Source organism: Bordetella sp. H567, from assembly GCF_001704295.1.
Taxonomy (GTDB): Bacteria; Pseudomonadota; Gammaproteobacteria; order Burkholderiales; family Burkholderiaceae_B; genus Bordetella_C.
In genome coordinates, this window is record NZ_CP012334.1 from 4,107,926 (window position 1) to 4,336,007 (window position 228,082).

Here is a 228,082-nt window from a genome sequence, read left to right on the forward strand (position 1 = left end):
CGCGTGCGCCGCGCCAGCACTTTACCGCAGTCGCGATGAAAACGTGCGAACGGCGCCGCCGCCACGCCGTTCCGGCGTTTGCAACGCCGCGCCCTCCAAAAGCGAAACGGCACCTTGCGGTGCCGTTTCGTGAACGCTGCCGTCCCTACGGCGCCGACCCCGCCACAGCGGCGGAACAGCGCCTGTCCGTGCCGCTTACTGCTGCGGTTCGGATTGCGGGGCAGCCGCGGCAGCCGCTTCCCCTTGCTGGGGCTGCTGCAGTTCGATGCCGCCGATCGCCTTGATGGACAGGCGCAGGCGCCCCTTGTCGTCGGCCTCGATGACCTTGACGCGGACGTTCTGGCCGACCTTCAGCACATCGTTGATGTTGGCGATGCGATAGTTGGCGATCTCGGAAATGTGCAGCAAGCCGTCGCGGCCCGGCAGGACCTGGACGATGGCGCCGAAGTCCAGCAAGCGCAGCACGCTGCCTTCGTAGACCTGGCCCACCTCGACGTCGGCGGTCAGTTCCACGATGCGGCGCTGGGCTTCCTTCGCCTGCCCTTCGTCGACGCTGGCGATGACGATGGTGCCGTCATCGGAGATGTCGATCTGCGTGCCGGTTTCCTCGGTCAGGGCGCGGATGGTGGCGCCACCCTTGCCGATGACGTCGCGGATCTTCTCCGGATTGATCTTCATCGTCAGCATGCGCGGTGCGAAGGCGGAGAGTTCGCCACGCGAGGTGCCCAGCGCTTCGCGCATCTTGTCCAGGATATGCAAGCGGCCTTCGCGGGCCTGGGCCAGCGCAACCTGCATGATTTCCTTGGTGATGCCCTGGATCTTGATGTCCATCTGCAGGGCCGTGACGCCCTGCTGGGTACCGGCCACCTTGAAATCCATGTCGCCCAGGTGATCCTCGTCGCCCAGGATGTCCGTCAGCACGGCGAACTTGCCGTTCTCCAGGATCAGCCCCATGGCCACGCCAGCGACGTGATCCTTGATCGGCACGCCGGCGTCCATCATGGCCAGCGAACCACCGCAGACCGACGCCATGGAGGACGAGCCATTGGACTCGGTAATCTCGGAGACCAGGCGGATCGTGTACTGGAAGTCTTCCGGCGCCGGCAGCATGGACCGCAGCGCGCGCTTGGCCAGGCGGCCATGGCCGATTTCGCGGCGCTTGGGCACGCCGATGCGGCCCGTTTCGCCGGTGGCGAAGGGCGGCATGTTGTAGTGCAGCATGAAGCGGTCGCGGTATTCGCCCATGAGCGCGTCGATGATCTGCTCGTCCTGCTTGGTGCCCAGCGTGGCCACGACCAGCGCCTGGGTTTCCCCGCGGGTGAACAGCGCGCTGCCGTGCGCGCGCGGCAGCACGCCCAGGCGAACGCTGATGGGACGCACGGTGCGGGTGTCGCGGCCGTCGATACGCGGTTCGCCGTTCAGGATTTGTCCGCGGACGATGCGCGCTTCCAGGTCGAACAGGATGTTGTCCACGGCCACCGAGTCCGGCATGCCTTCGCCGGTTTCAGCGGCACGGGCAGCCACCTTGGCCTGCACGTCCGCGTAGACTTCACGCAGCTTGGTCGTGCGCAGCTGCTTTTCGCGGATCTGGTAGGCGGCGCTCAGGCCATCCTGGGCAGCGGCGGTAACCGCGGCGAGCAGGCCTTCGTTCTTGGCTTCCGGCTTCCAGTCCCATTCCGGCTTGCCGGCATCGCGCACCAGTTCATGGATGGCGTTGATGACGGCCTGCATCTGTTCGTGGCCGAACACCACCGAACCCAGCATCACCTCTTCCGACAGCTGCTGCGCTTCGGATTCGACCATCAGCACCGCACGTTCGGTGCCTGCCACGACGAGGTCCAGCTTGGACTGCTTCAGTTGCGAAGCGGTGGGATTCAGCACGTACTGACCGTCGACATAGCCCACGCGGGCGGCGCCGATCGGGCCGTTGAAGGGAATGCCGGAAATCGCCAGCGCGGCCGACGCGCCGATCATGGCGGCGATATCGGGATCGATCTCGGGATTGACGGACAGCGTGTGCAGGACGACCTGCACTTCGTTGTAGAAGCCTTCCGGGAACAGCGGACGCAGCGGACGGTCGATCAGGCGCGACGTCAGCGTTTCCTTTTCGGAAGGCTTGCCTTCGCGCTTGAAGAAGCCGCCCGGGATACGGCCGGCAGCGTAGGTCTTTTCGATGTAGTCGACGGTCAGCGGGAAGAAATCCTGACCCGGCTTGGCCTTCTTGGCGGCCACGACGGTGGCCAGCACGACCGTGTCCTCGATGGACACCACAACGGCGCCGGATGCCTGGCGGGCAATCTCTCCGGTCTCCAGCACGACCTTATGCTGGCCGTACTGGAAGGTTTTTGTCACTTTATTGAACATGACGATTATTCCTTACAAATGAAAAACCGTGGCCGTTGCGACAAGGTCGCACCGGCCACGGTTGCGTCATGGGGAACCGACCCCGTCGATCACTTGCGCAGACCGAGTTTTTCGATCAGAGCGCGATAAGCATCGGGGTTGCGACCCTTGAGGTAGTCGAGCAGTTTGCGGCGGCGGCTGACCATGCGCAGCAGACCGCGGCGCGAATGGTGGTCCTTGATGTGTTCCTTGAAGTGACCAGTAAGCTCGTTGATGCGAGCGGTAAGCAGCGCCACTTGGACTTCGGGGGAGCCGGTATCGCCTTGAGCGCGCTGGAATTGCGCGACGATATCGGACTTTTTGATGTCAGCTACGGACATTTATTGACCTCTTCGGACATGCGCCAGGGCCGAGGTGCCTTGGCGTGGGTTGGAAAAACAGGTTGAAAAACGGTCAGGATGGACAGTTATTCCACAGCAAAAACCGAAGGATTATAACTTATTGGCGAGGATTGTCAGGACAAGCCAGCCGGCGGGGCCCCACACGGGCCCTGGGCCCCGGCCCGGGCGCGCCGCATGCGCCGCGTCCCGCCGGACCTTGGGCCCGCCCCCTCCAGGAGGAATCATGGCTGAGCAGACTTCTTCCCGCGCCCGCCGCCGTTGCGCGGCGCTGCTGGTCCCCCTGGCCCTGCTGGCCGGCTGCGCCGACATGGCGGCACGCACGCCGCCCGACAGCCCGCTCAGCCAAGTGGTCGCGGAGTACGGGCAACCCAATTTCAGTTGCCCGCTGGCCAACGGAGGCCGGCGCGTCATCTGGACCCAACAGCCGCTGGGGCAGTTCGCCTGGGGCGGCAACGTGGGGCCGGACGGACGGATAGACCGGGTGGAGCGCATCCTGACGGACCAGCATTTTTCCCTGCTGTCCGAGGGCGACTGGCCCGCCAATCGGGTGCTGTGCGAATTCGGCCCGCCGGCGATCGTCGACGAAGTCGGCCTGCCGAGCGTCCGCCAAGTGGTGTGGTCGTACCGCTACCGCGAAAACGACTCCTGGAATTCACTGATGTACGTGTACATGGGACGCAAGGGCGACCGGGTGACCCGGCATCACCCGGGACCGGATCCCATGTACGAACAGCCATTGGACTTCTCGCGCTGAAGGCAGGACGGCGGACAGGACAGCGCCGGGACAACCGTCCCGGCGGCATCGGCCAGGCTATGGCTCCGAACTTGAGCGCGCCCGGTTGCGCTGCCAGCGGCGGGCGCGGTTCCAGCGCCAGGCCAGGATGAACCAGCCGGAGATGCCGTAGATCACGAACAGGCCGAACAGCACCACCGGGGGATCGCTGGACACGAAAACGAAGGCCGCCACCACCAGCAGGATCACCCAGAACGGCACGCTGCGCCCCAGGGCGAAGCTCTTGCCGCTGTAGAACGGCGCATTGCTGACCATGGCCACGCCCGCGTACATGGTGACGCAGAACGCCGTCCAGGCCATGAAGGCATCATGGATAGGCAGCTTGTTGTCCACCGCCAGCCAGACATAGCCGGCCACCAGCGCGGCGGCCGAGGGGCTGGGCAGCCCCTGGAAGAAGCGCTTGTCGACGACGCCTATGTTGGTGTTGAAGCGGGCCAGGCGCAGGGCCGCCCCGGCCACGTACACGAAAGCGGCCAGCCAGCCCCAGCGCCCCAGCTCGTTCAGCATCCATTCGTACATCACCAGCGCCGGCGCGACGCCGAAGGAGGTCATGTCGGAGAGCGAATCGTACTGTTCGCCGAAGGCCGACTGGGTGTTGGTCAGGCGCGCCACGCGCCCGTCCATGCCATCCAGCACCATGGCCGCGAAAATGGCGATCGCCGCGGCCTCGAACTGGTTGTTCATGGCCTGCACCACGGCGTAGAAGCCAGCGAACAGGGCCGCCGTGGTGAACGCATTGGGCAGCAGGTAAATGCTGCGGTGGCGGTTCTCGGGATCGCGCATCGACAGTTTAGGCATGGCTCGCATCGTCGGTTGCAGGCAAGTCCGCCAGCACGGAGCTGGTCGCGCTGACCTTGTCGCCCAGCGCGACCCGCGGCCGGGCGGCCGGCGGCAGGTAGACATCCACGCGCGACCCGAAACGGATGAATCCGTAGCGTTGGCCGCGCACCAGCGTGTCGTTCTTCCTGGCATAGCAAAGTATGCGCTTGGCCACCAGGCCGGCCACCTGGACGGCCGTGACGACGTGGCCCGCGGGCGTACGCAGCACCATGGCGTTGCGTTCGTTTTCCAGCGAGGCCTTGTCCAGCGCCGCGTTGAAGAACTTGCCGGGGAAATACTGTACGTCCAACACCTGGCCGTTGACCGGCGCGCGGTTGGAATGGACATTGAACACATTCATGAACACGCTGATCTTCAGGGCGTCGCGATCGGCATAGGGATCGCGCACCGTCTCCACGGCCACCACGCGGCCGTCGGCCGGCGAAAGCACCGCCGCGGGCGAATCCGGCGCCATCCGCGGGGGATCGCGGAAAAACTGCAGCACGAACAGCGCGATGATCCAGAAGATGATCGATACCGCCGGCGACCACAGCGTGACCAGTATCGCCACGACGATCGCGCCGGCGAGGAACGGCCAGCCCTCGCGGGCGATGATGGGATGGGGATAAGGGGGTTTATTCATCGTAGGCGAAGGTTAACCGATATGGCCCCGGTTTGTGCCCGGACGGGCCGTTGCATCGCGGCGAGTATGCGACAAAACAGCCCCACGCCGCGGCCCGCGTTGGCCGTCGCCATGGGGCCGCCTGGAAAAAAAGCGGCATGCCGGGGCATGCCGCTCGCGCAAGTCGCATACCCGGCCGGGCCGGGCACGTACTTAGTTTTTGGATTTGTCCACCAGCTTGTTGGCGGCGATCCACGGCATCATCGCGCGCAGCTTGCTGCCCACCTGCTCGATCTGCGATTCCGCATTGATGCGGCGGCGCGAGGTCAGCGTCGGGGCGCCCGCGGCGTTTTCCAGGATGAAGCGCTTGGCGTATTCGCCGTTCTGAATGTCGGCCAGCGCCTGGCGCATGGCTTCGCGGGTCTGTGCCGTGACGATCTTGGGGCCGGTCTCGTATTCGCCGAATTCGGCGTTGTTCGAGATCGAGTAGTTCATGTTGGCGATGCCGCCTTCATAAATCAGGTCCACGATCAGCTTGAGCTCGTGCAGGCACTCGAAGTACGCCATTTCGGGCGCGTAGCCGGCTTCCACCAGCGTATCGAAACCCGCCTTGATCAATTCCACGGTACCGCCGCACAGCACGGCCTGTTCGCCGAACAGGTCGGTTTCGGTTTCTTCGCGGAAGTTGGTTTCGATGATGCCGGCGCGGCCGCCACCGTTGGCACTGGCGTAGGACAGCGCGACGTCGCGCGCGGCGCCCGACTTGTCCTGGTACACCGCGACCAGGTGGGGCACGCCGCCGCCCTGGGTATAGGTGGAGCGCACCGTGTGGCCGGGCGCCTTGGGGGCGACCATGATCACGTCGATGTCTTCGCGCGGGACGACCTGGCCATAGTGCACGTTGAAGCCGTGGGCGAAGGCCAGCGCAGCGCCCGCCTTGATGTTGGCGTGCACTTCGTCGCGATACACCTTGGCGATGTTCTCGTCGGGCAGCAGCATCATGACGACGTCGGCGCCCTTGACCGCCTCGGCGACTTCCTGCACTTTCAGGCCGGCATTGGCGGCCTTGTTCCAGGACGCGCCACCCTTGCGCAGGCCGACGACGACCTTGACGCCGGACTCATGCAGGTTCAACGCGTGCGCATGGCCTTGCGAGCCATAGCCGATGATGGCGACCGTGCGGCCCTTGATCAGGGAAAGATCGCAGTCTTTGTCGTAGAAAACTTTCATTTGACGAGCTCCAGTATTCTTTCTTTCAGTAAACGGATAAATGGATGATCGATCGGCCGGGGCCGGTCAGAGCTTCAGCACGCGTTCCCCGCGTCCGATACCCGAAACCCCGGTACGAACGGTTTCGAGAATCGCGCTGCGATCCAGCGCCTCGATAAAGGCCGAGATCTTTTCCTGCACACCGGTCAGTTCGATGGTGTAGGACTTGTCGGTCACGTCGATGATGCGCCCGCGGAAGATGTCCGCCATGCGCTTCATTTCCTCGCGCTCCTTGCCGACGGCGCGCACCTTCACCAGCATGAGCTCGCGTTCGATGTGCGCGCCTTCGGTCAGGTCCACCACCTTGACCACGTCGACGAGGCGGTTCAAGTGCTTGGTGATCTGCTCGATGACCTCGTCGGACCCGGTGGTGACGATGGTCATGCGCGACAGCGTGGCATCCTCGGTGGGTGCCACGGTCAGCGTTTCAATGTTGTAGCCGCGCGCGGAAAACAGCCCCACCACGCGCGAGAGTGCGCCCGGTTCGTTTTCCAGCAAAACCGAAATCACGTGTTTCATGACGTCCCCTTACAGATCCTCGGAACCCAGCAGCATTTCGGTCAGGCCGCGGCCGGCCTTGACCATCGGCCACACGTTTTCCGTACGGTCCGTAATGAAGTCCAGAAACACCAGTCGGTCCTTGTGCTTCTTGAAAGCTTCGCGCAGCGCGGGTTCGACGTCCGAGGGACTTTCGATGCGCAGGCCGACATGGCCGTAGGCCTCGGCGACCTTGACGAAGTCCGGCAGCGAATCCATGTACGACTCGGAATAGCGCGAGCCGTAGTCGATCTGCTGCCATTGCCGCACCATGCCCAGGAAGCGATTGTTCAGGCAGATGATCTTGGGCGTCAGATGGTACTGGTGGCAGGTCGACAGTTCCTGGATATTCATCTGGATGGACGCTTCGCCGGTGATGACCGCCACGTCGTGGCCGGGGTTGGCCATCTGCACGCCCATGGCGTAGGGCAAGCCCACGCCCATGGTGCCCAGGCCGCCGGAGTTGATCCACCGCCGCGGCTGGCCGAAGCGGTAATACTGCGCCGCCCACATCTGGTGCTGGCCCACGTCGGAGGTCACGAAGGCCTTGCCGCCGGTCACTTCCCACAGCTTCTCGACCACGAACTGCGGCTTGATGACGGTGCTGGAGCCCGCGTACTTCAGGCAGTCCTTGCCGCGCCATTCCTGCACCTGCTTCCACCAGTTTTCCAGCGACGGCGGCTTGATTTCGGCCACGCGCAGCTGCGCCAGCATTTCGATCAGGACATCCTTGACGTTGCCGACGATGGGCACGTCCACGCGCACGCGCTTGGAGATGGACGACGGATCGATGTCGACGTGGATGATCTTGCGCGGGTTCTGCGCGAAATGCTTGGGATTGCCGATGACGCGGTCATCGAAGCGCGCGCCGATGGCGAGCAGCACGTCGCAGTGCTGCATGGCCATGTTGGCCTCGTAGGTACCGTGCATGCCCGGCATGCCCAGGAAAGCCTGGTGATCGGCGGGCAAGGAGCCCAGGCCCATCAGCGTGTTGGTGCACGGCGCGCCCAGCAGGTCCACCACGGCGCGCAGCTCGGCGGCGGCATCCGACAGGATCACGCCGCCGCCGGTATAGATCATGGGGCGCTCGGCCGCCAGGAGCATCTGCACGGCCTTCTTGATCTGGCCCTGGTGCCCCTTGTTGACGGGCGCGTACGAACGCATCGTGATCTCGCCCTTGGGCGGCACGTACTTGCACGGGGCCAGCGTGATGTCCTTGGGAATATCCACCAGGACGGGACCGGGACGGCCGGTGCGCGCGATGTAGAAGGCGCGCCGCATGGTGTCGGCCAGATCCTTGACGTCGCGCACCAGAAAGTTGTGCTTGACGCACGGACGGGTGATGCCGACCGTGTCGCATTCCTGGAAAGCGTCTTCGCCGATGGCCGCGGTCGGCACCTGTCCGCTGATGATGACCAGCGGAATGGAGTCCATATACGCGGTGGCGATGCCGGTCACGGCGTTGGTGACGCCCGGGCCGCTGGTGACGATGCACACGCCTACCTTGTTCGACGAACGCGAATAGGCATCGGCGGCATGCACGGCCGCCTGTTCGTGGCGCACCAGGATATGCTGGAATTTGTCTTGCTTGAAGATTGCGTCGTAGATGTAGAGCACCGCGCCGCCAGGATAGCCAAAGACGTGTTCCACGCCCTCATCGGCCAGGCAGCGCACGACGATGTCGGCGCCATTGAGTTCCATGTTGTCGTTCCTTTCAGTGTTCCGGCCCTGCAGTAAGGAGTGCGGCGCCTGCCTACCGTTGGGTAGGAGGCTGCTGGACCCGATACCGGTCCCGACAACACGACCCGGCGCTTCGCGATTCACGGAACCGCTCCGCCCGGATGCCTTGCCGGCCCGGCACGCGTCCATCCAGACGCAGTGCATGCGCCCACAATGGGCGCCGGAGATCGAAATGGAAGCCTTTGACTACGCGCTTGTGGCACGGCCAATGGCAGGGTACTGCTGGCGCTTTGAAACCGGTCGGTAGACCGGGAAACTCGCAAACCATCGCCGCCAGCCCTGGATGAGGGGCCGACGGGAAACGCTGAATTTACCGTGTTTGCGGGGTACCAAGCAAATCGGACAGAGTCCTGGAACCGTATTCCATTCAACGCGTCGGTTTCCCGCGACACCGCCGTCTCTCATTGTCTCCTGCCATTTCGCCTCGCTTGGCACTGGGTGGTCCCGACCGACGCGGCAGGTCCCGGCGGGTCCCGACTGGCCTCGCGCCACCTCCCCTGGCCCAGAGTCGGCCGTCCCGCCCCGCCTAGTAGCCGGCGGCACCGCCCCGCCCCGCCTGGCCCCTTGCTCAGCCTAACCCTGCTCAGCCTAGTCCTGCTCAGCCTAGTCCTGCTCAGCCTAGGCCTGCTCAGCCCAGCCCCCCTGCGCAGCCGAGCGCCGTCTCACCTACCCCGCCTCTTCTCCCCCACTCGGCTGATCCCGCTCGAACAGGCCCCTCCTTGCTTCGCACCCGCGATCGACGATCGTCGCGGCAAACAATCGGCGACTCTCTATACTTGCCACCTATCCCGTCCCCATTCGTACCAAGCCGCCGCCCATGGACTTGCGCATCGCGAATCTCCGCCGCTTCATCTACAGCCATTACTTTTTCGGGGGGGTTCGCCAGGGGATCGGCATGCTCCTGCCCGTTCTGATCCTGGGCGTGCTGTTCGGCGAGTACACGCTGGGACTGGTGGCCACCTTCGGCTCGCAGTGCGTGGCGATCATCGACCAGCCTGGCGGCCCCCAGCAGCACCGCACCAACGAGATGCTGGGCGGCTGCGTCCTGGCCACGCTGACCGTCTGCATCACCGGGTTTGCCTCCAACGACCGCCTGGCGCTGTGGATCGTGGTGATCGCGGAGTGCTTTATCTATTCGCTGTTCACCGTCTTCGGCAAGCGCGGCGGCCTGATCGGCTTTGCCGGCCTGCTGGTGATGGCGCTGACCATGCACTCGCCCCTGCCGGCGGACCAGGTGCTGCTGCATGCCGTCGTCACCTTCGGCGGCGCGCTGTTCTACCTGCTGTTCAGCGTCGGCTTCAGCCGCCTGTTCTGGCTGCGCGAGGAACAGCAGGCCATGTCGGTGGCCCTGTTCGCCACCGCCGACTATGTCGCGTCGCGCGCCTCGTTCTACGACGAAGGGGAAGACCTGGAGGATTCCTACCGGGCGCTGATCCAACGCCAGTCCGTCATGACGGAAAAACACCAAGCCGCCCGCGACGTGGTGCTGCGCGCCCTGCCCCGCGGCAAGGGCTGGGGCGACAGCCGCCGCGTGATGATCTGGAATATGTTCGTGGACATGCTGCAGCTGGTGGACACGCTGTTCGCCACGCATACCGACTATGCCGCGCTGCGCCGGGCGCTGACCGGCAACGACGTGCTGGTATTCATGCGCGATGCGCTGCTGAAGATGTCGCTGGACCTGGAACGCATCGCGCTCAGCGTCTCCCATGGCGGCCCGGTCAAGCGGCGCACCAGCATCAAGGCGGAATTGCGCGCCATCGAGTACGAGATCGACCAGCTCAAGCAGCACGGCTTGGGCGAACGCGAGCCGGAAATCCTGGCCCTGCTGGTCCAGATCCAGCGGCGCCTGCGCAACGCGTCGCGCACCGTCGAGCGCCTGGCCGACCACACGCTGAACCGCCCCGGTGCCAAGCCGACCAGCGCGCTGCGCATCGACAAGTCGCTGACGCGCTTCATGACCCGCCAGGAATTCCGGCTGGGGATGATCACCAGCAATCTGCGCATGGATTCGCCGAACTTCCGCTACGCGCTACGGGTCGCGCTGGCGGCCGCCCTGGCCATGACCGTCAGCGAGTTCTGGGTGTCGGAAACGTTTTCGGCGCACAACTACTGGATCATGCTGACCATCGTCATCATCATGAAGCCCGGCTTCGCGCTGACGCGGCAGCGCAACGGCTGGCGGCTTACCGGCACGCTGATCGGCTGCGTCATGGCGCTGATCCTGCTGAATTTGACCGCCAGCCCGGAGATCCTGTTCGTCGCCCTGCTGGTGGCCTGCATCATGGGCAACAGCCTGGTGCAGCTGAATTACATGGCCAGCGCGATCTTCAACACGATATTCGTGGTGCTGGTCTTTCACTTCGTCTCGCCCGGCACCGTGTCCATGAACGTGATCGGCGAACGCGCGCTGGATACCCTGATCGGCTGCGCGCTGTCGCTGGCCTGCAGCTACGCCTTCCCGTGGTGGGAGGCGCGCTACCTGCCGCCGCTGGCACGCGCCGCGGTCAAGGCCAACTGGGAATACCTGCGCGCCGGCCTGCTGTATTCCGGCGTGATGCGGGAGAAGCAGGCGCGCCGCGCGAGCCCCGAGCAGGCGCAGGGTCCGGTCCCGGAACCGCCCGCCACCCAGGCGGAAATCGACGCCGACCTGAACTGGCGGCTGGCGCGCAAGAACGTGCACATCGCCTTCAGCAACTTCGCCGAAGCGTTTTACCGCATGATGAGCGAACCGCAGTCGCGCCAGCAGTACGTGCCGGAGCTGAACAATCTGCTTATCCAGAACCATGTCCTGGCCTCGCAGACCACCGCGGCGGTACCCACGCTATCGACGCTGAGCCACGAGCCACCGCCCTCGGTGAAGGACACCCTGAAAGCCGTGACCGTCATGCTGGACCCGGCACGGCCACCCGTGCCGCCGCTGCCGGAGCAGATCGATATACACGGCGAACTGGCCTCCCTGGCCTACCCGCTGAAGCTGATGGTGCGCGCGGGGCAGATGATCCGCCAGGAGAGCACGGCGCTGGACGGCTGAGCCGTGCCTCGCGCCGTGCGCGGCGCCGGCCGCTGCTGCCCGGCTTTGCTCCTGCCACGTTCCCGCCGCGCTTCTGCCCTGTTCCTGCGTGGCGGCGCCTGCCCGCTTTTGCCCGGGACGGTCCTGGCCTGGCCCATCCCGGGCTATCAGAGCGGTCTCTTCCTATCCACCACGCGCGCAGGACCTTCGACGGTTCAGGCCAGCTTGCGGCGAAACACCAGCTTGTCCGGCGTCGAGGCCGCCTCGTCATAGGCATAGCCTTCGGCATCGAAGCCCTTCAGGCGTTCCGGCGTAGCGATCTTGTGATGGATGGCGTAGCGCGCCATCAGGCCGCGCGCCCGCTTGGCATTGAAACTGATGATCTTGTAGGCGCCGTTCTTCCATTCCTGGAAGACGCATTGCACGACGCGCGCCTTCAGCGCTTTCAGGTCCACCGACTTGAAATACTCCTCGGACGCCAGATTGACGACGACGGGCTTTTTGTCCCCCTCCAGGCGTTCGTTCAGGTATTCCGAGATATCGGCGCCCCAGAACTCATACAGGTTCTTGCCGCGGGGCGTTTCCAGGCGCGTGCCCATTTCCAGCCGATAGGGCTGCATCAGATCCAGCGGCCGCAGCACCCCGTACAGGCCGCTCAGGATGGCGACGTGATCCTGCGCCCATTGGAGCTGCGCGGCGTTCAGGCTGGGCGCCTGCAAGCCTTCGTACACGTCGCCGTTGAAGGCCAGGATCGCCGGACGCGCGTTCTGCTGCGTGAACGTCGGTTTCCATGCGGCATAGCGCCGGACGTTAAGGTCGGCCAGCGCGGGGCTAAGGTCCATCAACTGGGCGATGTCCTCGGCGCTTTTCTTCTTCAGCACCTTGATCAGCGCAGCCGCGTGATCGACGAAAAGCGGCTGCGTGTGCAGGTCCACGCCCAGGGGCGTGTCGTAGTCCAGCTTCTTGGCGGGAGACAGCAAAAACAGCATGTTGGGAATGTTCCTTGTTCAGATGATCAGCGCGACGTCCAGCCGCCGTCGACCGAGATCGACGCGCCGGTAACCTGTTCAGCGGCGGGCGAGCACAGATAGACGGCGGTGCCGCCCAATTGCTCCGGCGTCACGAACTGCAGCGAGGGTTGCTTTTCGCTCAGGAGCTCGCGTGCCGCGGTTTCCTGATCCACGCCATCCTTGGCGGCGATGGCGGTGATCTGCTTTTCGACCAGGCCGGTACGCACCCACCCTGGACAAATGGCGTTCGCCGTGATGCCCAGGCCGGCCGTTTCCAGCGCCGTCACCTTCGTCAAGCCCACCACACCGTGCTTGGCGGCCACATAGGCCGACTTGCTGGCCGAACCCACCAGGCCATGCGCGGAGGCGATGTTGATGATGCGCCCCCACTTCTGCTTCTTCATGTGCGGCAAGGCCGCCGCCGTGCCATGAAACACGGCGGACAGATTGAGCGCGATGATGGCGTCCCATTTTTCCGGCGGAAAGTTTTCGATCAGGTCCGTATGCTGGATGCCGGCGTTGTTGACCAGGATATCGATGCGGCCGAAGGCGGCCACGGCGTTCTCCACCAGTTGGCGCACCGATTCCCCCTTGGACAGGTCCGCGCCGTCATAGATCGACTTGATGCCGTGCGCCAGCGCCAGGCCGGCCCGGGTCTTCTCGATTTCCGCCGGATCGCCAAAACCGTTCAGGACGATGTCGGCACGCTGCGCGGCCAGCGCGGTAGCGATACCCAGGCCGATACCACTGGTGGATCCGGTAACGACGGCGACTTTTCCTTTCAGCATGGCGGTACTCCTTTCCGGGAGGATGGGGATGGGACGGGACGTCGAGCGGCGGATGGCGGCCTTCGTGCGGCGCCCTGGTCAGGGCGCCCCGGAAGTGTAGCCTTCCACGCGCTGGGGCTGCATGCGTTCAACCAGTTTGATCAGGACAGGGACGACCGCCATGGAGATGGCCACCACCACGGAGATCAGGTCACGATGGGGCGCGCTCAGCAGGCCGTTGTCCCAGGCTTCGTTAAAAAGCGCAAAGCTGAACTCGCCGCCCTGGGCCAGGGACATCGCGAAGGGCAGCCGGTGATAGGCCGGCAATCCGGACATGCGCGCGATGCCGTACAGGATCGCGCCCTTGACCAGCAGCAAGGCCATTACGCTGAAGAGAATGAACCGCCAATGCTCCTGGACGACGTCCAGGTTGACCGACATGCCGATGCTCAGGAAAAACAGCCCCAGCAGCAGCCCCTTGAAGGGTTCGATGGACGCTTCCATGGACGTCCGGTACTTCGATTTGGCCAGCAGCACGCCGACCAGGAAGCCGCCAAGACCCGCGGACAGGCCCGCGTGGTCGAACAACTGCGCCGACCCGATCACCACCAGCAGGGTCGCGGCAGTGAAAAGCTCTTGCAATTGCGCGCGCTCGGCCCAGCGGATGACGCGCAGCCGATAGCAGACCAGCACGACCGCCACCGCCACCAGCGAGGACACGAAGGAAGGCGCCCGCGTGCCGCCGCCGCCGATGATGCCCAGCGAGACCAGGATGGGAATGGCGGCCATGTCCTGCAACAGCAGCACGCCCAGCGCCGTGCGTCCCATGGGAGTGCGAGTCAGCTGGCGTTCGTCCAGCAGCCGCAGGGCCACCGCCGTCGATGACAGGGCCAGGGCAGTGCCGCAGACGATGGCACCCGTCCATGACATATCGATCAGGTGGCGCAGCACCAGGCCCATCAGCAGCGCGAGCACGCTTCCACAGGCCACCATCTGGAATATGCCAATGCCGAACACCTCGCGCCGCATGCCCCACAGCCGGGACGGCTCCAGCTCCAGGCCGATGACGAACAACATCATCACCACGCCCCACTGGGAAATGTCGATGATGGCGGGAACGTCGGTGACCAGCTTCAGGGCCGAGGGGCCAATGAGGATGCCGGCCAGAAGATAGCCTGGAATGGTACCCAGGCCCAGGACCTGGGTCAGCGGCACGCACACCACCGCGGCGAGCAGAAGGACGACGACGAGTTCCATGAGCACCTGGCCAGACAGAACACACATTCTGACAAGAAATTACGGTGCTGGGGAATCCGTGGCGACCCCCGCTTGGGGCCGCCGGGAAAGGCGTCCTGCCTGCCCTTTTGGCTCTCTTGGATTGCGGTCGTGGCGGTACGGATGGCGCGACGCCCATCGAGGGGACACACAGCGCTTTAAATTGCTGGTAGAATAGCGGGCTTCGCTGTTCGTCGATCCAATCGACGGGCAGCCTCGCGGTGTCTGTTGACCACCCCGTTATCGCTCTGACCTTCCCGCTAATGCGCACGCATCGGTGGGCAAAGATCGAACGCCAGGGAGCCACCGCGACGAAAACACCTAGGAGAGGTGGCAGAGTGGTCGAATGTACCTGACTCGAAATCAGGCGTACGGTATCCCCGTACCGTGGGTTCGAATCCCACCCTCTCCGCCAGATATATAAGAGCCCTTGATTCTTCAAGGGCTTTTTTCTTGCTCCCCTCCTTTGTGACACCCGCTGGTGTATCCCTTCGATCCGAAGAGGGCACGTTGGGACTCCCGCTCGCATCAGCAAATCACGCCATGGCGTCAAGCAATCGGGCGCGTACCAACGCAGCGACATTGCGCTGACTCATGTCAAGCTTTCCAAGTGAGGACGCATCACATTGGCTACGCGGCAGATTTTTGCGTAGGGACCACGCTCGTAAATCGCGCCCCCTGTCGTAACCGAATTGGGTCGACGTATGAATTGGCGCTCGAATAGCGCCGTGTTCAACGCCTGCCCCACGATCCGAATGCACAATGGCCGTAGTTATTCCTTGCTCTTTCAAGATTGATCCTTTTCAAGCGCTCACTGAGGTAGCCGTTTTTGGGCCCTTATGAAGAGCGGACGATGAAATTCCTATGCAGAACCCGGGCACGCCCTCGGCTAACACATCCCCTCACGCTCCAGCCACGACCGGAACAGGCCCACCAGCTCATCGTCCAGCTTTTCGTCCGGAACGTAGCTGCAATAGCTGCGCGACGGCAGACGAGGACCCGCGAACGGTGCGACCAGCCGTCTCGCGGCTAGGTCGTCGGCCACCAACGCGGTAGGCCCCATCGCAACGCCGATTCCGTCAATGGCCGCCTGCAGCGTCAGATAGAAATGGTCGAAGGTCAATGCAGCTGCGGGCCTGAGGGGGGCCACCTGTGCGCTGGCCAGCCAGTCCGGCCAGAGCCGGGGAAGACTGGAAGTGTGCAGCAAGGTGTGCTGGCGCAGGTCGCCCGGCGATCGAAGCGGCAGTTGGCGTAGTAGTGCCGGGCTACAGACCGGCAAGCGCTCCTCGGACAGGAAAGGCCGCATCGAATAGCCGTAGAACGTGTCCGGGCCGCCCCGGATGACGATGTCATGGTTTTCCTGGAGACTTTCCAACGGCCCGTTCGAGGTCTCTACCTTGACCTCCACGTCGGGGTGTTCGACACGAAATCTGGCCAGCCGGGGCACCAGCCAGCGCAACGTGAATGTCGCCGGCGCGTTCACGGAAAGTGTCCGCGAGACCGTTTCGGGTACCCCGTATCTCGCCGTGGCCTGCGCGAGCTGTTCGAACAAGGGCCCGATTTTCTCCAGATAGGCCTTCGCGGCCGGCGTCAGCTTTACACGGCGGTTGTGCCGCTCGAACAGCGGTGCGTCCAGCCACTGCTCCAACAGGCGCACGTGCTGGCTTATCGCGCCGTGTGTCACATGCAGCTCCGCGGCGGCGTCCTTGAAGCTGCCGTGGCGGCCCGCGGCCTCGAAGGCGCGCAAGGCATTGAGGGGCGGCAGGGTTCGTTTCATAGTTGCCAGCTTTTCTAACTCGACGCCGCAATTTATCTGGTTTGTCGCGGGGCAACAAGATAGATATTCTCTTTCTCCAGCGCCGAAACTGTTTCAGCATGACAACGGGCCCAAAGGCGCACTGCCCGTAACGTGCCGGACCGACGCCGCGATATTGGTTGCCCTCTTCCCCTTACCGCTTCCGACCCATGCTCAGTTATACCGGCGGCATTGTGCTGTTTGCTGCCTTGCTTCACGCCAGCTGGAACGCGATGCTGCACGGCAATCGCGACCGCTTCTTGTCCATGACCTGGATGAGCATCGCCATTGGCGCGGTCTCTACGGTCGTCGTCCTGTTCACCCCCTTGCCGGCCGAGGCCGCCTGGCCCTATCTCGTCGCGTCAGGCCTGGTGCATATCGTCTACAACGTGAGCCTTGTGCGGTCGTATCGCCGCAACGACCTGGCAATGGCGTATCCGATCGCGCGGGGCTCGTCGCCGCTGCTGGTCACGCTGGGCGCGGCGCTGTTCGCGCATGAGACGATCGGTGCCTTGCATGCGCTGGGGATCGCGATGGTATCGGGCGGCATTATCGCGATCGCGCTGCAAGGGCGGCAGGTGTCGCGCGCCGGTGTGCTGGCCGCGCTGACGACCGGTGCGACGATCGCGATCTATACCGTGATCGACGGCATCGGCGTCAGGCTGTCCAACGGGCAGGCGCTTACCTATACCGCGTGGATGTTCCTGTCTTATTGGCTGATGCCGGTGCTGTTCGTCGCGATGCGCGGGTTCACTCCGCTGTGGCGCCCCGTACGTGCCGAGCCGCTGTCGGTCTGTACGTCGCTCGTCGGGGGCTTGGTGTCGCTGGCTGCGTATGGCATCGTGATCTGGGCGCTGCAGTCGGACGCGATGGGCGCGGTGTCGGCGTTGCGGGAGACCAGCGTGGTGTTCGCGGTGCTGATGGGACGGGTGTTTCTGCGTGAAGCAGTCAGTGGAACGCGGTGGCTTGCTTGCGTGATCGTCGCCGCCGGCGCGGTTTGCCTGGGACTTTGATTCATCAACCTATCTGGGTCTTCGATGCACCCACCCGTCCGGGTCTTTCATCCACCATGCGGTATGGGAACTTTGATCCATCCACCCGTCTGGAAACTTTGATCCAATCCACCCACATGGAGGTTCGCTAAATGAATACCCTCACGCAGGCCCCGCTGATTCTGATCACCGGGGGAAGCCGCGGCGTAGGTGCGGCAACCGCGCGTCTTGCCGCCGCACAAGGCTACGATGTCGCGCTGAGCTTCGTCTCCAATGAATCGGCCGCGCTTGCGGTGGCGGCTGATGTACAAGCCCTGGGCCGCCGCGCCTTGCCGGTGCGCGCGGATAGCGCGGACCCGGAACAGGTCGCACGGTTATTCGGTGCCATCGACCGCGAGTTCGGCCGGATAGACGTCCTGGTGAACAATGCCGCCATACTGGCGCGGCAGTCCCGGCTGGAGGATCTGGAATTCGAGCGGATGCAGCGGATCTTCGCGGTCAACGCCATCGGCCCCATCCTGTGCGCGCAGCAAGCGGCGAAACGGATGTCCTACCGCCACAACGGGCGCGGCGGCTCCGTGATCAATATTTCATCCGCAGCGGCCCGGCTCGGCAGCCCGAACGAATACGTCGACTACGCTGCGTCGAAGGGCGCCCTTGAGACCTTCACGACTGGCTTCGCGAAAGAAGTCGCGCGCGATGGGATACGCGTCAACTGCATACGGCCCGGGCACATCTACACCGACATGCATGCCAGCGGCGGAGAGCCGGGACGGGTGGATCGCGTCAAGGACTCGATCCCCATGGGAAGAGGCGGTCAGCCTGAAGAAGTCGCGCGCGCGATCCTGTGGCTAGCCAGCGCCGAGGCTTCTTTCATCACCGGCACCTTCCTTGATGTCACTGGCGGAAAGTGACGCATCAGGTGGCATGCAGCCTTGCAGCAGTTCTTCCGCTCAATCAAGAGCCGCGCTCTCTATCAACACGACTTTTCCGGTGCGAGGATCCGTCAGGGTGAATTGTCCAGCGCCTTGATTCGCCAGCCTTCCGCCTTGCAACGCGACGCTGCGTCGCCTATTATTCCACAATCGTTGAATAATAGAATTAACTCCATGACCGAAGATCAAGCCGTCTCCTCCCTGGCCGCGCTGGCCCATGTGCAGCGGCTGCGGGTCTTCCGCGCGCTGGTGGTGGCGGGGTTCGAGGGGCTTACGCCCAGCGTCATGGCGGAACAGCTCGGCTTGGCGCGAAATACCCTTTCCTTCCATTTGAAGGAGCTGGCCCATGCCGGCCTGGTCACGATCGAACAGCAAGGGCGCAATCTGATTTACCGCGCGGAGTTCAGCCGCATGACGGGGCTGATGGATTACCTGACGGAAAACTGCTGCCAAGGGGCCGCTTGCGAGGCTACCGGCGACGCGGCTGCTTGCCGGAACTGCTGAGGACGCGCCCGCCGTACCCCACAACCCCGGCGGAAGTCATAGCCGGCCGCCCAAACCAATCCCATAACCCCGCCCCCACCGAGGCACGCATGTCCAAGGTCTACAACGCACTGTTCATCTGCACGGGCAATTCCGCCCGCTCCATCCTGGCCGAAGGCCTGCTCAATGGGCTGGGCCAAGGTAGGTTCCAGGCCTACTCCGCCGGCAGCTACCCGAAGGGCGAGGTCCATCCGCTGGCGCTGGCAACGCTCGAACGTTTCGGCATGCCCCCCGGCGGCTATCGCAGCAAAAGCTGGGACGAGTTCGCCCGGCCCGATGCCCCCCAATTCGATTTCATCTTCACGGTGTGCGACAACGCGGCCGGCGAAGTATGCCCCGTATGGCCCGGCAAGCCCATGTCCGCCCACTGGGGCGTGCCGGATCCGGCCGCCGTCGAAGGCAGCGATGAAGCCAGGCGCAAGGCGTTCCACGATGCCGCGGTTACCCTCAAGCGCCGCGTCGAGCTGTTGCTGGCGCTGCCGCTCGCGCGCCTGGACGCCATGTCGCTGCAGCACGAGCTGCATGGCATAGGCAAGGCGTAAGGGAAGCGCGCATGTCGGTACACACAGCCACGGTGGGGCATGCCCCCGCGCCCATGAGCCTCTTCGAACGCTATCTGTCGTTGTGGGTCCTGCTCTGCATCGTCGCCGGCGTTGCCTTCGGAACCTGGGCGCCCGGACTATCGCGGACCATCGGGCGCTGGGAGATCGCCCAGGTCAACCTGCCCGTGGGCCTGCTGATCTGGCTGATGATCATCCCCATGCTGATGAAGGTGGACTTCGGCGCATTGGGCCAGGTGCGCCAGCACTGGCGCGGCATAGGCGTCACGCTGTTCGTGAATTGGGCGGTGAAGCCGTTCTCGATGGCCTTCCTGGGCTGGCTGTTCATCCGCCAGCTGTTCGCCGCCTGGCTGCCCGCGGATCAACTCGATAGCTATATCGCGGGATTGATCCTGCTGGCTGCCGCCCCATGCACGGCCATGGTGTTCGTATGGAGCCGCCTGACGGGCGGCGACCCCTTGTTCACGCTATCGCAGGTCGCGCTGAACGATACCATCATGGTGTTCGCCTTCGCGCCCATCGTCGGGCTGCTGCTGGGGTTGTCGTCCATCATCGTGCCCTGGGAAACGCTGCTGACGTCGGTCGCGCTCTACATCGTCATTCCAGTCTTCATTGCGCAGGCATGGCGCCGGACGTTGCTGCGTCGTGGCCAATCGTCGCTTGACGCCGCGTTGAACAGGATCGGCCCCTTGTCCATCGCCGCGCTGCTGCTGACGCTGGTCCTGCTGTTCGCCTTCCAGGGCCAGGCCATCCTGCGGCAGCCGCTGGTGATCGCCATGCTGGCCGTGCCCATCCTGATCCAGGTATTCCTGAATGCCGGGCTGGCCTATGGACTGAATCGCTGGGCCGGGGAAAAGCACAACGTGGCCTGCCCATCGGCCCTGATAGGCGCCAGCAACTTCTTCGAGTTGGCCGTCGCCGCGGCCATCAGCCTGTTCGGCTTCCAGTCCGGCGCGGCGTTGGCTACGGTGGTGGGTGTGCTGGTCGAAGTGCCCGTCATGCTGATCGTTGTGCGCGTCGCCAATCGCAGTCGCGCCTGGTACGAGCGCGCCTGACGGCGCATCGGGCCCATCCGCCGCCACTCTTTCCGTGAACACCGCCGTGTCTGAACGCAAGCACCTACCCAACGTTGTACCGGCGCTGTTGCATATGCCGGACCCCGAACGGCTGTGGCCGTCCGAGCGGCCCGCCCACCACGCACCCCGCTTCCTGCTCCTTTATGGTTCGGTCCGCGAACGCTCCTATAGCCGATTGCTGACCCAAGAGGCGGCGCGGCTGCTGCAGGCGCTGGGCGGCGACGTCAGGATTTTCCACCCATCGGGCCTGCCGCTGCCGGACGATGCACCGGCCACCCATCCCAAGGTGCAAGAACTGCGCGAACTCGTGCAATGGGCCGAAGGCATGGTGTGGACGTCGCCCGAACGCCATGGTGCAATGACCGGCATCATGAAAGCGCAGATCGATTGGATTCCTCTGACGCTGGGCGCCATCCGGCCCACCCAGGGCAAGACCCTCGCGGTCATGGAAGTGTCCGGCGGTTCGCAGTCCTTCAATGCCGTGAACCAGATGCGCGTGCTGGGCCGCTGGATGCGCATGCTGACCATACCCAATCAGTCATCCGTGCCCAAGGCCTTCCTGGAATTCGACGAAGCGGGCCGCATGAAGCCATCCAGCTACTACGACCGGGTGGTCGACGTGATGGAGGAACTGATGAAGTTCACGCTGCTGACGCGCGACATCGCGGCTTACCTGGTGGATCGCTACAGCGAACGGAAAGAGAACGCCCAGCAGCTCTCCGCACGTGTCAACCAAGGAGCGCTCTGACAGCCATGCGTCTATCCCACCGCATCAGCGTTGTCGCGGCGCTCGGAACCACGCAGACGCTGGCCTGGGCCTCCTCCTACTATCTGCCCGCCGTGTTGAGCGTGCCGATGGCCCGGGACCTAGGCATCGGCGTGCCCACGGTGTTTGCGGCGTTTTCCTTCGCGCTGCTGATCTCCGCCCTGCTCGGCCCTTATTCCGGCCGGGCCATCGATCGCTGGGGCGGACGCCCCGTGCTGATCGCAACCAATCTGATCTTTGCCCTGGGCCTGTTCTGGCTGGGAAGCGTGCATTCCCCCTTCGGGCTGTTCGCGGCGTGGGCGGTGCTGGGCATCGGGATGGGCAGCGGCTTGTACGAAGCCGCGTTTGCTTCGCTGGTGCGTCTGTATGGGCAATCGTCGCGGGGCGCGATCTCGGGCATCACGCTTATCGCCGGCTTCGCCAGTACGGTGGGTTGGCCGCTGACCAGTTTCCTGCAAGTGGAGTTCGGCTGGCGCGAGGCGTGCCATGCCTGGGCGGCCCTGCATTTGATCCTGGCCCTGCCACTGAATTACCTGTTGCCCTCGCCATCGCCATCCGCCGCCGCCGAACACGCGCCGCGCGCGAGGCCGGCGGAGAACCCGACACCCGCTCGGACCACGTGGCCGTCCGTGGTCCTGGCGGTGGTCTTCGCCATTACGTGGTTCATCAGTACCGCGTTGGCCGCCCACCTGCCGCGCCTGCTGATGGGCGCGGGCGCGACCTTCGCCGCGGCCGTGGCAGCCGGGGCTTTGATGGGTCCGGCACAAGTGGGCGCGCGCATCCTGGAGTTCGGCTTGCTGCGCAAGGTACATCCGCTGCTCTCGGCGCGCCTGGCGACGGTGGCGCATCCCGTCGGTGCCCTATTGCTGCTGTTTTTCGGCGCGCCGCTTGCGTCGGTCTTTGTCATCCTTCATGGCGCCGGCAATGGCATCCTGACGATAGCCAAGGGCACGCTTCCCCTGGTGCTGTTCGGCTCGCAGGGCTACGGCGCGCGGCAGGGCATGTTGATGGTGCCGGCGCGCATCGCCCAGGCCTTGGCGCCATGGCTCTTCGGCCTGTGCCTGGACCAATGGGGCGACGGGGCGCTATGGGTATCAGCCACGCTGAGCGCGATCGGCTTCGCCGCCCTGCTTACGCTCAATGCCGACATGGGGAACGTGCGCGAACCGGCATCGGCCGGCGCCGCCACGCCTGGCGGCAGGTAGGCACGAAGGCCCATCCGGGTCGCGCTTGATTCAGATCACAACGCAGGTTTGAAGGTACGCCTACGCTCTTCTTGGGTCCGCATCGCGCGGACCGTACGCCGGGCGCGGACCGTACGCCGCGCATGGCCGGCCAAGGAGAAACCGCATGACAAAGACCATGAAGGCCGCGGTCGTCCGTGAATTCGGCAAACCGCTTGTAATCGAGGAAGTGGCCGTACCGACGCCCGGACCCGGCCAGATCCTGGTCAAGATCGCCGCCACCGGCGTCTGTCATACAGACCTGCACGCGGCCGACGGCGATTGGCCCGTCAAGCCTAAACCGCCTTTCATTCCCGGCCATGAAGGCGTGGGACACGTCGTCGGCATAGGCGCCGCCGTCAGGCACGTGAAGGAAGGCGATCGCGTGGGCGTTCCGTGGCTCTATACCGCCTGCGGCCATTGCCGGCACTGCCTGGGCGGTTGGGAAACGCTGTGCATGGAGCAGCAGAACACCGCCTATTCCGTGAACGGCAGCTTCGCCGAGTACGTCGTCGCCGACCCCAACTACGTCGGCCACCTGCCGGATAACGTCTCCTTCATCGACATCGCCCCCATCCTCTGCGCGGGCGTAACGGTGTACAAGGGGCTGAAGGTCACCGACACCAAGCCGGGCGATTGGGTGGTGGTGTCCGGCATCGGCGGCCTTGGCCATCTGGCTGTGCAGTACGCCAAGGCCATGGGCCTGAATGTCCTTGCGGTCGACATCGACGACGCGAAGTTGGACCTGGCCCGCCACCTTGGGGCGGCGCTGGCGATCAACGCCCGCAAGAGCGATCCGGTCGCCTTCGTGAAGAAGGAGATCGGCGGCGCGCAGGGCGTGCTCGTAACGGCGGTATCGCCGAAGGCGTTCGAGCAGGCGCTGGGCATGGTCGGACGCGGCGGCACCGTATCGCTGAACGGCCTGCCGCCGGGCGACTTTCCCCTCTCCATCTTCGACACCGTGCTGAACGGCATCACCGTGCGCGGCTCCATCGTGGGCACGCGGCTGGACCTGCAGGAGGCGCTGGACTTCGCCGGCGCGCGCAAGGTCAAGGCGACGGTCGCCACCGAAAAGCTGGAAGACATCAACGGGATTTTTTCGCGCATGCATCACGGCGACATTCAGGGACGTATCGTCATCGACTTCCAGAAGTAGCCGGCATTCCCCAGGAAATCCAAGCTTGCGCTTTCCACCCGCGCCCGCTGGGTTTATAAAGCCACGGGCAACCGCCCGTCAGCCCGTGCTCGCGCACTTTCGCGCGCGCGGCGCGGACTGGACGGTTGCGCAACGCCTGTCGCCTGCGTGGCGGCACGGCGCGGCTTCACGCAACATGGCCGCGGCAGAACGACATATCGTGGCCCGGCCGGCAAATAGGCAAGTGATGGAACGGCAAGGATTTTCGATAAAAAAAGATGGGGCGATCGCGTTGATCTTGTCCGCCCGCCTGGGGGATTCGTTGTTTCTGATGAACATCGCCAACAACCTGAGGCGGGCCGGGCGCCGCGTGGTGGTCTTCGGTACACACGGGTATGCGTTGGCGAACTGGTTTCCCGGCTTCGATATACGGCCGCTGCCCGGCGAAGACGAAATTGCAGCGCTGGGCGATTACGCTGCCATCATCCAGATGGCCGCGAGTGGTCCGATTGCGGGGCTGGACGAACGTTTTGCCCAGTTCCGGGCCATAAAGTCGCGGCCGGCGCCCAAGGCGCCGATGGACAGCGGGGGACGCGGCAGCCCCAGCTGGAGCGACGGCGCCCCAGGCCACGCCCACCGGTACAACGGCGCCATGGCCAGTTTCCGCGCGTTCACGCTATCCCTGTTCGGCTTGAGCGACTGGACGCGCGAAATCGGTTTGCAAGCCCCCGCCCACCTGCGGCCTCGCTTGCATGAGCGCCGCGTCATCATCCACCCGACGTCCAGCGAAGCTGCCCGATGCTGGAAACCGAGCCAGTATGTCGCCCTGGCCACCGTGCTGCGCACGCGAGGTTTCGAACCGGTTTTCGTGCTGGCACCGGCGGAGCGGGCGGAGTGGCGGGATTTGCTGGCCCGGCATGGCTTGTCCATCCTGGATGCCCCCGATCTGGCCCACACCGCGGAGGCGATCTACGAATCCGGCTGGTTCATCGGCACGGATTCCGGCATCGGGCATCTTGCGTCGGCCTGTGGGATTCCAACCGTGACCATCGTGGACCGCCCCCGGAACATGCGCCGATGGCGGCCGGTCTGGGCGCCGGGATTGGTGGTGCAGCCTTGGTGGCTGCCGATGCGATGGCTGCGCCGTGCCTATTGGCGCGAGGCCACCACCGTGGGAAGGACCTTGCGCACCTTCGATAAGCTGCGGAAATGGGTGGAGGACGACGGACGCGCGGCCGCCGAAGCGGCCGGAAATTCCAGGCCGCTACCTCGCTGATCCGGCGGCGAACTTATTCGTCCGGATCCACCCACATGTCGGTGATCCGGCCCGCGGCATCCGTCAGGATGGTCACGCGGCCCGGCTCGCGATCCATCGATACCGGTCCGGACGATATCCGCAGTTTCCGTCCGATCAGGTCGCCCAGCAGAAAGGTCACCACCTGGGAATGGATCGGTATCGCCAGGCTGCCCAGCTCGGTCCTGGATACCTGGCCGCTGTGCCAGGGCCAGGGGAAATCGCCGCCGCCATGGTCGCCGTTCGTGCGCATTGCCGTTGCTTGGATCATCGTACGCTCCCGGTATGCTGGCCCGTCCCATTGACGGGCTCGGATGGGAGTGTCCCGGCCTGGGCCCGCCGAAGATAGCTAGGCGTACGTCCTAGTCCGAACGCGGGCGGCGATCTGCCCTAGACCGGCCAGCGTATGCGTGTTCGGTCATGACCGGCCGTTATGCGCGCCGTCCATCTCCTTGCCGCCGCGCCTCGCCCCTCTGTGCCCTTCTCGCGCCGCCGACGGGCGCGGAGCCGGGTATGCCGGCCTGCGTGCATGCGCTGAACGTGTTCGACTACCTGTACGACGCGGACGAGGGATACGTCGGCTTGCGCCGCGTGCGTTGAAATCCGCTGTCCGCCAGGCGCTCGCAGCAGCGGCGTCGCGACGCCGTCCGCAACCGGCACTCAGGATTTATGTTCCACCGTCGCGGCCGCTGGCGTGTGCGCTTCCTCGCGGTCCCGTTCGGTGCGATCTGTCTTGCCCGCATCCGGCTTGACGGATTTGCCCGCGTGCCGCTTGGCCGCGGCCTGCTTGGCTTCCTGCGAATCGAATCGATGGGCCTTGCCCATGGCGTGGGCGGCGCGGCCTCCCTGTGCGGCGATCCCACGCAGCAGCTCGGGATCCATCGCGGCAAAGCCCCTCGGCTTGCGGCCCGTTTTGCGTTCCTCTGTCATCATGCGCCCCCTTTGGTCAGTGGCATGAATCAGGCAACGGGCGTGCCCAATAAGGCGCGTTCAGGGATTCCCTTGCATGCCGCACCCGACGATGAATCGGCAAGCGCCGGCCGGGATTTCTAAGGATCGGCACCACTTACCGCCTTTGTAGGCCTTACGGGGAAAAGCAAAACCAGCAGTGGCGCACGATTTCCGTACCGCGATGTTACTTAATATGTATTGCCGGGCGGCCCGGTGGGCGCTTGCTCTCAACGCCAAACAACTGCCTGTTAGGCTCCGCAAGCGTTACGGGCCAGCCCGCGGGCCCACACCCCACGCTTACAAACAGTGACGCCACTGGACCTGTAATGCCTGGTGCGATGCTATTTTTCCCGCGGGTCGACGGGCTGTTACAAGCAGCTGGTACGTCGGAGACCCGCACACGAGCTTTGAGGCCACCGCACCCGCAGTGGCCTCTTTTTTTGGCTCAATGCAACTTGACGCGCGGGTGTGTGCGCCGGGTCAACAGGCGAGCCAGCGCCAGCGACACCGTGCGGGAAAACCCCAGCACGGTACGGTGATGCAGCAGGTGCAGGCTGGCATACATCCAGCGCGCGATCGTCCCGCTAACGAAGAAACCGCGTCCCAGCAGCGCGCCCATCAGGCTTCCCACGCCGCGCTCACGGCCCAGCGCCACCAGCGAGCCGCGGTCCTTGTACACAAAATCGCCCGACGGTTCCGGCTTGCCGGTGATCCGGGCGCTGAGGCGGCGGCGCAGGTAACTGGCTTCCTGGTGCGCCGCCTGTGCGCGCGCCGGCACGACCTTGCCGTCCGGACGCGGCGCCGCGGCGCAATCGCCAAAAGCCAGGATATGCGGGTCTTCCGTCTGCAACCGGGCATCCACCTCCAGCTGGCCCGCGCGGTTGCGCGGCAGATCCAGATTGCCCAGGACGTCCGGGCCCTTGATGCCCGCGGCCCACATGCAAAGATCCGCGGGAAATGTGCGGCCATCCTTGGTGTGCACGGAGTCCTGCGTGACCTCGGATACCAGGCAGCCGCTTTCGATGGCGATGTCCAGGCTCTCCAGCCGCCGCTGCGCGGCGCGCGACAGCCGCTCCGGCAACCCAGCCAGGATGCGGGGCGCGCCCTCGATGATGCGTATTGCCAGGTCCCGGCGCGGGTCGAAGTTCGACAACTCGTAGGCGGCAACCAGGCGGCTGGCTTCCCGCAGTTCCGCGGCCAATTCAACCCCCGTGGCCCCCCCGCCGACGATGGCGATATTCAGCTTGGCCTGCGGATCGCCGGCTTTGGCCTGGTCGACCTTGACCATGGCTTGCAGCATGGTGAGACGGAATTGTTCGGCCGATTCCGGCGTATCCAGCGTGATCGCATGTTCGCGCGCGCCGGGCGTGCCGAAGAAGTTCGAGGTACTGCCCACCGCGACGACCAGGGTGTCATAGGCAATGTCGCGCTCGGGCAGCAATGGTTGGCCCGTCAGGCCGGACACGGCGCCGACGTGGACGATGCGACGGGCGCGGTCCACGCCCTGCATCGATCCCAGGACGAAGTTGAAATGCGACAGGCTGGCCAGCATCAGGTAGGACAGGCCTTCCTGCTGGACGTCCACCGTGCCCGCGGCGGCCTCGTGCAGGGTGGGTTTCCAGATATGCAGCATGTGGCTGTCCACGAGGGTGACGTGCTGGCGGCCATGCTTGCGGCCCAGTTCGGTGGCCAACTCCAGCCCGCCCGCGCCGCCGCCCACGATGACGACGCGGTGCGGCGGCCTCGCGGCCTGTGCCCGCGTGGGCACGCCGGCATCGGCGCTTCCGGGTTTGTCGGGCTGCGATTGTTCGCGCAGAAATACGGGGGTTTCGGGCATAAGGACACCTCGGCGCGGGCGCCGCCGCCGGGGACGGCGCAAGGAAACGGGGCGGCCCTCCGGCCGCCGGCCTATCCTTTTGGGCCAGCAAACGGTGTTCCATCGCGGTCGCGGCCCACGGCGCGTGATGCGCCGCGCGCCGATATGGCCAGCCAAGGTCTGCAAGCCCGACGCCCCTTGCGGCGCGCACGGTCTGGCCCAAGTCCCGGCGGGGCCGATGACGGCCGGACGGGCTACGGCCGTGGCTGGCCGTTGGAGGAATCCGCGGTCTGCTCAGGCCTCTTCGTGGTTTCTTCCCAACCGCCGCCCAGCGCCTTGTACAGGGCGACACGGTTCAGCAGCGCGCCCAGGCCTGCCTGTACCAGTTGCAGTTGCGCGTTGTAGTACGTCACCTGGGCGTTCTGCACCTGCAGGTAGCTGTCCACGCCGCCGTTGTAGCGCATGGTGGACAGATCCACTGTGCGCGCGGACGATGCCTCCAATGCACGCAGGGCCTGCACCTGCGTACCGTAGGTCGCCTCGCCCGCCAGCGCGTCCGAGACCTCCTGGAACGCCTGCTGGATGGATTTCTCGTATTGCGCCACCGCGATGTTGTTGCGTGCCTCGGCCACCGCCAGGTTCGAACGTATCGCCCCGCCGGCAAAGATGGGCGTTGTGATGGAAGGCGAAAAACTCCAGAACCCATGGCCGCCCTTGAACAGGTCGTCCAGGGACGGACTGGCCGCGCCCAGCAGGCCGGTCAGGGAAATCGTCGGAAAGAACGCCGCGCGCGCAGCGCCGATATTAGCGTTGGCCGCGCGCAAGGCGCTTTCGGCCGCAAGGATGTCGGGGCGGCGTTCCAGCAGCGCGGACGGCAGGCCGGCCGGGATGGTCGCCAGCACCTGCGCGTTGTCGAAAGGCGCGGCGGGCGGCAGGCCCGACGGCAGCGGTGCGCCTATCAGCAGCACCAGCGCGTTCACCGCCTGGGCCTGGAGGCGCGCCAATTCCGCCAGGTTGGCCGATGCGGCGTCCAGCAACGACTTGGCCTGGTTCAAGTCCAATTCCGACGACACGCCGCCGTCGAAGCGGCGCTTGACCAGGTCATAGGATGCCTGCCGCGCGTCCAGCGTCTTGCGTGTGAGCTCGAGCTGCACGTCGGCGGCGCGCAGGTTCAGGTAGGCCTGCGCCACCTCGCCCACCAGGGAAATCTGCACGCTGCGGCGCGCCTGTTCCGTGGATAGGTATTGCTGGTAAGCGGCCTCCGACAGGCTGCGCAGCCGGCCGAAGAGGTCGATCTCGAAGGTGGTCAATCCCAGGCCTGCCTGGTATTGGCTGCTGATCGAGGGCGAATGCGGGCCGCCCGCACGCAGGTCAGGCGGCAGGCGCTGCCGCGTGCCCTGGATGCCGGCACCTATGCTGGGAAACAGTTGACCGCGCTGCACGCCCCATTGGGCGCGGGCTTCCTCCACGCGCTGCACCGCCACGCGCAGATCGCGGTTGTTCTGCAACGAGACCGCGATCAGGGCCTGCAGCCGCGGATCGCGGAAGAAATCGCGCCAGCCGACGTCGGCCGCCGCGACATCGCCGGCTGGAGCCACCGCCGCGGCGGGCTGGGTGCCGGCCGTCGCGGCCTTGTCGTCGCCGCTGTACACCAGTTTGGGTTGATCCGGCCAGTCCGCCTGGACGGGCGCGGCGGGCCGCTCGTACTTCGGTGCGAGCGTGCAAGCGCTGAGCGCGGCGGCGACAGCCGTGGCCAGCGCGGCGTGTTTCAACATGGGCTGCGGGCGCATCATTCGGCCTTCCCTTCGGTGGCGGGCCTCGGCGGCGGCCCCTCCTGAGCCCGTTTCACCGCCTGCTCCTGCTCGAAGGCGTGTTTTTCCGCGCCCAGCAGGCGCGGCCTGGTCTTGAACAAGCCCAGCACGACGACGAAGAAGGTGGGCACGAAAATCACGGCGAACGGCGTGGCGGCCAGCATCCCGCCCAGCACGCCCAAACCCACCGCACGCTGGCTGGCGGCGCCCGCGCCGCTGGCGATGGCCAGCGGAATCACGCCAAGGATGAAGGCCAGCGAGGTCATCAAAATGGGGCGAAACCGCAGGCGGGCGGCCTCCACCGCGGCTTCGTAAAGCCCGGCGCCGCGCGCGTACTGGTCCTTGGCGAACTCGACGATCAGGATGGCGTTCTTGGCGGCCAGGCCGATGACCGTCACCATGCCGACCTGGAAGTACACGTCGTTGGACATGCCCAGCAAGCCCACCAGGCCGACGGCGCCCAGCATCCCCAGCGGCACGACCAGCATCACCGACAAGGGAATCGCCCAGCTTTCGTACAGGGCCGCGAGCACCAGGAACACGACCAGCAGCGACAGCCCCATCAGGATGGGCGCCTGGTTGCCCGCCTGCTGCTCCTGGTACGACAAGCCGTTCCACTCGTAGCCGAAGCCCGGTGGCAGCTGCGTCATCAGGTGCTCCATTTCCAGCATGGCTTCGCCACTGGTATGGCCCGGCGCCGCGTCGCCCGAGATGCGGATGGATTCATAGCTGTTGTAGCGCACGATCTGCACAGGCCCCTGGCCCCACTTCGCCGAGACGAAGCTGGACAAGGGCACCATGCCGCCAGTGCCGTTGCGCGCGTTCAGGTTCAGGATATCTTCCACCTGCATGCGGTAGGGCGCATCCGCCTGCACCCAGACGTTCTGCATGCGGCCGAAATTGGGAAACTTGTTGATCAGCGCGCTGCCCACGGCGGTGGAGATCAGCGCCGCGGCTTCGTCGAAGTCCACGCCCAGGGCCGCCGCCTTCTGGCGGTCGATGGTCAACGACAGCTGGGCGCTCGGCCCCAGGCCGGAGATGCGAACCTGCGACAGCACCGGGCTCTTCATGGCCAGGCCCATCAATTGGCCCGTGGCCGCGCCCAGGGCTTCGGTGCCCGCGCCGGCACGGTCCTGCAGGCGGAAATCGAAGCCCGTGGCGTTGCCCAGCGTGGAAATCGCCGGCGGCATCACCGTGAACACCATGGCGTCGTGGATGCCCATCAGCAGGCTGTTCAATGCCCGGAACGACACCGCCTGCGCGGAATCCGCGCGCGACTTGCGCTGGTCGAAGTCCTTCAGGGTGGTGAAGGCAATGGCGGCATTCAGGCCGTTGCCATTGAAGCTGAAGCCCTGCACCGCGATGATGTTCTGTACCTGCGGCTGCGCCAGGAAGTACTTTTCCACGTCCTGCAGCACCTCGACGGCGCGGTTCGCGCTGGACCCCGACGGCAGTTCGATGTTGCTGATCACATAGCCCTGGTCTTCTTCCGGCAGGAAGGACGACGGCATGCGCCAATACAGCCAGCCCAGCGCCAGGACCAGCACCAGGTAGATCAACATCATCCGGCCGCCCTTGTGCAGGATGCGCGAAACCCAGTTCTGGTAAGCGTGCGTGCCCCGATCGAAACGTCGGTTGAACCAGCCGAAAAAGCCGCGCTTTTCCTCATGCCGGTCCGCCGGCACGGGTTTCAGGATGGTCGCGCACAGGGCAGGCGTGAAGCTCAGCGCCAGGAAGGCGGAGAAGAAAATCGACACCGCCATGGCCACGGCGAACTGCCGGTAGATCACCCCTACCGAGCCGCCCATGAAGGCCAGCGGCAGGAAGACGCTGACCAGCACCAGCGTAATGCCGGTGATGGCCCCGGTGATCTGCGGCATCGCGCGCGACGTCGCTTCCTTGGGCGACAGGCCTTCGGTCGCCATGATCCGCTCGACGTTTTCCACCACCACGATGGCGTCGTCCACCAGGATGCCGATCGCCAGCACCATCGCGAACATGGTCAACACGTTGATGGAAAAGCCCAGCGCCAGCATGACCGCGAAGGCGCCCATCATCGCCACCGGCACGACCAGGGCCGGGATGATGGTGTAGCGCACATTCTGCAGGAACAGGAACATCACCAGGAACACCAGCACCATCGCTTCCAGCAGCGTCTTGACCACATCGGAGATCGAGGTCTGGACGTAGGGCGCGGTGTCGTAGGGAATGTCGTACTTGATGTTGGCGGGAAAGTACTTCGACAACTGCTCCATCTGCTGGCGCACGCCCTTGGCGGTGGCCAGGGCGTTGGCGTCCGGCGACAGGATGATGGCAAAGGCGGCCGTCGGCTTGCCGTTCAGGCGCGCGCCGAAGAAGTAGTTGTCCGCCCCGATCTCGACACGCGCGACGTCACGTATGCGCACCACCGAACCGTCGGTGTTCGCGCGCAGCACCAGGTTGCCGAAGCCCTCCACCGTCGAGAGCTGGCCGTTGGCGATCACGGTGGCCGTGGTGCGCTGGGCCGCCGGATTGGGCGGCCCGCCCATATTCCCGCCGGAAATCAGGACATTCTGCTGGGCAATGACCCGATTGACGTCGGACATGCTCAGGTTGTAGCCGACCAGCTTCTGCGGATCGACCCAGATGCGCATGGCGCGCGGCGCGGCGAACAACTGGAACTGGCCCACGCCGGGCACGCGCGACACGGGGTTCTTGACGTTGCGCGTGACGTAGTCGGCCAGCGCGGTCTGGTCCATGGTGCCGTCGGTGGAGGACACCGTGACGATCATCAGGAAGCCCGTGCTGGTCTGCTGGAATTGCACACCCTGTTGCGCCACCGCCGCCGGCAGCTGGGCGGTCACGTTGGCGACGCGGTTCTGCACGTCCACCTGCGCCAGGTCCGGATCGCGGCCCGGTGCGAAGGTGGCGGTAATGGTGGACTGGCCGTTCGAGTCGCTGACCGACTCGTAATACAGCAAGCCCTTGGCGCCGTTGAGCTGGTCCTCGATCAGGCTCGTCACCGAGTCGGCCACTTCCTTGGCCGAGGCCCCGGGATAGGTCGCCGTGATTTCGATGGCCGGTGGCGCGACGTTGGGATACTGCGAAACCGGCATATTGGGAATCGCGAGCAGCCCGGCGAGCAGGATGAACAGCGCGACAACCCAGGCAAAAATCGGTCTATCGATAAAAAATTGCGGCATGAGGCCTGACCTTGAAGACGATACTCATGAAGCGGGGAACGGCGGCCCGGCTCGGCGCCTCGCCGATTACGACTTCTGTTCGGCCGGCCGGGCCGGCGCCGGCTGCTTGCCGGGCTCCCCACCCGCGCCAGCGGCCGGGGCCTGCCGAGGCGCGCCCGACGAGGCCGCGCCGGCCTGACCGGCCGCGGCGCCCGCCTGGCCGGGTGCCGCGGCAGTGGCTTGGCCCGGGGCCCATTGCGAGACCTTCACGGGCGCGCCAGGACGGACCTTCTGGAAGCCTTCCACGACCACGACGTCGCCGGCATTCAGCCCGCTGGTCACCACCCAGCGCCCATTGATGGCGTTGCCCGTGGTGACGCTCACCTGGTCGATCTTGCCGTCCTTCACCAGCAGCAGGCTTTGCAAGCCGTCGGGCGTGCGCTGCAGCGCCTGCTGGGGCACCAGCAAGGCCCTGTCGTCCACGCCCTGGGTAAGCCGCACGCGCACATACATGCCGGGCAGCAGAACGGTATCCGGATTGGGAAACTCGGCGCGCAGATTGACCTGGCCGGTCGAGGGATCGACGGTAATGCCGGTGAACAGCAGCTTGCCCTTGTGCGAATAAGTCGAGCCATCTTCCAGCACGACTTCGGCCAAGGCCGCGTTATCGCCGACCTTCTGCAGCCGGCCCGAGGCAAAGGCCTTGCGCAGCGCCGCCAGGTCCGTGGTGGACTGCGTGAAGTCGACGTAGATGGGATCGAGCTGCTGCACCAGGGCCATCTGGGTGGCCGAGGTGCCTTCGACCAGCGCGCCCTCGGTGATCAGCGGCTTGCCGATGCGGCCCGTGATCGGCGACGTCACGTTGGTGTAGCCCAGGTTGATGGCCGCGTTCTGCAGATTGGCCTTGGCGGCGGCCACCGCGGCCTCGGCCTGCCGATAGCTGGCCACCGCGTTGTCGTATTCCTGCTTGCTGACCGCATTGGCCTTGACCAGCGGCGCATAGCGGTCGGCCAGCGCCTTGGCGCTGAACAGGTCGGCCTGCGACTGTTTCAATTGCGCCGCGGCCTGGTCGTAGGCGGCCTTGTAGGGCGCGGGATCGATTTTGAACAGCAGCTGGTTTTCCTTGACGTCGCCGCCCTGCTGGAAAACGATCTTCTGGACGATGCCGGTAACGCGCGCGCGGATCTGCGCGTCGCGCACGGCATCGACACGGCCGGGCAGGTCCGCGACGCTGGGCGCGCTTTCGGGCTGGACGGTGACGACGCTGACTTGCGGTGGACCGGGATTCAGTTGCGGCCGTTCGCCGCACCCCGCCAGGAAAAGCGCCGCGGCGGTGAAGGTAATCAGGGGGACAGCTACGCGCTTGGGGTTGCGTCGAGGCGCAAAGTGCATGGAATCCTCTCGCCATCGGCATGCGGCGATGCCGTTTTCTTCGAATGAAGCGGAGGCGCCAAGGACCGGCGCTCATGGCGATACGCAAACCATGCCCCTACCCCATTTTCCCCCGCGGGCCGCGTTAATGTAACTCATTCACCGAATTCGCACCATATTGTGCGCTGAAGTTTCATCTGCGCATGTGCGCGGATACATTTCCCGGGCGTAGCACGTAACACATGGGCGCGAAGCCGCCCTGCCATGCTTACACAAGGCAACAAAAAGCCGGGCAAGCGCCCGGCTAGGTCATTGAGCGAGGCGCCGCGCGGCGGCGCCCGCGCGCCCTCAATCTCGCGTCTGCAGCTCCAGCGAACGGTTGATGCGCAGCGCCAGCAGCGTGCACGCCACGCCGGACAGCAGATAGATGCTGACCGCCACCAGGCCGAAGCGGGCCGACAGGCTGAGCGCGACGACGGGCGCGAAGGCGGCGCCGAACAGCCAGGCGAAATCGGCGGTGAAGGCGGCGCCCGTGTAGCGGAAACGGCGGTTGAAATTGGCCGTCACGGTGCCGGAGGCCTGGCCATACGACAGGCCCAGCAGGATGAACCCGACAAGAATGAAGGCATCCTGTGCCGCGGTCCCGCCATCCAGCAGCCACGGCGTGCACAGGCTGAATACGCCGATCAGGCAGGCCAGGGCGCCCAGCGTATTGCGGCGGCCGATCCGGTCGGCCAGCCAGCCCGAGGCCATGGTGCCCAGGATACCCAGGAAGGCCCCGACAATCTGGATGCTGAGGATGGCATCGATGGACTGCGTGGACTGCAGGGCCAGCCAGGACAGAGGGAAGATCGTGACCAGGTGGAACAGCGCATAGCTGGCCAGCGCCGCGAAGGCGCCCAGGAAGACGTTGTAGCCCTGTTGCCGGATCAGCGTGGTGGCTGGGATGGGTTCCAGTTCGCCCTCTTCCAGCAGCCGCGTGTATTCATGCGTGACCACCAGGCGCAGCCGGGCGAACAGCGCGACGACGTTGATCGCGAAAGCCACGTAGAAGGGATAGCGCCAACCCCAGTCGGAAAAATCGTCCGCGCTCAGATTGGTGTGCAGATACAGGAACAGCCCGCCCGCCAGGAGGAAGCCGATGGGCGCGCCCAGCTGGCCCAGCATCGCATACCAGCCGCGGCGCTCCTGCGGTGCGTTCAAGGCCAGCAGCGACGGCAGGCCATCCCAGGCGCCGCCGGTCGCCAGCCCTTGGAGGCAGCGGAAAACGGCAAGCAATATAATGGCGCGGCCGCCCAGGGTGTTGAACGTGGGCAGGAACGCGATTCCGGCGGTGGCCGTCCCCAGTAGGAACAGGGCAACGGTCAGCTTGGCCGCCCGGCCCCAGCGACGCTGCACGGCCATGAACAAGGCCGTGCCGAAAGGCCGGGCGATGAAGGCGAAGGAAAATATGACGAAGGCGGCAAGTATGCCTTCGAGCCGCGTGAGAAACGGGAAAAACACCTGCGGGAAGATCAGTACCGACGCAATCCCGTACACGAAGAAATCGAAGTATTCGGACGCTCGCCCGATGACGACGCCGATCGCGATTTCTCCGGGCGCGACCTTGGAATGATCGGCGGTAGTCAACCTGGCGTCGTGCTCGAGCGAAGTCGAGGACGCACGGGGGAATCCTGCAGTCATGGACATCTTATTTCCTCGCGATTGTTGCTACACCGGCGATCCCTGTCTCTGGAGACCGCTTCCGTCTATCGCGCGGGCCTGCTGCTTACCGAATATTGCCCTTGCTCAGGCCCGGCACGCCTTAGCATGGCATGACTTTCCGCTTGCCGCCATAGGTAGGACAAAATGTCCACTTTCCGCAGTGCGTCAAAAATTGTACATTTCGCGTGATTTTTTCTTTCCAGCTTACGCGGTTCTTACACACCCGTCAGGCTTCCGCTCCGTTTCCGTTTAGGCTTTTGTCGCCCGGCATGTCATCCTCCAAGCTCCCCCGCCGACTTATCCTGCTTCCCTTCGTCGCTCTGCTCGCCCTGCTGGGTGGCTGTAAAGCGGTCGTTATGTCCCCTTCCGGGGATATTGCAATGCAGCAACGCGATCTCATCATCATCTCGACCGCGTTGATGCTGATCATCATCATCCCCGTCATCATCCTGACCCTGGTCTTCGCCTGGCGCTATCGCGCGTCGAATACCAATGCCACCTACGATCCGGAATGGCACCATTCCACGGTGGTCGAACTGGTGGTCTGGTCCGCGCCCCTGCTCATCATCATCGCGCTGGGCGCGCTGACCTGGGTCACCACGCACCGGCTGGACCCGTACCGGCCCCTGGACCGCATCGCCGAAGGCCACGAATTGCCCACCAACGTCAAGCCGCTGACGGTCGACGTGGTGGCGCTGGACTGGAAGTGGCTCTTCATCTACCCGGAAGAAGGCATCGCCACCGTCAACGAGCTGGTCGCCCCGGTCAACCGCCCGATCCAATTCAAGATCACGGCGTCGACGATGATGAACTCCTTCTTCATTCCGGCACTGGCAGGCCAGGTGTATGCGATGGCCGGCATGGAAACCCAGCTGCACGCGGTGATCAACACCGCTGGCGTGTACGAAGGCTTTTCCGCCAACTACAGCGGCGCGGGCTTCTCGGACATGCGCTTCAAGTTCTACGGCATGAACACCGCCGATTTCAACAACTGGGTCCAACAAACGCGTGAAGGCGGCGGCGACCTGACGCGCGAGGTCTACCTGAAGCTGGCACAGCCCAGCGAAAAAGACCCCGTGCGGCGCTACGCCAAGGTGGATGCGGACCTCTTCGACGCCATCCTGAACCGCTGCGTCGAGTCGAACCGCATGTGCCTGAAGGACATGATGGCCATCGACGAGAAGGGCGGCCTGGGCAAGTCCGGCACGTATAACGTCGCCACCGATGCTTCGACCCGCGTCCGTCTCGGCCTGGCCGGGACGCCCGCCCGCAATTACGTCGGCGCCGTCTGCACGCCCGCCAACCCCACGGGGTCGGGCGTCCTGGACGACCGCGTACCGCTTTGAGCCGCCCGCTTTTCTTTTCGCCTTGCGCGTCCCGTCACGGGAATCGAGATGTTTGAGAACCTAGACCTGCACAAACTCCTACTTGGCCGCCTATCGCTAGAGGCCATTCCCTACCACGAACCCATCCTGGTGATGACGTTCATCTTCGTTGCCATCGGCGGCCTCGCGCTGCTGGGCGCGTTGACGTACTACCGCGTCTGGGGCTATCTGTGGCGCGATTGGTTCACCAGCATCGACCACAAGAAGATCGGCGTCATGTATATCGTGCTGGCGATCATCATGCTGCTGCGCGGCTTCTCCGACGCGATCATGATGCGGCTGCAGCAGGCCATCGCCTTCGGCGACTCGGCCGGCTACCTGCCGCCGCATCACTATGACCAGATCTTCACCGCGCACGGCGTCATCATGATCTTCTTCGTGGCCATGCCTTTGGTCACGGGGCTGATGAACTACGTCGTGCCGCTGCAGATCGGCGCGCGCGACGTCGCGTTTCCCTTCCTGAACAACTTCAGCTTCTGGATGACCGTGGGCGGCGCCGCGTTGACGATGACCTCGCTGTTCGTCGGCGAGTTCGCGCGCACGGGCTGGCTGGCGTATCCGCCGCTGTCGGGCATCCTGCAGAGTCCGGACGTGGGGGTGGATTACTACATCTGGGGATTGCAGGTCGCGGGCCTGGGGACATTGCTATCAGGGATCAACCTGCTGGTCACCATCGTGAAGATGCGCGCGCCCGGCATGGGCATGATGAAGATGCCCATCTTCACCTGGACCTCGCTGTGCACCAACGTGCTCATCGTCGCGGCCTTCCCCATCCTGACCGCGGTGCTGGCCCTGTTGACGCTGGACCGCTACGTCGGCACGAACTTCTTCACGAACGACTTCGGCGGCAACCCGATGATGTACGTGAACCTGATCTGGATCTGGGGCCACCCCGAGGTGTACATCCTGATCCTGCCGGCGTTTGGTGTGTTCTCGGAAGTCGTGTCCACCTATAGCGGCAAGCGCCTGTTCGGCTATGCCTCCATGGTGTACGCCACCGTCGTGATCACCGTGCTGTCCTACCTGGTGTGGCTGCATCACTTCTTCACCATGGGTTCGGGGGCGAGCGTGAACTCGTTCTTCGGCATCACCACCATGATCATCTCCATCCCGACCGGGGCGAAGATCTTCAACTGGCTGTTCACCATGTACCGCGGGCGCATCCGTTTCGACGTGCCGATGCTGTGGACGGTGGGCTTCATGGTGACCTTCGTGATCGGCGGCATGACCGGCGTGATGCTGGCCGTCCCGCCCGCCGACTTCGTGCTGCACAACAGCCTGTTCCTGATCGCCCACTTCCACAACGTGATCATCGGCGGCGTGGTGTTCGGCATGTTCGCCGGCATCAACTACTGGTTCCCCAAGGCCTTCGGCTTCAAGCTGGACGAGTTCTGGGGCAAGTGCTCGTTCTGGTTCTGGCTGGTGGGCTTCTGGGTCGCCTTCATGCCGCTGTACATCCTGGGCCTGATGGGCGTGACGCGCCGCATGAACCACTTCGACGATCCGTCGCTGCAGGTGTGGTTCGTCATCGCGGCCTTCGGCGCCGTGCTGATCGCCATCGGCATTGCCTGCTTCCTGATCCAGATCTACGTCAGCATCCGCCGCCGCGAACAGCTGCGCGACGTCACCGGCGACCCCTGGAACGGCCGCACGCTGGAATGGTCGACGTCGTCGCCGCCGCCCGCCTACAACTTCGCTTTCACCCCGCAGATCCATGAAGGCGACGCCTGGTGGCAAATGAAGCAGCGCGGCGCACAGCGCCCGACGGAAGGGTTCATCCCCATCCACATGCCGAAGAACACCGCGGCGGGCATCATCCTGGCCGGCCTGTGCACCCTGTTCGGGTTCGGCATGATCTGGCAAATGTGGCTGCTGGTGATCGTATCGTTCGTCGCCGTCCTGGCGGTGGCGATCGGCCACAGCTTCAACTACAAGCGTGATTACTACATTCCTGCGGACGAAGTCGTTCGCGTCGAAGCCGAGCGTACCCGTCTGCTAGCAAACCATGTCTAAAACCACCGTCCTTACGCAACCCGGCGGCGCGGCGTCGCCGGAGGCCCTCAGTTTCTACCTGACCGAGGAGCACCACCCGAAGAACGGCACGCTGCTGGGCTTCTGGGTCTACCTGATGAGCGATTGCCTCATCTTTGCCAGCCTGTTCGCGATTTACGGCGTGCTGGGCCGCAGCTATGCGGCCGGCCCGTCGGGCGCCGACCTGTTCGACCTGCCGCTGGTCGCGCTGAACACCTCCATGCTGCTGTTGTCGTCCATTACCTATGGCTTCGCCATGCTGGAGATGAACCGCAACCGCGTGGGCGCCACGCAGTTCTGGCTGCTGATCACCGGGCTGTTCGGCGCGGCGTTCATCGGACTGGAACTGTTCGAATTCGCGCACCTGATCCACGAAGGCAACGGGCCCGGCCGCAGCGCCTTCCTGTCGTCCTTCTTTACCCTGGTGGGCACGCACGGCCTGCACGTCACCAGCGGCATCATCTGGCTGATCACCCTGATGGTCCAGGTCGGCCGCTTCGGCTTGACCGCGGCCAACAAGCGCCGCCTGATGTGCCTGTCGATGTTCTGGCACTTCCTGGACGTCGTCTGGATCGGCGTGTTCACCTTTGTCTACTTGATGGGAGTGCTGCCATGAGCACGCATGACGCTACGCTGGCCCATGGCGATCACGACCATGGCCACGATCATCACGACGACCACGGCGACGGCGCCGCGCACGGCACCTTCAAGGGGTACATGACGGGCTTCATCCTGTCGGTGATCCTGACGGCGATTCCGTTCTGGGTTGTCATGAACAAGGTGTTCGCCCAGTCCAGCACGACCGCCATGGTCGTCCTGGGCCTGGCGGCGGTGCAGATCGTGGTGCACATGATCTACTTCCTGCACATGAATACCCGTTCCGAAGGCGGCTGGACCATGCTGGCGCTGATCTTCACCGTGGTGATCGTCGTCATCACGCTGGCCGGATCGCTCTGGGTCATGTATCACCTGAACGTGAACATGATGCCGTCCATGACCGACATGAAGAACATGCCCTGAGCATGGCGCTGTCCAACGGGGCCCCCTCGCGCAATAGCGGATCCACCCGATCCACGCAGCGCCGGGGTCCATCCACCGCCCGGCCGGATGCCGAAACCGTCATCCGGCGCCGCCCTGCAGCCCTTGTCTGCATGGCGGTCGTGGCGGTGTTGCTTTTTGCGGGCTTCTGCGCGCTGGGGACCTGGCAGGTACATCGGCGCGCATGGAAGCTGGATCTGATCGCGCGGGTGGAGCAGCGGGTCCATGCGCCCGCGGCGCCCGCGCCGGACCGGGCACGCTGGCCGGCCATCAGCGCCGACGCCGACGAATACCGCCATGTTTTCCTGACGGGACGCTACGAATACGGCAAGGAAGCCCTGGCCCAGGCCACCACGGAGCTGGGCAGCGGCTATTGGGTGATCACGCCGCTGCGGCGCGATGACGGCAGCACGGTGCTGGTCAATCGTGGTTTCGTGCCGGGCGACCAGCGTAACCGCATCGACCACCCCGACAACGGCGAAGTGACCGTCACCGGCCTGCTGCGCATGACAGAACCGGGTGGCGGTTTCCTCCGGCACAACGATCCCGCCGCGGATCGCTGGTACTCGCGCGACGTGCGGGCCATCGCGGCAGCGCGCGGCCTGTCCGACACGGCGCCCTATTTCGTCGACGCGGCGGCCGCGCCGGGCGCGGCACCCGATGCGTGGCCCAGGGCCGGCATGACGGTCATCGCCTTTCACAACAGCCACCTGGTCTACGCGATCACGTGGTATGCCCTGGCCTTGATGGTGGCCGGCGCGGCCGTGTACGTCATCCGCGACGAACGCCACCAGCGGCAGCCTCGGGCGCCGCGCCACCCATGAACGCGGACCACACCCCCGACACGCCGGCGGGACGGATGGCCGACCGGCCCGTTGCCTCCGCGCCGGGGGCCGGTTCCCCCCCACCGCGCCCACGCGGACGCGGCAGGCACGACACCACCGGCCACAAGAACATGCAGCAGCTGATCACGCTGCGCTGGATCGCCGTGCTAGGGCAGATCGCCACCATCTACGTGGTGGTGATGGGATTCGGCGTGCTGCTGCCGCTGAACTACATGGTGCCCGTGCTGGGCGGGCTCATCGCCTTCAATATCGTCGGCATGCTGCGCCTGCGCCTGGCGCCGGAAGTCAGCAATACCGAGCTGCTGGTGGCGATGCTGGTGGATCTGGTGGCGCTGACGGCACAGCTCTACCTGAGCGGCGGTGCCACCAATCCCTTCGTCTTCCTGTACCTGGTGCAGGTGACTCTGGGCGCAGTGCTGCTCAAGCCGTGGAGCACCTGGACGCTGGTCATCGTCACCACCTTGTGCTTCATGCTGCTCGCGGCCGCCGGGCGGCCGCTGACCCTGCCGCTGGATCACGGCAACGGCCTGGCAAGCCTGTACGTGCAGGGCATGCTGATCTGCTTCGCCTTGAATGCATCGCTGCTGGTGGTGTTCATTACCCGCATCAACGGCAATCTGCGCGCACGCGATGCCCACCTGGCCGACCTGCGCCAGCGCGCCGCCGAGGAAGAACATATCGTGCGCATGGGGCTGCTGGCCTCCGGCGCCGCGCACGAGCTGGGCACGCCGCTGGCGACCATGGCGGTCATCCTGGGAGACTGGCGCTACATGAGACCCTTCAAGGACGACCCGCAGCTGCTGCAGGAAATCGGCGATATGCAGGCGGCCGTTGCCCGCTGCAAGTCGATCGTGGGTGGCATTCTGCTGTCGGCCGGCGAAGCGCGTGGGGAGGCGCCCGCCGAAACCACCGTGCATACCTTCCTGGACGACCTGGTCGCGGAGTGGCGCGCGACGCGCGGTTTCGACGAGCAGCTGCGCTACGACAATGACTTCGGACCGGATCTGCGCATCGTTTCGGATTCGGCGCTCAAGCAGATGATCTGCAACGTGCTCGACAATGCGCTGGAAGCCGCGCGCCGCGGCATCGTGCTGCGCGTGCGCCGCGAGACCGATGCGCTGGTGCTTGAAATCACCGACGACGGGTCCGGCTTCGCCGAGTCCATGCTGGCCCACTTCGGCAAGCCATACCAGTCCAGCAAGGGCCGTCCCGGCGGGGGCTTGGGCCTGTTCCTGGTCGTGAACGTCGCGCGCACGCTGGGGGGCACGGTGTCGGCCGAGAATCTGCCCCAAGGCGGTGCCCGCGTCACGCTGCGCCTGCCGCTATCGGCCATCACGCTGGAGGAAGACGATGACGCTACCGCCGCCCCCTGAGGATCGCCTGCTGCTCATCGTCGAGGACGACGAAACCTTCGCCCGCACGCTGGGCCGTTCCTTCGAGCGACGCGGCTACCGGGTGCTGCACGCGACGGGGCTGGAAGCGCTGCAGGCGCTGCTGCCGGAGCACAAGCCGGGCTATGCGGTGGTCGACCTGAAACTCAAGGGCGAGGCATCGGGCCTGGCATGCGTGCAGGCCCTGCATGCACACCATCCCGAAACCGTCATCGTCGTCCTGACCGGCTACGCCAGCATCGCCACGGCGGTGGAGGCCATCAAGCTGGGCGCGCGGCACTACCTGGCCAAGCCGTCCAACACCGACGATATCGAGCACGCATTCGGACGGGACAGCGGCGATATCGAAACAGAGCTCAGCGACCGCCCCACCTCCATCAAGACGCTGGAATGGGAACGTATCCACGAAACGCTGGCCGAGACGGGGTTCAATATTTCCGAGACGGCCCGGCGCCTGGGCATGCACCGGCGCACCCTGGCTCGCAAGCTGGAAAAACAGCGCGTGAAATAGCGGCGCGGGCGCATCATGCACGCCGCGCGCCTTGGGCCTAGTGGCGCACCTGCTGGCCGGCCATCCCGTCCCGCATCCAGCGCCGCTTGTCGCGCAAGGGCGCGGAGCCGAACAGCCGGCTGTATTCGCGGCTGAACTGCGACGGACTTTCGTAACCAACCTGATGCGCCACCACCGCGACATCGACATCGCTGGTGAACATCAGGCGCCGTGCTTCCTGCAGGCGCAGCTGCTTCTGGAATTGCAGCGGGCTCATGGCGGTGACCGCCTTGAAATGGTGATGAAAGGACGAGGCGCTCATGTGCGCCTGGCGTGCCAGGTCCTCGACCCGCAGCGGACGCACATAGTGTTCACGCAGCAGGCGGATGGCGCGGGCGATGCGCTGCGTATGGCTGTCCTTCTGCACCAATTGACGCAATACGGCACCCTGCCCGTTCATCAGCAGCCGGTAGAAGATTTCCCGCTTGACCATGGGCGCCAGCACGGGAATATCCTCGGGTACTTCCAGCAGCCGCAGCAGCCGCAGCACGCCGTCCAGCAAGGTATCGCCCAGTCGATTCACATACAGGCCCCGCGGCGCCTCGTTCTGGACCGAAGGCGGGGGATCCACGTCGCGCATCAGCGCGCCGATGGCTTCCACGTCCAGGTCCAGGCGCAGGCCAAGGTAGGGTTCGGTGGGGCTGCCGACCGCGACTTTGCCACTGACGGGCAAGTCCACCGAAGACACCATGTAGTGGAGCGGGTCGTAGTCGTACACCTGGTCGCCCACCAGCAGCCGCTTGGACCCCTGCGCGATGACCCCGAAGATCGGCAGCTGCAAGGCATGATGCGGACCGCCGGGGCAGGTGATGCGATGCAGATACAGGCCCGGCACGGCGGTCGCCATCGAGCCTTCCAGCGAGCCCGTCAAACGGGTGAGGCGGCACACCAGTTCGCGCCGCGGCGCGTCGAACAGGACATCGGCCTCGTCCATCGCGGGAGCGGGATGCAAAGAGGAATCGGGAATCTCGTTCAAGCCCATGGGTCACCGGCGCGGAATTTTGTGCAATGCAAGCATAGCAACAGTTTCCTGTCAGGCAAGGCCCAACCCCACGGCGGCAGGGATCCCTGGAGGATTAGGCAGCAATCGAACAGGATCGAGCAGCCCTGCCCAGGGGCGCGCACGCATACTGGCCGGGCACCTTGGCGTACCAACGAATTCAGGAGCATTCATGCGTTACAACACACTCGGCAGCACCGGCCTGTTCGTGTCCGAACTGTGCCTGGGCACCATGACCTTCGGCGGCGAAGACGGCACCATGTGGGGGCAGATCGGCAACCTTGAGCAGAACGAGGTGGACCGGCTGGTCGGCGCCGCGCTGGACGCCGGCATCAATTTCATCGACACGGCCAACGTCTATTCGGGCGGTCGCTCCGAAATCCTCACCGGGCAGGCGCTGCGCAACCTGAACGTGCCACGCGAAAACGTCGTGGTCGCGTCCAAGGTAATGGGCGAAACCGGTACCCGTGGCATCAATTCCAGCGGCCTCTCGCGCTTCCATGTCATGGAAAGCGTGAAGGCCACGCTCAAACGCATGCAGCTGGACCACCTGGACCTGTACCAGGTGCATGGCTTCGACCCGGCCACGCCCATCGAGGAAACGCTGCGCGCGCTGGACACCCTGGTTCAGCATGGGCACGTGCGATACATCGGCGTATCGAACTGGGCCGCCTGGCAGATCATGAAAGCGCTGGGGATCTCTGAACGGCACGGCCTGGCGCGGTTCGAGTCCCTGCAGGCCTACTACACGATCGCCGGACGGGACCTGGAGCGTGAAGTCGTTCCCTTGCTGCGCAGCGAAGGCGTCGGGCTGATGGTATGGAGTCCGCTGGCCGGTGGGCTGCTCAGCGGCAAGTATGCCCGCGACCAGCAGGGTGAAAAAGGCAGCCGCCGCACCACTTTTGATTTCCCGCCCGTGAACCGTGAGCGCGCCTTCGACTGCGTCGACGCCATGCGCGCGATCGCCGATGGGCACAAGGCATCGGTGGCGCAGATCGCCCTGGCGTGGCTATTGCACCAGCCCGTCGTCACCACGGTAATTGTGGGCGCCAAGCGCATCGAGCAGCTGCAGGACAATATCGGCGCGGTGTCCATCAAGCTCAGCGACAGCGAACTGGCCACGCTGGCGGAAGTCAGCGCCCTGCCAGCGGAGTATCCGGGGTGGATGCTCGAGCGCCAGGGCGGCGCGCGCCGCCACCTGCTGACGCACGGCACGCTGAACTGATCGCCTTATGGCGCCCCCGCATACGGGGGCGCTGCGCCCTGTCCGCGGCGATCGCCGCGGAACATTCAATACACCGCGACAACCGGCGGTGTGACGACCGATATGGGATGTTCCAGCTTGTATCGTTCGAGCGCGCGCATGCCGGCCGCCGCGGCTTCCGACGCCGACTCGCATGCGTCGTCACTGGCCACCAGCGTCCCTTTGCCCTGCTCTTTCGACAGCGCGAGATAGATGGACCAGCCGAAGCCCGACGCGGTTTCGTCCACGTCCAGCGTCAGGCGATATCCCTCGCCCATCGTCATATAAAGTTCCATGTTCTCCCCTAAGCAATGCGGTTCTATAGCATGCGCCCGTCCCCGACCGGAACCCCGACAACTCCCTGTTGACTTGTCGGCACGGTGCATCCTCATGTCCTCGAGGGCGCAAATACGCGTGCGCTAGCGTCCATCTCCGACCTCACGTTGTCAAGCGAACACGTCGCAATATGGTCATGCACGACGCTGATTTTTCGTTTTCTTTCGAAACAATCCTGCGCGCCTCACGTTGATCAGGAGTGATAGCGTGATGGGTCGCTCGGCATTGCCCTTCATGCATGGGGTGATTTCGGGCGACCACACGTGCTTGTTTTGCCACGGCCTTCTGGCCGTGGCTTTTTCATGCCGCCTCCGCAGCCTTTTGCAACTAGTCGCAATAAGTAGCTGTTCTGCAACGAGGCCGCCGTCCCCCAGGTGCCATGAGTGCACCTCCCTCCGTATACTTTGCCGCGCTTTCCCCCCTGGGCCACCGTCCACCACGCCGTCGCCGTCGCCGCGTGCGACGCCCCCATGCAGGCCAGGACGCGCTATGCCGTGACGGGCGACATGCCGCGCAGCCCGCCGATTCCGCCGGCCCCTGAGCGGCGACGCGCGGCCCGGGATTACCGCGATCGAAGATGAGGTTCAAGTGCAAAGAGTAGGAAGCGTCGTGATCGTTGACGATCACCCCATGATCCGTTTCGCGGTCAGGACCATACTGGAACAGAACGGCTGGGACGTCGTGGCGGAAGTATCGACGGGCGTCGACGCATTGAGCGCGGCGCGCGAGCATCGCCCCGACCTGATCGTGCTGGACATCGGCATTCCGAAGATGGACGGCCTGATGGTGATCAGCCGGCTGCGCGCCGACGGGCGCGACCACAAGCCGGGCATCGTGGTCCTGACCGCGCAGAATCCTGATCACCTGGCGGCGCGCTGCCTGCACGCGGGTGCCTCGGGCTTCGTCTACAAGGGCAAGGAGCTGCTGGAACTGGTCAGCGCGGCGAAGGCGGTGTTGCAGGGCAACACGTACTTTCCCACCGTGGCCCTGCATCCCAGCGGCGAACGCGGCACGGCGATGAGCGAAGCCGCCCTCATCGAGCAATTGTCGGATCGCGAACTGGTGGTGCTGCAGCACCTTGCGCGTGGCGCGTTGAACAAGACCATCGCGGCCACGCTCATGCTGAGCGAGAAAACGGTCAGCACCTACAAGAGCAGGCTCCAGGAAAAACTCAACGCCGCCACGCTCCTTGAGCTGACCGATATCGCCCGCCGCAACGGCCTGGTGTAACGGCATGCGCGGTGCCATGCTCAGCCGGGCCGCGTGGATCTCGGTTTTCCTGCTGCTGACATGCCGCGCCGATGCGGGGCAGGTACAGTATGGAGACGACAGCGGCGCCGCATGGATCGGCGCGCTGCTGCAAGAGCAGTGGATGCTGCTCGATCCCGTGCTGGGGGCAAGCATGCTGGCCGGCACGATGCTGGCGGGCTGGAACAGCCATCTGCGCCGGCAGATCGCGCGGCGGCAGCGCCGCGAACATGCCCTGCAGGCCGCGGCCCGCTCCGCGGAATCGGCATGCCGCGCCAAGAGCGATTTCCTCGCCATCGCCAGCCATGAAATCCGCACGCCGCTGCATGCCGTGGCCGGCATGCTGGAGCTGGGCCTGCAGGAAGCGGCGGCCGGACAGGATGTCCAGGATCACCTGCGCGTCGCGCATGGCGCGGCGCAGGGGCTGCTGGATCTGGTCCGCGACATCCTGGACCTGGACAAAATGGATCGGGGCAAACTGGAGCTGTTGCCGCAGCGCGCGAATCTGCGCGTGCTGGCCGAATCGGCGGTCCAGCTCTTCCACGGCATGGCCCGCGACAAGGGCTTGGCGCTACGCTTCGAGGTGGACCAGGATGCCGATGCCGACGTCATGGTGGACGCCATGCGCTTCAGGCAGATTCTTTCCAATCTGCTGAGCAACGCGGTGAAATTCACCGAGACGGGCCACGTGGCGGTAAGCCTGCGCGCCCGCCGGACGGGCGTTGGCCGCCTCGCGGCAACGGTGACGGTCACGGACACGGGGATGGGCATCAGCACGGCCGACCAGCAAAAGTTGTTCGCTCCCTACACCCAGACACGGGAAGGGGCGCGCGTCCACGGCGGCAGCGGCCTGGGGCTGAGCATCGCGCGGCGGCTCGCCGCGCTGATGGGCGGCACGCTGCGATTGCAAAGTGCGCCGGGCCAGGGCTGCACGGTAAGTTTCGACTTCGATGCGGAGATCCTGCCCGCCCCTGCCGGCGCATTGGATGCGTGCCGGCCAGGCATGGGCACCGACGCGCCGCTGCAGATACTGGCGGTGGATGACAATGCCCCCAGCCGCGTGCTGCTGCGCAAGCAGCTGGAGCACCTGGGCCACCGCGTCGTGCAAGCCAACAGCGGCAAGGCCGGATGGCGGCTATGGCGCGCGGGCGCGTACGACGTGGTCATCACCGACTGCAATATGGCGGGCGGCAGCGGCTACGCCCTGGCGCGCCGCATCCGCGAGGCGGAGGCCGCGCAGGGCACCGGCCCGTGCACCGTATGGGCCTATACCGCAAGCGCCCGCCAGGACGAGACCGACCGTTGCATGGAGGCCGGCATGGACGCCTGTCTGTTCAAGCCCCTGGGCCTGGCGGCACTGCAGCAGCGGCTGTGCGGACTGCGCCAGGGCCCCGCGCGGCTACGCGCGGCCTGGCGGCAAGGCCTGCGTTTCGATCCTGGCGCGATCGAGTCCCTGGCCGCCGGCGACGGCGCCATTGCCGACCGTTTTCTGCAAGCGCTATCCGAGACCAGCGAACAGGATGCCGCCGCCCTGAGCGATGCCTTGGCGGCCGCCGACGGTAGCGCGGCAAGCGAGGTCCTGCATGCCGTGAATGGCGTGGCGCGCATGATAGGGGCCACGCCATTGGCGGACGCGTGCGTGGCCGCGCAGCATGCCCTGGCGCGTGACGGGTTTGCGGCGTCAGCCCACGCGTGCCACGCCGCGCAGCAGGAGCTCGCCCTGCTGACGCGTTCGGTGCGCGCGTGGACCGAGCCTCCGCACGGCGCCGCTCCGCGTGGGCGGCTCGCGCTTCAGGCCTGATCGCCCAGCAGCGCCGCCGGCACGAACACCGTGCCCGCCATCAGGCGCCGCGCGCTGCGGCTCAGCGTGACCTTGGTAACCTCCCAATGGCCTTCCTGCTGCCGCGCCTGCGCGCCGACGCGCAGGCGGCCCGACGCATGCCCGAAACACAAGGCATCGCGCGCGCCGCCCAGGAGACGGCTGACGATGGTGCCCGGCACCGCCGCCGCGGCGGCAATGGCCACGGCGCCCGTGCCGGTCATCGCATGATGCAGCTGCCCCATCGACATGATGCGCGCGGCGATGTCGATTGCCGCCGCGTCGACCGCGCTGCCGCTGGACGCCACATAGCTGGCCGGCGGGCCGAAGAAGGCCAGCTTGGGGGTGTGCTGGCGCGTGGCGGTGGCCTCTTCCGCCGTGCGGGCCGCGCCCATGGCCACGGCCGCGTGCGCGCGTATCAGCTCCATGCGCGCGAGCAAAGGCGCATCGCCATTGATGCGGGCCTGCGATTCGGTACCGGTCAGGCCCAGCGCCGCGGCGTCCACCAGCACCGCCGGATTGCCCGCATCGATCAGCGTGGCTTCGATCGACCCGACGCCGGGTACCGACAGTTCATCGATGGCGCGGCCGGTGGGGAACATGCCCCCGCCCTGCGCATCGCCGCCGGCCCCGGGATCGAGGAAGGTCAGCGGGATCTCGGCCGCGGGGAAAGTCACGCCGTCCAGTTCGAAATCGCCCAGCTCCTGCACCTGTCCATCGCGCATCGGCACTTGCGCGATGATGCGGCGCTGGATATTTGCCTGCCAGATGCGGATGGTGGCCACGCCATCCGCGGGCGCCTGCACGAGCCCGCGATGAATCGCGAAAGGCCCGACCGCCGCGGTGAGGTTGCCGCAGTTGCCGCTCCAGTCGACCAGCGGCTGGCCGATGGCGACCTGGCCGAACCAGTAATCGACGTCACAATCGGGCCGCGCGCTTTTACCCACTATCACAACCTTGCTGGTGCTGGACGTCGCGGCCCCCATGCCATCGATCTGCTTGCCGTAGGGGTCGGGGCTGCCCGCCACCCGCAACAGCACGGCGTCGCGCCGCGCCGCATCCGCGGGCAGGTCCTGCGGAAGAAAAAACACGCCCTTGCTGGTGCCGCCCCGCATGTACAACGCGGGAATCTCTATCTGTCTGCCTGAGGTATTCATCCACATTCCAATCGAAACAGCCACGCCGATGGCGGGGGCGCACGGTAACAGGGCTTGCCAGGACCGCGCTGCGGCGGCACGATGTTACCGCCCACCGCGGCTTCGATGAAAGCCCACGGCGGCGGCATACCCCTTGCAGAGGAGCCGGTACGATGACGCCATCCCAACCCCCGGTGCAGGTGACGCGCGACACGCCGCTGAGCGACGAGGAACTGCACGGCATGCACGCCTATTGGCGCGCCTGCAACTATCTCGCCGTCGGAATGATCTACCTGCGTGCCAACCCCCTGCTGCGCGAGCCGCTGAAGGCCGAACACATCAAGCGCCGCCTGCTGGGACATTGGGGGTCCGACCCCGGCCAATCGTTCACGCTGGTCCACTTGAACCGCGTCATCCGCCAACGCGATATGAACGTCATGTTCATCTCGGGGCCGGGGCACGGCGCCCCCGCCACGCTGGCGCACGCCTATCTGGAAGGCCACTACAGCGAAGTCTATCCGGACCGCGGCCAGGACGAAGCAGGCATGCAGCGCTTCTTCAAGCTGTTCTCCTTTCCCGGGGGCATCGGTTCGCATTGCACACCGGAAACACCGGGCTCCATCCACGAAGGCGGCGAACTCGGGTACAGCCTGTCGCACGGCTACGGCGCGGTCTTCGACAACCCGGACCTGATCGCGGCCGTCATGATCGGCGACGGCGAAGCGGAAACCGGGCCGCTGGCGACCTCCTGGCATTCCAACAAATTCCTCAACCCGGCGCGCGACGGCGCCGTCCTGCCTGTCCTGCACCTGAACGGATACAAGATCGCCAATCCCACCATCCTGGCGCGCATTCCGCGCCAGGAACTTGAAGCCCTGCTGACCGGCTATGGCCATCGTCCCTATTTCGTCGAAGGCGACGAACCGGAGGCCATGCATCATGCGATGGCCATCGCGATGGATCGCTGCTTCGACGAGATCGAAGCCATCCAGCGCCGTGCCCGGGAAGAAGGCAAGCTGGAACGACCGCGCTGGCCCATGATCGTGCTGCGCTCGCCCAAGGGTTGGACGGGCCCGGAGACCGTGGACGGCCATCGCGTGGCGGGCTACTGGCGCGCGCACCAGGTGCCGGTGGCCGATCCGGTCACCAATCCCGGCAACCTGAAGGTGGTCGAGGACTGGATGCGCAGCTATCGTCCCGAGGAACTCTTCGACGACCACGGCGCGCCCATGGCCTTCCTGCGCCAGCTGGCGCCCGAAGGCGAGCGGCGCATCAGCGCGAACCCGCATGCCAATGGCGGCTTGCTATGCAAGCCCCTGGACCTGCCGGACTTTCGTGATTACGCCGTCGATGTCGCCACGCCGGCCTCGTCCTATCTGTCGCCCACCGCGGTGTTGGGGAAATTCCTGCGCGATGTCATGGCGCGCAACATGCACAGCTTTCGCCTGTTCGGCCCCGACGAGACCGCCAGCAACAAGCTGACGGCCGTGTATGAAGCCTCGCCCAAGACCTGGATGGCGGAGATGCTGCCGGTGGACCAGGACGGCGGCGAACTGGCCCCCGATGGCCGCGTGATGGAAATGCTCAGCGAGCACACGCTGGAAGGCTGGCTCGAGGGCTATGTCCTGACCGGCCGCCACGGTTTTTTCGCGACCTACGAAGCCTTCGTCCACGTCATCGACTCCATGTTCAACCAGCACGCCAAATGGCTGGAAAAGGCCAAGCTGGAATTGAGCTGGCGCGCGCCGATCCCGTCGATCAATCTACTGATCACATCGCTGGTCTGGCGTCAGGATCACAACGGCTTCACGCACCAGGACCCTGGCTTCCTGGACGTCGTGTGCAACAAGAGCCCGGAGGTCGTGCGCGTCTACCTGCCGCCGGACGCGAACTGCCTGCTCAGCGTCGCGGACCACTGCCTGCGCACGCGCGATTACGTCAACGTCATCGTGGCGGACAAGCAGCCCCATTTGCAGTACCTGGACCGCGACGCGGCCATCCGGCATTGCACCAAGGGCATCGGCATCTGGGATTGGGCATCGACGGATCACGGCAGCGAGCCGGACCTGGTGGTCGCGTGCGCGGGCGACGTCGCGACGATGGAAGCCCTGGCGGCGGTGCAGATCCTGAAAGACAAGTTTTCCGGCTTGAAGATCCGCTTCGTCAATGTCGTCGATCTCTTCCGGCTGATGCCGGATACCGACCATCCGCATGGACTGTCCGATCCCGATTTCGATACGCTGTTCACGGCCGACCGGCCCGTCATCTTCAATTTCCATTCCTATGCGACGCTGGTGCACAAGCTGACCTATCGCCGCCACAACCATGACAACATCCACGTGCATGGCTATCAGGAACAGGGCAGCATCAACACCCCCTTCGAACTGGCCATGCTGAACCAGATCGACCGATTCCACCTGGCCATCAACGCCATCGACCGCGTCCCGGCGTTGCAGGCCAGCGGTGCGCACGTCAAGGAGTGGCTGCGCGACCAGATCATCATCCACATGGACTACGCGCATACCGAAGGCACGGACCGCGACGACATCCGCGACTGGATGTGGACCGCCTGACGCCCATGATATTGATTGCAGCGAGGCCGCGGCCATGACCGTCGACGCGTCGTCCATCCTGGTATTGAACAGCGGATCCTCGTCGCTGAAATTCGCGCTGTTCCGGCCCTCGGGCAATGACGAGGTGGCCGTCGCCGAAGGCGCCGCGCACAACGTCGGCCGCCGCAACGGCCGCCTGCGCATCCAGGACTCCCACGGCAAGGTACTGGCCGAACAGAATCGCGACATGCCGACGCAGGCGCACGCGCTGGACATCCTGGCGCGCACGCTGGCCGACGTGGGCCTGGGCGCGCCGGCGGCCGTGGGCCACCGGATCGTGCATGGCGGCCCGCATCTGCGCACGCACCAGGCCTTGACGCCGCGCGTGCTCGAACAGTTGCGCGGCGCGGTGCATTTCGCCCCGCTGCACATTCCCGTGGCACTGGAACTGGTCGAGCGCGCCTGTGCGCGATGGCCGGATGCCGCGCAATACGCCTGCTTCGACACGGCGTTCCATCGGACCATGCCGCCCAGGGCCTCGCGCTTGCCGATACCGGCCCGCTACGCGGACGCGGGCATGGCGCGCTACGGCTTTCATGGGCTGTCGTATGAATCGCTGGTGCGCCGCCTGGGCCCGGATCTGCCGGCGCGCGCCGTCTTCGCGCATCTGGGCAACGGCGCGAGCCTGTGCGCGGTCCTGAACGGCGAATCGATCGACACCTCGATGGGCATGACTCCCGCCGGCGGGATCCCCATGGGGTCGCGCACCGGCGACCTGGATCCCGGCGTCGTCCTGTACCTGATGCGCACCGAGGATCTGCACGCGGATGAACTGGAAACCCTGCTCAACCGTGAAAGCGGGCTGGCCGGCATCGCCGACGGCGAAAACGATATGCAGGCCCTGCTCGCGCGCTGCGGCGCGGGCGATGCACACGCCGCGCTGGCGGTGGACATCTTCGCGACATCGGTACGCAAGCAGATCGGCGCGTACGCCGCGCTGATGGGCGGAATCGATCTCCTGGTGTTCACCGGCGGCATCGGCGAGCATAGCGCCGAAGTCCGCCGCCGCATCGTGTCCGGCCTGGACTTCCTGGGCATCGGGCCCGCCGTGCCGGGGCCCGGCGTCATGGTGGTGCCGACCGAAGAGGAGCGCCAGATGGCGCGGCACTGCCGCGCGCTGATGCAGGGCGAAGCGACCTGAACACAGGCATGCGATGTGCTGCACCGGACGCGTGTTTTCTCTTTCGAAGGAGCGCGAATATGACCCATCCGCAGAACGAACCGGCCGACAAGCAGGCAGACGACCGGTCCCGCGAGACCCAGCGCAGCCACGGCGACGAACAGCACCGCACCAAGAAAGACGGCCATACCAGCCAGATCGGCACGGGCGCCGACCAGAACAGCAGCCGCCAGCAAGGCCCCGGCTCGCGCCGCCACCCCTGAACCCGGTGCGCCATCGCGGCGGAACGATGCCGCCGCGGCGCGCAACCGCGCCAACTGCACCGCAAGACATGTCCCCCCACTGATCCTGTACACGCGCCGTCCCCGGGCGGTATCCTGGGCAAATCACCACAGGAGCAGCCCGGCCATGCGCCCGGGGAGAACCCATCATGTTTGGTCTGGATGCCTTGACGCTGGCCCGCATACAGTTCGGGTTCACGATTTCCTTCCATATCGTCTTTCCCGCGATCACCATCGGTTTGGCCAGCTACCTGGCCGTGCTGGAGGGCCTTTGGCTGGCGACGCGCAAGCAGCTGTACCGCGATCTATATCAGTTCTGGCTGAAGATCTTCGCCGTCAATTTCGGCATGGGCGTCGTGTCCGGGCTGGTGATGGCGTATCAGTTCGGCACCAACTGGAGCCATTTTTCCACCTTCGCAGGCGGCATCACCGGCCCGTTGCTCACGTATGAGGTACTGACGGCGTTTTTCCTGGAAGCGGGTTTTCTGGGCGTGATGATGTTCGGCTGGAACCGCGTCGGGCCGGGCCTGCACATGCTGTCGACCGTGATGGTGGCGATCGGCACCCTGATCTCCGCGACGTGGATACTGGCGTCCAACAGCTGGATGCAGACGCCGCAGGGCTACGAAATCATCGCCGGCCGCGCGGTTCCGGTGGATTGGGTGCAAGTGATTTTCAACCCCTCGTTTCCCTATCGGCTGGCCCACATGGTGGTGGCGGCGTATCTGAGCACCGCCTTGATGGTAGGCGCCGCGGCCGCGTGGCACCTGCTGCGCGGCGGCGACACGCCCGCCGTGCGCAAGATGTTCTCCATGGCGATGTGGATGGCCCTGCTGGTCGCGCCGGTCCAGGCCGTCATCGGCGACATGCATGGCCTGAACACACTCGAACACCAGCCCGCCAAGATCGCGGCGATCGAAGGGCATTGGGAACAGCCGGCGCCGGGGGCGGGCACGCCGCTCCTGCTGTTCGGGATCCCCGACATGGCCGCCGGGCAAACGCGCTACAAGCTGGAAGTCCCGCGCCTGGGCAGCCTGATCCTGACGCATACATGGGACGGCAAGGTGCCCAGCCTGAACGAATTCGCGGCCGGGGACCGGCCCAACGCGACGGTCGTGTTCTGGACGTTTCGGGCCATGGTGGGCCTGGGCGTGCTGATGATACTGCTGGGCCTGTGGGGCCTATGGCTGCGCCGCGGCCCGCGCCTGTACGCGCATCGTGGCTTCCTGCGTTTTGCGCTGTGGATGGGCCCGGCGGGCCTGATTGCCCTGCTGGCCGGCTGGATGACGACCGAGATCGGCCGCCAGCCCTGGATCGTGTATGGCGTGATGCGCACCGCGAACGGGGTATCGCCGCACGGCGCCGGGCAGCTGGGCTTTACGCTGGCGTTGTTCGTCGTCGTGTATTTCCTGGTGTTCGGCGCCGGCGTGGTCTACATGCTGAAGCTGATCCGCGGCGGGCCGCAGACGGGAGCACCCGCGACGGCACCGCCGCAAGGCGGCCCGGGCCAGGAGCACCACGCCATGCGCCCGCTATCGGCGGCGCCGGATAAAGACCAGTTGCCGGTGGCCGTGCCGGTGTCGGGGAGCTGACCATGGGTATCGATCTTCCGCTGATCTGGGCCGTGATCATCCTGTTCGGCATCATGATGTACGTCATCATGGATGGCTTCGACTTGGGCATAGGCATACTCTTTCCCTTCTTCCCCGGCAAGGAAGACCGCGACACCATGATGAATACGGTGGCGCCGGTGTGGGATGGCAACGAAACCTGGCTGGTGCTGGGCGGCGCCGGCCTGCTCGCCGCGTTTCCGCTCGCCTACAGCGTGGTATTGAGCGCGCTTTACCTGCCCATCATCCTGATGCTCGTGGGCCTGATATTCCGCGGCGTCGCCTTCGAATTCCGCTTCAAGGCCAGCGATGCGCGCCGGCACTGGTGGGACAAGGCCTTCATTTGCGGCTCCGTGCTGGCGACGTTCTTCCAGGGTGTGACGCTGGGCGCGTATATCGGCGGCATCCAGGTGGTGGACGGCTCGTATGCCGGCGGTCCGTTCGACTGGCTCACGCCGTTCAGCCTCTTCACCGGCATTGCCTTGCTTGCCGCCTACGCGCTACTGGGCAGCACCTGGCTGGTCATGAAGACGGAAGAGGCCTTGCTGGCCCGCGCCCGCACCGTTGCGACAGGCGCGGCATGGGCGGTCCTGGCCGCGATCGTGGTGATCAGCATCTGGACGCCGCTGCGCGATGCCGGCATCGCGCAGCGTTGGTTCAGCCTGCCGAACCTGTTCTATTTCGCGCCCGTGCCGCTGCTCGTGCTGGTGTTCCTGTACCTGCTTATCAAGACGGTACGGGGCGAGGCCCACTCGGCGCCCTTCGTCTGCGCGCTGGGACTGGTATTCCTGGGCTATACGGGCCTGGGCATCAGCGTGTGGCCGAACGTCATCCCGCCCGGCGTTTCGATATGGGACGCGGCCGCGCCACCGCAAAGCATGGGTTTCACGCTGGTGGGGGCGCTGCTGATCGTCCCCATCATTTTGATGTACACGGCCTGGGGTTATTACGTGTTCCGCGGCAAGGTGCGGCACGGCGAAGGCTACCACTGAGGGCGGCTTTGCCGTGCGGCGCATGCGTATATGGAAACGACTGGCCTGGCTGATCGTCATCTGGACCGCCAGCGTGGCGGTGATGGGCGGCATCGCGCTCATCGTGCGCTGGATGATGTCGGGCGCCGGCCTGACGCTGCACTAGGGCCCGCCGGATCCCTGTCCGGCCCGGCAGACGCGCGCCCAGGACCGCGCCGTGCACGGGCGGGCGCCGCGGTCAACGTCAGGCGGGGGACATCGCCTTGGCGAAATCGCTCTGCACGTAGTGCTCCATGATTTCGCGGCCGGTGGCCAGCCACACGCCTTCGTGGCGGCAGATGTACTCCAATGCCGCGTCCAGCGCGCCGATGCGGTGCGGCAGGCCGGTGACGAAAGGATGGACGGCGATCGCCATCACCCGGCCCGACGTCGCGCCTTCGCGATAAAGCACATCGAACTGCCGTTTGATCATGGCTTCGAATTCCGGCACGGAGACCTTCATGTCATAGTAGGCCGGTACATCGTTGGTCTGCACGCTGTATGGGACGGAAACCATGCGCGGCGAGCCCACCTCCATGGTGTAGGGCTGGTCGTCATTCACCCAATCGCAGACATAGCGTATGCCCGCTTCGGAGAGATAATCCAGCGTCCGCCAGGTTTCGGCCAGGCCGGGCGCCAACCAGCCCACGGGGCGGGTACCGGATGCCTGTTCGATGCGATCTATCATGTCGAAAATGACCTGCCTTTCCTGCTCGGGCGGCATCTCGTCCAGCCGCACGGCGTTGGTGACGCCATGGCCCAGGAACTCCCAGCCGCGGCGCACCGCCTCGGCAATGATTTCCGGGTGCTGGTCGCACAGCTCGCTGTTCAATGCGGCGCTGGCGCGAATCCCATAGCGGCTGAGCGTGTCCATCAACCGCCATATGCCGACGCGGTTGCCATAGTCGCGCAGCGACCAATTGCGGACGTTCGGGACCTTGGCGGCATCGCGCGGTATGCGTTCGTTCAGGCGTCCCGGCATGATGTCATCCAGGCCGAAGAACTCGACATTGGGATTCACCCACAGGGCGACGCGCGCGTTGTTCGGGAGCACGAATCGCGGGCGTGCCGGCAGGGGAATGTACGGAAACGGGCCATAACGGCGGGGCTGCATGAACTTTCCTTGATCCAATACTGTTGCTGCGTTGCCGGCATGGCCGGTGCGGGCGATCCGCTATGCCGAGATCGCGATCGCCGTCATTCCGCCTTGATGCCGGCTGCCTTGATAACCTGCTCCCACTTCTGGGTTTCGGCCTTGATCATGGCGTCGAACTCTTGCGGCGTATCCTCGACGACGTCCTGCTCCATGCCTGCGAAGGTCTTTTGCACATCGGCGCGGTCCAGCACCTTGCGCAGCGCGGCATTGAGCCGGTTGATAATGGGTGCGGGCGTACCGGCGGGCGCCACCAGGCCGTTCCACGTTGTCGCGGTATAGCCCTTCAACCCCGCTTCCATCATGGTGGGCACGTCGGGCAGCGACGCCGACCGCGTCTGGCCCGTCACCGCCAGGGCACGCAGTTTGCCGGCCTTGATCTGGGGCACCGCCAGGGGCAGTACGCTGAACATCAGCTGCACCTGGCCGCCGATCAGGTCGTTGATGGCGGCCGGCCCGCCGCGATAGGGGACATGGGTCATTTTCACGCCGGCGTCGTGCTCGAACAGCGCGGCTGCCAGGTGCAGCGACGTGCCAATGCCGGACGATGCGTAGTTCAATTCCCCCGGATGGCTTTTCGCGTAGGCAATCAACTCGGCAACGGAATGAATCGGCAGCGACGGGTTCACGACCAATACGTTGGCCACGCTGCTGACCATGCCGACGGCGGTGAAGTCCTTGGCGGGATCGAAGGGCAGGTTTTCATAGAGGCTGGCATTGGTGGCCAGCCCCGGCGCGGCCATCAGGAGCGTGTAGCCGTCCGGCGCCGCCTTGGCCACCACGTCCATGCCCAGGTTGCCGCCCGCCCCGGGGCGGTTGTCGACGAACACCGGCTGGCCCAATTCCTCGGCCAATCCGGGGGTTACCGCGCGCAGCACCACGTCCACTCCCCCACCTGCCGGAAAGCCCACCACTACCCTGATCGGCCGATCGGGATAGGCGTTGGCCGCCGCAGCGCATACCGCCAGGCATAGTCCGACGATAAGATGACCCACTTTCATGACCTCTCCTGTTGGCTTCCGGACGGCGCCGCGGGGGACTGCGGCGGTTCCCAGAAAAATTCCGCGGTGTACTGGTAACGATCTTCGCGGAAGAAGTTGTCCGTCCAACGGATGGGGCGCCCGTCCTGCAGATACGTGGACGCCTGCACATGCATGACCGGATCGCCCAAGCCGATGCGCAACAGGTTCGCGACATGGGTTTCTGCGCGGGAAACGCTTATCGTGTGCACGCTTTTGGCGACCTTCAAATCGAAGTCGTTCCACATGATGTCGTGCAAGCTGCGATGGGGATATTGATCGATTGCCCCTTGCATCAGAGCGGGCAGATAGCTTTCCACGACGGACAGCGGCTCGTTGTCCAGATAATGCACACGGATCAATTTGAAAAGGAGCTCGCCCTCGTTCAAGCCCAGAAAATCGGCGATTGGCCCACGCGCTGATACCATCTCGGATGAAACGACACGCGGATCGCTGGCCAGTGTGGCGTGCAGAGGGTCGGATAAGTTGCTGACGTATTTGCTACGCGCGGGTTCGCCGACGCGACGCGTGCCCACGCCACGCTGGCTACTCAGCAAGCCCTCCTGTTTGAGCTGGCTCAAGGCGTGCCGCACGGTGGTACGGCTTACTCCGAACTCCCGGCACAATGCTTGCTCGGTGGCCAACTGGTTTCCCTGGCCCCATTCTCCCGCTTGAATTCTGCGCCGCAAAACCTGCGCAATCTGGTGATAGACGGGTACTCCGGCAGATAAGGTATGCGTCGACATTTGTATTAAGTTTATAACGATCGGTCCAACACAATGCCGCAAAAATACTCGAGGCGCCGAGCAAAGCCAAGCCCGCGATTGCCTGCGACTAGGGACATGAGCGCTGCTTCCCATCCGAATGGTGCCATTCCGATTGTCGACATCTCGCCCCTCTTACTGCGTAACGATGTCAAAGGAATGAAGCGCGCACTGCGCCGCATGCGCAAGGCCGCCCGGGAGACGGGCCTGTTCTACCTCGAGGGACACCAAACACCCCTCGCGCTCTTGCGTCGAGTCTACCTGAGCTCGCTATGCGATTTGGAACTCGGGCCAGAATTCAAAATTGGATTGTCGACAAAAGAAGGGGGCCATCGGTATATCGCCAACAGGAAGGGGATTTTCGCCGGGAGGTGCACCAGTGCGGCGGAGGAATGCGCGCTCCCCCTTGTCGAACACTATTACGACCGGATTTTTGATTTATGCCGGTCGCTTCTGGAACGCTGTGCAATGGCATTGGAGGCGCCTGTCGATTTATTTCAAGGCGTTTTGGCCAGCCCGGTGCTGCACGGGCGGTTGCTGCACCATCCTCCATCCGCGTCCATCCAGGATGGCGATATGGACGAGGGGCTTCAGCCGTATGGCAGCGTCGTTATTCCATGGACGCAGGAGGTTGATGCCATAAGGCTCGATGACGACGCATCCAGCTTGCGGCCGCTGCCCGCCCGCGGCCGATTAAACTTCCGCGTCGCTGATGCGATGGCGCGCTTGTCCACGGATCTGCATATTTCCGCGCCGCATCGCCTTATCGATGAGTCGGGGCGCGAAACCTACCTGATTCCTGTATTCCATGGCAGTGAAAATAATATCCGCCTCGAATGGTCGACCCACTGCTTTCTGACAGAACAACCAGACAGTTATTCCCGCGTATATGACTCGGCAACGAATATAGCTGTTGATTGCACAGGTTTTTCCGGCCCCTACCCTTGCGCGTCTCTGTACCTTACAGTACAGTGCTAGCTGATCGGTACAGACCGGGGCATTGTCAAAAAAGCGCCCCGTCCCTCGTCCCTTGAACGCCGCAGGTGCGCCATGACTTCACGCCCCCCACTGCCCCCTTTCTCCCGCGAATCCGCCATGCAGAAGGTCCGCCTCGCGGAGGATGGGTGGAACAGCCGCAACCCTGAAAAGGTTTCCCTGGCCTATACCGAAGACACCGTCTGGCGCAACCGCGCCGAATTCGTGCACGGCCGCGGCCAGGTAGTGGAGTTCCTGACGCGAAAATGGCGCAAGGAACTGGACTACCGCCTGATCAAGGAGCTGTGGGCCCACGACGGCAACCGCATCGCGGTGCGTTACGCTTACGAGTGGCACGACGACTCGGGCAATTGGTTTCGTTCCTACGGCAACGAGAATTGGGAGTTCGACGACGCGGGGCTGATGAAGTACCGCCATGCGTCGATCAACGACGTTCCGATCCGGGAATCGGAACGCAAGTTCCACTGGCCCTTCGGGCCGCGCCCGGCCGAGCATCCGGGATTGAGCGACCTGGGGCTGTAGGGCCGCCGAACCCGCGGCTGGCCTGAAGGCTGCAATCCAGGGCAGGGCATCATCACGGGCCGCCAGCGCAAGGCACCCGGTATCGCGAGCATATATGCCAAGAACCGTCGCGGAGCGCCAGGACGTCATTCCCATCCTGGCCGAGATCTTCCGCCGTTATGGATACGAAGGGACGAGCCTGAGCCGCATCACCGAAGGCACCGGCCTGGGCAAGGGTAGCCTCTATCACTTCTTCCCCGGCGGTAAGGAAGAAATGGCGGCGGCCGTGCTAGCCCATATCGACGACTGGTTCCAGGGCAATGTCTATGCACCCCTGCGGCAGGCGCCGTCACCGCAAGCGGGAATCGCGGCGATGTTCGACGAAGTTTCCCGTTATTTTCTTTCCGGGCGCAAGGTCTGCCTGGTCGGGGTGTTCGCGCTGGGGCACGAAAGGGACCGGTTCGCACAGGCGATTTCCTCCTATTTCCGCGATTGGGCGGGCACCCTGGCTGCCACGCTGCAAAGCGGCGGCGTGCCGGCCGCGCCGGCGCGCGATCTCGCCGAGGACATCGTCGGAGGCATCCAGGGCGGACTGGTCCTGGCGCGCGCCTGGAGCGACCCGCAGGTGTATGGCCGGACGATCCGGGGCTTGCGCGAACGCGCCCTGGCGGCGATGGCAGCCCATGGCGGCGAGCGGGACCCGGCCACGCCGTGACGTCCGGCGCCACGGCGCCTACTCGCCGAACAAATTGCGCTGTATCTGGTCCAGGTGCTCGGTCATCAGCGCGGCGGCCTGGGCGGCATCGCGGTCGCGCAGCGCATCCACCATGGCGCGATGCTGCCGCTCGTACTGTGCACGCCGCGCCGGTGTCAGGGAATTGCGCTTGAGGCGGCCCCATTCGCCCTGTTCGCGGACCTGGTTCATCAAGCCCAGGATCTGCATGAAAAACGCGTTATGCGTTGCCACGGCAAAAGCCTTGTGCAAGGCGCCGTCCCAGTATTCAAAGGCGTCGATGGTGGATGCCGCCTCGGACTGCTCCAGGCAGTTCGCCATCGCCGCGAAATCCGCCGCGGTCGCATTGCGCGCGATCATGCCAGGCAGCAGCGGCTCGATCAGGCGACGCGCCTCCATCAATTCGGCGGGACTGACATTCCGGTCGAAGCCAGGCATGGCGGGATCCTGCACGACGGTCTCCGCGTGCTCCGACACGAAGGTCCCGCTGCCCACGGACTGGGTAATCAAGCCACGTTCGCGCAGGTCCGACAGCACTCGGCGCACCGAGCCGCGCGAAGCCCCGAAGCGCGCGCTGAGTTCGCGTTCGGGCGGCAGCTTGACGCCGGCCCGCAACCGCCCCCCCAGGATTTCTTCATGAAGATAGCGCGCTAACGCCTTGGCCCCGGGCGAACGCAGCGACGCGTCGACATCGAGGGCCTGCATCTTGGTCTTTGTGTCCATGCGAGGCAGCTTAAAGAAGCAGAACCAATTGGTCAACCTTTTTGGGAATTGGCTTGCGTCTGGGCCACATTGGTTCTACATTACGCGCTGTTTTTACCCATTGGATTATGGAGCCGCCATGAAATTTGCCCAGCTTTCCTACCAGGGCCAGCGCACGATTGCCGTTGTCGACACCGAAAAAGGCCAGTTTTGGCCGGTCTCCGAACTGGCGCCTGGGTTCTCCGGCGACATGGTCCAATTGGTACAACAGTACGAATCGCTGAAAGCCCGGTTGAAGCCGGAGGGTGCGGGCAAGCCGCTGGGCGAAGCCAAGGTCCTGGCGCCCATCGACCAGCCCCGCCGCAATATTTTCTGCGTCGGCAAGAACTACCACGAACACGCCGCTGAATTCAGCAAGTCGGGCTTCGACAGCAGCGCCAAGGAAGGCGAACACGCGCCCGAAGCGCCCGTGGTCTTCACCAAGCCCGCCAGCACGGTCATCGGCCCCGGCGACAAGATCCCACCGCACACGGAAGTCGCCAAGCAGCTCGATTACGAGGTGGAGCTGGCGATCGTCATCGGCAAGCCCGGACGGGGCATCAAAAAGGCCGACGCCTTCAAGCACATCTTCGGCTACACCATCGTCAACGACTTCACGGCGCGCGACCTGCAGAAACTGCATCGGCAATGGTTCATGGGCAAGGCGCTGGACGGTTTCTGCCCGATGGGCCCGTACGTGGTGACCAATGACGCGCTGGACGCGACGAAGCTGGACGTCAAGTGCTGGGTGAACGGCGAGCTGCGGCAGAACTCCAACACGTCCCTGCTGATTTTCGATATCCCCACCCTGATCGAGACGATTTCGGCGGGCATCGAACTGCAGCCCGGCGACGTGATTGCCACCGGCACCCCCGCCGGCGTCGGTATCGGGTTCAACCCGCCGAAGTTCGTCAAGTCGGGTGACGTGATGCGCATGGAAATCCAGGGCATCGGTGTACTGGAGAACGCGGTCGCCTGAGCGCCGCCGCCACGACACCGGCAAGCACGACGCAACACCTTCGAGGAGACAATAATGAAAACCATCCTGCGCGGCCTCGCGGCCACCGGATTTGCCGCGTGCGCGGCGCTCGGCGTCAACGCGCCGGCCGCGGCGGCGCCCTACCCCAACCATCCGGTAACCATCATCGTGCCCTTCGGCGCGGGCGGATCGGCGGACGTCTATGCCCGGGTGCTGGCCCAGCATCTGGGACAGGAGACCGGCCAGTCCTTCGTGGTGGAGGACCGCCCCGGCGCGGGCGCCGTGATCGGAACACAGTACGTGGCCAAGGCGGCGCCCGACGGCTATACGCTGCTGATGATGTCCAACACGCAGACCGTCAATGAAACCTTGCTGAGCAGCAAGCCCTATGAGTTGATGCGCGACTTCACGGCCGTGGCGCCCGTCAACGAGGCGCCGCTGGTGCTGGTGGTGCGCGACGGCCTGCCCATACACAGCGTGCAGGAATTGATCAAGGCCGCGAAGGCCAAGCCGGGACAGCTCAACTATGCGTCCTCCGGCACCGGCACGCCCTACCACATGGCCGGAGAACTCTTCAAGAGCCTGGCCGACGTGAACATCGTCCACATCCCGTACAAAAGCAGCGGCGGTGCACGCACGGACGTGCTGGGCGGTCAGGTCGACATGATGTTCGACGCGGTCAGCACCATGACCGACCTGATCCAGACCAAAAAAGTGCGTGCGCTCGCCACCACGGGCACGGCGCGCTCCGGCGTGCTGCCCGACGTACCGACCATGGCCGAAGCCGGCGTGCCGGGCTACACGGCCACGATCTGGCTGGGCCTGCTGGCGCCGAAGAACACGCCCAAGGAGGTGGTCGACTTCCTGAACGAAAAGATCGGCAAGATCGTCAGCGACCCACAGATCACATCGGTGTGGGCCAAGAGCGGCGTGACGCCCATGAAGATGACGCCGGCGCAGTTCACCGACTTCCTGAAGGCCGATATCGACAAGTGGGGCAAGATCGTCAAGTCGGCGAACATCAAGGTGGATTGAGCGCGATGGCGGACCATAGCCCGCACGACGGCACCAGCATCGCTTTTACGCTGAACGGCCGCGCCACGGCGCTGCGCGTGGACGGCGAACGCCGGCTGCTGGACGTGCTGCGCAACGATCTGGACTTGAAAAGCAGCCACTACGGCTGCGGTTCGGGTGAATGCGGCGCCTGCTTCGTCCTGCTGGACGACCACGCGGTGCCCGCGTGCGACACCCCGATGTGGGCGGTCGCGGGCAAGCGCGTGGTGACCTCCGAAGGGTTGGGCACGCCGCGCGACCCGCACCCATTGCAAGCCGCCTTCATCGCGGAGCAGGCCGCACAATGCGGGTATTGCACCTCGGGCATGCTGATCGCCGCCGCCGCGCTGCTGCATCGCTGCCCGCGTCCCTCCGATGCGCAGATCCGCGAAGGCATGGAGCGCAATCTGTGCCGCTGCGGCACGCAGCTGCGCGTCATCAAGGCGATACAGCGCGCCGCCGCGATTCCTGCGGGTGCCGGCACCGGCGCCCCGGCAACGCATGACACGCGCACGACCGCGGAAAACGGCGCGCCGGGACACGAGGGCGCGCAGCCATGACCGCTCCCCTGCCCTTGAGCCTGCAAGCCAACACACGGCTCGCAACATGGCTGCGGCTGGATCCCGGCGGCTACGTCGACGTGCGTTCCGGCAAGGTCGAAATCGGCCAGGGCATATTGACGGCCCTTGCGCAGATCGCCGCCGAGGAACTGGACGTCGCGTTCCACCGCATCCGCATGGTGCCCGCGGACACGGCGAACAGTCCGGACGAGGCCGTGACCTCGGGCAGCCTGTCCATCCAGCATTCCGGGTCCGCGCTGCGGCACGCCTGCGCCCAGGCGCGCGCGCTGCTGTTGGACAAGGCGGCGCAACGGCATGGCGTGGCGGCGGATACCCTGACCGTGATCGACGGCGCCATCCATCATGACGGGCACATCCTGACGACTTATTGGGAGCTTGCCGACGATGCGCTGCTGGACCGCGACGCGAGCCCGGATGCCGAACCGAAGCAACGCGACGCCTATCGGATCGTCGGCACGGCACAGCGGCGCGGCGATATCGACGACAAGGTCTATGGGCAGTTCCGTTTCATCCACGACCTGACGCTGCCCGCCATGGCGCATGGCCGCATGGTGCGCCCCCCCTCCCCCGACGCCGAGTTGCTGGAGTGGGACGGGGACGCCGTGGCCGCCTGGGACGGCATCGTGGCCGTGGCCCGCGACGGTTCGCTGGCGGGCGTCGTGGCCGAGACCGAGGCGCTGGCCGAACGCGCCGCCACGGCGTTGGCCAAATCCGCCCGCTGGCGCGAACGGGCCTCGCTGCCCGATGTCGACGCGCTGCCGGCCTGGCTGAAAACGCTGCGCACGGTGGATATGCGGCTGGGTAATGCCGGCCCGGCCCCGGACACCCCGCTGCCCGGCGGCACGGCGCATGGCGCGCAGACCGATGCCGTGGCCAACGGCACTGGCCGCACGACATTCCGGGCGGCCTACAGCAAACCCTTCATCAAGCATGGCTCGATAGGCCCTTCCTGCGCGCTGGCGCTGGCGGGCGACGGCACGCTGGAGGTCTGGAGCCATACGCAGGGCATTTTCAATCTGCGCAAGGACCTGAGCCTGGCATTCGGCCTGCCCGAAACCGCCATCGTCGTGCGCCACGCGCAGGGCGCGGGCTGCTATGGGCACAACGGCGCCGATGACGTCGCCTATGACGCGGCATGGTTGGCTCGCCGGTGCCCCGGCCGGCCGGTGCGCCTGCAGTGGTCGCGCGCCGATGAATTGAACTGGTCGCCGCATGGCCCCGCGATGGCGATCGAGCTGCAGGCCGACGTGGACGACGACGGCCGCGTCGTGGCGTGGCGACACGAACTCTGGAGCCCGGGCCATGGCCTGCGCCCCGGCCGTTCGGCCACGCCGACGCTGCTGGGCTCGTGGTACCTGGAACGCCCGTTCGAGCGGCTGCATGCGGTGGACGCCCCGCGCGCCACTGGTGGCGGCGCGGATCGCAACGCGGACCCGATCTATGAATTCCAGAGCACGGACGTGCTGTGCCATCGCGTCCTGGACGTTCCCCTGCGCACATCGTCGCTGCGGTCGCTGGGTGCCTATGGCAACGTCTTCGCCATCGAGTCGTTCATGGACGAACTGGCGCTCGCGGCCCACGCCGATCCCGTGGCCTACCGGCTGGCGCACCTGGCCGACCCGCGCGGCATCGCCGTCCTGCGGCAAGCTGCCGCCATGGCAGGCTGGGAAAGCCGCGTCGCGCCGCGCGCCGATGGACAAGGCCGGGGCATCGGTTTCGCGCGGTACAAGAACACCGGCGCCTATTGCGCCGTGGTCGCCGATGTCGAAGTGCAGGAGCGCGTACGCGTGCGCCGCCTGTGGATCGCGGTGGACGTGGGCCTGGTCATCAACCCGGACGGCGTGCGGCAGCAAATCGAAGGCGGCGCGCTGCAGGCCGTGAGCTGGACCTTGATGGAAGCGGCGCGCTTCGACCGCACGCGGCTGCTGGGCGAAAACTGGCAGGACTATCCCATGCTGCGGTTTTCACAGGTACCGGAAGTGCAGATCGATATCGTGCAGCACCCAGGGGACGACCCGGTGGGCGCCGGCGAAGGCTCGCTCGGGCCCACGGCGGCGGCCATCGGCAATGCCGTCTTCGATGCCCTGGGCGTACGCGTGCGCGATCTGCCGCTGACCTTCGAACGCATCGCGGCCGCGATGGAAGACTAGGGCCTGCGCATCGCGCGCGCAGAAACCACCAGGGCGCGCCGCATCGCGCGCGCGGAAACTTCGAACCAACCAAGGAAACGCATGAAATTGAACCTCTTCAGCGGCGGCGCCGCGAAAGCCGTCGTGACCGGCCTGCAGGCCGACTTCGAACAGCGCCATGGCGCCACGCTGGACGCCAGCTTCGGCGCGGTGGGAACCATGCGTGACAAGCTGCTGGCCGGTGCGCCCTGCGACGTCATCATTCTTTCCGATGCCTTGATCAAGGACCTGGAAAAGCAGGGGCATGTAGTTGCAGGCAGCGCGCGCCCGCTGGGACGCGTCGAAACGGGCGTGGCGGTGCGCACAGGCACGCCGCCCGTTACCGTCGCCGACGGGGCCTCGCTGAAAGCCACGCTGGCCGCCGCGCGTGGCCTGTATGTTCCCCACTTGAAACAATCGACCGCCGGGCAGCACATCGCGGACGTGCTGCGCAGGCTCGGCCTGGACGAAGCGCTCGCGGACCGCATACACGAATATCCGAACGGCGCGGTTGCGATGGGTGAGTTGGCCAAGACGACCGGCGACGGCATGGTCGGCTGCACGCAGGTGACGGAAATCCTGTACACGCCGGGCGTGACGCTGGTAGGGCAACTGCCGGAAGAATACGGATTGAGCACCGTCTACACGGCGGCCTGCTGCAGCAAGGCAAGCTATCCCGAGGCGGCCAAGGCTTTCGTGGAGACCCTGGGCGGCGCGGCCTCCCTGGCGCTGCGCAAGCAGGCGGGTTTCGTGGTCTGAATAGCGGTACGCGTTATTTGTGCAGCAGGCGCCGCATGGCAAGGCCCGCTGCGGCGCCGATCACCAAGGTGAACATGAAGGCCGCCACGGCCAGGATGGGCGCCTGGTCCACGAAGTCGCTGGTGAGCGTGGCGAACAGTACCCAGCCCCCGTTCACGACCGCCAGCGCCACGCACCCGCCCAGCGTGACACCGACACCCACGGCACGGCCGCACAAGGCGCCGCCCAAAATGGCAATGGCCACCACCGTGGCCATTCCCCAGAACAGATTTTCATACGCCATCGCACCGCCGCCTTTCGACGAAAAGCGGCAGTGTACCGGCCAATCAATTGTGTGAATACTCTGGCTCGCCGTTGTAGCGAACGCCGCGGATCCCTTGGAATAACTGGCGGCAATTGCGTTCCGCTTCGTCCTGCGAGTTGAAGGTGCGGGCGCCCGCCATCGTCCAGCATTTCTCCGGCGCGTTCACGCCGATCTTGCGAGTCCACACCTGCACACGGTATTTGCGGTCGCCGTCCGCTGCCACCGCGCACCGCACCCGAAAGCCGTTGACCGTACGAGTCTCCATGTGAACTCCCTTGTATGAGCAGCTCGCCGGGATGGCGGCCAGTTGAGCGGCATTTTGCCGCGCGGATTAGGACGCCTTTATTGCGACTTGGAAACGAAAAGCGATAAATATTTTCTGAGTACGAACGCGTTTCCTGCCCAAAAACAACGCCGGCACACGGGCGGCCTACACGCGTTTGTAAGTTTTTGTTAAAGCCGCGTGGAACTTTACGGCTGAGCAGACCTGTTTCACCCCATTTCGCGGCACGGCCGTCCCCCGGAACAAGGCCCCATTGAAAACCACAAATCCACAAAAAAACACATTCCGCAGCCAGGGATGTAGCGGATTGTCGCCTTTTGATGAGGTGAGGGCCGGGCGGAAATCAGACTTTTACCCGACAATAGAGCCGTTACTTTCCACAGCTGCCGTGGCAGCAAAGCGCAGGAACATCATGATCAAACGTTGGATAGTCTCTGGCCTTGGCGCCGCCGCCCTGCTGGCCTCGGGCGTTGCGCTGGCTCACGTGGATGTGGGTATCTCCATCGGAGTTCCCCCGCTGATCGTGGGGGCCCCTGTCTATGCCGCGCCAGCCCCCGTCTATATGGCGCCGCCCGCCCCGGTCTACGTGGCGCCGCCCCCCGTAGTGGTGGCCCCCCGCCCGGTGTACGTGGCGCCCCGGCCCTACTATTACCCCGGGCCCTACTACCATGGCGGCCCGCGCTACTACCGCGAGCGCTGGGACAACGACCATCACGGCAAGGGCCATCACCACTGATCGGCGCTTCGCGGGAAACTCCCATCCATGCTTGGGGTGCCGCCTACGTGCGGCCCCAAAAAAAGAAACCCGCCGGGGAACCGAGCGGGTTTCTTTTTGGCAAGGCCCGGCGCCGCCCCGGATGGCCTAGCGGCCATGGGCAGGCGGACGCGTCGAGCGCGCCCCCCGCCCCTCCGGATACCCGCGGCGCGGGCGACCGGCGGTCAGGGACGCAACACCGATACGCCCCCCATATACGGGCGCAGCGCCTCGGGAATGATCACGCTGCCATCAGCCTGCTGGTAGTTCTCCAGGACGGCGACCATGGTGCGGCCCACCGCCAGTCCGGACCCGTTCAAAGTGTGCACGTACTCTGGTTTGCCCTGTGCATTGCGGAAGCGGCCCTGCATCCGACGCGCCTGGAAGTTTTCGCAGTTCGACACGGATGAAATCTCGCGCCACGTGTTCTGGGCCGGCAGCCAGACCTCCAGGTCGAAGGTCTTGGCCGAATTGAAACCCATATCGCCGGTGCACAGCAGCATGACGCGATACGGCAAGCCCAGGAGCTGCAGCACGCGCTCGGCATGGCCGACCATTTCGTCCAGCGCGGCATAGGACTTCTCCGGCTGCACAATCTGCACCATTTCAACCTTATCGAACTGGTGCTGCCGGATCATGCCGCGGGTGTCGCGGCCGCCGCTGCCGGCTTCGGAACGGAAGCACGGCGTATGGGCCGTCAGTTTCAGCGGCAGGTCCGCATCGGCGAGGATGGCGTCGCGCGCCACGCTGGTCAGCGTGACCTCGGACGTGGAGATCAGATATTGATCCTCGCGCACGTAAGGCTTGCCGTTTTCGTCCTCGCGCGGGCCGTCGTCGGCGCCGCCCTTGGTGACCCAGAACATATCGTCCTTGAATTTCGGCAGCTGGCCCACGCCGTACAGCGTGGAGCTGTTGACGATATAGGGCGTATAGCATTCCGTGTAGCCGTGCTGACCGGTATGCAGGTCCAGCATGAACTGCGCAAGGGCACGATGCAGGCGCGCGATCTGGCCGCGCATGAAGGAAAAGCGCGCGCCGGACAGCTTGGCCGCCATATCGAAGTCCAGGCCCAGGGGCTCGCCGATGGCCACGTGGTCCTTGGGCTCGAAAGGCAGCGGCGGCGGATTGCCGTCCGCACCGGCGGCCGCGGGCAGCCAGCGCCGGACTTCGACGTTGTCGTCGCTGGATGCCCCGACCGGTACGCTGGGATGCGGCAGGTTGGGAACCACGCGCAGCAATTCGGTCAGGGATTCCTGCACGTCGGCCAGGTCTTCTTCCAGCTGCTTCAGGCGCGCGGGCAATGCCTGCGATTCGGCCATCACGGCGGTGGCGTCTTCCCCCTTGGCCTTGAGCTGGCCGATCTGCTTGGCCAGCGCATTGCGCCGGGCCTGCAGGGATTCGGTTTCGGTCTGCACGGACTTGCGGCGCGACTCCAGCGCATTGAAGCGCTCCATATCGAATTGCACGCCGCGGGTCTTGAGCCGGTCGACGACGGTTTGCAGGTCTTTGCGCAGCAGGGTGGGGTCAAGCATGGTTCTCTGGGGGCGGGGTTGCGAGGGGGCGGGGCCTTGGGGCCCTACCGCTTGCCGGCCTTGGCCTGCGCGTCCAAATCGCGCAGGAAGGCCAGCTTCTGCTGGATTTTAGCTTCCAGGCCGCGATCGGTCGGCTGGTAGAACGTGGGATGCAGGCCGTCGGGAAAGTAATCTTCCCCCGCGGCATAGCCGTGGGGCTCGTCATGGGCGTAGCGATAGGCGTGGCCGTGCCCCAATTGCTTCATCAGCTTGGTGGGCGCGTTGCGCAGATGCAGGGGCACCGGGGCGCTGCCGTGTTCCTCCGCATAGCGGCGGGCGGCGTTGTAGGCGTTGTAGAGGGCGTTGGACTTGGCCGCGCAGGCCAGGTAGACCACGGCCTGCGCCAACGCCAGCTCGCCTTCGGGCGATCCCAGGCGTTCGTAGATATCGGCGCCATTCAGCGCGATTTCCGTGGCGCGCGGATCGGCCAGCCCGATGTCCTCGATGGCCATGCGCACGATGCGGCGCGACAGATAGCGCGGATCCGCGCCGCCGTCGATCATGCGCGCGAACCAGTACAGGGCCGCGTCGGGGTCCGAGCCGCGCACCGATTTGTGCAGCGCGCTGATCTGGTCGTAGAAGGCGTCGCCGCCCTTGTCGAAGCGCCGCAGGTTCTGCGACAGCGAGGTTTCCAGCCACTCGGCATCGACGATGTCGCGATGCGCCGAGCGCGCCGATTCCGCCACGACTTCGACGGCGTTGATCAGGCGGCGCGCGTCGCCGTCGGCCCAGCCGGCCAGTTGCTCGCGCGCGCTGTCGTCGAAGCGCATGGCCGCGTCGCCGGGAAACGTCGCGTTCAATTCCGCCAGCGCGCGGTCGATCAACTGCATCAGCTCCTGGGCGGTCAGCGACTGCAGCACGTACACGCGGGCGCGCGACAACAGCGCGGAATTGACTTCGAAGGACGGGTTTTCCGTGGTGGCGCCGATGAAGGTGAACAGGCCGCTTTCCACATAGGGCAGGAAGGCATCCTGCTGCGCCTTGTTGAAGCGATGGACCTCGTCGACGAACAGAATGGTGCGGCGGCCCTGTCCCTGGGCGACCTGGGCCACGGTGACCGCCTCGCGGATATCCTTGACGCCGCCCAGCACCGCGGAAATAGCGATGAACTGGGCGTCGAAGCCATCGGCCATCAAGCGCGCGAGCGTGGTCTTGCCGACCCCGGGTGGCCCCCAGAAGATCATGGAGTGCGGCCGTCCGGACTGGAAGGCCACGCGCAGCGGCTTGCCTTCGCCCAGCAGGTGGGACTGGCCGACGACGTCGTCCAGGGTGCGCGGCCGCAGGCGCTCCGCCAGCGGGATATGTGCCCGCTGCGCCGGGTCCGCGGCGAAGAGATCGTTGCTCATGGGGGAAGAAGAAGGCAATCGAGAAAGTATTACACCAGATATGCGGGCGAAGCCCGCCAAGGCAAGCCGCCGGCGGGTATTTCCGGTGTTCGGTTGTCCGGTGCTCGGCGTGAGGCCGCGACGAGGAGTCAAAGTACCTATGGGGCGGCATCCCTCGGGAAAACCCCGGCTGGCGGACTGTAAATAATTTTCAGGATAATCTGAAAAAACGGATTTCCCGGTAAAAGTTTTCAGCCCGGCGGTGCCGACATGCCAGATTCCACCCCTTGCTATCCTCCCGTCGACCCGGTCGGCAAAGGGCTGGGCGCCCTTCCCGCCGGCTGTACGCCCACCCAGGTCGCCGGGCTGGGCTGGAACCTGCTGGCCGAGGACGTGAGCCTGCCCGTAGCGGTCCTGTATGAATCGCGCATACGCCACAACCTGGCGTGGATGCAGGAATTCATGCGCGCCTATCGCGTACAACTGGCCCCGCACGGCAAAACGACGATGAGCCCCGCGCTGTTCCATCGCCAGCTGCAGGGGGGTGCCTGGGGCATCACGCTGGCCACCGCGCCGCAAGTCCATGCGGCCTACCGCTACGGCGTGCGGCGCATCCTGATGGCCAACCAGCTGGTGGGCCGCGCCAACATGGCGCTGGTCGCGCAGATGCTGGAGGATCCGGCCTTCCAGTTCTGCTGCCTGGTCGACGACCCGGCCAATATCGCCAGGCTGGGCGAGTATTTCGCCGGCCAGGGACGCGTGCTGCGGGTCCTGGTGGAGCTGGGCGTGCCCGGCGGCCGCACCGGCGTGCGCGACGACGCGGCGCTGCGGCGGGTGGTCGACGAAGTGGCACGCTGGCCCCAATCGCTGGCCTTGGCCGGCGTGGAGCTGTACGAAGGCGTGCTGTCCGACGAAGGCCAAATACGCGATTTCCTGCGCCGCGCTGTGTCCACCCTGCGCGACCTGCAGTCGCACGGCGCGCTGGCGCCCGGCGGCGCGGCCATCCTGACCGGCGCGGGATCGGCGTGGTTCGACGTGGTCGCCCAGGAGTTTTCCGGGTTGGACATCGGCCGCCCGCTGGACATCGTGCTGCGTCCCGGCTGTTACCTGAGCCACGACGTGGGCATCTATCGCGGCGCGGCCAAGCGCATCGGCCGCGACAACGATGTCGCGCGCGGCATGGCGCCCGGCCTGATGCCGGCGCTCCAGGTATGGGCCTACGTGCAATCGCTGCCCGAACCGGGCCGCGCCATCATCGGGCTGGGCAAGCGGGACGCCGCCTTTGATGCCGGCCTGCCCGTTCCCGCGCGGCACTACAGGCCCGGCGCGGCCGCGCCGCGGGCCGCCAGATCGGGGGGGGTCCCATCGGTGGCCGTCCCGGGTGGCCGTGCGGCGCCGGCAGCCGCGCCGGCCGGCTGGGAGGTAACCGCGATGATGGACCAGCATGCCTTCATGCGCATCGCCGACGGCGACGACATCCAGGTGGGCGACATGATCGGCTTCGACATCTCGCATCCCTGCCTGACCTTCGACAAATGGAAGCAGGTGCTATTGGTGGACGACGATTACCGCGTCGTCGATATTGCACAAACCTTTTTCTGACGCCCCCCGCGATATCGCGTCAACGCTGGCCGGCGGCATCCAGGCCCTCCCGCGCCCGAGCCTTTCCGACAGCATCCATGCGATATCGCCCAAGCGCCTTTTGTGTCTTGTATTTCCCGCCCGGCGGCGCCGTCCGTCCTGACCTTCTGGAGCACACTCGATGAACGCATTGGTCTCCCGTCGCCGCGACGGGCTGAAAACGATTTTGCTCGCGGCCGCGCTGGGCGTGGCCGCATGGGGCGCGCCGGCGCACGCGGCGCCCGAGAAGGGCGGCACGATTTCGGTGGCCACCATAGGCGAGCCGCCGACGCTGGATCCGATGGCGAGCACGGCGGACCTGGTCGGCATGATCAGCCAGCACATCTACGAAACGCTGTACACCTTCGACGCCAAGTGGAACCTGACGCCGCTGCTGGCGCAGGCCCTGCCCAGCATCAGCGCCGACGGCCTGACCGTCACCATCCCCTTGCGCGCCGACGTCAGCTTCCATGACGGCAGCAAGATGCGCGTCGAAGACGTCATCGCGTCGCTGCAGCGCTGGACCGCCACGGCATCGCGCGGCAAGCAGACCGCCCCGCTGATCAAGACCATCGAGGCAGCCGACGATCACACCGTGCGCATTACCCTGACGCAGCCGTATGCGCCGCTGACGGCCCTGCTGGCCATGAACAATGCCGCGGCGGTCGTCATGCCCAAGAGCAAAATCGCGGCAACGATCACCGACTACATCGGCACCGGCCCCTACATGGTCAAGGCGCGCGTGCCGGACCAATACCTGCAACTGGTGCGCTTCCCGGGCTATACCTCCCGCGGCGGCCAACCCGACGGCTACGGCGGCGCGCGCCAGCAGAACCTGGACGAAATCCGCTTCGTGCCCGTGCCGAACGCCAATACCCGCCTGGAAAGCGCCGTGGCCGGCCAATACGACTACGTCGATTCCATCGCCGTGGAATCCGCCGGCAAGCTGAAGTCCGGCAAGTCGCAGGCCGTGCTGCTCAAGCCCTTCGGCTGGCCGCGCCTGGTCATGAATACCAAACAAGGCATCATGTCCAACCTGAAGATGCGCCAGGCCGTGCAGATGGCGCTGAATGAAGAGGACATGCTGGCCGCCGCCTTCGGCAGTACCGACTACTACACCGTGGACGGCGCCATGTATCCCAAGGGCTATCCCTGGTACACCGACCGCGGCACCCAGGCCTACAACAAGGGCGATACCGAAGGCGCCAAGAAACTGATCGCCGCCGCCGGCATTCCCGACCGCACCATCCGCATACTGACCAGCCAGCAATACGAATTCCACTACAAGATGGCGCTGGTCGCGGCCGAATACCTGAAGCAGGCCGGCTTCAAGGTCGATATGCAGGTGGTCGACTGGGCCACGCTGACGCAGCGCCGCCAGGATCCGGCCGTGTGGGATATCTTCATTACGCACAGCCCCTTCCTGCCGGAACCCGCGCTGATCGACTTTCCGTCGAAGAACTCTCCGGGATGGTGGGACACGCCGCGCCGCAACCAGGCGCTGGACGCCTTCAACCGCGCCACCTCGCAGGAAGAGCGCGTCAAGCTCTGGGGCGACGTGCAACAGGCCATCTCCGATGAAGTGCCCTTCATCAAGGTGGGCGACTTCAACGCGGTGGCGGCCAAGTCGCCCGCGCTGGAAGGCGTGACGCCGGCACCCTGGCCTTACTTCTGGAATGCGTGGAAGGCGTCGAAGTAATCGGCGCATCGAGGATTTCCTGTGTTGTCCTATCTTTTCAATCGCCTGCTCGGCCTGGTCGCCGTCATGTTCCTGGTGGCCACGATCGTTTTCGTGATCATCCGGGTGACGCCCGGCGACCCAGCCGCGGTGATGCTGGGTCCCGAAGCCAGCCAGCAGGATATTTCGGCCCTGCGCACGCGGCTGGGGTTGGACCGGCCGCTGCCCGTGCAGTACGTGACGTGGCTGGGACAGCTGGCGCGCGGCGACCTGGGCCAGTCCATCTTCCTGAACAAGCCCGTGCTGTCCGCGCTGGCCGATCGCGCGGAGCCGACGTTCTGGCTCACGCTGCTGTCGCTGATCATCGCCACCGCCATCGCGCTGCCGGTCGGCATCCTCTCGGCGGTCCGGCGCGGCACCGCGCTGGACCAATCGGTGCTGAGCTTTTCCATGTTCACCTCCAGCGTGCCCAGCTTCTGGCTGGGACTGCTGCTGATGCAGGTCTTCGCGGTGAAGCTGGGCTGGCTGCCGGTGTCGGGCTATGGCGGGCCGGATGCATCGTTCGCCACGCGGCTCAGCCATCTAGTGCTGCCGGCGGTCGTGCTGGGCCTGGTCAATTCGGCGCTGATCACGCGCTTCATCCGGGCCAGCATGCTGGACGTGCTGCGCGACGACTATGTGCGCACGGCCCGCGCCAAGGGACTGCCGGAGCGCAAGGTCATCATCAAGCATGCGGTGCGCAACGCCCTGATTCCCATTTTGACCGTGCTGGGCCTGACCACGGCACTGCTGGTCAGCGGCGCCGTGGTCACCGAAACGGTATTCGGCCTGCCCGGCGTGGGCAGCCTGGTGGTGTCCGCGGTGCTGCGGCGCGACTATCCCGTGATCCAGGGCGCGCTGCTCGTGGTCGCGGCGATCTACGTGTTGATCAATCTTTTCATCGACCTGCTCTATCTGGCGGTCGATCCGCGAGTACGCTACTGATGTCCATGGCCATTTCCTCGCATGCCGGCGGCGAACGCTGGCAGGTCCTGCGGCTGCTGGTCGCGCGCAAGACCGTGCTGCTGAGCGTGCTCGTGCTGGTCGTCCTGGTGGGCGCCGCGCTGCTGGCGCCGCTGATCAGTCCCTACGATCCCTTCAAGCTGTCCATCGTCAATCGCCTGAAGCCGCCCAGCGCGGCACACTGGTTCGGCACCGACGACTTCGGCCGCGACGTATTCAGCCGCGTCGTCTACGGCGGGCGGCTGTCGCTGACGGTGGGCTTCGCCGTGGTGGTGCTGTCCAGCATCCTGGGTATCGCGCTGGGCCTGGTGGCGGGCTTCTTTCGTGGTGCCGATAAATTCGTGTCACGGCTGATCGACGCCATGATGGCCTTCCCGGACATCCTGCTGGCGATTTCCCTCGTGGCGGCGCTGGGCCCCTCGGTGCTGAACGTGGTGATCGCCCTGGGCATCGTCTACACCCCCCGCCTGGCGCGCATCGTGCGCGCATCGACGCTGGTGATCCGTGAACTGCCCTTCGTGGAAGCGGCGCGCGCGCTGGGCGTGTCGACGCACCGCATCGTCGCCGTGCACGTGCTGCGCAACCTGATATCGCCCATCCTGGTGCAGGGCACCTTCATCTTCGCCTATGCCATCCTGGCGGAGGCCGGGCTGTCCTTCCTGGGCGTGGGCGTGTCGCCCGATATCCCCACCTGGGGCACGATGATCAACGCCGGCCAGCAGTACATGGGCTCGGCCGACTGGATCATGATTTTTCCGGGCATCGCCATCGTGCTGTCGGTGTTGTCCCTGCAATTGGTGGGCGACGGGCTGCGCGATGTGCTGGACCCGCGCCTGCGCAAGGAGTTGTGAGCATGACGGCAAGCACACGCGACGTCGTTCTCTCCGTGGAAGGACTCAAGACGTGGTTTCACAGCCGCGACGGTATCGCCAAGTCCGTGGACGGCGTGACCTTCGACCTGGCGCGCGGCGAAACGCTGGCCATCGTCGGCGAATCCGGTTCGGGTAAATCCGTGACCAGCCTGTCCATCATGGGCCTGCTGCCCAAGCCCGCGGGGCGCATCGAAGCCGGCAGCATCCGCTTCCGCGACCGCAAGGGCGTGGAGCACGACCTGGCCACGGCCCCGCCCGCGCGCATGCGCGACATCCGCGGCAAGGAGATCGCCATGATCTTCCAGGAGCCGATGACCAGCCTGAACCCGCTGTACACCGTGGGCGACCAGATCGCCGAGGCGGTGCTGCAGCATGAAGGCGGATCGCGCGCCGCGGCGTTGGCGCGCGCGCGCGACATGCTGGAACGCGTGGAAATCCCCGCCGCGGCGCGGCGCGTGAACGAGTATCCGCACCAGATGTCGGGCGGCATGCGCCAGCGCGTGATGATCGCCCTGGCGCTGGCCTGCAACCCCTCGGTGCTGATTGCCGACGAACCGACGACCGCCCTGGACGTGACCGTGCAGGCGCAGATCCTGGACCTGCTGCGGCGCCTGCAGGCGGAGCTGGGCATGAGCGTCCTGTTCATCACCCACAACCTGGGCGTGGTGGCGGAAATCGCGCATCGGGTGGCGGTGATGTACGCGGGCCGCGTGGTGGAGGACGCCGATGTCTACGACCTGTTCGAGCGCCCCAGCCATCCCTATACGCGTGGCCTGCTCTCCTGCATTCCCACCGACGCGCTGCTGGCCAGCGGCGAACGGCTGCGCGCCATTCCGGGCAATGTGCCCAGCGTGCTGGCCCTGCCCGGCGGCTGTACCTACGCGCCACGCTGCGAATTGGCTACGGAAGCCTGCACGCGCGCGGTGCCCGACCTCATCGACGTGCGCGGCGGCCACCGTGCCCGTTGCATCAAGGTGATTCCCGCATGATGGACGCCATGACCGATGCTACTTCCCATGCCAGCGCCGCGGCTGTCGCCCCGGCGGCCGATGCCGGCCAGGCGCGCGAGGCGGGCCCCTTGCTGCGCGTGCAGGACCTGCGCGTGCACTTCCCCACGTCATCGCGGCGCGGCGCGCCGGTCGTCAAGGCGGTGGACGGCGTCAGCTTCGACGTGCGCCGCAATTCCATCGTCGGCCTGGTCGGCGAATCCGGCTCGGGCAAGACCACGACGGGTCGCGCGCTGCTGCGCCTGCTGCCGGCCACGGGCGGGCGCGTGCTTTTCGACGGCACCGACCTGAGCGGCCTGGACGAACGCGCGATGCTGCCCTGGCGGCGCCGCATGCAGATCGTGTTCCAGGATCCCTATGCCAGCCTGAATCCGCGCATGACGGTGGCTGAAATCCTGGGCGAGGCCCTGGACACGCACAAGCTGGCGCGCGGCCGCCGGCAGGAGCGCATCGCCGAACTGCTGACGCGCGTCGGCCTGAACGCCGACCACGCCAGGCGCTACCCGCACGAGTTTTCCGGCGGCCAGCGCCAGCGCATCGGCATCGCGCGCGCCCTGGCCGTCGAGCCGGATTTCATCGTCGCGGACGAACCGGTTTCCGCGCTGGACGTCTCCGTGCAGGCGCAGGTGCTGAACCTGCTGCAGGACCTGCAGCGCGACCTGGGCCTGGCCATGCTGTTCGTCGCCCACGACCTGGGGGTGGTGAACTACCTGTGCGATGAAGTCGTCGTACTGTATCTGGGCCGGGTCATGGAAAGCGGGCCGACGCGACGCGTCTATGCGGCGCCGCGCCACCCGTATACGCGCGCCCTGCTGTCCGCGGCACCGGTGCCGGACCCGCGCGCAGCACGCAAGCGCATCCTGCTGAAGGGCGATATTCCCAGCCCCATCGACCCGCCTTCCGGCTGCGTCTTCCGCACGCGCTGCCCGCACGCCATCGATGCCTGTGCCCGCACGGTGCCGCAGGTCGAAGCGGTGGGCGGCGGGCAGATGGTGGCCTGCCTGCGGGCCGCCGAGCTGGCCTGAACGCAGACACACCCGAAGACTTCCTCCGGAAAACCCCATGACCCAGATCCGCGACATCGTCTACCAGATCCGCAGCTGCCGCGATACGCTCAGCGCAACCGAGCGCAAGGTGGCGGACGCCATCCTCGACGACATCGCCATGGCCGCCGGCGCCACGGTGGACCAGCTGGCCGGCAAGGCCGGCGTGAGCATCGCCACCATCTCGCGCTTCGCGCGCTCGGTGGGCTGCGACGATACGCGCGACCTGAAGATGAAACTGGCGCAGGCCAGCGCCGTCGGCACGCGCTTCCTGGACCGCAGCGTGCCAGCGGAGGAAAGCACCTTCTACGCGCGCATCTACGCCGATATCGAAAGCACGCTGCGCGCGCACCTGCCGCTGTATACGGAAACCCTGTTCGAGGACGCCATGGAGATCGTGCGCGGCGCGCGCATGACCTATGTGTTCGGCATGGGCGGCGCATCGGCGGTGCTGGCGCAGGAAATGCAGTCGCGCCTGGTGCGGCTGGGCTATCCCGTGGCGGCCTACAGCGATGCCGTGCTGCTGCGCATGGTGGCCGCCACGCTGGACGAGCGCGACGCGGTCATCATGCTGTCGGCCTCGGGGCTGACGCCCGAAATGCTGTCCGGCGCGCGCATCGTCAAGCAATACCGCGCACGCATCGTGGCGTTGACGGACGCCACCGCGCCGCTGGCCGAACTGGCGGATGTGGTCATCCCCGTGCGCACCGACGAAACCGACTTCATCTACAAGCCCTCAGCGTCGCGCTACGCGATGATGCTGGCCATCGACCTGCTCGCCACCGAACTGGCGATGGCGCGGCAGGAAGAAACCCGCGACCGCCTGCGCCGCATCAAGCTGGCGTTGGACGAATACCGCGGTGGGCCCAACCGCCTGCCGCTTGGAGATTGACACGATGTACGACACCCTGATCGGCCCCGTCCGCGTGCTGGACGGCAGCGGCGGCGCCGAGTTCCAGGCCAATGTGGCGTTGCGCGACGGCCGCATCGCGGCGATCGGCGTGGCCGACGACGCGCCGGCGCGTGCGCGCATCGACGGGCGCCGCCGCGTGCTGGCGCCCGGTTTCATCGACGTGCACACGCACGACGATACCAACGTCATCCGCACACCCGATATGCTGCCCAAGCTGTCCCAGGGCGTGACGACCGTGGTGGTGGGCAACTGCGGCATCAGCGCGTCCCCGGTGCGGCTGCGCGGCGACGTGCCGGACCCGATGAATCTGCTGGGCCAGCAAGGCGACTTCCAATACCCCACCTTCGCCGACTACACGGCGGCGGTCGACCGTGCCCGGCCCGCGGTCAACGTAGCGGCGCTGATCGGCCACACCGCCCTGCGCAACAACCACATGGATCGCCTGGACCGCGTCGCCACGCCGACGGAAATCGCGGCGATGCGCGCGCAGCTGCGCGACGCGCTGGCGCACGGCGCCATCGGCCTGAGCACGGGCCTGGCGTACGCGTCGGCCTTCCATGCCAGCACGGACGAGGTCAAGGCGCTGGCCCAGGCGCTGGACGAGTTCGGCGCGCTGTACACCACGCACCTGCGCTCCGAATTCGCCGAGATCCTAGAGGCCATGCAGCAAGCGTACGACGTCGCCCGCCATGCGCGCGTGCCGGTGGTGATCTCGCACCTGAAATGCGCGGGCGCGGGCAACTGGGGGCGCACGACGGAAGTCCTGGCCAGCCTGGAAAGCGCCGGCCGCCTGCAGCACGTCGGCTGCGACTGCTATCCCTATTCCGCCAGCTCCTCCACGCTGGACCTGAAGCAGGTCACCGACGATTTCGACATCGACATCACCTGGTCCACGCCCCACCCCGAACAGGCCGGCCGCAAGCTGGCCGATATCGCACGCGACTGGAGCCTGCCCCTGATGGAGGCCGCGCGCCGGCTGCAGCCCGCCGGCGCGGTGTATCACGGCATGCGCGAGGACGACGTGCGCCGCGTGCTCGCGCACAAGCTGACGATGATAGGGTCGGACGGCCTGCCCAACGATCCGCATCCCCATCCCCGCCTGTGGGGGGCCTTCCCCCGCGTGCTGGGCCACTACAGCCGCGACGTCGGCCTGTTCCCGCTGGGCGAGGCCGTGCACAAGATGACCGGCCTGTCGGCCGCGCGCTTCGGCCTGCGCGATCGCGGGCTGATACGCGAAGGCAACTGGGCGGACCTGGTATTGTTTGACCCGGATACGGTCATGGACCGCGCCACCTTCGACACGCCGCTGCAGACGTCCGCCGGTATCGAGGGCGTGTGGGTCAACGGCGCGCTTTCGTATTGGCAAGGGACGGCGACAGGCGACCGCGCCGGCCGTTGGCTGCCCCGGCAGGGCGACCTGCGTGGCGGCTTCCCGCTATTCACCGCCTGAACCTCGATAGACAAGGAGCCCTCGATGAGCGACACACCGAAACCCGACGCGAACGGCATCACCCGCTACGGCGCGGCCGGCAGCGCCGGCGGCGGCGGCACCCATATGCCTTTTTCCAGTGCTGTCGCCGCGGACGGCTGGCTGTACGTGTCCGGCCAGGTCCCCATGGATGACGGCGAGGTCGTCGAAGGCGGCATCGTCCCACAGGCGCACAAGGCCATCCAGCAGCTCATGGCCATCCTGGCGGAAGCGGGCTACGGGCCGGAACACGTGGTGCGCTGTGGCGTCTGGCTGGCCGACGCGCGGGACTTCGCATCCTTCAACAAGGTATTCAAATCCTACTTCGGCCAGAACCCGCCGGCGCGCGCCTGCGTGGAATCGCGGCTGGTGGTGGACGCGAAGGTGGAGATCGACTGCGTGGCGTATAGACGGTAACCCCCCCGAAGCGCTGCGCGCTTCCCCCCCAGGGGGGCGACGCCAGCGGACCGGCGGAGCCGGATCCGCGGCGTCCCGGGTCGGGCGGCACCTGTTTCTTGAGACGCGGGCTTTGCTTGGGATGGATGAAACCCACCCCCGAAGCGCTACGCGCTTCCCCCTCAAGGGGGCGACGCTGGAGGACCGGCGAAGCCGGATCCTCGGCGTCCCCGGTCGGGTGGCACCTGTTTCTTGCGAGCGCTGATAGGCAGTGATAGCGTCGGGGTCGTAACGCCGGTCAGACTTGGCTTGGGGGGTCGCCGAACTCGTCCAGCAGGCGGCCGATCAAGGGGTTGCGCGCATCGCGCCGGCTGACGCCATAGGCGTCGGAACGGGCGCGCGCGCCGGCCAGCGGCCGGAACACCGCGCCGCGCAAGGCCGAATGCCGCAGCGCTTGTGGTACCAGCGCCACCCCCAATCCCTGCGAAACCAGCGACACCACGGCCAGCCAGTGGCGCGCCTCGTGCCGCACCTGCGGGCGAAATCCCGCCTCGGCGCAGATCGACAGGATACGGTCATGATAATCGGGCGATACGCCTTGCGCGAACAGCACCAGGGACTGGTCGCGCAGTTCCGCCGGGCGCACGCTGGTCTTGCGCCCCAGCGGATGCCGCGCCGGCAGGCAGCACACGAAGGGCTCCGACACCAGCAGGCGGCTTTCCAGTTCTTCCGGCATGCGGCTGGTATGCACGAAGCCCAGGTCCAGGCCGTTGTGCATGAGTTCGGTGATCTGCTCGCCTGAATTCATTTCCGTCAGCTTGATGCGCACGCCCGGATAACGCGCCTGGAAGCCGCGCAGGGCCTGCGGCAAGCCGCGGTACAGCATAGCGCCGACGAAGCCGATGCGCAGGCTGCCGATCAGGCCCGCGGCCGCGTCGCGCGCTTCCAGCGCCGCTTCTTCCGCCTGCGCCAGGATCTTGCGCGCCGACAGGCGCATGGCCTGGCCGGCGGGTGTCAACCGCACTTCCTTGCTGTTGCGTTCGAACAGGCGCGCGCCGATGCTGTCTTCCAGCTGCCGTATCGCGACCGACAGGGGTGGCTGCGAAATCGCCAGCCGCGCGGCGGCACGGCCGAAGTGCAATTCTTCGGCCAGCACGGAGAAATAGCGCAGATGCCGTAGCTCCATGGCGATGCGTAAAAATTGTTCCGGTTTCGACGATATACAACTCGAATCGTACAAGACATATTCGATATTGGATACCTATCAATACCCCCCCTTAGAATGCCCGCCATAACCCTATAAGGAGACACCGGCATGCAGGCAGCCGCTCAACATCCCGTACCGGACCGCCGCGGCGACAATTTCTACGCCAGCGACGATCAGCTCCAGGCCTTGCTGCCCCTGTACCTGCCGGCTGACCTGCTGCGGCACATGACGCCCCACTTCGCGCGGCTGGGCGAACTGGCGGGCGGACGGATCGACGAACTGGCGGGCCTCGCGGACCGCAACCCGCCCACCTTGCAGATGCGCAGCCGCAGCGGCCTGGACGAACAGCGCGTGCTCAAGCACCCGGCCTATGTGGAAATGGAACGCTTGGCGCTTAGCGAGTTCGGCCTGGGCGCGATGTCGCATCGCACCGAGACGCTGGGCTGGCGCGGCCCGATGCCCGCCATCGTCAAATACGTCCTGACCTTCCTGTTCGTCCAATCCGAATTCGGCCTGTGCTGCCCCGTCTCCATGACGGATTCGCTCACGCGAACCTTGCGCAAGTTCGGCGATCCCCAGCTGGTGCAACGCTATCTGCCCCGCCTGACTTCGCTGGATTTCGATGAACTGGCCCAGGGCGCGATGTTCATGACCGAACAGGGTGCGGGCTCGGACATCGCGGCGACCGCCACCTGGGCGCGCCACGACGATAACGGCGACTGGCGCCTGTATGGCGATAAATGGTTCTGCTCCAATCCCGATGCGGACCTGGCGATGGTGCTGGCACGCCCGGAAGGCGCGCCGGACGGCCTGAAGGGCGTTTCGCTGTTCCTGCTGCCGCGCCGCCTGGAAGACGGCAGCGCCAACCACTACCGCATCATCCGCCTGAAGGACAAGCTGGGCACCCGTTCGATGGCCAGCGGCGAGATCCGCCTGGAAGGCGCCGTCGCCTATCTGGTCGGCGAACCGGGACGAGGCTTCGTGCAGATGGCGGATATGGTCAACAACTCGCGCCTGTCCAACGGCGTGCGGGCGGCGGGCCTGATGCGCCGCGCGGTGGCCGAGGCGGAATTCGTCGCGCGCGAACGCCGCGCCTTCGGCCGCGCGCTGCAGGACATGCCGCTGATGCGCCGCCAGCTGGACAAGTTGCGCGTGCCCGCCGAACAGGCGCGCACGATGGTGTTCCAGACGGCCCAGGCCCTGGCCCGCTCCGATGCCGGCGAGCCGGATGCCTATGCGCTGCTGCGCATCCTGACGCCCCTGATCAAGTTCCGCGCCTGCCGCGACGCGCGCAAGGTCACCGGCGACGCCATGGAAGTACGCGGCGGCTGCGGCTATATCGAGGAATGGAGCGACCCGCGCCTGCTGCGCGACGCCCACCTGGGATCCATCTGGGAAGGCACCAGCAACATCGTGGCGCTGGACGTGATGCGCGCCGTCAAGCGGGAAAATTCGTTGCCGGTATTGAAGGCCCACAACCAGGCGCTGCTGGATCGCGCGGGCCTGGCGCCGGCCTACGCCCAGGCGCTGCGCCAGGCGCTGGAGGGCGCCTGCGCGCTGGCCGAGGCCGCGGCGCGCGACGGCGGCGACGTCCTTGCGCGCCAGGCGGCGTCGGCGCTATACCACTGCACCAGCGCGATCGCCATGAGCTGGGAAGCCTCGTCCACCGGCTCGGCGGACCGCCTGCGATGGGCGCAGCTCGCGCTGCGGCATCGCGTGCTGCCGCGCGACCCTTTGTCGCCCGACGAGCTGCCCGCTTCATGGCGCTGAATATTCCGGCCTCCCGGCATCCGATGCCATCGCCCTATTCGCTGTATTCGCTGTATTCGCCGTATACGTTGCCTACCGTCATGGCATGACGGCATTACTACAACAACACCGGAGACAAACCGTGCACAAGCGCACCTTCCTGACCCTGCTGCCCGCGGCCTGCGCCGCCCTGGCGACCCTGGCCGCCGCGCCCGTCCACGCCGACACTTTTCCGTCCAGGCCGCTGACCCTGGTGATTCCCTATCCTCCCGGCGGCCCCACCGACGCCATGGGCCGTACCCTGGCCACGGAAATCTCGCACTATCTGCCGCAGCCCATGATCGTGGAGAACCGTGCCGGCGCCAACGGCAACATCGGCGCCGAATACGTCGCACGCGCCCAGCCCGACGGCTACACGCTGATGTTCGGCACGTCCGGCCCGCTGGCGATCAACGCCAGCCTGTACAGCCAGATCAACTACGACCCGGTCAAGAGCTATGCTCCGGTCATTCACGTCGGCTACCTGCCCAACATCCTGGTGGTCAACCCCAGCATCCCGGCCAAGACGGTGCCCGAACTGGTCGCCTATTCCAGGAACCACCCGGGCAAGCTGGCATTCGCCTCGTCAGGCACCGGCGCATCCTCGCACCTGGCCGGCGTGATGTTCAACGCGATGGCCGGCACGGACTTCCTGCATATTCCCTACAAGGGCACGGGCCCCGCGCTGAACGACCTGCTGGGCGATCACGTCGCCATGAGCTTTACCGACGTGCTGACCGCCAAACCCTTCGTGGAGTCCGGCAAGCTGCGTGCGCTGGGCGTCACCACGGCGCGCCGGTCGCGCGCCCTGCCCGATGTCCCCACCGTTGCCGAACAAGGCTATCCCGGCTACGACGTCAGCGTATTCTTCGGCATCGTGGCGCCCGCCGGCACGCCGCCGGATCGCATCGCCGCGCTGAACAAAGCCTTCGTGCAGGCCCTCGATTCCGAGAAGGTGAAGGCGCTGTTCGCCTCGCAGGGCCTGGAGGCCGCGCCCGACCACACACCGCAGGCGCTGGGCGCCTTCATCGCGGAAGAAAAGTCCAAGTGGGCCAAGGTGATCAAGTCGTCCGGCATTCCGCTGAACTGACACGGGCGCATCCGGAGCAGCCATGACCTCTACCCCCACCGCCGGCGCGTTGGCCGGCATCCGCGTCCTGGATATCTCGCGCATCCTGGGCGGCCCCTACTGCGGCCAGATACTGGGCGATCACGGCGCCGACGTGCTGAAAATCGAGCCGCCGCAGGGCGACGACACGCGCACCTGGGGCCCACCCTTCAAGGACGGCGTGGCTTCCTACTACATGGGCCTGAACCGCAACAAGCGGGTTCAGCACCTGGACCTGTCCCAGGCGCAGGGCCGCGAGCGTCTGCTGGAACTGCTCGAACAGGCCGACGTGCTGGTGGAGAACTTCAAGATTGGCACCATGGAGCGCTGGGGCATCGGCTATGACACGCTGTCGCGCCGGTTTCCGCGCCTGATCTGGTGCCGTGTCTCGGGCTTCGGCGCGGACGGCCCCTTGGGCGGCCTGGCGGGCTACGATGCGGCCGTGCAGGCCATGAGCGGCATCATGAGCGTCAATGGCGAAGCCGGCGGCGAACCGCTGCGCGTGGGCCTGCCCGTGGTCGACATGGTCACCGGATTGAACGCCGTCATCGGCGTGCTGCTGGCCCTGCAGGAACGCCATCGCAGCGGCAAGGGCCAGTTCGTGGAAACCACGCTGTACGACAGCGGCCTGTCGCTGCTGCATCCCCACGCGGCCAACTGGTTCATGGACGGACGTACCCCGCGGCGCACGGGCAACGCCCATCCCAACATCTATCCCTACGACACTTTCCGCACCGGCACGGAACCGCTGTTCCTGGCCATCGGCAACGACCGGCAATTCGCCACGTTGTGCGATGTCCTGGGCTGTCCGGATCTGGCGGCGGACCCGCGTTTCGCCACACCGAGCGGGCGGTCGACGCACCGCGCCGAACTGAAGCCATTGCTGGAGCAAGCGCTATCCGGCTTCGACGCCGCCGTCCTGGTCGACCGCCTGATGGCGGCCAACGTCCCCGCCGCGCCCGTACTGGACATGGACGCCGCGCTGAGCCATCCGCACACCGCGCACCGCGAGATGGTCGTACGCATGGGCGAGGACTACCGGGGGCTGGGGGCGCCCGTCAAACTGAGCCGCACGCCCGCCACTTACCGCCACGCCCCGCTGACGCCGGGCACGGACTTCGACGGCGATTGATCACATATTGACCACGTCCACGCCCTTGGGGGGCGTGAACTGGAAGTCTTGCGCGCTGATGCGCGGATTGGGCACGATGTTGGACAGGTCGACACGGGTGGTCTGGCCGAAGGCGTCCAGCAGTTCGATACGCGCGGGCTGGTTGTCCTTGAATCCGATGTCCACGCGCGAGAAGCCCGCGTCCGTGGTGCGTGGCTTGGCGCGCAGCCATTCCAGCCCGTCCTTGGCCGGCAAGGCCGACACATCGAAGGACTGTTCCAGGGAACCGGAGCCGAACAGGATGGCCGCCGGCGAGGTGCCGATCGCCTGGTCCACCTTGCGTACCGTGACTTGCGCCAGGTCCGGATCGTATTGGTAGACCTGCTTGCCGTCCGACACGATCAATTGCTCGTACGGCTTCTGCACGGACCACTTGAACCTGCCGGGCCGCTGGAAGGAAAACGTACCGCTTTGCGGTGGCCGCGGCTGCGACTGCTGTCCGCCGCTGGTGGCCTGGGTGAAGGAGCCGGTGGCCGCCGTCACGGCCGATACGAAGGCGTGCAGCTGTTCCTGCGCCGTGGCGGCATGGGCGGGCAGCCAGGCGCACAGGGCGATGGCGGCGGTGGACGCCAGCGCGGCCACGCGTAGTGATAGCTTGATCATGCTTCCTCTCCCGCGGACGCTGGGACCAGGATTTCGCGGTTGCCGTTGGACTGCATGGCGGAGACCATGCCGGACTGTTCCATTTGTTCCAGCAGGCGCGCCGCGCGGTTGTAGCCGATGCGCAGATGCCGCTGCACCAGCGAAATCGACGCGCGGCGATGCTTCAGGACGACCTCGCAGGCCTGGTCGTACATCGGGTCGGACTCGCTGTCCGTGAGCCCCGTCACGCTGCCCACGCCGTCGCCGGTTTCGCCTTCCACGCCGCCTTCCAGCAGGCCTTCGATGTAATTGGGTTCGCCCTGCGACTTCAGGTGTTCGACCACGCGGTGGACTTCGTCGTCGGAGACGAAAGCCCCGTGCACGCGCACCGGCAGCCCTGTGCCAGGCGGCATGTAGAGCATATCGCCCTGGCCCAGCAGCGTTTCGGCGCCCATCTGGTCCAGGATGGTCCGCGAATCGATCTTGGACGACACCTGGAAGGCGATGCGGGTCGGAATATTAGCCTTGATCAGCCCCGTGATGACGTCCACGCTGGGACGCTGCGTGGCCAGGATCAAGTGGATGCCGGCAGCACGGGCCTTCTGCGCCAGGCGCGCGATCAATTCCTCGATCTTCTTGCCCACGACCATCATCAGGTCGGCCAGTTCGTCGATCACCACCACGATGGTAGGCAGGGGCTGCAGCGGTTCGGGCTGGTCCGGCGTGAGCGAGAAGGGGTTGGGGATCGGTTCCTCGCGCTTGATGGCGTCGCGAATCTTGGTGTTGAAGCCCGCCAGGTTGCGCACGCCCATCTTGCTCATCAGGCGGTAGCGTTTTTCCATTTCCGCCACGCACCAGTTCAGCGCGTTGGCCGCGTGCCGCATGTCGGTCACCACCGGCGCGAGCAGGTGGGGAATGCCCTCGTAGACGCTCATTTCGAGCATCTTCGGATCGATCAGGATCAGCCGGGTCTGCGCCGCGTCGGCCTTGTACAACAGCGACAGGATCATTGCGTTGATCCCCACCGATTTACCCGAGCCCGTGGTGCCGGCCACCAGCAGGTGGGGCATCTTGGCCAGGTCGGCGACGACGGGATTGCCGGCGATATCCTTGCCCAGGGCCATGGTGACGACGGAGGGACTGGCGTGGTATGTCTGCGAGCCGAGGATCTCGGAGAGCTTGACCATCTGGCGGCGCGGATTGGGCAGTTCCAGCCCCATCAGGTTCTTGCCGGGAATGGTTTCCACCACCCGGATGCTCACCAGGCTGAGCGCGCGGGCCAGGTCCTTGGCCAGGTTCACCACCTGGCTGCCCTTGACACCGGTGGCGGGCTCGATTTCGTAGCGGGTGATCACCGGCCCGGCCTGCGCCGCGACCACGGTGACCGTGACCCCGAAATCGGCTAGCTTTTTCTCGATCAGGCGCGAGGTGAATTCGATGGTCTCGGCCGACACCGTTTCCTGCATGATGGGTGGCGGATCGAGCAGGCTGATGGTGGGAAGATCACCCTCCCCTTCGGGCGGCGAGAACAGCGTCTGCTGTTTTTCGCGCTGCACGCGGTCCGACTTGGGCACCACCGTAATGGCCGGTTCGATGCGCACGGGCTGCTCGTGCACCAGTTTTTCCTGCTTGGCGACGACCTGCTCGGTGCGCGCCGCCTGCGCGACTTCGCCCAGCTTGCGGTCCTGGCGCGCGTCCACGGTGGCGCGGGCGCGCCGCATCAGGCCTTCGATGAAGGCGCCCACACGCTCGGCGATGACCAGCCACGAAAACGAAAAAAACAGGCTCAGGCCGATGGCCACCAGCACCAGGAATACCAGCGTGCCGCCGGTAAAGCCGATGGCGCTGGACAGCTGCTGCGCCAGCGTATGGCCGATGACGCCGCCGGCACCGCTGTCGCCGTCCGCGCTGCCGGGCAGATGGGCGCCCAGCGTGTACAGGCGCAGCGCCTCCAGCCCCATGGAGCCGATGAGGAGCATGCCGAAGCCCACGCCCTGCTCCCAGCGCACCCGCGGCAGGGGTTCGGCGCTGCCGCCCGGGGTGCGCAGGTGGCCGGCCAGCCGACGGTAGCCCGCGCGTACGCGGTGCAGCAGCAGGACGACCCACCACCAGGCGGAAAACCCGAACAGATACAGCAGGACATCGGCCAGATAGGCGCCCAGCGTGCCGCCCTTGTTGTGCACCATGCCCGCCGGTACGGAGTGCGACCAGCCGGGATCGGCGGAACTCCAGGTAGCCAGCACCAGCGTCAGCCAGGCGGCCATGGCGGCGAAGAGAATCCAGCGGGCTTCCCGCAGCAAGGAGGAAATTCGGAGCTGCAACGGCGACGGGCCATTGCGCGTGTTGCGCGAAGCGCGCGGAGAAGCGGTTGAAATACGCGGCATAGGCCTCATTATAATTGGGCATTCACTTTGCCTAGCGTGCCCGATGACTACTCCCAAACATGCTCAACTGCTGATCCTGGGCTCCGGCCCGGCTGGCTACACCGCCGCCGTCTATGCCGCGCGCGCCAACCTGAAGCCGGTGCTGGTCACCGGCCTGGCACAGGGCGGCCAGCTGATGACGACGACCGACGTCGACAATTGGCCCGCCGACGCGCAAGGCGTGCAGGGCCCCGACCTGATGCAGCGTTTCCAGCAGCACGCCGAACGTTTTAACACTGAAATCCTGTTCGACCACATCGCCGGCGTGGATTTGACGCAACGCCCCTTCACGCTGACGGGCGACACGGGCAACGTCTACACCTGCGATGCCCTCATCATCGCGACCGGCGCATCGGCCAAATACCTGGGCCTGCCCAGCGAACAATCCTTCATGGGCCGCGGCGTATCCGGCTGCGCCACCTGCGACGGCTTCTTCTACAAGAACCAGGACGTGGTGGTCGTGGGCGGCGGCAACACCGCCGTCGAGGAAGCGCTCTACCTGTCGAACATCTGCCGCACCGTCACCCTGATCCACCGCCGCGACAAGTTCCGCGCCGAACCCATCCTGGTCGACCGCCTGATGGACAAGGTCCAGAACGGCAACATGAAGCTGAAGCTGTTCGCGGAGCTGCAGGAAGTCCTGGGCGACGACAGCGGCGTCACGGGCGTGCGCGTCCGCGACAGCAGGACGGGGCAGACCGAAGACATCGCCGCGACGGGCGCCTTCATCGCCATCGGGCACCACCCGAACACCGATATCTTCCAGGGCAAGCTGGACATGAAGGACGGCTACATCATCACCAAGAGCGGCCTGTCGGGCATGGCCACGATGACCTCCGTGCCGGGCGTCTTCGCCGCCGGCGACGTCCAGGACCACGTTTATCGCCAGGCGATCACCAGCGCGGCCACCGGCTGCATGGCGGCCCTGGACGCACAGCGGTGGCTGGAGAATGCGGGGCAGTAAAGCGGGTTTCGGCGACCTGAAGCGCCTGCATCAGCAGGCGCAGGAACAGCGCCGGGTCGAGGAAACCGCCGCGGCCGCCGCGCGCGCAACCCAGGCCCGCAAGCCGGCCGACCCCGTGCGCGCCGCGCAGGCCTCCGATCCCCAGGACGACCTGCTGGCATTCCAGCGCGCCATGCGCAGCGTCACTCGCTTGCGCGTGGACGACCGCGCCCTGCACACCCATCGCCCGGATCCCGCCGACATCCCGGCCCAGCGCCGCGCGGCCGCGCTGGGCGAAACCGCGCGGCGCGCCGACGCCGGCATCTCGGACGGCGGCGTCGCCCACCTGCTCTCCGAAAACGGCACCTCGTACGTGCGCGCGGATGCCGCGCCGGACACGGCCCGCAAGCTGCGGCGCGGGGAATGGCAGGCCGGCGCGGAACTGGACCTGCATGGATTGCGCGTTGAACAGGCGCGCCATGCCGTGCTGTCATTTATCGACGAGTGCCTGGAACACGGCATACGATGCGTGCGGGTGGTTCACGGCAAGGGCTACGGCTCCGAAGGCCTGAACCCCGTACTGAAGGACAAGGCGCGCACGTGGCTGGTGCAGAAGCCCGACGTCATCGCCTTTTCCGAAGCGCCGGAACGCGAAGGCGGCTCGGGGGCACTGCTGGTCCTGCTGCGCCAGCTTGAAGAAACCCCTCGATGAAATGGATATACCTGCTTACCGCCATCGTCGCGGAAATCATCGGCACCAGTGCCCTGAATGCCTCGGACGCGTTCTCGCGCCTGTGGCCTTCCGTGATAACGGTCGTTTCCTATGCGATTGCGTTCTATCTGCTTGCGCTGACGCTGCGCGAGATGCCCATGGGCGTCGCCTATGCCATATGGTCCGGGGTCGGCATTGCGCTCATCACCCTGGTCGGGTTCCTGGTCTTCGATCAGCGGCTGGATGCGGCCGCGCTGATCGGCATAGGGCTGATCGTCACCGGCGTTCTGGTCATGAACGTGTTCTCGTCGGCGGTCAGGCATTGAGCGGCCGCCAGGCAGCCTGGCCGTAAGCGGCGAACCGGGTCACGCCGGTGGCGATGGCCGCGGGTCCCGTATGTAGTCGACGAGGGCCTCGGTGGCGGGATCCGGCCGCGGCGTCAGCCAGGACACGACGATAATGGCCAGGAACGCCGCGGGGGCGCCGAATATTCCCGCCGCCACGGGCTGTATTCCCCACCACAGCGTCAAGGGCTGGGTGGGCGGAATGCCGAACACCAGCTCGCGCAGCCAGGGATGGCTATGCGCCATGTAGGCAAAGGTCACGGCCAGCCCCACCGCCATGCCTGCCGTGGCGCCCCATTTGTTGGCGCGCTTCCAGAAAACGCCCATGACCAAGGCGGGAAAGAAGGAAGAGGCCGCGACCGAAAAAGCGGCCGATACCATGATCAGTATGTCCGCGGGCCGGCGCGCCGCCACCCAGGCGGCGGCGAAGGCCACCACCAGCAGCAGGATCTTGGACACCATGACGCGGCGCCCCGCCGGCATGCGCGGCGAGATGACGCGATAAAGCATGTCGTGCGATAGCGCGTTGGACAAAGTCAGCAGCAGCCCATCGGCCGTGGACAGCGCGGCCGCCAGCCCGCCCGCGGCCACCAGGCCCGATACCACATAGGGCAGCCCGCCGATCTCCGGCAGCGCCAGCACCACCACATCCGCTCCCATGCGGATTTCTCCCAGCTGCACGATGCCATCGCCGTTCACATCGACGACGTCGACCAGTGCCGGGCTGATGGCGCTCCACGCCGCGACCCAATCCGGCAGCGCGCTGTAGCGCGCGCCGACCAGCTGCGTATAAATGACGTACTTCACCAGGATCGCCAGCGCGGGCGCCAGCAGGTATAGGAGCAGGATGAACAACAGCGACCAGCAAACCGAACGTCGCGCCGCGCCGACCGAGGGGGTGGTATACGAGCGCATCAGGATATGGGGCAGGCCAGCCGTGCCCAGCATCAGGCACAACACCAGTGCCATGAAGTTGGCCCGCTGGGAGCCTTGCGCCGGCGTTTCGGCCTGCGGCGGCCCCTGGCCATCCGGGCTGGCGCTGTCCGCGACCGGCGGATAGGGCGCCACCGCCGGCACCGGCGGCTGCGCCCGCGCGCGAAATGCCTGGCGGTCGCGATACCAGCGCGTTCGCGCCTCTTCCACCGTCACCGGGTAGGCAAGCAGTTCCTGCTCCACGGAGCGGATCTCCAGCATGGGCGCGTCCGCCGCATTCAGCTGGGCGAGCCGATCCCGCAGGCGCGCTTTTTCGCTGACCCAGGACCCGGGCAGCGTACGCAGCAATTCGTCCATGCGGTCGGCCCGCGCCTGCCATTCGCGCCGAACGGCGCGTTCGGCGCCGTCATCCGCCAGCCTGCTTTCCTGGCGCACCACCTGCTCCAGCGCGACGCCCGCCGCCATCGGCGGCAACGCCATGCCGGTGAACTTGATGGATAGCCAGATCACCGGCACGACGTAGGCAATGATCAGGATGATGAACTGGCCCACCTGCGTCCACGTCACCGCCCGCATGCCGCCCAGGAAAGAGCACACCAGCATCCCGCCCAGGGCCAGGAATATCCCCAGCTCGAACGAAATACCGGTCATGCGAGTGGTGATGATGCCCACGCCGTAGATCTGCGCGACCAGGTAGGTGAAGGAACACAGCACCGCGCACAGCACGCCCGCCAGGCGCGGCAGGTTGCCGCCGTAGCGCGCGCCCAGGAAATCCGGCAAGGTGTATTGGCCGAACTTGCGTAGATAAGGCGCCAGCAGCAGCGCGACCAGCACATAGCCGCCGGTCCAGCCCAGGACGTAGGCCAGCCCCGCGTAGCCACTGACGTACAGGGTGCCGGCCACACCGATGAAGGAAGCCACGGACATCCAATCCGCCGCCGTCGCCATGCCGTTGTAGAAGGCCGGCACCCGCCGGCCGGCCACGTAGTATTCGGCGGGATCCGAGGTACGGCAAACGATGCCGATGCCCGCGTACAGGCTGAACGTCACCAGCAGGAAGACGTAGCCGATCCAGTTGCGCGGCATGCCCAGGACTTCCAGCAGCGCCAACACCAGGATAAGCAAGCCGAAGCCCGCCGCGTACAGGACGTACACGCGGCGCAGCCGCACGTCCAGTTCGGTGGAGGATTTGCCGGGGAAAGGCATCAACGCCCCCGGCCGCCGCGCCGGGCGTCAGTCGTCCGCGCCATTCATGATCCGCGCATAGGCCACGACGATCAGCAGGTAGGCCAGCGGGGCGCCGTAGGCGGCCATCCAATACGAAAACGGCCAGCCCAGGAAGGGAAACAGCAGGGTGCGGGCGAAATAGACGGGGAGGAAGGTCAGCGCGGCCCACAGCGCCAGCAGCACAAGAATGAGCCTGACGTTGCGTCCCCACGATGGGGCGTGCGGCGGGCCAGCGGGAATATCGCGGCCGGAATCGGGAATTCGCGAAGTCGGCGGATGCGCCATGGCGGGGCCTTCATGGTGCCGCCGCCCGCGCGGATAACGCGATTGCCGGCCCCTGAATGCGACAACGGCTGGCACTGCCTGGTGCCAGCCGTTGTGCGTTTTGCTCTTCTAGATACAGCTTTTGGTTATGTACCGGTGCCGCCGGTATTGCCCTCTTGGGGCATTTGTCTCCTCACCTGCATGGGACGGAATTCTGCACCATCTGCGGGATTGAAACACTAGGGGTATGCCCTAGGACGGCGCATATGCTCATAACCGTATAGCACCAAGCTGGTGCAGTGGTTCATTTTTATATTCCGTTTACTCCCTGCGGTCCAAGCTTTATCCCGTTTTTACGGCGCCATCCCTAACCTGCCGGTGTCCGCTGCCGTGCCCTCGCGCGCGTCCGCCATCCCACTACGGGACGTTACCCAGGAGAAAAACATGGACACCCTATTCCTCGCCTCGTTTGCCGTCATGGCCGGGCTCACCCTGGCGCTGGTCGAGTTCTGCGACGTCCTGCGCAAGGGAGAGCAACCATGAGCTGGCTCTACCTGATCAGCGGCGCGCTGGCGCTGTTCCTGTTCGTCTATCTGCTTATCGCCCTGTTCAAGCCGGAGAAATTCTGATGAACGCCCACTATCTGGGCCTGCTGGCATGTTTTCTGGCAGTGCTGCTTCTGCTCGCGCCCTGGGCCGGGCGCTATATCCACGACGTCATGGAAAACGGCGGCTCCCGATGGTCCGCCTGGGGACGGCCGTTCGAGCGGCTGGTCTACAAAGCGGCCGGCGTCGATCCCGCGGTCGAAATGGGATGGAAGCGCTACGCCATCGCCGTGCTGGTTTTCAGCCTGCTGGGCTTCGTCGCCGCCTATGTCCTGCAGCGCGCGCAAGCCTGGCTGCCGCTGAACCCGGCCAATATGGGCGCGGTGTCGCCGGATTCCGCGCTCAATACGACCATCAGTTTCGTGACCAACACGAACTGGCAGGGATACGCCGGCGAAGGCACCATGAGCTACCTGACGCAGATGCTGGCGTTGACGGTGCAGAACTTCGTGTCCGCCGCCACCGGCATCGCCGTGGTGCTGGCGCTGATCCGCGGTTTTGCGCGCCATGGCGTGCAAACCGTGGGCAACTTCTGGGTGGACATGGTGCGCGGCACCCTGTACGTGCTGCTGCCGGCCTCTTTCGTGCTGGCCATCGTGCTGGCCGGCCAGGGCGTTATCCAGACCTTCAGCCCCTCCCAGCAGGCGCGGCTGCTGGAACCCGTGAGCTATTCGGCGCCGAAACTCGACGCCGGCGGACAGCCCGTGCTCGATGCCCAGGGCCAGCCGCAAACGGAATCGCTGACCGCCGCGACGCAGACCATCGCCATGGGCCCGGTGGCCTCGCAGGAAGCGATCAAAATGCTGGGCACCAACGGAGGCGGCTTCTTCAACGCGAATTCCTCGCACCCATACGAAAACCCGACGCCGCTGTCCAACTTCCTGGAGATGCTGGCGATGTTCATCATCCCGGCATCGCTGTGCTTCACCTTCGGCCGGATGGTCGGGGACCGGCGCCAGGGCATCGCGGTACTGGCGTCCATGGTGCTGCTGTTCATCGCCTTCGCCCTGCTCACCGGACATTACGAATTCCAGCCCAACCCCATGCTGGCGCAGGCCGGCGCGGACGACAACCCGGCCGTGCAGCTGGCGGGCGGAAATATGGAAGGCAAGGAAGCACGCTTCGGCATCGGTCCCACTGCCCTGTTCGCGACGATCACCACCGCGGCGTCCTGCGGCGCGGTGAACGGCATGCACGACTCGTTCACGGCGATGGGCGGCCTGTCGCCCTTGCTGCTGATGCAATTGAGCGAAGTGGTCTTCGGCGGGGTCGGCGCCGGCCTGTACAGCATGCTGGCCTTCGCCATCCTGGGGGTCTTCATCGCCGGTCTGATGATAGGCCGCACGCCGGAGTACCTGGGCAAGAAGATCGAAGCCTTCGAAATGAAAATGACGTCCATCGTCATCCTGGCCGCGCCCCTGCTGGTGCTGGCCGGCACCGCGCTGGCCGTCTCCATGGCGGCCGGCAAGGCCGGCGTGTTCAATCCGGGTACGCATGGCTACTCGGAAATCCTGTACGCCTTCACGTCCGCCGCGAACAACAACGGCAGCGCCTTCGCCGGGCTGTCGGCCAACACGCCGTACTACAACGGCATGCTGGGCATCGCGATGTGGTTCGGCCGCTTCGGCGTGATCATCCCCATCCTGGCAATGGCGGGCTCCCTGGCCGGCAAGCGCCGGATACCCGCCGGGCCCGGCACCATGCCCACCACCGGCGCGCTCTTCGTGATCCTTCTTATCGGTTCCGTCCTGCTGGTCGGCGCGCTGACCTATGTGCCCGCGCTGGCGCTGGGCCCCGTGGCCGAACATCTGCAACCCTGACCGGGCTGGAATATCGACATGAACAAGCATTCCAACGGCGAAGCCCTGGCGGCTGTCGCTGCGCAACCCGCGGCGCATGAGCCGGCAAGCCTGCCGCCGCGCCACTTCCAATTCTTTTCGCCGGCCCTGGTGGGTCCCGCGCTGGTGGACAGCGTGCGCAAGCTCGCGCCGTCCGCCCAGCTGAAGAACCCGGTCATGTTTGTCGTCTACGTCGGCAGCCTCCTGGCCACCTTCCTGTGGGTCATGGCGCTGCGCGGGCAGGCCGAGGCGCCGGCCGGCTTTATCTTCGGCGTGGCGGTGTGGCTGTGGTTCACCGTCCTGTTCGCCAACTTCGCCGAGGCGCTGGCCGAAGGGCGCGGCAAGCAGCAGGCCGCCGCGCTGCGCGGCCTGCGCACCACCATCACCGCGCGGGTGCTGCGCGATTTCCGCGATGCGGACGCGGCCGGCGCGCAACCCGTGGCCTACCGGGACCGCGCGGTATCGCGCAGTTCCGGCGATCTGCGCAAGGGCGATGTGGTGCTCGTGGAGGCGGGGGAAATCATCCCCGGCGACGGCATGATCGTCGCCGGCGTGGCGTCCGTGGATGAAAGTGCCATCACCGGCGAATCCGCCCCGGTGATCCGCGAGTCCGGTGGCGACTTTTCCTCGGTCACCGGCGGTACCCGCGTACTTTCGGACTGGCTGTTCGTGCGCATCGCGGCCAACCCGGGCGAAAGCTTCCTGGACCGCATGATTTCCATGGTGGAAGGCGCCCAGCGCCAGAAGACGCCCAACGAACTGGCGCTGACCATCCTGCTGGTGGGCCTGACCGTGGTGTTCCTGCTGGTCACCGTTACCCTGCTGCCGTTTTCGCTGTTCTCGGTGGAGGTGGCCAAGGCCGGCAAGGTGGTGACCGTGACGGCGCTGGTGGCCCTGCTGGTCTGCCTGATCCCGACCACCATCGGTGGCCTGCTGTCGGCCATCGGCGTCGCGGGCATGAGCCGCATGATGCAGGCCAACGTGCTGGCCACGTCGGGCCGCGCGGTGGAGGCGGCGGGCGACGTCGACGTCCTGCTGCTGGACAAGACCGGCACGATCACCTTCGGCAACCGCCAGGCTTCGGCGCTGTTGCCGGCCCCCGGCGTGGCGCCGCGCGAGCTGGCCGAATCAGCCCGCCTGGCATCGCTGGCCGACGAAACGCCGGAAGGCCGCAGCATCGTGCTGCTGGCCGACAAGGCCCTGCACACGCCGGCACGGTCCCCGGACGGCCTGGTGTTCGTGCCGTTCAGCGCACACACCCGCATGAGCGGCGTGAACCACGGCGCGCGGCAAATCCGCAAGGGTGCGGTGGACGCCATCCGGCAATGGCTGGCGGACCAGGGCGTGACGATGGACCCGGCCGTGATCCGTGCCGCCGACGATATCGCGCGACGCGGCAGCACGCCGCTGGCCGTGGCCGACGGCGTGCGCGTCCTGGGCGTGGTCGAACTCAAGGACATCGTCAAGCCGGCCATCAAGGAACGCTTTGCCGAACTGCGCCGCATGGGAATAAAAACCGTCATGATCACCGGCGACAACAAACTGACCGCGGCCTCCATCGCGGCGGAAGCCGGCGTCGACGACTACCTGGCGCAGGCCACGCCCGAAGCCAAGCTCAAGCTGATCCGCGCCTACCAGGGCGAAGGCCGGCTGGTGGCGATGACGGGCGACGGCACCAACGATGCGCCGGCCCTGGCCCAGGCCGACGTCGCCGTGGCGATGAATTCCGGCACGCAGGCGGCCAAGGAAGCCGGCAACATGGTGGACCTGGATTCCAATCCCACCAAGCTGATCGAGATCGTGGAAATCGGCAAGCAGATGCTGATGACGCGCGGCGCGCTGACGACCTTCAGCGTGGCCAACGACGTGGCCAAGTACTTCGCCATCATCCCGGCCGCCTTCGCCACGGTCTATCCCCAGCTGGGCGTGCTGAACGTCATGCACCTGGCCACGCCGGATTCGGCCATCCTGTCGGCGGTCATCTTCAACGCGCTCATCATCGTGGTGCTGATCCCGCTGGCGCTCAAGGGCGTCAAGTACCGCGCGCTCGGCGCCGCCGCCCTGCTGCGGCGGAACCTGTTCATCTACGGCCTGGGCGGCCTGCTGGTGCCTTTCGTCGGCATCAAGCTGGTCGACATGGTGCTGGCCGCGCTCGGGTGGGCCTGAGCCGCCACCCACGCATACAAGGAACCCATCATGAATATCCAAGAGAAACCCGCCACGCAGGGCGGCATCCTGCGTCCCGCGCTGGTCGTCTTCGCGATCCTCAGCCTGGTCACGGGCCTGGCCTATCCCTATGCCACGACCGGCGTGGCGCAGCTGCTGTTTCCCCACGAAGCCAACGGCTCGCTCATCGAACAGGACGGCCGCGTGCTGGGGTCGTCGCTGATCGGCCAGTCATTCTCTTCCCCCAGATACTTCTGGGGACGGCTGTCCGCCACCGCGCCCATGCCATACAACGCCTCGGCATCGGGCGGCTCCAACCTGGGACCGAGCAATCCCGCGCTGGCCGATGCCGCCAAGGCGCGCATCCAGGCCCTGCGCGCCGCGGATCCGGGCAATATCCGGCCCATTCCCGTCGACCTGGTCAGCGCCTCGGGCAGCGGCCTGGACCCGGACATCAGCATCGCCGCGGCCGACTACCAGATCGACCGTGTCGCCAGGGCGCGGAACCTCAGTACCCTGGAAGTGGCCAAGCGGGTTCAGGCGCACACGCGCCGGCCGTGGTTCGGCCTGCTGGGCGAGCCGGTGGTCAACGTGCTGGCGTTGAACCTGGACCTGGACGGACTGAAGGCCACGCGATGAACGATCGCGGCGTATAGTTCCGCTGTCCGCACGACGACGACACCATGCCCAGTTCCACTCCGCAACGCCCCGATCCCGACGCACTGCTGCGGGACATCGACGGGGCCGCGCAACGCGCCGCGCGTGGCCGGCTGCGCCTGTACTTCGGCGCATCGGCCGGCGTCGGCAAGACCTACGCCATGCTGGCGGCCGCGGCGGCCCAGCGCGCGCTGGGCGTGGACGTGCTGGCCGGCGTCGTCGAAACCCACGGCCGGCGGGAAACCGCCGCATTGCTGGACGGCATTCCCCTGCTGCCGCGCATGGATCATGCATACCGCGGCCACGTGCTGCGGGAATTCGATCTGGACGGCGCGCTGGCACGGCGGCCAGCCCTGGTGCTGGTCGACGAACTGGCGCATTCGAATGCGCCGGGCGCCCGCCACGCCAAGCGCTGGCAGGACGTGGAAGAACTGCTGGCGGCCGGCATCGACGTGTGGAGCACGCTGAACGCCCAGCACCTGGAAAGCCTGAACCAGGCGGTGGGCAGCATCACGGGCATCCCGGTGTGGGAAACCGTGCCGGACCGCCTGTTCGACGCGGCCGATGAAGTGGTGCTGGTGGACCTGCCGCCCGACGAACTGCTGCGCCGGCTGCGCGACGGCAAGGTCTACATGCCGGAACAGGCGCGTCATGCCGCCCGCAATTTCTTCCGCAAGGGCAACCTGATCGCGCTGCGCGAACTGGCCTTGCGCCGCATGGCCGAACGGGTGGACGACGACGTCCAGGCGTACCGGCGCGACCGCGCCGTGGATACCGTGTGGCGCACGCGCGAAGCCATCGTCGCCTGCCTGGCACCGGACGCCGAAGCCGAATACGTGGTGCGCGCCGCGCACCGCCTGGCGCAGCAGCTGGACGGCGAACTGCACGTCGTCACGGTGGAAGCGCCCAGCCTCATCGCGCCGACGGCCGCGCAGCGGCTCGCGCTGCAGGCCGCGCTGGCGGTCGCGCGCGATCTGGATGCGCGCGTCGACACGCTGGGCGGCGCCGATATGGTGCAAGCACTGGTGGCCTACGTCCGCCGGCACAACGTCACCAAGGCCGTCATCGGCCGCACGCGCGCCGCGCGCGGCCGCGGGCTGGGCACGCGCTGGGGCGAATGGCTGGCCGTCCTGCTGTCGCCCGCGGGGCTGTGGCGACGCCGCAGCTTCGCCGACCTGCTGGCGTCGGGATGCCCCGAGCTGGACGTGATCCGCCTCGCCGCGCCGTCGCAGGCGTCGGCCGCGCGCGCGCCGGCGATGCGGCTCGGCGCCCCGCCGGCGGGGACGCCCCCCGCGCAAGCCAGCGCGGCGCCGCAACGGCCCGGTTCACCGCCGCTGCCGGCTGACGCGGCGCCACGTCGCCGCCTGGGCGGCTATGCCTGGTCCGGCATCTATTGCGCCATCGCCACGGCCATATCGCTGATCGCCTTTCCGGCACTGCACCAGACCAATATCGCCATGTTCTACCTGTTGGCCGTCATGGCGGTGGCGCTGCGCCACGGCCGCGGCCCCGCGGCGCTGGCGTCGGTGATCAGCGTGGCCGCCTTCGATTTCTTCTTCGTGCAGCCCACCCGGTCCTTCGCCGTTTCGGATGTCCAATACCTGGTCACCTTCTTCGTCCTGCTGACCGTGGGCCTGCTGATCGGCCAGTTGACGGCGGGGCTGCGCCAGTTGGCGCTGTCCTCCGCGCGGCGCGAAAGCGTGGCGCGTGGCCTGTACGAGTTCGCGCGCGAACTATCGTCGGCGCTGCTGCCGGAACAGATCGTGGCGTCGGCGTCTTCCTACCTCAATGCCGCCTTCGGCACACCTTGCGCGCTGCTCCTGCTGGGCAACGACGACCGCCTCGCGCTGGCCAGCGCGGATACGCCGCTGCAGGTCGAAACGGCGCTGGCGCAGTGGGTCTCTGACCATGGACAGCCTGCGGGCTGCGGCACCCATACGCTATCGGGCAGCCCCCTCCTCTATATGCCGCTGAAGGCGCCGATGCGGACGCGCGGCGTGCTGGTGCTGGCGCCGCCGGGCGGCGCTTCATTCATGACATCGGAAGATCGCCCCCACCTGGACGCCTACGCCACGCTGATCGCCATCGCGATCGAGCGCGTGCATTACGTGGAGGTCGCACAGCAGGCACTGGTGGACATGGCCTCGGAGAAGCTGCGCAGTTCGCTGTTGTCGGCCATCTCGCACGACCTGCGCACACCCCTGACCAGCCTCGTCGGCATGACCGATACGCTGATGCGCGATCCGGCCGCATTGGCGCCCGCGCACCGTGAAATCGCGCTGGCGATGCGCGAGCAGGCGCGCCGCATGCATGCCATGGTGGTCAACCTGCTGGACATGGCGCGCCTGCAGAACCGCGAAGTGACGCTGCGCAAGGAATGGCAGTCGGTGGAGGAACTGGTCGGCGCCGCCATCGCGGAAATGCGCGAACCGCTGCGCCAGCACGTCGTTTCGGTGGCGCCGCTGTCGAACCTGCCGCTGGTCGAATGCGACGGCGTGCTGATGCAGCGCGTGCTGTGCAATCTGCTCGAAAACGCGGCCAAGTACACGCCGCCGGGCAGCCACGTGCACATCGACGCCATCGCGCGCGACGACGAAATCCTGGTTCGCGTCGCGGATGACGGCCCGGGCATTCCGGCGCGCCTGGAAAAGGCCATCTTCGAGAAATTCGTCCGCGGTGAACGCGAATCCGCCACGCCAGGGGCCGGCCTGGGCCTGGCCGTCTGCCACGCGATCATGCAGGCGCACCAGGGCCGCATCCGGGTGGAGCCGGGGGAAGCGCCTTGGGACGGCGCACGCTTCGTCGTGCAGCTGCCGCTGACACAAGCGCCCGCCATCGCCGCCGAGACGCCGGCAGACCAGGACGCCGACGCCGCCTCGCCCGAAGCACGGGTCGAGACGGCCGCCGGCACGATGGCGCAGGCAACGCCGGCCGATGGGGCTGTCGACCCCGGTGCGCCGCGGGACCGTGCCATCCCCACCGGCCCGCCCAGCCCCCATACCGGATAACAGGACACGCATGTTCGACTTTCATCCCACCATCCTGCTCATCGAGGACGACGCCAACATCCGGCGCTTTGTGCGCACGGCGCTGCAAGACGAGGGATGCGCGGTATTCGAGGCCGAAACCGTGCAGCGCGGGCTGATCGAGGCCGGCACGCGGCAGCCGGACCTGGTCATCCTGGACCTGGGCCTGCCGGACGGCGACGGCATGACGCTGATGCGCGAACTGCGCGCCTGGACCGAAGTCCCCGTGCTGGTGCTGTCGGCCCGCACGGCGGAAACCGACAAGATCGCCGCCCTGGATGCCGGCGCGGACGACTACCTGGCCAAGCCCTTCGGCGTGGGCGAACTGCTGGCGCGGCTGCGCGTCCTGCTGCGCCGGCATGCCCGCGGCGGTGCCGGCAATGCGGCGGAAATCGTCTTCGGCGACGTCCATGTCGATTTTTCAAAGCGCGTCGTGCAGCGCAAGGGCCAGCACGTGCACCTGACCGGCATGGAATACCGCCTGCTCGCGGCGCTGATCGCGCATCGCGGCAAGGTCATGACCCACCGCGAGCTGCTGCGCGAGGTATGGGGCCCCTCGCATGTGGAAAGCAGCCACTACCTGCGCATCTACATGGGCCACCTGCGCCAGAAACTGGAAGCGGATCCGGCGCAGCCGGTCTTCCTGCTGACGGAAGTCGGCGTCGGATATCGCTTCGCGGGTTGACACCGCGCGGCCCCGTCCTTGGGTGGCTCTTTATATCCCGCTTACGTAAGCAGGCCGTCTTTTGAGCCGCCGTTTATGCGTTTCTTCCTATCGTTGCGCTTCTTTCGCAACACGCGCAATCCAGGAGAAACCGCATGCGCCATGCTCGTCCCCTACCGCCCGTCCGGCAGTCCGCCATCCACGCCGTCGCAAACGGACGACAGGTGTCCAGAGGCCGCGCGCGTGCCGCCCAGGGCAGGCTGGGCATGCTGCTGGCGATTGCCGTCTTGATCGGCGGCAGCGCCGCGATCGCGCCCGCCGCGCGCGCGGATACCGCCTCGGACGACCCTGCCACCAACCCACCCTACAGCATCACCGCCAACATGACGCTGGCATCGCAATACCGCTATCGCGGCCTGATGCAGACCGATAACAAGCCGGCCATCCAGGGCGGTTTCGATTTCACCCACGAAAGCGGCTTCTACATCGGCAACTGGAATTCCAGCATCAGTTGGCTATCGGACAGCAATCCCGATGTATCGGCGCCGATCGAAATGGATTTCTATGGCGGTTACCGAGGCAACGTCGTGCAGGACGTGCCCTTCGACTTCGGCGTGCTGAAGTACTACTACCCCGGAGACTATCCCAGCGGCTACACCAACCCGGACACCACAGAGTTCTACGGCAGCATCGGCTACAAGACCACGTCGTTCAAGTACTCGTACGCGGTCTCCAACCTGTTCGGCTTCGCGCGCAGCAAGGGCAGCCAGTACTTCGACCTGAGCGGAAATTACGACCTAGGCGTATGGGACCTGACGCTGAATACGCACGTCGGCTACCAATACGTGCACAACGTCGACCATGCCTCCTACTACGACTGGAAGCTTGGGCTCACCAAGGATCTGGGCCAGGGCCTGGGGATATCAGTGGCCTATATCGACACCAATGCGGATCGCGATATCTACACGAATTCGCAGGGCAGGTTCATGGGCCGCGGCACGGTGCTGGCGTCCATCACAAAGACGTTCTGAGCTGGCTGGCGCAGCCAGCCGTCGGCGGAATTTCTCGTCAGGGGGCCGTCGATGCGCGGCGGCACAGGCACCGCGCATCGACGGCCCGCCGCCTATTCGATCGAGACCTCTTCCGTGAACATGTAGCCCCAGCGGCGCACCGAGCGCAGCGGCAAGGGCATGCCCATGGCGTGCGCCTTGCGGCGCAGGCGGCTGACCATCACGTCCACCCCGCGCGGCGACGTCGCGACCTTATCGGCAGACTCGCCCCGCCCGGCCGCCAGCGCGCCCAGTTCACTGCGCGCCAGGCTGTGATTGGGCGCGTTGAACAGAGCCAGCATAAAAAGCCGCTCCAGCGTTGTCAGCCCCAGGCGCTGCCCCTGCGGGGACAGCAGCGTCCAGCCCCCCTCGCGCAGCCGCCACGCCCACGAAACCGGTTCGGCCGCGATGGGCCGCGACAGGCCGGGCGAGGCCGACGGGACGCGGGCGATATCGTGATGATCGCCGACATGCGACAGGCAGGCTGACAGCTCCTGGACCGTCGACGTCAACCTGCGCAGGTCGGCCTCGAGCTGGATCAGCGTGGCCTGCAGTTCACGCTTCGAAAGGGAAAGGGCGGTCACGGTGGATTATCAGCCTGGGCTTTTGGCGCCGCCCCCGATGGCGGCCCCTCATTGGCCTCTGGACAGCGCCATCCAGAGACGTTATGTATCACACAGATACATATTACAAATATTTTGCCGGCTTGGCACTACGAAACTCTTAGGGAGCACACGCAGAAAATCTAAGACCATCGCCGCATCAGACAGGACGTTTCGATCCATGCTAACGAGCAGGCTCAAAGAGGCGCGGCTCCGCGCGGGCCTTTCCCAGGAAAGGCTGGGTACGCTTGCGGGATTGGACGAGATGTCGGCAAGCTCGCGGATGAACCAATACGAGCGGGGCAAGCACACGCCCGGCTTCTTCCTGATCGAACGCCTGGCCCAGGCGTTGAACATGCCGACGCCCTGGTTCTACACCCGCGACGACGACATGGCAGAGCTGCTGCTCGCCTACAACGCCTTGCCGGCCGACCTCAGGGAAAAGGCGCTTTCCTACGTGCGTGAACTCGCCCGGGCCAACGGCAAGGGGGACGGCGCGGAGGCCGCAGCGGGTGCCGCGGACGCCGGCGCGGCCACGGATTCCGGCACTCCCGTCGCTCCCGGCACTGCCGGGGCAAGCGCGGACCAAGGCAGCACGCCGCAGGGCGGGGACGCCCAGGGGGAGCCGGCCGGCCCGGCTACATATTCTCGATCATCACCCGGCCAAAGCCAGAACAGGACACCTGCTCCGCCCCCTTCAGCAGACGGGCGAAGTCGAAAGTGACCTTCTTGGCCAGGATGGCTTTTTCCATGCTGGCGATGATCATGTCCGCGGCCTCTACCCAGCCCAGGTGGCGCAGCATCATCGCGGCGGCCAGGATTTCCGAGCCCGGGTTGACATAGTCCTTGCCTGCGTACTTGGGCGCAGTGCCGTGCGTGGCCTCGAACATGGCGACGGAATCCGACATATTGGCGCCAGGGGTAATGCCGATGCCGCCCACCTGCGCCGCCACGGCGGCCGAAATATAGTCGCCGTTCAGGTTCAGCGTCGCGATCACGTCGAATTCCCCGGGGCGCAGCATGGATTGCTGCAGGAAGGCGTCCGCCATGATGTCCTTGGCGACGATCTCGCGTCCCGTCCTGGGATTCTTGAAGCGGCACCACGGACCGCCGTCGATCTGCTCGGCCGCAAATTCCTCACGCAGCAATTCGTATCCCCAGTCGCGGAAGCCGCCCTCGGTATACGTCATGATGTTGCCCTTGTGCACCAGCGTCAGGGTGGCGCGGTCATGATCGATGGCGTACTGCGCGGCCTTGCGCACCAGGCGCCGCGTGCCCTCGCGCGACACCGGCTTGATGCCGATGGCCGAGCTGTCGGGAAAACGCAGATGCCGCGAATGCACGTGGTTCTGCAGGAAATCGACCAATTCGCGCGCCTGCGGCGAACCGGCGGGAAACTCGATGCCCGCGTAGATGTCTTCGGAGTTCTCGCGGAAAATAACCATATCGGTCTTTTCCGGCTCGCGCAGCGGCGCGGGCACCCCACGGAAATAACGCGCGGGACGCAGGCAGACGTACAGGTCCAGTTCCTGCCGCAGCGCCACATTGAGCGAGCGCACGGTGCCGCCGGTACGGGCCGCCGCCAGCGGGCCCTTGATGGAAACGACATAGTCGCGCACCGCCTGCAGGGTTTCCTGCGGCAGCCAGGCCTCCGTACCATACAGTTTGGTGGCCTTTTCGCCTGCGTAGACCTCCATCCAATGAATGCGGCGGCGCTCGCCGTACGACTTCGCCACTGCCGCGTCCACGACCGCCATCATGACGGGCGTAATGTCCACGCCAACCCCGTCGCCCTGTATGTAGGGCACGATGGGCTGGTCGGGCACGTTCAGCGTGAAGTCCGCATTGACGGTGATTTTCTGGCCCCCCGCGGGAGGCTGGATATGCTGGTACGACATGGACGCTCCGAAGCCTGCTGGCATGTGCCCGCCATTCTATATCCGCGCGGCGGCGCGCACGGCAATGCCTGTTATGCGAGTGGGTAAAATACCCCATCGCGGGACGCCTGCCCCGCCCTCTCCTGCTGTTCCGCTACCGCCATGTTCAATCCGTCACGCGACCAAGTGCGCGAATTCTTTATCGAAGCCTGGCGCAAGCACAAGGCGGCCGCGGTCCTGACCCCGCTGGAAGCGATGGCGGTGGACTGGATGGTCCAGCATCCGGAATATCACGGCGACCTGGAAAGCCCGGAGGCAATGACGGCCGAGTATGCCGTCGAGAAAGGCCGCACCAACCCTTTCCTGCATCTCTCCATGCACCTGGCGATCGCCGAGCAATTGTCGATCGATCATCCGCCCGGCATCCGGGCGGCCTACCAGCGCCTGGCGGCGCGCAGCGACGCGCACCACGCGGTGCACGAAATCATGGAATGCCTGGGGCAGGTCGTCTGGGAGGCCCAGCGGCTGGGCACTCCCATGGACAGCGATACCTATATCGACCTGATCCGCCAGCGGGCGGAACGGTGAATTATTTCCGTGTGCCCAGGTCGCTGGGCAAGCTGGACAGCCATGCCGCGACATTGTCGATGTCGGCATCGCTCAGCTGTACCGCGAAGGCTCCCATGATGGGATTCTTGCGGATGTTGGCGGTGGCGGCGGCGCCGGACTGGCCCCGCTTGTAAGCCTTCAGGGCGTGCGCCAGGAAGTCTTCATGCTGGCCCGCCAGGATCGGATACTGCGGGTCCGCCGGCGTCTTGGCGTCCGCGCCATGGCAGGACGCGCAATTGAATTTGCCGAATACCGCCTTGCCCGCGGCCAGGTCGTCGGCGTGCGACGCCGTCGCGGCAAGGCCCAGCAGCACCCCGGCGAGGGTGACGATCGTGCGTTTCATGGATGCCCCCGTCATTTGAGAGTGGAGTAATACGCCGCGATATCCGCGATGTCCTGGTCGGACAGGCTGCCCGCGACGGCATCCATGGTGGGATGACTGCGCTCGCCCTTCTTGTATGCGTTGAGCGCGTTCTCTATGTATTTGGCATTCTGGCCGGCGATCATCGGCACGCGATACACCTCCGGGAATGCGGTCTTGTAGTCGGGGATGCCGTGGCAGCCGATGCACATCGAGACCTTGTCCCGACCGGCCTGGGCATTTCCGCCCTTGGCGGCATCCGCCGCATGCGCGGCGCCGGCACAGGATGCCCAGACGGCAAGCAGGCACGCCGTACGCAATACAGTGGTTCGCAACTTCATGAATTGGCTCTTGATATGGCGACTTTGGTTGCTGGAACTTCTGGAACTGCCTTGCTGAACTGCCCGCGGACCGGCCTCCCCCGGGCCGCAAACCGGACGATTGTACGATAATTAGCGCATTGCCAACGGCGGGGCCGGCCCACAAGCGGCACGCCCCGCACCACACGAGGCCCAGTCTCCATGCCCGCAGCTTCTTCCCCCGCCACGCCTCGCTTCGAAGGCACGGACCGCTATGTCGCGACCGAAGACCTGAAACTCGCGGTGAACGCGGCACTGACCTTGCAGCGGCCGCTGTTGATCAAGGGGGAACCGGGCACCGGCAAGACCATGCTGGCCGAAGAAGTGGCGCGGGCGCTGGGCCGGCCGCTGCTGCAGTGGCACATCAAGTCCACCACCAAGGCACACCAGGGCCTGTACGAATACGATGCCGTGTCGCGCCTGCGCGATTCGCAGCTGGGCGACGAAAAAGTCCGCGACATTCGCAACTACATCGTCCAGGGCGTGCTGTGGCAGGCGTTCGACGCACCGGATCCGGTCGTGCTGCTGATCGACGAGATCGACAAGGCCGACATCGAATTCCCCAACGACCTGCTGCGCGAACTGGACCGCATGGAATTCCATGTCTACGAAACGCGCCAGACCATCGCGGCGCGCCATCGTCCGCTCGTCATCATCACCTCCAACAACGAAAAAGACCTGCCGGACGCGTTCCTGCGCCGCTGCTTTTTCCACTACATCCGCTTTCCGGACCGGGAGACCATGCGCGACATCGTCGGCGTGCATTTCCCGGCACTGCGCGCGGACGTCCTGCGCGCCGCGCTGGATACCTTCTTCGCCTTGCGCGATGCGCCGGGACTGAAGAAGAAGCCGTCGACATCGGAACTGCTGGACTGGCTGCACCTGCTGCTGGCCGAAGACATTCCGGCGGGACAGATCGAGGCGCACGCCGCCACCGCCGTTCCCCTGATGGCCGGCGCGCTGCTCAAGAACGAGCAGGACATGCACCTGCTGGAACGCCTGGCCGCGATGACGCGCACGGGCCAGCGCCGCTAGGCGCCTGCCGGGGCAGGCTCGGGGATACCGCCATGCTGATCGACTTCTTCTATCACCTGCGCGCGCACCGGCTTCCCGTTTCGGTGCAGGAGTACCTGACCCTGCTCGAATCGCTGCGCCAGCCGCTGATGGCGCCCACGCTGGACGATTTCTACCACCTGTCGCGCATGGCGCTGGTCAAGGATGAAACGCTCTTCGACCGCTACGACCAGGCGTTCGCCGCCTATTACCGCGGTATCGCGGCCTCCCTGCCGCCGGACAAGGAAATCCCCCTGGACTGGCTGGTCAAGCAGTTCGAGCGCACGCTGACGCCGGAAGAAAAGGCCGCCATCGAAACCCATGGCTGGGACAAGCTGATGCAGTTGTTCAAGCAACGGCTGCAGGAACAGACCGAGCGCCATGCCGGCGGCAGCAAATGGATAGGCACCGGCGGCACCTCGGCCTTCGGCAACGGCGGCTATCACCCCGAAGGCATACGCGTGGGCGGCGATTCCGCCGGCAACCGCAGCGCGGTCAAGGTCTGGGACATGCGCCAGTTCCGCGACTACGACGACACGCTGGAACTGGGCACGCGCAACTTCAAGGTGGCACTGCGGCGCCTGCGCCGCTTCGCCAGGCAAGGCGCCGACCTGGAACTGGACCTGGACGGCACCATCGCCAGCACGGCGCGCAATGCCGGCCACCTGGACTTGCGCATGGTGCCGGAACGGCGCAACACCGTGAAGGTGCTGATGCTGCTGGACGTGGGCGGCAGCATGGACGACCACATCGCCCGCGTCGAGGAGCTGTTTTCCGCCGCGCGCAGCGAATTCCGCCACCTGGATGTCTATTATTTCCACAACTGCCCCTACGAGCGACTGTGGCAAAGCAACCGGCGCCGCCAGAGCGACGGCTTCGATACCTGGGACATCCTTCGCAAATACAACGCCGACTGGCGCCTGATCGTCGTGGGCGATGCCACGATGAGCCCCTACGAAATCCTGCAGCCCGGCGGCTCGGTGGAACACATGAACAAGGAAGCCGGCGCGGTGTGGCTGCAGCGCCTGCTGGAGGCCTGGCCCAAGGCGGCCTGGCTGAACCCCGAACCCACCGCTTCCTGGCCCTATCGGCAGTCCATTGCCATCCTGCGGGAAATCATGCACGACCGCATGTATCCGGTCACCGTGGCAGGACTGGAGCAGGCCATGCACCTGTTGTCCAAATGACGCGGGGGCGCTCGCCCCCGGACGGGCCCACCCTGGCCCGAGGCGCGGCCCCGGATGGCGCCGTGCAATGTGCCGTGCGGATCCTCGCCGCGTCGGCTGCCGTCAGCCGTCCACCGGCTGGTCCGGCGTATCGAGCAGCAGCTGGTAGAACGCCACGTCCAGCCAGCGGCCGAATTTGAAGCCCGCCTGCCGCACCGTGCCGGCATGCGTGAAGCCCAGCTTTTCATGCAGGGCGCAACTGGCCTGGTTGGTGGAATCGATCGCGCCGACCAGGAGGTGATACTGCTGGTCCCGGGCCCGCTCGACCAGGGCTCGCATCAGCGCTTCGCCCAGCCCGCGGCCGCGGAAGTCGCGGTGCACGTACACGGAGTGCTCGACGGAATACTTGAAGGCGGGGAAGGCGCGGAATGTCCCGTAGCTGGCGAACCCCATGAGCACACCGGCGTCGTCCTCGAAACCGATGACCGGAAAACCGCCCTTGCGCTTGGCCTCGAACCAGGCCTGCATGGTGGCGGCGGTGCGCGGCTGGTAGTCGTACAGGGCCGTCGACGTCAGGATGGCGTCGTTGAAGATGTCCAGGATGGCGCCGGCGTGGCGCTCGTGGCTGCAGTCGACCAGGATCATGGCGTACTCATTGGCACGGGGTTTACTTGGGCGCGGCCATGACTTCGGAATCCAGGCGCGAACGGGGGAAGGCGTTGTCCGGATTGCCGGGGGTGAACTCCATGACCATGCCACGATCGCGCTGGTAGACGAAATAGCGCGCGTTCTTCATGCCGGACAGGTTCACCACGCGCGACAGGGCATTGACGTCGTTCACGGTCAGCGCGGGGTCGACCAGCACCGCCACCGGCGTGGCGGGCCCGCGCTTCTTGTCGCGCGCGACGGCCGCCAGGGCCATGCCCAGCTGCTTGCCGTCCAGCCGCCGCGCATCCGCGTCGACCGTGTACTGGGGCGTCTTGGCCCCCTTGGTCGGCCCATAGGTATCGACGACCACGGGCGAACGCGCCGCGGCAGCGGCGCACAGGCTCCAGGCGGCCAGCAGGAAAAGGATTTTCTGGAAAAGCTTCATTTCGAATTCGTTCCTAGTAGTGATCCATTGCGCTTCACCGGCGCACGCCATGCAAAGGTATTCCCAGAGCGAGGACGCAGCGGATCCGGCTCCGCCGGTCCGCCACCGTCGTCCCCTTCGAGGGGGAAGCGCGAAGCGCTTCGGGGGGTGGGTTTTTCCTTTCGGGTAGGAATATACCTTGGCCGTGAAATTTCCCACGGAACCAGGGGGGACGCGGCTGGAACCTATCGCGCCGTATACACTCCAACAACTTCATCCATTTGCAGGGAAACCGGTCCATGCCCATATCCACCCCCGCATTGTCGCGCCACCTGAAGACACTGATTTTCTCGTCCTTCCTGGCCTTCCAGGCCGGCGCAGCAACGCTGCCGGAAGGCACGACGGAAGTCGCCTCGGTGGAGGGCATCACGGAATTCCGCCTGAGCAACGGCCTGCGCGTCCTGCTCGCGCCGGACGACTCCAAGCCCACCACCACCGTCAACATGACCTACCTGGTGGGGTCGCGCAACGAAAACTACGGCCAGACGGGCATGGCCCACCTGCTTGAACACATGATGTTCAAGGGCACGCCCACCACCCGCAACGCCATGGGCGAATTCTCGCGCCGCGGCCTGGCCGCCAACGGCTCCACCTCCAGCGACCGCACGAACTACTTCGCCAGCTTCGCCGCCAATGCCGATACGCTGGACTGGTACCTGGGCTGGCAGGCCGACGCCATGGTCAATTCGCTGATCTCGCGCGAAGACCTGGATTCGGAAATGACCGTCGTGCGCAACGAAATGGAAAGCGGGGAAAACAGCCCCTTCCGCATCCTCATGCAGAAGATGGAAGCGACGGCGTTCCAGTGGCACAACTACGGCAAGGACACCATAGGCGCCCGCGCGGATGTCGAAAACGTCGATATCGCGCAGCTGCAGGCGTTCTACCGCGAGTACTACCAGCCGGATAACGCCGTCCTCATCGTCGCCGGCAAATTCAATCCCCAGGACGCCCTGGAAACCATCAGCAAGACGCTGGGCAAGCTGCCCAAGCCGACGCGCACGCTGCCACGCGAATATACCGTCGAGCCGGTGCAGGACGGCGAACGCGAAGTCACGCTGCGCCGTGCCGGCGGCACGCCGCTGGTTGCCGCCATGTACCATATTCCCGCCGCGGGCAGCCCCGATTTCGCGCGGCTGGACCTGGCCACGACCATGCTCTCGGATACACCGTCGGGACGGCTGTATCGCGAACTGGTGCGCCGCAAACTGGCCTCGGACGTGTTCGGCTTCACCATGGAGCAGCGCGACCCGGGCGTCGTGCTGTTCGGCGCGCAGCTGGAACCGGGCATGAGTCAGGACGCCTCGCTCAAGGCGCTGACCGGCGCGCTGGAATCGGTGGCGCACACCCCCTTCACCCAGGAAGAGCTCGATCGCGCCCGCAGCAAGTGGCTGCGCGACTGGGAACAAACCTATAGCGATCCCCAGAAAATCGGCGTTGCGCTGTCCGAGGCCATCGCCAGCGGCGACTGGCGCCTGTTCTTCCTGCAGCGCGATCGGGTGCGCGAGGCCAAGCTGGCCGACGTGCAACGCGTCGCCGCGGAATACCTGGTGCCCAGCAACCGCACTGCCGGCCGCTACATTCCCACGGCCAAGCCCGTGCGCGCGCCGGTGAACACGCGTGTCGACCTGACCGACGTGCTGAATAACTACAAGGGCGATCCCGGCTACACCCAGGCGGCCGCCTTCGATCCCACGCCAGCCAACATCGACAAGCTGACGGCGCGGCGCACGCTGGAGCTGCCCAACGGCAAGGTGGACGTGGCGCTGCTCTCCAAGTCGACGCGCGGCCACCGCGTGCGCGCGCGGCTGCTGGTTCAGTTCGGCAACGTCGACACCCTGCGCGGGCAGCGCGCCGTGGCCGACGCCGTGGCGGATATGCTGGACCGCGGCACGTCCAAGCTGTCGCGCCAGGCCATCCAGGATCGCTTCGACCAGCTGAAGGCGGACGTCAACTTCAGCGGCTCGGGCACCAATCTGTCGGTGTCCATCTCCACCACGCGAGACAACCTGCCCGACGTGGTGGCCACGGTGCTGGACATCGTGCGCAACGCCAATTTCCCGCAGGCGCAGCTGGACGAATACAAGGCCCAGGCCGTGACCGCCATCCAGAACGCCATGAACGAACCCTCGTCCCTGGCGCTGCGCGCCCTGGCGCGCGAGGACAATCCGTGGCCCAAGGACGACATCCGCTACGTGCCGACCTTCGACGAATCCCTGGCCAGCGTCCGTGCCCTGTCGCATGACGTGCTGGCGCGCTTTCACAACCGGTTCTACGGCGCCGGCACCATCGCCTTTTCCGCCGTGGGCGACTTCGATGCCGAGGCCACCGAAAGCGCGCTGAAGAAAGGCCTGGCGGGCTGGAAGCGCGGCGCCCCCTACACCCGGGTACCTGAACCCTACCGCCCCGTCCCGGCGCAGAAGTTGGATATCCCCACGCCCGACAAGGCGAATGCCTTCTACGCCAGCCGCCTGCCCCTGCCCTTGCAGGACACCTCGCCGGACTTCGCGGCGCTATACATGGCGAATTACCTGCTCGGCACGTCGGAAACCTCCCGGCTGTGGAATCGCGTCCGCGAAAAAGAGGGGCTGTCGTACAACGTGCGCAGCAATCTGTCGGTATCGTCCTTCGAACCGCGCGGCAGCTGGACGGTCTATGCGATCTACGCGCCGGAAAACCGCCAGCGCCTGGAACAGGCCATCACCGAGGAACTGGCGCGCGTCCGCAAGGACGGCTTCACCGATGCTGAAATCCGCGACGGCATCGCCTCGCTGCTGAACTACCGGCGCCTGGCGCGCGCCCAGGACGATGTCCTGGCCAGCACGTGGATCGACTACATCCGGCGGGGCCGCACCTTTGCCTGGTCAGCGGACATGGACAAGCAGATCGCCGCGCTGACGCCGGCCGAGGTCAACGACATCCTGCGCAAGTACATGAAGCCGGAAGACTTCAGCACGGCAGTGGCCGGCGACTTCAGCAAGAAGCAATAGGCCACCGCGCCGCGCAAGGCGCGCGGCATTGCAAAAAAGGCTTGCTCCGATAAGGAGCAAGCCTTTTTTTTGCCGGATCCCCCGGCGAGGGCATCCGGCATGGCGCACGCCTCAGGCGTGCGGGTAGTCCTTCAGGCGCGGGCCGGCGGCCAAGGGCGTGTCGCGCAGGCGCATGCCGGTGGCGTCCGCGATCGCGTTGGCCACGCAAGCCGATGCCGGCCCCTGCGACGCTTCGCCGGCGCCCAGGAAGGGCGCGCCGGGACGATCGATCAAATGCACCTCGATATGCTCCGGCACATTGGAAAAACGCAGGATGGGATAGGTGCTCCAGTCAAAGCTGGTGATGCGCCGCTTGTCGAAGCGCAGCTGTTCATACAGCGTCCAGCTGACGGACTGGATGATGCCGCCTTCCACCTGGTTGCGTACGCCGTCCGGGTTGACGATCTGCCCCGTGTCGATCGCCGCGACGGCGCGATGGATGTGCACTTCGCCCGTATCGTGGTCCACCGTCAATTCCATGCCGATGGCCAGGTAGGCCATCAGGTTCTTGTACATGGCGAAGGAAAAACCGAAGCCGCGGCCCGGTTCGCGCTTGCGCTTGGGATCCCAGCCGAAGCGCTCGGCCGCCAGCTGGACCACGTCGCGGGCGCGCGGGTCCTTCAAGTGGCGCAGGCGGAACTCGACCGGGTCGGCCTTGGCCGCCACGGCCAGCTCGTCCATGAAGCTCTCGATGGCGAAGATGTTCATATAGGCGCCCAGCGACCGCATCGCCGACACGCGCAGGGGCATCTCGGGAATGAAGTGGTGCAGCACCTTGGTGTTGGGGAACGCATACAGCGGAATGCTGTTGCGATCGCCCCCGCCTTCCGGCATGGGAATCGGCACGGGCGGCGCCGGCGTGAAAGGCTGGGCCAGGGCCCACGTGGGAATCATGCGGCCGGCATTGTCGATGCGCTGGTTGTGGCCGTTGCTCCAGATTTCGTACTGCCAATCGACGATATTGCCCTGGGCGTCCAGCGATGCCTGCACTTCGGTCACCATGGGAGGTCCCGCCGGCTCCCAGGTGTGTTCCTGGTCGCGCATCCACTGGATGCGCACCGGGCGGCCGGGCACCGCGCGGGCGATCAGCGCGGCATCGGCCGCCACGTCGTCGGCGCCGTTGTGGCCATAGCAGCCCGAACCTTCGACGTGGATACAGCGCACTTTTTCCTGGGGCAGCGAGAGCATTTCCGCCAGGCCCTTGCGCAGCGGGAAGACCCCCTGCGTATGCGTCCATACCGTCATCGAGCCGTCGTCGAACTGCGCCACCGCGCAGGAAGGACCGATGGAACCGTGGGTGAGGTAAGGCTTGGAGAAACGTGCCTTCAAGGTCTGGGCGGCGGGCGCGGCCGGGCCCTTGCGGTCGATGACATCGATTTCGCGCGACGGCAACGTCTTCAGGTAGTCATGGATGCGGGCCTCGTCGGGCAGGACGTAGGTTTCTTCCCATTGCGCGGACTGCGCCAGTGCCCGCATGGCAACGATGGCCTGCCATTCGTCCTGGGCCACCACGGCCAGGTAGTTGCCATCGCGCACCACCTTGACGACGCCCGGCATGGCTTGCACGCCGTCGATGTCCGCCTTGATGAGGCGCGCGCCATACGAAGGCTGCCGCACCACTCGCGCATGCACCATGCCGGGCAAGCGCATGTCCTGCACGTAGCTGGGGCCGCCGGTGACCTTGCCGGGAATGTCGACGCGCTGCATCGATTGTCCCAGCACCGTGTGGGTGCGCGGATCCTTCAGGGGGGATTCCGCCTGCGCCGCACGGTGCAGGTCCAGGCCGGACACCGCTTCGCCATAGGTCAGCCGCCGGCCGTCCGCCGACTGGATCACGCCGTTGGCAACCTTCAGGGTATCGGCGCTGACCTGCAGCCGCGTGGCGGCCGCCTGCATCAGCAGCCCGCGCACCTGCGCCGCCGCGTTCAGGATCGCCGTGCCGCTATCGGCCAGGGAATGGCTGCCGGCGGTATAGCCTTCGTTGGGCGTGCGGGCGGTATCGGCGGTGACCAGATGCACCGCCTCAGGCGCGACATCGAGTTCTTCCGCGGCGATCTGGATGAACGCCGTGCGCACGCCGGTGCCCAGCTCGGCCTTGCCGGTGAAGACGGTCAGCTTGCCGCTTTCATCCAGGCGGATCCAGGCATCCAGCATGGGCGTCGTGTTCAGGTTGCCCGGCAGCTTGGGGCCTTTCCTGGCGGCTTCCTGCGCCATGGCGGGCATATGGGGCAGCAGCGAGAAACCCACCGTGATGGCGCCGGCCGCCAGGAAGCGGCGGCGCGTGGGATCGTGCGGGAGATCGCGGGGAGCGTTCATTTGGCGGCTCCCACGGCGGTCTGGCCGTTGGCGGCGCCGGCGGCGCGCATCGATTCGGCGGCCTGGGAAACCGCGGCCAGGATGCGCATATGCGTGCCGCAGCGGCACAGGTTGGTCTGCATATGTTCGCGGATCTCCGCCTCGGTGGGCGCGCTGTTGCGGTCCAGCAGCGCCTGGGCGCGCATCACCATGCCGGCGATGCAATAGCCGCATTGTGCCGCCTGCTTGTCGATGAAGGCTTTCTGCAGCGGGCTGGGATGCTCCGGCGTGCCCAAGCCTTCGATGGTGCGGACCTGCCGGCCCTGCGCGGACGATGCGGGGAATTGGCAGGAGAACACCGGCTGCTGGTCGACGATCACGGTGCACGCGCCGCACTGGCCCATGCCGCAGCCGAATTTGGCGCCGTTCAGTTCAAGATGGTTGCGCAGGGCATACAACAGGGGCATCGAGGGATCGATGTCCAGGTCATGCGCCACGCCGTTGACGGTCAGGGTAATCATTTGGACGTGTTCTCCTTGCGGACCTTCGCGACCGAGTCATCCAGGCTGGCCCAGGCCGGCCGCTGCGCGATCTGCACGCGGGTATAGGCCAGGATGTCGGCGACCTGCTGGTCGTTCAGCGTATGCGCGAAAGAAGGCATGTAATGGGAAGCGGCGGAGCCCCTCAGGGGGATGCCCTGCAGGACCAGATTGATGGCGTTGCGCGGGCTGTCGGCGTTGACGACCGAACTGGCGGCCAGCGACGGCCGGCCGCCGATCGACGTCATGGGCGCGGAGGCCGCATGGCATGCCGCGCAGGTCGAATTGAACAGCGCGCCGCCGCGTTGCAGGCGCTGCGCATCGCCCTGGGCCGGCGGCTGCGCTTGCGCGACGGCCTGGGCAGCGGGCTGAGCCGGGTTGGCGGCCTGGGCGGCTGGGGCGGGCGGCGCGGCGCCCGCTGGCTGGCCGTCCAGCGACAGCAGATACACCGCCATGGCACGCACGTCGTTTTCGGATACCAGGGCCAGTTGGCGGGTCACCGGCTCCATCGGGCCGGCGGCCGCGCCGTGCTGGCTGGCCAGGCCCGTGCGCAGGTAGGACGTCAACTGGTCGGCCGTCCAGGCGGGCTGCCTGTGGCCCAGCGCATTCAAGGGCGGGACATCCCACCCGTCGATGCTGCCGCCGGCGAAGGGCTTGCCGCTTTCCTCCGCGCCCAGGGTGTTCATGGGGGTATGGCAGGCAGCGCAGTGCCCGGGGCCTTCGACCAGATAGCGCCCGCGCAGCCATTCGGCGTTATGCGAGGCATCCTCCGTGGCGGGCCCGGGATGCAGGTAAAGCAGGTTCCATCCGGCAATCAGCGGCCGGAACCCCAGCGGGAAGGTGAGCGCATTGTCGCGCGCGGGCGCCTTGACCGGCGTGCGCGTCATCATGTACGCGTACACGTCCTTGATGTCCGCGTCCGACATCCGCGTGAAATGCGGATAGGGAAAGGCCGGATACAGCAGGTGCCCGTCACGCGAGACGCCTTCGCGCATGGCGCGGGTGAACGCGACGAGCGACCATCGCCCGATGCCGGTGTCCGGATCGGGCGTGATATTGGTGCTGTACAAGGTGCCGAAGGGCGTCTCCAGCGGCGCGCCGCCCGCATAGGACTTGCCCCCCGCCGAGGTGTGACAGGATATGCAGTCGCCCACCGCCGCCAATTGCGCGCCGCGCGCGATCGAACCCGCGTCGAACGCCGCGGCCGCGGGCGGCTCGATGGGATCGATGGCGCTGCGGTACGCGATCGAACAGGCGGCGACGCCTCCCAATACTACGATCGCGAGCACGCCTGCCGCGATGGATCTACCTTTCATCCGAACCTCTTCAATGCAAAACAGCGTTGGCGCGGACTGTAGCGTCCGTCCCTGACATACGATTGAAATTCAATAAAGCTTCCACAATCTGGATGTTCGGGGCCGCCCCGAAATGCCGGAGACCACGATAAGCCACTTGGGTGCCAAGTGCCAGCAATCTGTCGCATGCCTTAAATCCCTACGGCCCGCTGCCGCATGACATTACGCCTCAGGGACCGGGGTGTAACATCGCCAGGCCTGGGGCCTGCCCCACTTCCCTTTCCGGAGCGAACGCCTTGAAATACCGCAAACTCGGCCGTACCGATCTCGACGTCAGCCTGATCGGGCTGGGCACCATGACCTTCGGCGAACAGAACTCCGAAGCCGACGCCCACCAGCAGCTGGACTACGCGCTGGATCACGGCATCAACCTGGTCGATACCGCCGAGATGTATCCCGTGCCGCCCAAGGCGGAAACCCAAGGCCGCACGGAAGCCCATATCGGGAGCTGGATCGCCAAGACGGGCCGCCGCCACGACATCGTACTGGCCAGCAAGATCGCCGGCCCGGTGCGCGACCCCAAGCGGCCCGGGCATATCCGCGAAGGCAAGACTTTCCATGACCGCAAGAACCTGACCGCCGCCCTGGACGCAAGCCTGAAGCGCCTGCGCACGGACTACCTGGACCTGTACCAGCTGCACTGGCCCGACCGCACCACCATGACCTTCGGCCAGCACGCCTATCCATGGTTCAAGGACGACCATACCGTGCCCATCGCCGAAACGCTGTCCGTGCTGCAGGACTTCGTCAAGCAGGGCAAGGTCCGACACGTCGGCGTGTCCAATGAAACGCCCTGGGGCGTCGCGCAATTCATCCGCCACGCGGAAGTCGACGGCCTGCCGCGCATCGTCTCCATCCAGAATCCCTACAATCTGCTCAATCGCATCTACGAACAGGGCCTGTCGGAGTTCAGCCATCACGATGGCGTCGGCCTGCTGGCGTATTCACCGCTGGCCATGGGCATGTTGACAGGCAAGTATGAGAACGGCGCGCGGCCCGAGGGCTCGCGCCTGGCACTGTTCACGCGCTTCACGCGCTACAGCAGCCCGCAGGCCGAGGCAGCGGCCAGCGAATACGTGGCGCTGGCCCGTCAGCATGGCCTGACACCGACCCAGCTTGCCCTGGCCTTCATCAACCAGCAGCCCTTCGTCACCAGCAACCTGATCGGCGCGACGACGCTGGAACAGCTCAAGGAAAACATCGAGAGCGTGAACGTCACGCTGGACGAGGGCGTGATCGCCGCCATCGACGCGATACATCGCCGCCAGCCGAACCCGGCGCCGTAAAGCGGCACGGGCGCCGGAGCTTCCCGGGCGCCAAGCGCAGGGCGCGGCGACGGATAAGCGGACCCGGCCAACATGCATGACGCAGTGGCCTTCGAAGGGCTAGCCTTTCGAAGGCCTTTTTATTTGTCACCGCCGCTGCCCGTCGCAGGGACTAGGTTGATTTGAAATCAAGATTGACCCATATATATCCCCGGCGATAGCCTGTATCGGTGGGTGGCATTGGTCGCCCGTCCCGAACCCCTTGCCGGCGAGCGACAGCGATGAGCGCCATCGAAGAAAACCCTGACCTGTCCAGCCGCGTGGCGGCCGCCCTGCCCGCGCAGCGCGGCCTGTACTACGGCGGCCGGTGGCATGCGCCGCTATCCGGGCGCCAGGCGTGCAGCATCAATCCCGCCACGCAGCAGGAGCTGGGCGTCTACGCCGTCGCGGGGCCGGACGATGTGGACGCGGCGGTCCGGTCCGCCGCGGCCGCGGCGGCGGGATGGCGCGACACCGTGCCGCTCGAACGCGGCGCCCTGCTGCGCCGGGCGGCCGCCATCGTGCGCGAACATGCCTGGGAGCTGGCACTGATCGATGCCGCCGATTGCGGCAATCCGGTACGCCAAATGCGCGAGGATGCCGAGATCGCCGCCACGCAGCTGGAGTACTTCGCCGGCCTGGTGCTGGAACTGAAAGGCGAAACCATCCCCACCGCGAACGGTTCGCTGGACTACACGCTGCGCGAGCCGCTAGGCGTGGTGGCGCGCATCATCCCCTTCAACCACCCTTTCATGTTCGCCGCCGGCAAGATCGCCGCGCCGCTGGCCGCGGGCAACACCGTCATCGTCAAGCCACCGGAACAGGCGCCGCTTTCCAGCCTGCGCCTGTTCGAACTGATCGGCCAGGTCTTCCCGCCGGGTGTGCTGAACTGCCTGACGGGCGACCGTACGACCGGCGCAGCACTGGCCGCGCACGACGACGTCGCGGCGGTCGCCTTGATCGGCAGCGTGAACGCGGGCAAGGCCGTGATGCGCACCGCGGCCGACGGCTTGAAGAAAGTCCTGCTGGAACTGGGCGGGAAGAACGCGATGCTGGTGTACCCCGACGCCGACCCGGAAAAGGCCGCGCTCGGTGCCGTACGCGGCATGAACTTCACCTGGTGCGGCCAATCATGCGGTTCCACCAGCCGCCTGTTCCTGCACGAATCGGTGCATGACCGCATGCTGGAACGCATCGTCACGCTGACAGCCGACCTGCATCGCCCCGGCCTGCCCACCGATACGCGTACGACCATGGGCGCGCTGGTCTCGGCCGAGCAGATGGACAAAAGCCTGTCCTATATCGCATCGGCCACCGCCGAAGGCGCCCGCGTCGCGCACGGCGGACGCCGCTGCGAAGACGCCGCGCTGCGGGCCGGCTACTTCATGGAGCCCACCATACTGGCCGGGGTCACGCCGGCGATGCGGGTGGCGCGCGAGGAAATCTTCGGCCCGGTCCTCTCGGTCTTCAAGTGGTCGGACGAAGCAGCCTTGTTCGCCGCCGTCAACGGCGTGGACTACGGACTCACCGCGTCGATCTGGACGCGCGACCTGGCCACCGCGCACCGCGCGGCAGCACGCGTCCAAGCCGGCTACGTGTGGGTCAACGGATCGTCCGCCCATTTCATCGGCGCGCCCTTCGGCGGCTACAAGCGTTCCGGCATCGGCCGCGAGGAATGCAAGGAAGAACTGCTGGAATTCACGCAGGTCAAGAACGTCAACGTCACCCTGAACTGAGGTCCGCCCCGCCCATGCCCATGCAAAACGATCACGCTACCCCGCGCTGGGGCAGCGACTATCTGGCCGCCCTGCTGCGCCACATCGGCCTCGAATATGTCGCCCTGAACCCGGGCGCGAGCTTTCGCGGCCTGCACGACAGCCTGGTGAACTACCTGGGCGACCATGCGCCCCGCATGCTGACCGTGCTGCATGAGGAACACGCGGTCGCCATCGCGCACGGCTATGCGAAAGTCACCGGCCGTCCGATGGGCGCGATCCTGCACGCCAACGTCGGCTTGATGCATGCCTCCATGGCCATCTTCGATGCCTATTGCGATCGCGTGCCGGTACTGGTGTTCGGCGCCACGGGGCCGGTCGACACGGCGCGGCGGCGCCCATGGATAGACTGGCTGCACACGTCCAAGGACCAGGGCGCGCTGGTGCGCTCCTTCGTCAAATGGGATGCCGAGCCGGCATCGCTGGAAGCGGCGCGCGACGCGGTACTGCGAGCCCGCCAGATCGCCACCACGCTGCCGCACGGCCCGGCCTACGTCTGCTTCGACAGCGCGCTGCAGGAGGCCCCGTGCGCCGCGGCGCCGGCCCTGCCGCCGCTGCAGCGCTACAACCCGCCGCGACGGCCGGGCGTCGCCGACAGCGTTGCGCGGGACGTCGCGAGGCTGCTGTACGCGGCGCGCCGGCCGCTGATCCTGGCGGGCCGCGTATCGCGCAACGAAGAGGATTGGCGACGCCGCGTGGCGCTGGCGGAACACTGCGGCGCGACGGTGCTGACGGATGTCAAGGTGGGCGCCGCCTTTCCGACCCGCCATCCGCTGCATGGCGCGGCGCCGGGCTACTTCATGGGCGAAGATGGCCTGGCTGCATTGCGCGAGGCGGACGTCATACTGAGCCTGGACTGGGTGGACCTGGCCGGCACGCTGCGTTCCGCGTGCGGCGCGGACCCGGTGCCGGCGCATGTCATCCAGATATCGCTGGACCAGACGCTGCACAATGGCTATGGCGGGGAACATCAAGGGCTGACGGGCACCGATACGTACCTGATGTGCGATCCGGACGAGTTCAGCGGGCAATTGCTTGAGGCCATACGGTCGCTAGGTACGCCGCGCATGGCGCCGCCGTGGGATGCGCATTCCGGCGGCGCGCGTGCGCGCGACGCGTATCCCCACGAGGCCACGCACAGCCATGCGACGCACAGCGATGCCAGGTCCGACGAGGCCGCCGGCCCCGACGGCATTCCCCTGACGGTGTTCGCCAGGACGATCAGCGCGCATCTGCAACGCAACGCGCCTGCGTGCCTGATCCGTACGAACCTGGGCTGGCCCGGCGGCGCGCATCCGTTCTCGCATCCCGTGGACTATCTGGGCTACGACGGCGGGGCCGGGGTCGGTTCCGGGCCTGGGATGTCCGTCGGCGCCGCATTGGCGCTGATGGGCGGGCCGCGATTGCCCGTCGCGGTGCTTGGCGACGGCGATTTCCTGATGGGTGTCACGGCGTTCTGGACGGCGGTGCGCTACGGCATTCCGCTGCTCGTCGTGGTGGCGAACAACCGGTCCTTCTTCAATGACGAAGTCCACCAGGAGAAGGTCGCCGTGGTGCGGGGGCGGCCGGTGGAAAACAAATCGGTCGGGCAGCGGCTGGAAACGCCCGAAATCGATATTGCGGCCATGGCGCGTGCGCAGGGTGCCTTGGCTTGGGGGCCGGTAAGCGCCAAAAATGAACTCGAACATGCGCTGCTGGAGGCCGTCGCTGCCGTGCGGTCGGGCAAGGTCGCCGTCATCGATGCACGTGTGGGGCGCGAGTATGCGCCGGCCATGGCCAATGCGTTGACACGTGGCGATTAGGCGGCGGCCGCGCGGATGCACGCCCTTGGGCCGGGAACAGCCCGCGTGCGGCGCGCGCCGCCGCGGACGCCCGCGAATGAGGGATGCCGGCGTCTGCATCGGCGAAACCCTCCCCGGGCAGCCGGTCAGGACGGGCCGATGTAGCGAGCCCGAGGCCGGACGAGGAACCCCGCCAATCGCTGCTCCAGGGCATGCGCCACCCACCCCGCCGCGCGGCCGACGGACATGAGCGCCCCCGGCGTGCCTGCCGGCGCGGCCAACACGGCGCACAGCACCGCCAACGCCATGGGCAGGTTGGCCTTCAACCCCAGCTCTTCATGCGCGCGCTCCACGCATTTCAGCGCGATCTTGCCCCGCATCGGCATGGGGTTGATTTCGCGAGCCAGTTCCAGCAGCAGCGTGGCACGGGGATCGCCATCGGGATAGAGCGGATGCCCATAGCCGGGCACCGGGCTCTTGCGGGCCAGCATTCCCTTGAGATGATCCAGGTACGCATCCGCCGTCCTGGACTGCGCCAAGGCCGCCTCCGCCTGTTCGCATCCCAGCCCTGTCAGCATGCCCTCGAACGCCCCGAGCGCCGTGGTCACGCAGGAGAATAGATCGGCACCGGCGGAAGCCGCGATGCGGGCAGCAAAGGTGGCCGGTGCCAGTTCGTTATCCGCGCTCAGGATCAGTGCCGCATCCAGAATGCGCAGATGGGAAGACGTCGGCCGGATATCCAGCTTGTCGGCCAGCACCGCGGCGATCGACTGCGGCGCGTCGTTCAGCACGTAGGTGGGCCTGGCGGCCAACAGCCCCGTCGCCGCCGCCATGGCCTGCGTCAGTTGCCGTGCCGCCAGCGTTGGCGCACCCAAGGTCAGCTCAGGATTACGCCCCAGGCTGGCCGCATAGGCTTCCACGGCCACCGACAGCAGCCGGCGCGAATGGTTGCGCGACGCGACCTGGGTAATGCCTTCGGCCAGCGCCTGGAAACCGGCTCCCGGCCTGGCCGGCTGCCAGACCACCGCCGCATCGGGCAGCACGCCGTTCCACAAGAGCTCCGTGCACTCCTCGAAGGAACGATGGCTGCGCACCAGGTCCGCCGCCGGCTTGCCGCGATAGCGCGGACCGTCCGGCCCGATGGCGGTGATGGATGTCTGCATCACGGCATTGCCGCCCCAGCGGATCATGCGCTCGCCGCTGGCGCCCGCCGTCGATCTGCCGCGGCCGCGCGCGCCCAAGGCCTCCAGGTCTTCCACGTAGTACAGATTGCCCTTGCCGCCCACCGCGGGCACCGCGCGTATCCAGCCGCGGCTGACGTAGGCGTACAGGGTTTGCATCTTGATGCCCAGGCGTTCGATGGCGGTGCGGGCGTCGACCAGCGTGCCGGCGGCCTGGCTGGGCGCTTCGTCACGCGCGGCCGGCGGGGCGATTTTCCTGCTTGTACGTGGCATGCGGCAGTTCCGGTGGGGCCAGGAGGTTAGGTTGATTGATTGTAAATCAATCTATACATAGGTTGATTTGAATTCTACGATGAGATCCACATTCAGAAAACCAATAAAACCCTGGAGACAAGCATGTTCCACCGCCATGCACTTGCGCCCAAGCGCGGCCGCGGGAGCGCCACGCCAGGCCCGATGTCGGTCTCGAAGTTGGCCCGGAAGTCGGCCCCGAAGTTGGCGCCGATGTTGGCCGCGATGCTCGCCCTGACACTGGCCCTGGCCGGCGCCTGCCGCGCCGCTTATCCCGAGCATCCCGTTACGCTGGTATCCGCCTTTCCGCCGGGCGGCAGCACGGACGTGATCGGCCGCATGCTGTCGCCCAAGCTGGGCGAGATCTTCAAGCAGACCTTCATCGTCGAAAATCGCGCCGGGGCGTCCGGCAACATCGCCAGCGAGTATGTGGTGCGTTCGGCACCCAATGGCGAGGTCATCCTGATCGGCAACAACACCATGACGGTGAACGCCGCACTGGGCGTCAAGCAGAACTTCGACTTGCAAAAGGACTTGACCCCCATCGCCGCCATCGCGGAAACGCCCGTGGCCCTGGCCGTCAACAGCAAGCTGCCGGTCCATACGGTGCAGGAACTGATCGCCTACGGCAAGGCGCATCCCGGTACGCTCAGTTTTTCGTCCTGCGGGACCGGCACCGCCCAGCATTTCGCGGGCGTCGAATTCGCGCATCGCGCGGGCATCGACATGGTCCACGTCCCGTACAAGGGCTGCGCCCCGGCGCTTAGCGACGGCCTGGGCGGGCAGGTGCCGGTGATGTTCAACGCCATCTCGAACATCAGCCCGCAGCTCAAGAGCGGCAAGATCCGCCTGCTGGCGGTGGCGACCAGGCATCGCGTTCCCTTCCATCCCGACGTACCGGCCATCGCCGAAATGCCCGGCTTCCAGGACTACGACTTCGCCGTGTGGCTGGGATTCTTCGTCACCGCCCGGACGCCGCAGCCCATCGTCGACAAACTGCGCACGGAAATCCTGGCGCTGGCACGCCAAAAAGAAACGCGCGAGGCCCTGACGCAGCGACTGTTCGTGCCGCTGGACATGGACGGACCGCAACTGAAGCAGCAGATCGCCGAAGAGCTCGTGAAGTGGAAGAAGCTCGCGGACGAATACCACATCACGATCGACTGAGTACGGCGATGAGCGCATCGATTCCCCGCCTGAGGCTCGACCAGATGCGGCCGGACCTGGCCGACTACCTGACGCCGCGTGTGCGCCGCCTGGGCTACCTGGGTGAACTGTTCCAGGTCGCCGGCCATGCACCGGATGTGCTGCTGACCTTCATGCACTTCACCGAAGCGCTGAAGGACGCGCTGCCCGACAAGCTGGCGGAGACCGCCGTGCTGACCACGGCCACGCTGATGGAGAACGCCTACGAGCGCAACCAGCACGAGCGGCTGTGCGTGCGCCTGGGTTTCGGGCACGACTGGATAAACGAGGTCGAACGGCTGGAACCGGAGCGCGCCACGCTGATGTCGGAGGCCGAGCGCGCGGTGCAGGCCTACGTCATCGCCGCGCTCGCCACGCGCGGGCTGCAAGCGCAAGCGGAATTCGAACGGCTGGCCACGCTGCTGCCGCCCGCCCAGGCCGTGTCGGTCGCGATGCTGATCGGCCGCTATGCGACGCATGCGCTGATCGTGAACACCTTCCGCCTGTCGCCCCCCGTCCCCTCGATCCGGGACGATGGCTTCGGGCTGCCCTCGCAGGCAGCGGATCCCGGCACGGCCACGTCAGGCTCGGCCGCGCACGGAGGCGCCATGCCGGACACGGCCGCCACCGGCGCGGGCACACCCAGCGCGAATACGCAACGACAGGAACGATGATGAACGCAGAACCCGTCTGGATCACCGAATCGCAGGTCACCGCGCTGCTGACGCTGGCCGAGGCGATACCCGCGCTGGAAAGCGGCCTGCGGCTGCAGGCCGAGGGCAAGGCGGAAAGCATGCCCAAGACCATGCTGCAGTTCGGCCGCAACAACCTGCACGCGCTGGGCGCCCGGCTGGGCGACCATGTCGGCACCAAGACCTGGGCGCATACGGAAGGCGGTACCTGCCCGCTGCTGCTGTTGTGGAATGCCGACGACGGCCAGCTGGCCGCCGTGATCGAAGCTTTCGCGCTGGGCAACCTGCGCACGGGGGGCACCACCGGGCTGGCCACGGACTGGCTGGCACGCAAGGATGCGGGTGTCCTGGCAATGGCGGGCACCGGCAAGCAGGCCATGTCCCAAGTGGCCGCGGTACTGGCGGTGCGCGATATCCGCGAGGTGCGCGTCTATAGCCCCACCGCCGCCAGGCGCGAGGAATTCGCCGCGCGCATTGCCGACGAATTCGGCGGCCGCGCGCTGCGTGCGCGAGCCTGCGGCAGCATGGCCGCCGCCTGCGATGGCGCGGACGTCGTCACGCTGGCGACGCGGGCGCGCGAGCCCTTCCTGGATGCGGGCATGCTGCGCGCCGGCAGCCACGTGAACGCCATCGGCGCCATCGCCCCGGACCGCGAGGAATTCCACCAGGATGTATTCGATCGCGCTGCCGTGGTGGCGGTCGACGACCTGTCCAGCGCGCGTGCGTTGTCGCGCGAATTCCGCACCCGCTACGGCGACGACTGGAGCGCCGTCCAGACGCTGTCCGAGCGGATCCTGCGCCAGGAGCGCCGGCCCGCGGACGCGGACACGACGCTGTTCAAGGCCATGGGCATGGGCATATCCGACCTCGCCCTGGGCACGGAGATCCTGCGCCGCGCCCGGCAGCAGGGCGTGGGCCGTTCCATGCCCGCGCCGGTCAAGAGCAAACCCAGGTTCTTCGCGGCGCCGCCGGCGCCGCGGGCGGGCTGAAGCCCGCGTCCCATTGCCCCCTATACCGACATCCACGGAGACCGCATCATGAGCGAATACCACCGCGACTTTGCCCGCGTCAACGGCAGTTTCATCGACTGTGCCGGGCAGCCGCCGGCCTCGCGCAACACCCAATGGGCGCCTATCGTCGTGACGAAGGAAGAAATCGACGCCGAGGTCGAACGCCTGGCGTCCTCGCCGCTGCCTGCCTGCGGCCGGCGTGAATCCCTGATCGTGCACCCGTCGGCGCGCGATTTCGCGCCGGGCATGGCGCCGGGCATCCAGGTGCGCCTGTCGGTGCTCAAGCCTGGCGAACGCACCGAACCCTTCCGCCACAACGCCACCGAGGTCAACTTCTGCATCGGCGGCCAGGGGGTGACGGAAGTCGGCGGCCAGCGCATCGCGTTCAAGCAGTACGACGTGTGGAATCATCCCAGCTATACGCACTACAGCCACTACAACGACGGCAAGGACCTGCAGGTCCGGCTGACCTATTCCAACGTTCCGCTGCTGCAGTTCATGGACATCTACGTCACCGACGTGTCGGCGCCCGCGGATACCCAGGCGGCCGCGCCGGCCCAGGCGCCGGACGACGACCCGCGCCGCCGCAATCCCTACGGCATGTTCCCGATCACGGATGACGGCGGGCTGCTGATGCCCTACGAAACCCTGATCAATCCCACGGCCGTCGAATCCCGGCCCTTGCACTTCGCCTGGGACAAGGTCAAGCCGCAGCTGGACAAGCTGGAGGCGCTGGGCAAGGAATACATCGGCCGGCGCCTGTACATGTACTACAACCCCGCGACCGGCCGCTTCAACGGCATCACGCCCAACTTCTTCGCCACCATGACGATCCGGCCGCCCAAGATCATCGACCGCCCGCACCGCCACGTTTCGGCGGCGATCAACTATTACTTCTCCGGCAGCGGCTACAGCAGCGTGGCCGGCAACCGCTATGAATGGAAGGCCGGCGACCTGATGCTGTCGGCGCCCGGATGGGCGGTCCACAATCATGCCTCCTACGACGACTACGTGTACGAGCTGACGGTACAGGACCAGCCGCTGAACATCTATATGGAATCGCTGCTGTGGCAGGAAGACCTGCACCACCCCGCCGTGGTGCTGGGCAAGCAGGAAGGGTTCATGACCAATCGCAAGGCCGCCTGACGCGCGTGGAGCACCGCATGATCAATCTTCAGAAAGATGCCCTGCGCGGGTCCATTCCCCCCCTGGTCACGCCCTTCCGGGACGGCAGGGTGGATTACGACAGGCTGGCCGCGCTGATCGATTTCCAGGCAAGCAACGGCACCCACGGCGTCCTGATCAACGGCACGACCTCGGAGCCGTCCACGCTGACGGTGGACGAGCGCAACCAGGCGGTCAGCGTGGCGGTGCAAGCGGCGCGTGGACGCCTGCAGGTGGTCGCCGCCACGGGATCGCAGTCGCACGCGGAAAGCGTGGCCCTGACCGAGCATGCCGCCAAGGCCGGGGTCGATGCGCTGCTGCTGGTGACGCCCTACTATGTACGGCCGCCGCAGCGGGGCGTGACCGCCTATTTCATCGATATCGGCCGGCGCGTCGACATCCCGCTGATGATGTATCACATTCCGGGACGCACGGCCTTCAAGACGGACCTGCGCACGCTGGAAGACATTGCCGAGGCGCTGCCGCATTTCGTCGGCATCAAGCATGCGGTGGACGATCACTCCTTCGTCACGGAGATGTTGCATCGTTTCGGGCCGGAATTCCGGGTGTTCGTCGGGCTGGAGGAGTTCACTTTCCCGATGATGTGCCTGGGTGCGGGCGGCACGATGAACGCGGTGGCCAACGTGGCCCCGCGCGAGGTCGCGGAGCTGTGCAATCTGGTGCGCGCCGGGCAGCTCGACGCGGCGCGCGCGCTGCACTACAAGCTGTTCGAGCTGATGAAGATGATCTTCTGGGACACCAATCCGATCCCGCTGAAGTACCTGATGAAGCGGCTGGGGCTGCTGGAACGCAACGAGCACCGCCTTCCCATGGTGCCCGCCTCGCCGGAGCTTGAGCGCCGCATCGATACCTTGATCGACACGCTGGGCCTGAAGGCGCGCTGAAGCGCACACGCCGGCCGCCGCGACGATGCGGCGCCGGCGGGCCGGGCTTCGGTTCGGCTTCGGTTCGGCCGACTTGCCCGATCACGCCGGCGCCGGGGCGCCGGCGCGGCGATGCGGTGGGCGTCGAGGCCGGGATCATGCCGTCGCGCCCAGGCGCGCGACCTCGCCGGCGTCCTGCAAGCCAGCCACTTTCCAGCACGCGTCAGCCACGCGCTGCGCTTGCTCGCGCGGCATGACCTCGGCGGCCAGGCCGTGGAATTTCTCCTCCAGGTCGGCATCGCTCATGGGACGCGCCAGCGTGCCCAGCGCTTCGGGCACGTGACGGTCCAGCTCGCGGCCGTCTTTCAGCACGATGCGTACGCGTCCTTCCAGCTTGCGCATGTGGGGGTCCAGCGTGGTCGTTACCCGCTTGCGCAGGGCGACGACCTCCGGGTTCAGGACGGACTGCGTGCTGAACTGCGCCTCGCCCGCGGCGCCGTAGACCAGCGCGGCGGCCAGGGCGTGATAGACGCTGAACTTTCCCTCCAGGCCGGTGGTGGGCTCCGTCTTGGCGGTCAGTTCCAGTACCAGGGGCCCCACCGTGGCGTGTACGGCTTCAATCTGCGCGGGCTGCAGCGCATATTCCTTGCGCAGCTGCAGGCAGGCGTCGATCACCGCATGCTGCACCAGGCCGCAGGCGAAGGGCTTGTACATATTGCGCATCAGCTCGTACTGGCCGCCCAGGTTGCCGGTGATCACCTCCGGGTCGAAGCGATCCGACATGACGTGTCCGAAGCCGCGCTTGGCTTCCAGCGCGCGGGTCGAGCTGGTGTAGCCGTGCTGCGCCATCAACGCCGCGCCCAGGCCGTTCTGCGCCGCCTTGCCCGGATGCAGGCTCTTGCACATGCTGCCGAACATCTCGCGCAGGCCGGCCGACTGCGTGGCCGCGATGCCCAGGGCCCAGGCCATGCGCTCCTCGTCCAGCCCCAGCAGCTTGCCGGCGGCCGCGGCGGCGCCAAAGACGCCCGCCGTTCCGGTGATATGCCAGCCGCGGTCGTAGTGTTCCGGGAATACCGACAGGCCGATGCGGATTTCCGCCTCCACGCCCAGCGCATAGGCATGTACCAGGTCGCGTCCGCTGAACTTGCGCCATTCGCACAGCGCCAGCACGGCCGGCAGCACCGGCGCGCTGGGATGCACCGCACGGTAATGCGTATCGTCGAAGTCCAGCACATGCGAACTGATGCCGTTCAGCAAGGCCGCATGCAGGATATCGGCGCGATCCGGGCGGCCCACCACTTGGGCCTGCGGCGCGCCGAAGAACGGCCGGTAGGCGTCCAGCGCCGCCTGCACGGTGGCATGGCGTGCCGCGCCCAGGGCGCAGCCGTACCAGTTCAACAGGCCGCGTGAGGCCTCGTGCACCACGGGCGCGGGCAGATCCTCGTAGCGCGAGGCCACCAGATAGCGGGCCAGGATGCGCGTGACTTCCTGCTGGTCGGGGGAAAGCGTGGGTGTCGTCATGATCAGTCGATATGGATGTTCGCGGCCTGGATGATCTTCGCGAACTTGCCGATTTCGGCGTGGATGAAACTATCAGCCTGCGCCGGCGTGCCGGACTGCACGGAAGCGCCTTGCTTGCGCAGCGCCTCCCGCACATCCGGCGACTTCAGCACCGTGTTCAGCGCGCCGTTCAGCTTGGCGATCACATCGTCGGGCGTCTTGGCGGGCGCCAGCAGTGAAAACCACGTACCGGTCTCGAAGCCTTTCACGCCGGCCGCCTGCATCGTCGGCACGTCGGGCATATCGGGATCGGGCTGCGCACTGGTGATGGCCAGCGCGCGCAGGCGGCCGGTCTTGACCTGCGGCAGTACCGACAGGGCATTGGCGAACATCATGTCCACTTCGCCCGACATCAGGTCCGTCATCGCCGGCGCGGTACCGCGATAAGGCACATGGCGCAACTGCACGCCGGTGTCGTGGGCATACATTTCGGCGGTCAGGTGCGGCGAGCTGCCGTTGCCCGTGGACGCGAAAGTCAGGCCGTTGGGCTTGCTCTTGGCCAGCGCGGTCAGCTCGGCCACGGTGTTGACGGGCACCTTGGTGTTGACTACCAGCAAAAAGGGCACCGACGCCATCATCCCGACCGCACGGAAATCCTTCTCCACATGGAAAGGCAAGTTGGTGTACAGCGACTGGCTGACGGCGATGGACGAAGGCGCGGCCAGCAAGGTGTAGCCGTCCGGCGCGGCCCGGGCCACCGTGGCGGCTCCCACGTTCCCGCCGGCGCCGGAGCGGTTTTCGACGATCAACTGCTGGCCCAGGGAGGTCGACAGCTTGGAAGCAACCAGACGGGTGACGATATCCACGCCCGCGCCGGGCGGGAACGGGACAATGACGTGTATGGGCAGGTTGGGATAATCGGCGGCCTGCGCGGCGGCGCCGAAGGCCAGTGCGGCCATGCAAAGCGTGGCGCGCAGCATGGCGGCGATGCGGGTATTCATGGACAGTCTCCTCCGCCTCCTGGCGGAGGCCTCGGGCAAGGATTACAGCAGCGACCGGCCGCGCCGGCAATGGGCAACTTCATTTGAATTCATAGGCGCAGCTTATGAATCCCCCAAGATCCCTGCCTTGCGCCAGGACATGTCGCGCAGCATCTGGCGAAAGCGTTCCGCCGCCGGAGACAGGGCGTGGTCCACATGGCGGCACAGGCAGATCTCCCGCATCGGGCGCGGCCCGCGCAAGGGCCGGTGCACCAGGCCCCGCAGATTCAGTTCCGGCAAGGCGATCACCGGCACGATGGTCACGCCAAAGCCGGCCCGCGCCATGCTCAGGGCGGTGACGGTATTCAGCACTTCGTGGGCCGCCTGCTTGTCGATGCCGTTCTGCGCGAAGCCGTCGCGGATCAGGTCTGCCTGCGCCTGCAAGCCGATCAAGGGCTCGTCGGCGATTTGCCGCCACTGCAGCACGCGGCGCCGCGACAGCGCATGGCCGCGCGGCAGCACCGCCACCAGTTCGTCGTCGAACAGGTGTTCCAGCAGCAGGGACTCATTGGCGTCCAGGCGTGAACAGACGGCCAGGTCCACCTCGTAGTTGCGCAGCAAGCCGGCGATGTGGGGCGTGCGGGCCTCGCGCAGGCGCAGCTGGACCTCCGGATAGCTGTCATGGAAGCTGGCCAAGGCGTCGTTGACCAGCCCTAGGGCCAGCGACGGCAGCACGGCGAGCGAGAGCTGCCCCTGCTTGAGCCGCGTGATGGCGCGTGCGTTGTTGCAGGCGTTGTCGATCTCCAGGAGGCCGCGCCGCATCTGCTCGCGCAGCTGCATGCCTACGTCCGTGATGCGCACGCGCCGCGTGCTGCGATCGAACAGCTTGACGTCCAGCGCCGCCTCCAGGTCGCGAATCAATTGCGAGAAGGCCGGCTGCGTCATGCCTATCCGCTCCGCCGCGCGGGAAAACGACAGCGAGTCCGCCGCCGCCAGGAATCCCTCGACCTGCCGCAGCTTGATGCGCATCCGGGTCTCCGCCGATCAATGTTGCAGCGAGGTGGCGCCCCAGCGCCGCATCGCCAGGAAAACCGCCAGGGACAAGGCGCAGAACACCGCCATGCTGCCGGTGACCGCCACTACCCCCAGGGCGGGAAAGTAGCGGCTGACCATATAGCTGGCGAAAGCGCCGATGCCCATCATCAGGGCATTCATCATGGCCGAGGCGGCGCCCGCGATCTCGCGCAGCGGCTGCAGCGCCCCTTGCTGCGTACTGGGCGTGATCAGGCCGTAGCAGAAGGTATTCACGATGAAGAAGGGCATCAGGTTCCATGGCGTAATCAGGTGCGCCAGCGTCAACGCCAGCATGATCAACGCCGAGCATAGGGCCGCGGACAGCCCGATCCGGATCAGGCGGTCGCCCGGCACGTGGCCGGCCAGCCTGCCGCTCAGGAAGGAAGCCAGCATAATGCCGGCCGCGGTCATGGCGAACAGCAGACCGAACAGCTGCGGCGATACGCCCAGCGCTTCCATCAACACCAGCGAGGCGCCCGTCACATAGGCGAAATGGCTGCCGAATTTCAGGGCGCAGATCATCATGTAGCCCAGGGCCGCCGGCTTGCGCAGCAATGCCAGATACGCGGCCGCCACCGGCGCGGCGGGCGGGCGCCGCGACACCGGATGGCGCAGGCGCGGCGCGGATTCTTCCAGCGCCAGCCACACCACCGCCAGCATGGCGAAGCCGGCGATGGTCATCATGGCGTAGATCCAGCGCCAACTGCCGATATTCAACAGCGCCGCGCCCACCGAAGGCGCGACCATGGGCGCGATGACGCGGATGATGGCGATATGCGACAGCAGCTCGCGCACGCGGCTGCCTTCGAAATGATCCCGCACCAGGCTGATCGCCAGCACGCCCGCCGCGCCCGCGCCGGCGCCCTGTACCAGCCGCCAGCCCAGGAAGGTGGAAATCGACCCGGAGAACGTGCAGCCCGCCGCGCCCAGCGCATACAGAGCCAGGCCGAACAGCAGCAGGGGGCGCCGGCCCAGGCGGTCCGACAGCGGCCCGTACACCAGCGGCGCGGCGGCGAAACCGACGAAGAAAATGCTCAGGCTCATCGCCACGCGGGCGGCGTCCGTACCGAGGTCGCGCGCCACGGCGCCGAAGGCGGGCAAGCCCACGTCGATGGACAGCGACGCGAACGCCGTCAGCACGCCGCAGAACAGGATGAACGCAAACGAATGGGGGGAGATGCGGCGCCGCGGGGTCATCGGTTGTGAAATGTGCCCCGGACGATGGGGCGCTGGCATTATTCCACACCCGCGCCCACGGGCGCGGCCGGCCTCGCCGTTACATCTGCGCGCCTATCATCCAGGGCACGAACTCCTCGTCGCCCACGCCCAGCGCCTCGCTCTTGCTGCGCGTCCCGGAAGCGACATCGACAATGGCACGGAAGATTTCCTCGCCCTTGCGCTGCACGGTCGCTTCGCCTTCCATGATGTCGCCGCAATTGATATCCATGTCGTCGATCATGCGCCGGTACATCTGCGTATTGGTCGCCACCTTGATGGACGGCGCCGGTTTCGCGCCGAAACAGGATCCGCGCCCGGTGGTGAAGACAACCAGGTTCGCGCCGCTGGCGATCTGGCCGGTCGCGCCCATGGGGTCGTAGCCGGGCGCGTCCATGAACACCAGGCCGTGGGTGTCCACCGGTTCCGCGTAGCGGTACACGCCCATCAGCGGCGTCGACCCGCTCTTGGCCACCGCGCCCAGGGATTTTTCCAGGATGGTGGTCAGGCCGCCGGCCTTGTTGCCCGGCGTCGGATTGTTGTCGATGCTGCCCTTCTCGCGCTCGGCATACGATTCCCACCAGTGGATGCGTTCGACGATCTTTTCCCCGACCTCGGGCGAGATCGCGCGGCGGGTCAGCAGGTGTTCGGCGCCGTAGATTTCCGGGGTCTCGGAAAGGATGGCCGTGCCGCCGTGCTGCACGAGCAGGTCCACCGCCGCGCCCAGGGCGGGATTGGCCGTGATGCCCGAATAGCCGTCGGAGCCACCGCACTGCAGGGCCACGACCAGATGCGACAGCGGCAAGGGTTCGCGCTGGACGGCATTGGCCGCCGGCAGCATTTTTTCTATGGCGGCGACGGCCGCGTCCACGGTCTTCTGCGTGCCACCCAGTTCCTGCATGACCAGGGGCACCATCATCGGGCCGGGCTGGATGCCGCCCGTCATGAACATGGCGCCCATCTGGTTCGCCTCGCAGCCCAGGCCGATCACCAGCACGCCCGCGAAATTGGCGTGCTTGGCGAAGCCGCCGATGGTGCGCCGCAGCTGCTGGATGCCCTCGCCGTTATGGTCGATGCAGCAGCCGAAACTATGCGTCAGCGGCACCACGCCGTCCACGTTGGGATAGGCGTCCAGCCGTCCCGGCGCGGCGAAGTGCTGCGCGACGCGCTTGCTCACGGTCGCCGAGCAGTTCACCGTGCTGATCACGCCGATGTAGTTGCGCGTCGCCACGCGCCCGTCGGCGCGGCGTATGCCCTGGAAAGTCAGCGGCGCGGCGGCCGGGGCGACCGGCCGCACGTCTTGGCCGTAGGCATACTCACGCTCGAAGTCGCCCATCGACACATTGTGGGTGTGGACGTGGTCGCCGGGCGCGATGTCGCGCGTCGCGAAACCGATGATCTGTCCATAGCGATGCACGGCCTCGCCGGCGCGTACCGCGCGCAGCGCCACCTTATGCGCGGGGGGCACGTCGGCACGGACCACGACGCCCGCGACGCCCGGCAGCTCGGTGCCGGCGGGCAGCGCTTGGCGGGCTATCGCGACATCGTCGCGGTCGTGCAGCAGGATGATGGGGGACAAGGCGTCCAAGGCGGTCTCCTCGATAGGCGGTGAGCGGCCGCGGACGTACCGCGGGGCCGGGCCATCATGGGATAATCGCCGCAGCAAGCGCAAATTGGTTGGACCAATTGGTGCCGGCGTAGCCGGCCCCGTGCCGCTTGCCCAGCAAGTCAGGGGAATTCCGGCATGCCGCGCATCACCGCCTCATCGAACGCCTTGCAGCACGCGATCCAATCCCTGGAACGCCTGGTCCTGGAACACGGGCTGGACGGACGCCCACGCCTGCCGCCGGAACGCGAACTGGCGCAGCGCTTCGGCGTATCACGCACGACGGTGCGCGCGGCCATCCAGCGGCTGGTTTCGCGCGGCATGCTGCAAACGCGCCAGGGTAGCGGCGTCTTCATCGCCAGCGACAGGCCCAGCGCCGCGGCCGCCCCGTGGCCGCCCGCGCCCTGGCTGGGCCTGGTGGACGCGCAGCCTGCCTTGCGCGCCGATACGCTGGAATTCCGCATGGTGTTCGAATGCGCCGCCGCGCGTTTCGCGGCGCAGCGGGCCGACGCGCAGGAACGCCGTCAACTGGCGGATACCGTAGGCAACATGCAAAGAGCGGTACGGGAAGGCGATGTGGCGGCCGAGGCCGCCGCGGACACGGCCTTCCATGCCCAGCTGGCCAGCGCATCGCACAACATGATGCTGGGCCGCTTCTACGCCAACGCCATCGCGTCGCTGCGCGAACACATCACGCGCAACACCTACGACGCCGGCCGGGATGCCGCGCTCGCGACACGCCGCGCGCTGGAGCGCCTGCGTCAGCACGAAGCCATCTGCGAAGCGGTCCTGCGGCAGGCGCCGGACGACGCGGCGCTCGCCATGCGCGAACATATCGAATTCGTCGGGCGCCAGTTCCAGGCGTAGGCGCCCGTCGCCGCGTGGCCGGTTGCGGGTTGCCGGTTGCCGTGGGTCCGTTGATGCTGGCCCGTTGCCGTCCGGCCTATTCCCGGATGCCTTCGGCCTGGATGTGCAGCGTGGTCTTCATGAAGAAACCGTAGTCCTTGCCGTAGGACACGCCGTAGTCGCCGCGGTCGAAGGCGGCCGTCGCCTCGGTGCCGCAGACCTCTTTCTTCAAGATGGGGTTCTGGTAGCACTTGAACGACAGCAGCGTCAGCTTGAGCGGATGCGGCACGCCGTGCAGGGTAAAGGTGCCATCCACTTCCACCGGCTTGCCGTCCTTGAAATGGACCGTATTGCCCTTGAACGTGGCGGTAGGGAAACGGGAAACATCGAAAAACTGTTCGGATCGCAGATCCTTGTCCAAGTCCGCATTTCCCGTATCCACCGACGCCGCGTCGATGGTGACGTCGACGCTGCCCGTCCCGGCCTGGGCGTCCAGCACCACGGTGCCGCTGGTCTTGTTGAATTTCCCGCGCCAGATCGAAGCGCCGCCGAAGTGGTCCGCCTCGAAGCTGGGATAGGTGTGGCCCGGATCCAGCCGGTAGGTCACGGGTTCGGCCAGCGCGGCGGCGGGCAGCACGACGGCGGCGACCGCCGCCAGGGAGGAGATCAGAAAGCGCATGGTGGTTCTCGCAGATGGTTGGGAATGGTCGAACGTGGAATGCGGAGTTGGAATGCATGAAAAGCGGCGGTTTTATTTCGACGCTGCATATGGATACGTCCCTTTATGCTTTGTGGAAAAATAGGCAGCCTGTTAGAGTGCAATTCGGACATATCTTACCCGTCCCTCTTTCAGTTCTGTGTATGGAGATCGAGATGAAGCGCATTTTTTCTGTCCTGCTTGCCGGCCTGCTCAGCTGCGCCGGGATGACGCTCGCCCATGCCCAGGACGACCTGGCGCGGATCAAATCGGCGGGCGAAATCAAGATCGGTACCGAAGGCACGTATGCTCCCTTCAGCTTTCACGACGCGTCGGGCCTGACCGGCTTCGACGTGGAGATCGGACGCGCCATCGCCCAGCGTCTGGGCGTCAAGGCGGAATTCGTCGAAGGCAAATGGGACGGCTTGATCGCCGGCTTGGACGTAAAGCGCTATGACGCCGTCATCAACCAGGTCGGCATCACCGACGCGCGCAAGGCCAAGTACGATTTTTCCAATCCGTATATCTCGTCGCAGGCCGTACTGATCGTGCGCGACAACAACACGGCGATCAAATCCTTCGCCGACCTGAAGGGCAAGCGCTCCGCCAACACGCTGACCAGCAACTTCGGCAAGCTGGCGCAGAAATACGGCGCCGAGGTGGTGCCCGTGCAGGGCTTCAATGAATCCATCGACCTGTTGCTGTCCGGGCGGGTCGACGCCACCATCAACGACAATCTGTCCTTCCTGGACTTCAAGAAGCACAAGCCTGATGCCAAGGTCAAGGCCGTGGCCAACGACAAGTCGGCGGAGTTCAGCGAATCCGGCGTGCTGCTGCGCAAGGGCAATCCCGACCTGGTCGCCGCCATCAACAAGGCACTGGCCGACATCAAGGCCGACGGCACCTACAAGAAGATATCGGTGAAGTACTTCGGCACGGACCTGTCCGCACAATAAGGACGCCACGTGCCGGCCTGGGTACAGTTGATGGCGGACTCGTTCTGGCCCCTGCTCAAAGCGGGGCTGGAATTCACGGTTCCGCTGACGCTGATTTCTTTTTTCGCGGGGCTGTTGCTGGCTTTCGCGGCAGCGTTGATCCGACTGTTCGGGCCCGCCCCGGCGGTGGCCGTGGTGCGGTTCTACGTCTGGCTGATCCGCGGCACGCCGCTGCTGGTGCAGCTGTTCGTGATCTTCTATGGGCTGCCCAGCATCGGCATCGTGCTGGATCCGCTGCCCGCGGCGCTGATCGGCTTCACGCTGAATGTCGGCGCCTATAACTCGGAAGTCATCCGGGGCGTCATCGAATCCATACCCAAGGGCCAGTGGGAAGCCGCCTATTCGCTCAGCATGACCCGCTGGCAGGCAATCCGGCGCACCATCCTGCCGCAGGCGGCGCGCGTATCGGTGCCGCCCTTGTCCAACTCCTTTATCGCGCTGGTCAAGGACACTTCGCTGGCCGCCGTGCTGACCGTGCCGGAGATCTTCCAGGCCGCGCAACGCATCGCCGCGGTCACGTACGAGCCGTTGATCCTGTATACCGAAGCCGCGCTGATCTACCTGGTATTCAGCAGCGTGCTGTCCTCCGCCCAGGTGCGGCTGGAAAAGCGCTTCGGCAAACATGCGGCGTTCGCGGAGAAGACGCAATGATCCGCCTGTCGCATATCCAGAAGCACTTCGGCCAGCTGCATGTCTTGAAGGACGTCAGCATCGAAGTCCCGGAAGGCAGCGTGACGGCGCTGATCGGGCCCTCGGGCAGCGGCAAGAGCACCCTGCTGCGCTGCGTGAATTTGCTGGAAGTCCCCGAATCGGGCGAACTGGAATTGGGCGATGCGCGCATCGTCTTCCAGCCGGGCGCCCGGACCGCTTTCGATGCGATACAAAGCGTGCGCAAGCAAACCGGCATGGTGTTCCAGAACTTCCAGCTGTTCCCGCATCGCAGCGTGCTGGAAAACGTGATGGAAGGCCTGGTCACCGTCCAGCGCTGGCCGCGCCAACGCGCGGCCGCGCGCGCGCGCGAATTGCTGGAAAAAGTGGGCATGCTCGAAAAAGCCGACGTCTGGCCCGCCACCTTGTCCGGCGGCCAGCAGCAGCGCGTGGCCATCGCCCGCGCATTGGCGCCGTCGCCGCGGGTTCTGCTGTGCGACGAACCTACCTCGGCGCTGGATCCGGGCCTGGCCAAGGAAGTGGTGGACGTGCTGCGCCGGCTGGCCGCCGAAGGCATGACCATGCTGATGGCCACGCACGACCTGCGTCTGGCCGCCAGCATCGCGCAACAGGTGGTCTTCCTGGAAAACGGCGTTGTCGTCGAAGCTGGGTCCGCGGAAACGGTCTTTACCCGACCGGCCGACTCGCGCACGCGGCAGTTTGTTGCGACGCTGACGGAAGGTCTGCCGCAGGCGTGGACATTACCTTCGGGGGCGTAGGGATGCGAAGTTTCTCGGCACCGTGGTCGCTGGCCGGCGCGTCAGAAGTTCGTCGGGAAATCCATACGATGCTGCGCAGATGTCGACTTCACGCCAGTTAGAACTGCCCACGCATATAAAACGCTGACTTATCAGAAACACGCAATGCAAATCGGCGCCGGTGCGTCGTTTAAGCTGGAAATGCGCGAAAGAAAGCTGCATGAGCCACGACCCGCTAACGGCTAGAAGCCGGCTCGCACGGGCAATCGCGTCCGGCAGGAGCCACCGTTCGCAATGGCGAGAAGTGGGCACTCAACGTTGGAATTCAGATACCGCCGCAAACAGTCCTTGGCATCCGTCAGCCCACCTATGTACGCATGGAAGCGCTGGACGCGCGTCCCCGCAAGTCGACGCGCGCCCGTATTGCGGCGGCCATGGGCCTACACTTCGATCAACTGGACGTGTAAGCCTTAACCGCACACTGCGGCAATGCTCCCGCGAACGGCGCTGAGCAATCACCGCTCACCGTTCACCGCTCACCGTTCACCGCCCACCGCTCAACCAACAGGCGGATAATTCGACGGATACAGCGCACGACGAGCTTCCTCGTCGCGGGCCGCCGTGAACTTCAGATCCGCGCCCACCTTGCGTGCGCGCTCCACTGCCGGACGGGCGTCGATCCGCGCGAACCATCGCGCAATATTGGGATACGGCGCCAAAGGTTCTTCGGCGCCTTTCAGCACGCGAGAGGCGCGATCCAGCCAGCCCCAGGCGGAAATATCCACGATGCTGTATTCATTGCCCACGATGAACTCGCGTCCGGCCAGCCTGTCGTCCAGAACGCGGTAATGCCGCTCCGCCTCGCGCCGGTAGCGGTTGACGGCATAGTCCAGGCCGGCGGGCGCGGCATGCTGGAAATGCACGGCCTGTCCGGAAAACGGCCCCAGTCCCGTGCCGATAAAGAAGAGCCACGACAGCATGTCCGGCCGATCCTCGGCCCGCCCAAGCAGCTTGCCGGTCTTTTCCCCCAGATAGAGAAGGATGGCGCTGGAGTCGAACACCGTGGCCGGCTTTCCACCCGGACCGTCTGGGTCGACGATGGCGGGGACCTTGCCGTTGGGATTGATTGCCCGGAACGCGGGCTCGTGCTGCTGTCCCTTGGCCGTATCGACCGGAACGACTTCATAGCGCAGCCCGGTTTCTTCGAGCATGAGCGCCACTTTCGCCGGATTCGGCGTGGGATGAAAGTAGAAGCGAATCATTTGCCGACGTGCCTCCTGTACTGGTACGGTGTGAAGCGATGTGCCACTCGCGGCGGTGTGGTGTTTTAACGATGTCCCGCTCGCGGCGGTGCTTTGTTTTAAATCACCCGTTATAAAATAGTCAATCAAGAATCGCCTATCGCGGCGCGGAAACGGATCCATGGGTCGTCCAAGAGAATTCGATGAAGGGCAGGCATTGGACCTTGCCATCCAGTGCTTCTGGGAACACGGCTATGAAGCCACGTCGGTCAGGGATCTTGCCGAAAAGATGAACCTGACCACCGCCAGCGTGTACAACGCCTTCGGTGACAAGCGCAGCCTGTACCGACGGTCCCTGGAACACTACGTCGACATCACCGTCGCCGACCGCATCCGGCGCCTGGAAGGGAACATGCCGCCGCGCCAGGCCATCGAGGCTTTTTTCGAAGAGCTTATCGAGCGCTCGGTGAACGATGCGGCGCACAAGGGTTGCATGCTGGTGAACGCGGCGCTGGAAATGGCGCCGCACGATCCCGACTTCCGCGAACTCGTCGCGCAGATGCTGACCCGCATCGAAAGTTTTTTCCGCCGCTGCGTCCAGGCCGGCCAGCGCGACGGCACGATCACCCTATCCCAGCCGGCGATCGATCTGGCCCGCATGCTGCTCGGCGTACAGGTCGGCCTGCGGGTGTTGGCGCGCTCCAGGCCAGAGCCCGCGTTGCTGCGCGGCATGGTGCGCGCTTCCCTGGCCCTGTTGAACCCACCCACCTGAACCGTGAGTCACGGGGGGCGATCGCACCATCGTTCCCGCCTCAAGGGTGGCGGTTTCAATCCTCCGCTGGCTCGGCCTCGGGTGCCGCCCCTTCCGCGGGCTGGGTGTGTCCCAGCCGCCGCCATTCACCGGGCGTCATCCCTATCCATTGCGTGAAACTGCGCCGGAAGGCCGCGACGGATTGATATCCCACGGCCTCGGCCACCGCTTCGGTCGTGGCGGACGGCCGCTTCAGTTCATTGGACGCCAGGCTCATGCGCACATCGGTCAGCAGGTCATAGGCGGACCGTCCCAGCTTGTCCTGGAAGTGCCGCATGAAGGTCGCCCGCGACATGCTGCATCGTTCGGCCAGTTCCGGCAGGGTCCACGGCCTGGCAGGGTCGGTGAATATCGCCGACAACGCCGGGGCCAGCCGCGGGTGCCCCGCCAGCGCGAGCAGCCCCGTGGGCGCTTCTTCCGAATCGCTCGCCACGCGTAGCGCCAGCGTGAACAAGGCGGATGACAAGGCGTTGAGCATGGCGCGTCCGCCCAAGCTATCCATCGACGTCTCGCTGCGCATCAGGCGGACCAGTGCGGCCATTTGATCCGAAGGCCGGTCCATGCCGGACTGCTGGTCCATGTTCGTGGCGCGCGCGACCACCTTGGTGGGCAGATAGTCGCGGATCAGCCTATCGTGGGGCGGCGCGACGAAAAAGCGGCCGCACAGCATATCCAGGGCCCTTTCATCGCTGCCGTTTTCGCTGATCGTCAGGTTGGCCGCCTGTTTGAAGTACGCCGGGATAGGGGCGCGGCCGCTGCCGTCGTGCAGGATATGCGCCGATCCGTGCGGAAGCATGATGATGTCGCCCGCGCCCAATTCGCGGACCGTCTCGTCTTCCGGATCCTCCAGGATGGCGACGCCTTGCAGCACCACGTGGTACGGGATCTCGCGTGCCGCAGAATGCCCGTAGGCGATGCGCCAGGGCGCCCCGTAGGCGCAGCGGATTTCCAGCTGGCCTGTGACCTTGATCATTTCAAGCAACTGGCTCAGCCAGTCGAGCGGGCTGGACATGGGGACTCCGGTCCTGAACGGGTGATCCGAATAAGCATTTTATTGAGCATTTACGGACTCGTAAAGATCGTTTTGCGGGCCTACAGTGACGACTCCTGACCACACAACGTTTTCCCAAGGAGTCACACCATGAGCCGCATCGCCATCCCCGCCATCGAATCCGCCACCGGCGCCACCGCTGACGTCTACGCCCAAGTCAAGAAGGTCGCTGGGGGCAGCATTCCCAACCTGTTTGCCGCGCTGGGCTATCTGGCGCCCGCTTCGCTATCGGCGGTGCTAAACGCCGAAGGCGCCTTGGGCAGCGCCAGCCTGAGCCGCCAGGACCTGGAAACGATCAAGCTGCTGGTAAGCGAACTCACGGGCTGCGATTACTGCGTGGCCGCCCACAACCTGCTGGGCAAGATGGCTGGCCTGTCGCCGGACGTGCTGCGTCAGATCCGCGCGGGCCAGCCCACGGGCGATGCCAGGCGCGACGCGCTGGTGCGTTTCGTGCGAGTGATTCAGCAAACCAGCGGCACGCTGCCGGCCGCCGAGGTCGACGCCATCCGAGCGGCCGGCTACACCGACGCGCAGCTGGCCGACATTTCGCTGGCCATCGCGCTGACGATCTTCACCAACACGTTCAACCGCATCAACGACACCGACGTGGATTTCCCGCCCGTGCGGTAAACCCAGGTGACGCCTGATGGGCGTGCTTATTCGGTTTCGTCGACGTCTTCGAAGGCTCGCTTTTCTGTCTACCGGTCTTCACCGCCACGCACTTTACGCCAGAGCGTGGTCCGGCTGATGCCCAACTCGCGCGCGGCGGCAGCCTGGTTGCCGCCGTGCGCGCGCAGCGCTTCGCGGATGTGATGGAGCTCGGTTGCGCGCTGCAAGGCGCCCAGCCGGCGCGCGCCCCGTGACACGCCGTCGCTCGAAGGCGCGGCGTCGCCGGACGGGTCCAACGCCGCGGCACCGGACGGTTCCGACATAGCCAGACCGGACGGGTCCAGCACGCCGCGCAGCGTGGCGGCCGGCGGCACCGCGTCCGCCAGCAGGCATTCCAGCGCCATCCGCTCGATGACGTTTTCCAATTCGCGCACATTGCCGGGCCAGGCATGCTCCATCAGCAGCGGCAGCGCCGCGCGCAGCACGTCCGGCGCCAGCTTGCGCGCACCGATGCGCTCCAGCGCAGCGGGCAGCAGATCGGCGGCCAGTGCCGCGATGTCTTCAGGACGTTCGCGCAGGGGCGGCACGCGGATCTGCAGAATGTGCAGCCGGTAGAACAAGTCATGCCGAAACTGGCCCTGGCGCGCCATCGCCCCCAGATCGCGGTGCGTGGCCGCGATAATCCGTACATCCACCGGTATCGCGTCGATGCCGCCCACCCGCGTGATCTCTTTTTCTTGCAACGCGCGGAGCAGGCGGGTTTGCAGGGGCAGCGGCATTTCGCCCACTTCATCCAGCAGCAGCGTGCCGCCGTCCGCGGCCTCGAACAGCCCTGCCTTGCCCTGCCGGCGCGCGCCGGTGAAAGCGCCTTCCTCGTAGCCGAACAACTCGCTTTCCAGCAACTGCTCGGGAAAGGCGCCGCAGTTGATTGCCACGAACGGGCGCGCATGGCGACGGCTGGCGCGGTGGATGCCCTGGGCCACGACTTCCTTGCCGGAACCGCTCTCGCCCTGGATCAACACCGACGCATCGCTGTTGCGCGCCAGCACCTCGCAGCGATGCACCAGTTCGCGCATCGGCGCCGATACCGCGATCAGGCCGTTCAGCGTATAGCGCGCGGAACGCGAACGGCGGTGGCTGTGCGCGCGCAGGCGCCCCACGGCGTGCTCCAGCGGCTGGGAGGGATGCAGCGTCAGTACGGCCCCGGTCTGAGCACCCGCTTCGTACAAGGGAACGGCATCCACCACCAGGGCCTGCCCCCGTACATCCTCGACCCGCCCCAGCTCGGGCGCGCCGCGCGCCAGCACGGGGCCAGGCGTCAAGCCCGGCGCCGCCTCGGCCAGCGGCTGGCCCACCGCCTGGGATGCCGCCGCGCCGAGGATGCGCGCCGCCGCCGGATTCATCGTCGTAATGCGCCCTTGCATGTCGATGGCGACCACGCCGTCGTTCAAGTGCCGCAGGACCAGATCGAGCCGGTCCCGCCGCGTGCGTTCCTCGTACTGCGCCCGGGCAATGGCCAGGGCGGTTTCCATGGCCGCGCGCACGGAATCCAGCGAATACAGCAGCACGGCGGTCAGCCCCGCCTTTTTGGCGTAGTCGGTGACCATGCCGGCGCCCACCACGACTTCCACGCCTTGCGCGGCCAGCTCGCGGATGCACCGGGCGGCGTCCTCCGGCGTGTCGTACGCGCGCAGCTCGACGTCCAGGTCGAAGACCCCCATGAAGCGCCGCAGCGAGGCCGACACCTCGTGATGCAGCACCACGGCGACATGCCGGGACAGTTCGCGCGCGCGGGCCAGCGCCGTCATCAGGTCATACCCGCCCACCTGCACCAAAACGACCGGTACCGGCAGGCGCGTCCGCAGGAAAGCGCCATTGCTGCCGGATGCCACCACCACGTCGCAGCGGCCCTGGGCAACCGCTTGCGCCAAGGACGCCAGGGCGGACTCGAACGCGTCGTGCAGCAGCTCTACCCGTGCGCGATCGGCGAATTCGGGCGCGACCTGGCGCAGGCTTTCGAATAGGCCGTAACCGGTCACCGCATGGATCACGGGCGCGGCCCTGGGCATCAGGGGGGCGGTTGCAGCGGGCGGGGAAGACGAGGACATTGTTGCGAAACAGCGATGCTTTAATGAAACGCCGTATTTTCACTTATGAAACACATCGGCGCTTCCGCACTTACCCCTAGGGCGTCCCGCCCTGGGAAGCACCCCTGGCCGCCGACTTGGCACCGGTTTTGCTTTTAGGGTTTAGCTCTGGCATCCAGACCAGGAATACAGGAGACAACACGTGAGCCTTTCCCGCCTTCGACACGCCGCCGCCGCCCTGGCGACCCTCTGTGCCGTTTCACTGGGCAGCGGCAACGCGCTGGCCGCGGACGCCGACAATTTCCCCAACCGCCCCATCCGCCTGCTGGTCGGTTTCGCGGCGGGCGGCAGCTCCGATACGGTCGCCCGGATCATGGCCCCGGTGCTGTCCAGGAACCTGAAGCAGAACATCATCATCGACAACCGGCCGGGCGCCGGCGGCAACATCGCATCGGACGCGCTGGTCAAGGCCGCGCCCGACGGCTACACCATCATGCTGGGCACGATCGGCTCCCTGGCGGTGAACCAGCACCTGGGCAAGCTGACGTACGACCCGGTGAAGGACATGGAGCCGATTTCGCTGGCGGTGTCGTTCTCCAACGTCCTGGTCGTGAACGCCGACAGCAAGATCAAGACCTTCGCCGACTACGTCAAGGCGGCGCGCACGCAGCACTCCGATATGTCCTTCGGCTCGTCCGGCATCGGCAGCAGCGGCCACCTGGCCGGCGAATTGCTGAAGTCCGTGGCCGGCCTGCAGAACCAGCACGTCGCGTATCGCGGCGGCGCCCCCGCGATGAACGACCTGCTGGGCGGCACGCTGGCTTCCATCTTCGCCAGCCCCACCGACGCGATACAGTTCATCGCCGCAGGCAAGCTGCGTCCGATCGCCACCACGGGCCTGCATCGCCTGGACGTCCTGCCCGATGTGCCCACCATCGCGGAATCCGGCTACCCGGGCTTCGAAGCCAACAACTGGTACGCCTTCACCGCGCCGGCGCACACGCCCAAGGCTGTGGTCGATGCCTTGAACCAGGCCATCGTGGCGACGCTGAAGGATCCCGAGGTGGACGCCAAGCTGAAGAAGCTGGGGCTGGACCCGGCGCCCACCACGCCCGCCGAGACCGATCGCTATATCCGCAGCGAAAGCAAGAAATGGGGCGATCTGGTCAAGAAGATCAATATCAACGCCGTCTGACATCCCTTTGGCCCGACATCATGCCTTCCACCATCGCTGAAAAAATCCTCGCCCGGCACGCTGGCGTCGAAGCGGTCCAACCCGGCGATATCGTCATCGCCGATGTGGACTTCGCCATGGTCACCGACGCGCGCGCGCCCAACGCCATCCGCGTGGTGGACAAGATGGGCGCCGAAAAGCTGCCCTTCGCGCCGCGCACGGCCTGGGTGCTGGACCACTATTCGCCGCCGCCCAACCTGGCGGCCGCGCAGACCCACACCGCCATGCGCGCGTTCGCCGACAGCCATGGCAGCCCGCTGTACGACATCGGCGACGGCATCTGCCACCAGGTCCTGCCCGAGGGCGGCCACCTGACCTGCGGCGACCTGGTCGTGGGCACGGACACGCACTCGACCACCTATGGCGCCTTCAATGCCTTCGGCACCGGCGTCGAAGGCAGCGACGTCACCGCCGTGATGAAGACGGGCAAGGTGTGGCTGCGCGTACCCGAATCCGCGCGCGTCGAGCTGTCGGGCCGCCTGCAGCCGGGCGTCTGGGCCAAGGACATCACCTTGCACATGCTCGGCCGCTTCGGCGCGGAAGGGCTGAACTACCTGGCGATCGAATATGTGGGTTCGGCGGTCTCGGCGATGGAGATCGACGACCGCATGACCCTGGCCAACCACGCCGCCGAACTCGGCGCCAAGGCGGCCCTGCTGGAAGCCGACGACAAGACCCTGGCATGGCTGGCGGCGCACGGCGCCCGCGCGCCGCGGCCCGTATCGGCCGACGCGGATGCGCGCTATGCGCACCGCGTGTCCATCGATGCGTCCACCCTGGCGCCGCAGGTCGCGCGACGCCACGAAGTGGACGACGTGGTCGCCGTCACGCAGATCGACAGGCAGAAGATCAACTTCGCGCTGATCGGCACCTGCACCAACGGCCGGCTGGACGACATCCGCCAGGCCGCCGCGATCCTGAAAGGCCGCAAGCTGGCGCGCGGCGTGCGCATGATCGTCACGCCCGCGTCCCGCAAGATCTACCTGGACGCGGCGCGCGAAGGCCTGATCGAGATCCTGACCGCGGCCGGCGCCTCGTTCGAAGCCGCCGGCTGCGGCACCTGCGTGGGCATCACAAATCACCTGATCCCCGGCGACAAGGAAGTGGCCATCTCCAGCGCGAACCGCAACTTCCGCGGCCGCCTGGGCAACCACGAAGCGGAAATCTGGCTGGGTTCGGCCGCCACCGTGGCGGCATCGGCCCTGACCGGCTACATCACCGACCCGCGCACGGTCGACGGCGGCGAATGGAGGCCCAGCCATGCATGACACCATCCACGACGTCATCAGGGGGCCCGTCTACAAGCTGGGCGACGACGTCAATACCGACACGCAGTGCTCCGGCAAATACCTGCCCGGCAAGGACGAGGCCTATATCGCCTCGCAGGCCTTCGAAGGCGTCTCGCCTGGGTTCGCCAGCCGTTTTCAGCCCGGCGGCATCATCGCCGCGGGCACGCACTTCGGCATCAATTCCTCGCGCGAACAGGCCGTGCACATCCTGCACCGCCTGGGCGTGGCGGCCATCATCGCGCCGTCCTTCGGCCGGCAGTTCTTTCGCAACGCCATCAACAACGGCCTGTTGCTGATCGAGTTCGACACCGCCGGCCTGGCCGAAGGCGACGTGGTCACCATCGACCTGGCCAATAGCGAACTCGCGGCGGGCGGGCTGCGGCAGGCGCTGCGGCCGCTGTCGCCGCAGATACGCGCCATCCTGCGCGAAGGGGGCCTGATTCCCTTCCTTCGCAAACATCCGGATTGGAGCATGACGGAATGAGCGAAACGGCGCGTCGACACCTGGGCACATCACCGAGGGCACATCAATGAGCATGCATCCGGACAAGGCCGCCCGCCTGCGCCAGGCCCTGCGCGAGCGCCTGGCGCGCGCGGGCCGTGGCGAGCCCACGCTGATCGCTCCCGGCGTCTACGACGCCTACGGCGCGCGCATGGTGCAGCACGCCGGCTTCGAGGCCGTCTACATGACCGGCAATGGCGTGTCGGCCAGCTTGCTGGGCAAGCCGGACGTCGGCCTGGTCGACCTGACCATGATCACCGCGCACGCGCGCCGCGTCGCCGCCTGCATCGACCTGCCGCTGATCTGCGACGCCGATACGGGTTATGGCGCGGCCGCGGCCATCCGCCGCACGGTGGAAGAATTCGAGGCAGCCGGCGTTGCCGCCATCCATATCGAAGACCAGCAGTCCCCCAAGCGCTGCGCCCAGTTCCCCGGCGCGCGCGCGGTCCTGCCCTTCGACGTGGCGGTAACACGCATCGCCGCGGCCGCCGCCGCCCGCGCACCGACCGGCTTGCTGGTGATCGGGCGCACGGACTGCGCGGCCTCCATGGGGCTGGACGAGGCCATCCGCCGCGCGCAGGAATACGCGCAAGCGGGGGCCGATGCGGTGTTCGTCGAATTGAAGGCGCACGAGCGCGTGCTGGACGACATCCGCGCGGTGACTGAGCAGGTACGCATCCCCTGCATGATCAACCTGGATTCGGGCGGGCCGCTGGCCGACCTGCGCTTCCCCGATCTTGCCGGGCTGGGCATCGCCCTGGCGATCTACCCGGGGCTGCTGCGCAATGCGCTGGGCTACGCCATGCGCGAAGCGCTGGGCCACCTGCGCGACGACGGCAGCACGATCGCCATGCGCGACCGCATGCTGACGGGCGCCGAGTACAGCGAATACCTGGGGTTGAGCGAGGTCGAGGCGTGGGAAAACCAGTTTCCCGCATAGCGGAATCGGCCCCGGCCTAGTTCGCGACGGGCAGCACGAAAAACGCCGCGAGATCCCGCCCTGCCTTCTGCCTGGCTTGCGCCAGCGCCGCCGGTCCCAGGCCCGTACCCTGTACCGAAAAGTACCGAATGTCGACCAGGCCCACGGTATTGAGTATCGCGCTCAGGTAAGGCGTCAGGAAATCCGGCTGGCGCACCCGCTCCCCGGAATACCTGCCGCCGGAAGAGACCGCCACATAAACCGGCCGGTCCCTCAGCGTGCCCACCTTCCCTTCGGGCGCCGACGCGAAGGTTCGATCGATGCGCACGATGTGGTCCAGCCAGGCCTTGAGCCCGGACGGCACCGTGTAGTTGTGCATGGGCGTCGCGATGATCACGCAATCCGCCGACTCGAGTTCCTGGATCAATTGCTCGGACGCCGCCAGGCTTCCGGTCATCGATGGGTCCGCGGGCAGGCCGTATCCGCCCACCGCGTCGGCGTATCCCTCATCGACGTGCGAAATCGCGGTTTGCGCCACGGGGCGCTCGACGACGTGGGCGTCGGGATGGCGCCGGCGCAGCGCCTCGACGATGCTTTCCGATAGCCGATAGCTTTCGGACCTGGGCCCACGCGGGCTGCAAAGAACCCGCAGGATCTTCATGTGCCCCCCTTCGGCAGCACCTTGCTGAACCGCATCGCGCCCGTCAACAGGCCTTCGCGGAAATAGAAACGCTGGGCCAGCGCATTGGAGAGCGCCGTATCCAGTACCAGCTTCACGCAGTCTTCGCGTTGCGCGATCGCGGTGGCTTCCTGCAGCAGGACGGAGCCCCACCTACCGCCTCGCAGCCCCTCCTTCACCACCAGGTCGTCCACGTAAAGAAACTTTCCATAGACCAGGTTCTCCTGCAATCGATAGCCGGCCAGCGCGACGGGGGCATCGCCTTCCCAGCCCGCCAGCAGCCGATAGCCCTCGCCGCGCATGCGACCTACCCGCGCTGCGAAATCCTCGTAGCTTTGCAGATGCGGTCGGAGCTCGCGCATGACGGCGAAGCAGGCGCGCAGCTCCTCCTCCGTATCCGCATGCCGGAGTTTTTCATGGTCCGTATCTTTCGCATTTCGCATAGGTATTGCTCCTGGCATGACGAGAAGGCCGAAGTCCGGTCGATGGTCGCGCACGGATGTCCTTCATCGGAATAGGTATCGTAGAAGTCCGATGACATAATGCCCAGAGCCATAAATCGCCAAATGGACTAGGTCATGACTCCCCTCGCCGCCCCCCTGGCCGCCCTCGACGGCCAAACCGGTCCCGCCGCGCCGCTGTACCGGCAGGTCTACGAACGATTCCGCGGCGCCATCGTCGGCGGCGTGCTCAAGCCCGGCGACCGCATCCCCTCGGTGCGTGCGCTCACCAAGGAACTCGGCGTGGCCCGCGGCACGGTAGAGGCGGCCTATTCGCTGCTGGCCGCGGAGGGGTATATCCAGCCCCGCGGGCAGGCCGGCACGATAGTCACGCCCGGACTGAGCCTGCCCGCTTCGCCCGCGCCGGCACGCCCGCTGGGGGAACAACGATCCTCACCCCCAGCGACGCAGGGCGCGCGCCGCGCCGCGCCCACGGCGCCCCGCGCGATGCGCCATGCCGCGCCCGGCGCGGCCCCTACCCTTGGCGGTCCGCCGGCGGCGCCTCTCGGTCCCTTTCAAATGGGCCTGCCCGCCGTGGATGCCTTTCCGCGCAAGATCTGGGCAAGATTGGGCGCGCGCTGCGTGCGCGCCACCCAGCCGGTCGATATGGCCTACCCTTCTCCCCATGGCGTACCGGCGCTGCGCGCTGCCATCGCCGCCTACCTGCAGCTGTCTCGCGGCATTGCCTGTTCGCCGTCGCAGGTCTTCGTCACCACGGGCTATCGGCATACGCTGGAACTGATCGTGCGCGCGCTGCTGGCGCCGGCCGACGAGGTATGGCTCGAAGATCCGGGCTACCCGCCCACGCGCGAACTGATCGCGCATGCACGGTTGCGCGGCGTCCCGGTACCGGTGGATGCCTCGGGCCTCGATGTCGAACAAGGAATAGCGCGCGCGCCCCACGCGCGCGCCGCGGTGGTCACCCCGTCCCACCAGAGCCCGTTGTGCGTAACCCTGGCACTGCCCCGGCGGCTCGCCCTGCTGGATTGGGCGGCGCGGCGCGGGGCCTGGATCATCGAGGACGACTACGACGGCGAATATCGCTACGCCAGCCGGCCCCTGCCCGCGCTGAAAAGCCTGGACCGCGAGGGTCGCGTGCTCTATGCCGGGACCTTCAGCAAGGTGCTGTTCCCCAGCGTACGCCTGGCCTATCTGGTCGTGCCGGAAAACCAGGTCGAGCGCTTCGAACAGATCAGCCGGGCGTTCTCGGGCGGTCCGCCCAATCTGATGCAGGCGCTCGTCACGGTCTTCATGGCGGAAGGCCATTTCGCCCGGCATATCCAGCGCATGCGCAGACTGTATGCGGAACGCCGCGAAATCGCCGCTACGGGCTTGACCGATATCCTGGGCGAGCGACTGTGGATCGAGCCCCAGCCCGGCGGAATGCACCTGGTCCTGCGCCTGGGCGACGGCCTGCGCGATGCCACCCTGGCGCGCCGCATGCGCGAAATGGGCATGGCCCCGCACGCCCTCAGCCAGTGGAGCATCGCGCGGGATCCGGGCTCGGCGCTGCTGCTCAATTTCACCAACGTCGACACCTTGGACACCGCACGGGCGCTTGCCCGCCGCATCCTGGCACTGATCTGAGCCGCCCGCTGGCGGGAGCGCCGCGGTCATCCGGGCATGGGTGGCGCCCACTGGATCGGCCTTAATTTCCGGCCAAGGCTGCCGTTAACGGAAAAGCGTAATGGCCTCGCCAGGCCGACCTTGCCCGATCGCGAACCGAGACCATGCAAAGCCTGCTCCCATTGACGACTGTGCCCGCCCTGCCACACCCCGCGGCGTCCGCTGCCGGCACCGGTGGTACGGCCACGCCCGCCACCGGACCGGCCGCGCCGGCGTCCTCGGCCAGCGTCACGCTGACCGACGCGCAAGCCGCGCTGCTGAGCCAGACCTACACCCCCAGCGGAACCCTGCCGCCTTCCGCGCCGGTGTGGGAAAAGCAGCCGAACGATGCCATCAGCGCGCTGATGGCCGACAACTACGCCTCGACCACGCTGGCCGACCGCTTCCATGGCCTGGGCGCCGCGGCACTGCAAGGACTGCTGGCCGGCGGCGATTATTCGCAATCCGTCATGTTGCGGTCCCCGGGATCCGGCGCCGACGGCTCGACCTCCAACCTGGATCAAATCCGGCAGACGCAACTGCATACGCTCGCCGACAACCAGGTCACCCTGGACATCAAGACCGCCGGCGGCGCCACCGTCCATCTGTCGCTGACCAGCCAGGCCGGCGGGTTGGGCGTGCAGGTCGAGGTCACCGGCGGCACGCTCTCCGATGCGGAGCGCTCGGCCCTTGCCGGATTGACCGACGCCTTCCAGGGCGCGATCGACGGCCTGACCGGCGTACCGCCCAAGCTGGCGCTGGACGGCTTGACGCAATTCGACTCGAAAGTGCTTACATCCGTGAGCCTGCAAGCCAGCTTCAAGCTGGCCAACGGCAGCGTGCAGACGCTGGCTTTCCAGGCGGACAGCCAGCGCCGTAGCGTCGCCTACACCGGCACCGCCGGAACGGTGAACGTCGAGGTCGACCTCTCCAATCCCGCGTTGATCGGCAGTGCCAGCCAGCAATCGCGCGCCCTGGCCGCCTATCTGCAGCAATTCGATCAGGCGCAGGGCCGCGGCAGGGGCGACGCCGCCCTGATGACCATGTTCAAGGATGCATTCACAACCTTGAACAGCCACTATGGCCCGGACGTCGCCCATTCCGGATCCGTCGCCGGCCCGGTGATGCCGCTGAGCGATACGGACCGCGCCATGCTGACCGGCCTGGCCGATTTCAGCGCCTCGGTCCAGGCAAGCGACCAGCCGTCGCCCAACCCCATGCGTCCGGAAGAACGGGACACCTTCTCCTACCAGATGTCGCAGCAGACAACCGTGCGGGGACGCGGCGCCGCCGATCGCGCCATCGAACAATCCCAACAGTCGCGCCTGAGCGCCAGCTATCACCAGTCGCTTTATCCCGATACCGCGCTGAACCTGACCACCGACGCGACCTCGCAGAACTACTACTACAACAAGATCGACGATACGGCCAGCAGCGTGGCCAGCATCGGGTACAAGGATGGCAGGCTCGTCAAGGCGTCCCTGGTGCAGTCCACCCGCCAGTCCACCGAAATCAAGAAGTACCTCGCCGGCAAACTGGAGGAAGACCTGAACACGCCGTCCTCCGTCTCCCGCGACTGGGACCTGGTGGGCCTGATTCAGGGCAGCCAGCCCAGGGAAGATGGCTCGGCCACCGAGCAGGAGCTGGGCCGCTGGCGCAATACGCTGTCCGCCATCGGAAATCTGGCGCTGATGAAAGCCGACCCCACGCAACTGCGCGGCGCGTACCTGGTGGGCGCGAAGGAACTGAACACGCGCTAATGCCGTCGTGCAGGGGTGGACCGCCTGTGTGCGTGCCACCCTACTCCCACGGCTTGACAGCATCTCCACCTGCCGGCCGCCGCCCCCGCATCCTCTCGCTGTCCCTTCCCTTTGCCCGTGCATGATGCCATGCTGGCTTGAAGTTTTAGAACAAGTGATCCAAAATCTCTTCCAACGTCGACGCGACGCCATCTCACAGGACGCGACATGGAAGTTCAAGGCAAACGCATATTGATCACCGGCGGATCCAGCGGCATCGGCCTGGAAACGGCGCGTGCATTGGCGGGTAAAGGCGCCAAGGTATTCATCGTCGGTCGTCGTGGCAAGGTGGTGGCGCAGGCCGTCGCGGCGTTACGCGGCGCCGGCGGTCAAGCCGAAGGGACGGACGCGGACGTCACCACGCCGGAAGGCCGCACGCGGGCATTGGTCGGGGCGCGGACATGGCTAGGCGGGCTGGATATCCTCATCAACAACGCCGGCGGCGTGCGCGCGGGCCGCTTGGAAGACACGCCGGAAGCCGATATACGCCAGATGGTGGAGGTCAACCTCTTGTCCCCCATCCTGCTCGCACGCGCCGCCTTGCCGGACTTGCGCGCCGCCGGCGATGGCATGATCGTGAACGTCGCGTCCGGCATCGCACTGGTGGGCGTACCGTTCTATACCACCTACGCTGCCGTCAAGGCGGGCATCTCCCACTTCGGCGAGGCGCTGCGCCGGGAGCTGAAAGGTGAAGGCGTGCATGTGCTGACCATCTATCCCGCCGCGACGGACACGCCCATGATGACGTCCTCCCACGCGGGACCGGACCTGGGCTTCGTCCGCGAGCCGGCGTCGGCGGTCGCACAGGCTATCGTCGAGGGCATCGAGACCGCGGCTTTCCAGGTGATCCGCGGCGGCGAAACGCGACTGGCCATGATCGCCCAGAACCGCTCGGATCCGGCCGCCCTGGACGCGCGCTTCCTGGGACTCAAGCCCAAGCTGGCCGAAGCCGTCAAGGATCATTCCGCCCTTTGACCACGACAGGGAAACGCCATGCCGCGCACCGAAGCTGTCGTCTTCGATCTATACGGAACGCTGTACGACGTGCATTCGGTCGCGCGGGAATGCGACGCCTGCCATCCCGGCCGCGGCATGGAATTCAGCATGCTGTGGCGCCAGAAGCAACTGGAATACACGTGGCTGCGCAGTCTGATGGGGCAATACATCCCGTTCGAACAAGCCACGCGGGATGCCCTGGTCTATACCTGCCGCGCGCTGAAGGTGGACCCGGATCCGGCGACCCTCGCATCGCTATGCGATGCGTATCTTAAGCTGGCGCCTTACCCGGACGTTCCGGATGTGCTGCGTCGCCTGAACGCATTGGGGTTGCCGTTGGCGATCCTGTCCAATGGTTCGGTGTTCTCGATCGCCAGCGTGGTGGATGCGTCTGGCCTGAGATCGCACTTCTCCCACTTGCTCAGCGTCGAAGCGGTCCGCGTCTACAAGCCGGATTTCCGAGTGTACCGGTTGGCCTGCGAGCAGCTCGGCGTGCCGGCGGACAGGATCCTGTTCGTGTCCTCCAACGCCTGGGATGCCGCCGGGGCATATCATTTTGGCTTTGATGCATGCTGGGTAAACCGCGACGGCAGGACCTTCGACGAATTGGGTGCCGCGCCCCGGGTAATCGGCGGGTTGGACGAGCTGCCCGTCCTGTCGGCCAAAAATAAACCTTGACTTTCCTATATGCCTGCCCTCATAGTACCAGTAGATCCTCAAGTGTTGTGATTCCGTTCGGGTGTGCGTTCCACGTAGTACGCCATCATTGTCCATGTCCTACCTTGATCATCTCTCTCTTTCGGACGTGCGTCCGTATCTCATCAAGGAACATCATGGAAACTGGCATCGTCAAGTGGTTCAACTCGGAAAAAGGCTTTGGTTTCATCATGCCGGACTCGGGCGGTAAGGACCTCTTCGCGCATTTCTCCGAAATTCAGGGCAGCGGCCACCGCTCCCTGCAGGAAAACCAGCGCGTGAGCTATATCGCCGGTCAGGGTGCCAAGGGCCCCCAAGCCACCAAGATCACGCCGCTGTAAATGCCTGGTGGGCTGTGTCACCACAGCCCGCAAAGCCAGCAAACAAGCCCTCTTCGGAGGGCTTGTTGCTTTTTCAGGCCGTCCGCCGGATCAGTTGGTCACGATGTTGTTCGCCTTGACGACTTCCGTCCAGCGACGGATCTCGGCGTCGATGAAATCGGCGAACTGCTTAGGCGAGCTGCCCACCGGCACCAGGCCCAGCTTGCCCAGCTGGGTTTTTACATCGTCGCGGGCCAGCACGGCCTGCACGGCGGCATGCAGCTTTTCCACCACATCGGCCGGCGTGCGCGCCGGCACCAGGAAGCCGTTCCACTCTTCCACGGCGAAGCCCTTGATGCCGGACTCGGCGACAGTCGGTACATTGGGCAACTCGGACATGCGCTGCGGCGAGGTCACCGCCAGCGCCTTGAGCTGGCCGCCGGTGATGTAGCCCAGACTGGAGGCCGCGTTGGCAAAGTACGTGTTCACCTGGCCGCTGATCACGTCGACCAGCGCCGGCGCCCCGCCCTTGTAGGGAATGTGCACGATGTCGATGCCGGTATCCTTCTTCAGCAGCTCCCCCGCCATCTGGGCCAGGCTGCCCGGTCCGTAGGACGCGAACGTGTACTTACCGGGTTCGGCCTTCGCGGCCTTGATGAAGTCGCCCAGCGAATTGAAGGGCGAATTCTTGGCCACCACCATGATGTTGGGCACACGTACGGCCTGCGAGACCGGGATGAAATCCTTCCTGGCGTCATAGGGCAGCTTGCGCAACGCCGGATTGATGGCGAATGCCGAGGCGTCGTACAGCACCGTATAGCCGTCCGGCGACGAACGCGCCACCAAGGCCGCTCCGATGGAACCGCTGGCGCCGCTCTTGTTGTCGATGACGATCGCCTGGCCTAGTTGCTCGCTCAAGGCCTTGGCGATGATGCGCGCCGCGTTGTCGGCCCCGCCCCCGGCCGCGTAGGGAACCACCAGGGTGATGGTCTGGCTGGGATAGCCGGCCGCCAGCACCGGCGCGCCGGCCAGCACGGCGCAGAGGGCCAGGCTGGCCTTCATCAAATTACGTCGAATCGTCATGTCTACCTCTACTCCCACTCGGGATGGAAAATCTTGGGGGGTTGTCGTTATAGCGGATTGCACTGCGTCCAGGCAAAACATACCGCGCAGCGCGGTGCGCCGGCTTTATGGCTACAATGCGTCCTCCTTACCATGTCCACTTCCCCCACCTCTTCCGCACCGCTGCTTACCCCAGGCAGGGAACGCACCCTGCTGTGGCTCCTGGCCCTGACCCAGTTCACCATCGTCGTGGACTTCATGGTGATGATGCCGCTGGGTCCGCAGATCATGCAGGCCTTCACGATCAGCCCTGCGGCCTTCGCGGCCGCTGTCTCCGCTTATTCCTGGTGTGCGGGCATTTCGGGCCTGCTGGCGGCCACCTACATCGACCGCTTCGATCGCCGCAAGATGCTGCTGGCGGTCTACGCCCTATTCGCGCTGTCCAACCTGGTCTGTGCGCTGGCCACCAGCTACCACGCCCTGCTGCTGTCCCGCGCCTTCGCCGGCCTGACCGGCGGCGTGCTGGGATCGCTGGTGCTGGCCATCATTGGCGACGTCATCCCGGCGCAGCGCCGGGGCACGGCCATGGGCGTGGTCATGACCTCGTTCTCGCTGGCCGCCGTGGCCGGGGTACCGCTGGGCGTGGTGCTGGGCGCGCACTTCGGCTGGAGCTCACCCTTCTTCGAACTGGTACTGCTGTCGGCCGTGATCTGGGCCGGCGTCTGGAAGGTGGTGCCTACCCTGAAGGCACATATCCGCGTTCCGCCCGTGCCGCTGTCGCGCACGCTGCCCGACCTGTGGTCCCTGATACGCGAACCCGCGCACTTGCGGGGCTATGCGCTGACGGCGCTCGTCATGGGCGCGCACATGATGATCGTGCCCTTCATCTCGCCCGCCTTCGTCGGCAACCTGGGCGTGCAGCCGGAAGATATCTCGCTGATCTACATGGCCGGCGGCTTTGCCACCTTCTTCAGTTCGCGCACGGTCGGGCGGCTGGCGGACCGCTTCGGCACTCGCAAGGTATTCTGCGCGGCAGCGCTGGCCTCGGTGCCGCCGGTGTTGTTCATCACGCACCTGCCGCAACTGCCGTTGTGGGCCTTGATCGTCTTCTTTCCGTTCTTCCTGGTGACCGCGAACTCGCGGATGATCCCGGTCCAGGCGCTGCTGACGACGGTACCGGAACCCCACCGGCGCGGCGCGTTCATGAGCGTGAATTCAGCGGTCCAGCAGATCGCCACGGGCACAGGCGCATGGATTGGCGGCTTGATGCTGACCACCTCCCCAACCGGCCGCATCTCGGGTTACGGCATCAACGGCTGGCTCTGCTGTGCGGGTATCGTTTTCGCGATGTGGTGGTCGGGAAAGGTGCGGTCCCATGCCGTGGACGCACCGCCGGCCGGCGGGCGAGCGCTGGCGTCGGACGCGGCGATAGACGCGTAGGCATGCATGGCGCCAAGGGGCGCCATCATCGGGGCGGGCTCCGCGGCCTTTGCCGTGCCCGGAATCGACCCGATTCATTCGATCGCGCTATCCATAAGAAGCTTGGAACGACCGTCCACGATGCTTACGATAGGAGAGCCCCCCTCGGGGCCCCGATTCGAGGAGCGAACCATGGATACCAGCCGCCTAGTCGCAATCGCTTTACTGGCCACCACCACCCTGATCAGCGCCGAGTCCAGCGTAGCGGGGGACAACGATCCCCCTCATTCGTCCGGCGCGGGCTGGCGGCATCCGATGATGGGCGCCGGCCCTGCCATGGACCGGGAGGCCGCGGGACACGGGATGTCCGGCTGTCCCATGGGCCCCATGGGGTTCGCGGCGCTGCCGCCGGGCAACGAGAAGATCGCGATGGAGATGCATGGCGAAATGATGAAGGCGATGGGGGAAATCCTGCTCAAATACGCCGACAAGATAGAAACCCCTCCCGCCATGCCTCCCTCGGCCTCACCGGGGAAATAGGGCGCCGCCCCTGCATTACCGTTACGAGGGACACCCCGATCCGCTGTGCCGGGCGACGGCCGGGAATTCCCCGAGCGTATTGCCCGCCTGCCTGCGGATTGTTTCCGCCAGATCCGGCGTCGGATGCTGATAACCGTAGCAGTACGGAGGGGCCGGCACCTGCTCGGGACGGTAGTCCTGCAGCACGGGTTTCGCGTCGCCCAGGTAAAGATTGTCCTTCAAGCGCAAAAATGCCTTGAACTCCTGCTTGTAGCCATACTGACCCTTTGATTTCTCGTAGTTGCGACGATCGGAATCGCCGTTGTCCAGCGCGCTTTTCTTGGGGGCATCCTGGATATAGCGGCAGTAGTTCACGTTGATGCCCTCGACCGTCGGAAAGAACTCGGGCTCCACACACTTGCGCTGCGATACGTTGCTGAACATGTTTCCTTCGACCAGCGCACGCGCCTCCAGGCTGAAACTCATGCCGTAGAAATCCCAGTTCTCCAAGAGGTTGTTGAACAGGTGGAACGTCCCGAATTGCGCCCTTGGATTGCGTTGCACCGTATTCAGGAAATAGTTGTGGTGCAGGGTCACCCGCGCGATGGAATCCCGGCCGTAGTTCTGGAAAAGGTTTTTCGACGTTATGTTGTTGAGCAACATGACCTTGTCGGAATCATGAAATTTCGTCCACGAAACCGTGACGTCGGTCGAACCGTTCTTCACATTGAGCAGCCGATCAGAGAATCGCGACAGATCGAGATGGTCCACCCAGACATCCTGACTGCCATTGGCCACATTCACGGCCTGGGTGAGCCGGCTGAATCGCCCGTCTATCGTCAGATGCGTGAGGATGACGTTCCTGCTGCCGTATATCCCCAACCCATCGTCGATCAAGGTGATGTGCTTGCCCCGTCCATCGATCGTGATGTTCGATGGCACGCGGATCTGCGACGCCAGCACGATGGTCATGTCGGACGCAAAGCGGATCCACGTGGGCCCTTGGGCATGCTTGAGCGCCGCGCGCAATGTTCCCGGCCCCGCGTCCTTGTCGGATGTGACCTCGACGAACCGACCGCCGAGGCCGCCCGTGGCCTTTGCGCCGTAGCCTTCGCGTTGTTGCAGGAGTGACGAGACACTCGGACAATGCTCGTCCGCGATATTGCAGGAATCGCTCGCGGCGGCCACGCCGCCATACACCACCGCCAGGGCAAGAAGCCAGCGCATCATATCCATCTCCTTCAGGCCGACACCGGGGCAGTGAGAAAGGCGATATACCACGGCAGCGCTTCTTCCATCCCGCGCCGCAGATCCACCAGCGGAACGTACCCGATGCCGGTCTTCGCCTTGGATACGTCGGCTTGCGAATGCCGCACGTCGCCCTCACGAAACGGCTTGTATGCCGGCGACAGCACATACTCGAAACCATGCGGCACCAAGCCGTCGCGAATGATGCCGAAAAGGTCGTTGAGCGTCGTGCGTCCCCCGACGGCGACGTTATACACCTGGCTTGCGCCAGCCTCCTGGCGCAATGCCGCGCGCAGGTTCGCTTGCACGACATTGCCCACGAAGCAGAAATCGCGGCTGGTTTCACCGTCGCCGTTAATCTGGACGGGCCCGCCCTCGATGATGGAGGAAATCCATTTCGGGATCACGGCCGCATAGGCGCCGTTCGGGTCCTGGCGCGGCCCGAAGACATTGAAGTAGCGCAGGCCCGTGGAGGAGAATCCGTAGGTGCGACAAAACACATCGGCATAGATCTCATCGAAAAGCTTGGTGGCTGCATAGGGGGACAAGGGTTTACCGATACGGTCCTCGCGCTTGGGCAGATTGGGTTCGTCGCCGTAGGTGGAACTGGATGCGGCATAGACGAAGCCCCGGATGGACGCCCGCCGCGCCGCGTCCAGCATATTCAGGAATCCCGACACATTGACCTCATGCGTCGTCAACGGGTCCTTCACCGAGCGCGGAACGGAGCCCAGCGCCGCCTGATGCAGCACGTAGTCGACTTGCGCGACGGCCCGTTCGCACGCAGCCATGTCCCGGATGTCCGCCTCGTGCATCGTGAAGCGCGACCAGCAGCTGTCTCCGACATTCTTGCGGACCTCCTCCAGGTTGCGCCGGTGTCCCGTCGAGAAATTGTCCAAGCCGTGCACGTCCTGCCCGAGGAGCAGCAAGGTTTCCACGAGATTGGAGCCGATGAAGCCGGCGGCGCCGGTCACCAGCCAGCGGCGGCGCTGCGCGCGCAATTCATCGCGAAGCTCACGCTGCGTCTTGTCGCGCAGCCAAGAGGGCATTGCCATATCCCGTTCGGGTTTGGTCGATTTCATCAGATCTACACTCCTATTGCTGCGCGGAACGATCCGCAGGCTTTACATGGCGCCAGATTCCCCCGCTCAAGCGCAGGTTTTCCGGAGGGCCGGCCAGGTGCTCCCTGAGCCGTTCGAAGTAGGCGCGCTGCCATCGCAGCGAATACGCGTCGGCGTCCTCGCCCGGTTCGACCGCGGGCAGCATTTCCAGGGTGAAGGCGACGCGGCCGTTCTCCCACCGAGGGGCGTAGAAAACCGAAGGCACGCCCAGGCGGTGCGCCATATGGGAAGCAAAACTCGAATACGTCACTTCCTGCCCTTCGAAGGTGGTTCGCGGCGCAGCCGGATTCGCCGCACCATCAATGGCCAGACACAGCACGTAGCCCGATCCGAGCGCACGCAGGCAGGCCTTGGCGACCTGGGCTTCGGTCTGGTCGGCGGTGGATATCAAGGCCGCGGAGTAGCTGGCCCGGGCGATGTTCGGCGCGGTCGCGAGCCAGCGCGACGGGATGCCGACCAGTTCCAAGGCCATCAGCCCGGCATACATGGGACCGACGTGGGCCGTGGCCACCACGACGCCTCGCCCGGATGCAAGCAAGGGCGCGAAGAAACGCTCGCCGGCATCAAGATCGCCCAGCACCTGCATTGCCTCCTCGACCCGCTCCTCGCGGCATTCGATCCAATCGAACAGGAGGTGATCCACCAGATGGCCCCAGCGGGCCGCGCGCTCCCATTGCGCGCGATCGATATCGGGACCACGGCGCAGCGACCACGCCCAATCGAGGCGCGCCTGGGGTATTGGCGCGGTGTCGAGCCGTTCCTCCAGTTCGGCCAAGGCCTGCTGGAAGGTGTCGGGAAGCCGCGCGTCCCGTTTCGACAAGTATTGGCGATATAGCGCTTCAGCTTCCTGCTTGCGGCCTGCCTGGGAAAGCGCCGCGATGGCGGATCGCTGCCAGAGCAGCTTTTCGGGGGATTTATCCAGCACATGCAGCAGCTGATCGGCGGCCTCGGCGTACTGCTGCGAATAGCGCAACGCGCGCGCGTAGAGTATTCGGGTCTGCTCCAGTTCCGGTGCAAGATCGGTGGCCTGCTTGAGCGGCGCGACCGCGTCCTTGTAACGTCCGCCGCGCAGCAAGGTTTCGCCGTAAAGCGACAGCACTCTCACGTCCGACGGCGACATCTTCAAGGCGGCCTCGAAATGCGCCAGGGCATGCACCTTGCGATCCTCTTCCGACCCCCGCTGAAGATGCGACATGCCCAGGTAGGTACGCAAGCTGGTGCAATCGTGCCCGGCGCGCAATGCCGCGTCGCCAAGGCGGATCGCGGCCTCCGCCCGACAATCCTCGAACAAGGCACGCACGGCCATTGCCGCCACGCGCTCGCTAGGCAGTTTGTCCACGTCCAGGACCGCCGCCATGCGCGCCGCGTCGGCCGTATCCCCATTGCGGATGAATGCCAACATCCAGAAATGCGCCTGCCCGGGTTCGCTTGCCACCGTGTCGGCGGTCGCGCGAGCGATGGCCGCGGCATCCGACACCTGCCCGGCCTGCAGCCGCAATTGGATACGCGCGGCATGCAGCGCCACCGCATCCGGCTCGATCCCGGCAGCGGCATCCGCCTGGGCGATGGCCCGTTCCCACTGCTCCGTTCGTCCCAGCAGGCTGGCGAGCAAGCGCCGATCTTCGACGCGGGATGGATAGGCCTGCACGAGCACCTCGAGCGCGGCGATTGCCGGTGCGAACGCGCCCTCTCGCACGAAAGGAGAAACCAGCAATCGCCGGACATCCCGCCCGCCATCGGCGGCTCGGACCAGTGCCGCATCCAAACTGGCCATCTCGCATGCCGGGTCCGCCGCGGATCGGATACTGCCGATGACGTCGAGCAGCCGGGTGGTGGCCTCGCGCGACGTGCCGTGACGATCTATCGTCATATCAACCATGACGCAGCCCCCTTAACAAAGCCAAGGCAACGCGAACGATGAACATCAGCACGAAACCGATGGCCAGCGCCTCCAATAGCAGCGTCCTCAGGCGCGGGCTGCTGGGCCGGTCCGTGGGAACCGGTTGCGCGATGATGGACAAATACCGCTGCAAGCGCAGGGCGTCCACCATGGCTTGCTGATACGACTGCTGTGCCAAGGTCAGATTGGAATCCGCGAAAGCCTGGGCATTCCTGAGCGCTTCGTATGATTTGAGTTGCCGCGCTTCCGTATTGCCCTCGCCACTGAGGCGATGGCGTACTGCCACGATCCTTTTCTGCAAGGCGGCGACCTGCATCTGGGCAGGCTTGAGCATGGGATGGTCCTTGTTGCCCAGCGCGCGGATCTTGTCAAGACTGATCTGGGCGTTACTGAGTTCTCCTTCAAGCTGGCCGGAGAGATTCAGCAGCATCGCGACAGAAGCGGTGGGGTCGATATTGCCGTGGGACGTCCGCCAGGCGGTCAGCGCATCCCTGGCCTCGAGCGCCTTCTGCTCCGCAAGCCTGACCGACTCCTGGCTGACCTTCAGCTTGTCGGACACGCCCTTCTCGTTCAACCGGCTCACGAAGTCTTCCGCCAGGCCGATCAGCGCCTTGGACAGGATCGCCGCGTCATCGGGGGAAAACGCGCTGACGCGCAGCACGTCGATCTGCTCCAGCACGTTGAAAGACACTTTGACCGACGCCTGGTAGGCGCGGTACAGATCGTCCTCGCTGGCGTCTTCATCAAGGCGATTGGCCGGGTCCAACCCGTCATGGACCAGGTACCGGCGCAATCCCACTTTCTGGTCGAGCTGCCGCATGCAGTCGCGCGATTTCAGGAAATCGCTGACCGCCCATCCGTCCACGAATCCGCCAAGCATCCCCGACATGCTCCCCGTGGTCAGCAAACTGGCCGCGCCGGCGCCCGGCGCCTGCTGCCCGGAGCCCGACTGCACGAAGAATCGCGACTCCGCTTCATACCGGGGGGTAGCGACCGAAAGCGCATAGACCAGCGCGAACGCGACCGGCATGACCACGATGACCGCGTTGATCCAGCGGTGACGGCGGCGCTCGCGCAAGGCCGCCTGCCGGTCCCGGACGCGGCGCTCAATCTCGGACCCGCTATCAGAGGCCAAGCTGGCTGTCTCCGAAACCGCTTCCGAAGGCGTCTTCGCCTGCGCTGCCCGATTCGCTTCTGGATCGTCGGGGCGGGAACTTGCGGATGCACTGGTCGAGGTCATCTTCGATTCTGAGCGTGCTTCCTTCATACACTAAGCCTTTGAAGCAATAGTCCGCCATCTGGTTCTGGCGATAACTGGAGAAAACGAGCGTCCGGCCAACCAGCCGCTCTTCGAACAGCGCCAGCCACAGACGGGTGAAGCGGCAGGGCTCGAAAGGAATGGCGCCTTCGATCACATAGACATCGAAGGCAGGCGCCAGCGCGAGCGCAAACGAGAATTCCTGCCGTGCGTATAGCGGCCAATGCTCCATGGGCAGGGCCAGGCATTTCGGATCGCTGATGAGATCCGCGACGAGTTCGACCGTGGCATCCGCGTCGATCTCGTACATTTCACACACGAACTCGATCATGCGCAGGCCGTTGGCCTTGCCGCGGATGAAGCCTTGCCGGCCGATGGCCCAGGAGACGCTGCCATCGTGCGTGACAAAACCATAGGAGGGCGGACGAAGGCGACACAACACATCGATGATCTGTCGATGCAGTTCCGGCGCGGGCGACAGCAGCGCGTAGCGTCCGACGGGGATGTCGAGATCGACGTTGGCAAGCAGCGGCTGCCGCTTTCCGAATGCATAAGGTTCGTCGGTCACGCCGTTCAGATGGATCATCACGGTGCTCACATCGGCTGGATATTGCTGCGGGCCAAACGCTCGGCCGCAAGGGCGACAACCGCCAGGAAAACCAGCGAAGTCAGGAAATAGCTCAAGCTCGCATCCTGCGACGTGTAGCTATTGAAGTAGGCCGAGCGCAGGAGTTGCATGCCATGCGCGAACGGCGACCATAGGATGAAGGACTGGAACTGCTCTGGCAGCTGCTCCGAAACAAAGAACACTCCCGAAACTATCTGCAGAAACCGTTCGATCACCGGCGCGAGCCTGAGGAAAAAATGCCAGCCCGTCGCGATCGAGCCGAACAGCACGCCCATGGCCGCACCGCAGCAACCCATCAGCACGACATAGGCCATGAATCCCACCCAGCTCTCGGGCAGCGTGATCAGCCCCAATGCGCTACCGGCGCTGATCAACACGACGAACACCCCGACATACACCGAGACATAGATAAAGGCCTGCACCAGCGCGCCCATGAGCGGCGTGACCCCTTGGAAGTTCAGCATTCCACGGGCCGACACGTAGCTGGTGCTGCTCCTGAAGATGATCTGCCGGAACATGATCCAGGTCGTCGCTCCCAACAAGGAGAACGTCGGCACATCCATGCCGAGGATGTAATGCGTTCCCATCACGATATACAAGGACGAAATCAGCGTAAGCAATACCACGGGCCCCACCAGCGCCCATAGCAACGCGATCCGGCTCTCCCCATGCATCACGTGCAACTGATAGATGAACATGGGCAACAGGGTGCGCAAGCGCGGCCGCCCCTCGTCGACATCGCGCGGACGATACCCATCGTGCAATGCGCGCAAGCGTTCGCGCAGGATTGCCAGATCCCCCGCCTCTTCCCGCGAAAGTTCGATCTGCAGCGCAATGTCGTTGCGCGAGGCATGGCGGCGCGCGTTTTGCGCCTCTTCGAGCTTGCGCCGTTGCGCCCGGCGTGCGTGCGCCGCGCCCAGGCGCTCGTCTTCCTCCACCAGCCTGGCCGGCAAGTATCCCGGCGCGAACACATCGACACCCGCGCGGATGTCCAGTTCGACCAGCCGCACGATAATGCGCAGGCGCCGACGGGGGAAATCAGCAACGGTCTCGGCATGGCCACTACGCTCGATCTCTCCTTCCAGCTCCGACTGTATGGCGTCATAGACCGCCCGCCGTGCCGCCACCGTATCGTGCGGCTGGCCCAGCAGCCGCGCAAGCAGGGGCTTGAGCAAGGCGGCAGGCGAAGTTTTAACGTCGAACAGCGCGGTCGGATCCAGGCGCCATGCGGCGACACCGGAACCTACCGCGTAGTTTCCACCCTGCCGGCGCGCGCGCCAGCCTTTGATACGATCCTCGTTGCTCATCGACACGCTATCGATTCGCGCCTGAACTTGAGCCTGAGTCGCTGTCGATCGCCCGCGTGGCGCTGAAGCCGGCGCTCATGGTCACCCTGAATGCCGACAGGACCTTCTGCACCTGGGTAAACGGAGCATCCGATATATAGATTGCCTCCCCTTCGCGTACCGTGAACTGGCGTGCCAGCGCCACCTGCTCCGGACGAGTGAGGTCGAACTGGTAGACGATGGGGACGCTGTCCGGCTTGCCTTCGACACCGGCCTTCGCGGGCGTAAACAAGAACACGGAGCGTGGGTCCGCCGTCTTGTCATCCAGGCCGCGGGCATCGCCCAAGGCATCCAGCACGCTATAGTTGCGCTTGCTGATGGCAACGCGCCCTTGATTCCCGGCCGCGCCCAATACCGTCAGATACTCCCGAGCATCATGCGCCGTGATGACATCGCCCGAGCGCAAGAGGATGTCGTTCTCCTGGTTGCGGTAGATATCCGACAGGCGCACCGACGTGACCTCGTTGCCCCGGCGCAGCGTAATCACGAGCTGCTCGGGATTCGTCTGGACCGGTGCCGCCAGCGCCAGCGCGCTGCTCAGCCTTTGGGAAGTCTGTGTAATGGGATACATGCCGGGCTTGGTCAGGTTGCCCTGGACTGTCACCATCTGCCCGCGCGCATCGGCGCGCGTCACGCTCACGTCGGATCCGATCGTGAGCTTGCTCAAGCGGGCCACGATGGCGTCATGCAGCTCGGTCAGCGTCAAGCCGGCCGCCCGGAATTTACCGATCATGGGAAGGTAGATCGCACCCGACCGGTCTATCTCATGGTTTCCCAGGTCGCTCATGCCGGCGGGATTGGCCCCGAAAACGCCCAAGCCATCGCGCTCCCAGACCGTGACGTTTATCCCGTCGCCAGGGACCAGGCGGTCGAAACCCGCTTGAGTCTCGTCACGATAGCGCGCCGGAAAATCCGCGATGGGCGACACGTTGCTCGCCCGCGCGAGTTGTGGCGAGACCGGTACGACGACGACGTCCTTGTCGTCGTTCGCGGACGTCATCTCGCTCAACATCGGACCGGAGCGCGGCAGCTGGCATCCCGCGAGCGAAAGTGTGGCGAGCAGCATCATGAGCAGGGCGCTCTTGCGTCGCAGCCCTGAAACCGGGATATTCATTTGCATAAAAGCCAGTAGGTTGAAGATCGCGGGAGGATCGTCGGGCAATCATGCCTCCATCAGACGCATCGGGCCGATACCGAGGGGCTCATCGTTCCTGGACGTCCCCATGACGGTCACGCACAGGCTCAGGAATTTGCTCAGCATCGCATTGAGCGAAAACAAGTCCCGCGCACGCTGGCGGCTATGCTGCTTCAACACATCGTTGCTGCGCATCAAGTCCACGATGGATTCGATTTTGTCGCACGCCTCGTTCAGGTCCGGGTGCTCGACGTCACCGAGCAGATGGCCGGTCACATTCTCGACAAAGCATTCGCCCGCGCCCCCGGCGGGCGTCGAGACCACCGGGACACCCAGGAGCTGTGCCTCGATAAGCACGTTGGGCAAGCCTTCGTATCGGGACAGCAGCACCTTGGCATCCATGCGCGTATACCAGTAGCCCACGTGATTCGACAGGCCTACGAACAACAGTCGGTCCGTCACGCCAAGCTCCTGCGCCAACGCAACCATGTTATCGAGCAGGCGCCCGTCACCCACGATGAAGAAGCGTGCATTGGGACGCCGCTTGAGGTACTGCGCGGCGAGCTTGATCCACAGTTGCGGCCTTTTATCCGGCTCCAGCCGGAACACGCCGCCTATCGTTTCCGTGGCATCGGGCGTGCTTTCCTGGAACGCCGTCCATTTTTTCTCGTCTTCGGCCGACGCGCTGGTCGCCAGCTCCGGCACGCCGTTATACAGGATATGAAAACGCACGATCGGAATACCGAGCCATTTCGCATACTCCTGGGCGGCCGTGCGGCTATTGCTGACGAAATGCACGCCCGGCACTTGAGCCAGGGCCTGGTACAGCGCCGGATACTCCTCGCGGTAGCGATCCTTGCGAATATTCGGCGGCAGCCCCCGAAACACCAGGTGTATGGTGGGCACGCCGGCCAGCAAGGCCGCCAGCGCACCGAACAGGCATGTGCCGTCCTGCCACAAGCTCACGACGTCGAACGGGTTCGCGCGCAGCAGCGGCGTGAGGCGGGTGACACCGTAGTGTACGGGGGGCGGCAGCTGTTCCAGCAAGCGGGTCAGGGCGGGATCGGCGACGGATTGATGGGAGGTCGAGATCGCGGGCAATCCGTTGATTTCCGTGACCGGAATCTGCGCATCGGCCAGCACCGGAAGGAAAAAATCCAGCCCCTGTTTTTTGCCGGACCCGGAAGGCTCGGTGTGCTGCTTCACCAGCACCTCGACCTTTTCCGGCTTCACGCGCATGAAGGACGGCAGGCGATCCGCGGACGCCGCCATGCGATGCAGTTCGCCCGCGAGTCGCGTCAGTTGCCGTTCAGCCCCGCCGGGGCCAAGGCTGCCCGTGACGAGCGCGATCGAGACACGGTTATCCGACGACTGCTCCTCGATCTCCCGGTCCCGGAAGTGCAGGATCGCATGCTTCATCGACACGATCCGGATGTCCGTTCCGGCAAGCCCCTCTTCCGGCTCGAAGCCCCGGTAGAAGGCATAGTCGTTCGCCAGGGTGCTGGCCAGCTCGGCCGCCTTGCTGCCGGGAACAAGCTGGTCGGCGACGGGCTTGATCGTCTCGTAGGCGTCCGCCAACAACCCGCGTTTGCGTAGGCGCTTGGCGAATTCGATGCGCACATTGCGATCGTCATGACGCGCGATCAGGCGACGAAACAGCGCATCGGACTGCTCGTATGCGCGGATGTCGCTAAGCAGCTTGGCGCGGGCGAACAGCATGTCGGGATCGTCGCTGGACTCCGGAATATAGCGCTCGATCAAGGCCAGCGCATCGTCGATATGCCTTTCCTTGACGAGACGCGAGGCGCAATAGCGCACGACCTGAAGATCATCCGGACATGCGCGCAGTAGCTCCGCCCACTGCTCGGACATGCCCTCGTTCAAGCCGGCGAGCTCCTTCAGCCGCAGCAGAAGAAAGCGGACTTTCGGGTCCGCCATGTGATCTTGCGCCAGGGCTTGCGCGCGGGTCAGGTTGCCCTGAGCGAGCTGCACCCTGCCCGACGTCGCCACGATTTGCTCCAATTGGGTGCGAACCCATTGGAGACTGGACGTATCGTCCTCCCGCTCGGGATCCGCTCGATAGTTCATGCCGCCTTCCTACGGTTGGCCTTCTCGATCCAAACCAGGCACCTATGGATATAGTGGTCGAACTGCTCCGGCTTGTCGGAACGCTCCTTGAGCAGCTCCCAATAGGGCAGCGCCTGCTCGAAGCGGTGCAAACGCATCGCGCCCACGGCCGCCGCGCGCAGCCCGACGGGATCGTCCGGAACGAGCTGCAGGATCCGTTCGCCAAGCGCAAGACGCTCGGTCGCGCTGGACGGATCCAGCGCTCGCGCTTCGGCATACAGCACCGCGAGGATGCGCCGCTTTTCATGGGCGACTTCCGGCATCTCCGGCCAGGACTGCGCGATGCGATCCAACAGCTTCCATGCCCCATGATGGTCGCCCGCCGACAACATCTCGCGCGCAGCGCGAATCGAACGCGGCCCGAGCCGCCGCAGCTGACGCTCGGCCTCCTCTTTCGCGTTCTGGTCGGCCGACGCGTGCCCCAGCACGGCGGTGTAGGCGTCGATTGCTTCGCCAAACCAGCCGCCGGTGAATGCCACTCTCGCAAAATGCAGCAGCGTGCTGAACGGGGCAGACTCCCCGGCTGCCGCGAGCTCGAGATGCCGCATGGCCGTTTGCTTGTCGCCCAGGGCGTCCGCGGCCCGTCCACGCATTGCGTCAAGCTCGGGGAAATCGACGCGTGCGTCGAGCGCGATATCCGTGAGCTCGATCACCTCTTTATGGTTGCCCGCCAGGAGGGCGGCGCGTACGGCCAGCCGCATCGCGCGCTCGAACGTACGCTGCGCGCGCACGCCGGACAGGGCGTCGGGCGCAAGCAGCCGGTGCGCGCAAATCCTCTCGGCCGCGTCGCGCAGGCGGCCTTCGTCCAGGGCACGCGCGCCCTCCTCGGCCCACGCGGACGACTGCGCAAGCAGCCATGCGCGTATATCTTCTGTTTCGCTATTAGCCAGCCCGCACGACACCGCCAGCGCGGCCGCGGCCACCATGCAGCCTCGCCACGACGCTTCCTTGACCAGCTCCAGGGCGTCGAAGTCCGCAAGCGCGGGCGATTCGGCCGCCAAGGCGCGCAGCGCGGCGCGATCGCCAGCCATCAAGCGATCGCGCCACAGTACGGCAAAGCCTCGACCATACGAAGGCAGCGACGCGCGGACCTCATGCACCCAGCGAATGACGGCCTGCATGTCCCCACTGGACTGCAACATCGAGAGCACCGTGTCAGCAGCCTCCGTCGCCAACGCTTCATCGTTGGATGCGATGCGGAACAGTTGCCGCCAGTTGCTCAGGGCCTCGTCGATCTTGCCCAGCTGCCCCGCGGAAGCCGCCGCGATCCGGACGATTTCCGGCGTCTCTATCTCGTCGCCGAGCAAGCCGGCCGCCAGCGAATATGCGACATCGTGGTGTCCCAGCTTGAAGTGGTTGCGCATCAGGATCTGTTCGGCCTTGCTGCCCGAAGCTACCCCGCCGTCCGCGTTCTCCAGCAGGGCGAGGGAGCCTTCATAATCGCCCAGCTCTCCTTGTATCCGTGCCAGCAGCGTCACATGGTCAGGCAGCCCGGGATGTCTGCGCAGCACCTCGCGCACGCGCCGCGATGCCTCCAGGAATTCACCCGTATCCCACACCTTTTCGATGCGCTCGGCGGCTTCGTCGGCGGCAAGCCTTGCCGCCACCGGCGATGGCGTGGATACGCTTATCCTCGGACGCATATAGTTCTTGTACCAATCGGCGCACAGGCGCTCGGCGAACACTTCCGTGTAATGGGTAAGGTCGAGTCCGCCGTCTTCCAAGGCGTCCGCCTGGCCTATCTTGTTCATCAGCGGCGTCGGGTCGTAACAGGGCACGCCGATGCGCTCGGCACCCGCCACCACGGCGGCGATCAGTTGCTCGCGCTGCTCGATGGGCACGTTGTCCGGCGTCAACGCATTGACATGCGTGACGAATATCACCTTCTCCTTGCCGAGCAGGTCGACAAGCCCGCGCATATCGCTCTCGATCTCGTCATCGCCCAGGTCACGCCTGACGATGCGAGCGAGCAATTCGCGGTCGTCCGCCGGCAGACTCTTGAACACCGGGTCTTGTTGGAGCAATTCGCGCCGTTCCGCAAGCTTATCGTCCGCCGCCAGGGACCAGAACGAGCGGGTACGCGCACGGTCGGCGAAGAACTCGCTGAAATAACGCCCCAGATAGTTGGACTGGATGGGATAGCCGTCGATGGTCAGCAGCTTGCGCGACGACAACTCCACCATGTACAGGTCGGCCGGCTTGTGCGTCCCGCGGCGGGCCTGCTCGCCGTTCGAGGGCCGGAAAATCAAGCGTTGGACGTCGGCAGGAATCTCGGCCTGGCCGTACATGAATCGCGCCTGTTGAAGCGCCTCCGCACTCGTATGCACAAAGCCGTAGTTGCGCCCGAGTTGCAGCTTGAGCGGATAGCGCCCCACGGCATCTCGCAGCGGCGTATGGATACGGCAGGTTCCGATCGGAGCGATGGTAAAAGCAGCCATTCAGGGTCACCTATAGAGAGGGATTGACAGCCCGAACCTAGAGAGTCCAGTACAAGAGATCCGACTGAAGCCGGCTGCTATCGAGCACGGATTTCAAGTCGCAGACCATGCCGCCGCTCTTGACCAGCTGCGGCATGTCCTCCCAGATGGATTCCATGGTCTGACGGTGGGGAACGGCGAGGATGAGCACGTCCATGCCCTTGAAGTTCTTCGGGTCCACCAGCTTGATGCCGTACTCGTGCTCCATCTGGGCCGGATCGGCCATCGGGTCGCTGGCCACGGGAGTAATGCCGTAATTGCCCAGGGCGTTATAGAGATCGACGACCTTGGAATTGCGGATGTCCGGGACGTTCTCCTTGAACGTCATGCCCAGGATGCCGACGCGGGTCGAGGCATTGAGGCGGCCATTGCGAGCCAGTACCTGGACGACGCGCGACGCGACGTGATTGGCCATGCCGTCGTTGATCCGGCGGCCCGACAGGATCACTTCGGGGTGATAGCCAAGCTCTTGCGCTTTCGAGGTCAGGTAATACGGATCGACGCCGATGCAATGGCCACCCACGAGGCCCGGCGTGAACCGCAAGAAGTTCCACTTGGTGCCGGCGGCGGCCAGTACCTCCGAAGTACGGATGCCGACCAGGTCGCAAATCTTCGACATCTCGTTCATCAACGCGATGTTGATGTCGCGCTGCGTGTTCTCCAGGACCTTCGCGGCTTCAGCCACCTTGATGGAAGACGCGCGGTGCACACCCGCATCGATGATCTTCTCGTAGACACCGGCGACCGTTTCCAGCGTTTCCGCATCCTGGCCGGACACGATCTTGACGATCTTTTCCAGCGGGTGGTCGCGATCGCCCGGGTTGATCCGTTCGGGGCTGTAGCCCAGCTTGAAGTCGATGCCGCAACGCAAGCCGGAGGCTTTTTCCAGTTCCGGCCCGCAGATTTCCTCGGTCGCGCCGGGGTGGACGGTGGACTCGAACACCACAATGTTGCCGGGGCGCAGCACCGGGCCTATCGATTGGCAAGCCCGTACGAGCAGCGAAAAATCCGGGTTGCACTTCTCGTCCACAGGGGTGGGAACGGCCACTACGAAGAAATCGCAGCCCTCCAGCTCCGTCACCGTGTCCGTAAACAAAATGTTGGAGGCAAGCAGCGCGTCGCGCTCGATCTCGCCAGTCCAGTCATCGCCCTCTTTCAGGCGGGCGATCCGTCGCTTGTCCACATCAAAGCCGATGACGTCGAAGCGCTTGGAAAACGCCACGGCAACCGGTAGGCCCACGTACCCAAGGCCACACACTGCGATTTTTTTGACCACTGCTACCTCACTATTACCCGTGGTGTCAGGGACACCGGAAGTGGACGCCCATAGACAACGGCGAAACACTTTGTCTACTACGCGGGGCGTATCGCTAAAGAGTCCTTACATCTGACGCGATATCAAGCCGAAGTTGGTCGATGTCGGCGTTCAGGTCGGTGAATGCTAGACGTAAGGTTGAGGTAGCTTCTTTCCAAAGATTTTCATTGCTGTGGAAATGAATCAGGGAATACCCGGAAAAGAGAGCAATCCACCGCAATGAATTACATTGATTACACAACTCGCAATGGAACCGATGCGGCAATTCTTTAAATGCGTTTTAAAGCGTGTCTTTTCTTTTTTCTTAATAGAAACGCAATAAAAGATGACCAGCCATGTCGAATTCCCGGAACCTTGGCGGCGAATCACCGGAGAATGAAGCGCTGCGTTGGAGCCAGCGCCCTGCTCGGCAAGCTCATGTGCCGAGGGCGTCGTCGTGCTGTCGGTGCGGAAGAACGAGTGCGGATGCCGCCCCATACCTCCGTCGATGCGGTGCCACACTACGCCGCGGAAGACCCGCTGTTGTCGCAGCTCCTACGCGCGTGCTTTGAGGTATTCGCGCAGTTGGGGATCAGTGGCATGGACATAGCATCCCTTCATGCCACGCGTCATCAGCGTGCGGTACGTGTTTTTTATGATCATGTCCGCCAGCCGCGCGGCCTCGGCCGGCTTTTGCTTCGACAGCTTCACGAACCCTTTCATGGTCTTGTCGTGTCTGTCCCGGGCCTTGGGCACGGACACCAGCGTATCGCCGTCCATCACGAGGTCAGGCCCGATGATGACGCCGACGTAGTCGACTTCCAGCCCCTGGCATGTATGGATGCACCCCACTTGCCGAACCGAGTCGGGGGCGACTATCCACAGGCTTCCGTCCTGATCGAGATTCCATTGACGCTCGTAATCGCCTATGACCACATCGTTGACCCTGGGGTTCTTCTTGCTGTTCCACGGCCAGCAATACCCTGCGACCACGCGCGCGCGGTTATTCCCGTTTTTCGCTTCAATCGCCGCGTGCAACGCCGCCGGGTTGTCGAACACCTGGAAGTCGAATGGAACGCCGTCGAGGGTCTGGTTGGCAGTGGGACGAATCTGCAGCACGTCGTCCACCCATGCGAGGTAGCCGTCGGAGCCGGCGCAACGGAATTGCGAAGACAGCGAATACTCTTCCACCTGCGCGCCACGGGCCGCTGCGAACTCACGGATGACCGCTTCCGAACCCACGTCCTTTAGCGTCACGCGCTGGTCTTCGTCAATGAAGAATATGCTGCACTTTGCCGCATTAATGAGCTCCTTCACCTGATGGGTGCCAAGGTTTCCATAGAAGCCGCTCTTCTCGGTCAGGCGGTGCGCCTCATCCACTACGAGCACATCGAAGGCGTCTTGCTCGGTTTCAGTGAAGGAGCCAGACCCACCGAACAGATTCACCAGATGCGCGTTCTCGCGGGTCTGGATGAGCCTGTCGCTATAGACCGCGCGAGGCGCAGCGTTCTTCGATATGTACTTTACCGTCAAGCCCTCTCGCAGCGCCGCGAGCAAATTGACCGCGACTACCGACTTGCCGGTTCCCGGGCCTCCTTCAATGATCACGACGCGAGGCTTGCCCGAAGCGCTGGCCTGCCGGCAGGCAGCCTTGGCCGCCTCGAACACTTCTTTTTGATCGTCGATCAGCGTGAACGCACTGTTGCCTTTTAGGAGCTTGTCAACCACGTCGGCAAGTGCCTTGGAAGGACGCAGCCGTCCATGCTCAAGGTCGAATAGCACTTGGCGACCTCGGCCGTGCCTGATGTGCTGCTTGATGAAATCGCGAAGGCGCTTGCGGTCTTCATCGCCCTTCAAGAACAGCGGAGCGCGTTCGATGTAGGGTTGGTAATGCGGCGCGTCGATAATGCCATCGGCGGGGTAATTGTGCAGGTAGGCGCAAGGACGCAACTGCAGCCCCCCGTCGTAGACCGCCTCATTGAAACCCTCCAAGAAGGCTGTGTACGACCATGCCTGATAGCTGGGATGGACGCGCGCCTGGTCGGGTCTACTTCCGCCGCGCAACAGTACGATCGCATCCCGATCCGTGGCGCCGACCGACGACCACTGCTTCAGCTCGACCACGACCAGGCGGCGGGAACCGTCGTCAGCATGTCCTGCAAGAATCACATCGATGCGCTTGGCCGTCTGAGGCAGGATAAATTCGACGGCTACGCCCACATCGTCCGCAATCGCCGAATCACGCAGTACCCGGGCAACGTAGCCTAGCGACTCGCGCCACGAACGAATCTCGGCCATGGCGACCTTGCGGCTCGTCGCCGCCTGGTACTTTGCATGAATGAGATCTTCAATGTCGCGGTCGTCGTAGTCGAGTAAAAACTCTTTCTTGTCGGCCTGGTAGACAATCATGACTTCGTCAGTTTGTCGTACTTGGTACTGACTCCCCGCGATGTCTCGATGGGGTACTTGGCGGCGTTGGACGCCAGCTTGCTGGCGACGGCCGCGTTCAGATCGACCCCGAGCACGTCAGCGAGCCGAATAAGGTACAAGGCGACATCAGCGAGTTCGTCGCGCACCGCACGGGCAGTCTTGGGGGCCGTAGCAGCGGTGTGCGAGTCGGCCTCGCTCATCCACTGAAAGATTTCCGTCAGTTCGCCGACCTCACCCGAAAGCGCCATCACCAGGTTCTTGGGCGAATGGAACTGTTGCCAATCGCGCTCTTCGGCAAATTGCCGTAGCGCCTGTGCTGCACCGTCGACGTCAATCAAACTCTTTTCCATGGCCGGCCCCTTTTGACGGCTAAGTGTAACCGTGCCATCCTCGGTTCGGCGCTGACATAAACCGGTGACTCACAGGGCGGAGCGCACTCCGACCAGGCCTCGACAGGGATGAAGGCCCCGCAGCAGCAGGACGGCGCCAGCAAAATAGACGGCGTTCGTACGCTACAAAAATTCCCAAAAGCAAAAAGCCCACCGCTGCGGGTGGGCTGTATGCATGGTACTTCCAAGGAATTCTGGTGGGCTGTGAGTGGCTCGAACACTCGACCTACGGATTAAGAGTCCGCTGCTCTACCAACTGAGCTAACAGCCCGCTATGCGCACCGGGATTGCCCCAGCGCTGCTGCGCCTGACTCGCAACATCACCCCTGCCAAGCTTGCGGACTGGCCCAAAAGCCAAACCCACCAAGCCGATCAAGCGGTGCCGCCCGAATCAAGAGGCGAAAGTATACACGTTTTGATCGACCTGGCCAAATCGCCCGGCAAACCCACCGGGCGCGACAAAGCCAGCCTGTGTCGCCACCACACGACAAAACGCTCCCGGGCTGCATCTTTGGATGCAAACAGGCAGGGCTGTCCCTCCGCCTTTTAGGGGTACAGGGCGTATCATCCTCCAATTGCATAGCTCGAGCAGCGCGCCGGCAGCCCCACCCCCACCCATGTTCAGAATCGACCTGCGCCGTCTCATTTTGTGGCTGTGCCTGTGCTCGGTCCTGCTGGCCCTGGGTAATAGCTTCTACGCCAGCTATCGGGTACAGCGCGACATCCTCCTGACCAACACGCTGGAAGGCAACCACGCGTACGCCGCCAAGCTGGCGACCACCACCGACAACTTCATCCGCACGATCCGGCAGGAACTGGCCTACAGCGCCAGCATGCTGGCCGACATGGAAACGGGCCCGGACCGGGCGGCCGACGAGGCGCGGCGGCTGATGCGCCAGAACGATCATTTCAATTCCGTTCTGGTGGTGGACGCCACCGGGTTGATCCTCGCCGTGGACCCGACCACCACCGGACTGGTGGGCGCGCGCCTGGATAGCGACCCCGTACAGCGCGCGCTGCGCTCGAAAAAGCCGGAGGTCAGCGAACCGTATCTTGGCCTGACCGGGCGCTGGGTCATCCTGAATTCCCACCCCATATTCGACCGGCAAGGCCGCTATATCGGCTTCATTGCCGGCACCTTGTACCTGCACGAGCAGAACGCGCTGCATCTGCTGCTGGGCGAACACTATTACCGCGACGGTTCCTATCTGTATGTCGTCGATCGCACCGGCAAGCTGATCTACCATCCCGATACGGGCCGTATCGGCGAGCTCGTCGGGCAGAATCCCGTCGTCCAGGACATCATGCGGGGCGTATCGGGCGAGCGGCGCGTCCAAAATACGAAAGGCGTGGATATGCTCGCAGGCTATGCCGTCGTTCCCTCCACCGGATGGGGCCTGGTGGCGCAGCGGCCCGTGGAGGGCACGCTGCAGCGCATGGACGACCTGCTCTGGCTCACCGTCCGCAACTCCCTCCCCATGATGATCGTGCTGCTGCTCTGCATCGGCTGGCTCTCCAAGCTGATCGCCGAACCCTTGTGGCAACTTGCCAGGGCGGCCAAGCAGATGGATGAACTGGACGCCTCCGACCGCATCCGCGGCGTCAAGTCCTGGTACTTCGAGGCGGCCCAGCTGAAGCGGGCGCTGCTGACGGGGCTGGGTAGCATCAACCACAAGATCCGCAGTCTGCGCCGCGAATCGACGACGGACGCGCTGACCTCATTGCTGAACCGCCGCGGGCTGATGCGCGCACTGGACGAATTCGCCGGCACCGGCGTGCCAGTCGCGGTAGCCGTGATCGATATCGACAACTTCAAGGCCATCAACGACAGGCACGGCCATGACACGGGCGACGACGTCATCCGCACACTGGCTTCGCTGATGCGCCACGGTTCGCGCAGCAATGACGTGCTGGCGCGCGCAGGCGGCGAGGAGTTCACCATGCTCTTGCCCGCCACGTCGCTGGACGATGCCTTGCGCGCCGCGGAACGCTTGCGTGTGTCGATGGAGGAGGCGGTGAATCCGTCGGGAAGCACGGTGACGATTTCGATTGGCGTTTCCCGCTATCCCGACCACGGCAAGGATGTCTACGCGGTCATGAAAGAGGCCGACAAGGCGCTCTATCACGCGAAGAACAACGGCCGCAACCAAACCTGCGTGCCTGACCCGGACAGCGCGGACGGTTTCCGTTCCGCCGCGCGCGCGGCCGCGCCGCTCCCGCAGGCGGCGCGCTAGCGCGCCTGGCGCTGCCTTGTCGCCGTGGGCCGCGGCGGCGGCGCCTTGGGCGGCTGCTGCATTTCATGCAGCATCGTGGCGCACTGGTTTTCGGCACCCTTGTTGCTGGGCACGATCAAGGCCAGCAGGCCCGCGGCGGGCGTCAAGGCGGCGCCCAGCGCCACCATGCCGGCACCGCGCGCGACCAGCGGCCCCGCCTTTACACCTGCCTTGGGATTTTTCAGCGTACCGGCAACGTACAGCGGCGAGCGCAGCGAAATGATGCGCAGCCCCTTGCTATGCGGCGTGATGTCCAGGTCGATGTCCTCCGATTTGAAGTTCACCGAACCGTCGATATTGATCACCGCGTTTTCCGTATCGAAGACGAAAAGATCCGGCTTCGCCAGGCCGTCCTTAAGCCTGACGTCGGCCGCCGCGCAATTGATCGGCACCTCCTCGTCGCCGAACAGCTTGGCCACGACGTAATTGCCCACGTTAAGCCCGGCAAGCTCCATCAGGCTGCTGCTGATGACGCCGTTGTCGATCAGTATCTTCGTCTCGCCGTTGGCGCTACCCAGCAACGCCGCGATCGAGTTGCCGGTGCCGGTCAGGGCGGCATCGCCGTTCAGCTCTCCCAGACTGCGCTTCATGGTCTTCACCTTGGGAAACAGCTGCTGCAACTGCAGGCCGCGCGCGGAAAGCTTGGCCCGTCCCGGCATGGGCGTTTTCGATCCATCCAGATGAATATCCGCGTCCAGCTTGCCGCCGGCCATGCCGAAGCGCAAGGGCGTCAGGGCCAGCGCGCCATTCTGCATCACCGCGCGCACCTGCAAATCGGTGAGCGGCAAATCGGCAGTCTGGACTATCTTGTGGGCCTTCAGGCTTACGTCCGCGTCCATGGCGTCCCAGCGATCCGTGCGGAACTCCTGTACCGGCAACGCCTTGTTCGGCGGTTGATCCGACGGCGCCTTGGCGCTCTGCGGGCCGCCCTTCCCGGATTCCCGTTCGGCCCGCGCCACCTTTGCACTGTCGGAGCTCGACTTGCGCCCGCTTCCCTTGCCGGTGTCCGCGCCGACCAAGGGCCCCAGGTCGGCGAAACGCAGCAGATTCGACGTGAACTGCCCCTGCAGCCGCGGTCGCGGCTTGCTGTTGGTGAAGGTGAGATCCCCATGGATGTCGCTGTCGCCAACCTTGCCGTTGAAGCCCCGATATTCGTATACGGCGCCTTGCGGCGCATTCAAGCGCCCGATCAGGTGTCCATCGGTGCTGTACGGCGGGGTATCCGGCAAGGCGACGCCGATCAGCGGATACAGGTCGGCCATGCTGGCGCCGGACAAGGTCAGGCGCAGATCCAGGGCGCCCAGATCCATGGGATTGGTCAGCGTGCCGGCGGCTGAGGCCTTGGTCTGGCCCACGGCTGCCTTGACCTCAACCGGAAAAGGCTTGGCAGTGTCCTGCAGGGCGAGAACGCCGCCGATCCGGCCCTGGCCGTCGACGTCCAGTGCCTTGTATTTTCCTTTCGCGCGCCAGCCGAAGACGTACGCGTTGTCTGCGCCCTGCGCACCCGGGGCCCGATCCGATTGCCCAGCTTTCGCTGCCTGTCCTGCCTGTCCCGCCTGCCCTGCCTGTCCCGCCTGCCCTGCCTGTCCTGCCTGCCCTGCCTGCCCTGCCTGTCCTGCCTGCCCTGCCTGCCCTGCCTGTCCTGCCTGGCCACCAGGGCCGGCTTGATCCGCCTTGCCTCGCGGGGCGGCTTGCCCCGCTTGCGGAACCTGGCCTGCCTGCCCTTCCTGTCCGGCCGCCTGCCCTTGCGCGGCGCGTCCCCCCACCTCGCCGGCGATGGTCGCCCCGGCCAGGTTGGCGATGGAAACCGGCCTGCCCAAGGGATCCACGATGACCTGCATATCGGCCTGGCGGGTTTCGTCCCGATAGCCGACAGTCCCCTGGTCGAAGGCGATTTCATGCACGTCCAGCCGCCAGGCCGAGGTCTTATTCTGATCCTTCTCTTTGTCGTCCTGCGGGGTGAAAGACCAGTTCGCACGGCCATCCGCCAGGCGCTCCAGGTTCACCGCCGGCCCTCCCAGCTGGACATGCCGCAACGCAATGCGATGCGATAACAAGGGCAACAGGCCAATCCTGAACTGCAGCTGTTTCAGCGTCGCGAACTGCGGCGCCCGCCCCCAGTCTGTATTGGCGACTGAAATATCGCCAGCCGTGATCTCCGCCCACGGAAGCCAGGCGCGCCAGCCCTCCTCGTCCTCGGAACGTCGCCATTCCAGTCGCAGGTCGCCATGGATCGCGACGGGCCGCCCCACGGCGGCCGTGGCCTTCTCTTCTACGAAAGGCTTGAAGCGATTCGCGTCCAGCGTGGCCAGGAACACGATGGCGGCCACCAGGACTAAAATGACCGCCGCGCCGATACCGGCGAGAATCTTGTATCTACGCGCCATTCTTTCGCCTTCTTTTTAATCGCAATCGGTGGGGCGTGCCCGTCAGTACGCGGGCGGCGCATATTCCGTGCCAGGCGGGTCCCGCCATCAGCCCGATCCGCATTAACATTGCGGCCCGGGGCCAGCCCCGACGCCACCGGCGCCATACGAAAAGCGCCGTCCACGATAGACAAAGGCATCACGGCCACACGCCGGCATGCCGGGAGAGCCCATGCGGCAATTGTGTTTGGTTTTCATCGTCGCGGCCCTGCTTATGTTGACCCTCAGCCGCCTGGCATTGGCGGCCTGGCAGCGCGAGCGCGTACGCAATGCCGGCAGCCTCTGGCCCATCCTGCGCGGCGGCTGGCGCATCGACGCGCACCAGGTCGCGGTACTGGCGGTAGCGCCGGCCGTCTTCTCGCCCTGGCTGGGACATCTGCCCACCGCGACGACCATCGCGTCGATATGGTTCCAGGCGGCATGGCTGCTGCTGGTCTTCATGGAGGTCGCGACGCCGCCTTTCATCCTGGAATACGACGCACGTCCCAACCGGCTTTTCGTCGAATACCTCAAGCACCCGCGCGAGGTATCCGGCATGCTTTGGCGCGGCTTCAAGGCGCCGCTGGTCGGCGGGCTGGTGGTCGTGGTCCTGGCCGCATGGATAGGCCGCCTGCTGTTCGGCAACCCGCGGCCCGACGCGGTACTCGCTTGGTGGCAGATGCCGCTGCTCAGCCTGTTGGCGCTGGCCATCGGCATACTGGCCATCCGCGGCACGCTGCAGCACCGCCCTATCAACCCCTCCACGGTGGCCTACTGCGGCGACGGCATGTTGAACATGCTGCCCTTGAATTCGCTGTACAGCGTGCTGTACGCCGTCTACAGCATGAAGAATGAGAAGTCCGCCTCGGCCGTCTACGGCGATATGCCGGACGAGGAAATGCACGCGCAGGTATTGGACGCCGCCGGCCTGCCGCGCCCGCCGGCCGACCCGACCTATCCCAGCATGCATACGCAGGCGCCAGGCCGTCCCCGCGCACGGCCATTGAACCTGGTCATCATCCTGGAAGAAAGCCTGGGCGCGCAGTACGTCGCCAACCTGGGAGGGCAAGCCTTGACGCCTTGCCTGGATGCCCTGGCGGGCGAGGCCTGGAATTTCACCCGGGCCTATGCCACCGGCACCCGTTCGGTGCGCGGCCTGGAGGCCGTCGTCACGGGGTTCCCACCCACCCCGGCTCAGGCGGTGGTCAAGCTGCCCGATGCCCAGCGCGGCTTCTTCACCCTGGCGGATTTGCTGGGACGACAAGGCTACCGCTCGCGCTTCATCTACGGGGGCGAGGCGCACTTCGACAATATGAAGGGCTTTTTCCTGGGCAACGGGTTCGACCACATCGTGGACCGCGGGGAATTCGTCGATCCGCAATTCGTTGGGACGTGGGGCGCCTCCGACGAAGACATGTTCAACCAGTTGCACCGCCTGCTAAGCAGCGACGGGGACCAGCCGACCTTCACCCTGGCCTTCACGGTGTCCAACCACACTCCCTGGGAATACCCCAGCGGACGCATCGAGCCCGACGGCAACCCTGCCACGGTCGAGAACACGGTGCGCTACGCGGATTGGGCCCTGGGACGCTTCTTCGAGGAGGCAAAGAACTCGCCCTATTGGGAAAACACGGTGTTCCTGATCGCCGCGGACCACGACTCGCGCGTCTCCGGTGCCAGCCTGGTGCCGGTGCGCCATTTCCACATCCCCTCCGTCATCCTGGGCGCGGATGTTGCCGCGCGCCGCGACGACCGCATCATCAGCCAAATAGACCTCGCACCCACACTGCTGTCCGTGATGGGCCTGGAAACCCGGCACCCGATGCTGGGCCGCGACCTGACGCGTCCCCTGCCCGACAACGCCCCGGGCCGCGCCATCATGCAGTACGGCGACAATTACGGCTACCTGAAGGGCGACCGTCTGCTGGTGCTGGGGCCGCAGAAAGCCCCCGTCCAATATCGTTATGCGCGGCCCGAAACCTACGACCCCGTGCCGGTCGACGAAGCGCTTGCACGCGAGGCGCTGGCCCACGCGCTCTGGCCCAGTTGGGCATATCGTGAAGGGCGCTATGCCCTGCCACCACTGCACGGCTCGGCCACCCGGACGGCACCGTCCCTGCGGACGGGCCTGGAACGCGCCTGAGCCTGGGGGCCCGACGGCGGGTCGAAACAAATCGAAACTTCATCACGGTTTTGTATCATTTGCTCACGGTTCGCGCGGCGTACCTTGTTAAACGTGTCACACTACAGAACAGAACACGATTGCCCGCGCGCCAGGAGAAACTGCCAGCATGACCGACAAAAACCTCCAGATCCTGATCGTGGACGACAACGAGATGGCGTCGGACCTGTTGTCGGAATTCGTTGAACTGCTGGGCCACCAGTCCAAGGCCGCGGCCAATGGCGGGGATGCGATCGCCGCTTGCGACACCCTCCGCCCCGATGTCGTCATCACCGACATCGTGCTGCCCGACCTCGACGGCTACGAGCTTGCCATGCGCCTGCGTGCCAAGTTCGGCAAAGAGATTCGCATCATCGCGCTCAGCGGCCTGCCGCGGAACAACGACCGCGCGGAAGCATCCAATTTCGACGCCTGGCTGGAGAAACCCCTGGACCTGTCCGTCCTGGAGCGCATGCTGGGCAACCCTGGGGAAACGACGACATAATGCCGGCCGCCAATCACGATCTCCGCCTGGTAGAAGCGATCCAGTTCAGGATCCTCGCGCACATCTTCCCGGTATTGCGCCACGATGCACTGAAACCGCTGTCCAATGCCAAGTTGACGATCGTGCTGCTCGAAAAAGCCATTACCAAGGGCACTCTCGCGCCCGCCGATCCGCCGCCCTTCGTCGGCGACCTGGACACCATGCTGGACGACAGCGTCGCGGCCATCCGTCTGTTGAACAACTGGTTCCAGGACGATGGTCCCGCGGTGGACGTCCATGCCATCCTGCAGGAATGCCGGCGCCTGGCTTTTTCGCAGTTGCTCCTCTCCGGCAAGAAGGTGCAGCTTGACGACTTTTCCCACGCCGCGCCGGCGGCGCACCGGACCGGCCGCTATGTGCTGATGGCATGGATGATCCTGGCAATCCACGGCTTGCCGGAACGCGGCCTCCTGCATATCAAGCAGGAAGGGGCGGGCGCCCTGGCCGCGCGGGCGCTCCCGGCGCCTCCCGACGCAACCACCCGCACCTTGCCGCCCGAGAATCCCCCGCCCATCTCGCTGGAGGACGCGCAAGCGATCGCCATGTTCTATGGATGGTCGATGAAAAAGCAGGACGACGGCTGGCTACTGAATCTGCCGCCGGCAGACAGCGGTTGAGATAGCGGTAATGAGTGCCTCGCCTTACGTCAACGCCGATCACGCACCGTCGCTCATCCCGGTGAGCGTCCTGGGCCTGCGCGATGGCGAAGACTTGCCGGGCGTGCAGGAACTCTGCCGCCTGACCGGGATTTTTTTTGGCGTTTCGATGTTTGCGGTAACTTGGCTGCGCGACGCCAGCCCGGTAAGCCTCTGGTCCAGCGGCGCCTGCCGACGCACGGCCGAACTGCTGGCGCGATGCAGCTACCCCGCGCTCGACGCCCCCGGCATCGTGGTCGCCACGCCCGCCGACCTCGCACGCCATGGCGGCGCATGTGGCCACTCGGGTCCATCCGCGGCAGACTGGCCCGTCGGATTCCTGGCGGCGGCCCCGCTTACCCTGGCCGATGGCACACGTGTCGGCGCGCTGTGCATCGCCGATACCATCAGCCGCACCTTTTCCACCGACGACGCCCAGCGCCTGCGCGACTTCGCCGCCATGGCCAGCGAAGCCCTGCGTGCGCAGAAAGCCCTGGCCGATACCCGGCGCCGGGAACAGCTGCTGGCCCGTGCGTTTCGCCTGGCCAAGGTGGGGGGCTGGGAATACAACGTCATCACGGGCAACCTGACGCTCAGCGAGCAGGCGCTGGAAATCTACGGCATGGATACCACCATCCAGCCCAGCCTGGATGTCCTGATGCGGCGGTTCTATCCCGGCGACGCCATCATCGATACGCGCGAAGACTTCGCCCGCCTGCTGCGCGAAGGCCAGGGCTACGATTCGCGGCGCCGGATCCAACGGCTGGACGGGTCCTCGCGCTGGATCCATGTCCTGGCGGAACCGGAATCGCACGAAGGCCAGGTCGTTCGCGTCCACGGCCTGGTCGAGGACATCACCGACGAAGTCGAATCCCAGCGGCGCTTCCACGAACTCGCCTATACGGACAAGCTGACGGGCTTGCCCAACCGCGGCGCATTCCTGCTGGAGCTGGGCCGGCATTTTTCCCGGCATGAACCCATCGTCCTGATCGCCATCGACATCGACGGGTTCAAGGACATCAATGACACCATCGGCCATCATGCGGGCGACCAGTTGCTGATCGAAGTCGGCAGGCGCATTACGGCTTACTTCCCGGTCGGGACGTTCGCAGCGCGTGTCGGCAGCAATGAGTTCACGGTCATTGCGCCGATCCACACGGCGGTAGGCAGTGCCGTCGAGCAGATGAACCACCTGCGGCTGCAATTGAGGGAACCCGTCCATTACGCCGACCAGACGCTGTCCGCATCCGTCAGCATCGGCATGTGCGAGGCGCCGGCCCAGGCGAACGACGCGGACCAGATCGTGCGGAATACGGATATCGCGCTCTACCAGGCAAAAAAAGCCGGCGGCGACCGCACGGTCGTGTTCGAACCGGAAATGCGCGACCGGCTGGAGGAACGGGTCCAGTTGCTGCGCAACGTGCGCCGGGGCATCGAGCGCAAGGAATTCATCCTGTACTACCAGCCCATCTACGATATGCGAACGCATACGCTGTCGGGGTTCGAGGCCCTGATGCGCTGGTCGCTGCCGGAAAAAGGCATCCTGACGCCCGGTTATTTCAACGCGGCCTTCGACGACCAGGCGCTGGCCCCGCAATTGGGCGATGAGGCCTTGCGCAACGCTTTCGAGCAAATGCGCCGCTGGCTCAACAAAGGCTTCGACTTCAAGCGCGTTTCGGTGAATGTCGCCGCCGCGCAGTTCTACCGGCTCGACCTGGCCGGACATATCCTGGACATGCTGAAGCAATATGGCCTTCGCCCGGACCAACTCACTCTGGAGATCACCGAGAGCGTGTACCTGGGACCGGGCGCCGACGCGGTCGAGGATGCGCTGCGAACGCTGCACCAGTCTGGCGTCGGGATTGCCCTGGATGACTTCGGCACGGGGTACGCGTCGCTGACCCAATTGCAGCGCTTCCCGGTCGACTCGCTGAAGATCGACAAATCGTTCGTCCAGAATCCCGATGCGGGTTCCATCGTGGACGCCATCATCGCCCTCGGGACGAGCTTGAACATCCACATCGTCGCCGAAGGCGTGGAGTCCGAACTGCACCAGGATGCCCTGCTGCGGCGCGGCTGCCGCTACGGGCAGGGCTATTACCTGGGCAAGCCCATGCCGGCCGAGTTCTATGCCTGATGCGCGGGCCGCTCAGGCGGCCAGCAGCGGCGGCTCGCCGCCGTGACGCGGCAACATGCCCAGCCCTTCGTCTCCATCTGCCGGCACCGCTACGCGCATCGCGGCCGCCTGCAGCGTGAATACGCTGACCAGCTGAGACAAGGTCGCCGCCTGATCCTGCAACGCAGCGGCCGCCGAACTGCCCTGTTCGACCAGATGGGCGTTCTGCTGCGTGACCGTGTCCATCTGCATGATGGTCTTGTTGACCTGCTCGATGCCCTGCGCCTGCTCGACGCTGGCCACGGTAATTTCACCGACCAGGGACGTGACGTGCTGCACGCTGGTCACCACCTCGTTCATCGTGACCCCGGCCTGCGTGGCCAATTGGCTGCCGCTCTCTACTTTCTGTGCCGAATCATCGATCAAGGCCTTGATCTCCTTGGCCGCGGCGGCGCTGCGCTGGGCCAGCGCGCGCACTTCGGATGCCACCACCGCGAAGCCCCGGCCCTGCTCGCCCGCGCGCGCGGCCTCGACCGCCGCGTTCAATGCCAGGATGTTGGTCTGGAACGCGATGGTGTCGATGATGCCCGTAATGTCGACGATCTTGCGTGCCGATTCGGATATGGACACCATGGTCTCGATGACCTGCCCCACCACCGCGCCGCCCCGGGTCGCGATCCCGGACGCCGACATCGCCAGCTTGTTGGCCTCGCGGGCGTGGTCGGAATTCTGTGAGACGGTCGCCGTCAGCTCCTCGATCGACGACACGGTGCTTTCCAGCGAGGCCGACTGCTGCGCGGTGCGCGAGGACAGGTCCTGGCTGCCCGCGGCGATCTGCGCGGCCGCCGCCGCGACGGTATCGGTACCGGCGCGCACCTGGCCGACGATGCCGGACAGGTTGTCACGCATGGCCTTGACGGCGAACAGCAGACTGCTGTCATCGCCCTTCCTGACCTTGACCTGCACACTCAGGTCGCCTTGCGCGATCCGGTTTGCGATTTCGGTCGCGTCGCGCGGCTCGCCGCCCAATTGGCGCAACAGTCCGCGCACGAACATGGCGGCGACAGCTACGCCCAGAAACACGGCTAGCAGCGACAGCGCCGCCATCTCCAGCTTGAAGTGGCCGGACACCGCCTGGGCGTGCATGGCGATGTCCCGATTCAGGCGTTCTTCCAGGTCGATCAGGCCGTTGATGTCAGCCAGCCAGGTCACCAGGGCAGGCGCCGCCTGGGAAAGCAGCAGGTCCGTGGCCTCCTGGGCCTTGCCGGATTGCTTCAAGGCGATCACGCGCTGCAACAATGGCATCGTGCGCGTCTCGGACTCCTTGATGCGGGCCAACGCGGCCTTTTCCTCCGGCAGCACGGCTTCGCGAGCGAAAAGCGCGTCCAATGGACGCGCCGAATCCGCGTAGTCCCTGGTCAGGCTCTCGATGCGCTGGACCACCTTGGACAGTTCCGCCGGAGCGCTCTGCAGAACGACATCACGCAGGGCGATCGACCGATCGTGCACGCTGCCTCGAAAATTGATGGCATAGCGTTGCTTGACGCTATTGATGCCATTGATCATGTTCAGGCTGTTGTCCACCGAGCGCATGCGCACCATGCTCAGCACCGCCAAGGCCACAAGCAAGCCCAGCACCACCCCAAAGCCCAGCGCCAACCGTGCCCCTACACTCCGATCCTTCAGTCGCATTTGCCACCACCCGTCGAAACGCATTCCACTGAACCTGCGGAATCACCGGCGCACGTAACGGATGCCATGGCCCTCAGGGCCGGCACCGGTGAAATATCCAGAAGGAAATTTTATCTTTTTTAAAGACGGAGCGGCGAGGCGGGAGAAAAAAGCCCGAAATCTTGAGAAGGGACTGGGTTTTCAGGTCGAGCAGGCGACATTGCCCTGCGCCCGCGGGTCCTCCTGCCACGACCGGAGGCCGGTGTCGATGCTGGCGCCGACTTCAGCGCCGGCGGGGTTCTCCGGGACGACATCGCCCAGATAGCGTGCCTCCAGCGCCCTGCACCGCCGGATCACCGCCTCTTCGACATTGCGCTTGGCGCGGTCGATGCTGCAAGCGCTGCCGCTTTCGTGGGCGGTCTGCCACCAATACCCCACATCGCGTATGTCCTCGAACCAATCTATGCGCCCATGCGTTTTGCCCGCGATGTCGATGTAGTTCCAGGAGTAAATCTGCGACACCCAATACATCGTCTTCATGCTCATGTCTCGGCTCCTCGCTTGAGGGCGCTCGCGAGGGTGGAATACGAGGCTGGCGGAGGGAGGACACCAGTCTCGCGATATCACACGCCTGCGAGGCCGGAGGCCATTCTAGGAAGTGGGGACAGCCGCAGGTATCCGAAAAATCTGAGTCCGCCGCATTCACCGCGCAGACCGGCCGCATCGGAAATTCCGACATGCGAAGAGGCAAGGGACGCGGGCCATTCGCGCTGTCGGTGGAATCCGAGCATAAATTCCTACACCCTATTCAGGGTGGATTAATCCGATTTTCTAGCCGCTGAAGGAACTGTCTTGCGACCGTTAAAGCCACCTGAATTTTTGCTTGCACACTTCGGTCGAGCCCCAGGGGTATTGCGCCATACTGGCCCGCCGTGACCTTTTGGCTACCCCATGCGATATCTCCAAGACAATCACCATGGCATCCAGGCGGCACCGCCCATCGCGTACGACGTGGCGACCAATGCCAATGCAACGAGCGCCGGCATTGCCATCGCCACGTCCCACAGCGCCTATGAAGCGGTCTTCCGTGAATTGGTCCAGAACCACGCCACCCGCCTGCATCGTTTCATCATCAAGCACATCGGCAACTGCCCCGATGCGGAAGATCTGACCCAACAGGCCTTCCTGGAGCGGCCAAGTCGTATCACAGCTTCCGCGGCGAATCGCAGCTTTCCACATGGCTGTACGGCATCGCCCTGAACCTCGTCCGCAATTACTTGTCGCGTGCCCCTGAGTGCCGCTACTTTTTCGTCGGCGAAGACGCGCTCAGCGACCATGCATCGCAGGACCTGACACCGGACGACGCCGCCGAACAAAACCAGACCTTGCGTCTGCTGGAAGAATCCATCGCCGAGCTGCCGGAAAACATGCGCAGCATCCTGCTGATGATGGGCCTGAACGATCTAACCTACGAAGAAGCCGCCGCCCGGCTTACTGTTCCGGTGGGCACCATCCGCAGCCGCCTGTCGCGCGCCCGCGCCGCCCTGCGTTCGAAGCTGGAAACCAAGGGCGTGCGCCTGGACGCCTGACCGGCCAGGCGAACGCCCGGACCGCGGGAGCACGCGGCCGGGACGCCATGACCGGCCCTCCATCAATCCGCGGCCGCCCCCTTCTGCAAGACTCGCGTCGGCCCCGGCTGCACCAGGCGCAGCGTGCGGTCCAGCCCGTCGGCGTACACGGTGGGCCGCGCACCGCCATCCCACGACCAGCCAACGGCATCGCCCCACTTGAGCAGCGACTCGGGAACCACCGGCGCGCCGTTGATCTGCACTAGACGAGGACGGATGACGAACATGCGCTCCCAACGCTTGCTCGTCTTCTTCTTGTGCGAGAACAGGGTACCGAGCCCCGGGATATCGCCCAGCAGCGGAATTTTGTTCACTTCGTCGTCATTCTGGGTACTGTTGTACCCCCCTATCAGCAGGGCCTGCCCATCACCGACCACCGCCAGCGTGCTGATGCTGGTCTTGGCCACCAGCGGCAGCCCGTCCTTGAACATCTCCTGGGATATCTTGCCATCCTCGATGTCCACGGATAGCTCGATCGCCCGCCCCTCGTCGGCATCGATGAAGCGTGGCGTAACGCGCAACGACGTTCCCACCGTGACCTCCCGCACATCGGCGACGCGCTCGCCGGTCAGCCTGATATAGAAAGTCTGGGACAAGTCGATCAAGGCGCCCATATTGTCCGCCGTCAGGATCGACGGCTTGGAAAGGACGTTCGCGTCCTTGTTGTTCTGCAAGGCGCTCAGGCGCGCGAGCAGGGCATCGGCCACGCTCAGGCCAATCGTTCCCATGGGCAGGCTGCCGTCCGTCAGCGTGCCGTCCGGCCTGGATGGCGTCGGACCACTGTAGCCGTACCCGAACTGCGCCTTGCCGACACGGCCACCCCATCTTATGCCCAGCTCGTTCGACACGTCGGCGCTTACATCGACGATCATCGCCTCGATTTCGATGAGCGTGGTCGGGACGTCCAGCTGCGCGATCAGGGACCGGTAGACGGCCATACGCTCCGGGATGTCCTGCACGATGATGGCATTGAGCCGAGGGTCCGCCTGTATCGTCGCGCGCAAGGTGCGCCGCCCGGCCCCGGGCCCGGCACCGCGGCCGGCGGCTGGCGATTTGCCGCCGACCAACGCGGGCACGGGGTTGCCCGCCAGCGGCGGCTCGTACACGGGCGGCTGATCGCGCAGGGGTGCCGCCATCGAGGCCAGCACCGCATTCCCCGCGCCCGGTCCGCTGCCGTCGATGAGGTCCCGCAGTATGGTCGCCAGTCCCGGCGTGGTGACGGTCTGGTTCCGATAGCGCACTACACGGTCGTTGACCGATGCATGCTTCAGGCGGAAGACCGCCACCTCCTGCCTGCCGGCCGTGGGCGGCAGCGCGTTGATGGTGCGCTCTATCAAGGCGACGTAAGCCGGCGGCCCGGAGACCAGCGCCAGTCCCTGGTCCGGCAGCTCGCCCCAGCCGAAGCGGTCGTCGATCACCCCAAGGCGATCCAGTGCGTCGCGCAGGCCCGCGATGGCGCCGTTGCCCACGCTGATGGTCTTCGTGACCATGGCGCTGGCCGGGCTGACGAACAGCGTCCCCGCATAGACGAACCAGTTGAAGCCGTAGACGCCGGCCAGTTTGTCCAGGAACTCCGTGGGATTGGCGGCGGTGAACTTGCCGTTGACCAGGCCCCCGATACCGGGGGCCAGCTGCAGCGTCAGGCTGAACCCGCTGGAGAAGCGCCGCAGCACGTCCTCCAGCGACTCATCGGAAGCAAAATAGGTGTAGGGCGCCAAGGGCCATGAAGGGGCGCCTTCGACATTGGCGGTCAACACGAGCGCGGCGATCGCCAGGCTCAGTCTGGGCATCGCTTTCCATTTTCGGGAACACCATCGCTGAAACATCGTTGTCCGGATCATTGATCATTCGTCATTACGCGTCTTCATGGGAATCCCGGCGGCTCTCCCCGTCTTCCATCGCCAGATCGCGCACGGCACGTAATACGTGCGCGACAGGAACGACAAGCTCGCTCGGGATGTATTCGTTTTCGCGGGCATCCGCCAGCAGCGCGCGGGCCAGCGGGACATCGCGCATCACCGGAATGCCGATGCGGCGCGCCATGTCTATCATCTGCAGCGCCACGCCGTCGCGGCCTTTCGCCACGACGATGGGCAGCGGTGTCTGGTCGGGCACATAGCGCAGCGCCACGGCGATGTGGGTAGGGTTCACCACAAGCGCGGAAGCCTTGCGCACGACCTCGGCCGGACCGGCGTTGCTCATTTCCTGGTGCAGCCGCTTGCGCTGTTGCTTGACCTCCGGCTGCCCCTCCATGTCCTTCTGCTCGCGCTTCACCTCGTCCTTCGTCATCATCAGGCGCTTGCTGCGCTGCCGGCGCTGCCACCCCATATCCAGTACGGCAATCACGAGGCAGAACACCGCCGTATAAAGCAGCAGCATCCGGAACAGGGCCCCATTCACGGCCAGGACGCCTTCCAGGCCGCCTTGTACGGCATGCACCAGCGGCCCCAGGCCAGCGCGCAGCAGCATCCACGTCAGCAGGCAAAAGCAGACGATCTTCACCGTCGACTTCACCACCTCCATCAGGTTCTTCATGGAGAAGATGTTCTTGACGTTGGAAACCACGTTCAGCTTGGTGCCGGACGGCTTGGCTTTCTCGGGCGCGAACAGCACGCCGATCTGCCCGAACTCCACCAACAAGCCGAAGCCCAGCACGATGAGCACAAAAGGCCATAGCAGTCCCACCCCCTCGCGCAGACAAACCTGCGCGGCGACCCTGAGCGCCTCGCGAAAGTCCATGGTGGTCAGGGTGGCGGGCACGGCCAGCAATCGCAGAAGGGACGTCAGGATCTCCTGCCCGTTCAGGACCACATAGGTCAGCAGCGCGAGCGCCAACATGGTCTGGCTGAAGTCGCGGCTATATGGGACATCCCCCTTCTTGCGCGCGTCCTGCAGCTTCTTCGGCGTCGGCTTTTCAGTCTTCTCGGCGCTCACGGAGCCCGCCAGATATGTTCCAGGAGGGGCACCAGGTCTATCGAGCGCCGAGCCTCCTGGTCGACATGCCCGAAGAGGATGCCGGCATACAGAATCAACACGAACAGGGCCAGCCCGGTCTTGATGGGCATGGCCAGGAAAAACACCTGGAGCTGCGGCGTGAAACGGCTGGCCAGCCCCAGGCCGAGCTCGGCAAGCAGCATGATGATGACTACCGGCGCGGACAGCAGGACAACCAGGTGCATCAGGCGGTCCAGCTGGGCCAGAAACAGGGGCAAGGCGTCGTGCCGTAGCGTGGGAAACCAGTGCCACGGATTCCAAAGACGAAAGCTGTCATACAGTATGGATAAAAGCAGGGAAATGCCGCCGCCCACGAAGAAAAAAACCCCGTATGCCAGTTGCATCAGAATGGCGGTGGGCGTCGTTTCCCCGCCCATCGTGGGATTCAGCAAGGCGCCCATGCTCGCGCCGCGCTGGTAGTCGATGACGCTGCCTACCGACTCAATAACCCAAAAGGGAATCGCCAGGAAGAATCCCAGCACCAACCCGATGAAGGCCTCTTTGACGACCAGCAGCACCACGTGGAAAAGCGTGATATCCCCAGCCGCCGCGGCCCCGGAAAAGGCCAGCGGCATCACCAGCAGCGCAAGGGCGATGGACACCGCGCCCCGCAGCCGGCCCGGCAGTATCTGCTTGCTGAAAACCGGAAGCATCATGCACAGAAGCAGGATCCGCGGCTGCGTAAGTGTGAAGGACAACAGCAGCTCATAGACAGCAGCGTAGGTGCCGGTACCCTTCATGCGGTTCCCCTCCCGTTATCGGACCGCACGGAACGATTCGAAGATCGATAGCGAGTAGTTGAAGATTTCCGTGCCTATCCAGCCGGCCGTCAGCAGCAGCGTTACGAAGACAGCCAGCAGCTTTATCGCAAAGGAAAGCGTCTGCTCCTGAATCTGCGTGAGCGCCTGGAACAGGGAAAACAGGGTGCCGACGACGGACGCCACGGCAAGCGGCGGCAGCGATAGCCAGAAGATCAGATACAGCGCTTCCTTCAGGTAGAAAATCAGTTCGGCGGCGTTCATGCGGGCTTTCCTAGGTATATGAAAGCACCAGGCCCTGGATCAGCTTGGTCCAGCCGTCCAGCATCACGAACAGGAAAAGCTTCAGGGGGATGGCGATGGTGACGGGCGACACCATCATCATCCCCATCGCCAACAGGATGTTGGAAACGATCAGGTCGATGATGATGAAAGGCAGATAAAGCAGGAACCCGATCTGGAACGCGGCATTCAGCTGCGAGATCACGAATGCGGGAACCAGTACCAGCAGGTTGTCTTCCTGCAAGCCGCTGGCTTGCTCCTGCCCCCACAAGGACGCCGCTGTATCCATGAAGAAGCGCCGCTGCGCCGGGCTGCTGTGCTTGACCATGAAGGCGCGCAGCGGCGCCGACCCCTGCTGTACCGCTGCCACCAAGGTGTCGAAACTCTGCTGGGGTTCGGCCTGCGCCGTGGCGGCTTGATAGGTCTTCCGCGCCTCGTCGACCACCTTGCCCAGCACCGGCGCCATCACATAGATCGACAGAATCAAGGCCAATCCGTTCAAGGCCATGTTCGGCGGGATCTGCTGCACGCCGATCGCATTGCGCAGCAATGCCAGCACGACCGAAATCTTCAGGAAAGAGGTGGTCAACATGATCGCCAGCGGCAACAGCGCCACACAGAAAACGACGACGATCAGCGCGACCGGATCGATGCTGTTCAGCCCCATGAATCACGGCCCGGGATCAAGGTCAGCACCCGCGCGCCTATCCTGCCGTCGATATCCACGAGTTCCGCCGTCCCGATCAAGGTACCATTGGCGCGGATATGCACCGGGCCCGCGTCGATCGGCCGCTGAAGGTCGAAGAATTCCCCTGGCCGCAGACGGCGCAGTTCGCCGAGCGTCATTTTGTGCTCGCCCAGGTCGAAGCCCAGCTGGACCGGGATGCGATCCACATCCGGTCCTTCGTGTCCTGCCGCCATGCGAGCCGGCGTCTCGGATGCGGGCGTGCCAGCCGCGCGCCCCTCATCGGCCGGGGCCTGCGGCGAAAAGTCGTCCAGCCCTGGCGGGAAGCCATCCTCGCGCGCGCGATAGTCCTGCATCGCCGCCGCGTCGTGCTGCTCCGATGGATAGCCGCCGTGTACAGGCAGGTGATTTTCCTCCGGTGCGTAGTCGCTTTCCGGCGGCCGATTTTCGTTCATGACTATGCAACTCCATTCCTGAATGACGACATAACGGGACGCCCCCGGCTCGCATGCCCGCACACGTAGGCCCTGGCCATTCGCCGTGGCCAGCCAGACGTCGCCGTCCAGGTCCGCCAGGCGCCGGTCGAACAACACGACGTCGCCCGGCTGCAGCCCCCGCACATCGGCCGCCTGCAGCGTGGTCTCGCCCGCCTGCGCCACCAGCAGGATGGGTAGCGCGTCCAGGAAAGCCGGTACGCCGGCGTTATCGGGCGGCGGCATGCGCTCCAGAAGATGGCCGAGGCACTGCAGGCCCGCGTCGTCCACCGCAAGTTCGGCCCGCAGGGACCGTACGGTATCCGGCGACCGTATCGATAATGTCCACCCATGCGGGTACGTCCACTGACCGTCGGGCAATTGGCCGCCGAGCACACGCATGCCGGGGCACAGTCCCGCGATGCCCAGCCCCGTCAATGCGTCCTGGATCATCGCGTCCCAGGCGGCGTCGACGAAGTGCGGCGGCAGTGTCTCGATCTGCAGATCCGGCATGCGGAAAGCAAGCCAATCGCCACAGATGCTCGACGCGAGCCGAACCCATAGCCGCGCGCCGTTCCACTCGAATCCGATCAGCCGATATGCGCCGTCCCCGCTATTTTCGCCGCGATCGGGGCCGGAAAGGGCCCATGGGCCATGCTTCCCATCGCGGGGACGCATACGGATATTCCACGGCTTGTCGACCCCGCCGGCGCCCGTGCGGATCGCTGGAGTAAACAGCCGGTTGGTGCCATGCCTGGCGATCACGCTCAGCGCCCGCGCCTGGTCATGGGACCACCGAGCCAGCCGCAGGGCTGTCGGTATCGTCATATCGGTCCCCGCGACAGCGCCGCGCCACCATGGGCCAAGATCGCTTCCTGCTCGCCGGCGTATGCATGGGCGCGGACTTCCAGCGCCATGCGGTCGGCGTCATGCGCGGCGACCTTGACGGAGACGTCGCGCGACAATTCCCTGGCGACCCGCTCTGCCAGCGCCGGGGCGCCGCGGCGCAGCCGCGCGCGCGAATGCTGGTTCACGCTGACGAAATCCACGGCCAGCCGCCCCTCCTGCTCCAGAACGGATAGCCGGGTGGCCGGCAGCAACTGGTCCTCCAGGGCGACAGCGATGCCGCGCTGGCGATCGTGCAGACTGTCCAGATAGACCTTGGTCACCACGCCACCCAGGGCCGCGAGGTCCGACGCGGTGACGGCGGCAACATCCAGAACCTCGCTTTCCTGGCGTTCGATGCCTCCATGCCTGCCCGCGACGGCCACGATATCGTCCTGGATATCGGCAAGGAGCGCACCGGATTCGGCGCTCACATCCGGGTCTTTTCGGCCCACGTCCGTGAGCGGTTGCTTTGCCCCGTCTCTCGACAGCAGCATCCTGAACAATGCGGTGTCGTGAGGATCCGGTTCCGATCCCGACAGCAGCATGCGGACGCCGTCCATGCGCGTCCGTCGCGCCATGTCACGCCCGGCCAGCGGAGCCGCTGCGCCGGCAGGCGCTTCCTGGCTGGGCAAGGGCCTGCCCGTCGACACATACATCTTTTTCCCTCCTGATTGATAGGCAACGTGCCGCCGCGCGCGACGGAGCGCCCGTGCACGCCGCTGGCATGCGCTGCGCTCCCGGCGGCGAAAGCAAGCGTGCCCACGCGTTCATATGGCAATCCTGCCGTGCAGCATGACGGCGGTTTCATCCAGCGCGTCATCCGCGCTGCGTTCCTCGGTAAGCGCGCACTGCCGGCGATGGATATCCAGTACCTCGACCGATTTGCGCGTGGCCCTTGCCGCGGCCGCCCGCACCAGCCGTCCCTGGTCCAAGGCGGTCTGCGCCTGGTCGCGCTTTTCCCTTGCAGCAGCCACGGCCCGCTCCAATGCCCGGGTACGTTGGCGCAAGGTATCGATTCTTGCGAAGGTACGCTCCAATTCCTTGCGATTGACCGGTTCCGCGAGCAAGGCCGCATACAGCGCGGCTTCCTCGTCGCTGGCCTGGCAGCGCCAGCCGTCCAGCTGACGCTGTTCCCGTTGCAGATGGACGTTCGCCTCCGTGCATTCGCGATGCAGCCGGCCCAGGGCCAGGACCGTCCGGTTCTCGCGCAGCGTGCGCAGGACCACAAGATCCTGCCGCAGGTTTCGCGCCATCATCAGTGCACCAGGCCCATCATCCGCGCCAGGGTGCCATCGAAGTTGTCCCTTTCTTCCGCGTCCTGTTTCAGGAACCGCCGTATGTCGCCGATCTTGCGCACCGCCTCGTCAGCCAACGGGTCGTTGCCCGGCTGATACTCGCCGATGTTCAGCAATAGTTCGATCTCGGCATGCTTGGCCATCAGTTCACGGACACGGCCGGCCGCCATGGCGTGCTCCGCCTGTACGACCTTGCCCATCACGCGGCTGGCCGAGGCCAGTACATCGACGGCGGGAAAGTGGTTCTCGGCACCCAGCTTGCGGGAAAGGACGATGTGCCCGTCGAGGATGGACCTGACCTCATCGGCCACGGGCTCCGTCATGTCGTCCCCTTCCACCAGTACCGTATAGAACGCGGTCATCGACCCGCGCTCGTTCATGCCGGCGCGCTCGAGCAACTTCGGCAGCACGGCAAACACGGAGGGCGGGAAGCCTCGCCGTGTCGGCGGTTCGCCGGCCGCCAGGCCAATTTCCCGCTGCGCACGTGCGAACCGCGTGACGGAATCCATCAGGAACAACACGCGCATGCCTTGATCCCGGAAGTATTCCGCGATCGCCGTCGCGACGAAGGCCGCCTTGACGCGTTCCATCGCCGATCGGTCGCTGGTGGCGCAGACCACCACGCTATTGCGCAGGTTATCCCCCAGTTCCCGCTGCAGGAACTCTCCCACTTCGCGGCCGCGTTCGCCGATCAGGGCCACTACCCGGACGTCCACGTCCGCGCCGTTCGCCAGCATCCCCATCAACGTCGACTTTCCGCCACCGGCGGCAGCGAAAATGCCCATGCGCTGGCCTTCACCGCAGGTCAACAGGCCGTCGATGACGCGTATGCCCAGTTCAAGGGGGCGCTGTATCGGCCGGCGCGCCAGTGGATGCGGCGCCGCGCCCAGGACGGGATAGGCCTGCGTGGTGATCAGCGGCCCGCGCGTGGCCTCGTCCAGCGGACGGCCCAAGCCGTCCAGCACCCTGCCCAGCAGTTCCATGCCGACCGGAACGGTCAGCGCACTGTCAGTGGGGATGACTTCCGTTCGCGACGAAATGCCGCGCGTGTCGCCGATCGGGGTCAGCAGCGCGGCGTCCTGCGCGAAGCCGATGACCTCCGCCTTGATCTCCTCGCCGCCGTCCGGGTCCCGCAGGACGCAAAGCTGCCCGACGCGGGCGCCGGCGACCGCCGCCCGTATGATCGTGCCGGTGACCTGGGTGACCCGGCCGACCACGTCGACGACACGGGCCTCGGAGACGCGGGCGCGGATGCCGCTGACGATGTGATCAAACATGATCGGGCGCCTGCCGGCTGTCGGGCCGTGCATCTTCCGCGGCTGTGGCGGCGCGCTCCAGCGCGTGCTGCAAGACATCCAACTGCCGGTCCAGGCTGGTCTCTATCGTACCGATCGGCGTTTCTATCCGGCAGGCCCCCCGTGCGTAACGATCGTCGGCGACCACATCTATGTAGTCCACACTGGGGAACTGCGACAGCAGCATTTGCATATGCTGGCGCACGAACGCGGCGTCGTCCGTATGGACGCGCAACAGCACGTTCTTCTGCTGCCGCAACAATGCCAGCCCGCCACGAACAACGGCGAGGATACGATCCGGCGCATCGAATTCACCCACGATTTTGCGCAGGGACGCGGCCACGACATCCACCATATCGCGCTCGACTTCCTTCAGGTAGGCCGATGTCCGTTGACTTATCCGCATCATGGCAGCGGCTTCTTCGGCCTGGGCTGACTGGCGTCCCTCCGCATAGCCACGATCGCGTTCGCTGCGATAAACATCCCGCGCCTGTTCCACGATGCGCGCGGCATCCGCCCGGGCCTGCGCCAGTACTCCCTGGGCATCCAGCAAGGCAAGGTGTTCGGCCCGCCGGACGATCTTGCCGACCGGCGTCACACGGGCATGCCGGGACGGGCCATCGCCCGCCGCTCTTGTATCGACAAGAAACGTCATTCCTCTCCCCCGATCGCGGAGGCGGCTTGCACGGCAGTCACCAGGCCCATCGCGACATCGTTGTCGATCGCGGTGGCCACCTCACGGTCTATCGTGCCCGCCGCCGCGCCGGGACACCCCGCGGCATCCGGCGTGGCATCCACCTGCGGCAAGGGCGGCAGCTTCAGGAAAAGCCGGCGCGCGACTGCCGGGTCGGCTTGCTCGAAGGCGGTGTACAGCGCGGCATGGCCGGCGAGCGTAACGTTGTGCAAGGCCTCGTCCGCGTCCCTGAACATCTCACCCGCAAGACCGGGATGCAGGCGCCGGCCGTCCCTGATCCAGCGCAACACGTCGCCGCCCAAGGCCGCGCACAGGGCCCGCACGGCTTCACCCGAGATGGCGTAGCGTAAACGCGGTGCGCACAGCACGACGCCGATACGGCGAACCAGCATCGTCAAGGCATCGCCCTGCATGACAGCAATGGGCAGCCCCTTCGCCGCGACGTCGGTCACCGGGACATCCAGCAAATCTTCCTTCTGGAGGATCAGGTGCGACCAGCGCCGATGCCACACCGCCGCAGAGGCCGGTACCGCTGCCAGCGCGGCAAGGTAGGCCGAGGACGCGTAATCCCCGTTACGCGAAGGATGCAGGGTTTTGCTGGGGAGGAAGTTGAACACCACCATCGCCCGCCCGCACAGCGACAAGTCAAACATGGATCAACCCTGCTCCAAGCCATCCAGGCTTGCGGACCTGCCGGGCATACCGTCATGCATACCGGTGGCGCGGCGGCCGCGCCACACCCACAACCCGGCCGCCCCCAGGACACAGGCCAACGTGGCGGCGCCGAGCATCCACCAGGCCCAGGAGGTGGACGCCGCGCCGCCGCTGTCGCGGGCCGCACCCTGCGGCGACAGGGACGCCGGCGCCCCCAACGCGGCGGCAGGCGGCGGCCGCTGGGCCACCACCAGCACAACCGAGACGCGGTCTTCGGCCAGTTCCGGAATGGCATGCGCGACCAGTGTCCTGATCTGCGGCCTGAGCACATCCAGGTTATAGCCGGCCTGATGCTTGATGAATATCGCCGCGCTTGCGGGGGTCTTCGCCATCTTCGCAGCGTCCTGGTCCGGCAGCACGACATGGACCCTGGCCACCAGTACGCCATCCATTTTGGTCAGGGTGCTCTCGAGTTCCTGAGACAAGGCATAGATATAGCGCGCCCGTTCTTCCAGCGGCGACGAAATCATGCCTTCTTTCTGGAAGATCTTTCCCATGCCTTCGAACCGCGCGCGCGGCAGCCCTTGCTGCCGCAGAATAGTCAGCGCCTTGGCGACATCGGATTGCGCCACCGATATGGTGACGCCGGTTTTCTTGATTTCCTTCTTGGCCGGAATGGCGGACTGCAGGAGCATGGACAGGATTTCGTTGGCCTCGCTGTCCGTGGTCGAGGAGAACAGGTCAACGCGATTCGAGCATCCCGCGAGCATCATCAGCCCGATCAGCAGGAGCTGGCACAGGAAGGGTCGGCGGTAGGGTCCATGACAGCGCGGCTGGGAAGGATGAGCCCAGTACGATGCCCTCCCGGCGACAGGCCGTTCGGCCGACGCATGGGAGGGAAGTTGCAAAGGCAATCGCAAATTCAGCCTCGCGACATGACATCGGCCGTGTGGGAAACCTTCCCTGCAACCTTGCTGACGACATCGATGCCGACAGACACCCGGCTAGTCGTACCCGCAAGACGCAACACATCCCGGATGGTGCTGCCGTCCAGGACGGGGCGCTGTGCAAGATCGGCGGCCATCGCGTGGGCCTGCTGCCAATCATTGGAAATACCCGCGAGGCCTCCGCGGACCCCATGCGCAATATGCGCCAAGGGCGATCCCAGGCCACCTGCGGATTCATCCGCCGCGTCCGTGTCGCCATCGCCACCGGACGGCGGCGCGTTCAGCGCGGCACGGAACAACTCGGCCTGCAAGGGGTCGGCCGCAATGGACGGCTGCCCATCACCTGCCGCCGTGGCGGCATAATCCAGCCATTCGATCTTCAACGTGAACTCCTAGGGAAACGCCGGGCGAACGCGCTCATTCGCGCATCGCTCTGGATAAGTCCTGTACAAACTCGGGCGCGACATCGCCTTGGGCAATGGCACGCGATAGCTTCTTGTCCGCCGCTGCCCGATGCCCGGCATCCCGCAGCATCAGACCTGCGCATAGCGCGACCAGGCCGTGGTCTTGATCGAGGCCCTCCGCCTTTTCCACCACGGCCAAGCCTTCCTGCGGACGGCCGGCAAGCGTGTAGACCATGGCAAGCCCCAATTCCACGATGGGATTGTCCGGGCGCAGGACACGCAGGCTGCGGAAAATGGTCTCCGCAGCCTGCGTCTGCCCCAGGAACGCGCCGATGAAGGCGATTTCGGCGAGGTCCTGGGCAACCTTTCGATGGTGCACGATAGCTCGCGGCACGCCGACGGCCGCCTCCTCTGTCAAGGATTTCGACGTAAGAGGAGACGACGCGGCAACGGGATCGCGTCCTGAAGCTTGCAATACCATCGGCGTGAGCGCTGACTAAAGGTGGAATCGAAGGACCAGAGGCTGGACTAGGCTGTCATTTGCTCGACCTGGATGGACGCCCTCTCCATCCCATCGCGCGAATAATTCCTGACCATGTCCGCACTCGCTTTCAGGTTCTGGGTGACCCGGTTCATGGCGCGTCCGGTGCTATCGTCCATGGCATCCATGTGTTCGCGGGCGACGTCGACCAACTGTTCCAGCTTGCCACGCTCGGCCTCGGCCATGCCGATATCGCGCTGCGCCCCGGCAAGCTGTACCTCCTGGAAGCCGTTTGTCACACCCATCGTTCCGCTTGTCCCGTTTGCCGCGGTCTGTGCGACTTTTACGCCGACCTCGAGTTTGGGTATCAATGCCGCCGTGGTGTCCTTGAGCGACATCGCAGCACCTGCGGCGGTGCCCTTGGCGGCCTGCATGGCGTCCTTGAACAGGACCGAAAGTTCGTTGAATCGGCCCGACGAGTCCCGCATGATCTGCAGCAGCTTCGATACGTAAGGTTCAAGCGACCGAAGGAAATTTTTCACGGCGTCCGCGACGACGTTCGCGGCACGCGAGGCAGCGGAACCCACCGCGCTGGTGGCGCCCGATGCGGCCTTGGTTACCGCGTTTGCCGCCCCTGCTCCCCAAGTCAGGGCCAGGTTGGCGCCCACAATGACCACCATGCCAATGATTTGCCCCCATTGCTCGGCTTTTTCGATGGTCGCCTTGCTGGCGCCCGCGGCCTTCGCGATGATGCCGAACAACTTCGAAATAGGCGTGGGATCGGAGAGCAGGATGCCCACGACCGAACCGATCGTATTGGCCAATGCGGTCGCGACCTTTTCGGAAACCAGGTATCCCACGGTTTCGACGGCTTTCGTCACGCCTTCCACCACGTTGATGTCGTTTTTCTGCAGGATGTGGTTGGCCATGCCCAATCCGGCCATCGCCAACATGGGCCATGCCCCTCCGGCCGTTACAGCGGTCGCGATAACGGCGATCGCCACCCCGATGTACGGCATATAAGGGCCCAGGTTCTCCGATACCCAGCTTGCCAGCCGGTTGTACCAGCGTCCGGCTTTCTCGGAGAGTTCCGCGGAGCTCTTCTCGAATTTCTCAACGCTGCTCAGCTTTGCCTCGATTACCTTGTCGACGGTGAACTTCATCTGTTCAACGGCGCGGGTGGAATCGGGATTCATCTGGGCGTTGTTGCTCTCCGTCGTGAGCTTATTGCTCTCTGAAATCGCAGCCCCCACGTTGATGTTGAGAGGCGTCGGTTCCACGAGCGGCGGGGTCGAGGGCGTGTCCGGTGACGCCAGGGTCGGTGCCCCATTGGAATTGAATAGTGCGTCAGGCTTCTTCTCGTCCAGGCGCTTTACTTCCGTCCCGGAGGGAATGCCGGCGATCTCGCTCAACACCTGCAGGATCGAATCGAGCGGGTTGCCCGGTTGCGGCGCGGCTGTTTCACGACCTGTTTCCGCCATTGCACCGGCGGGCCAGAAAAGCCCTGCGGCGTTCTGAAAACTTGTTTCCATAGCAACCTTCGAAAAAAATACTGATACTTTGCTCAGGCGAGCGTACGCACGGCGGCGCGCAGGTACTCAACTCGCGTGTCGGCCATCTTCTCCACGCGCTTGGTGGTATCGGCGACGTCCCCATTGCGGCGGCGCTGGATGTCCGAGGCAAGTTGTACGTCGCTGTCGCTCATTTGACCGAGGACATCCTTGTACCTTTTCTCGATGTCGAACTTCGTTCCCTGGTCATCCCCGATAGCGGTGACCATCCCGCCCACCCCTTGCTGGAGGAACTGCCCCGACTGGCCCACCTTGTTCCAGGTATCGATGCTATTGCCGCGTGGCGTGTAAGTGGTCATATTCGACACGGAGCCATCCGCGACCGCTTTGTTCATCTGCCTTCCAGCGCCCGCGGCGCCGCCGAGGGTGACCCCACCCGCGAACATGGAAAGCACGCCAGAGGCCATTTTCGTCGCGAACCGCCACGAAGCCGCGCTCTGTTCCCTCTCGCAGGCCTCGAAGACAAAGTTCCGCTTCTTCTGCAAGCCGGCCTCTCGCCGAAGCAGGGCTTCCTTCATATCGTGGGCGTTCTGCTTGAGGGGAATTTCCCCGAGCAGCCGCTCAGCCTCGGCCATGGCACGCAACACGGCCGATTCCGATCCGAAGACCGGCATTGCATCGCCGACATCCGGAGATCGAACCGGCGTAGCGGCATTCGGAGATTGAATCGGCGTAGCCATACCAGGCATCGTTGATGCAGGGACAGTAACCATGATGAACACTCCATATAGATTGGTAGGTTTCGAACTACATCGTGACCCTGCGCGAAAGCAGAATCGATCAAGCGGCGCGCCTGAGCTCGGCAAGGAGCTGGTTGCAACGCCGCTTCACCGGCTCGTGTTCCGCCTTGCTGCACATGGCTCGCGCAAGGTCGAACGACTCCACGGCGCGGGCATGCTTGCCCATCGCCCTGAAGCAGTCTCCCGCGTGCATGACCACAGCGGGATCACTCGCGTCCATGAGCGCCGCGACGGAATACATCCGCATGGCTTCTTCATGGTCGCCGAGCATCTGGGTGGCAGCGGCCAGCCCTTTCATATACCGGACTTGATGATGGTCGTACATCACCAGCTGCGCGAACAAATGCTGCGCCAGGTCGTAGCGAGCCTCGGCATACAGCTTGTAGGCCACGGCATACAAGACCTTCCGGTCCTGGGCCGGAATCCTGAGGGAATCCCCCAGGGGAGCGCCATCCCGGAGGATCTTGCGTACCCGAGCGCGGATATCGGCGCCGAGATCCTGGCCGCGATAAGGCATCGGCATCACACAGAACCCACAATCCGCGCGAAGCCCATGCCGATCGATTGGGACGACTTGATCAATCCCTGGACCTGGGTCTGGTGCTGGCTGATGTTGCCGACCAGCATCCCTTGTTTCGTGTTCGTCATGGTCTGGAACCCGGCGATCTCGTCGCGTAGACCGTCCAGACGGGTCTTGAGGGTTTCGAAATCGCTCTTCTTGGAATTTTCCGTCATGGGAACGAGGCCAAGCGCCTTGAGCATCTCGTTCAATTTCGTCAATTTTTCGTCTTCGTAAGCCGGCGCGGACTTGTGGTCCTTATCGCCCCTGTCCTCCGCCCGCTGCTTGAGGATTTCCTGCAGTTCCTTGAGGGAGGGATTATTGTTCTCCTTTCCGCTGGGGATAGGGAACAGTTCGAGGAAATCTCCGACAGCCGCGACCAGCTCGGTGTTCTGACGCGTTTTCCTGATAAGCTGCGCCGAGGTCTTGTTGTTCTGGACCAGCCATTCCCCATACGACTGGGAAATTTCGTTGCACATGGCCATTGCAGCGGTGATTGCCTGGGCCCAGCTTTGCACCGGAACGTCGGCATAGGCGCTACCGGCCAATCGGCCCTTGATAGATTCGCCATAGCCGGCGTAATTCCGATACGCGGCCATACCGATTGATTCGCTCATTCTGAACTCCTTGTTTGCTGCTGCGAGCCCATACGACAGACTCGCGGCGTAGGTGCCCTCCCCTCGATCCGCGGTTCCCCCTGGCCGGGCCGCGCATTCAACACTTGATCCGATATTTCGATGCCGATGGAACAGGATTCGGCTGCCGGTTACTACCGTGACCTTACACACAGTCAATTCATATCCAGAGCGGCAGACCTTATGCCTGCTGGCTCAGCGTGTCGCGCTATCGACGCCTGTACCGTTCAGTGCTGCTGTTGCCGACGGATTGAATCCAGGATGCACCCAGAATGATCTCGTCCACTTCCCTGCTCTCCGCTCCTTCGACGATCGGCGGCGTACACCCCGTCGGGGACAGCGACGTCGCCGCGCGCCGCCTTGATAGCGCCAAGGGATGGGGAGCCGCCTTGCGGCGGCCAACGCTTGTCCCGCCCGCACCCGTCGCGTCCGGGCTGGCAAGGTTCCTGCAACAACCCAGCGTGGAACTGGCGATGCTTCACGACCTGCAGCCGGTGATCCGCGTCTCCAACTTGCAGGATCGGGCCACGTTCGACTCGGTGCTGCAGCGATCGCGCCGCAGCCTGCGCGATGCCGCGGCGCAGGACGGCCCGCACGACGCCGCCCTGCAGGCCGCGGTGCATGCAGCCCTGCAGGCGCTCGACCGCAACGTCGTACTGCGAAGGCAATCGAGCTTTACCCAAAACGCGCTGTTCCAGGGATGAGCCGAATCAACGCGGTCAACCTTCCCGACGAGTCCATCGAGTTACTGCAGGTGCTGGGGTTCCTTCAATTTCAGAACGGCAACCCGCGGGACGCCATGGCATTGCTCGAAGCCTGCGACCACGCCGGCGGCTGCAAAGGGCGCTCGCTAATCCTGCTCGCGCTCGTGCAGCTACGCGCCAACGCGCCTGAAAAGGCGCTGTCCACACTCGACCGCGCGGACCCAGCCGCGCTCGCCCAACCTTCGTATCGTGTCGTACGCGCGCAGGCGCTGGCGGCGCTGGGACGTCACGATGAAGCGCGCCAGGCCATGAAGGCCTACGCCGCCACGCGTCTCGGCGCCGCCTCGTAAAACGTCCTGCTTGTCAGCACCAGCCTCACTCATGCAAGCAATTCGACGTATTATCGCTATCGCGACCAGCCGTAACGACATCCTGCTGGCCGCCACCGTCATGGCCATCGTGTTCATGATGATCCTGCCGATGCCAACGGCGGTCATGGATGTCCTTATCGCCGTTAACATCTCCCTGTCCTGCGTACTGCTCATGGTGGCGATCTACCTGCCGTCCGCGCTGGCATTCTCGTCCTTTCCCGCGGTGCTGCTGGTCTCGACGCTGTTCCGCCTGGGCATATCGATCTCCACCACGCGCCTGATCCTGCTTGACGGCGATGCGGGCCACATCATCGATACCTTCGGCAATTTCGTCGTGGGAGGAAACCTGGTCGTCGGCCTGGTGGTATTCCTGATCCTGACGCTGGTGCAGTTCATCGTGATCACCAAGGGTTCCGAGCGCGTAGCGGAAGTCGCCGCGCGCTTCTCCCTGGACGGCATGCCGGGCAAGCAGATGTCGATCGACGCCGATCTTCGCGCGGGCGCGATTCAAATGGACGAGGCACGTCGCCGCCGCAGCGTCGTGGAAAAGGAAAGCCAGCTTTATGGCGCAATGGACGGCGCGATGAAGTTCGTCAAGGGGGACGCCATCGCCGGGCTGATCATCGTCGCCGTCAACCTGCTGGGCGGCCTGTTGATCGGATCGGTTCAGCGAGGCATGAGCGCGAGCGAAGCAGCGCTGACCTACTCCATCCTGAGCGTCGGCGACGGCCTCATCTCGCAGATACCGGCGCTGCTGACGGCTATCTGCGCCGGGATCATCGTCACCCGCGTTCCCGTCGGGGACAAGCCATCCAACGTGGGCACAGACATCGGCGCACAAGTCATGGCCCAACCTCGCGCGCTGATGATCGCCGGGGTGATCGCGCTCGGCATCGGACTCATCCCCGGCATGCCGACCGTCGTGTTCCTGGTTCTCGCGGGACTGCTCGGCCTGACAGGCTTCGTGTTGCTGAACAACCCGCGGCCGGCGCGCGGGAGTGGGGCCGCCGGCGGCGCCGCCGACGGCACATTCGGTTCGGAAGACGATGCGCCCGCGGAGGGAGCCCAGCCGACGAAGTTCGCGCCCGCGGAACCGATCACGCTGGAGATCGCTGAAGTCCTGGCGCTGGACATCGATGAACACGCAGTGAAGGGCGAATTTCCAGCGGTGCGCTATGCCGTCTACCAGGAACTGGGCGTGCCGCTTCCGGAAATCCTCCTGCGCCGCGGCAAGCAGCTGCGCGACCACGCCTACCAGGTGCTGTTGTTCGAGGTCCCTGTCGTGCATGGAACACTGAAAACCGGCGCCGTACTCGTCCGCGAGGGGTCGCGCAATCTCGACGCCATGGGCATTCCCTATGAACGCGATACCGGGGGCCTCGCCAACGAATCGGCATTCTGGGTATCCCGCGATCACGCGCCCGCGCTGGACAGCGCCAATGTTCCCTACCTGCTCCCCCACCAGATACCGAGCTGGCATCTCTCCCTCGTACTACGCCGGCACGCATCGCAATTCATCGGGATACAGGAAACGCGCCAGCTCCTTACGGCCATGGAAGAGAACTTCGCGGAACTCGTAAAGGAAGCCCATCGAGTCATGCCGATACAGAAAATCGCGGAGATTCTTCAACGCCTGATTTCCGAAGAGATCTCCATACGGGACATGCGTGCGGTTCTGGAGGCGCTGGTCGAATGGGCACAGAAGGAAAAGGATATCGTCCTTCTCACGGAATACGTCAGGATGGCGCTGAAGCGATACATCAGCCACAAGTATTCGAACGGCCAGAACTTCCTGCCGTCCTATCTCTTGGCGCCGGATGTAGAAGACGTGGTGCGGGACGCCATTCGCCAAACCGCTGGGGGCAGCTACCTGGCCATGGATCCGGAAAAATCGCAAGCCTTGCTGGACAGTATCCGGCGCACCGTGGGTACGCTAGAAACGACCGTGGCCAGGCCTGTGATTCTCACCTCCATGGACATTCGTCGCTACGTCCGCAAGCTGATCGAGCAGGACCTGTACCAACTTCCGGTCCTCTCCTATCAGGAGCTGGTCCCGGAAATCAATGTGCAGCCCCTCGCCCGGGTGGACCTATGAGTCATCATGCATACCGGCTGGTGGATAGCGGAGCACTGTTATGACCCAAGACCTGGAACTGCGAGTCCTGTCGGGGCTACACGACGGGGCACGATGCGCCGTGCGAGACGGCGCACTGATCGGCTCGCAGGGACACTGCGACGTGGTGCTATGCGACGACGGTATCGCAGGCGAGGCGGCGCGCCTGCGGATGGGTACGGGAAGCTGGGGCATGAGCATGCCGGATGGCGCCGTGGACGGTGCCACACCCGACGCCCCCTATGGAACGCCGCTGCCACTCGGCCCCATCCTCTTGACGATTACCCATGCGGCAGCGCCTTGGCCGGCCCCCGATCAGATTTTCGATGCACGGGAAACCGCCAGTGAGCGCTGGGACGACCCTGCACGCGCGGCAATGCTGCAAGATGGAACTACCGGGGCAAGTGCCGCCGCTGCGTCGGCATCGGGCCAGAGCAGCGCCAGCGGAAAGGCGCAAACAGGCCGGCCTTTGGCCACCGGCGAAGATCCGATGCGGCCCCCAGGATCACGCCGCCGCAAAGGGCTGGAATTGCGGTGGGCGGTAGGCGGCCTGCTCATTCTGCTCGTCTTCGGTAGCGTGGCTTCATTTCCTCCCGCCAAGGAGGCGCCCAGCCCGCGTATGGCGACGGGCATGACCACCGATACGGAACCCCTGCTGCGCGCACAACGTGTGCTGGCGGAACGGGAATATGCGCGACGCGTGCGCGCCAGCTTGAGTGCGCAACAGGAAATCGTGGTGACGGGGTGGGTTCGTGACGAACTGGAACACGACCGCCTGGCCACCGACTTGAGCGCCATATGGCCGCTGCCAGCGATGCGGGTGGGGAAAGAGAGCGAGCTCAAGGCCTGGATGCACAGCCGCATGCAGGACCTTGACGTGCATGCCGTCATTCTACGCACTGGCGATGAAGACTTGGTCGTCCGTGGCATCGCGGGATCCGACGCCACACGGCAACAGGCATACCAACGATGGCGCGAAGAAGCCGGCACCGTGCCGCGTCCCGCGATGACGCTGCTTCTTCCAACCGATGTCCAACACGCGCTGGATCAAGCGGTGGCAGCCGCAGGGCTACCCGCGCTCGCTTCCCGCTGGAAGGACAAAGTCCTGCAAGTCAATCCGGGCGGCCTGGATCCGTCGCAGCGCCCACGACTGCACGCCGTGCTGGATGCGCTGAATCCTGTGTATATGGGTGCGCTGCGAGTGGAAGGCGAAAATCCCGTGCCGGCGTCAGCGGTGCCGTTCCGCGTCCAGACTGTCGTTGGCGGCCGGCAGCCGTGGGTAGTCCTGGAGGACGGAACCCGTATCGTCGTCGGCGGCAAGCACGGCGCTTATCGGCTGACCTCGGTCGAAGATGGCAGCGTGATATTCGACGGGCCAACCACCGCCGTCATCCCTCGGTAGCGCTGCCCTACCTTTCCCGGCATCGACAAACCATGGCTCCATCACCGAATCAGTCCGACATCGACGAGGTCCTTGAACTCTTCGGCCATTCGCCGGATCAAGATGCCACCCGTTCCATGCTGCAAGAAATGCGCGACATCGAAGAGGCCGCGCGGCGCCTGATGCGCACGCGGCTGCGTCGCCAGGAGTTCTCCGAGGTCGCGGCGCTGGCGGAAGCCTCCAAGGCCGCGCAAACCATACTGGCGTGCCTGCACGCGGATCGATAACACGACCGCAGCCGGGCGGCATCGGCCCAAACCATTGAACCCCCTTCCCCATGGAGAAAACCCAATGATCGCCAATAACACTCCCGCCACCAGCGTCAATTCAATGGATCGAGAGACGAGCAATCTTGACGCCTCGTTCCAGGACAACATGAATTCACCTGCGGTAGACATCGCCATGGCGCAGCAATTCGCCATGCTTAGCAGCAACGTCAGCTACAAAGCCGCGTGCGTCGCGGGGATGCTCAAGCTTACCGTCAGTTGCTGCAAAGACATCGTGCGCATCGTTGGAACCTGATTTACCGGCCCGAATAACGCTCGCGGAAGGCCACAAGTGCGGCTGAGTTTGCATCGACCAAAGTACAAACTGCGCATCACAACACAGACATTGCGCATATCGTTCCAAAGCATGAGACGCCTTGCAACAAAAGGTGGAAATGATCGTTCCCGTATGTTAATAATTGCTATACCACGCAGGCCGCCGCTGCAACGCGTCGGACGTTCCTGCGAGCGTATGGAGGAAGCGTTTCATGACCAGCTCTCATGCAATGAAGCAAGGCGGTCGTCTACTTCTCGTGGACGATAGCCCCGCGGACCTCAGGCTCTTGGTACAGCTTCTGAACCACGAAAACTTCAAGCTTATGGTGGCGCTGGATGGAAAGCAGGCATATGAACGCGCCACTGCTCAGCCGGCTCCCGATGTGATCCTGATGGATGTGTCGATGCCACGTGTGGATGGCTATGCCACGTGCCGTCTGTTGAAGGGCAATCCGCGCACAGCGCACATCCCCGTCATCTTCATCACGGCCTCGGCCAGCCTGGACGAAAGACTCAAGGGTTTTGATGCCGGCGCGGCGGACTACGTGCCCAAGCCATACAATCCGGAAGAGGTTTTGGCGCGGGTGCGCGTACAGCTGCAGAAAGCGCAGCGTGCCACCGTGCCTTGCACGGCTCCCGAAACCAAGCATCACCACCCGCCCGCCAACACCCCAGGCGCGAGCGTCGACCAGGCGTTGCGCTTCCCCTCAATATCGAACGAGCAAGCCATCGTCAACACCACCAGGCAATACCTGGCGGATCATCTCTCCGATGCGCCGTCGCAGAAACGACTGGCACGACTGATCGGCGTGAACGAGAAGCGGTTGACGAATGCATTCCGCTCCCTGCTAGGCAAGACGATCCACGACTATCTGCGCGACCAGCGTATGGAGAAAGCCAGGACGCTGCTGCAGGATTGTTCGCTGACCGTCGCCGAAATCGCGGATCAACTAGGCTTTTCCAGCCCCGCCAATTTTGCGTCGGCGTTTCGCCGGCAGCTAGGCTGCAGCCCCGTTGCGTTTCGCCGACACTTGGGCGAGCCCGTCTCTCTGATCGAACGCGCCAATGAAATGCCAAAGCCGACGAGCGGTGTTTTTCAAAAAGTATGAGCGCGATTTTAAAGGCACGTCTATCAAGCTTTACCTAGGATGGATACGACGCTTCCTGCCGCGGCCGCTGGCGGCTCGAAAAACGTGTAAAGCCGTATCCATACATAAGGAGAGGACGTGAGTTATCCCACCATATCTGAACCCCGCATTGCCCCGAGTCTGGATGCCGCTTCCCAACCCGGATCCGCGGGCACAATGCAGACCGGCGTTCTGCCCACCACCTACCGCCGGCCGTCTCATGTATTGATCGTCTCCGACGATGCATCCCAGCTGCGGGCCACCACCGACTTCCTGCGCAACCAGCTCTTTCGCGTCACGCTTTCGTCTGGATGGCAGGGCTATTATCACGCGCAGGCTTGGCGTCCCGACATTATCCTTTTGGACGGTGCGATGCACGACATGGACCCGTTCATGATGGGTCGCTTGATGATGCAGACTCCGGATACGCAAGGCATACCGCTTATTTTCCTGCTTGACCCCGGAAGCCAGGCTACAAGCCGTGAAGCATTCTCGCTGGGCGCGATCGATTGCATTACCAAGCCGGTTTACCCTGAAGAACTCCTGGCCCGCATATCGGTACATCTGCGCAGGATGCCTACCCGCGATCAAGATGGGACCCAGCGGTCCCGCACACCGGCGGCGGAAGAACTGCTGCTGCGCAATGCGCTCAACGCGATTGCCACGGATGTGGGAAGCATCCATACCGTACGCCAGCTGGCCCGCCAGATCGGCACGAACGAACGCAAACTGTCCGCGCTATTCAAGTCCAGGATGGGAAAGTCGGCACACAAGGTGATCTTCACTCAGAAGATGGAAACGGCGCGTCGCCTGCTTGCGCAAACCGGAATGCCTGTTCGCGAAGTCGCCAATCATGTGGGATTTCGCAGCGTATGCAATTTCTCCGTCGCGTTTCACCGGGATCAGGGGATTACGCCTTCAGGATATCGCCGCCAGGCGCGTGCGACGCGAGGGCAAGACATGACGGCGGGCGATGATCTGACGAACGTCGCAGACGAAGACGCCACCGCTCAGGGCGGATCGAGGGACCATTAATCCAGTCCGCCGGGACGGGGAAGGCAAGCCGACCCAGCATAGCCTTGCATTATCCCGGGCGCGCCGCTTCTTTTTTTGACCGCGTAAAGCACCCATTGTTTTAACGAAGCTTCCACCGGTCAGGAGCGAAACTTATGGATACCGTACGGACGCTACCCGCTACCCGTATCCGAACGCGCGCGCCGCAAAGGTGTGTCCCTCTTCTGCTGTTCCGTGTCGCACCGACAGGGGCCGCGCTTTACGAAAGCGCTTACCGTAAATGATTCGAGTCATACTTGCCGACGACCACCCCGTAGTACTTCTCGGCATGAAGAATGCCCTGGAAGCATCCGCAGACATACGCGTTGTCGCCATGGCGGATTCTCCGGACAGCCTGTTTTCCTGCCTGTCCAAAAATCCCTGCGATGTGCTGGTGACGGACTTCTCCATGCCGGGATCTCAGCAGCCGGACGGGCTGGCCATGCTGCTCCAGTTGAAGGTCAAGTTTCCCGATGTGCGTATCGTCGTCCTTACGAAGATGGCGTCTCCCGCGTTGATGTCGCCTATCCTGCAGGCCGGCGCGCTGGCCTTGGTGGAGAAGAGCGCCGCCGTCCGGGAAATCGCGACAGCGGTGCAGCGCGCGGCGAGCCGACGCACCTACGTCACGGAGAACGTGCAACGTGAATTCGCCGCGCTGGGTGTGCCCCGGACGCAGGTGGCCGAACCGGCGCAATTGTCCCCCCGGGAGATGGAAGTTGTCCGGCTGTTCGCGCACGGGCATAGCAATAACCAGATCGCGGAGATCCTGGGCGTAAGCGCAAAGACGACCAGCCGGCAAAAGATGGACGCCATGCGCAAACTTGCCGCGCGCAATGACGCTGAACTGTATGCCCATGCGCGGGACATGGGGCTGGTATAGCCCCTGCGCTTAGGCGCGCAAGCCGCTTCCGGGCGGCGTTGCCTTGGCACTCACGCTGCTGGGCGGGGGTACTGCGTGTCCTACCGTGGCGAGTTTCTCCCGCCACGTCAAGGACACATCCACCATGCTTTCCACCGCGCGGCGCAATTGGCTCACCGTGGCATCCGCGAGTTCCAGGCGACGCGTTAGAAGGATTTCGCCATTGCGGTCATCCAGCGACAAGGCGGCGCCTTCCGTTTCGTGGCCGAAGGCGTTGGCAACCAGCATGTCGCGGTACAGCGTGAGCTGCTGCTCCGTTTCGACGGGCTCCTGCCCCAGGACGGTATAGGCATGCAGCATATCCTGCGGATCGTCATGCTCTAGTGTGACGGTGACGTCCTTATCGAATATCAAATCGATGGTTCCGGATTCACCCAAGGTGAGCGGGACGCCGCTTTCCTCTCCGAACAGCGCGATCAGCTTATGCGCGTCCATGTGAGTCTCCGTCGGGCGATACCATATTCATGAAAAACCTCGGCATATCATGGGACCGGTCAGTGACAATGCTCGGGGTATGGTTCCGGGATGCCCAGCGGACGCTCAGTCCGTTTCGAGAAAGGGCACCGTATACTCGCTCGCGAGCCGCGGCAGTGTGATGTCCGGCGTATCTTCCCTCTCGCACACCGCGCGTGCCGCCAGCAGATCCCGAATCAGCAGGGGCGGCTCTTCTTCGATATCGTCAGGGCATTGACGGACCATCTGCTCGGCGTAGAGCGGAACGCCGCGCGCCTTTTCGACGATACGCCGGCGCACTTTGCTGGACAGGCGCTTGTCCTTGCCGCGGAAGCTGACCAATTGAACCATGGCATCACGGCGCAGCGGGGGCATGGTGATGGTTTCATCGATGGGAACGCTGAGATTCATGCCGCGTCCACAGAGCAGGATCATGACCGAATCCCGCCGGCGATGCTGAAGCATTGCGCTGAGCAAGCTACGGGTCGCGGCGTCCGCCCACTGCGTGTCGTCGACCAGGACAAGCAAAGGCTGGCCGGGCGCGTCACCGTCGAGCAGCAGATTCGAAAGGGGCGCGATAAGTGCATTCACATCGGGTTCAGCGGCCGCGGTGGCGCTGGCGGCGCCGCGCGGGCCGACGAAGTAATCCACCAGCATCGCGCTGGTCGCCTTGTCCAGGCCGATCCGATAGCCCATGGATTCGATGGCACGGGCATAGCCGAGTTCCGCATCGTCCGTGCCGCGCGTGCCCACGCCATCCTGTACCGCCAGGCGAGAGAGAAAATATTCGTGGAAAGGGTGCAGCGCGATTTGCCGGTTTTCCTGGTCGCATCGCAGGAACGTCACGGCTCCCCCACCGCGCCGCACGTATTCCGCGAATACCTGGGCCAACAGGGACTTCCCTATCCCCTGTTCGCCACGCAGATACATCAAATGCGGCCGTTCGTTCTTGCGCAGACTGTTCCAACGGCGGACAAGGATATCGAACTCCGTGGTCCTGCCAAACATCCGGTGTACGGTAATGGCCTGCGACTGCCCTTCCAGCACGCCGACGTGCAAGCCGTAGCGTTCGTCGGATCGCACCATGAAACGATCGCTCAAGCGCGCCTGGGCGGAATCGGTCAGCAAGGTTTCACCCGACTCGGCCAGATAAGCCAGGCGCAATGCCCTTTGCCCCACCAGCATCATGGGCAGCGTCCCGTTGTCCGCGGGAACCCGGGCCAGTTCCGCGTGTATGCCCATGCCCAGCGACACATGAGGGGAGATTCCGCAACGCCGGATATAGCATGCCAGCCGCGCGGCCGATTCCGTCGGGCGCTCGTTCAACGTGGGATATCCGAACAGAATCGCGAGATTGCCATCCGCCCCCAGGCAGACGCGGCGCCCGGCCGCCTGCGCCAGACGCACCAGGCGTTGCCGTGCGGCCTGGACACGATCGATGGTTTCCTCTCCGGGCATGCCGTCGCCGTCGTGTCCGATCGCCACGGCCAGCACGGCCAGGGGACGCGCGTCATCGTTGGCGGACGACGCCGCCTGTACGGCACGGTCGTTCGACGTGGAGACATCCAATAGCGACCGCGTTTCCAGCGACGGCGTCGTGCCATAGTATTCGCCCATGACGGCGACGCAATGCTCGTAGGCCTTCATCGCCGATTCGCGGCGGCCCGTATCGCGCAGCATCCGGATCAGGTCGCGATGCGCGTGTTCGTCGCCGGGATGGACCTGCACCCACTGCCGTGCGCTGGCGAGGGCCTCCTGGATTTTTTCTGCCGCGCACAACTGGGCGATGTAAGCCTGCCGGCATTGAGAGACTTCTTGCGACAGCCGCGACTGCCAGCTCATGCGCCATGCGGACAGCGCCGCGTTGACCGGCGTGACCATGTGTTCGAGCAGGTCGCCCCGGTCATGGGCAAGGCGCTCTTCCAGGGACAGTCGCGCGTAGGGACCGATCCCGCACAAGGCCAGCACGTCCACGGTCACCAGGTCCTGGTCCAGTGACAGCATGCTCGATGTGGAGATGATCGCTTTTTCCATGGGGCCGAGCACATGCCGCAGCACGCACAGAGCATGGCGAAGATTCGCCCGGGCGCCGGACGCGCAGTTCGGCCACAGGAGCTCCGCCAAAGCCGCCCGCGATTGCTTCTTGTCCAAGGACAGCGCCAGCATTGCGAGCAGCAGTTTGGGTTTGCCATAAGCGATCAGTGGCGTTTTATCCACGCCGTCGACGATCAGCTGGAATTCACCGAGCAGGCAGATTCGAACGGGCCGATTCAGAATTTGAGACATAGGAGTCCAGGTCGGCCGAATGCGTCGATCGACCATACGCGTAAGGTTGGCGGCGCCATCCGGGCACCGAGGGCAGAGGGGTCAGGGTGATACCCACGGCGACGTCCGGGCGTGCGGACGCGCGGAATCGTGATTGTTGGCGTGCGACAAACGGGCCAACGTGGTCACCGAGGTAACGGGCGGTCGCCTTGCGGAGACCTGGATCGTGGCGCCCCACGCATGGAATCAGCGTGGATTGCCGGTCAGTCGCCCCGACACCTTAATGTGTCGAAGTCTAGGCAACATGCCACGCGGGAAAAATAGGAAATTTCTGAGCCCCGCATTTAGGGAAAGTTACCGTTCTACAGGTACACCGCGCACGATGGCGGCATATGCGGGGCCGCGGCGCCGGCCAGGGCCTGCGTGCGTCAGGGTGTGCCGTAACGCTTGTGCCAGAGTTCGATGAAGGACTCCGCGGCGGGGGACAGCGAATGCTCGGCGCGCCGGATCAGGCTGACATCGCGCGTGACGATCGGCGATTCCAGCCTGCGCGCCACCAGATCGGGATGCGGAAAAGATCCTAACAGAATTCCCGGAAATATCGCCACTCCCAAGCCTGCCTGTGCCATCGACAGCCCTGTCGTCATGTACGAAACCTCGTACTGCACCGATTTTCGCGCGCCCAGTGTGAATAGGGCCTCGTCGATCAATCCGCGGATGCCGCTGTTGGCCTTGACGGCAATCCACGGATACGACAAGGCATCTTCCCAGGTGACCCTTCGCTTGCGCGCGAGCCGGGAATCTTTGCGGCAGATCGCGCACAGAGCATCCCGGACCAGGCACTGGGACGTCAGTCCTTCCGCACTTTCACTGACGGTCCCGATGCTGAACTCGACATCGCCCGCCAAGGTGGGCGCGGTCAACCGGTCAGGCGCGGCGTCATCGACCGATATCTCGATGTTCGGATAGAGCAAACGGTATTCGGCCAAAAGTGCGGGCACAAAGCTGCTGGCGATCGACGGTGTGGCCGCGAAGCGCAGATGGCCACGCTGCCGGCCCGTGAGCTCCTTGACGCTGGACTTCAACGTATCCAGGTCGCGCAGCATGCGCTCTACCGTCGGCAGGATTTCCTGCGCCGCCACGGTCGGCCGCAGCGATCGCGATGTCCGATCGAACAAACGCATGCCCAAGGCTTCCTCGAGCTGGCGGATCAAGACGCTGACGGCGGGCTGGGTCACGAACATTTCCTCGGCCGCGCGTGTCAGTACGCCGTACCGGCATGCCAGGGTAAACGCATGCAGTTGCTTGAGGGTGGGATTCATAAAGTGACTTTATGGAGTCATTGATTTTATTCGGTTGTTTTCATGACTATAGCGCTCTACATTTCGTCGTCAATAAAGACTCAACAAAGACATCAGGCCCAGGCGCGGCAGACGCCGGCGTGCAGTTTGCCGGCGCCGCGGCAGGACGTGGCGGCCCGCGGCGCGATGCCGCCGGGGCCGTGGAACAAGGGGACATCCATGCAGACAGGCGATCCAGGCGGCAACTGGCGGGGCGCGGTGGCGTCCACGCTGGGCAATGTGTTGGAATGGTATGACTTCGTGGTATTCGGCTTTTTGTCGATCATCATCGCGAAGCAGTTTTTCCCGAGCGACAGCGAATATGCCGCCTTGATGCTGACCACCGCGACCTTCGGCGCGGGGTTTATCGTGCGGCCCCTGGGCGGTATCGTGCTGGGCTGGTATGCCGACCGGAAAGGCCGCAAGGCGGGGCTTACCCTGGTCATCGCGATGATGACCGTGGCTGCGGCGATGATCGCCTTCACGCCCAGTTTTCAGCAGATAGGCTTGCTGGCACCGGCCATCGTCCTGTGCGCGCGGCTGCTGCAAGGCATATCCGCGGGCGGCGAATTCAGCACCGCCACGGCAATGCTGATCGAATACGCGCCCCGCGGCCGGAGCAACTTCTACGGCAGCTGGCAGATGTTCGCACAGGCGCTCGGTGCCTTGCTCGCGGTGGCCATGGGCAGCGCCCTCACGCATGTCTTCACCCCCGAGGCGCTGAACGACTGGGCCTGGCGGATCCCCTTCCTGTTCGGCCTGCTGATCGGGCCGGTGGGGTTCTACATCCGGCGCAACCTGCCGGAGACCGAGGCGTTCCAGAAGCTGGACAAGCGGATCAAGGTACCTGTGCGGGACGTGTTCTCGCAGTATCCCCGCGCCTTGTTCATCGCAACGGGACTGGGGGCGGCGCTTAATGTGATGGGCTATGTGCTCATCATTTACTTGCCGATCTACGCGGTGCAGAACCTGCATATGCCCGTGACGCTGCCGTTCAACGTGCTGCTTGCCAGCATCCTGCTGCGCGTGCTGACGATTCCGCTATTCGGCCTGCTCGCCGACCGTATCGGCGGACGCCGGATGATCGTCGCCACACTGGTGCTGTTCCTGATCGTGCTGTATCCGGCGTACTACTGGATCATCCAGGCCCCGTCCATGCTGTCCATCATGACGGTAGAACTGGTTTTCGCCCTGTTGATCGGCGCGTCGACCAGCCCGATACCGACCGTGAGCGCCACCCTGTTTCCGACAGAGGTACGCTCCACGGGACTGGCGATTTCCTACAACATCGCGGCGTCCGTCTTCGGCGGATTTTCTCCCTTCGTGCTGACGTGGCTGCTGCACACAACGGGAGATTCCCTGATGCCCGCCCACTATTGCGCGATCTTCTTCGCCTTGGGCTTGTGGGGCGCCATCATCATCCGCGAAAAGGATGCGCGCGGAATCTCTTACCAGGAGGCAACACATGCCGGTCATTGATGTACACACCCATGCCTTTACCCACAAGTGGCTGGAACTGATCAAGCAGAAAGGGGGTGTCTACAACATCCAGACCCGCCCGGACGGGCAGCAGGAGATCTTCCGTGGCAATACGCCGGTCGTGATTCCGCAGAAAGGCCATTTCGACTATGAGCTGCGCATCAAGCACATGGATGAAACGGGCATCGATATCTCGGTGGTCTCGCTGACCTGCCCCAATGTGTATTGGGGCGATGAAGCCATCAGCCTGCAGGCCGCGCGCGAGTCCAACGATACGATGGCACGGGCGCAGGCGGACTATCCCGGCCGCATCCGCTGGTTTGCTTCCCTGCCCTGGCAGTACCCGCGGGCGGCGGTCGAAGAACTGAAGCGCAGTTGCGACAACGGCGCCGTCGGTGTCATGGTCCTGGCCAATATCGACGGCCGCAGCCTGACCGACCCCATGTTCGCTCCCATCTGGGCGGAGATCGACCGGCGCGCCCTGCCCGTGCTGGTGCACCCGACCGATCCCCCCAGCGCGGAACTGATGGACATGACCCAGTTCGACTTGAGCTGGTCCGTGGGCTTCATGTTCGATACGACGCTGGCCATCACGCGGATGATCTTCAACGGGTTCTTCGACCTGTACCCGAATCTGAAAATCATCGCATCGCATGCCGGCGGCACGCTGCCCTACCTGGCGGGGCGCTTCGAGAAAGGCGACGAAGTGGAAATCCCGCAGCGGCGCAAGATGCAGCGCAAGCCCATCGACTACCTGCGCCATATCTATTACGACTGCATCTGCTACAGCCCCAAGACGCTGGAATTCCTGGTGTCGGTCGTGGGCGCGGATCGTGTGATGTTCGGCACCGATTGGCCGCACCAGGTGCACGACACCAAGGGAGCATTCGCCAACACGGCCGCCCTGCCGGCGGCACAGTGCGATGCGGTGCGCGGCGGCAATGCGCTGAAGGTGTTCGGCCTGTAGGCGACGCCCGCGGGGAGCCGCTCAGGCCAGTTCCGGCACCGCGGCGACCAGCCGCTGCGTATAGGGATGGCGCGGCCGCGTCAGTACCTCGTCCGCGGGGCCGCTTTCCACCAACGCACCCTGGCACATGACCGCAACGCGGTCCGCGAACGCCCGCGCGATGGAAATGTCGTGCGTGATCATCAGATACGCGACGCCATGGTCGCGCTGGATGTCCAGCATCAGGTTCAGCACCTGGCCGCGGATGGAGACGTCGGCGCCCGACAGCGGCTCGTCGGCGATGATCAGCTTGGGGTCCAGCGCCAGCGATCGTGCAATCGAGACGCGCTGGCGCTGGCCGCCGCTGAGCTCGTGGGAATAGCGGTCCATAAACGATGCCGCGGGCTGCAGGCCGACGCCTTGCAGGAGCTCGATGCAACGCGCCTGCTTGTCGCCCCGGTATTTCCACAAGGCCTGTGCCAGCAGTTCGCGCACCGGCCGGCGCGGATTGAGCGACGCGGTGGGATCCTGGAATATGGGCTGCATGCCGGTACGCAACGCGCGGAACTCCCGCGGCGCCAGGGTGGTCAGGTCGCGTCCATCGAAGATGATGCGGCCGCTGTCCGGGGCCAGCAGGCCCAGGGCCATGCGGCCCAGCGTGGATTTGCCGGAACCGCTTTCGCCCACCAGGGCCACGATTTCCCCGGCGCCCACGGTCAGGCTCAGCGATTTGACGGCCTGCTGCGAGCGTCCGCCGGTGTGGAAGGTCTTGCTGACGCCGTCCAGCACCAGGAGCGCGGCGGAATCGGCGCCGGTATGCGCGGAATGGTCGGGCATGGTGAATGAGGCCTCAGTACGTGGAAGTCGAATATTCGCCTTCGATGGTCTCGAAGCGGCCTTCGCTGTTGCGCGCCGCCTTGGCCGCCTTGATCAGACCGGCCGTGTAGGGATGCGAAGGCAGCGCGAACACCGAACGTGTTTCGCCGGACTCGACGATACGGCTGCGGAACATGACATAGACCCGCTCGCATTCCTCCCACACGACGCCCAGGTCGTGGCTGATGAACAGGATGGCCATGTTCAGTTCGCGCCGCAGATCGCGCAGCAGGGCCAGGATCTCGGCCTGCGTGGTCACGTCCAGCGCGGTGGTCGGTTCGTCGGCGATCAGCAGCTTGGGCCGGCAGCCTAGCGCGATGGCCAGCAGGACGCGCTGCCGCATGCCGCCCGACAGCTCGTGCGGATAGGACTTGCGAACGGATGCCGGCAGGCGCACCAGGGCCAGCAGTTCCTCGACGCGCGCGGTGACGTCGCGCGCCGCGGGATCGTGACGCCGCACGCTTTCCGCGATCTGCATGCCGACACGGCGTACAGGGTTCAGGAAACTGAGGGGATCCTGGAACACCATGGCGATCGGGTGGCCGCGCAGGCGCTCCCACTGCCGCGGCGTGAGCCGCGTTACGTCCTGTCCTTCGATCAGGATACGGCCCCCCTTGATACGGCCGATATTCTCGGGCAGCAGGCCCAGCATTGCGCGGGCGAAGGTGGACTTGCCCGAACCGGATTCGCCCACCAGCGCGACCGACTCGCCCGGCCCGACCACGATACTGGCATCCTGCACGGCCAGCGTGGTTGCATCGCGCGTACGGTACTCGATGCACAAGGCATCGGTTTGCAGCAGCGAGACGGCCCTGTCGGCGGCGTGGGGGTTCATCGGTTCATCTCCTGTTGCGCGGGTTGAAGACCGCCCCTACCGCATCACCGAATACATTGAAGGCCAGCACGGTCAGGAAAATCGCGATGCCGGGAAAAAACGACAGCCACCAGGCGTTGAACAGCATGCGTTGGCCGCTATTGAGCATGCGGCCCCAGCTGACCAGTTCCGCGCTGGTCAGCCCCAGGAAGCTGAGCGCGGCCTCCAGCAGGATGGCCTGTCCGACAATCAACGTGCCGACCGCCAGCACAGGCGCCACGGCGTTCGGTATGACTTCGCCGAACAGCACCTTGTGTTCGGGAATGCCCATGCAGCGGACCGCATCGACGAACTCGAGCTGCTTGACGCGCATGACTTCGCCGCGCATCACGCGCGCCACCTGGGGCCAGGACAACAGGCCGACGATGGCGACGATTTGCGGCAGGCCAGGCCCCGACATGGCGACGATGACCGCGGCCAGGATGAAGCTGGGCACCACCTGAAAGAACTCGGCCACGCGCATGATGAAGGTATCGAGCCAGCCGCCGTAGAAACCCGACACCGCGCCGATCAGCACGCCCAGCACGGTAGCGACCAGGGCGGCAAAAAAGCCCACGGTCAGCGAAATACGGATGCCGTAGAGCACGCCGGCCAGCACGCTACGCCCGAGATCGTCCGTGCCCATGAGGTATCGCGCCGAGGGCGGCAGCAGCGCGTCGTTGCTGAGGGTATGGGGGTCCAGTCCAGGCACCAGGCCGACCAGAACGCCCGCCATGGCCAGCGCCGCGATGAACGCGAAGGCGATCAGACCGCTGCGCTGGGACGCGATATCGGAGAGGAATTTGCGCATGATCAGCGATGCGTCCGCACGCGCGGATCGAGAAAGGCATACAACAGGTCCGTCAGGAGATTGACGAGGACCACGGATACCGCCGTGACCAGGAAGATGCCCTGGAGCACGGGATAATCGCGATTGGCGATCGATGTAATGAACAGGTTGCCCATGCCAGGCCAGGCGAATACCGTTTCGACCAGGATAGCGCCGGTGAGCGACTGGCCGAAGTTGTAGCCGATGACGGTCACCACCGGGATCATCGCATTGGGCAATACGTGATGCCACAGGATGTAGCGCTTGGACAGGCCCTTGGCCTTGGCGGTCAGGACGTAATCGTGATGCAGCGCCTCGATCACGCTGGCGCGCGCCACGCGGGCCACCACGGCGAGGTAATAGATGGTCACGCTGAGCGCGGGCAGCACCAGATGCCACGCGACATCCAGCCACGCGCCGAAGCCCTGCGCGCTGGCGCGCATGTTGCGCATTCCGCTGACCGGCAGCCAGCCAAGCTGGATGGCGAACACGATGACCAGCATCTGTCCCAGCCAGAAAATCGGTACCGAATAGCCGAACAGGCTGATCGCGGTCAGCGCGCCGTCCTGCACGCTGCCGGCGCGCGGAGCGGCGGCGACGCCCAGCATGACGCCCAGCACCGCCGCCATGAACAGCGCGGGCAGCATCAACAACAGCGTGGGCCCGAGTCGCGCGATGATCAGGTCGAGCACCGGCATGCGATTGGCGAAGGAAAATCCCAGATCGCCGCGCGCCAGATGCTGCAGGTACAGCCCCAGCTGGGTGAGCAGCGGCTGGTCCAGGCCGAAATCGGCCCGCATTTTTTCGGCGTAGCCCGCTGGAACCGGGAAGTCGCCCAGCAGCGCGTGCAAGGGATCGCCCGGCACCATGTGCACGATCAGGAAATTCAGGATCAGGATGCACAGAACGATGGCGATCCCCCAGCCCAGCCGGGAAAGGACATAGCCACGCATCAGGCCTGCTCCCCGCCCGGCGCGAGCAGGCCCGCCACGGCCGCGAAATCAGCGGCGGTTTCCAGGGCGAGCACCGCGTCGATGAAGGCATCGGCCGGCGACACGCCCAGCACGGGCTCCAGCAACAGCCGCGCCTTGGCGACGGTTTCCTGTGCGGTCAATGGATTCTCGGGCGCGCCCTTGGCGTGCGGAACATCGAGCACGCGGCGTTCGCCGTCGGCGAACACGATTTCCAGCGAAGGATAATCCGCCGGGGTCAGCACGCGGTCCGCGTGGATCTCGGTCAGGGCCATGAGGCGCCGGATTTCGGCGTCGTCCGTGCGCAGCGGCTGGAACTGGTCCAAGGTACAGCGGCCGCTCTGCGCTGCCACCGCCAGGCAGTACGGCGCGCTGAACTGCGCTTCCAGCAGATTACGGATATCCGTGCGGCTGAATTGCCGCTGCGTCTGTGCATTGCCATGGACGATCATGGACCGGATGGCCGTGCTGTCGCCGCCGCGCTCGCGCATGATCCGCAGCGCGGCGTCCACCGCCGAATGGAGGGTGCGGCAACAGGCGTGTGGCTTGATCCCGGAACGCAGGATGTGAAAGTCATGGCCCAGCTCCGCGACGGCGCGCTCAGGCGTGGCGTGCCCGGCGGCGTAGGTCGGGTAGAAGCCGCCCCATGGCGCTTCCAGTATCTGGCCGGGGCCGGTCAGGCCCGACTGCGCCAGCAAGGCCGCGCTGACGCCGGTTTCAGCGGCCTTGCCAGGGTGGAAACGCTTGACCAGGGCGCCGTCGGCCAGGAAGGCCCACACTCCGCCGGTGAACGTGCCCGCGATACCCAGAGCATGGGTGTACAGGTCCGTCGGCAGATTGAGCAACCGAGCCGCGGCCGCGGCCGCGCCAAAGCTGCCGCAGGTTCCCGTGGAATGCCAGCCTCGCTCATTGTGCGGGCGATAGCCGCCCGCGCCATCGAGCAGCCGCGAGGCCAGATCGTATCCGGCCACCACCGCGACGATGATGTCGCGGCCGCTTACCGGGCGCCCCTGCGCGAGCGCCCATACCGCGGGCACCACGACGGCACCCGAATGGCCGCAACCACCGAAGTCGTCCAGCTCCAGGGCATGCGCCGCGGTACCGTTCACCAGTGCGGCGGCCGCCGGCGCGGCCTTGTCCGTGCGTCCCCACAAGGCGACGTCCCCCGCGCCGCTGCCCGCCGCGGCCCCCGCCGCAACGGCATCGACGACCTCCGTGCGGCCGCCCGCGACACCGGCGGCTACGGTATCCAGGAAGAAGAATTTGGCTGCGCGAACAACGTCCGGCGGCAGGTCCTCGTATGTGGCCGCTGCCCAGTATCCCGCCAGGCGCGCGCTGAGCGTCGCTACCGCACCGCCTAGTTGCTCAGCCACACGCTACCCCACCATTGTTGGTTGGCGGCCTGCCACAGCCCATGCAGGCGCGTGCTGGCGACGGCGTACTGGGGCTGTTGGTGCAGATTCAATACAGGCATATCGCGCGCCAGGATCTGCTGGATCTGGGCGTAGATGCGCTTGCGTTCGGCCTGATCATGCGCGTCGCGGCCCTGGTCGAACAGTTTGTCGATCTCGGGGTTGGAATATTGGGACGCGTTGTTGAAGGTGGTGCCCTTGTGGATGGCGCTGCTGACATAGGTGCGGGCGATGCCCAGCGCCGGGTCGCCCAGCGTCGTGTAGGTCTGCAGGGTCGCGTCGAAATCGTAGTCGGAATAGACGCGCTTCAGGATGACCGGGCGTTCCGCGCCTTGCAATTCGACCTTTACGCCGACAGCTTCCCAGAAGCGCTGCAGCGCCTGGGCGGCCTGCTGGAATTCGGGCTTGCCGGTTTCGAACAGCAGACGGATCACGAAGCGCTTGCCGTCGGGTCCCGGCTTGGCGCCGGCATCATCCAGCATCTTCGCGGCCCGGGCGGGATCGTAGGGAAACAGCTTGTCGTAGTCGACGGCGGGATCGTAGGCCCACAACCGCGTGTCGAACGCGCTCTTGGGAATACCACCCAGGCCGAAGAATACCTTCTCGTGGAGGAACTTGCGGTCCATGGCCACGTACAGCGCCTGGCGTACTTCCGGCTTGGCAAGCTCTGGGCGCGTGGTGTTCAGGATGACGATGTCGCTGCCCGGGTAGCTGACCTCCTGCGCGGAGAACTGCTTCGGCTGGCTCAGCACCATCTGGACCGAGCTGAGCGGCATATAGTCCGGCACGATGTAATCGACCTCGCCGGCACGCAGCGCCAGGATGCGCGACGATGTGTCGGGCATCGTCTTGACGATCAACCGGTCCAGGAAAGGCTCGCCCTTGTCCTTGCGCCAGTAGTCGTCATTGCGCACGAGTTCGACGTGATCGCCGCGCACCCATTCCTTGAACTTGAAGGGGCCATTGCCTACCGGGTTGGTCAGCACGGCGGGATTCTTCAGGATGTCGGTGCCGCGCAGCAGGTGGGCCGGCATGATGGCGGCGTTCTGCTCGCAGGCCAGCGAAAACAGGAAGGGGCCGAACGGCTTTTTCAGGTGGATGACCACGCTGTCCCGCGCCGGCGTGTCGATGCTGTCGATGAAACGCCCGGCGGCTTCAAAGCGGGGGCCGTACTTGCTGCTGATCTCCAGCAGCGTGAATTTGACGTCGTCGGACGTGACCGCCTGGCCGTCGTGCCACTTGGCGTTTTCCAGCTGGAACGTGTAGGTCAGGCCATCCGGAGACACCTGCCAGGACTTGGCCAGGCTGGGCACGATCTCGAAGCCCTGCTTGAAACGCACCAGTGCGTCGTAGACCTGGCAGGCAACGGCGACGTCCGGCACGGAGCTGGTGGTGTCCGGACTCAAGCTGAGCGGATCGGTGCCCAGCACCATGATGGCCGTGCCGCCGCGCACGGGTTTTTCTTCGGCGGCGTGGGCGGGCGCGGCCGCCATCATCCCGCTGAAGGCAAGCGCGAACACGCTCACGCCGGCCTTGGACAATACCTTGGACCTCATCGGTTTCCCCTTGTGTCGTTGTCTATGCCCACGTGCCGGCCTGTGCGGCCGGCCACGGGATTCAGCCCGCCGTCCGTCCGATCAAGGCGATCGTGCGCAACATTTCGTTGGTGAGAATCATGACACCTTCATCGGCGCCAATGCCAGGCTTCGATAGCATGAAGTCCGGGCCGGTGGCCAGGCCCACCTGCGCGCAGATGCGCGCGGAAAGGTCGGTTTCGTTCGCTGTCCCGCCCAGGCAGCAGCCCACGCCATGGGACTTGCAGTACAAGACCGCTTCGATGCTGTTGTTGATGCCACCCAGGTCGGGTGTCTTGATCTGGATGTAGTCGACCGCCTGCGTATCGACGAAAAGGCGCACGTCCTCCAGGGTATTGCACCATTCGTCGGCGATCACGCCGATCTTGATGCCGCGCGCCTTCAGGCCCGCGCGCAGACGCGCGAACAGGTCGATCTGTCCTTGCTGGCTGTCCGCAATGACAGGCGTCTCGATGAGGAAATCAAAGGGCTCGACCGCCGCCTTCACGCGGCCCAGGAAGTCGCACAGGGCGTCCATGTCGTCGCCGAACAGGTCGCCGAGCGTGCCGTACACGTCCAGGTGTATACGTGGCTTGTAGCCGGGC

At 65.3% G+C, this 228,082-nt stretch carries 207 protein-coding genes and 2 tRNA genes (1 of these 209 only partly in view); 108 read left to right on the plus strand and 101 right to left on the minus strand.

Annotated features, from left to right (window positions below; translation table 11 throughout):
- Positions 1-195: 195 nt before the first annotated feature.
- Both pnp and rpsO read right to left on the minus strand, forming a co-directional pair.
- A complete protein-coding gene (pnp, locus tag AKI39_RS18475; protein WP_066639290.1) occupies positions 196-2,364 on the minus strand; it encodes a polyribonucleotide nucleotidyltransferase in 2,169 nt (722 codons plus the stop codon).
- Between the two features lie 89 nt (positions 2,365-2,453).
- Positions 2,454-2,723: a 30S ribosomal protein S15 gene (gene rpsO / locus AKI39_RS18480; RefSeq protein WP_066639299.1), complete on the minus strand. Its 270-nt coding sequence runs from the start codon at positions 2,721-2,723 to the stop codon at positions 2,454-2,456.
- 244 nt (positions 2,724-2,967) lie between these two features.
- On the opposite strand from rpsO, the gene AKI39_RS18485 reads away from it, so the two are divergent.
- Positions 2,968-3,498 carry a hypothetical protein gene (locus tag AKI39_RS18485; protein ID WP_066639301.1) on the plus strand — a complete coding sequence of 177 codons (531 nt, stop codon included), beginning with the start codon at positions 2,968-2,970 and terminating at the stop codon, positions 3,496-3,498.
- A 57-nt stretch (positions 3,499-3,555) separates the two neighbouring features.
- Here AKI39_RS18485 and pssA read toward each other — a convergent pair whose 3' ends face one another.
- The 5 genes from pssA to AKI39_RS18510 form a co-directional block, all read right to left on the minus strand.
- The gene (gene pssA / locus AKI39_RS18490) at positions 3,556-4,335 is read right to left on the minus strand and encodes a CDP-diacylglycerol--serine O-phosphatidyltransferase (RefSeq protein WP_066639303.1); all 780 of its coding nucleotides are present in this window, start codon (positions 4,333-4,335) and stop codon (positions 3,556-3,558) included.
- Positions 4,328-4,999 carry a phosphatidylserine decarboxylase gene (locus AKI39_RS18495; RefSeq protein ID WP_066639305.1) on the minus strand — a complete coding sequence of 224 codons (672 nt, stop codon included), beginning with the start codon at positions 4,997-4,999 and terminating at the stop codon, positions 4,328-4,330. The genes pssA and AKI39_RS18495 overlap by 8 nt, the downstream gene beginning before the upstream one ends.
- A 192-nt stretch (positions 5,000-5,191) precedes the next feature.
- Complete coding sequence (ilvC, locus tag AKI39_RS18500) at positions 5,192-6,208, minus strand: ketol-acid reductoisomerase (protein ID WP_066639314.1); 1,017 nt, start codon at positions 6,206-6,208, stop codon at positions 5,192-5,194.
- Positions 6,209-6,274: 66 nt separating this feature from the next.
- Positions 6,275-6,766 carry an acetolactate synthase small subunit gene (gene ilvN / locus AKI39_RS18505; RefSeq protein WP_066353686.1) on the minus strand — a complete coding sequence of 164 codons (492 nt, stop codon included), beginning with the start codon at positions 6,764-6,766 and terminating at the stop codon, positions 6,275-6,277.
- A 9-nt stretch (positions 6,767-6,775) separates the two neighbouring features.
- Positions 6,776-8,485: an acetolactate synthase 3 catalytic subunit gene (locus tag AKI39_RS18510; RefSeq protein WP_066639315.1), complete on the minus strand. Its 1,710-nt coding sequence runs from the start codon at positions 8,483-8,485 to the stop codon at positions 6,776-6,778.
- 856 nt (positions 8,486-9,341) lie between these two features.
- Here AKI39_RS18510 and AKI39_RS18515 point away from each other — a divergent pair.
- Positions 9,342-11,558 (plus strand): FUSC family protein, encoded by a 2,217-nt coding sequence (locus tag AKI39_RS18515; protein WP_066639317.1) that lies wholly within the window; start codon positions 9,342-9,344, stop codon positions 11,556-11,558.
- 194 nt (positions 11,559-11,752) lie between these two features.
- Here the strand turns inward: AKI39_RS18515 and yaaA are convergent, their stop codons facing one another.
- The 3 genes from yaaA to AKI39_RS18530 all read right to left on the minus strand — a co-directional run bounded on the left by yaaA (position 11,753) and on the right by AKI39_RS18530 (position 14,571).
- Positions 11,753-12,526, minus strand: coding sequence for a peroxide stress protein YaaA (gene yaaA, locus AKI39_RS18520; RefSeq protein ID WP_066639319.1), 774 nt, complete (start codon positions 12,524-12,526; stop codon positions 11,753-11,755).
- A gap of 26 nt (positions 12,527-12,552) precedes the next feature.
- Positions 12,553-13,335, minus strand: a complete 783-nt coding sequence (locus tag AKI39_RS18525) for a 3-hydroxybutyrate dehydrogenase (protein WP_066639321.1) — start codon at positions 13,333-13,335, stop codon at positions 12,553-12,555.
- 78 nt (positions 13,336-13,413) lie between these two features.
- The gene (locus AKI39_RS18530) at positions 13,414-14,571 is read right to left on the minus strand and encodes a cation:proton antiporter domain-containing protein (protein WP_083228921.1); all 1,158 of its coding nucleotides are present in this window, start codon (positions 14,569-14,571) and stop codon (positions 13,414-13,416) included.
- Positions 14,572-14,913: 342 nt separating this feature from the next.
- Here AKI39_RS18530 and AKI39_RS18535 point away from each other — a divergent pair.
- Positions 14,914-15,004 (plus strand) — tRNA-Ser (locus AKI39_RS18535).
- 474 nt (positions 15,005-15,478) lie between these two features.
- Here the strand turns inward: AKI39_RS18535 and gcvA are convergent.
- Positions 15,479-16,366: a transcriptional regulator GcvA gene (gene gcvA / locus AKI39_RS18540; protein ID WP_066639326.1), complete on the minus strand. Its 888-nt coding sequence runs from the start codon at positions 16,364-16,366 to the stop codon at positions 15,479-15,481.
- Between the two features lie 188 nt (positions 16,367-16,554).
- On the opposite strand from gcvA, the gene AKI39_RS18545 reads away from it, so the two are divergent.
- The 9 genes from AKI39_RS18545 (at position 16,555) to AKI39_RS18585 (ending at position 24,890) form a co-directional block, all read left to right on the plus strand.
- Positions 16,555-17,397, plus strand: coding sequence for a DMT family transporter (locus tag AKI39_RS18545; protein ID WP_066639329.1), 843 nt, complete (start codon positions 16,555-16,557; stop codon positions 17,395-17,397).
- A 131-nt stretch (positions 17,398-17,528) separates the two neighbouring features.
- The gene (locus AKI39_RS18550; protein ID WP_066639331.1) at positions 17,529-18,290 is read left to right on the plus strand and encodes a glucose 1-dehydrogenase; all 762 of its coding nucleotides are present in this window, start codon (positions 17,529-17,531) and stop codon (positions 18,288-18,290) included.
- Between the two features lie 195 nt (positions 18,291-18,485).
- Complete coding sequence (locus AKI39_RS18555; RefSeq protein ID WP_066639333.1) at positions 18,486-18,815, plus strand: ArsR/SmtB family transcription factor; 330 nt, start codon at positions 18,486-18,488, stop codon at positions 18,813-18,815.
- A gap of 89 nt (positions 18,816-18,904) precedes the next feature.
- Positions 18,905-19,396 (plus strand): arsenate reductase ArsC, encoded by a 492-nt coding sequence (locus AKI39_RS18560; RefSeq protein ID WP_066639335.1) that lies wholly within the window; start codon positions 18,905-18,907, stop codon positions 19,394-19,396.
- 11 nt (positions 19,397-19,407) lie between these two features.
- Entirely contained in the window at positions 19,408-20,469 is a 1,062-nt protein-coding gene (arsB, locus tag AKI39_RS18565) for an ACR3 family arsenite efflux transporter (RefSeq protein WP_066639344.1), read from the plus strand.
- Positions 20,470-20,515: 46 nt separating this feature from the next.
- Positions 20,516-21,238: an arsenical resistance protein ArsH gene (arsH, locus tag AKI39_RS18570; protein ID WP_066643300.1), complete on the plus strand. Its 723-nt coding sequence runs from the start codon at positions 20,516-20,518 to the stop codon at positions 21,236-21,238.
- Positions 21,239-21,243: 5 nt separating this feature from the next.
- Entirely contained in the window at positions 21,244-22,461 is a 1,218-nt protein-coding gene (locus AKI39_RS18575) for an MFS transporter (protein WP_066639347.1), read from the plus strand.
- Between the two features lie 145 nt (positions 22,462-22,606).
- Positions 22,607-23,635: an alcohol dehydrogenase AdhP gene (gene adhP, locus AKI39_RS18580; RefSeq protein WP_066639356.1), complete on the plus strand. Its 1,029-nt coding sequence runs from the start codon at positions 22,607-22,609 to the stop codon at positions 23,633-23,635.
- Between the two features lie 310 nt (positions 23,636-23,945).
- Positions 23,946-24,890: a glycosyltransferase family 9 protein gene (locus tag AKI39_RS18585; protein WP_235610673.1), complete on the plus strand. Its 945-nt coding sequence runs from the start codon at positions 23,946-23,948 to the stop codon at positions 24,888-24,890.
- A 13-nt stretch (positions 24,891-24,903) separates the two neighbouring features.
- On the opposite strand, the gene AKI39_RS18590 is transcribed toward AKI39_RS18585, so the two are convergent.
- Positions 24,904-25,179 carry a hypothetical protein gene (locus tag AKI39_RS18590; RefSeq protein WP_066639358.1) on the minus strand — a complete coding sequence of 92 codons (276 nt, stop codon included), beginning with the start codon at positions 25,177-25,179 and terminating at the stop codon, positions 24,904-24,906.
- Between the two features lie 149 nt (positions 25,180-25,328).
- On the opposite strand from AKI39_RS18590, the gene AKI39_RS25560 reads away from it, so the two are divergent.
- The gene (locus AKI39_RS25560) at positions 25,329-25,508 is read left to right on the plus strand and encodes a hypothetical protein (protein WP_145925315.1); all 180 of its coding nucleotides are present in this window, start codon (positions 25,329-25,331) and stop codon (positions 25,506-25,508) included.
- Positions 25,509-25,568: 60 nt separating this feature from the next.
- Here AKI39_RS25560 and AKI39_RS18595 read toward each other — a convergent pair whose 3' ends face one another.
- The 6 genes from AKI39_RS18595 to AKI39_RS18620 form a co-directional block, all read right to left on the minus strand.
- Positions 25,569-25,841 carry a KGG domain-containing protein gene (locus AKI39_RS18595; RefSeq protein WP_066639359.1) on the minus strand — a complete coding sequence of 91 codons (273 nt, stop codon included), beginning with the start codon at positions 25,839-25,841 and terminating at the stop codon, positions 25,569-25,571.
- A 463-nt stretch (positions 25,842-26,304) separates the two neighbouring features.
- Positions 26,305-27,696 carry an NAD(P)/FAD-dependent oxidoreductase gene (locus AKI39_RS18600; protein ID WP_083228922.1) on the minus strand — a complete coding sequence of 464 codons (1,392 nt, stop codon included), beginning with the start codon at positions 27,694-27,696 and terminating at the stop codon, positions 26,305-26,307.
- A gap of 233 nt (positions 27,697-27,929) precedes the next feature.
- A complete protein-coding gene (locus tag AKI39_RS18605; RefSeq protein ID WP_066639361.1) occupies positions 27,930-29,468 on the minus strand; it encodes an efflux transporter outer membrane subunit in 1,539 nt (512 codons plus the stop codon).
- Entirely contained in the window at positions 29,465-32,668 is a 3,204-nt protein-coding gene (locus AKI39_RS18610) for an efflux RND transporter permease subunit (protein ID WP_066639368.1), read from the minus strand. The genes AKI39_RS18605 and AKI39_RS18610 overlap by 4 nt, the downstream gene beginning before the upstream one ends.
- Positions 32,669-32,734: 66 nt before the next feature.
- On the minus strand, positions 32,735-34,039 hold the full coding sequence (locus tag AKI39_RS18615; protein WP_066639369.1) for an efflux RND transporter periplasmic adaptor subunit: 1,305 nt from the start codon (positions 34,037-34,039) through the stop codon (positions 32,735-32,737).
- Positions 34,040-34,366: 327 nt separating this feature from the next.
- Complete coding sequence (locus tag AKI39_RS18620; protein WP_083228923.1) at positions 34,367-35,707, minus strand: MFS transporter; 1,341 nt, start codon at positions 35,705-35,707, stop codon at positions 34,367-34,369.
- A 284-nt stretch (positions 35,708-35,991) separates the two neighbouring features.
- Here AKI39_RS18620 and cyoA point away from each other — a divergent pair, with 284 nt between their 5' ends.
- The 7 genes from cyoA to AKI39_RS18655 are packed head-to-tail and all read left to right on the plus strand — an operon-like array spanning position 35,992 to position 42,923.
- Positions 35,992-37,068: a ubiquinol oxidase subunit II gene (gene cyoA, locus AKI39_RS18625; protein ID WP_066639370.1), complete on the plus strand. Its 1,077-nt coding sequence runs from the start codon at positions 35,992-35,994 to the stop codon at positions 37,066-37,068.
- 48 nt (positions 37,069-37,116) lie between these two features.
- Positions 37,117-39,120 (plus strand): cytochrome o ubiquinol oxidase subunit I, encoded by a 2,004-nt coding sequence (cyoB, locus tag AKI39_RS18630; protein WP_201258517.1) that lies wholly within the window; start codon positions 37,117-37,119, stop codon positions 39,118-39,120.
- Positions 39,113-39,754: a cytochrome o ubiquinol oxidase subunit III gene (gene cyoC / locus AKI39_RS18635; protein ID WP_066639372.1), complete on the plus strand. Its 642-nt coding sequence runs from the start codon at positions 39,113-39,115 to the stop codon at positions 39,752-39,754. The genes cyoB and cyoC overlap by 8 nt, the downstream gene beginning before the upstream one ends.
- Positions 39,751-40,158 (plus strand): cytochrome o ubiquinol oxidase subunit IV, encoded by a 408-nt coding sequence (cyoD, locus tag AKI39_RS18640; protein ID WP_066639375.1) that lies wholly within the window; start codon positions 39,751-39,753, stop codon positions 40,156-40,158. The genes cyoC and cyoD overlap by 4 nt, the downstream gene beginning before the upstream one ends.
- Positions 40,159-40,160: 2 nt before the next feature.
- Entirely contained in the window at positions 40,161-41,000 is an 840-nt protein-coding gene (locus AKI39_RS18645) for an SURF1 family protein (RefSeq protein ID WP_083228924.1), read from the plus strand.
- Positions 40,997-42,394, plus strand: a complete 1,398-nt coding sequence (locus AKI39_RS18650) for an ATP-binding protein (protein ID WP_235610674.1) — start codon at positions 40,997-40,999, stop codon at positions 42,392-42,394. The genes AKI39_RS18645 and AKI39_RS18650 overlap by 4 nt, the downstream gene beginning before the upstream one ends.
- Positions 42,372-42,923: a response regulator transcription factor gene (locus tag AKI39_RS18655; RefSeq protein ID WP_066639378.1), complete on the plus strand. Its 552-nt coding sequence runs from the start codon at positions 42,372-42,374 to the stop codon at positions 42,921-42,923. The genes AKI39_RS18650 and AKI39_RS18655 overlap by 23 nt, the downstream gene beginning before the upstream one ends.
- Before the next feature lie 37 nt (positions 42,924-42,960).
- Here the strand turns inward: AKI39_RS18655 and AKI39_RS18660 are convergent, their stop codons facing one another.
- Positions 42,961-43,944: an AraC family transcriptional regulator gene (locus tag AKI39_RS18660; RefSeq protein WP_066639381.1), complete on the minus strand. Its 984-nt coding sequence runs from the start codon at positions 43,942-43,944 to the stop codon at positions 42,961-42,963.
- A 190-nt stretch (positions 43,945-44,134) separates the two neighbouring features.
- On the opposite strand from AKI39_RS18660, the gene AKI39_RS18665 reads away from it, so the two are divergent.
- Positions 44,135-45,187 carry an aldo/keto reductase gene (locus tag AKI39_RS18665; protein ID WP_066639384.1) on the plus strand — a complete coding sequence of 351 codons (1,053 nt, stop codon included), beginning with the start codon at positions 44,135-44,137 and terminating at the stop codon, positions 45,185-45,187.
- 65 nt (positions 45,188-45,252) lie between these two features.
- Here the strand turns inward: AKI39_RS18665 and AKI39_RS18670 are convergent, their stop codons facing one another.
- Positions 45,253-45,501, minus strand: a complete 249-nt coding sequence (locus AKI39_RS18670) for a hypothetical protein (RefSeq protein ID WP_066639389.1) — start codon at positions 45,499-45,501, stop codon at positions 45,253-45,255.
- A 649-nt stretch (positions 45,502-46,150) separates the two neighbouring features.
- On the opposite strand from AKI39_RS18670, the gene AKI39_RS18675 reads away from it, so the two are divergent.
- A complete protein-coding gene (locus AKI39_RS18675; protein ID WP_235610675.1) occupies positions 46,151-46,771 on the plus strand; it encodes a response regulator transcription factor in 621 nt (206 codons plus the stop codon).
- 4 nt (positions 46,772-46,775) lie between these two features.
- Positions 46,776-48,590 (plus strand): ATP-binding protein, encoded by a 1,815-nt coding sequence (locus AKI39_RS18680; RefSeq protein WP_066639393.1) that lies wholly within the window; start codon positions 46,776-46,778, stop codon positions 48,588-48,590.
- On the opposite strand, the gene prpF is transcribed toward AKI39_RS18680, so the two are convergent.
- Complete coding sequence (prpF, locus tag AKI39_RS18685) at positions 48,581-49,765, minus strand: 2-methylaconitate cis-trans isomerase PrpF (RefSeq protein WP_066639395.1); 1,185 nt, start codon at positions 49,763-49,765, stop codon at positions 48,581-48,583. The genes AKI39_RS18680 and prpF overlap by 10 nt on opposite strands.
- 221 nt (positions 49,766-49,986) lie before the next feature.
- Here prpF and AKI39_RS18690 point away from each other — a divergent pair, with 221 nt between their 5' ends.
- The 6 genes from AKI39_RS18690 (at position 49,987) to AKI39_RS18715 (ending at position 56,504) form a co-directional block, all read left to right on the plus strand.
- Positions 49,987-52,317 carry a phosphoketolase family protein gene (locus tag AKI39_RS18690; protein ID WP_235610842.1) on the plus strand — a complete coding sequence of 777 codons (2,331 nt, stop codon included), beginning with the start codon at positions 49,987-49,989 and terminating at the stop codon, positions 52,315-52,317.
- Positions 52,318-52,351: 34 nt separating this feature from the next.
- Entirely contained in the window at positions 52,352-53,497 is a 1,146-nt protein-coding gene (locus tag AKI39_RS18695) for an acetate/propionate family kinase (RefSeq protein WP_066639396.1), read from the plus strand.
- Positions 53,498-53,556: 59 nt separating this feature from the next.
- Positions 53,557-53,739, plus strand: a complete 183-nt coding sequence (locus AKI39_RS18700; protein ID WP_066639403.1) for a hypothetical protein — start codon at positions 53,557-53,559, stop codon at positions 53,737-53,739.
- Positions 53,740-53,906: 167 nt separating this feature from the next.
- On the plus strand, positions 53,907-55,349 hold the full coding sequence (locus AKI39_RS18705; RefSeq protein WP_066639405.1) for a cytochrome ubiquinol oxidase subunit I: 1,443 nt from the start codon (positions 53,907-53,909) through the stop codon (positions 55,347-55,349).
- Between the two features lie 2 nt (positions 55,350-55,351).
- Positions 55,352-56,359, plus strand: coding sequence for a cytochrome d ubiquinol oxidase subunit II (gene cydB / locus AKI39_RS18710; RefSeq protein WP_066639408.1), 1,008 nt, complete (start codon positions 55,352-55,354; stop codon positions 56,357-56,359).
- Positions 56,360-56,381: 22 nt separating this feature from the next.
- Positions 56,382-56,504 carry a DUF2474 domain-containing protein gene (locus AKI39_RS18715; protein WP_066639410.1) on the plus strand — a complete coding sequence of 41 codons (123 nt, stop codon included), beginning with the start codon at positions 56,382-56,384 and terminating at the stop codon, positions 56,502-56,504.
- 78 nt (positions 56,505-56,582) lie between these two features.
- On the opposite strand, the gene AKI39_RS18720 is transcribed toward AKI39_RS18715, so the two are convergent.
- From AKI39_RS18720 to AKI39_RS18730, 3 genes are all read right to left on the minus strand, one after another.
- Positions 56,583-57,491 (minus strand): polysaccharide deacetylase family protein, encoded by a 909-nt coding sequence (locus AKI39_RS18720; protein WP_066639421.1) that lies wholly within the window; start codon positions 57,489-57,491, stop codon positions 56,583-56,585.
- 83 nt (positions 57,492-57,574) lie between these two features.
- Positions 57,575-58,531, minus strand: a complete 957-nt coding sequence (locus AKI39_RS18725) for a tripartite tricarboxylate transporter substrate binding protein (protein ID WP_066639423.1) — start codon at positions 58,529-58,531, stop codon at positions 57,575-57,577.
- Positions 58,528-59,295, minus strand: coding sequence for a GntR family transcriptional regulator (locus AKI39_RS18730; RefSeq protein ID WP_076879721.1), 768 nt, complete (start codon positions 59,293-59,295; stop codon positions 58,528-58,530). Before AKI39_RS18730 ends, AKI39_RS18725 begins: the two co-directional genes overlap by 4 nt.
- A gap of 96 nt (positions 59,296-59,391) precedes the next feature.
- On the opposite strand from AKI39_RS18730, the gene AKI39_RS18735 reads away from it, so the two are divergent.
- The 3 genes from AKI39_RS18735 (at position 59,392) to AKI39_RS18745 (ending at position 61,525) form a co-directional block, all read left to right on the plus strand.
- Complete coding sequence (locus tag AKI39_RS18735) at positions 59,392-60,291, plus strand: 2-oxoglutarate and iron-dependent oxygenase domain-containing protein (protein WP_076879722.1); 900 nt, start codon at positions 59,392-59,394, stop codon at positions 60,289-60,291.
- A gap of 72 nt (positions 60,292-60,363) precedes the next feature.
- Positions 60,364-60,831 carry a nuclear transport factor 2 family protein gene (locus tag AKI39_RS18740; RefSeq protein ID WP_066639429.1) on the plus strand — a complete coding sequence of 156 codons (468 nt, stop codon included), beginning with the start codon at positions 60,364-60,366 and terminating at the stop codon, positions 60,829-60,831.
- Positions 60,832-60,925: 94 nt separating this feature from the next.
- Positions 60,926-61,525 (plus strand): TetR/AcrR family transcriptional regulator, encoded by a 600-nt coding sequence (locus tag AKI39_RS18745; RefSeq protein ID WP_066639430.1) that lies wholly within the window; start codon positions 60,926-60,928, stop codon positions 61,523-61,525.
- 18 nt (positions 61,526-61,543) lie between these two features.
- Here AKI39_RS18745 and AKI39_RS18750 read toward each other — a convergent pair whose 3' ends face one another.
- A complete protein-coding gene (locus AKI39_RS18750) occupies positions 61,544-62,266 on the minus strand; it encodes a FadR/GntR family transcriptional regulator (RefSeq protein ID WP_235610676.1) in 723 nt (240 codons plus the stop codon).
- 118 nt (positions 62,267-62,384) lie between these two features.
- Between AKI39_RS18750 and AKI39_RS18755 the strand changes: the two genes are divergently transcribed.
- The 5 genes from AKI39_RS18755 to AKI39_RS18775 all read left to right on the plus strand — a co-directional run bounded on the left by AKI39_RS18755 (position 62,385) and on the right by AKI39_RS18775 (position 67,824).
- Positions 62,385-63,263, plus strand: a complete 879-nt coding sequence (locus AKI39_RS18755; protein WP_066639431.1) for a fumarylacetoacetate hydrolase family protein — start codon at positions 62,385-62,387, stop codon at positions 63,261-63,263.
- Between the two features lie 54 nt (positions 63,264-63,317).
- Positions 63,318-64,298 (plus strand): Bug family tripartite tricarboxylate transporter substrate binding protein, encoded by a 981-nt coding sequence (locus AKI39_RS18760; protein ID WP_066639432.1) that lies wholly within the window; start codon positions 63,318-63,320, stop codon positions 64,296-64,298.
- Between the two features lie 5 nt (positions 64,299-64,303).
- The gene (locus AKI39_RS18765; RefSeq protein WP_066639433.1) at positions 64,304-64,876 is read left to right on the plus strand and encodes a (2Fe-2S)-binding protein; all 573 of its coding nucleotides are present in this window, start codon (positions 64,304-64,306) and stop codon (positions 64,874-64,876) included.
- Entirely contained in the window at positions 64,873-67,047 is a 2,175-nt protein-coding gene (locus AKI39_RS18770; RefSeq protein WP_066639434.1) for a xanthine dehydrogenase family protein molybdopterin-binding subunit, read from the plus strand. Before AKI39_RS18765 ends, AKI39_RS18770 begins: the two co-directional genes overlap by 4 nt.
- Positions 67,048-67,128: 81 nt before the next feature.
- Positions 67,129-67,824: a molybdate ABC transporter substrate-binding protein gene (locus AKI39_RS18775; protein ID WP_066639436.1), complete on the plus strand. Its 696-nt coding sequence runs from the start codon at positions 67,129-67,131 to the stop codon at positions 67,822-67,824.
- A gap of 13 nt (positions 67,825-67,837) precedes the next feature.
- Here the strand turns inward: AKI39_RS18775 and AKI39_RS18780 are convergent, their stop codons facing one another.
- Positions 67,838-68,107, minus strand: coding sequence for a hypothetical protein (locus AKI39_RS18780; protein ID WP_066639438.1), 270 nt, complete (start codon positions 68,105-68,107; stop codon positions 67,838-67,840).
- A gap of 43 nt (positions 68,108-68,150) precedes the next feature.
- Positions 68,151-68,393 carry a hypothetical protein gene (locus AKI39_RS18785; protein WP_066639440.1) on the minus strand — a complete coding sequence of 81 codons (243 nt, stop codon included), beginning with the start codon at positions 68,391-68,393 and terminating at the stop codon, positions 68,151-68,153.
- A gap of 433 nt (positions 68,394-68,826) precedes the next feature.
- Between AKI39_RS18785 and AKI39_RS18790 the strand changes: the two genes are divergently transcribed.
- On the plus strand, positions 68,827-69,147 hold the full coding sequence (locus AKI39_RS18790; RefSeq protein WP_066643322.1) for a virulence factor: 321 nt from the start codon (positions 68,827-68,829) through the stop codon (positions 69,145-69,147).
- A gap of 203 nt (positions 69,148-69,350) precedes the next feature.
- Here the strand turns inward: AKI39_RS18790 and serS are convergent, their stop codons facing one another.
- Positions 69,351-70,697, minus strand: coding sequence for a serine--tRNA ligase (gene serS, locus AKI39_RS18795; RefSeq protein WP_066639441.1), 1,347 nt, complete (start codon positions 70,695-70,697; stop codon positions 69,351-69,353).
- 44 nt (positions 70,698-70,741) lie between these two features.
- Positions 70,742-72,082: a replication-associated recombination protein A gene (locus AKI39_RS18800; protein ID WP_066639443.1), complete on the minus strand. Its 1,341-nt coding sequence runs from the start codon at positions 72,080-72,082 to the stop codon at positions 70,742-70,744.
- Between the two features lie 249 nt (positions 72,083-72,331).
- On the opposite strand from AKI39_RS18800, the gene AKI39_RS18805 reads away from it, so the two are divergent.
- From AKI39_RS18805 to AKI39_RS18845, 9 genes are all read left to right on the plus strand, one after another.
- On the plus strand, positions 72,332-73,663 hold the full coding sequence (locus AKI39_RS18805; protein ID WP_066639444.1) for an amino acid deaminase: 1,332 nt from the start codon (positions 72,332-72,334) through the stop codon (positions 73,661-73,663).
- A gap of 160 nt (positions 73,664-73,823) precedes the next feature.
- Positions 73,824-75,380 (plus strand): ABC transporter substrate-binding protein, encoded by a 1,557-nt coding sequence (locus AKI39_RS18810; RefSeq protein WP_066639445.1) that lies wholly within the window; start codon positions 73,824-73,826, stop codon positions 75,378-75,380.
- Between the two features lie 21 nt (positions 75,381-75,401).
- Entirely contained in the window at positions 75,402-76,343 is a 942-nt protein-coding gene (locus AKI39_RS18815) for an ABC transporter permease (RefSeq protein ID WP_066639455.1), read from the plus strand.
- Entirely contained in the window at positions 76,343-77,212 is an 870-nt protein-coding gene (locus AKI39_RS18820; RefSeq protein ID WP_066639458.1) for an ABC transporter permease, read from the plus strand. The genes AKI39_RS18815 and AKI39_RS18820 overlap by 1 nt, the downstream gene beginning before the upstream one ends.
- A 2-nt stretch (positions 77,213-77,214) precedes the next feature.
- Positions 77,215-78,222 (plus strand): ABC transporter ATP-binding protein, encoded by a 1,008-nt coding sequence (locus AKI39_RS18825; RefSeq protein ID WP_066639461.1) that lies wholly within the window; start codon positions 77,215-77,217, stop codon positions 78,220-78,222.
- Entirely contained in the window at positions 78,219-79,265 is a 1,047-nt protein-coding gene (locus tag AKI39_RS18830; protein WP_443102355.1) for an ABC transporter ATP-binding protein, read from the plus strand. Before AKI39_RS18825 ends, AKI39_RS18830 begins: the two co-directional genes overlap by 4 nt.
- A 37-nt stretch (positions 79,266-79,302) precedes the next feature.
- Positions 79,303-80,175 (plus strand): MurR/RpiR family transcriptional regulator, encoded by an 873-nt coding sequence (locus AKI39_RS18835; RefSeq protein ID WP_066639464.1) that lies wholly within the window; start codon positions 79,303-79,305, stop codon positions 80,173-80,175.
- Between the two features lie 4 nt (positions 80,176-80,179).
- The gene (locus AKI39_RS18840) at positions 80,180-81,646 is read left to right on the plus strand and encodes an N-acyl-D-amino-acid deacylase family protein (protein WP_066639467.1); all 1,467 of its coding nucleotides are present in this window, start codon (positions 80,180-80,182) and stop codon (positions 81,644-81,646) included.
- Positions 81,647-81,670: 24 nt separating this feature from the next.
- Entirely contained in the window at positions 81,671-82,081 is a 411-nt protein-coding gene (locus tag AKI39_RS18845) for a RidA family protein (RefSeq protein WP_066639470.1), read from the plus strand.
- Between the two features lie 277 nt (positions 82,082-82,358).
- Here AKI39_RS18845 and AKI39_RS18850 read toward each other — a convergent pair whose 3' ends face one another.
- Positions 82,359-83,246 carry a LysR family transcriptional regulator gene (locus AKI39_RS18850; RefSeq protein WP_066639473.1) on the minus strand — a complete coding sequence of 296 codons (888 nt, stop codon included), beginning with the start codon at positions 83,244-83,246 and terminating at the stop codon, positions 82,359-82,361.
- A 129-nt stretch (positions 83,247-83,375) separates the two neighbouring features.
- Here AKI39_RS18850 and AKI39_RS18855 point away from each other — a divergent pair, with 129 nt between their 5' ends.
- From AKI39_RS18855 to AKI39_RS18865, 3 genes are all read left to right on the plus strand, one after another.
- Positions 83,376-85,037, plus strand: coding sequence for an acyl-CoA dehydrogenase family protein (locus AKI39_RS18855; protein WP_066639475.1), 1,662 nt, complete (start codon positions 83,376-83,378; stop codon positions 85,035-85,037).
- A gap of 121 nt (positions 85,038-85,158) precedes the next feature.
- The gene (locus AKI39_RS18860; protein ID WP_443102359.1) at positions 85,159-86,145 is read left to right on the plus strand and encodes a Bug family tripartite tricarboxylate transporter substrate binding protein; all 987 of its coding nucleotides are present in this window, start codon (positions 85,159-85,161) and stop codon (positions 86,143-86,145) included.
- Between the two features lie 22 nt (positions 86,146-86,167).
- Positions 86,168-87,295 carry a CaiB/BaiF CoA transferase family protein gene (locus AKI39_RS18865; protein WP_066639480.1) on the plus strand — a complete coding sequence of 376 codons (1,128 nt, stop codon included), beginning with the start codon at positions 86,168-86,170 and terminating at the stop codon, positions 87,293-87,295.
- Here AKI39_RS18865 and lolA read toward each other — a convergent pair whose 3' ends face one another.
- Both lolA and AKI39_RS18875 read right to left on the minus strand, forming a co-directional pair.
- Positions 87,296-87,937, minus strand: a complete 642-nt coding sequence (lolA, locus tag AKI39_RS18870; RefSeq protein WP_066639482.1) for an outer membrane lipoprotein chaperone LolA — start codon at positions 87,935-87,937, stop codon at positions 87,296-87,298.
- Positions 87,934-90,300 carry a DNA translocase FtsK gene (locus tag AKI39_RS18875; protein WP_145925317.1) on the minus strand — a complete coding sequence of 789 codons (2,367 nt, stop codon included), beginning with the start codon at positions 90,298-90,300 and terminating at the stop codon, positions 87,934-87,936. Before AKI39_RS18875 ends, lolA begins: the two co-directional genes overlap by 4 nt.
- A gap of 43 nt (positions 90,301-90,343) precedes the next feature.
- Between AKI39_RS18875 and trxB the strand changes: the two genes are divergently transcribed.
- Genes trxB through AKI39_RS18890 form a run of 3 tightly spaced genes read left to right on the plus strand, consistent with a single transcriptional unit; the run spans position 90,344 to position 92,320 of the window.
- Positions 90,344-91,303 carry a thioredoxin-disulfide reductase gene (gene trxB / locus AKI39_RS18880; protein ID WP_066639486.1) on the plus strand — a complete coding sequence of 320 codons (960 nt, stop codon included), beginning with the start codon at positions 90,344-90,346 and terminating at the stop codon, positions 91,301-91,303.
- Positions 91,290-91,994 carry a Smr/MutS family protein gene (locus AKI39_RS18885; RefSeq protein WP_066639487.1) on the plus strand — a complete coding sequence of 235 codons (705 nt, stop codon included), beginning with the start codon at positions 91,290-91,292 and terminating at the stop codon, positions 91,992-91,994. The genes trxB and AKI39_RS18885 overlap by 14 nt, the downstream gene beginning before the upstream one ends.
- Positions 91,991-92,320, plus strand: coding sequence for a DMT family transporter (locus AKI39_RS18890; RefSeq protein WP_066639489.1), 330 nt, complete (start codon positions 91,991-91,993; stop codon positions 92,318-92,320). Before AKI39_RS18885 ends, AKI39_RS18890 begins: the two co-directional genes overlap by 4 nt.
- Positions 92,321-92,359: 39 nt before the next feature.
- On the opposite strand, the gene AKI39_RS18895 is transcribed toward AKI39_RS18890, so the two are convergent.
- Complete coding sequence (locus AKI39_RS18895) at positions 92,360-94,477, minus strand: sodium:solute symporter family protein (protein ID WP_066639494.1); 2,118 nt, start codon at positions 94,475-94,477, stop codon at positions 92,360-92,362.
- A gap of 27 nt (positions 94,478-94,504) precedes the next feature.
- A complete protein-coding gene (locus AKI39_RS18900; RefSeq protein ID WP_145925318.1) occupies positions 94,505-94,783 on the minus strand; it encodes a sodium/substrate symporter small subunit in 279 nt (92 codons plus the stop codon).
- Positions 94,784-95,301: 518 nt separating this feature from the next.
- Here AKI39_RS18900 and kdpF point away from each other — a divergent pair.
- The 7 genes from kdpF (at position 95,302) to AKI39_RS18940 (ending at position 104,749) form a co-directional block, all read left to right on the plus strand.
- Positions 95,302-95,391 carry a K(+)-transporting ATPase subunit F gene (gene kdpF / locus AKI39_RS18905; protein WP_066353881.1) on the plus strand — a complete coding sequence of 30 codons (90 nt, stop codon included), beginning with the start codon at positions 95,302-95,304 and terminating at the stop codon, positions 95,389-95,391.
- Positions 95,391-97,187 carry a potassium-transporting ATPase subunit KdpA gene (gene kdpA / locus AKI39_RS18910; RefSeq protein WP_066639499.1) on the plus strand — a complete coding sequence of 599 codons (1,797 nt, stop codon included), beginning with the start codon at positions 95,391-95,393 and terminating at the stop codon, positions 97,185-97,187. The genes kdpF and kdpA overlap by 1 nt, the downstream gene beginning before the upstream one ends.
- 18 nt (positions 97,188-97,205) lie before the next feature.
- Entirely contained in the window at positions 97,206-99,371 is a 2,166-nt protein-coding gene (gene kdpB / locus AKI39_RS18915; RefSeq protein WP_066639501.1) for a potassium-transporting ATPase subunit KdpB, read from the plus strand.
- A gap of 30 nt (positions 99,372-99,401) precedes the next feature.
- Complete coding sequence (kdpC, locus tag AKI39_RS18920) at positions 99,402-100,010, plus strand: potassium-transporting ATPase subunit KdpC (RefSeq protein ID WP_066639503.1); 609 nt, start codon at positions 99,402-99,404, stop codon at positions 100,008-100,010.
- Positions 100,011-100,054: 44 nt separating this feature from the next.
- On the plus strand, positions 100,055-103,036 hold the full coding sequence (locus tag AKI39_RS18925; RefSeq protein ID WP_083228927.1) for a sensor histidine kinase: 2,982 nt from the start codon (positions 100,055-100,057) through the stop codon (positions 103,034-103,036).
- A gap of 10 nt (positions 103,037-103,046) precedes the next feature.
- Positions 103,047-103,739: a two-component system response regulator KdpE gene (gene kdpE / locus AKI39_RS18935; protein WP_066639508.1), complete on the plus strand. Its 693-nt coding sequence runs from the start codon at positions 103,047-103,049 to the stop codon at positions 103,737-103,739.
- Positions 103,740-103,984: 245 nt separating this feature from the next.
- Positions 103,985-104,749, plus strand: a complete 765-nt coding sequence (locus AKI39_RS18940) for a TorF family putative porin (protein ID WP_066643331.1) — start codon at positions 103,985-103,987, stop codon at positions 104,747-104,749.
- A 92-nt stretch (positions 104,750-104,841) separates the two neighbouring features.
- Here the strand turns inward: AKI39_RS18940 and AKI39_RS18945 are convergent, their stop codons facing one another.
- Positions 104,842-105,351, minus strand: coding sequence for a helix-turn-helix domain-containing protein (locus AKI39_RS18945; RefSeq protein WP_066639509.1), 510 nt, complete (start codon positions 105,349-105,351; stop codon positions 104,842-104,844).
- A 199-nt stretch (positions 105,352-105,550) separates the two neighbouring features.
- Between AKI39_RS18945 and AKI39_RS25915 the strand changes: the two genes are divergently transcribed.
- Positions 105,551-106,093, plus strand: a complete 543-nt coding sequence (locus tag AKI39_RS25915) for a helix-turn-helix domain-containing protein (protein ID WP_066639510.1) — start codon at positions 105,551-105,553, stop codon at positions 106,091-106,093.
- On the opposite strand, the gene icd is transcribed toward AKI39_RS25915, so the two are convergent.
- A complete protein-coding gene (gene icd / locus AKI39_RS18955; protein ID WP_066639511.1) occupies positions 106,008-107,267 on the minus strand; it encodes an NADP-dependent isocitrate dehydrogenase in 1,260 nt (419 codons plus the stop codon). The genes AKI39_RS25915 and icd overlap by 86 nt on opposite strands.
- A gap of 141 nt (positions 107,268-107,408) precedes the next feature.
- Here icd and AKI39_RS18960 point away from each other — a divergent pair, with 141 nt between their 5' ends.
- Positions 107,409-107,834, plus strand: coding sequence for a DUF1841 family protein (locus AKI39_RS18960; RefSeq protein ID WP_066639513.1), 426 nt, complete (start codon positions 107,409-107,411; stop codon positions 107,832-107,834).
- A 1-nt stretch (position 107,835) separates the two neighbouring features.
- On the opposite strand, the gene AKI39_RS18965 is transcribed toward AKI39_RS18960, so the two are convergent.
- A complete protein-coding gene (locus tag AKI39_RS18965) occupies positions 107,836-108,198 on the minus strand; it encodes a c-type cytochrome (RefSeq protein ID WP_066643333.1) in 363 nt (120 codons plus the stop codon).
- Between the two features lie 11 nt (positions 108,199-108,209).
- Positions 108,210-108,557: a c-type cytochrome gene (locus tag AKI39_RS18970; RefSeq protein ID WP_066639516.1), complete on the minus strand. Its 348-nt coding sequence runs from the start codon at positions 108,555-108,557 to the stop codon at positions 108,210-108,212.
- A gap of 180 nt (positions 108,558-108,737) precedes the next feature.
- Here AKI39_RS18970 and AKI39_RS18975 point away from each other — a divergent pair, with 180 nt between their 5' ends.
- Together AKI39_RS18975 and AKI39_RS18980 are read left to right on the plus strand one after the other, a co-directional pair.
- The gene (locus tag AKI39_RS18975; protein WP_066639517.1) at positions 108,738-109,610 is read left to right on the plus strand and encodes an AAA family ATPase; all 873 of its coding nucleotides are present in this window, start codon (positions 108,738-108,740) and stop codon (positions 109,608-109,610) included.
- A 32-nt stretch (positions 109,611-109,642) separates the two neighbouring features.
- On the plus strand, positions 109,643-110,815 hold the full coding sequence (locus AKI39_RS18980; RefSeq protein ID WP_066639524.1) for a vWA domain-containing protein: 1,173 nt from the start codon (positions 109,643-109,645) through the stop codon (positions 110,813-110,815).
- A 102-nt stretch (positions 110,816-110,917) separates the two neighbouring features.
- Here the strand turns inward: AKI39_RS18980 and AKI39_RS18985 are convergent, their stop codons facing one another.
- Both AKI39_RS18985 and AKI39_RS18990 read right to left on the minus strand, forming a co-directional pair.
- Entirely contained in the window at positions 110,918-111,439 is a 522-nt protein-coding gene (locus AKI39_RS18985) for a GNAT family N-acetyltransferase (RefSeq protein WP_066639527.1), read from the minus strand.
- Between the two features lie 22 nt (positions 111,440-111,461).
- On the minus strand, positions 111,462-111,887 hold the full coding sequence (locus AKI39_RS18990; RefSeq protein WP_066639530.1) for a hypothetical protein: 426 nt from the start codon (positions 111,885-111,887) through the stop codon (positions 111,462-111,464).
- A 284-nt stretch (positions 111,888-112,171) separates the two neighbouring features.
- Between AKI39_RS18990 and AKI39_RS18995 the strand changes: the two genes are divergently transcribed.
- Positions 112,172-114,916 carry a M16 family metallopeptidase gene (locus AKI39_RS18995; protein WP_145925446.1) on the plus strand — a complete coding sequence of 915 codons (2,745 nt, stop codon included), beginning with the start codon at positions 112,172-112,174 and terminating at the stop codon, positions 114,914-114,916.
- 111 nt (positions 114,917-115,027) lie between these two features.
- On the opposite strand, the gene AKI39_RS19000 is transcribed toward AKI39_RS18995, so the two are convergent.
- The 3 genes from AKI39_RS19000 to AKI39_RS19010 are packed head-to-tail and all read right to left on the minus strand — an operon-like array spanning position 115,028 to position 119,105.
- Positions 115,028-117,271, minus strand: a complete 2,244-nt coding sequence (locus tag AKI39_RS19000) for a xanthine dehydrogenase family protein molybdopterin-binding subunit (RefSeq protein ID WP_066639543.1) — start codon at positions 117,269-117,271, stop codon at positions 115,028-115,030.
- Positions 117,268-117,771, minus strand: a complete 504-nt coding sequence (locus AKI39_RS19005; protein ID WP_066639546.1) for a (2Fe-2S)-binding protein — start codon at positions 117,769-117,771, stop codon at positions 117,268-117,270. Before AKI39_RS19005 ends, AKI39_RS19000 begins: the two co-directional genes overlap by 4 nt.
- Positions 117,768-119,105, minus strand: coding sequence for a cytochrome c (locus tag AKI39_RS19010; RefSeq protein WP_066639550.1), 1,338 nt, complete (start codon positions 119,103-119,105; stop codon positions 117,768-117,770). Before AKI39_RS19010 ends, AKI39_RS19005 begins: the two co-directional genes overlap by 4 nt.
- A gap of 275 nt (positions 119,106-119,380) precedes the next feature.
- Between AKI39_RS19010 and AKI39_RS19015 the strand changes: the two genes are divergently transcribed.
- From AKI39_RS19015 to AKI39_RS19025, 3 genes are all read left to right on the plus strand, one after another.
- The gene (locus tag AKI39_RS19015) at positions 119,381-120,430 is read left to right on the plus strand and encodes an NADP(H)-dependent aldo-keto reductase (RefSeq protein ID WP_066639553.1); all 1,050 of its coding nucleotides are present in this window, start codon (positions 119,381-119,383) and stop codon (positions 120,428-120,430) included.
- Positions 120,431-120,690: 260 nt separating this feature from the next.
- Positions 120,691-122,184: an aldehyde dehydrogenase family protein gene (locus tag AKI39_RS19020; RefSeq protein ID WP_066639556.1), complete on the plus strand. Its 1,494-nt coding sequence runs from the start codon at positions 120,691-120,693 to the stop codon at positions 122,182-122,184.
- 20 nt (positions 122,185-122,204) lie between these two features.
- Positions 122,205-124,025 carry a thiamine pyrophosphate-binding protein gene (locus AKI39_RS19025; RefSeq protein ID WP_145925319.1) on the plus strand — a complete coding sequence of 607 codons (1,821 nt, stop codon included), beginning with the start codon at positions 122,205-122,207 and terminating at the stop codon, positions 124,023-124,025.
- A gap of 125 nt (positions 124,026-124,150) precedes the next feature.
- Here AKI39_RS19025 and AKI39_RS19030 read toward each other — a convergent pair whose 3' ends face one another.
- Positions 124,151-125,458: a citrate/2-methylcitrate synthase gene (locus AKI39_RS19030; RefSeq protein WP_083228928.1), complete on the minus strand. Its 1,308-nt coding sequence runs from the start codon at positions 125,456-125,458 to the stop codon at positions 124,151-124,153.
- Positions 125,459-125,581: 123 nt separating this feature from the next.
- Between AKI39_RS19030 and AKI39_RS19035 the strand changes: the two genes are divergently transcribed.
- The 5 genes from AKI39_RS19035 to dapA are packed head-to-tail and all read left to right on the plus strand — an operon-like array spanning position 125,582 to position 130,432.
- On the plus strand, positions 125,582-126,643 hold the full coding sequence (locus AKI39_RS19035; protein WP_083228929.1) for a Bug family tripartite tricarboxylate transporter substrate binding protein: 1,062 nt from the start codon (positions 125,582-125,584) through the stop codon (positions 126,641-126,643).
- Positions 126,644-126,651: 8 nt separating this feature from the next.
- Positions 126,652-127,335 (plus strand): hypothetical protein, encoded by a 684-nt coding sequence (locus AKI39_RS19040; protein ID WP_235610677.1) that lies wholly within the window; start codon positions 126,652-126,654, stop codon positions 127,333-127,335.
- On the plus strand, positions 127,335-128,342 hold the full coding sequence (locus tag AKI39_RS19045; RefSeq protein ID WP_066639569.1) for an ornithine cyclodeaminase family protein: 1,008 nt from the start codon (positions 127,335-127,337) through the stop codon (positions 128,340-128,342). The genes AKI39_RS19040 and AKI39_RS19045 overlap by 1 nt, the downstream gene beginning before the upstream one ends.
- A gap of 48 nt (positions 128,343-128,390) precedes the next feature.
- On the plus strand, positions 128,391-129,509 hold the full coding sequence (locus AKI39_RS19050) for a cupin domain-containing protein (protein WP_066639576.1): 1,119 nt from the start codon (positions 128,391-128,393) through the stop codon (positions 129,507-129,509).
- Positions 129,510-129,526: 17 nt separating this feature from the next.
- Entirely contained in the window at positions 129,527-130,432 is a 906-nt protein-coding gene (gene dapA / locus AKI39_RS19055) for a 4-hydroxy-tetrahydrodipicolinate synthase (RefSeq protein ID WP_066639578.1), read from the plus strand.
- A 135-nt stretch (positions 130,433-130,567) separates the two neighbouring features.
- Here the strand turns inward: dapA and AKI39_RS19060 are convergent, their stop codons facing one another.
- From AKI39_RS19060 to AKI39_RS19080, 5 genes are all read right to left on the minus strand, one after another.
- Positions 130,568-131,932 (minus strand): MmgE/PrpD family protein, encoded by a 1,365-nt coding sequence (locus AKI39_RS19060; protein ID WP_066639581.1) that lies wholly within the window; start codon positions 131,930-131,932, stop codon positions 130,568-130,570.
- Positions 131,933-131,934: 2 nt separating this feature from the next.
- Positions 131,935-132,912 carry a tripartite tricarboxylate transporter substrate binding protein gene (locus AKI39_RS19065; RefSeq protein ID WP_066639584.1) on the minus strand — a complete coding sequence of 326 codons (978 nt, stop codon included), beginning with the start codon at positions 132,910-132,912 and terminating at the stop codon, positions 131,935-131,937.
- A gap of 102 nt (positions 132,913-133,014) precedes the next feature.
- Complete coding sequence (locus AKI39_RS19070; RefSeq protein ID WP_066639586.1) at positions 133,015-133,920, minus strand: LysR family transcriptional regulator; 906 nt, start codon at positions 133,918-133,920, stop codon at positions 133,015-133,017.
- Between the two features lie 15 nt (positions 133,921-133,935).
- Positions 133,936-135,162 (minus strand): multidrug effflux MFS transporter, encoded by a 1,227-nt coding sequence (locus AKI39_RS19075; RefSeq protein ID WP_066639589.1) that lies wholly within the window; start codon positions 135,160-135,162, stop codon positions 133,936-133,938.
- A 79-nt stretch (positions 135,163-135,241) separates the two neighbouring features.
- The gene (locus AKI39_RS19080; protein ID WP_201258607.1) at positions 135,242-136,759 is read right to left on the minus strand and encodes an altronate dehydratase family protein; all 1,518 of its coding nucleotides are present in this window, start codon (positions 136,757-136,759) and stop codon (positions 135,242-135,244) included.
- Between the two features lie 165 nt (positions 136,760-136,924).
- On the opposite strand from AKI39_RS19080, the gene AKI39_RS19085 reads away from it, so the two are divergent.
- Entirely contained in the window at positions 136,925-137,653 is a 729-nt protein-coding gene (locus AKI39_RS19085; protein ID WP_066639593.1) for a FadR/GntR family transcriptional regulator, read from the plus strand.
- A gap of 76 nt (positions 137,654-137,729) precedes the next feature.
- On the opposite strand, the gene AKI39_RS19090 is transcribed toward AKI39_RS19085, so the two are convergent.
- Positions 137,730-138,311, minus strand: coding sequence for a YceI family protein (locus AKI39_RS19090; protein ID WP_066639595.1), 582 nt, complete (start codon positions 138,309-138,311; stop codon positions 137,730-137,732).
- Between the two features lie 194 nt (positions 138,312-138,505).
- Here AKI39_RS19090 and AKI39_RS19095 point away from each other — a divergent pair, with 194 nt between their 5' ends.
- The 3 genes from AKI39_RS19095 to AKI39_RS19105 are packed head-to-tail and all read left to right on the plus strand — an operon-like array spanning position 138,506 to position 140,751.
- On the plus strand, positions 138,506-139,285 hold the full coding sequence (locus tag AKI39_RS19095) for an amino acid ABC transporter substrate-binding protein (RefSeq protein WP_066639598.1): 780 nt from the start codon (positions 138,506-138,508) through the stop codon (positions 139,283-139,285).
- A 9-nt stretch (positions 139,286-139,294) separates the two neighbouring features.
- Positions 139,295-139,975 carry an amino acid ABC transporter permease gene (locus AKI39_RS19100; protein WP_066639600.1) on the plus strand — a complete coding sequence of 227 codons (681 nt, stop codon included), beginning with the start codon at positions 139,295-139,297 and terminating at the stop codon, positions 139,973-139,975.
- Positions 139,972-140,751: an amino acid ABC transporter ATP-binding protein gene (locus AKI39_RS19105; protein ID WP_066639602.1), complete on the plus strand. Its 780-nt coding sequence runs from the start codon at positions 139,972-139,974 to the stop codon at positions 140,749-140,751. The genes AKI39_RS19100 and AKI39_RS19105 overlap by 4 nt, the downstream gene beginning before the upstream one ends.
- A 536-nt stretch (positions 140,752-141,287) precedes the next feature.
- Here AKI39_RS19105 and AKI39_RS19110 read toward each other — a convergent pair.
- Complete coding sequence (locus tag AKI39_RS19110; protein ID WP_066639604.1) at positions 141,288-141,992, minus strand: glutathione S-transferase family protein; 705 nt, start codon at positions 141,990-141,992, stop codon at positions 141,288-141,290.
- A 160-nt stretch (positions 141,993-142,152) separates the two neighbouring features.
- Between AKI39_RS19110 and AKI39_RS19115 the strand changes: the two genes are divergently transcribed.
- Positions 142,153-142,743, plus strand: a complete 591-nt coding sequence (locus AKI39_RS19115) for a TetR/AcrR family transcriptional regulator (RefSeq protein ID WP_066639606.1) — start codon at positions 142,153-142,155, stop codon at positions 142,741-142,743.
- A 55-nt stretch (positions 142,744-142,798) separates the two neighbouring features.
- Here the strand turns inward: AKI39_RS19115 and AKI39_RS19120 are convergent, their stop codons facing one another.
- The gene (locus tag AKI39_RS19120; protein WP_066639609.1) at positions 142,799-143,794 is read right to left on the minus strand and encodes a cupin domain-containing protein; all 996 of its coding nucleotides are present in this window, start codon (positions 143,792-143,794) and stop codon (positions 142,799-142,801) included.
- 129 nt (positions 143,795-143,923) lie between these two features.
- On the opposite strand from AKI39_RS19120, the gene AKI39_RS19125 reads away from it, so the two are divergent.
- Positions 143,924-144,463 (plus strand): carboxymuconolactone decarboxylase family protein, encoded by a 540-nt coding sequence (locus AKI39_RS19125; protein WP_066639611.1) that lies wholly within the window; start codon positions 143,924-143,926, stop codon positions 144,461-144,463.
- A 68-nt stretch (positions 144,464-144,531) separates the two neighbouring features.
- On the opposite strand, the gene prpR is transcribed toward AKI39_RS19125, so the two are convergent.
- The gene (gene prpR, locus AKI39_RS19130) at positions 144,532-146,550 is read right to left on the minus strand and encodes a propionate catabolism operon regulatory protein PrpR (protein WP_235610678.1); all 2,019 of its coding nucleotides are present in this window, start codon (positions 146,548-146,550) and stop codon (positions 144,532-144,534) included.
- A 181-nt stretch (positions 146,551-146,731) separates the two neighbouring features.
- On the opposite strand from prpR, the gene AKI39_RS19135 reads away from it, so the two are divergent.
- The 4 genes from AKI39_RS19135 to AKI39_RS19150 are packed head-to-tail and all read left to right on the plus strand — an operon-like array spanning position 146,732 to position 150,494.
- A complete protein-coding gene (locus tag AKI39_RS19135; RefSeq protein ID WP_066639615.1) occupies positions 146,732-147,724 on the plus strand; it encodes a Bug family tripartite tricarboxylate transporter substrate binding protein in 993 nt (330 codons plus the stop codon).
- A 20-nt stretch (positions 147,725-147,744) separates the two neighbouring features.
- The gene (locus AKI39_RS19140) at positions 147,745-149,031 is read left to right on the plus strand and encodes a 3-isopropylmalate dehydratase large subunit (RefSeq protein ID WP_066639618.1); all 1,287 of its coding nucleotides are present in this window, start codon (positions 147,745-147,747) and stop codon (positions 149,029-149,031) included.
- Positions 149,024-149,536: a LeuD/DmdB family oxidoreductase small subunit gene (locus AKI39_RS19145; protein WP_066639620.1), complete on the plus strand. Its 513-nt coding sequence runs from the start codon at positions 149,024-149,026 to the stop codon at positions 149,534-149,536. The genes AKI39_RS19140 and AKI39_RS19145 overlap by 8 nt, the downstream gene beginning before the upstream one ends.
- Positions 149,537-149,582: 46 nt before the next feature.
- On the plus strand, positions 149,583-150,494 hold the full coding sequence (locus AKI39_RS19150) for an isocitrate lyase/PEP mutase family protein (RefSeq protein ID WP_066639621.1): 912 nt from the start codon (positions 149,583-149,585) through the stop codon (positions 150,492-150,494).
- 16 nt (positions 150,495-150,510) lie between these two features.
- Here the strand turns inward: AKI39_RS19150 and AKI39_RS19155 are convergent, their stop codons facing one another.
- Both AKI39_RS19155 and AKI39_RS19160 read right to left on the minus strand, forming a co-directional pair.
- Positions 150,511-151,134, minus strand: coding sequence for an FMN-dependent NADH-azoreductase (locus AKI39_RS19155; protein WP_066639623.1), 624 nt, complete (start codon positions 151,132-151,134; stop codon positions 150,511-150,513).
- Positions 151,131-151,595: a GNAT family N-acetyltransferase gene (locus AKI39_RS19160; protein ID WP_066639626.1), complete on the minus strand. Its 465-nt coding sequence runs from the start codon at positions 151,593-151,595 to the stop codon at positions 151,131-151,133. Before AKI39_RS19160 ends, AKI39_RS19155 begins: the two co-directional genes overlap by 4 nt.
- Before the next feature lie 135 nt (positions 151,596-151,730).
- Here AKI39_RS19160 and pdxR point away from each other — a divergent pair, with 135 nt between their 5' ends.
- The 5 genes from pdxR (at position 151,731) to AKI39_RS19185 (ending at position 157,089) form a co-directional block, all read left to right on the plus strand.
- Entirely contained in the window at positions 151,731-153,239 is a 1,509-nt protein-coding gene (gene pdxR / locus AKI39_RS19165; protein WP_066639628.1) for a MocR-like pyridoxine biosynthesis transcription factor PdxR, read from the plus strand.
- Positions 153,240-153,382: 143 nt separating this feature from the next.
- The gene (locus AKI39_RS19170; protein ID WP_083228932.1) at positions 153,383-155,017 is read left to right on the plus strand and encodes a hypothetical protein; all 1,635 of its coding nucleotides are present in this window, start codon (positions 153,383-153,385) and stop codon (positions 155,015-155,017) included.
- 207 nt (positions 155,018-155,224) lie between these two features.
- Positions 155,225-156,031 carry an SDR family NAD(P)-dependent oxidoreductase gene (locus tag AKI39_RS19175; RefSeq protein ID WP_066639630.1) on the plus strand — a complete coding sequence of 269 codons (807 nt, stop codon included), beginning with the start codon at positions 155,225-155,227 and terminating at the stop codon, positions 156,029-156,031.
- Between the two features lie 18 nt (positions 156,032-156,049).
- Positions 156,050-156,730 (plus strand): haloacid dehalogenase type II, encoded by a 681-nt coding sequence (locus AKI39_RS19180; RefSeq protein ID WP_066639632.1) that lies wholly within the window; start codon positions 156,050-156,052, stop codon positions 156,728-156,730.
- A gap of 155 nt (positions 156,731-156,885) precedes the next feature.
- Complete coding sequence (locus AKI39_RS19185) at positions 156,886-157,089, plus strand: cold-shock protein (protein WP_066639647.1); 204 nt, start codon at positions 156,886-156,888, stop codon at positions 157,087-157,089.
- Between the two features lie 90 nt (positions 157,090-157,179).
- Here the strand turns inward: AKI39_RS19185 and AKI39_RS19190 are convergent, their stop codons facing one another.
- Positions 157,180-158,130, minus strand: a complete 951-nt coding sequence (locus AKI39_RS19190; RefSeq protein WP_235610845.1) for a tripartite tricarboxylate transporter substrate binding protein — start codon at positions 158,128-158,130, stop codon at positions 157,180-157,182.
- Between the two features lie 153 nt (positions 158,131-158,283).
- On the opposite strand from AKI39_RS19190, the gene AKI39_RS19195 reads away from it, so the two are divergent.
- Together AKI39_RS19195 and AKI39_RS25575 are read left to right on the plus strand one after the other, a co-directional pair.
- Positions 158,284-159,570 carry an MFS transporter gene (locus AKI39_RS19195; protein ID WP_066639649.1) on the plus strand — a complete coding sequence of 429 codons (1,287 nt, stop codon included), beginning with the start codon at positions 158,284-158,286 and terminating at the stop codon, positions 159,568-159,570.
- Between the two features lie 171 nt (positions 159,571-159,741).
- Positions 159,742-160,089, plus strand: coding sequence for a hypothetical protein (locus AKI39_RS25575; protein ID WP_066643345.1), 348 nt, complete (start codon positions 159,742-159,744; stop codon positions 160,087-160,089).
- A 21-nt stretch (positions 160,090-160,110) separates the two neighbouring features.
- On the opposite strand, the gene AKI39_RS19205 is transcribed toward AKI39_RS25575, so the two are convergent.
- From AKI39_RS19205 to AKI39_RS19265, 14 genes are all read right to left on the minus strand, one after another.
- Positions 160,111-161,304, minus strand: a complete 1,194-nt coding sequence (locus tag AKI39_RS19205) for a polysaccharide lyase family 1 protein (RefSeq protein WP_083228933.1) — start codon at positions 161,302-161,304, stop codon at positions 160,111-160,113.
- Between the two features lie 5 nt (positions 161,305-161,309).
- Complete coding sequence (locus tag AKI39_RS19210; protein WP_066643348.1) at positions 161,310-162,365, minus strand: SDR family oxidoreductase; 1,056 nt, start codon at positions 162,363-162,365, stop codon at positions 161,310-161,312.
- A 46-nt stretch (positions 162,366-162,411) separates the two neighbouring features.
- Positions 162,412-164,316 carry a CDC27 family protein gene (locus tag AKI39_RS19215; RefSeq protein ID WP_066639654.1) on the minus strand — a complete coding sequence of 635 codons (1,905 nt, stop codon included), beginning with the start codon at positions 164,314-164,316 and terminating at the stop codon, positions 162,412-162,414.
- Positions 164,309-165,367, minus strand: coding sequence for a sugar ABC transporter (locus AKI39_RS19220; protein WP_066643365.1), 1,059 nt, complete (start codon positions 165,365-165,367; stop codon positions 164,309-164,311). The genes AKI39_RS19215 and AKI39_RS19220 overlap by 8 nt, the downstream gene beginning before the upstream one ends.
- Positions 165,368-165,461: 94 nt before the next feature.
- Complete coding sequence (locus AKI39_RS19225; protein ID WP_066643351.1) at positions 165,462-166,181, minus strand: ATPase; 720 nt, start codon at positions 166,179-166,181, stop codon at positions 165,462-165,464.
- Between the two features lie 8 nt (positions 166,182-166,189).
- Complete coding sequence (locus tag AKI39_RS19230) at positions 166,190-167,530, minus strand: ABC transporter permease (protein WP_066639656.1); 1,341 nt, start codon at positions 167,528-167,530, stop codon at positions 166,190-166,192.
- A 7-nt stretch (positions 167,531-167,537) separates the two neighbouring features.
- Positions 167,538-168,689, minus strand: a complete 1,152-nt coding sequence (locus AKI39_RS19235; protein WP_066643373.1) for a polysaccharide biosynthesis/export family protein — start codon at positions 168,687-168,689, stop codon at positions 167,538-167,540.
- Positions 168,690-168,731: 42 nt separating this feature from the next.
- Complete coding sequence (locus AKI39_RS19240; RefSeq protein ID WP_066639658.1) at positions 168,732-170,792, minus strand: glycosyltransferase; 2,061 nt, start codon at positions 170,790-170,792, stop codon at positions 168,732-168,734.
- Complete coding sequence (locus AKI39_RS19245) at positions 170,789-173,269, minus strand: hypothetical protein (protein WP_066639664.1); 2,481 nt, start codon at positions 173,267-173,269, stop codon at positions 170,789-170,791. The genes AKI39_RS19240 and AKI39_RS19245 overlap by 4 nt, the downstream gene beginning before the upstream one ends.
- Before the next feature lie 37 nt (positions 173,270-173,306).
- A complete protein-coding gene (locus tag AKI39_RS19250) occupies positions 173,307-174,566 on the minus strand; it encodes a nucleotide sugar dehydrogenase (RefSeq protein ID WP_083229137.1) in 1,260 nt (419 codons plus the stop codon).
- Positions 174,567-174,806: 240 nt separating this feature from the next.
- Positions 174,807-175,124 carry a hypothetical protein gene (locus AKI39_RS25580; RefSeq protein WP_145925322.1) on the minus strand — a complete coding sequence of 106 codons (318 nt, stop codon included), beginning with the start codon at positions 175,122-175,124 and terminating at the stop codon, positions 174,807-174,809.
- A 33-nt stretch (positions 175,125-175,157) separates the two neighbouring features.
- Complete coding sequence (locus tag AKI39_RS19255) at positions 175,158-177,011, minus strand: DUF2075 domain-containing protein (protein WP_066639669.1); 1,854 nt, start codon at positions 177,009-177,011, stop codon at positions 175,158-175,160.
- Positions 177,008-177,382, minus strand: coding sequence for a nucleotide pyrophosphohydrolase (locus AKI39_RS19260; protein ID WP_066639672.1), 375 nt, complete (start codon positions 177,380-177,382; stop codon positions 177,008-177,010). The genes AKI39_RS19255 and AKI39_RS19260 overlap by 4 nt, the downstream gene beginning before the upstream one ends.
- Positions 177,383-177,616: 234 nt before the next feature.
- Positions 177,617-177,692: transfer RNA gene (locus AKI39_RS19265), tRNA-Lys, on the minus strand.
- 346 nt (positions 177,693-178,038) lie between these two features.
- Here AKI39_RS19265 and AKI39_RS19270 point away from each other — a divergent pair.
- Entirely contained in the window at positions 178,039-179,655 is a 1,617-nt protein-coding gene (locus AKI39_RS19270; protein WP_066639675.1) for a sensor domain-containing diguanylate cyclase, read from the plus strand.
- Here the strand turns inward: AKI39_RS19270 and AKI39_RS19275 are convergent.
- Entirely contained in the window at positions 179,652-182,081 is a 2,430-nt protein-coding gene (locus tag AKI39_RS19275) for an AsmA family protein (RefSeq protein ID WP_066639678.1), read from the minus strand. The two genes, AKI39_RS19270 and AKI39_RS19275, sit on opposite strands and share 4 nt — an antisense overlap.
- 211 nt (positions 182,082-182,292) lie before the next feature.
- On the opposite strand from AKI39_RS19275, the gene AKI39_RS19280 reads away from it, so the two are divergent.
- The 4 genes from AKI39_RS19280 to AKI39_RS19295 all read left to right on the plus strand — a co-directional run bounded on the left by AKI39_RS19280 (position 182,293) and on the right by AKI39_RS19295 (position 187,576).
- Entirely contained in the window at positions 182,293-184,242 is a 1,950-nt protein-coding gene (locus tag AKI39_RS19280) for an LTA synthase family protein (protein WP_066639681.1), read from the plus strand.
- Between the two features lie 148 nt (positions 184,243-184,390).
- Positions 184,391-184,765, plus strand: coding sequence for a response regulator (locus AKI39_RS19285; RefSeq protein ID WP_066639684.1), 375 nt, complete (start codon positions 184,391-184,393; stop codon positions 184,763-184,765).
- Positions 184,765-185,421 carry a hypothetical protein gene (locus tag AKI39_RS19290; RefSeq protein WP_066639685.1) on the plus strand — a complete coding sequence of 219 codons (657 nt, stop codon included), beginning with the start codon at positions 184,765-184,767 and terminating at the stop codon, positions 185,419-185,421. Before AKI39_RS19285 ends, AKI39_RS19290 begins: the two co-directional genes overlap by 1 nt.
- A gap of 10 nt (positions 185,422-185,431) precedes the next feature.
- Positions 185,432-187,576 (plus strand): putative bifunctional diguanylate cyclase/phosphodiesterase, encoded by a 2,145-nt coding sequence (locus AKI39_RS19295; protein WP_066639687.1) that lies wholly within the window; start codon positions 185,432-185,434, stop codon positions 187,574-187,576.
- A 12-nt stretch (positions 187,577-187,588) separates the two neighbouring features.
- Here AKI39_RS19295 and AKI39_RS26190 read toward each other — a convergent pair whose 3' ends face one another.
- Positions 187,589-189,247, minus strand: a complete 1,659-nt coding sequence (locus tag AKI39_RS26190; protein WP_066639690.1) for a methyl-accepting chemotaxis protein — start codon at positions 189,245-189,247, stop codon at positions 187,589-187,591.
- Between the two features lie 180 nt (positions 189,248-189,427).
- Positions 189,428-189,772, minus strand: a complete 345-nt coding sequence (locus AKI39_RS19305) for a hypothetical protein (protein WP_066639693.1) — start codon at positions 189,770-189,772, stop codon at positions 189,428-189,430.
- Positions 189,773-190,177: 405 nt separating this feature from the next.
- Here AKI39_RS19305 and AKI39_RS26090 point away from each other — a divergent pair, with 405 nt between their 5' ends.
- Positions 190,178-190,486 (plus strand): RNA polymerase sigma factor, encoded by a 309-nt coding sequence (locus AKI39_RS26090; RefSeq protein ID WP_235610680.1) that lies wholly within the window; start codon positions 190,178-190,180, stop codon positions 190,484-190,486.
- Positions 190,468-190,815 carry an RNA polymerase sigma factor gene (locus AKI39_RS26095; RefSeq protein WP_235610846.1) on the plus strand — a complete coding sequence of 116 codons (348 nt, stop codon included), beginning with the start codon at positions 190,468-190,470 and terminating at the stop codon, positions 190,813-190,815. Before AKI39_RS26090 ends, AKI39_RS26095 begins: the two co-directional genes overlap by 19 nt.
- Before the next feature lie 62 nt (positions 190,816-190,877).
- On the opposite strand, the gene sctC is transcribed toward AKI39_RS26095, so the two are convergent.
- The 18 genes from sctC to AKI39_RS19400 form a co-directional block, all read right to left on the minus strand.
- A complete protein-coding gene (gene sctC / locus AKI39_RS19315) occupies positions 190,878-192,644 on the minus strand; it encodes a type III secretion system outer membrane ring subunit SctC (protein ID WP_066639695.1) in 1,767 nt (588 codons plus the stop codon).
- Between the two features lie 64 nt (positions 192,645-192,708).
- Positions 192,709-193,788: a type III secretion system export apparatus subunit SctU gene (sctU, locus tag AKI39_RS19320; protein ID WP_066639698.1), complete on the minus strand. Its 1,080-nt coding sequence runs from the start codon at positions 193,786-193,788 to the stop codon at positions 192,709-192,711.
- Positions 193,785-194,588, minus strand: coding sequence for a type III secretion system export apparatus subunit SctT (sctT, locus tag AKI39_RS19325; RefSeq protein WP_066639703.1), 804 nt, complete (start codon positions 194,586-194,588; stop codon positions 193,785-193,787). The genes sctU and sctT overlap by 4 nt, the downstream gene beginning before the upstream one ends.
- Before the next feature lie 15 nt (positions 194,589-194,603).
- Entirely contained in the window at positions 194,604-194,870 is a 267-nt protein-coding gene (gene sctS, locus AKI39_RS19330) for a type III secretion system export apparatus subunit SctS (RefSeq protein ID WP_066639710.1), read from the minus strand.
- A gap of 10 nt (positions 194,871-194,880) precedes the next feature.
- On the minus strand, positions 194,881-195,555 hold the full coding sequence (sctR, locus tag AKI39_RS19335) for a type III secretion system export apparatus subunit SctR (RefSeq protein WP_066639712.1): 675 nt from the start codon (positions 195,553-195,555) through the stop codon (positions 194,881-194,883).
- Positions 195,546-196,874 (minus strand): type III secretion system cytoplasmic ring protein SctQ, encoded by a 1,329-nt coding sequence (gene sctQ / locus AKI39_RS19340; RefSeq protein ID WP_083228935.1) that lies wholly within the window; start codon positions 196,872-196,874, stop codon positions 195,546-195,548. Before sctQ ends, sctR begins: the two co-directional genes overlap by 10 nt.
- A complete protein-coding gene (locus AKI39_RS19345) occupies positions 196,871-197,479 on the minus strand; it encodes a hypothetical protein (protein ID WP_145925323.1) in 609 nt (202 codons plus the stop codon). Before AKI39_RS19345 ends, sctQ begins: the two co-directional genes overlap by 4 nt.
- A 222-nt stretch (positions 197,480-197,701) precedes the next feature.
- Positions 197,702-198,190: a type III secretion system stalk subunit SctO gene (gene sctO, locus AKI39_RS19350; protein ID WP_066639719.1), complete on the minus strand. Its 489-nt coding sequence runs from the start codon at positions 198,188-198,190 to the stop codon at positions 197,702-197,704.
- Complete coding sequence (sctN, locus tag AKI39_RS19355) at positions 198,190-199,506, minus strand: type III secretion system ATPase SctN (protein ID WP_066639722.1); 1,317 nt, start codon at positions 199,504-199,506, stop codon at positions 198,190-198,192. The genes sctO and sctN overlap by 1 nt, the downstream gene beginning before the upstream one ends.
- Entirely contained in the window at positions 199,499-200,179 is a 681-nt protein-coding gene (locus AKI39_RS19360) for an HrpE/YscL family type III secretion apparatus protein (RefSeq protein ID WP_066639724.1), read from the minus strand. The genes sctN and AKI39_RS19360 overlap by 8 nt, the downstream gene beginning before the upstream one ends.
- A complete protein-coding gene (locus tag AKI39_RS19365) occupies positions 200,176-200,871 on the minus strand; it encodes a SctK family type III secretion system sorting platform protein (protein WP_066639727.1) in 696 nt (231 codons plus the stop codon). The genes AKI39_RS19360 and AKI39_RS19365 overlap by 4 nt, the downstream gene beginning before the upstream one ends.
- Positions 200,872-200,874: 3 nt before the next feature.
- Positions 200,875-201,645, minus strand: a complete 771-nt coding sequence (gene sctJ, locus AKI39_RS19370; protein WP_066639730.1) for a type III secretion system inner membrane ring lipoprotein SctJ — start codon at positions 201,643-201,645, stop codon at positions 200,875-200,877.
- A gap of 149 nt (positions 201,646-201,794) precedes the next feature.
- Positions 201,795-202,202, minus strand: a complete 408-nt coding sequence (locus AKI39_RS19375) for a hypothetical protein (RefSeq protein WP_066639734.1) — start codon at positions 202,200-202,202, stop codon at positions 201,795-201,797.
- Positions 202,203-202,236: 34 nt separating this feature from the next.
- Entirely contained in the window at positions 202,237-202,704 is a 468-nt protein-coding gene (locus tag AKI39_RS19380) for a tetratricopeptide repeat protein (protein WP_145925324.1), read from the minus strand.
- Between the two features lie 47 nt (positions 202,705-202,751).
- Complete coding sequence (locus AKI39_RS19385) at positions 202,752-204,236, minus strand: YopB/SseC family type III secretion system translocon subunit (protein ID WP_066639740.1); 1,485 nt, start codon at positions 204,234-204,236, stop codon at positions 202,752-202,754.
- Between the two features lie 32 nt (positions 204,237-204,268).
- Positions 204,269-204,955, minus strand: coding sequence for a hypothetical protein (locus tag AKI39_RS19390; RefSeq protein ID WP_145925325.1), 687 nt, complete (start codon positions 204,953-204,955; stop codon positions 204,269-204,271).
- A 100-nt stretch (positions 204,956-205,055) separates the two neighbouring features.
- On the minus strand, positions 205,056-205,538 hold the full coding sequence (locus AKI39_RS19395; protein ID WP_066639746.1) for a SycD/LcrH family type III secretion system chaperone: 483 nt from the start codon (positions 205,536-205,538) through the stop codon (positions 205,056-205,058).
- Positions 205,538-206,191 (minus strand): hypothetical protein, encoded by a 654-nt coding sequence (locus tag AKI39_RS19400; protein WP_066639758.1) that lies wholly within the window; start codon positions 206,189-206,191, stop codon positions 205,538-205,540. Before AKI39_RS19400 ends, AKI39_RS19395 begins: the two co-directional genes overlap by 1 nt.
- A gap of 290 nt (positions 206,192-206,481) precedes the next feature.
- Here AKI39_RS19400 and AKI39_RS25745 point away from each other — a divergent pair, with 290 nt between their 5' ends.
- The 9 genes from AKI39_RS25745 to AKI39_RS19445 all read left to right on the plus strand — a co-directional run bounded on the left by AKI39_RS25745 (position 206,482) and on the right by AKI39_RS19445 (position 214,440).
- Complete coding sequence (locus tag AKI39_RS25745; protein ID WP_158515190.1) at positions 206,482-206,913, plus strand: hypothetical protein; 432 nt, start codon at positions 206,482-206,484, stop codon at positions 206,911-206,913.
- Entirely contained in the window at positions 206,910-207,263 is a 354-nt protein-coding gene (locus tag AKI39_RS25750; protein ID WP_066639763.1) for a CDC27 family protein, read from the plus strand. Before AKI39_RS25745 ends, AKI39_RS25750 begins: the two co-directional genes overlap by 4 nt.
- 31 nt (positions 207,264-207,294) lie before the next feature.
- Positions 207,295-209,379: a type III secretion system export apparatus subunit SctV gene (gene sctV, locus AKI39_RS19415; RefSeq protein WP_066639766.1), complete on the plus strand. Its 2,085-nt coding sequence runs from the start codon at positions 207,295-207,297 to the stop codon at positions 209,377-209,379.
- A gap of 40 nt (positions 209,380-209,419) precedes the next feature.
- Complete coding sequence (gene sctD / locus AKI39_RS19420; RefSeq protein WP_066639772.1) at positions 209,420-210,799, plus strand: type III secretion system inner membrane ring subunit SctD; 1,380 nt, start codon at positions 209,420-209,422, stop codon at positions 210,797-210,799.
- 32 nt (positions 210,800-210,831) lie between these two features.
- Positions 210,832-211,065: a hypothetical protein gene (locus tag AKI39_RS19425; RefSeq protein ID WP_066639775.1), complete on the plus strand. Its 234-nt coding sequence runs from the start codon at positions 210,832-210,834 to the stop codon at positions 211,063-211,065.
- 64 nt (positions 211,066-211,129) lie between these two features.
- Positions 211,130-211,360, plus strand: coding sequence for a hypothetical protein (locus AKI39_RS19430; protein WP_066639779.1), 231 nt, complete (start codon positions 211,130-211,132; stop codon positions 211,358-211,360).
- A gap of 232 nt (positions 211,361-211,592) precedes the next feature.
- On the plus strand, positions 211,593-212,489 hold the full coding sequence (locus tag AKI39_RS19435) for a response regulator transcription factor (RefSeq protein ID WP_083228937.1): 897 nt from the start codon (positions 211,593-211,595) through the stop codon (positions 212,487-212,489).
- 117 nt (positions 212,490-212,606) lie between these two features.
- Entirely contained in the window at positions 212,607-213,542 is a 936-nt protein-coding gene (locus tag AKI39_RS19440; protein WP_145925327.1) for a response regulator transcription factor, read from the plus strand.
- A gap of 307 nt (positions 213,543-213,849) precedes the next feature.
- Positions 213,850-214,440, plus strand: coding sequence for a LuxR C-terminal-related transcriptional regulator (locus AKI39_RS19445; protein ID WP_158515191.1), 591 nt, complete (start codon positions 213,850-213,852; stop codon positions 214,438-214,440).
- A gap of 9 nt (positions 214,441-214,449) precedes the next feature.
- Here AKI39_RS19445 and AKI39_RS19450 read toward each other — a convergent pair whose 3' ends face one another.
- The 3 genes from AKI39_RS19450 to AKI39_RS19460 form a co-directional block, all read right to left on the minus strand.
- Positions 214,450-214,914, minus strand: a complete 465-nt coding sequence (locus tag AKI39_RS19450; RefSeq protein ID WP_066639793.1) for a type III secretion system chaperone — start codon at positions 214,912-214,914, stop codon at positions 214,450-214,452.
- A 105-nt stretch (positions 214,915-215,019) separates the two neighbouring features.
- Positions 215,020-217,218, minus strand: coding sequence for an AAA family ATPase (locus tag AKI39_RS19455; protein ID WP_066639796.1), 2,199 nt, complete (start codon positions 217,216-217,218; stop codon positions 215,020-215,022).
- 407 nt (positions 217,219-217,625) lie between these two features.
- Complete coding sequence (locus AKI39_RS19460; protein WP_066639798.1) at positions 217,626-218,519, minus strand: LysR family transcriptional regulator; 894 nt, start codon at positions 218,517-218,519, stop codon at positions 217,626-217,628.
- Between the two features lie 198 nt (positions 218,520-218,717).
- Here AKI39_RS19460 and AKI39_RS19465 point away from each other — a divergent pair, with 198 nt between their 5' ends.
- Both AKI39_RS19465 and AKI39_RS19470 read left to right on the plus strand, forming a co-directional pair.
- Positions 218,718-220,016 (plus strand): MFS transporter, encoded by a 1,299-nt coding sequence (locus AKI39_RS19465; RefSeq protein WP_066639807.1) that lies wholly within the window; start codon positions 218,718-218,720, stop codon positions 220,014-220,016.
- A complete protein-coding gene (locus AKI39_RS19470; protein WP_066639809.1) occupies positions 220,003-220,983 on the plus strand; it encodes an amidohydrolase family protein in 981 nt (326 codons plus the stop codon). Before AKI39_RS19465 ends, AKI39_RS19470 begins: the two co-directional genes overlap by 14 nt.
- Before the next feature lie 21 nt (positions 220,984-221,004).
- Here AKI39_RS19470 and AKI39_RS19475 read toward each other — a convergent pair whose 3' ends face one another.
- From AKI39_RS19475 to AKI39_RS19505, 7 genes are all read right to left on the minus strand, one after another.
- Positions 221,005-221,799, minus strand: a complete 795-nt coding sequence (locus AKI39_RS19475) for an ABC transporter ATP-binding protein (protein ID WP_066639811.1) — start codon at positions 221,797-221,799, stop codon at positions 221,005-221,007.
- A gap of 13 nt (positions 221,800-221,812) precedes the next feature.
- A complete protein-coding gene (locus AKI39_RS19480; RefSeq protein ID WP_066639813.1) occupies positions 221,813-222,673 on the minus strand; it encodes an ABC transporter ATP-binding protein in 861 nt (286 codons plus the stop codon).
- Positions 222,674-222,677: 4 nt separating this feature from the next.
- The gene (locus tag AKI39_RS19485; RefSeq protein ID WP_066639816.1) at positions 222,678-223,502 is read right to left on the minus strand and encodes an ABC transporter permease; all 825 of its coding nucleotides are present in this window, start codon (positions 223,500-223,502) and stop codon (positions 222,678-222,680) included.
- 2 nt (positions 223,503-223,504) lie between these two features.
- Positions 223,505-224,473 (minus strand): ABC transporter permease, encoded by a 969-nt coding sequence (locus tag AKI39_RS19490; RefSeq protein ID WP_066639819.1) that lies wholly within the window; start codon positions 224,471-224,473, stop codon positions 223,505-223,507.
- Positions 224,473-225,864: an MmgE/PrpD family protein gene (locus AKI39_RS19495; RefSeq protein WP_066639822.1), complete on the minus strand. Its 1,392-nt coding sequence runs from the start codon at positions 225,862-225,864 to the stop codon at positions 224,473-224,475. Before AKI39_RS19495 ends, AKI39_RS19490 begins: the two co-directional genes overlap by 1 nt.
- Positions 225,849-227,459 (minus strand): ABC transporter substrate-binding protein, encoded by a 1,611-nt coding sequence (locus AKI39_RS19500; RefSeq protein WP_066639825.1) that lies wholly within the window; start codon positions 227,457-227,459, stop codon positions 225,849-225,851. Before AKI39_RS19500 ends, AKI39_RS19495 begins: the two co-directional genes overlap by 16 nt.
- A 61-nt stretch (positions 227,460-227,520) precedes the next feature.
- Positions 227,521-228,082: the final stretch of a methylaspartate ammonia-lyase gene (locus AKI39_RS19505; protein ID WP_066639827.1), read on the minus strand. The gene runs 677 nt beyond the window's last position; only the last 562 of its 1,239 coding nucleotides appear in the window; its start codon lies beyond the right edge, outside the window; its stop codon occupies positions 227,521-227,523.

What these genes read in the sequence shown, in the direction of transcription:
- AKI39_RS19395 (WP_066639746.1), bottom strand. Translation starts at nt 205,538, where the DNA reads ATGCCGATGCCTTATCGCGGCCAGGATCTCGGCGCCGATATCCGCGCT.
- AKI39_RS19060 (WP_066639581.1), bottom strand. Translation starts at nt 131,932, where the DNA reads ATGACGACACCCACGCTTTCCCCCGACCAGCAGGAAGTCACGCGCATC.
- cydB (WP_066639408.1), top strand. Translation starts at nt 55,352, where the DNA reads ATGGGTATCGATCTTCCGCTGATCTGGGCCGTGATCATCCTGTTCGGC.
- sctV (WP_066639766.1), top strand. Translation starts at nt 207,295, where the DNA reads ATGCAAGCAATTCGACGTATTATCGCTATCGCGACCAGCCGTAACGAC.
- AKI39_RS19445 (WP_158515191.1), top strand. Translation starts at nt 213,850, where the DNA reads ATGAAGAATGCCCTGGAAGCATCCGCAGACATACGCGTTGTCGCCATG.
- cyoD (WP_066639375.1), top strand. Translation starts at nt 39,751, where the DNA reads ATGAGCACGCATGACGCTACGCTGGCCCATGGCGATCACGACCATGGC.
- AKI39_RS25560 (WP_145925315.1), top strand. Translation starts at nt 25,329, where the DNA reads ATGACCGGCCGTTATGCGCGCCGTCCATCTCCTTGCCGCCGCGCCTCG.
- AKI39_RS18720 (WP_066639421.1), bottom strand. Translation starts at nt 57,491, where the DNA reads ATGCAGCCCCGCCGTTATGGCCCGTTTCCGTACATTCCCCTGCCGGCA.
- AKI39_RS18590 (WP_066639358.1), bottom strand. Translation starts at nt 25,179, where the DNA reads ATGATCCAAGCAACGGCAATGCGCACGAACGGCGACCATGGCGGCGGC.
- sctT (WP_066639703.1), bottom strand. Translation starts at nt 194,588, where the DNA reads ATGAAGGGTACCGGCACCTACGCTGCTGTCTATGAGCTGCTGTTGTCC.
- AKI39_RS19225 (WP_066643351.1), bottom strand. Translation starts at nt 166,181, where the DNA reads ATGATCCATCTGAACGGCGTGACCGACGAACCTTATGCATTCGGAAAG.
- icd (WP_066639511.1), bottom strand. Translation starts at nt 107,267, where the DNA reads ATGTCGTACCAGCATATCCAGCCTCCCGCGGGGGGCCAGAAAATCACC.
- AKI39_RS19170 (WP_083228932.1), top strand. Translation starts at nt 153,383, where the DNA reads ATGCAAAGCCTGCTCCCATTGACGACTGTGCCCGCCCTGCCACACCCC.
- serS (WP_066639441.1), bottom strand. Translation starts at nt 70,697, where the DNA reads ATGCTTGACCCCACCCTGCTGCGCAAAGACCTGCAAACCGTCGTCGAC.
- AKI39_RS19380 (WP_145925324.1), bottom strand. Translation starts at nt 202,704, where the DNA reads ATGGTATTGCAAGCTTCAGGACGCGATCCCGTTGCCGCGTCGTCTCCT.
- AKI39_RS19045 (WP_066639569.1), top strand. Translation starts at nt 127,335, where the DNA reads ATGAACGCAGAACCCGTCTGGATCACCGAATCGCAGGTCACCGCGCTG.
- AKI39_RS18665 (WP_066639384.1), top strand. Translation starts at nt 44,135, where the DNA reads ATGCGTTACAACACACTCGGCAGCACCGGCCTGTTCGTGTCCGAACTG.
- AKI39_RS19285 (WP_066639684.1), top strand. Translation starts at nt 184,391, where the DNA reads ATGACCGACAAAAACCTCCAGATCCTGATCGTGGACGACAACGAGATG.
- AKI39_RS19455 (WP_066639796.1), bottom strand. Translation starts at nt 217,218, where the DNA reads ATGTCTCAAATTCTGAATCGGCCCGTTCGAATCTGCCTGCTCGGTGAA.
- sctD (WP_066639772.1), top strand. Translation starts at nt 209,420, where the DNA reads ATGACCCAAGACCTGGAACTGCGAGTCCTGTCGGGGCTACACGACGGG.
- AKI39_RS19470 (WP_066639809.1), top strand. Translation starts at nt 220,003, where the DNA reads ATGCCGGTCATTGATGTACACACCCATGCCTTTACCCACAAGTGGCTG.
- prpF (WP_066639395.1), bottom strand. Translation starts at nt 49,765, where the DNA reads ATGAATACCTCAGGCAGACAGATAGAGATTCCCGCGTTGTACATGCGG.
- AKI39_RS19085 (WP_066639593.1), top strand. Translation starts at nt 136,925, where the DNA reads ATGCCGCGCATCACCGCCTCATCGAACGCCTTGCAGCACGCGATCCAA.
- AKI39_RS19205 (WP_083228933.1), bottom strand. Translation starts at nt 161,304, where the DNA reads ATGGATATGATGCGCTGGCTTCTTGCCCTGGCGGTGGTGTATGGCGGC.
- AKI39_RS18545 (WP_066639329.1), top strand. Translation starts at nt 16,555, where the DNA reads ATGCTCAGTTATACCGGCGGCATTGTGCTGTTTGCTGCCTTGCTTCAC.
- AKI39_RS25745 (WP_158515190.1), top strand. Translation starts at nt 206,482, where the DNA reads ATGATCTCGTCCACTTCCCTGCTCTCCGCTCCTTCGACGATCGGCGGC.
- AKI39_RS19490 (WP_066639819.1), bottom strand. Translation starts at nt 224,473, where the DNA reads ATGCGTGGCTATGTCCTTTCCCGGCTGGGCTGGGGGATCGCCATCGTT.
- AKI39_RS18805 (WP_066639444.1), top strand. Translation starts at nt 72,332, where the DNA reads ATGCCAGATTCCACCCCTTGCTATCCTCCCGTCGACCCGGTCGGCAAA.
- AKI39_RS18605 (WP_066639361.1), bottom strand. Translation starts at nt 29,468, where the DNA reads ATGATGCGCCCGCAGCCCATGTTGAAACACGCCGCGCTGGCCACGGCT.
- AKI39_RS19500 (WP_066639825.1), bottom strand. Translation starts at nt 227,459, where the DNA reads ATGAGGTCCAAGGTATTGTCCAAGGCCGGCGTGAGCGTGTTCGCGCTT.
- AKI39_RS18765 (WP_066639433.1), top strand. Translation starts at nt 64,304, where the DNA reads ATGGCGGACCATAGCCCGCACGACGGCACCAGCATCGCTTTTACGCTG.
- kdpC (WP_066639503.1), top strand. Translation starts at nt 99,402, where the DNA reads ATGAATATCCAAGAGAAACCCGCCACGCAGGGCGGCATCCTGCGTCCC.
- AKI39_RS19235 (WP_066643373.1), bottom strand. Translation starts at nt 168,689, where the DNA reads ATGCAAATGAATATCCCGGTTTCAGGGCTGCGACGCAAGAGCGCCCTG.
- kdpA (WP_066639499.1), top strand. Translation starts at nt 95,391, where the DNA reads ATGAACGCCCACTATCTGGGCCTGCTGGCATGTTTTCTGGCAGTGCTG.
- AKI39_RS19190 (WP_235610845.1), bottom strand. Translation starts at nt 158,130, where the DNA reads ATGAAGGCCAGCCTGGCCCTCTGCGCCGTGCTGGCCGGCGCGCCGGTG.
- AKI39_RS19430 (WP_066639779.1), top strand. Translation starts at nt 211,130, where the DNA reads ATGATCGCCAATAACACTCCCGCCACCAGCGTCAATTCAATGGATCGA.
- AKI39_RS18760 (WP_066639432.1), top strand. Translation starts at nt 63,318, where the DNA reads ATGAAAACCATCCTGCGCGGCCTCGCGGCCACCGGATTTGCCGCGTGC.
- AKI39_RS18690 (WP_235610842.1), top strand. Translation starts at nt 49,987, where the DNA reads ATGCACGCCTATTGGCGCGCCTGCAACTATCTCGCCGTCGGAATGATC.
- AKI39_RS18670 (WP_066639389.1), bottom strand. Translation starts at nt 45,501, where the DNA reads ATGGAACTTTATATGACGATGGGCGAGGGATATCGCCTGACGCTGGAC.
- AKI39_RS19140 (WP_066639618.1), top strand. Translation starts at nt 147,745, where the DNA reads ATGCCTTCCACCATCGCTGAAAAAATCCTCGCCCGGCACGCTGGCGTC.
- AKI39_RS19050 (WP_066639576.1), top strand. Translation starts at nt 128,391, where the DNA reads ATGAGCGAATACCACCGCGACTTTGCCCGCGTCAACGGCAGTTTCATC.
- AKI39_RS18735 (WP_076879722.1), top strand. Translation starts at nt 59,392, where the DNA reads ATGAGCGCTGCTTCCCATCCGAATGGTGCCATTCCGATTGTCGACATC.
- pdxR (WP_066639628.1), top strand. Translation starts at nt 151,731, where the DNA reads ATGACTCCCCTCGCCGCCCCCCTGGCCGCCCTCGACGGCCAAACCGGT.
- AKI39_RS18750 (WP_235610676.1), bottom strand. Translation starts at nt 62,266, where the DNA reads ATGGACACAAAGACCAAGATGCAGGCCCTCGATGTCGACGCGTCGCTG.
- AKI39_RS18550 (WP_066639331.1), top strand. Translation starts at nt 17,529, where the DNA reads ATGAATACCCTCACGCAGGCCCCGCTGATTCTGATCACCGGGGGAAGC.
- AKI39_RS18680 (WP_066639393.1), top strand. Translation starts at nt 46,776, where the DNA reads ATGCGCGGTGCCATGCTCAGCCGGGCCGCGTGGATCTCGGTTTTCCTG.
- AKI39_RS19120 (WP_066639609.1), bottom strand. Translation starts at nt 143,794, where the DNA reads ATGTCCAGCCCGCTCGACTGGCTGAGCCAGTTGCTTGAAATGATCAAG.
- AKI39_RS18885 (WP_066639487.1), top strand. Translation starts at nt 91,290, where the DNA reads ATGCGGGGCAGTAAAGCGGGTTTCGGCGACCTGAAGCGCCTGCATCAG.
- AKI39_RS18705 (WP_066639405.1), top strand. Translation starts at nt 53,907, where the DNA reads ATGTTTGGTCTGGATGCCTTGACGCTGGCCCGCATACAGTTCGGGTTC.
- gcvA (WP_066639326.1), bottom strand. Translation starts at nt 16,366, where the DNA reads ATGAAACGAACCCTGCCGCCCCTCAATGCCTTGCGCGCCTTCGAGGCC.
- cyoB (WP_201258517.1), top strand. Translation starts at nt 37,117, where the DNA reads ATGTTTGAGAACCTAGACCTGCACAAACTCCTACTTGGCCGCCTATCG.
- AKI39_RS18770 (WP_066639434.1), top strand. Translation starts at nt 64,873, where the DNA reads ATGACCGCTCCCCTGCCCTTGAGCCTGCAAGCCAACACACGGCTCGCA.
- AKI39_RS19070 (WP_066639586.1), bottom strand. Translation starts at nt 133,920, where the DNA reads ATGCGCATCAAGCTGCGGCAGGTCGAGGGATTCCTGGCGGCGGCGGAC.
- AKI39_RS19180 (WP_066639632.1), top strand. Translation starts at nt 156,050, where the DNA reads ATGCCGCGCACCGAAGCTGTCGTCTTCGATCTATACGGAACGCTGTAC.
- AKI39_RS19185 (WP_066639647.1), top strand. Translation starts at nt 156,886, where the DNA reads ATGGAAACTGGCATCGTCAAGTGGTTCAACTCGGAAAAAGGCTTTGGT.
- AKI39_RS18825 (WP_066639461.1), top strand. Translation starts at nt 77,215, where the DNA reads ATGACGGCAAGCACACGCGACGTCGTTCTCTCCGTGGAAGGACTCAAG.
- AKI39_RS18700 (WP_066639403.1), top strand. Translation starts at nt 53,557, where the DNA reads ATGACCCATCCGCAGAACGAACCGGCCGACAAGCAGGCAGACGACCGG.
- AKI39_RS18695 (WP_066639396.1), top strand. Translation starts at nt 52,352, where the DNA reads ATGACCGTCGACGCGTCGTCCATCCTGGTATTGAACAGCGGATCCTCG.
- AKI39_RS19245 (WP_066639664.1), bottom strand. Translation starts at nt 173,269, where the DNA reads ATGGCTGCTTTTACCATCGCTCCGATCGGAACCTGCCGTATCCATACG.
- yaaA (WP_066639319.1), bottom strand. Translation starts at nt 12,526, where the DNA reads ATGCTGTTTTTGCTGTCTCCCGCCAAGAAGCTGGACTACGACACGCCC.
- AKI39_RS19425 (WP_066639775.1), top strand. Translation starts at nt 210,832, where the DNA reads ATGGCTCCATCACCGAATCAGTCCGACATCGACGAGGTCCTTGAACTC.
- pssA (WP_066639303.1), bottom strand. Translation starts at nt 4,335, where the DNA reads ATGCCTAAACTGTCGATGCGCGATCCCGAGAACCGCCACCGCAGCATT.
- AKI39_RS18585 (WP_235610673.1), top strand. Translation starts at nt 23,946, where the DNA reads ATGAACATCGCCAACAACCTGAGGCGGGCCGGGCGCCGCGTGGTGGTC.
- AKI39_RS19345 (WP_145925323.1), bottom strand. Translation starts at nt 197,479, where the DNA reads ATGCTGCTGTCGGGATCGGAACCGGATCCTCACGACACCGCATTGTTC.
- AKI39_RS19065 (WP_066639584.1), bottom strand. Translation starts at nt 132,912, where the DNA reads ATGAATACCCGCATCGCCGCCATGCTGCGCGCCACGCTTTGCATGGCC.
- kdpF (WP_066353881.1), top strand. Translation starts at nt 95,302, where the DNA reads ATGAGCTGGCTCTACCTGATCAGCGGCGCGCTGGCGCTGTTCCTGTTC.
- AKI39_RS19390 (WP_145925325.1), bottom strand. Translation starts at nt 204,955, where the DNA reads ATGGCTACGCCGATTCAATCTCCGAATGCCGCTACGCCGGTTCGATCT.
- AKI39_RS19005 (WP_066639546.1), bottom strand. Translation starts at nt 117,771, where the DNA reads ATGATTACCCTGACCGTCAACGGCGTGGCGCATGACCTGGACATCGAT.
- cyoA (WP_066639370.1), top strand. Translation starts at nt 35,992, where the DNA reads ATGTCATCCTCCAAGCTCCCCCGCCGACTTATCCTGCTTCCCTTCGTC.
- kdpB (WP_066639501.1), top strand. Translation starts at nt 97,206, where the DNA reads ATGAACAAGCATTCCAACGGCGAAGCCCTGGCGGCTGTCGCTGCGCAA.
- AKI39_RS18800 (WP_066639443.1), bottom strand. Translation starts at nt 72,082, where the DNA reads ATGAGCAACGATCTCTTCGCCGCGGACCCGGCGCAGCGGGCACATATC.
- AKI39_RS18515 (WP_066639317.1), top strand. Translation starts at nt 9,342, where the DNA reads ATGGACTTGCGCATCGCGAATCTCCGCCGCTTCATCTACAGCCATTAC.
- AKI39_RS18840 (WP_066639467.1), top strand. Translation starts at nt 80,180, where the DNA reads ATGTACGACACCCTGATCGGCCCCGTCCGCGTGCTGGACGGCAGCGGC.
- AKI39_RS19485 (WP_066639816.1), bottom strand. Translation starts at nt 223,502, where the DNA reads ATGCGCAAATTCCTCTCCGATATCGCGTCCCAGCGCAGCGGTCTGATC.
- AKI39_RS18600 (WP_083228922.1), bottom strand. Translation starts at nt 27,696, where the DNA reads ATGCCCGAAACCCCCGTATTTCTGCGCGAACAATCGCAGCCCGACAAA.
- AKI39_RS18755 (WP_066639431.1), top strand. Translation starts at nt 62,385, where the DNA reads ATGAAATTTGCCCAGCTTTCCTACCAGGGCCAGCGCACGATTGCCGTT.
- AKI39_RS18730 (WP_076879721.1), bottom strand. Translation starts at nt 59,295, where the DNA reads ATGTCGACGCATACCTTATCTGCCGGAGTACCCGTCTATCACCAGATT.
- AKI39_RS19360 (WP_066639724.1), bottom strand. Translation starts at nt 200,179, where the DNA reads ATGACGTTTCTTGTCGATACAAGAGCGGCGGGCGATGGCCCGTCCCGG.
- AKI39_RS25750 (WP_066639763.1), top strand. Translation starts at nt 206,910, where the DNA reads ATGAGCCGAATCAACGCGGTCAACCTTCCCGACGAGTCCATCGAGTTA.
- AKI39_RS19095 (WP_066639598.1), top strand. Translation starts at nt 138,506, where the DNA reads ATGAAGCGCATTTTTTCTGTCCTGCTTGCCGGCCTGCTCAGCTGCGCC.
- AKI39_RS19270 (WP_066639675.1), top strand. Translation starts at nt 178,039, where the DNA reads ATGTTCAGAATCGACCTGCGCCGTCTCATTTTGTGGCTGTGCCTGTGC.
- AKI39_RS19105 (WP_066639602.1), top strand. Translation starts at nt 139,972, where the DNA reads ATGATCCGCCTGTCGCATATCCAGAAGCACTTCGGCCAGCTGCATGTC.
- kdpE (WP_066639508.1), top strand. Translation starts at nt 103,047, where the DNA reads ATGTTCGACTTTCATCCCACCATCCTGCTCATCGAGGACGACGCCAAC.
- AKI39_RS18615 (WP_066639369.1), bottom strand. Translation starts at nt 34,039, where the DNA reads ATGCACTTTGCGCCTCGACGCAACCCCAAGCGCGTAGCTGTCCCCCTG.
- AKI39_RS18775 (WP_066639436.1), top strand. Translation starts at nt 67,129, where the DNA reads ATGAAATTGAACCTCTTCAGCGGCGGCGCCGCGAAAGCCGTCGTGACC.
- AKI39_RS19020 (WP_066639556.1), top strand. Translation starts at nt 120,691, where the DNA reads ATGAGCGCCATCGAAGAAAACCCTGACCTGTCCAGCCGCGTGGCGGCC.
- AKI39_RS25915 (WP_066639510.1), top strand. Translation starts at nt 105,551, where the DNA reads ATGCTAACGAGCAGGCTCAAAGAGGCGCGGCTCCGCGCGGGCCTTTCC.
- prpR (WP_235610678.1), bottom strand. Translation starts at nt 146,550, where the DNA reads ATGTCCTCGTCTTCCCCGCCCGCTGCAACCGCCCCCCTGATGCCCAGG.
- sctQ (WP_083228935.1), bottom strand. Translation starts at nt 196,874, where the DNA reads ATGACGATACCGACAGCCCTGCGGCTGGCTCGGTGGTCCCATGACCAG.
- AKI39_RS19230 (WP_066639656.1), bottom strand. Translation starts at nt 167,530, where the DNA reads ATGAGCAACGAGGATCGTATCAAAGGCTGGCGCGCGCGCCGGCAGGGT.
- AKI39_RS19385 (WP_066639740.1), bottom strand. Translation starts at nt 204,236, where the DNA reads ATGGAAACAAGTTTTCAGAACGCCGCAGGGCTTTTCTGGCCCGCCGGT.
- AKI39_RS18780 (WP_066639438.1), bottom strand. Translation starts at nt 68,107, where the DNA reads ATGGCGTATGAAAATCTGTTCTGGGGAATGGCCACGGTGGTGGCCATT.
- AKI39_RS19000 (WP_066639543.1), bottom strand. Translation starts at nt 117,271, where the DNA reads ATGAACGCTCCCCGCGATCTCCCGCACGATCCCACGCGCCGCCGCTTC.
- AKI39_RS19040 (WP_235610677.1), top strand. Translation starts at nt 126,652, where the DNA reads ATGAGCGCATCGATTCCCCGCCTGAGGCTCGACCAGATGCGGCCGGAC.
- AKI39_RS19465 (WP_066639807.1), top strand. Translation starts at nt 218,718, where the DNA reads ATGCAGACAGGCGATCCAGGCGGCAACTGGCGGGGCGCGGTGGCGTCC.
- AKI39_RS18965 (WP_066643333.1), bottom strand. Translation starts at nt 108,198, where the DNA reads ATGAAACGCACGATCGTCACCCTCGCCGGGGTGCTGCTGGGCCTTGCC.
- adhP (WP_066639356.1), top strand. Translation starts at nt 22,607, where the DNA reads ATGACAAAGACCATGAAGGCCGCGGTCGTCCGTGAATTCGGCAAACCG.
- AKI39_RS18875 (WP_145925317.1), bottom strand. Translation starts at nt 90,300, where the DNA reads ATGCCGCGTATTTCAACCGCTTCTCCGCGCGCTTCGCGCAACACGCGC.
- AKI39_RS18495 (WP_066639305.1), bottom strand. Translation starts at nt 4,999, where the DNA reads ATGAATAAACCCCCTTATCCCCATCCCATCATCGCCCGCGAGGGCTGG.
- AKI39_RS26190 (WP_066639690.1), bottom strand. Translation starts at nt 189,247, where the DNA reads ATGCGACTGAAGGATCGGAGTGTAGGGGCACGGTTGGCGCTGGGCTTT.
- rpsO (WP_066639299.1), bottom strand. Translation starts at nt 2,723, where the DNA reads ATGTCCGTAGCTGACATCAAAAAGTCCGATATCGTCGCGCAATTCCAG.
- AKI39_RS19125 (WP_066639611.1), top strand. Translation starts at nt 143,924, where the DNA reads ATGAGCCGCATCGCCATCCCCGCCATCGAATCCGCCACCGGCGCCACC.
- AKI39_RS19295 (WP_066639687.1), top strand. Translation starts at nt 185,432, where the DNA reads ATGAGTGCCTCGCCTTACGTCAACGCCGATCACGCACCGTCGCTCATC.
- AKI39_RS18560 (WP_066639335.1), top strand. Translation starts at nt 18,905, where the DNA reads ATGTCCAAGGTCTACAACGCACTGTTCATCTGCACGGGCAATTCCGCC.
- AKI39_RS18745 (WP_066639430.1), top strand. Translation starts at nt 60,926, where the DNA reads ATGCCAAGAACCGTCGCGGAGCGCCAGGACGTCATTCCCATCCTGGCC.
- AKI39_RS19075 (WP_066639589.1), bottom strand. Translation starts at nt 135,162, where the DNA reads ATGACCCCGCGGCGCCGCATCTCCCCCCATTCGTTTGCGTTCATCCTG.
- AKI39_RS19305 (WP_066639693.1), bottom strand. Translation starts at nt 189,772, where the DNA reads ATGAGCATGAAGACGATGTATTGGGTGTCGCAGATTTACTCCTGGAAC.
- AKI39_RS18555 (WP_066639333.1), top strand. Translation starts at nt 18,486, where the DNA reads ATGACCGAAGATCAAGCCGTCTCCTCCCTGGCCGCGCTGGCCCATGTG.
- AKI39_RS18890 (WP_066639489.1), top strand. Translation starts at nt 91,991, where the DNA reads ATGAAATGGATATACCTGCTTACCGCCATCGTCGCGGAAATCATCGGC.
- AKI39_RS18645 (WP_083228924.1), top strand. Translation starts at nt 40,161, where the DNA reads ATGGCGCTGTCCAACGGGGCCCCCTCGCGCAATAGCGGATCCACCCGA.
- AKI39_RS18925 (WP_083228927.1), top strand. Translation starts at nt 100,055, where the DNA reads ATGCCCAGTTCCACTCCGCAACGCCCCGATCCCGACGCACTGCTGCGG.
- AKI39_RS19115 (WP_066639606.1), top strand. Translation starts at nt 142,153, where the DNA reads ATGGGTCGTCCAAGAGAATTCGATGAAGGGCAGGCATTGGACCTTGCC.
- AKI39_RS19155 (WP_066639623.1), bottom strand. Translation starts at nt 151,134, where the DNA reads ATGAAGATCCTGCGGGTTCTTTGCAGCCCGCGTGGGCCCAGGTCCGAA.
- AKI39_RS19025 (WP_145925319.1), top strand. Translation starts at nt 122,205, where the DNA reads ATGCAAAACGATCACGCTACCCCGCGCTGGGGCAGCGACTATCTGGCC.
- AKI39_RS18855 (WP_066639475.1), top strand. Translation starts at nt 83,376, where the DNA reads ATGCAGGCAGCCGCTCAACATCCCGTACCGGACCGCCGCGGCGACAAT.
- AKI39_RS18485 (WP_066639301.1), top strand. Translation starts at nt 2,968, where the DNA reads ATGGCTGAGCAGACTTCTTCCCGCGCCCGCCGCCGTTGCGCGGCGCTG.
- AKI39_RS18715 (WP_066639410.1), top strand. Translation starts at nt 56,382, where the DNA reads ATGCGTATATGGAAACGACTGGCCTGGCTGATCGTCATCTGGACCGCC.
- cyoC (WP_066639372.1), top strand. Translation starts at nt 39,113, where the DNA reads ATGTCTAAAACCACCGTCCTTACGCAACCCGGCGGCGCGGCGTCGCCG.
- AKI39_RS18725 (WP_066639423.1), bottom strand. Translation starts at nt 58,531, where the DNA reads ATGAAAGTGGGTCATCTTATCGTCGGACTATGCCTGGCGGTATGCGCT.
- AKI39_RS19090 (WP_066639595.1), bottom strand. Translation starts at nt 138,311, where the DNA reads ATGCGCTTTCTGATCTCCTCCCTGGCGGCGGTCGCCGCCGTCGTGCTG.
- AKI39_RS18655 (WP_066639378.1), top strand. Translation starts at nt 42,372, where the DNA reads ATGACGCTACCGCCGCCCCCTGAGGATCGCCTGCTGCTCATCGTCGAG.
- dapA (WP_066639578.1), top strand. Translation starts at nt 129,527, where the DNA reads ATGATCAATCTTCAGAAAGATGCCCTGCGCGGGTCCATTCCCCCCCTG.
- trxB (WP_066639486.1), top strand. Translation starts at nt 90,344, where the DNA reads ATGACTACTCCCAAACATGCTCAACTGCTGATCCTGGGCTCCGGCCCG.
- ilvC (WP_066639314.1), bottom strand. Translation starts at nt 6,208, where the DNA reads ATGAAAGTTTTCTACGACAAAGACTGCGATCTTTCCCTGATCAAGGGC.
- AKI39_RS18845 (WP_066639470.1), top strand. Translation starts at nt 81,671, where the DNA reads ATGAGCGACACACCGAAACCCGACGCGAACGGCATCACCCGCTACGGC.
- AKI39_RS18575 (WP_066639347.1), top strand. Translation starts at nt 21,244, where the DNA reads ATGCGTCTATCCCACCGCATCAGCGTTGTCGCGGCGCTCGGAACCACG.
- AKI39_RS18960 (WP_066639513.1), top strand. Translation starts at nt 107,409, where the DNA reads ATGTTCAATCCGTCACGCGACCAAGTGCGCGAATTCTTTATCGAAGCC.
- AKI39_RS18970 (WP_066639516.1), bottom strand. Translation starts at nt 108,557, where the DNA reads ATGAAGTTGCGAACCACTGTATTGCGTACGGCGTGCCTGCTTGCCGTC.
- AKI39_RS18650 (WP_235610674.1), top strand. Translation starts at nt 40,997, where the DNA reads ATGAACGCGGACCACACCCCCGACACGCCGGCGGGACGGATGGCCGAC.
- AKI39_RS18900 (WP_145925318.1), bottom strand. Translation starts at nt 94,783, where the DNA reads ATGGCGCATCCGCCGACTTCGCGAATTCCCGATTCCGGCCGCGATATT.
- AKI39_RS25575 (WP_066643345.1), top strand. Translation starts at nt 159,742, where the DNA reads ATGGATACCAGCCGCCTAGTCGCAATCGCTTTACTGGCCACCACCACC.
- sctN (WP_066639722.1), bottom strand. Translation starts at nt 199,506, where the DNA reads ATGTTTGATCACATCGTCAGCGGCATCCGCGCCCGCGTCTCCGAGGCC.
- AKI39_RS26090 (WP_235610680.1), top strand. Translation starts at nt 190,178, where the DNA reads ATGCGATATCTCCAAGACAATCACCATGGCATCCAGGCGGCACCGCCC.
- AKI39_RS19145 (WP_066639620.1), top strand. Translation starts at nt 149,024, where the DNA reads ATGCATGACACCATCCACGACGTCATCAGGGGGCCCGTCTACAAGCTG.
- AKI39_RS18620 (WP_083228923.1), bottom strand. Translation starts at nt 35,707, where the DNA reads ATGTCCATGACTGCAGGATTCCCCCGTGCGTCCTCGACTTCGCTCGAG.
- AKI39_RS19010 (WP_066639550.1), bottom strand. Translation starts at nt 119,105, where the DNA reads ATGAAAGGTAGATCCATCGCGGCAGGCGTGCTCGCGATCGTAGTATTG.
- AKI39_RS19400 (WP_066639758.1), bottom strand. Translation starts at nt 206,191, where the DNA reads ATGAGCGAATCAATCGGTATGGCCGCGTATCGGAATTACGCCGGCTAT.
- AKI39_RS19030 (WP_083228928.1), bottom strand. Translation starts at nt 125,458, where the DNA reads ATGCCACGTACAAGCAGGAAAATCGCCCCGCCGGCCGCGCGTGACGAA.
- AKI39_RS19280 (WP_066639681.1), top strand. Translation starts at nt 182,293, where the DNA reads ATGCGGCAATTGTGTTTGGTTTTCATCGTCGCGGCCCTGCTTATGTTG.
- AKI39_RS18525 (WP_066639321.1), bottom strand. Translation starts at nt 13,335, where the DNA reads ATGCTGAAAGGAAAAGTCGCCGTCGTTACCGGATCCACCAGTGGTATC.
- AKI39_RS18975 (WP_066639517.1), top strand. Translation starts at nt 108,738, where the DNA reads ATGCCCGCAGCTTCTTCCCCCGCCACGCCTCGCTTCGAAGGCACGGAC.
- AKI39_RS19175 (WP_066639630.1), top strand. Translation starts at nt 155,225, where the DNA reads ATGGAAGTTCAAGGCAAACGCATATTGATCACCGGCGGATCCAGCGGC.
- arsB (WP_066639344.1), top strand. Translation starts at nt 19,408, where the DNA reads ATGTCGGTACACACAGCCACGGTGGGGCATGCCCCCGCGCCCATGAGC.
- AKI39_RS18740 (WP_066639429.1), top strand. Translation starts at nt 60,364, where the DNA reads ATGACTTCACGCCCCCCACTGCCCCCTTTCTCCCGCGAATCCGCCATG.
- AKI39_RS19035 (WP_083228929.1), top strand. Translation starts at nt 125,582, where the DNA reads ATGTTCCACCGCCATGCACTTGCGCCCAAGCGCGGCCGCGGGAGCGCC.
- AKI39_RS19255 (WP_066639669.1), bottom strand. Translation starts at nt 177,011, where the DNA reads ATGATTGTCTACCAGGCCGACAAGAAAGAGTTTTTACTCGACTACGAC.
- lolA (WP_066639482.1), bottom strand. Translation starts at nt 87,937, where the DNA reads ATGATCAAGCTATCACTACGCGTGGCCGCGCTGGCGTCCACCGCCGCC.
- AKI39_RS19240 (WP_066639658.1), bottom strand. Translation starts at nt 170,792, where the DNA reads ATGAACTATCGAGCGGATCCCGAGCGGGAGGACGATACGTCCAGTCTC.
- AKI39_RS19150 (WP_066639621.1), top strand. Translation starts at nt 149,583, where the DNA reads ATGAGCATGCATCCGGACAAGGCCGCCCGCCTGCGCCAGGCCCTGCGC.
- AKI39_RS19275 (WP_066639678.1), bottom strand. Translation starts at nt 182,081, where the DNA reads ATGGCGCGTAGATACAAGATTCTCGCCGGTATCGGCGCGGCGGTCATT.
- sctR (WP_066639712.1), bottom strand. Translation starts at nt 195,555, where the DNA reads ATGGGGCTGAACAGCATCGATCCGGTCGCGCTGATCGTCGTCGTTTTC.
- AKI39_RS19160 (WP_066639626.1), bottom strand. Translation starts at nt 151,595, where the DNA reads ATGCGAAATGCGAAAGATACGGACCATGAAAAACTCCGGCATGCGGAT.
- AKI39_RS18660 (WP_066639381.1), bottom strand. Translation starts at nt 43,944, where the DNA reads ATGGGCTTGAACGAGATTCCCGATTCCTCTTTGCATCCCGCTCCCGCG.
- AKI39_RS18830 (WP_443102355.1), top strand. Translation starts at nt 78,219, where the DNA reads ATGATGGACGCCATGACCGATGCTACTTCCCATGCCAGCGCCGCGGCT.
- AKI39_RS19195 (WP_066639649.1), top strand. Translation starts at nt 158,284, where the DNA reads ATGTCCACTTCCCCCACCTCTTCCGCACCGCTGCTTACCCCAGGCAGG.
- AKI39_RS19215 (WP_066639654.1), bottom strand. Translation starts at nt 164,316, where the DNA reads ATGGTTGATATGACGATAGATCGTCACGGCACGTCGCGCGAGGCCACC.
- AKI39_RS19450 (WP_066639793.1), bottom strand. Translation starts at nt 214,914, where the DNA reads ATGGACGCGCATAAGCTGATCGCGCTGTTCGGAGAGGAAAGCGGCGTC.
- AKI39_RS19365 (WP_066639727.1), bottom strand. Translation starts at nt 200,871, where the DNA reads ATGTTTGACTTGTCGCTGTGCGGGCGGGCGATGGTGGTGTTCAACTTC.
- pnp (WP_066639290.1), bottom strand. Translation starts at nt 2,364, where the DNA reads ATGTTCAATAAAGTGACAAAAACCTTCCAGTACGGCCAGCATAAGGTC.
- AKI39_RS18895 (WP_066639494.1), bottom strand. Translation starts at nt 94,477, where the DNA reads ATGCCTTTCCCCGGCAAATCCTCCACCGAACTGGACGTGCGGCTGCGC.
- AKI39_RS19110 (WP_066639604.1), bottom strand. Translation starts at nt 141,992, where the DNA reads ATGATTCGCTTCTACTTTCATCCCACGCCGAATCCGGCGAAAGTGGCG.
- AKI39_RS18810 (WP_066639445.1), top strand. Translation starts at nt 73,824, where the DNA reads ATGAACGCATTGGTCTCCCGTCGCCGCGACGGGCTGAAAACGATTTTG.
- AKI39_RS19475 (WP_066639811.1), bottom strand. Translation starts at nt 221,799, where the DNA reads ATGCCCGACCATTCCGCGCATACCGGCGCCGATTCCGCCGCGCTCCTG.
- sctJ (WP_066639730.1), bottom strand. Translation starts at nt 201,645, where the DNA reads ATGATGCTCGCGGGATGCTCGAATCGCGTTGACCTGTTCTCCTCGACC.
- AKI39_RS19290 (WP_066639685.1), top strand. Translation starts at nt 184,765, where the DNA reads ATGCCGGCCGCCAATCACGATCTCCGCCTGGTAGAAGCGATCCAGTTC.
- AKI39_RS18530 (WP_083228921.1), bottom strand. Translation starts at nt 14,571, where the DNA reads ATGGAACTCGTCGTCGTCCTTCTGCTCGCCGCGGTGGTGTGCGTGCCG.
- AKI39_RS18510 (WP_066639315.1), bottom strand. Translation starts at nt 8,485, where the DNA reads ATGGAACTCAATGGCGCCGACATCGTCGTGCGCTGCCTGGCCGATGAG.
- AKI39_RS19210 (WP_066643348.1), bottom strand. Translation starts at nt 162,365, where the DNA reads ATGCCCTCTTGGCTGCGCGACAAGACGCAGCGTGAGCTTCGCGATGAA.
- AKI39_RS18850 (WP_066639473.1), bottom strand. Translation starts at nt 83,246, where the DNA reads ATGGAGCTACGGCATCTGCGCTATTTCTCCGTGCTGGCCGAAGAATTG.
- AKI39_RS18820 (WP_066639458.1), top strand. Translation starts at nt 76,343, where the DNA reads ATGTCCATGGCCATTTCCTCGCATGCCGGCGGCGAACGCTGGCAGGTC.
- AKI39_RS18610 (WP_066639368.1), bottom strand. Translation starts at nt 32,668, where the DNA reads ATGCCGCAATTTTTTATCGATAGACCGATTTTTGCCTGGGTTGTCGCG.
- AKI39_RS18980 (WP_066639524.1), top strand. Translation starts at nt 109,643, where the DNA reads ATGCTGATCGACTTCTTCTATCACCTGCGCGCGCACCGGCTTCCCGTT.
- AKI39_RS18990 (WP_066639530.1), bottom strand. Translation starts at nt 111,887, where the DNA reads ATGAAGCTTTTCCAGAAAATCCTTTTCCTGCTGGCCGCCTGGAGCCTG.
- ilvN (WP_066353686.1), bottom strand. Translation starts at nt 6,766, where the DNA reads ATGAAACACGTGATTTCGGTTTTGCTGGAAAACGAACCGGGCGCACTC.
- sctC (WP_066639695.1), bottom strand. Translation starts at nt 192,644, where the DNA reads ATGCCCAGACTGAGCCTGGCGATCGCCGCGCTCGTGTTGACCGCCAAT.
- AKI39_RS18835 (WP_066639464.1), top strand. Translation starts at nt 79,303, where the DNA reads ATGACCCAGATCCGCGACATCGTCTACCAGATCCGCAGCTGCCGCGAT.
- AKI39_RS19260 (WP_066639672.1), bottom strand. Translation starts at nt 177,382, where the DNA reads ATGGAAAAGAGTTTGATTGACGTCGACGGTGCAGCACAGGCGCTACGG.
- AKI39_RS18865 (WP_066639480.1), top strand. Translation starts at nt 86,168, where the DNA reads ATGACCTCTACCCCCACCGCCGGCGCGTTGGCCGGCATCCGCGTCCTG.
- AKI39_RS19480 (WP_066639813.1), bottom strand. Translation starts at nt 222,673, where the DNA reads ATGAACCCCCACGCCGCCGACAGGGCCGTCTCGCTGCTGCAAACCGAT.
- AKI39_RS19460 (WP_066639798.1), bottom strand. Translation starts at nt 218,519, where the DNA reads ATGAATCCCACCCTCAAGCAACTGCATGCGTTTACCCTGGCATGCCGG.
- AKI39_RS19220 (WP_066643365.1), bottom strand. Translation starts at nt 165,367, where the DNA reads ATGCCGGTCGCGTTCGCGCTGGTCTATGCGCTTTCGGTCGCTACCCCC.
- AKI39_RS19435 (WP_083228937.1), top strand. Translation starts at nt 211,593, where the DNA reads ATGACCAGCTCTCATGCAATGAAGCAAGGCGGTCGTCTACTTCTCGTG.
- AKI39_RS18595 (WP_066639359.1), bottom strand. Translation starts at nt 25,841, where the DNA reads ATGATGACAGAGGAACGCAAAACGGGCCGCAAGCCGAGGGGCTTTGCC.
- AKI39_RS18985 (WP_066639527.1), bottom strand. Translation starts at nt 111,439, where the DNA reads ATGATCCTGGTCGACTGCAGCCACGAGCGCCACGCCGGCGCCATCCTG.
- sctO (WP_066639719.1), bottom strand. Translation starts at nt 198,190, where the DNA reads ATGATGGCGCGAAACCTGCGGCAGGATCTTGTGGTCCTGCGCACGCTG.
- AKI39_RS18785 (WP_066639440.1), bottom strand. Translation starts at nt 68,393, where the DNA reads ATGGAGACTCGTACGGTCAACGGCTTTCGGGTGCGGTGCGCGGTGGCA.
- sctS (WP_066639710.1), bottom strand. Translation starts at nt 194,870, where the DNA reads ATGAACGCCGCCGAACTGATTTTCTACCTGAAGGAAGCGCTGTATCTG.
- AKI39_RS18940 (WP_066643331.1), top strand. Translation starts at nt 103,985, where the DNA reads ATGCTGCTGGCGATTGCCGTCTTGATCGGCGGCAGCGCCGCGATCGCG.